Origin of the sequence: Aliiroseovarius sp. (genome assembly GCF_965228805.1) — a bacterium.
GTDB lineage: Bacteria > Pseudomonadota > Alphaproteobacteria > Rhodobacterales > Rhodobacteraceae > JASBTN01.
In genome coordinates this window covers 111,135-332,853 of sequence record NZ_CBDDIE010000003.1, presented here as the reverse complement: position 1 = coordinate 332,853, position 221,719 = coordinate 111,135, and the positions used below count along the sequence as shown (strand labels likewise).

General features: G+C 63.7%; 228 protein-coding genes, 4 tRNA genes, 1 pseudogene and 3 riboswitches (1 of these 236 running past the window's edge). Of the genes and pseudogenes, 110 read left to right on the top strand and 123 right to left on the bottom strand.

What is annotated here, in order from left to right:
• Both ACO07D_RS02690 and ACO07D_RS02685 read right to left on the bottom strand, forming a co-directional pair.
• Positions 1 to 2,739, bottom strand: the 5' portion of a protein-coding gene (locus ACO07D_RS02690; RefSeq protein ID WP_421701404.1) for a [protein-PII] uridylyltransferase. The gene continues 15 nt to the left of window position 1, outside the view; 2,739 of the gene's 2,754 nt are visible here — the first part of the coding sequence; the start codon lies at positions 2,737 to 2,739; the stop codon falls past the left edge of the window.
• Positions 2,740 to 2,768: 29 nt separating this feature from the next.
• Positions 2,769 to 3,941 carry a penicillin-binding protein activator gene (locus ACO07D_RS02685; RefSeq protein ID WP_421701403.1) on the bottom strand — a complete coding sequence of 391 codons (1,173 nt, stop codon included), beginning with the start codon at positions 3,939 to 3,941 and terminating at the stop codon, positions 2,769 to 2,771.
• 91 nt (positions 3,942 to 4,032) lie between these two features.
• Between ACO07D_RS02685 and rsmI the strand changes: the two genes are divergently transcribed.
• The 4 genes from rsmI to ACO07D_RS02665 all read left to right on the top strand — a co-directional run bounded on the left by rsmI (position 4,033) and on the right by ACO07D_RS02665 (position 7,170).
• Positions 4,033 to 4,884, top strand: a complete 852-nt coding sequence (gene rsmI, locus ACO07D_RS02680; protein WP_421701402.1) for a 16S rRNA (cytidine(1402)-2'-O)-methyltransferase — start codon at positions 4,033 to 4,035, stop codon at positions 4,882 to 4,884.
• On the top strand, positions 4,881 to 5,231 hold the full coding sequence (locus ACO07D_RS02675) for a YraN family protein (protein ID WP_421701401.1): 351 nt from the start codon (positions 4,881 to 4,883) through the stop codon (positions 5,229 to 5,231). The genes rsmI and ACO07D_RS02675 overlap by 4 nt, the downstream gene beginning before the upstream one ends.
• Before the next feature lie 65 nt (positions 5,232 to 5,296).
• Positions 5,297 to 6,262, top strand: a complete 966-nt coding sequence (gene gshB / locus ACO07D_RS02670; protein WP_421701400.1) for a glutathione synthase — start codon at positions 5,297 to 5,299, stop codon at positions 6,260 to 6,262.
• Positions 6,259 to 7,170, top strand: coding sequence for an alpha/beta hydrolase (locus ACO07D_RS02665; protein ID WP_421701398.1), 912 nt, complete (start codon positions 6,259 to 6,261; stop codon positions 7,168 to 7,170). Before gshB ends, ACO07D_RS02665 begins: the two co-directional genes overlap by 4 nt.
• Here ACO07D_RS02665 and ACO07D_RS02660 read toward each other — a convergent pair.
• Entirely contained in the window at positions 7,158 to 8,672 is a 1,515-nt protein-coding gene (locus ACO07D_RS02660) for a YifB family Mg chelatase-like AAA ATPase (protein ID WP_421701397.1), read from the bottom strand. The two genes, ACO07D_RS02665 and ACO07D_RS02660, sit on opposite strands and share 13 nt — an antisense overlap.
• A gap of 193 nt (positions 8,673 to 8,865) precedes the next feature.
• Here ACO07D_RS02660 and ACO07D_RS02655 point away from each other — a divergent pair, with 193 nt between their 5' ends.
• Positions 8,866 to 9,744, top strand: a complete 879-nt coding sequence (locus ACO07D_RS02655) for a hypothetical protein (RefSeq protein ID WP_421701396.1) — start codon at positions 8,866 to 8,868, stop codon at positions 9,742 to 9,744.
• Positions 9,745 to 9,777: 33 nt separating this feature from the next.
• Here ACO07D_RS02655 and ACO07D_RS02650 read toward each other — a convergent pair whose 3' ends face one another.
• From ACO07D_RS02650 to cobU, 3 genes are read right to left on the bottom strand one after another with little or no spacing between them, the layout of a single operon-like run.
• The gene (locus ACO07D_RS02650; RefSeq protein ID WP_421701395.1) at positions 9,778 to 10,644 is read right to left on the bottom strand and encodes a glutathione S-transferase; all 867 of its coding nucleotides are present in this window, start codon (positions 10,642 to 10,644) and stop codon (positions 9,778 to 9,780) included.
• A 58-nt stretch (positions 10,645 to 10,702) separates the two neighbouring features.
• Complete coding sequence (locus ACO07D_RS02645) at positions 10,703 to 11,275, bottom strand: histidine phosphatase family protein (RefSeq protein WP_421701394.1); 573 nt, start codon at positions 11,273 to 11,275, stop codon at positions 10,703 to 10,705.
• Positions 11,272 to 11,793, bottom strand: coding sequence for a bifunctional adenosylcobinamide kinase/adenosylcobinamide-phosphate guanylyltransferase (cobU, locus tag ACO07D_RS02640; RefSeq protein WP_421701393.1), 522 nt, complete (start codon positions 11,791 to 11,793; stop codon positions 11,272 to 11,274). Before cobU ends, ACO07D_RS02645 begins: the two co-directional genes overlap by 4 nt.
• A 75-nt stretch (positions 11,794 to 11,868) precedes the next feature.
• Between cobU and ACO07D_RS02635 the strand changes: the two genes are divergently transcribed.
• From ACO07D_RS02635 to ACO07D_RS02600, 8 genes are all read left to right on the top strand, one after another.
• A complete protein-coding gene (locus tag ACO07D_RS02635; RefSeq protein ID WP_421701392.1) occupies positions 11,869 to 12,681 on the top strand; it encodes a ChaN family lipoprotein in 813 nt (270 codons plus the stop codon).
• A 150-nt stretch (positions 12,682 to 12,831) separates the two neighbouring features.
• Entirely contained in the window at positions 12,832 to 14,031 is a 1,200-nt protein-coding gene (gene coaBC / locus ACO07D_RS02630) for a bifunctional phosphopantothenoylcysteine decarboxylase/phosphopantothenate--cysteine ligase CoaBC (RefSeq protein WP_421701391.1), read from the top strand.
• Between the two features lie 28 nt (positions 14,032 to 14,059).
• A complete protein-coding gene (dut, locus tag ACO07D_RS02625; protein WP_421701390.1) occupies positions 14,060 to 14,524 on the top strand; it encodes a dUTP diphosphatase in 465 nt (154 codons plus the stop codon).
• A 9-nt stretch (positions 14,525 to 14,533) separates the two neighbouring features.
• Entirely contained in the window at positions 14,534 to 15,568 is a 1,035-nt protein-coding gene (locus ACO07D_RS02620) for a HesA/MoeB/ThiF family protein (RefSeq protein ID WP_421701389.1), read from the top strand.
• Positions 15,565 to 16,377: a hypothetical protein gene (locus ACO07D_RS02615; RefSeq protein ID WP_421701388.1), complete on the top strand. Its 813-nt coding sequence runs from the start codon at positions 15,565 to 15,567 to the stop codon at positions 16,375 to 16,377. The genes ACO07D_RS02620 and ACO07D_RS02615 overlap by 4 nt, the downstream gene beginning before the upstream one ends.
• Positions 16,367 to 16,840, top strand: coding sequence for a GNAT family N-acetyltransferase (locus ACO07D_RS02610; RefSeq protein WP_421701387.1), 474 nt, complete (start codon positions 16,367 to 16,369; stop codon positions 16,838 to 16,840). Before ACO07D_RS02615 ends, ACO07D_RS02610 begins: the two co-directional genes overlap by 11 nt.
• A 93-nt stretch (positions 16,841 to 16,933) precedes the next feature.
• Entirely contained in the window at positions 16,934 to 17,725 is a 792-nt protein-coding gene (locus ACO07D_RS02605) for a transporter substrate-binding domain-containing protein (RefSeq protein WP_421701386.1), read from the top strand.
• A 48-nt stretch (positions 17,726 to 17,773) separates the two neighbouring features.
• A complete protein-coding gene (locus ACO07D_RS02600; RefSeq protein WP_421701384.1) occupies positions 17,774 to 18,574 on the top strand; it encodes an amino acid ABC transporter permease in 801 nt (266 codons plus the stop codon).
• Positions 18,575 to 18,828: 254 nt separating this feature from the next.
• On the opposite strand, the gene ACO07D_RS02595 is transcribed toward ACO07D_RS02600, so the two are convergent.
• Positions 18,829 to 20,037, bottom strand: coding sequence for a trans-sulfuration enzyme family protein (locus ACO07D_RS02595; protein WP_421701383.1), 1,209 nt, complete (start codon positions 20,035 to 20,037; stop codon positions 18,829 to 18,831).
• Positions 20,038 to 20,148: 111 nt separating this feature from the next.
• On the opposite strand from ACO07D_RS02595, the gene ACO07D_RS02590 reads away from it, so the two are divergent.
• The gene (locus tag ACO07D_RS02590; protein ID WP_421701382.1) at positions 20,149 to 22,173 is read left to right on the top strand and encodes a M3 family metallopeptidase; all 2,025 of its coding nucleotides are present in this window, start codon (positions 20,149 to 20,151) and stop codon (positions 22,171 to 22,173) included.
• A 224-nt stretch (positions 22,174 to 22,397) separates the two neighbouring features.
• Here ACO07D_RS02590 and ACO07D_RS02585 read toward each other — a convergent pair whose 3' ends face one another.
• From ACO07D_RS02585 to ACO07D_RS02575, 3 genes are read right to left on the bottom strand one after another with little or no spacing between them, the layout of a single operon-like run.
• Positions 22,398 to 23,312, bottom strand: a complete 915-nt coding sequence (locus tag ACO07D_RS02585; RefSeq protein WP_421701381.1) for a cation diffusion facilitator family transporter — start codon at positions 23,310 to 23,312, stop codon at positions 22,398 to 22,400.
• A gap of 38 nt (positions 23,313 to 23,350) precedes the next feature.
• Positions 23,351 to 24,340, bottom strand: a complete 990-nt coding sequence (locus ACO07D_RS02580) for a hypothetical protein (RefSeq protein ID WP_421701380.1) — start codon at positions 24,338 to 24,340, stop codon at positions 23,351 to 23,353.
• Positions 24,341 to 24,844: an SH3 domain-containing protein gene (locus ACO07D_RS02575; RefSeq protein WP_421701379.1), complete on the bottom strand. Its 504-nt coding sequence runs from the start codon at positions 24,842 to 24,844 to the stop codon at positions 24,341 to 24,343.
• A gap of 151 nt (positions 24,845 to 24,995) precedes the next feature.
• Here ACO07D_RS02575 and ACO07D_RS02570 point away from each other — a divergent pair, with 151 nt between their 5' ends.
• The 6 genes from ACO07D_RS02570 to ACO07D_RS02545 all read left to right on the top strand — a co-directional run bounded on the left by ACO07D_RS02570 (position 24,996) and on the right by ACO07D_RS02545 (position 32,366).
• A complete protein-coding gene (locus ACO07D_RS02570) occupies positions 24,996 to 25,982 on the top strand; it encodes a 2-hydroxyacid dehydrogenase (protein WP_421701378.1) in 987 nt (328 codons plus the stop codon).
• A 71-nt stretch (positions 25,983 to 26,053) separates the two neighbouring features.
• Entirely contained in the window at positions 26,054 to 26,716 is a 663-nt protein-coding gene (locus ACO07D_RS02565) for a hypothetical protein (RefSeq protein ID WP_421701377.1), read from the top strand.
• Between the two features lie 143 nt (positions 26,717 to 26,859).
• Entirely contained in the window at positions 26,860 to 28,107 is a 1,248-nt protein-coding gene (locus tag ACO07D_RS02560) for a phage minor head protein (protein ID WP_421701376.1), read from the top strand.
• Positions 28,104 to 28,664 (top strand): contact-dependent growth inhibition system immunity protein, encoded by a 561-nt coding sequence (locus ACO07D_RS02555; protein WP_421701375.1) that lies wholly within the window; start codon positions 28,104 to 28,106, stop codon positions 28,662 to 28,664. Before ACO07D_RS02560 ends, ACO07D_RS02555 begins: the two co-directional genes overlap by 4 nt.
• Before the next feature lie 222 nt (positions 28,665 to 28,886).
• Complete coding sequence (locus ACO07D_RS02550; RefSeq protein WP_421701374.1) at positions 28,887 to 31,391, top strand: GcvT family protein; 2,505 nt, start codon at positions 28,887 to 28,889, stop codon at positions 31,389 to 31,391.
• A 231-nt stretch (positions 31,392 to 31,622) separates the two neighbouring features.
• Positions 31,623 to 32,366 (top strand): HisA/HisF-related TIM barrel protein, encoded by a 744-nt coding sequence (locus ACO07D_RS02545; protein ID WP_421701373.1) that lies wholly within the window; start codon positions 31,623 to 31,625, stop codon positions 32,364 to 32,366.
• Positions 32,367 to 32,420: 54 nt separating this feature from the next.
• On the opposite strand, the gene ACO07D_RS02540 is transcribed toward ACO07D_RS02545, so the two are convergent.
• Positions 32,421 to 32,837, bottom strand: coding sequence for an EF-hand domain-containing protein (locus ACO07D_RS02540; protein ID WP_421701372.1), 417 nt, complete (start codon positions 32,835 to 32,837; stop codon positions 32,421 to 32,423).
• A gap of 71 nt (positions 32,838 to 32,908) precedes the next feature.
• Positions 32,909 to 33,499, bottom strand: a complete 591-nt coding sequence (locus ACO07D_RS02535) for an HD domain-containing protein (protein ID WP_421701371.1) — start codon at positions 33,497 to 33,499, stop codon at positions 32,909 to 32,911.
• A 94-nt stretch (positions 33,500 to 33,593) separates the two neighbouring features.
• Here ACO07D_RS02535 and ACO07D_RS02530 point away from each other — a divergent pair, with 94 nt between their 5' ends.
• A complete protein-coding gene (locus tag ACO07D_RS02530; protein ID WP_421701370.1) occupies positions 33,594 to 34,439 on the top strand; it encodes a LysR family transcriptional regulator in 846 nt (281 codons plus the stop codon).
• Here ACO07D_RS02530 and ACO07D_RS02525 read toward each other — a convergent pair.
• Positions 34,412 to 34,753 (bottom strand): carboxymuconolactone decarboxylase family protein, encoded by a 342-nt coding sequence (locus ACO07D_RS02525; RefSeq protein ID WP_421701369.1) that lies wholly within the window; start codon positions 34,751 to 34,753, stop codon positions 34,412 to 34,414. The genes ACO07D_RS02530 and ACO07D_RS02525 overlap by 28 nt on opposite strands.
• A gap of 154 nt (positions 34,754 to 34,907) precedes the next feature.
• Between ACO07D_RS02525 and ACO07D_RS02520 the strand changes: the two genes are divergently transcribed.
• Positions 34,908 to 35,273: a GFA family protein gene (locus tag ACO07D_RS02520; RefSeq protein WP_421701368.1), complete on the top strand. Its 366-nt coding sequence runs from the start codon at positions 34,908 to 34,910 to the stop codon at positions 35,271 to 35,273.
• Positions 35,274 to 35,316: 43 nt separating this feature from the next.
• On the opposite strand, the gene ACO07D_RS02515 is transcribed toward ACO07D_RS02520, so the two are convergent.
• From ACO07D_RS02515 to ACO07D_RS02465, 11 genes are all read right to left on the bottom strand, one after another.
• Positions 35,317 to 36,378, bottom strand: coding sequence for an SH3 domain-containing protein (locus ACO07D_RS02515; protein WP_421701367.1), 1,062 nt, complete (start codon positions 36,376 to 36,378; stop codon positions 35,317 to 35,319).
• 190 nt (positions 36,379 to 36,568) lie between these two features.
• A tRNA-Ala gene (locus ACO07D_RS02510) sits at positions 36,569 to 36,644 on the bottom strand.
• Between the two features lie 53 nt (positions 36,645 to 36,697).
• The gene (gene trxC, locus ACO07D_RS02505) at positions 36,698 to 37,144 is read right to left on the bottom strand and encodes a thioredoxin TrxC (protein ID WP_421701366.1); all 447 of its coding nucleotides are present in this window, start codon (positions 37,142 to 37,144) and stop codon (positions 36,698 to 36,700) included.
• A gap of 67 nt (positions 37,145 to 37,211) precedes the next feature.
• Complete coding sequence (locus tag ACO07D_RS02500) at positions 37,212 to 38,141, bottom strand: 2-hydroxyacid dehydrogenase (protein WP_421701365.1); 930 nt, start codon at positions 38,139 to 38,141, stop codon at positions 37,212 to 37,214.
• Between the two features lie 18 nt (positions 38,142 to 38,159).
• Positions 38,160 to 39,305 carry a rod shape-determining protein RodA gene (gene rodA / locus ACO07D_RS02495; protein WP_421701364.1) on the bottom strand — a complete coding sequence of 382 codons (1,146 nt, stop codon included), beginning with the start codon at positions 39,303 to 39,305 and terminating at the stop codon, positions 38,160 to 38,162.
• The gene (gene mrdA, locus ACO07D_RS02490; protein ID WP_421701363.1) at positions 39,302 to 41,245 is read right to left on the bottom strand and encodes a penicillin-binding protein 2; all 1,944 of its coding nucleotides are present in this window, start codon (positions 41,243 to 41,245) and stop codon (positions 39,302 to 39,304) included. Before mrdA ends, rodA begins: the two co-directional genes overlap by 4 nt.
• Positions 41,242 to 41,787, bottom strand: coding sequence for a rod shape-determining protein MreD (locus ACO07D_RS02485; protein WP_421701362.1), 546 nt, complete (start codon positions 41,785 to 41,787; stop codon positions 41,242 to 41,244). Before ACO07D_RS02485 ends, mrdA begins: the two co-directional genes overlap by 4 nt.
• Entirely contained in the window at positions 41,784 to 42,698 is a 915-nt protein-coding gene (mreC, locus tag ACO07D_RS02480) for a rod shape-determining protein MreC (RefSeq protein ID WP_421701361.1), read from the bottom strand. Before mreC ends, ACO07D_RS02485 begins: the two co-directional genes overlap by 4 nt.
• Before the next feature lie 32 nt (positions 42,699 to 42,730).
• Positions 42,731 to 43,768, bottom strand: a complete 1,038-nt coding sequence (locus ACO07D_RS02475; RefSeq protein WP_421701360.1) for a rod shape-determining protein — start codon at positions 43,766 to 43,768, stop codon at positions 42,731 to 42,733.
• A 328-nt stretch (positions 43,769 to 44,096) separates the two neighbouring features.
• The gene (locus ACO07D_RS02470; RefSeq protein WP_421701359.1) at positions 44,097 to 45,638 is read right to left on the bottom strand and encodes a 2-isopropylmalate synthase; all 1,542 of its coding nucleotides are present in this window, start codon (positions 45,636 to 45,638) and stop codon (positions 44,097 to 44,099) included.
• Positions 45,639 to 46,020: 382 nt separating this feature from the next.
• Positions 46,021 to 47,463, bottom strand: coding sequence for a 2-isopropylmalate synthase (locus tag ACO07D_RS02465; RefSeq protein ID WP_421701358.1), 1,443 nt, complete (start codon positions 47,461 to 47,463; stop codon positions 46,021 to 46,023).
• 173 nt (positions 47,464 to 47,636) lie between these two features.
• On the opposite strand from ACO07D_RS02465, the gene ACO07D_RS02460 reads away from it, so the two are divergent.
• A complete protein-coding gene (locus tag ACO07D_RS02460) occupies positions 47,637 to 49,310 on the top strand; it encodes an NAD+ synthase (RefSeq protein WP_421701357.1) in 1,674 nt (557 codons plus the stop codon).
• Positions 49,311 to 49,371: 61 nt separating this feature from the next.
• Here the strand turns inward: ACO07D_RS02460 and ACO07D_RS02455 are convergent, their stop codons facing one another.
• From ACO07D_RS02455 to soxR, 3 genes are all read right to left on the bottom strand, one after another.
• Positions 49,372 to 49,803, bottom strand: a complete 432-nt coding sequence (locus ACO07D_RS02455) for a hypothetical protein (protein WP_421701356.1) — start codon at positions 49,801 to 49,803, stop codon at positions 49,372 to 49,374.
• Between the two features lie 99 nt (positions 49,804 to 49,902).
• Entirely contained in the window at positions 49,903 to 50,322 is a 420-nt protein-coding gene (locus ACO07D_RS02450; RefSeq protein WP_421701355.1) for a hypothetical protein, read from the bottom strand.
• Between the two features lie 56 nt (positions 50,323 to 50,378).
• A complete protein-coding gene (soxR, locus tag ACO07D_RS02445) occupies positions 50,379 to 50,840 on the bottom strand; it encodes a redox-sensitive transcriptional activator SoxR (RefSeq protein ID WP_421701353.1) in 462 nt (153 codons plus the stop codon).
• 77 nt (positions 50,841 to 50,917) lie between these two features.
• Between soxR and ACO07D_RS02440 the strand changes: the two genes are divergently transcribed.
• On the top strand, positions 50,918 to 51,292 hold the full coding sequence (locus ACO07D_RS02440; protein ID WP_421701352.1) for a VOC family protein: 375 nt from the start codon (positions 50,918 to 50,920) through the stop codon (positions 51,290 to 51,292).
• On the opposite strand, the gene ACO07D_RS02435 is transcribed toward ACO07D_RS02440, so the two are convergent.
• Complete coding sequence (locus tag ACO07D_RS02435) at positions 51,283 to 51,726, bottom strand: hypothetical protein (protein ID WP_421701351.1); 444 nt, start codon at positions 51,724 to 51,726, stop codon at positions 51,283 to 51,285. The genes ACO07D_RS02440 and ACO07D_RS02435 overlap by 10 nt on opposite strands.
• A 100-nt stretch (positions 51,727 to 51,826) precedes the next feature.
• On the opposite strand from ACO07D_RS02435, the gene ACO07D_RS02430 reads away from it, so the two are divergent.
• Complete coding sequence (locus ACO07D_RS02430; protein WP_421701350.1) at positions 51,827 to 52,258, top strand: DUF1801 domain-containing protein; 432 nt, start codon at positions 51,827 to 51,829, stop codon at positions 52,256 to 52,258.
• Positions 52,259 to 52,321: 63 nt separating this feature from the next.
• On the opposite strand, the gene ACO07D_RS02425 is transcribed toward ACO07D_RS02430, so the two are convergent.
• The 4 genes from ACO07D_RS02425 to ACO07D_RS02410 all read right to left on the bottom strand — a co-directional run bounded on the left by ACO07D_RS02425 (position 52,322) and on the right by ACO07D_RS02410 (position 54,867).
• The gene (locus ACO07D_RS02425) at positions 52,322 to 53,155 is read right to left on the bottom strand and encodes a glycosyltransferase family 2 protein (protein WP_421701349.1); all 834 of its coding nucleotides are present in this window, start codon (positions 53,153 to 53,155) and stop codon (positions 52,322 to 52,324) included.
• Positions 53,156 to 53,157: 2 nt separating this feature from the next.
• Positions 53,158 to 53,958 (bottom strand): hypothetical protein, encoded by an 801-nt coding sequence (locus ACO07D_RS02420; protein ID WP_421701348.1) that lies wholly within the window; start codon positions 53,956 to 53,958, stop codon positions 53,158 to 53,160.
• Between the two features lie 73 nt (positions 53,959 to 54,031).
• A complete protein-coding gene (locus ACO07D_RS02415) occupies positions 54,032 to 54,430 on the bottom strand; it encodes a metallopeptidase family protein (protein WP_421701347.1) in 399 nt (132 codons plus the stop codon).
• On the bottom strand, positions 54,430 to 54,867 hold the full coding sequence (locus ACO07D_RS02410; protein WP_421701346.1) for a CopD family protein: 438 nt from the start codon (positions 54,865 to 54,867) through the stop codon (positions 54,430 to 54,432). The genes ACO07D_RS02415 and ACO07D_RS02410 overlap by 1 nt, the downstream gene beginning before the upstream one ends.
• 82 nt (positions 54,868 to 54,949) lie before the next feature.
• On the opposite strand from ACO07D_RS02410, the gene gltX reads away from it, so the two are divergent.
• Both gltX and ACO07D_RS02400 read left to right on the top strand, forming a co-directional pair.
• Positions 54,950 to 56,275 (top strand): glutamate--tRNA ligase, encoded by a 1,326-nt coding sequence (gene gltX, locus ACO07D_RS02405; protein ID WP_421701344.1) that lies wholly within the window; start codon positions 54,950 to 54,952, stop codon positions 56,273 to 56,275.
• Positions 56,276 to 56,470: 195 nt separating this feature from the next.
• A complete protein-coding gene (locus tag ACO07D_RS02400; protein ID WP_421701343.1) occupies positions 56,471 to 57,871 on the top strand; it encodes an MATE family efflux transporter in 1,401 nt (466 codons plus the stop codon).
• 14 nt (positions 57,872 to 57,885) lie between these two features.
• On the opposite strand, the gene ACO07D_RS02395 is transcribed toward ACO07D_RS02400, so the two are convergent.
• Positions 57,886 to 58,341 carry a hypothetical protein gene (locus ACO07D_RS02395; RefSeq protein ID WP_421701341.1) on the bottom strand — a complete coding sequence of 152 codons (456 nt, stop codon included), beginning with the start codon at positions 58,339 to 58,341 and terminating at the stop codon, positions 57,886 to 57,888.
• An 8-nt stretch (positions 58,342 to 58,349) separates the two neighbouring features.
• Positions 58,350 to 58,916: a gamma-glutamylcyclotransferase family protein gene (locus tag ACO07D_RS02390; RefSeq protein WP_421701340.1), complete on the bottom strand. Its 567-nt coding sequence runs from the start codon at positions 58,914 to 58,916 to the stop codon at positions 58,350 to 58,352.
• A 71-nt stretch (positions 58,917 to 58,987) separates the two neighbouring features.
• A riboswitch (glycine riboswitch) is annotated at positions 58,988 to 59,075 on the top strand.
• A 274-nt stretch (positions 59,076 to 59,349) separates the two neighbouring features.
• Here ACO07D_RS02390 and gcvH point away from each other — a divergent pair.
• The gene (gcvH, locus tag ACO07D_RS02385; protein WP_421701339.1) at positions 59,350 to 59,709 is read left to right on the top strand and encodes a glycine cleavage system protein GcvH; all 360 of its coding nucleotides are present in this window, start codon (positions 59,350 to 59,352) and stop codon (positions 59,707 to 59,709) included.
• A gap of 91 nt (positions 59,710 to 59,800) precedes the next feature.
• Positions 59,801 to 62,647 carry an aminomethyl-transferring glycine dehydrogenase gene (gene gcvP / locus ACO07D_RS02380; protein ID WP_421701337.1) on the top strand — a complete coding sequence of 949 codons (2,847 nt, stop codon included), beginning with the start codon at positions 59,801 to 59,803 and terminating at the stop codon, positions 62,645 to 62,647.
• Between the two features lie 51 nt (positions 62,648 to 62,698).
• Here gcvP and dtd read toward each other — a convergent pair whose 3' ends face one another.
• On the bottom strand, positions 62,699 to 63,136 hold the full coding sequence (gene dtd, locus ACO07D_RS02375; protein WP_421701336.1) for a D-aminoacyl-tRNA deacylase: 438 nt from the start codon (positions 63,134 to 63,136) through the stop codon (positions 62,699 to 62,701).
• A gap of 124 nt (positions 63,137 to 63,260) precedes the next feature.
• Here dtd and ACO07D_RS02370 point away from each other — a divergent pair, with 124 nt between their 5' ends.
• Positions 63,261 to 63,677 carry an Hsp20/alpha crystallin family protein gene (locus tag ACO07D_RS02370; RefSeq protein ID WP_421701335.1) on the top strand — a complete coding sequence of 139 codons (417 nt, stop codon included), beginning with the start codon at positions 63,261 to 63,263 and terminating at the stop codon, positions 63,675 to 63,677.
• Positions 63,678 to 63,709: 32 nt separating this feature from the next.
• On the opposite strand, the gene ACO07D_RS02365 is transcribed toward ACO07D_RS02370, so the two are convergent.
• The 10 genes from ACO07D_RS02365 to ACO07D_RS02320 all read right to left on the bottom strand — a co-directional run bounded on the left by ACO07D_RS02365 (position 63,710) and on the right by ACO07D_RS02320 (position 72,200).
• On the bottom strand, positions 63,710 to 64,378 hold the full coding sequence (locus ACO07D_RS02365) for a nitroreductase (protein ID WP_421701334.1): 669 nt from the start codon (positions 64,376 to 64,378) through the stop codon (positions 63,710 to 63,712).
• A 56-nt stretch (positions 64,379 to 64,434) separates the two neighbouring features.
• Entirely contained in the window at positions 64,435 to 65,550 is a 1,116-nt protein-coding gene (locus ACO07D_RS02360) for a primosomal protein N' (replication factor Y) - superfamily II helicase (protein WP_421701333.1), read from the bottom strand.
• 65 nt (positions 65,551 to 65,615) lie between these two features.
• Entirely contained in the window at positions 65,616 to 66,743 is a 1,128-nt protein-coding gene (locus ACO07D_RS02355) for an SPFH domain-containing protein (RefSeq protein WP_421701332.1), read from the bottom strand.
• 23 nt (positions 66,744 to 66,766) lie between these two features.
• Positions 66,767 to 67,705, bottom strand: a complete 939-nt coding sequence (locus ACO07D_RS02350) for a DUF2927 domain-containing protein (RefSeq protein WP_421701331.1) — start codon at positions 67,703 to 67,705, stop codon at positions 66,767 to 66,769.
• Positions 67,705 to 68,895 carry a toxic anion resistance protein gene (locus ACO07D_RS02345; RefSeq protein WP_421701330.1) on the bottom strand — a complete coding sequence of 397 codons (1,191 nt, stop codon included), beginning with the start codon at positions 68,893 to 68,895 and terminating at the stop codon, positions 67,705 to 67,707. Before ACO07D_RS02345 ends, ACO07D_RS02350 begins: the two co-directional genes overlap by 1 nt.
• A gap of 22 nt (positions 68,896 to 68,917) precedes the next feature.
• On the bottom strand, positions 68,918 to 69,811 hold the full coding sequence (locus ACO07D_RS02340) for a 5-bromo-4-chloroindolyl phosphate hydrolysis family protein (protein WP_421701328.1): 894 nt from the start codon (positions 69,809 to 69,811) through the stop codon (positions 68,918 to 68,920).
• Positions 69,811 to 69,945 carry a hypothetical protein gene (locus ACO07D_RS02335; RefSeq protein WP_421701327.1) on the bottom strand — a complete coding sequence of 45 codons (135 nt, stop codon included), beginning with the start codon at positions 69,943 to 69,945 and terminating at the stop codon, positions 69,811 to 69,813. The genes ACO07D_RS02340 and ACO07D_RS02335 overlap by 1 nt, the downstream gene beginning before the upstream one ends.
• Positions 69,946 to 70,127: 182 nt before the next feature.
• The gene (locus tag ACO07D_RS02330) at positions 70,128 to 70,709 is read right to left on the bottom strand and encodes a hypothetical protein (RefSeq protein ID WP_421701326.1); all 582 of its coding nucleotides are present in this window, start codon (positions 70,707 to 70,709) and stop codon (positions 70,128 to 70,130) included.
• A 33-nt stretch (positions 70,710 to 70,742) separates the two neighbouring features.
• On the bottom strand, positions 70,743 to 71,135 hold the full coding sequence (locus ACO07D_RS02325) for a hypothetical protein (protein ID WP_421701325.1): 393 nt from the start codon (positions 71,133 to 71,135) through the stop codon (positions 70,743 to 70,745).
• A 6-nt stretch (positions 71,136 to 71,141) separates the two neighbouring features.
• Positions 71,142 to 72,200, bottom strand: coding sequence for an alkane 1-monooxygenase (locus ACO07D_RS02320; RefSeq protein WP_421701324.1), 1,059 nt, complete (start codon positions 72,198 to 72,200; stop codon positions 71,142 to 71,144).
• A 170-nt stretch (positions 72,201 to 72,370) separates the two neighbouring features.
• Between ACO07D_RS02320 and ACO07D_RS02315 the strand changes: the two genes are divergently transcribed.
• From ACO07D_RS02315 to ACO07D_RS02285, 7 genes are all read left to right on the top strand, one after another.
• A complete protein-coding gene (locus tag ACO07D_RS02315; protein WP_421701323.1) occupies positions 72,371 to 74,056 on the top strand; it encodes an NAD(P)H-dependent oxidoreductase subunit E in 1,686 nt (561 codons plus the stop codon).
• 114 nt (positions 74,057 to 74,170) lie between these two features.
• Complete coding sequence (locus ACO07D_RS02310) at positions 74,171 to 74,815, top strand: lysoplasmalogenase (protein ID WP_421701322.1); 645 nt, start codon at positions 74,171 to 74,173, stop codon at positions 74,813 to 74,815.
• 67 nt (positions 74,816 to 74,882) lie between these two features.
• A complete protein-coding gene (ftsY, locus tag ACO07D_RS02305) occupies positions 74,883 to 76,166 on the top strand; it encodes a signal recognition particle-docking protein FtsY (RefSeq protein WP_421701321.1) in 1,284 nt (427 codons plus the stop codon).
• Positions 76,159 to 76,548, top strand: coding sequence for a GNAT family N-acetyltransferase (locus ACO07D_RS02300; protein ID WP_421701320.1), 390 nt, complete (start codon positions 76,159 to 76,161; stop codon positions 76,546 to 76,548). Before ftsY ends, ACO07D_RS02300 begins: the two co-directional genes overlap by 8 nt.
• A 110-nt stretch (positions 76,549 to 76,658) precedes the next feature.
• Positions 76,659 to 77,183 carry a peroxiredoxin-like family protein gene (locus ACO07D_RS02295; protein WP_421701319.1) on the top strand — a complete coding sequence of 175 codons (525 nt, stop codon included), beginning with the start codon at positions 76,659 to 76,661 and terminating at the stop codon, positions 77,181 to 77,183.
• A gap of 50 nt (positions 77,184 to 77,233) precedes the next feature.
• On the top strand, positions 77,234 to 78,136 hold the full coding sequence (locus ACO07D_RS02290) for an EamA family transporter (protein ID WP_421701318.1): 903 nt from the start codon (positions 77,234 to 77,236) through the stop codon (positions 78,134 to 78,136).
• A gap of 19 nt (positions 78,137 to 78,155) precedes the next feature.
• Entirely contained in the window at positions 78,156 to 78,779 is a 624-nt protein-coding gene (locus tag ACO07D_RS02285; protein ID WP_421701317.1) for an inner membrane-spanning protein YciB, read from the top strand.
• Here ACO07D_RS02285 and ACO07D_RS02280 read toward each other — a convergent pair.
• A complete protein-coding gene (locus ACO07D_RS02280) occupies positions 78,771 to 79,745 on the bottom strand; it encodes a hypothetical protein (RefSeq protein WP_421701316.1) in 975 nt (324 codons plus the stop codon). The two genes, ACO07D_RS02285 and ACO07D_RS02280, sit on opposite strands and share 9 nt — an antisense overlap.
• Before the next feature lie 59 nt (positions 79,746 to 79,804).
• Positions 79,805 to 79,884, top strand: a riboswitch (SAM riboswitch).
• 47 nt (positions 79,885 to 79,931) lie between these two features.
• On the opposite strand from ACO07D_RS02280, the gene ACO07D_RS02275 reads away from it, so the two are divergent.
• The 6 genes from ACO07D_RS02275 to ACO07D_RS02250 all read left to right on the top strand — a co-directional run bounded on the left by ACO07D_RS02275 (position 79,932) and on the right by ACO07D_RS02250 (position 86,244).
• Positions 79,932 to 81,110, top strand: coding sequence for a trans-sulfuration enzyme family protein (locus ACO07D_RS02275; RefSeq protein ID WP_421701315.1), 1,179 nt, complete (start codon positions 79,932 to 79,934; stop codon positions 81,108 to 81,110).
• 96 nt (positions 81,111 to 81,206) lie between these two features.
• Entirely contained in the window at positions 81,207 to 82,325 is a 1,119-nt protein-coding gene (folE2, locus tag ACO07D_RS02270) for a GTP cyclohydrolase FolE2 (RefSeq protein WP_421701314.1), read from the top strand.
• Positions 82,326 to 82,327: 2 nt separating this feature from the next.
• On the top strand, positions 82,328 to 82,630 hold the full coding sequence (locus ACO07D_RS02265; protein WP_421701313.1) for a hypothetical protein: 303 nt from the start codon (positions 82,328 to 82,330) through the stop codon (positions 82,628 to 82,630).
• Positions 82,631 to 82,662: 32 nt separating this feature from the next.
• Positions 82,663 to 84,108, top strand: a complete 1,446-nt coding sequence (locus ACO07D_RS02260) for a TrkH family potassium uptake protein (protein WP_421701312.1) — start codon at positions 82,663 to 82,665, stop codon at positions 84,106 to 84,108.
• A 14-nt stretch (positions 84,109 to 84,122) separates the two neighbouring features.
• On the top strand, positions 84,123 to 85,709 hold the full coding sequence (locus ACO07D_RS02255; RefSeq protein ID WP_421701311.1) for a thiamine pyrophosphate-binding protein: 1,587 nt from the start codon (positions 84,123 to 84,125) through the stop codon (positions 85,707 to 85,709).
• Between the two features lie 151 nt (positions 85,710 to 85,860).
• Positions 85,861 to 86,244, top strand: coding sequence for a VOC family protein (locus tag ACO07D_RS02250; protein WP_421701310.1), 384 nt, complete (start codon positions 85,861 to 85,863; stop codon positions 86,242 to 86,244).
• Between the two features lie 75 nt (positions 86,245 to 86,319).
• Here ACO07D_RS02250 and ACO07D_RS02245 read toward each other — a convergent pair whose 3' ends face one another.
• Entirely contained in the window at positions 86,320 to 88,065 is a 1,746-nt protein-coding gene (locus ACO07D_RS02245) for a serine protease (protein WP_421701309.1), read from the bottom strand.
• A gap of 266 nt (positions 88,066 to 88,331) precedes the next feature.
• Here ACO07D_RS02245 and ACO07D_RS02240 point away from each other — a divergent pair, with 266 nt between their 5' ends.
• From ACO07D_RS02240 to glmM, 8 genes are all read left to right on the top strand, one after another.
• Positions 88,332 to 89,267: a glycine--tRNA ligase subunit alpha gene (locus ACO07D_RS02240; protein ID WP_421701307.1), complete on the top strand. Its 936-nt coding sequence runs from the start codon at positions 88,332 to 88,334 to the stop codon at positions 89,265 to 89,267.
• On the top strand, positions 89,264 to 89,734 hold the full coding sequence (locus tag ACO07D_RS02235) for a DUF6446 family protein (protein WP_421701306.1): 471 nt from the start codon (positions 89,264 to 89,266) through the stop codon (positions 89,732 to 89,734). Before ACO07D_RS02240 ends, ACO07D_RS02235 begins: the two co-directional genes overlap by 4 nt.
• A gap of 6 nt (positions 89,735 to 89,740) precedes the next feature.
• The gene (gene glyS, locus ACO07D_RS02230; RefSeq protein WP_421701305.1) at positions 89,741 to 91,984 is read left to right on the top strand and encodes a glycine--tRNA ligase subunit beta; all 2,244 of its coding nucleotides are present in this window, start codon (positions 89,741 to 89,743) and stop codon (positions 91,982 to 91,984) included.
• 109 nt (positions 91,985 to 92,093) lie between these two features.
• Entirely contained in the window at positions 92,094 to 94,655 is a 2,562-nt protein-coding gene (locus ACO07D_RS02225; protein WP_421704976.1) for a putative PEP-binding protein, read from the top strand.
• A 143-nt stretch (positions 94,656 to 94,798) separates the two neighbouring features.
• On the top strand, positions 94,799 to 95,431 hold the full coding sequence (locus tag ACO07D_RS02220; RefSeq protein WP_421701304.1) for a cell wall hydrolase: 633 nt from the start codon (positions 94,799 to 94,801) through the stop codon (positions 95,429 to 95,431).
• Positions 95,432 to 95,537: 106 nt separating this feature from the next.
• Entirely contained in the window at positions 95,538 to 96,377 is an 840-nt protein-coding gene (locus ACO07D_RS02215) for a dihydroneopterin aldolase (protein ID WP_421701303.1), read from the top strand.
• Positions 96,374 to 97,399: a dihydropteroate synthase gene (folP, locus tag ACO07D_RS02210; RefSeq protein WP_421701302.1), complete on the top strand. Its 1,026-nt coding sequence runs from the start codon at positions 96,374 to 96,376 to the stop codon at positions 97,397 to 97,399. The genes ACO07D_RS02215 and folP overlap by 4 nt, the downstream gene beginning before the upstream one ends.
• A gap of 1 nt (position 97,400) precedes the next feature.
• Positions 97,401 to 98,741 carry a phosphoglucosamine mutase gene (glmM, locus tag ACO07D_RS02205; RefSeq protein WP_421701301.1) on the top strand — a complete coding sequence of 447 codons (1,341 nt, stop codon included), beginning with the start codon at positions 97,401 to 97,403 and terminating at the stop codon, positions 98,739 to 98,741.
• On the opposite strand, the gene ACO07D_RS02200 is transcribed toward glmM, so the two are convergent.
• The 3 genes from ACO07D_RS02200 to ilvC form a co-directional block, all read right to left on the bottom strand.
• Positions 98,738 to 99,268 carry a hypothetical protein gene (locus ACO07D_RS02200; protein ID WP_421701300.1) on the bottom strand — a complete coding sequence of 177 codons (531 nt, stop codon included), beginning with the start codon at positions 99,266 to 99,268 and terminating at the stop codon, positions 98,738 to 98,740. The genes glmM and ACO07D_RS02200 overlap by 4 nt on opposite strands.
• Positions 99,269 to 99,306: 38 nt before the next feature.
• Entirely contained in the window at positions 99,307 to 100,194 is an 888-nt protein-coding gene (locus ACO07D_RS02195) for a DMT family transporter (protein WP_421701299.1), read from the bottom strand.
• A 135-nt stretch (positions 100,195 to 100,329) separates the two neighbouring features.
• Positions 100,330 to 101,352 carry a ketol-acid reductoisomerase gene (gene ilvC / locus ACO07D_RS02190; protein ID WP_421701298.1) on the bottom strand — a complete coding sequence of 341 codons (1,023 nt, stop codon included), beginning with the start codon at positions 101,350 to 101,352 and terminating at the stop codon, positions 100,330 to 100,332.
• A gap of 135 nt (positions 101,353 to 101,487) precedes the next feature.
• Between ilvC and ACO07D_RS02185 the strand changes: the two genes are divergently transcribed.
• The 3 genes from ACO07D_RS02185 to ACO07D_RS02175 all read left to right on the top strand — a co-directional run bounded on the left by ACO07D_RS02185 (position 101,488) and on the right by ACO07D_RS02175 (position 103,691).
• Positions 101,488 to 101,946: an Lrp/AsnC family transcriptional regulator gene (locus ACO07D_RS02185; RefSeq protein WP_421701297.1), complete on the top strand. Its 459-nt coding sequence runs from the start codon at positions 101,488 to 101,490 to the stop codon at positions 101,944 to 101,946.
• Positions 101,943 to 102,395 carry an Lrp/AsnC family transcriptional regulator gene (locus tag ACO07D_RS02180; protein ID WP_421701296.1) on the top strand — a complete coding sequence of 151 codons (453 nt, stop codon included), beginning with the start codon at positions 101,943 to 101,945 and terminating at the stop codon, positions 102,393 to 102,395. The genes ACO07D_RS02185 and ACO07D_RS02180 overlap by 4 nt, the downstream gene beginning before the upstream one ends.
• A 168-nt stretch (positions 102,396 to 102,563) precedes the next feature.
• Positions 102,564 to 103,691 carry an aminotransferase class V-fold PLP-dependent enzyme gene (locus ACO07D_RS02175; protein WP_421701295.1) on the top strand — a complete coding sequence of 376 codons (1,128 nt, stop codon included), beginning with the start codon at positions 102,564 to 102,566 and terminating at the stop codon, positions 103,689 to 103,691.
• 51 nt (positions 103,692 to 103,742) lie between these two features.
• On the opposite strand, the gene ACO07D_RS02170 is transcribed toward ACO07D_RS02175, so the two are convergent.
• The 3 genes from ACO07D_RS02170 to ACO07D_RS02160 all read right to left on the bottom strand — a co-directional run bounded on the left by ACO07D_RS02170 (position 103,743) and on the right by ACO07D_RS02160 (position 105,971).
• Positions 103,743 to 103,976, bottom strand: a complete 234-nt coding sequence (locus tag ACO07D_RS02170; protein WP_421701294.1) for a hypothetical protein — start codon at positions 103,974 to 103,976, stop codon at positions 103,743 to 103,745.
• 124 nt (positions 103,977 to 104,100) lie between these two features.
• Positions 104,101 to 105,300 (bottom strand): FAD-dependent monooxygenase, encoded by a 1,200-nt coding sequence (locus ACO07D_RS02165; RefSeq protein WP_421701293.1) that lies wholly within the window; start codon positions 105,298 to 105,300, stop codon positions 104,101 to 104,103.
• Entirely contained in the window at positions 105,297 to 105,971 is a 675-nt protein-coding gene (locus tag ACO07D_RS02160) for a pyrimidine 5'-nucleotidase (RefSeq protein WP_421701292.1), read from the bottom strand. The genes ACO07D_RS02165 and ACO07D_RS02160 overlap by 4 nt, the downstream gene beginning before the upstream one ends.
• Positions 105,972 to 106,068: 97 nt before the next feature.
• On the opposite strand from ACO07D_RS02160, the gene ACO07D_RS02155 reads away from it, so the two are divergent.
• Positions 106,069 to 106,719 (top strand): GntR family transcriptional regulator, encoded by a 651-nt coding sequence (locus ACO07D_RS02155; protein ID WP_421701291.1) that lies wholly within the window; start codon positions 106,069 to 106,071, stop codon positions 106,717 to 106,719.
• Here ACO07D_RS02155 and ACO07D_RS02150 read toward each other — a convergent pair.
• Positions 106,685 to 108,640 (bottom strand): glycosyltransferase family 2 protein, encoded by a 1,956-nt coding sequence (locus ACO07D_RS02150; RefSeq protein WP_421701290.1) that lies wholly within the window; start codon positions 108,638 to 108,640, stop codon positions 106,685 to 106,687. The two genes, ACO07D_RS02155 and ACO07D_RS02150, sit on opposite strands and share 35 nt — an antisense overlap.
• 131 nt (positions 108,641 to 108,771) lie before the next feature.
• Positions 108,772 to 109,944, bottom strand: coding sequence for a glutamine-hydrolyzing carbamoyl-phosphate synthase small subunit (gene carA / locus ACO07D_RS02145; RefSeq protein ID WP_421701289.1), 1,173 nt, complete (start codon positions 109,942 to 109,944; stop codon positions 108,772 to 108,774).
• A 193-nt stretch (positions 109,945 to 110,137) separates the two neighbouring features.
• Here carA and ACO07D_RS02140 point away from each other — a divergent pair, with 193 nt between their 5' ends.
• On the top strand, positions 110,138 to 110,599 hold the full coding sequence (locus tag ACO07D_RS02140) for a GatB/YqeY domain-containing protein (RefSeq protein WP_421701288.1): 462 nt from the start codon (positions 110,138 to 110,140) through the stop codon (positions 110,597 to 110,599).
• Positions 110,600 to 110,687: 88 nt separating this feature from the next.
• Here the strand turns inward: ACO07D_RS02140 and ACO07D_RS02135 are convergent, their stop codons facing one another.
• From ACO07D_RS02135 to lipB, 6 genes are all read right to left on the bottom strand, one after another.
• Positions 110,688 to 111,230: a DUF2244 domain-containing protein gene (locus ACO07D_RS02135; protein ID WP_421701287.1), complete on the bottom strand. Its 543-nt coding sequence runs from the start codon at positions 111,228 to 111,230 to the stop codon at positions 110,688 to 110,690.
• Positions 111,230 to 111,757 carry a hypothetical protein gene (locus ACO07D_RS02130; RefSeq protein ID WP_421701286.1) on the bottom strand — a complete coding sequence of 176 codons (528 nt, stop codon included), beginning with the start codon at positions 111,755 to 111,757 and terminating at the stop codon, positions 111,230 to 111,232. Before ACO07D_RS02130 ends, ACO07D_RS02135 begins: the two co-directional genes overlap by 1 nt.
• 68 nt (positions 111,758 to 111,825) lie before the next feature.
• Positions 111,826 to 113,499 (bottom strand): cytochrome c oxidase subunit I, encoded by a 1,674-nt coding sequence (locus ACO07D_RS02125; protein WP_421701285.1) that lies wholly within the window; start codon positions 113,497 to 113,499, stop codon positions 111,826 to 111,828.
• Positions 113,500 to 113,852: 353 nt separating this feature from the next.
• Positions 113,853 to 114,335, bottom strand: a complete 483-nt coding sequence (locus tag ACO07D_RS02120; RefSeq protein WP_421701284.1) for a c-type cytochrome — start codon at positions 114,333 to 114,335, stop codon at positions 113,853 to 113,855.
• Positions 114,336 to 114,430: 95 nt separating this feature from the next.
• Complete coding sequence (locus tag ACO07D_RS02115) at positions 114,431 to 114,940, bottom strand: pseudoazurin (RefSeq protein WP_421701283.1); 510 nt, start codon at positions 114,938 to 114,940, stop codon at positions 114,431 to 114,433.
• 75 nt (positions 114,941 to 115,015) lie between these two features.
• Positions 115,016 to 115,672: a lipoyl(octanoyl) transferase LipB gene (gene lipB, locus ACO07D_RS02110; protein WP_421701282.1), complete on the bottom strand. Its 657-nt coding sequence runs from the start codon at positions 115,670 to 115,672 to the stop codon at positions 115,016 to 115,018.
• A gap of 219 nt (positions 115,673 to 115,891) precedes the next feature.
• On the opposite strand from lipB, the gene ACO07D_RS02105 reads away from it, so the two are divergent.
• A tRNA-Leu gene (locus ACO07D_RS02105) sits at positions 115,892 to 115,978 on the top strand.
• A gap of 9 nt (positions 115,979 to 115,987) precedes the next feature.
• Here ACO07D_RS02105 and ACO07D_RS02100 read toward each other — a convergent pair.
• From ACO07D_RS02100 to ACO07D_RS02080, 5 genes are all read right to left on the bottom strand, one after another.
• Positions 115,988 to 116,668: a hypothetical protein gene (locus ACO07D_RS02100; RefSeq protein ID WP_421701281.1), complete on the bottom strand. Its 681-nt coding sequence runs from the start codon at positions 116,666 to 116,668 to the stop codon at positions 115,988 to 115,990.
• A 101-nt stretch (positions 116,669 to 116,769) separates the two neighbouring features.
• Positions 116,770 to 117,582 carry a division plane positioning ATPase MipZ gene (locus tag ACO07D_RS02095; protein WP_421701279.1) on the bottom strand — a complete coding sequence of 271 codons (813 nt, stop codon included), beginning with the start codon at positions 117,580 to 117,582 and terminating at the stop codon, positions 116,770 to 116,772.
• Positions 117,583 to 117,759: 177 nt separating this feature from the next.
• Entirely contained in the window at positions 117,760 to 117,981 is a 222-nt protein-coding gene (rpmE, locus tag ACO07D_RS02090; RefSeq protein WP_300517176.1) for a 50S ribosomal protein L31, read from the bottom strand.
• Between the two features lie 11 nt (positions 117,982 to 117,992).
• On the bottom strand, positions 117,993 to 118,367 hold the full coding sequence (rplS, locus tag ACO07D_RS02085) for a 50S ribosomal protein L19 (protein ID WP_421701278.1): 375 nt from the start codon (positions 118,365 to 118,367) through the stop codon (positions 117,993 to 117,995).
• Between the two features lie 207 nt (positions 118,368 to 118,574).
• Complete coding sequence (locus ACO07D_RS02080; protein WP_421701277.1) at positions 118,575 to 119,174, bottom strand: TetR/AcrR family transcriptional regulator; 600 nt, start codon at positions 119,172 to 119,174, stop codon at positions 118,575 to 118,577.
• A gap of 110 nt (positions 119,175 to 119,284) precedes the next feature.
• Here ACO07D_RS02080 and ACO07D_RS02075 point away from each other — a divergent pair, with 110 nt between their 5' ends.
• Positions 119,285 to 119,860, top strand: coding sequence for an NAD(P)H-dependent oxidoreductase (locus ACO07D_RS02075; protein ID WP_421701276.1), 576 nt, complete (start codon positions 119,285 to 119,287; stop codon positions 119,858 to 119,860).
• A gap of 3 nt (positions 119,861 to 119,863) precedes the next feature.
• Here ACO07D_RS02075 and ACO07D_RS02070 read toward each other — a convergent pair whose 3' ends face one another.
• Positions 119,864 to 120,319 (bottom strand): MarR family winged helix-turn-helix transcriptional regulator, encoded by a 456-nt coding sequence (locus ACO07D_RS02070; protein ID WP_421701275.1) that lies wholly within the window; start codon positions 120,317 to 120,319, stop codon positions 119,864 to 119,866.
• A 119-nt stretch (positions 120,320 to 120,438) separates the two neighbouring features.
• On the opposite strand from ACO07D_RS02070, the gene ACO07D_RS02065 reads away from it, so the two are divergent.
• Both ACO07D_RS02065 and ACO07D_RS02060 read left to right on the top strand, forming a co-directional pair.
• Positions 120,439 to 121,029 carry a YceI family protein gene (locus ACO07D_RS02065; RefSeq protein ID WP_421701274.1) on the top strand — a complete coding sequence of 197 codons (591 nt, stop codon included), beginning with the start codon at positions 120,439 to 120,441 and terminating at the stop codon, positions 121,027 to 121,029.
• A 5-nt stretch (positions 121,030 to 121,034) separates the two neighbouring features.
• Positions 121,035 to 121,607 carry a cytochrome b gene (locus ACO07D_RS02060; protein ID WP_421701273.1) on the top strand — a complete coding sequence of 191 codons (573 nt, stop codon included), beginning with the start codon at positions 121,035 to 121,037 and terminating at the stop codon, positions 121,605 to 121,607.
• A 10-nt stretch (positions 121,608 to 121,617) separates the two neighbouring features.
• On the opposite strand, the gene trmD is transcribed toward ACO07D_RS02060, so the two are convergent.
• The 16 genes from trmD to ACO07D_RS01980 all read right to left on the bottom strand — a co-directional run bounded on the left by trmD (position 121,618) and on the right by ACO07D_RS01980 (position 133,264).
• Positions 121,618 to 122,430: a tRNA (guanosine(37)-N1)-methyltransferase TrmD gene (trmD, locus tag ACO07D_RS02055; protein ID WP_421701272.1), complete on the bottom strand. Its 813-nt coding sequence runs from the start codon at positions 122,428 to 122,430 to the stop codon at positions 121,618 to 121,620.
• Between the two features lie 39 nt (positions 122,431 to 122,469).
• Entirely contained in the window at positions 122,470 to 123,273 is an 804-nt protein-coding gene (locus ACO07D_RS02050) for a hypothetical protein (protein WP_421701271.1), read from the bottom strand.
• Positions 123,270 to 124,052, bottom strand: a complete 783-nt coding sequence (locus tag ACO07D_RS02045; protein WP_421701270.1) for a hypothetical protein — start codon at positions 124,050 to 124,052, stop codon at positions 123,270 to 123,272. The genes ACO07D_RS02050 and ACO07D_RS02045 overlap by 4 nt, the downstream gene beginning before the upstream one ends.
• Positions 124,049 to 124,819 carry a hypothetical protein gene (locus ACO07D_RS02040; protein WP_421701269.1) on the bottom strand — a complete coding sequence of 257 codons (771 nt, stop codon included), beginning with the start codon at positions 124,817 to 124,819 and terminating at the stop codon, positions 124,049 to 124,051. Before ACO07D_RS02040 ends, ACO07D_RS02045 begins: the two co-directional genes overlap by 4 nt.
• Positions 124,816 to 125,337 carry a ribosome maturation factor RimM gene (rimM, locus tag ACO07D_RS02035; RefSeq protein WP_421701268.1) on the bottom strand — a complete coding sequence of 174 codons (522 nt, stop codon included), beginning with the start codon at positions 125,335 to 125,337 and terminating at the stop codon, positions 124,816 to 124,818. The genes ACO07D_RS02040 and rimM overlap by 4 nt, the downstream gene beginning before the upstream one ends.
• Positions 125,338 to 125,400: 63 nt before the next feature.
• Complete coding sequence (gene bluB / locus ACO07D_RS02030; protein WP_421701267.1) at positions 125,401 to 126,039, bottom strand: 5,6-dimethylbenzimidazole synthase; 639 nt, start codon at positions 126,037 to 126,039, stop codon at positions 125,401 to 125,403.
• Positions 126,040 to 126,044: 5 nt separating this feature from the next.
• Positions 126,045 to 126,431 (bottom strand): 30S ribosomal protein S16, encoded by a 387-nt coding sequence (gene rpsP, locus ACO07D_RS02025; RefSeq protein WP_421701266.1) that lies wholly within the window; start codon positions 126,429 to 126,431, stop codon positions 126,045 to 126,047.
• A gap of 45 nt (positions 126,432 to 126,476) precedes the next feature.
• Positions 126,477 to 126,785, bottom strand: a complete 309-nt coding sequence (locus ACO07D_RS02020; protein WP_421701265.1) for a chorismate mutase — start codon at positions 126,783 to 126,785, stop codon at positions 126,477 to 126,479.
• Positions 126,782 to 127,324 (bottom strand): GNAT family N-acetyltransferase, encoded by a 543-nt coding sequence (locus tag ACO07D_RS02015; protein WP_421701264.1) that lies wholly within the window; start codon positions 127,322 to 127,324, stop codon positions 126,782 to 126,784. The genes ACO07D_RS02020 and ACO07D_RS02015 overlap by 4 nt, the downstream gene beginning before the upstream one ends.
• Positions 127,321 to 127,851 carry a GNAT family N-acetyltransferase gene (locus tag ACO07D_RS02010; protein WP_421701263.1) on the bottom strand — a complete coding sequence of 177 codons (531 nt, stop codon included), beginning with the start codon at positions 127,849 to 127,851 and terminating at the stop codon, positions 127,321 to 127,323. The genes ACO07D_RS02015 and ACO07D_RS02010 overlap by 4 nt, the downstream gene beginning before the upstream one ends.
• Positions 127,848 to 128,438 (bottom strand): GNAT family N-acetyltransferase, encoded by a 591-nt coding sequence (locus ACO07D_RS02005; RefSeq protein ID WP_421701262.1) that lies wholly within the window; start codon positions 128,436 to 128,438, stop codon positions 127,848 to 127,850. The genes ACO07D_RS02010 and ACO07D_RS02005 overlap by 4 nt, the downstream gene beginning before the upstream one ends.
• Positions 128,435 to 128,971, bottom strand: coding sequence for a GNAT family N-acetyltransferase (locus tag ACO07D_RS02000; RefSeq protein WP_421701261.1), 537 nt, complete (start codon positions 128,969 to 128,971; stop codon positions 128,435 to 128,437). The genes ACO07D_RS02005 and ACO07D_RS02000 overlap by 4 nt, the downstream gene beginning before the upstream one ends.
• Entirely contained in the window at positions 128,972 to 130,492 is a 1,521-nt protein-coding gene (gene ffh, locus ACO07D_RS01995; protein ID WP_421701260.1) for a signal recognition particle protein, read from the bottom strand.
• Positions 130,493 to 130,800: 308 nt separating this feature from the next.
• Positions 130,801 to 131,295, bottom strand: a complete 495-nt coding sequence (locus tag ACO07D_RS01990) for a ClbS/DfsB family four-helix bundle protein (protein WP_421701259.1) — start codon at positions 131,293 to 131,295, stop codon at positions 130,801 to 130,803.
• Positions 131,296 to 131,353: 58 nt separating this feature from the next.
• Positions 131,354 to 132,244, bottom strand: coding sequence for a DMT family transporter (locus ACO07D_RS01985; protein WP_421701258.1), 891 nt, complete (start codon positions 132,242 to 132,244; stop codon positions 131,354 to 131,356).
• Positions 132,245 to 132,400: 156 nt separating this feature from the next.
• Complete coding sequence (locus ACO07D_RS01980; RefSeq protein ID WP_421701257.1) at positions 132,401 to 133,264, bottom strand: LysR family transcriptional regulator; 864 nt, start codon at positions 133,262 to 133,264, stop codon at positions 132,401 to 132,403.
• 109 nt (positions 133,265 to 133,373) lie between these two features.
• Between ACO07D_RS01980 and ACO07D_RS01975 the strand changes: the two genes are divergently transcribed.
• Positions 133,374 to 133,973: an FMN-dependent NADH-azoreductase gene (locus tag ACO07D_RS01975; RefSeq protein ID WP_421701256.1), complete on the top strand. Its 600-nt coding sequence runs from the start codon at positions 133,374 to 133,376 to the stop codon at positions 133,971 to 133,973.
• 76 nt (positions 133,974 to 134,049) lie between these two features.
• On the opposite strand, the gene ACO07D_RS01970 is transcribed toward ACO07D_RS01975, so the two are convergent.
• Both ACO07D_RS01970 and ACO07D_RS01965 read right to left on the bottom strand, forming a co-directional pair.
• Positions 134,050 to 134,700, bottom strand: a complete 651-nt coding sequence (locus ACO07D_RS01970; RefSeq protein WP_421701255.1) for a GntR family transcriptional regulator — start codon at positions 134,698 to 134,700, stop codon at positions 134,050 to 134,052.
• Positions 134,701 to 134,731: 31 nt separating this feature from the next.
• The gene (locus ACO07D_RS01965) at positions 134,732 to 135,436 is read right to left on the bottom strand and encodes a M48 family metallopeptidase (protein ID WP_421701254.1); all 705 of its coding nucleotides are present in this window, start codon (positions 135,434 to 135,436) and stop codon (positions 134,732 to 134,734) included.
• Positions 135,437 to 135,555: 119 nt separating this feature from the next.
• On the opposite strand from ACO07D_RS01965, the gene ACO07D_RS01960 reads away from it, so the two are divergent.
• The 19 genes and pseudogenes from ACO07D_RS01960 to ACO07D_RS01870 all read left to right on the top strand — a co-directional run bounded on the left by ACO07D_RS01960 (position 135,556) and on the right by ACO07D_RS01870 (position 150,849).
• Positions 135,556 to 135,882: a TIGR02300 family protein gene (locus tag ACO07D_RS01960; protein WP_421701253.1), complete on the top strand. Its 327-nt coding sequence runs from the start codon at positions 135,556 to 135,558 to the stop codon at positions 135,880 to 135,882.
• Positions 135,883 to 135,970: 88 nt separating this feature from the next.
• Positions 135,971 to 136,046 (top strand) — tRNA-Ala (locus ACO07D_RS01955).
• A 164-nt stretch (positions 136,047 to 136,210) separates the two neighbouring features.
• A tRNA-Ala gene (locus ACO07D_RS01950) sits at positions 136,211 to 136,286 on the top strand.
• 972 nt (positions 136,287 to 137,258) lie between these two features.
• Positions 137,259 to 138,518, top strand: a pseudogene (locus ACO07D_RS01945) (IS3 family transposase).
• Between the two features lie 21 nt (positions 138,519 to 138,539).
• Positions 138,540 to 138,665 carry a hypothetical protein gene (locus tag ACO07D_RS01940; RefSeq protein WP_421701252.1) on the top strand — a complete coding sequence of 42 codons (126 nt, stop codon included), beginning with the start codon at positions 138,540 to 138,542 and terminating at the stop codon, positions 138,663 to 138,665.
• Positions 138,659 to 138,919 carry a hypothetical protein gene (locus tag ACO07D_RS01935; RefSeq protein ID WP_421701251.1) on the top strand — a complete coding sequence of 87 codons (261 nt, stop codon included), beginning with the start codon at positions 138,659 to 138,661 and terminating at the stop codon, positions 138,917 to 138,919. The genes ACO07D_RS01940 and ACO07D_RS01935 overlap by 7 nt, the downstream gene beginning before the upstream one ends.
• Positions 138,919 to 139,401 carry a TniQ family protein gene (locus ACO07D_RS01930; RefSeq protein WP_421701250.1) on the top strand — a complete coding sequence of 161 codons (483 nt, stop codon included), beginning with the start codon at positions 138,919 to 138,921 and terminating at the stop codon, positions 139,399 to 139,401. The genes ACO07D_RS01935 and ACO07D_RS01930 overlap by 1 nt, the downstream gene beginning before the upstream one ends.
• A 47-nt stretch (positions 139,402 to 139,448) precedes the next feature.
• Entirely contained in the window at positions 139,449 to 140,597 is a 1,149-nt protein-coding gene (locus ACO07D_RS01925) for a hypothetical protein (RefSeq protein ID WP_421701249.1), read from the top strand.
• Between the two features lie 355 nt (positions 140,598 to 140,952).
• Positions 140,953 to 141,166, top strand: a riboswitch (cobalamin riboswitch).
• A gap of 142 nt (positions 141,167 to 141,308) precedes the next feature.
• Complete coding sequence (locus tag ACO07D_RS01920; RefSeq protein WP_421701248.1) at positions 141,309 to 143,153, top strand: TonB-dependent receptor plug domain-containing protein; 1,845 nt, start codon at positions 141,309 to 141,311, stop codon at positions 143,151 to 143,153.
• Between the two features lie 44 nt (positions 143,154 to 143,197).
• On the top strand, positions 143,198 to 144,073 hold the full coding sequence (locus ACO07D_RS01915; RefSeq protein ID WP_421701246.1) for an ABC transporter substrate-binding protein: 876 nt from the start codon (positions 143,198 to 143,200) through the stop codon (positions 144,071 to 144,073).
• A complete protein-coding gene (locus tag ACO07D_RS01910) occupies positions 144,070 to 145,053 on the top strand; it encodes a FecCD family ABC transporter permease (protein WP_421701245.1) in 984 nt (327 codons plus the stop codon). The genes ACO07D_RS01915 and ACO07D_RS01910 overlap by 4 nt, the downstream gene beginning before the upstream one ends.
• Entirely contained in the window at positions 145,050 to 145,808 is a 759-nt protein-coding gene (locus ACO07D_RS01905; protein WP_421701244.1) for an ABC transporter ATP-binding protein, read from the top strand. The genes ACO07D_RS01910 and ACO07D_RS01905 overlap by 4 nt, the downstream gene beginning before the upstream one ends.
• Entirely contained in the window at positions 145,805 to 146,458 is a 654-nt protein-coding gene (locus tag ACO07D_RS01900; protein ID WP_421701242.1) for an adenosylcobinamide amidohydrolase, read from the top strand. Before ACO07D_RS01905 ends, ACO07D_RS01900 begins: the two co-directional genes overlap by 4 nt.
• On the top strand, positions 146,448 to 147,455 hold the full coding sequence (locus ACO07D_RS01895; protein WP_421701241.1) for a DUF6925 family protein: 1,008 nt from the start codon (positions 146,448 to 146,450) through the stop codon (positions 147,453 to 147,455). Before ACO07D_RS01900 ends, ACO07D_RS01895 begins: the two co-directional genes overlap by 11 nt.
• Position 147,456: 1 nt before the next feature.
• Positions 147,457 to 148,095, top strand: coding sequence for a MotA/TolQ/ExbB proton channel family protein (locus ACO07D_RS01890; RefSeq protein WP_421701240.1), 639 nt, complete (start codon positions 147,457 to 147,459; stop codon positions 148,093 to 148,095).
• Complete coding sequence (locus tag ACO07D_RS01885; protein WP_421701239.1) at positions 148,095 to 148,472, top strand: ExbD/TolR family protein; 378 nt, start codon at positions 148,095 to 148,097, stop codon at positions 148,470 to 148,472. Before ACO07D_RS01890 ends, ACO07D_RS01885 begins: the two co-directional genes overlap by 1 nt.
• Positions 148,473 to 148,475: 3 nt before the next feature.
• Entirely contained in the window at positions 148,476 to 148,847 is a 372-nt protein-coding gene (locus ACO07D_RS01880) for an ExbD/TolR family protein (RefSeq protein WP_421701238.1), read from the top strand.
• Complete coding sequence (locus ACO07D_RS01875; protein WP_421701237.1) at positions 148,844 to 149,683, top strand: TonB family protein; 840 nt, start codon at positions 148,844 to 148,846, stop codon at positions 149,681 to 149,683. The genes ACO07D_RS01880 and ACO07D_RS01875 overlap by 4 nt, the downstream gene beginning before the upstream one ends.
• Positions 149,684 to 149,868: 185 nt before the next feature.
• Positions 149,869 to 150,849, top strand: coding sequence for a hypothetical protein (locus ACO07D_RS01870; protein ID WP_421701236.1), 981 nt, complete (start codon positions 149,869 to 149,871; stop codon positions 150,847 to 150,849).
• Positions 150,850 to 150,942: 93 nt separating this feature from the next.
• Here the strand turns inward: ACO07D_RS01870 and ACO07D_RS01865 are convergent, their stop codons facing one another.
• The 14 genes from ACO07D_RS01865 to xdhA form a co-directional block, all read right to left on the bottom strand.
• Positions 150,943 to 151,248 carry a hypothetical protein gene (locus ACO07D_RS01865; protein WP_421701235.1) on the bottom strand — a complete coding sequence of 102 codons (306 nt, stop codon included), beginning with the start codon at positions 151,246 to 151,248 and terminating at the stop codon, positions 150,943 to 150,945.
• Positions 151,223 to 151,411 (bottom strand): hypothetical protein, encoded by a 189-nt coding sequence (locus tag ACO07D_RS01860; RefSeq protein ID WP_421701234.1) that lies wholly within the window; start codon positions 151,409 to 151,411, stop codon positions 151,223 to 151,225. Before ACO07D_RS01860 ends, ACO07D_RS01865 begins: the two co-directional genes overlap by 26 nt.
• 77 nt (positions 151,412 to 151,488) lie before the next feature.
• The gene (locus ACO07D_RS01855; protein WP_421701233.1) at positions 151,489 to 151,974 is read right to left on the bottom strand and encodes a flavodoxin family protein; all 486 of its coding nucleotides are present in this window, start codon (positions 151,972 to 151,974) and stop codon (positions 151,489 to 151,491) included.
• Positions 151,975 to 152,031: 57 nt separating this feature from the next.
• Entirely contained in the window at positions 152,032 to 153,936 is a 1,905-nt protein-coding gene (locus ACO07D_RS01850; RefSeq protein ID WP_421701232.1) for a methyl-accepting chemotaxis protein, read from the bottom strand.
• Between the two features lie 62 nt (positions 153,937 to 153,998).
• Positions 153,999 to 154,769 (bottom strand): substrate-binding periplasmic protein, encoded by a 771-nt coding sequence (locus tag ACO07D_RS01845; RefSeq protein WP_421701231.1) that lies wholly within the window; start codon positions 154,767 to 154,769, stop codon positions 153,999 to 154,001.
• A 111-nt stretch (positions 154,770 to 154,880) separates the two neighbouring features.
• Positions 154,881 to 155,957, bottom strand: coding sequence for an NAD(P)/FAD-dependent oxidoreductase (locus tag ACO07D_RS01840; RefSeq protein ID WP_421701230.1), 1,077 nt, complete (start codon positions 155,955 to 155,957; stop codon positions 154,881 to 154,883).
• 267 nt (positions 155,958 to 156,224) lie between these two features.
• A complete protein-coding gene (locus ACO07D_RS01835) occupies positions 156,225 to 157,301 on the bottom strand; it encodes a BMP family ABC transporter substrate-binding protein (RefSeq protein WP_421701229.1) in 1,077 nt (358 codons plus the stop codon).
• A gap of 28 nt (positions 157,302 to 157,329) precedes the next feature.
• Positions 157,330 to 157,986, bottom strand: coding sequence for an ion transporter (locus ACO07D_RS01830; RefSeq protein ID WP_421701228.1), 657 nt, complete (start codon positions 157,984 to 157,986; stop codon positions 157,330 to 157,332).
• Between the two features lie 79 nt (positions 157,987 to 158,065).
• Positions 158,066 to 158,989, bottom strand: a complete 924-nt coding sequence (locus ACO07D_RS01825) for an ABC transporter permease (protein ID WP_421701227.1) — start codon at positions 158,987 to 158,989, stop codon at positions 158,066 to 158,068.
• Positions 158,989 to 160,074, bottom strand: a complete 1,086-nt coding sequence (locus tag ACO07D_RS01820) for an ABC transporter permease (RefSeq protein ID WP_421701225.1) — start codon at positions 160,072 to 160,074, stop codon at positions 158,989 to 158,991. The genes ACO07D_RS01825 and ACO07D_RS01820 overlap by 1 nt, the downstream gene beginning before the upstream one ends.
• Positions 160,071 to 161,609 (bottom strand): ABC transporter ATP-binding protein, encoded by a 1,539-nt coding sequence (locus ACO07D_RS01815; protein WP_421701224.1) that lies wholly within the window; start codon positions 161,607 to 161,609, stop codon positions 160,071 to 160,073. The genes ACO07D_RS01820 and ACO07D_RS01815 overlap by 4 nt, the downstream gene beginning before the upstream one ends.
• Positions 161,584 to 162,576 carry a xanthine dehydrogenase accessory protein XdhC gene (gene xdhC / locus ACO07D_RS01810; protein ID WP_421701223.1) on the bottom strand — a complete coding sequence of 331 codons (993 nt, stop codon included), beginning with the start codon at positions 162,574 to 162,576 and terminating at the stop codon, positions 161,584 to 161,586. Before xdhC ends, ACO07D_RS01815 begins: the two co-directional genes overlap by 26 nt.
• Positions 162,573 to 164,855, bottom strand: coding sequence for a xanthine dehydrogenase molybdopterin binding subunit (gene xdhB / locus ACO07D_RS01805; RefSeq protein WP_421701222.1), 2,283 nt, complete (start codon positions 164,853 to 164,855; stop codon positions 162,573 to 162,575). The genes xdhC and xdhB overlap by 4 nt, the downstream gene beginning before the upstream one ends.
• On the bottom strand, positions 164,852 to 166,228 hold the full coding sequence (gene xdhA / locus ACO07D_RS01800; RefSeq protein ID WP_421701221.1) for a xanthine dehydrogenase small subunit: 1,377 nt from the start codon (positions 166,226 to 166,228) through the stop codon (positions 164,852 to 164,854). The genes xdhB and xdhA overlap by 4 nt, the downstream gene beginning before the upstream one ends.
• A gap of 193 nt (positions 166,229 to 166,421) precedes the next feature.
• Between xdhA and dnaE the strand changes: the two genes are divergently transcribed.
• Complete coding sequence (gene dnaE, locus ACO07D_RS01795; RefSeq protein WP_421701220.1) at positions 166,422 to 169,958, top strand: DNA polymerase III subunit alpha; 3,537 nt, start codon at positions 166,422 to 166,424, stop codon at positions 169,956 to 169,958.
• Positions 169,959 to 170,010: 52 nt separating this feature from the next.
• Here the strand turns inward: dnaE and ACO07D_RS01790 are convergent, their stop codons facing one another.
• Positions 170,011 to 170,220 (bottom strand): SlyX family protein, encoded by a 210-nt coding sequence (locus ACO07D_RS01790; protein ID WP_421701219.1) that lies wholly within the window; start codon positions 170,218 to 170,220, stop codon positions 170,011 to 170,013.
• A gap of 82 nt (positions 170,221 to 170,302) precedes the next feature.
• Between ACO07D_RS01790 and ACO07D_RS01785 the strand changes: the two genes are divergently transcribed.
• The 4 genes from ACO07D_RS01785 to hisG all read left to right on the top strand — a co-directional run bounded on the left by ACO07D_RS01785 (position 170,303) and on the right by hisG (position 173,948).
• Entirely contained in the window at positions 170,303 to 170,605 is a 303-nt protein-coding gene (locus tag ACO07D_RS01785; protein ID WP_421701218.1) for an SH3 domain-containing protein, read from the top strand.
• Between the two features lie 76 nt (positions 170,606 to 170,681).
• The gene (gene hisS, locus ACO07D_RS01780; protein ID WP_421701217.1) at positions 170,682 to 172,160 is read left to right on the top strand and encodes a histidine--tRNA ligase; all 1,479 of its coding nucleotides are present in this window, start codon (positions 170,682 to 170,684) and stop codon (positions 172,158 to 172,160) included.
• Positions 172,153 to 173,253, top strand: coding sequence for an ATP phosphoribosyltransferase regulatory subunit (locus ACO07D_RS01775; protein ID WP_421701216.1), 1,101 nt, complete (start codon positions 172,153 to 172,155; stop codon positions 173,251 to 173,253). Before hisS ends, ACO07D_RS01775 begins: the two co-directional genes overlap by 8 nt.
• Positions 173,250 to 173,948, top strand: a complete 699-nt coding sequence (gene hisG, locus ACO07D_RS01770) for an ATP phosphoribosyltransferase (RefSeq protein WP_421701215.1) — start codon at positions 173,250 to 173,252, stop codon at positions 173,946 to 173,948. The genes ACO07D_RS01775 and hisG overlap by 4 nt, the downstream gene beginning before the upstream one ends.
• A 114-nt stretch (positions 173,949 to 174,062) precedes the next feature.
• On the opposite strand, the gene ACO07D_RS01765 is transcribed toward hisG, so the two are convergent.
• Positions 174,063 to 174,497 carry a DUF1489 family protein gene (locus tag ACO07D_RS01765; RefSeq protein ID WP_421701214.1) on the bottom strand — a complete coding sequence of 145 codons (435 nt, stop codon included), beginning with the start codon at positions 174,495 to 174,497 and terminating at the stop codon, positions 174,063 to 174,065.
• A gap of 124 nt (positions 174,498 to 174,621) precedes the next feature.
• Here ACO07D_RS01765 and ACO07D_RS01760 point away from each other — a divergent pair, with 124 nt between their 5' ends.
• Both ACO07D_RS01760 and ACO07D_RS01755 read left to right on the top strand, forming a co-directional pair.
• Positions 174,622 to 176,898 (top strand): adenosylcobalamin-dependent ribonucleoside-diphosphate reductase, encoded by a 2,277-nt coding sequence (locus ACO07D_RS01760; protein ID WP_421701213.1) that lies wholly within the window; start codon positions 174,622 to 174,624, stop codon positions 176,896 to 176,898.
• A 237-nt stretch (positions 176,899 to 177,135) separates the two neighbouring features.
• Positions 177,136 to 178,353 carry a glycosyltransferase family 87 protein gene (locus tag ACO07D_RS01755; RefSeq protein WP_421701212.1) on the top strand — a complete coding sequence of 406 codons (1,218 nt, stop codon included), beginning with the start codon at positions 177,136 to 177,138 and terminating at the stop codon, positions 178,351 to 178,353.
• Between the two features lie 7 nt (positions 178,354 to 178,360).
• On the opposite strand, the gene prfH is transcribed toward ACO07D_RS01755, so the two are convergent.
• The 4 genes from prfH to ACO07D_RS01735 all read right to left on the bottom strand — a co-directional run bounded on the left by prfH (position 178,361) and on the right by ACO07D_RS01735 (position 181,858).
• Entirely contained in the window at positions 178,361 to 178,975 is a 615-nt protein-coding gene (gene prfH, locus ACO07D_RS01750) for a peptide chain release factor H (RefSeq protein ID WP_421701211.1), read from the bottom strand.
• Positions 178,972 to 180,075 (bottom strand): RNA ligase RtcB family protein, encoded by a 1,104-nt coding sequence (locus tag ACO07D_RS01745; RefSeq protein ID WP_421701210.1) that lies wholly within the window; start codon positions 180,073 to 180,075, stop codon positions 178,972 to 178,974. The genes prfH and ACO07D_RS01745 overlap by 4 nt, the downstream gene beginning before the upstream one ends.
• A 263-nt stretch (positions 180,076 to 180,338) precedes the next feature.
• On the bottom strand, positions 180,339 to 180,668 hold the full coding sequence (locus ACO07D_RS01740) for a hypothetical protein (protein ID WP_421701209.1): 330 nt from the start codon (positions 180,666 to 180,668) through the stop codon (positions 180,339 to 180,341).
• Between the two features lie 86 nt (positions 180,669 to 180,754).
• On the bottom strand, positions 180,755 to 181,858 hold the full coding sequence (locus ACO07D_RS01735) for a cystathionine gamma-lyase (RefSeq protein WP_421701208.1): 1,104 nt from the start codon (positions 181,856 to 181,858) through the stop codon (positions 180,755 to 180,757).
• A gap of 164 nt (positions 181,859 to 182,022) precedes the next feature.
• Here ACO07D_RS01735 and ACO07D_RS01730 point away from each other — a divergent pair, with 164 nt between their 5' ends.
• The 6 genes from ACO07D_RS01730 (at position 182,023) to ACO07D_RS01705 (ending at position 186,649) form a co-directional block, all read left to right on the top strand.
• On the top strand, positions 182,023 to 182,934 hold the full coding sequence (locus ACO07D_RS01730; RefSeq protein WP_421701207.1) for a lipid A-modifier LpxR family protein: 912 nt from the start codon (positions 182,023 to 182,025) through the stop codon (positions 182,932 to 182,934).
• A 99-nt stretch (positions 182,935 to 183,033) separates the two neighbouring features.
• On the top strand, positions 183,034 to 184,098 hold the full coding sequence (locus ACO07D_RS01725; protein WP_421701206.1) for a Hint domain-containing protein: 1,065 nt from the start codon (positions 183,034 to 183,036) through the stop codon (positions 184,096 to 184,098).
• A gap of 100 nt (positions 184,099 to 184,198) precedes the next feature.
• The gene (locus tag ACO07D_RS01720) at positions 184,199 to 184,660 is read left to right on the top strand and encodes an SRPBCC family protein (RefSeq protein WP_421701205.1); all 462 of its coding nucleotides are present in this window, start codon (positions 184,199 to 184,201) and stop codon (positions 184,658 to 184,660) included.
• A 313-nt stretch (positions 184,661 to 184,973) separates the two neighbouring features.
• Complete coding sequence (gene rpsD / locus ACO07D_RS01715; RefSeq protein ID WP_421701204.1) at positions 184,974 to 185,594, top strand: 30S ribosomal protein S4; 621 nt, start codon at positions 184,974 to 184,976, stop codon at positions 185,592 to 185,594.
• A gap of 116 nt (positions 185,595 to 185,710) precedes the next feature.
• A complete protein-coding gene (locus ACO07D_RS01710; RefSeq protein ID WP_421701203.1) occupies positions 185,711 to 186,061 on the top strand; it encodes a DUF6614 family protein in 351 nt (116 codons plus the stop codon).
• A gap of 57 nt (positions 186,062 to 186,118) precedes the next feature.
• Positions 186,119 to 186,649 carry a TIGR00645 family protein gene (locus ACO07D_RS01705; protein ID WP_421701202.1) on the top strand — a complete coding sequence of 177 codons (531 nt, stop codon included), beginning with the start codon at positions 186,119 to 186,121 and terminating at the stop codon, positions 186,647 to 186,649.
• A 12-nt stretch (positions 186,650 to 186,661) separates the two neighbouring features.
• Here the strand turns inward: ACO07D_RS01705 and ACO07D_RS01700 are convergent, their stop codons facing one another.
• From ACO07D_RS01700 to ACO07D_RS01650, 11 genes are all read right to left on the bottom strand, one after another.
• On the bottom strand, positions 186,662 to 187,402 hold the full coding sequence (locus ACO07D_RS01700) for a glucose 1-dehydrogenase (protein ID WP_421701201.1): 741 nt from the start codon (positions 187,400 to 187,402) through the stop codon (positions 186,662 to 186,664).
• A gap of 112 nt (positions 187,403 to 187,514) precedes the next feature.
• The gene (locus ACO07D_RS01695) at positions 187,515 to 188,672 is read right to left on the bottom strand and encodes a winged helix-turn-helix domain-containing protein (protein WP_421701200.1); all 1,158 of its coding nucleotides are present in this window, start codon (positions 188,670 to 188,672) and stop codon (positions 187,515 to 187,517) included.
• A complete protein-coding gene (locus ACO07D_RS01690; protein WP_421701199.1) occupies positions 188,669 to 189,091 on the bottom strand; it encodes an acyl-CoA thioesterase in 423 nt (140 codons plus the stop codon). Before ACO07D_RS01690 ends, ACO07D_RS01695 begins: the two co-directional genes overlap by 4 nt.
• A 76-nt stretch (positions 189,092 to 189,167) precedes the next feature.
• A complete protein-coding gene (locus ACO07D_RS01685) occupies positions 189,168 to 190,616 on the bottom strand; it encodes an aldehyde dehydrogenase family protein (RefSeq protein WP_421701198.1) in 1,449 nt (482 codons plus the stop codon).
• Positions 190,609 to 192,195 (bottom strand): ABC transporter ATP-binding protein, encoded by a 1,587-nt coding sequence (locus ACO07D_RS01680; protein ID WP_421701197.1) that lies wholly within the window; start codon positions 192,193 to 192,195, stop codon positions 190,609 to 190,611. Before ACO07D_RS01680 ends, ACO07D_RS01685 begins: the two co-directional genes overlap by 8 nt.
• Entirely contained in the window at positions 192,192 to 193,013 is an 822-nt protein-coding gene (locus ACO07D_RS01675; RefSeq protein WP_421701196.1) for an ABC transporter permease, read from the bottom strand. The genes ACO07D_RS01680 and ACO07D_RS01675 overlap by 4 nt, the downstream gene beginning before the upstream one ends.
• A complete protein-coding gene (locus ACO07D_RS01670) occupies positions 193,010 to 193,957 on the bottom strand; it encodes an ABC transporter permease (RefSeq protein WP_421701195.1) in 948 nt (315 codons plus the stop codon). Before ACO07D_RS01670 ends, ACO07D_RS01675 begins: the two co-directional genes overlap by 4 nt.
• A 274-nt stretch (positions 193,958 to 194,231) precedes the next feature.
• Positions 194,232 to 195,263, bottom strand: a complete 1,032-nt coding sequence (gene choV / locus ACO07D_RS01665; protein ID WP_421701194.1) for a choline ABC transporter ATP-binding protein — start codon at positions 195,261 to 195,263, stop codon at positions 194,232 to 194,234.
• On the bottom strand, positions 195,260 to 196,096 hold the full coding sequence (gene choW / locus ACO07D_RS01660; RefSeq protein WP_421701193.1) for a choline ABC transporter permease subunit: 837 nt from the start codon (positions 196,094 to 196,096) through the stop codon (positions 195,260 to 195,262). The genes choV and choW overlap by 4 nt, the downstream gene beginning before the upstream one ends.
• Before the next feature lie 3 nt (positions 196,097 to 196,099).
• A complete protein-coding gene (locus ACO07D_RS01655) occupies positions 196,100 to 196,711 on the bottom strand; it encodes a LysE family translocator (RefSeq protein ID WP_421701192.1) in 612 nt (203 codons plus the stop codon).
• A 148-nt stretch (positions 196,712 to 196,859) separates the two neighbouring features.
• On the bottom strand, positions 196,860 to 197,789 hold the full coding sequence (locus ACO07D_RS01650) for a choline ABC transporter substrate-binding protein (RefSeq protein WP_421701191.1): 930 nt from the start codon (positions 197,787 to 197,789) through the stop codon (positions 196,860 to 196,862).
• 203 nt (positions 197,790 to 197,992) lie between these two features.
• Between ACO07D_RS01650 and betI the strand changes: the two genes are divergently transcribed.
• The 5 genes from betI to ACO07D_RS01625 all read left to right on the top strand — a co-directional run bounded on the left by betI (position 197,993) and on the right by ACO07D_RS01625 (position 203,554).
• A complete protein-coding gene (betI, locus tag ACO07D_RS01645) occupies positions 197,993 to 198,583 on the top strand; it encodes a choline-responsive transcriptional repressor BetI (RefSeq protein ID WP_421701190.1) in 591 nt (196 codons plus the stop codon).
• On the top strand, positions 198,570 to 200,078 hold the full coding sequence (gene betC / locus ACO07D_RS01640) for a choline-sulfatase (RefSeq protein ID WP_421701189.1): 1,509 nt from the start codon (positions 198,570 to 198,572) through the stop codon (positions 200,076 to 200,078). The genes betI and betC overlap by 14 nt, the downstream gene beginning before the upstream one ends.
• 27 nt (positions 200,079 to 200,105) lie before the next feature.
• Entirely contained in the window at positions 200,106 to 201,563 is a 1,458-nt protein-coding gene (gene betB, locus ACO07D_RS01635; RefSeq protein WP_421701188.1) for a betaine-aldehyde dehydrogenase, read from the top strand.
• 10 nt (positions 201,564 to 201,573) lie between these two features.
• Positions 201,574 to 203,232, top strand: a complete 1,659-nt coding sequence (gene betA / locus ACO07D_RS01630; RefSeq protein ID WP_421701187.1) for a choline dehydrogenase — start codon at positions 201,574 to 201,576, stop codon at positions 203,230 to 203,232.
• A gap of 85 nt (positions 203,233 to 203,317) precedes the next feature.
• A complete protein-coding gene (locus tag ACO07D_RS01625; protein ID WP_421701186.1) occupies positions 203,318 to 203,554 on the top strand; it encodes a YdcH family protein in 237 nt (78 codons plus the stop codon).
• 6 nt (positions 203,555 to 203,560) lie between these two features.
• Here ACO07D_RS01625 and ACO07D_RS01620 read toward each other — a convergent pair whose 3' ends face one another.
• From ACO07D_RS01620 to ACO07D_RS01605, 4 genes are all read right to left on the bottom strand, one after another.
• Complete coding sequence (locus tag ACO07D_RS01620; RefSeq protein WP_421701185.1) at positions 203,561 to 204,037, bottom strand: CoxG family protein; 477 nt, start codon at positions 204,035 to 204,037, stop codon at positions 203,561 to 203,563.
• A gap of 25 nt (positions 204,038 to 204,062) precedes the next feature.
• Complete coding sequence (locus ACO07D_RS01615) at positions 204,063 to 204,869, bottom strand: alpha/beta hydrolase (protein ID WP_421701184.1); 807 nt, start codon at positions 204,867 to 204,869, stop codon at positions 204,063 to 204,065.
• Positions 204,866 to 206,254 carry a helix-turn-helix domain-containing protein gene (locus ACO07D_RS01610; protein WP_421701183.1) on the bottom strand — a complete coding sequence of 463 codons (1,389 nt, stop codon included), beginning with the start codon at positions 206,252 to 206,254 and terminating at the stop codon, positions 204,866 to 204,868. The genes ACO07D_RS01615 and ACO07D_RS01610 overlap by 4 nt, the downstream gene beginning before the upstream one ends.
• Positions 206,255 to 206,319: 65 nt before the next feature.
• Positions 206,320 to 207,564, bottom strand: coding sequence for a multidrug effflux MFS transporter (locus tag ACO07D_RS01605; protein ID WP_421704975.1), 1,245 nt, complete (start codon positions 207,562 to 207,564; stop codon positions 206,320 to 206,322).
• Positions 207,565 to 207,692: 128 nt separating this feature from the next.
• Here ACO07D_RS01605 and ACO07D_RS01600 point away from each other — a divergent pair, with 128 nt between their 5' ends.
• The 6 genes from ACO07D_RS01600 (at position 207,693) to ACO07D_RS01575 (ending at position 213,591) form a co-directional block, all read left to right on the top strand.
• On the top strand, positions 207,693 to 209,225 hold the full coding sequence (locus tag ACO07D_RS01600) for an acyl-CoA carboxylase subunit beta (protein WP_421701182.1): 1,533 nt from the start codon (positions 207,693 to 207,695) through the stop codon (positions 209,223 to 209,225).
• A gap of 9 nt (positions 209,226 to 209,234) precedes the next feature.
• Complete coding sequence (locus ACO07D_RS01595; protein WP_421701181.1) at positions 209,235 to 209,654, top strand: DUF6497 family protein; 420 nt, start codon at positions 209,235 to 209,237, stop codon at positions 209,652 to 209,654.
• 15 nt (positions 209,655 to 209,669) lie between these two features.
• Positions 209,670 to 210,023, top strand: a complete 354-nt coding sequence (locus tag ACO07D_RS01590; RefSeq protein ID WP_421704974.1) for a hypothetical protein — start codon at positions 209,670 to 209,672, stop codon at positions 210,021 to 210,023.
• A gap of 271 nt (positions 210,024 to 210,294) precedes the next feature.
• On the top strand, positions 210,295 to 210,501 hold the full coding sequence (locus tag ACO07D_RS01585) for a hypothetical protein (protein WP_421701179.1): 207 nt from the start codon (positions 210,295 to 210,297) through the stop codon (positions 210,499 to 210,501).
• A 179-nt stretch (positions 210,502 to 210,680) separates the two neighbouring features.
• Positions 210,681 to 212,726: an acetyl-CoA carboxylase biotin carboxylase subunit gene (locus tag ACO07D_RS01580; RefSeq protein ID WP_421701178.1), complete on the top strand. Its 2,046-nt coding sequence runs from the start codon at positions 210,681 to 210,683 to the stop codon at positions 212,724 to 212,726.
• Position 212,727: 1 nt separating this feature from the next.
• Positions 212,728 to 213,591, top strand: a complete 864-nt coding sequence (locus tag ACO07D_RS01575; RefSeq protein ID WP_421701177.1) for a hypothetical protein — start codon at positions 212,728 to 212,730, stop codon at positions 213,589 to 213,591.
• A 16-nt stretch (positions 213,592 to 213,607) separates the two neighbouring features.
• On the opposite strand, the gene ACO07D_RS01570 is transcribed toward ACO07D_RS01575, so the two are convergent.
• Positions 213,608 to 214,051 carry a DUF4174 domain-containing protein gene (locus ACO07D_RS01570; protein WP_421701176.1) on the bottom strand — a complete coding sequence of 148 codons (444 nt, stop codon included), beginning with the start codon at positions 214,049 to 214,051 and terminating at the stop codon, positions 213,608 to 213,610.
• Positions 214,052 to 214,133: 82 nt separating this feature from the next.
• Here ACO07D_RS01570 and scpA point away from each other — a divergent pair, with 82 nt between their 5' ends.
• The 6 genes from scpA to ACO07D_RS01540 all read left to right on the top strand — a co-directional run bounded on the left by scpA (position 214,134) and on the right by ACO07D_RS01540 (position 219,503).
• Positions 214,134 to 216,251: a methylmalonyl-CoA mutase gene (gene scpA, locus ACO07D_RS01565; RefSeq protein WP_421701175.1), complete on the top strand. Its 2,118-nt coding sequence runs from the start codon at positions 214,134 to 214,136 to the stop codon at positions 216,249 to 216,251.
• Between the two features lie 92 nt (positions 216,252 to 216,343).
• Positions 216,344 to 216,964, top strand: a complete 621-nt coding sequence (locus ACO07D_RS01560; protein ID WP_421701174.1) for a VOC family protein — start codon at positions 216,344 to 216,346, stop codon at positions 216,962 to 216,964.
• The gene (locus ACO07D_RS01555; RefSeq protein WP_421701173.1) at positions 216,961 to 217,434 is read left to right on the top strand and encodes a GNAT family N-acetyltransferase; all 474 of its coding nucleotides are present in this window, start codon (positions 216,961 to 216,963) and stop codon (positions 217,432 to 217,434) included. The genes ACO07D_RS01560 and ACO07D_RS01555 overlap by 4 nt, the downstream gene beginning before the upstream one ends.
• Positions 217,435 to 217,464: 30 nt before the next feature.
• Positions 217,465 to 218,145: a TerB family tellurite resistance protein gene (locus tag ACO07D_RS01550; protein ID WP_421701172.1), complete on the top strand. Its 681-nt coding sequence runs from the start codon at positions 217,465 to 217,467 to the stop codon at positions 218,143 to 218,145.
• Positions 218,145 to 219,173 (top strand): endonuclease/exonuclease/phosphatase family protein, encoded by a 1,029-nt coding sequence (locus ACO07D_RS01545; protein WP_421701171.1) that lies wholly within the window; start codon positions 218,145 to 218,147, stop codon positions 219,171 to 219,173. Before ACO07D_RS01550 ends, ACO07D_RS01545 begins: the two co-directional genes overlap by 1 nt.
• A 24-nt stretch (positions 219,174 to 219,197) precedes the next feature.
• Positions 219,198 to 219,503 (top strand): hypothetical protein, encoded by a 306-nt coding sequence (locus ACO07D_RS01540; RefSeq protein ID WP_421701170.1) that lies wholly within the window; start codon positions 219,198 to 219,200, stop codon positions 219,501 to 219,503.
• Between the two features lie 191 nt (positions 219,504 to 219,694).
• Here ACO07D_RS01540 and ACO07D_RS01535 read toward each other — a convergent pair whose 3' ends face one another.
• Entirely contained in the window at positions 219,695 to 220,123 is a 429-nt protein-coding gene (locus tag ACO07D_RS01535) for an NUDIX domain-containing protein (protein ID WP_421701169.1), read from the bottom strand.
• A gap of 19 nt (positions 220,124 to 220,142) precedes the next feature.
• Positions 220,143 to 221,675, bottom strand: coding sequence for a Ppx/GppA family phosphatase (locus tag ACO07D_RS01530; RefSeq protein WP_421701168.1), 1,533 nt, complete (start codon positions 221,673 to 221,675; stop codon positions 220,143 to 220,145).
• Between the last annotated feature and the right edge of the window lie 44 nt (positions 221,676 to 221,719).

Below are 221,719 nucleotides of genomic sequence, written 5' to 3'. Positions count from 1 at the left end.
TTCCGCGCCCTTCTCGATCGCCTCGCGCAGGCGTTTTTCAAGGGTCTTCTGCTTGGCTTCAGAATGAAATTTCAGCCCGAACATGTCCTTCACGTAGAACGTATCGACGACCTGTTCGCCATAGGTCGCGATCACGGCGGAGGCGATATAGACATTGGAGTTCGCCAGCGTGCGGGTGAGGTCGAACAGAAGGCCCGGGCGGTCGCGGGTGTCGACCTCGATGATGGTGTAGATCTCGGACCCGTCATTGTCGAAGGTAATGTGCGTGGGCACCCGGAAGGCACGTTCGCGTTTCTTGATCTTGTCGCGCCCGGCGATGGCGTCGCGGGCGATGACCTCGCCATAGAGCGTCTTCTGGATCATCTGCTGCAAGCGTGGCAGTTTCGAGGCGTCATAGGGGCTGCCGTCGCCGTCCTGCACCCAGAAGATCGCGGTCGCATAGCCATCCTTCGAGGTATAGGTGCGCGCATCCACGATATTCGCGCCGACCAGGGTCAGCGCGCCCGAGAGGCGCGAGAAGATGCCCGGGTGGTCGGCCATGACGATATGCACGCGGGTCACGTCACGTTCCTCGTCCAGCTCCAGCTCCAGGCGGACTTCATCATCGCCGATGCCCTTCAGAAGCCGGGCAAAGATCGTGTGGGCGGTGACATGCAGTCCCTGCCAATAGGCGTCGTAGTGGCGGGCGGTTTCGGTCTTGAGCGCCTTGGCCTCCCAATCGGACAGGGCGGCGCGCAGGGCACGTTTTGCCTCGGCACCACGGTTTTCGCGGTTCAGATCCTCCATCCCGCCCTCCAACGCGCGGCGGGTCTGGTTGTAGAGCGTGCGGATCAGCGTGGCTTTCCAGTTGTTCCACACATTAGGGCCCACGCCGCGAATGTCGCAGACGGTCAGCACGGTCAGCAGGTCCAGTCGGCGCACGCTTTTCACCGCCTTGGCGAAATCGCGCACTGTGCGCGGGTCGGCGATATCGCGTTTCTGGGCCATGTCGCTCATCAACAGGTGATGGCGCACCAGCCATTCGACGGTCTCGCATTCCTTGGCCGAAAGCCCAAGCCGCTGGGAAATCGGGCGGGACATCTTGGCGCCAAGGATCGAATGGTCCTGCGGTCGTCCCTTGCCGATGTCATGGCACAGCATCGCCACCATCAGGGTCTTGCGATTGACTCCCTTGGCAATGATTTCCGAGCTGATCGGCAGTTCGTCCTCCAACTCGTGCCGCTCGATCCGCGCGAAGTTCGAGATCACCTGGATCGTGTGTTCGTCCACCGTGTAGGAGTGGTACATGTTGAACTGCATCATCGCCACGATGGGTTCGAACTCGGGGATGAAGGCGGAGAGCACGCCCAGCTCGTTCATCCGGCGCAGGGCGCGTTCCGGGTTGCCGTGTTTCAGCAGAAGATCCAGGAAGATGCGCACGGCTTCCTTGTTCGACCGCATCTCGTCATCGATCAGGTCCAGGTTTGCCGAGATCAGGCGCATTGCGTCCGGGTGGATCAGCGTTCCGGTGCGCAGGCCTTCCTCGAATAGGCGCAGGAGGTTCAGCTTGTCGTCGTGAAAGACGCTGTCGTCCTTGACCGACAGGCGGCCCTGTTTGACGATGAAGGGCGCCTTGGCGCGGCGGCGTCGGCGCAAGAGGCCGATCAGCAGCGGTTCCTTCTTGAGGTGCTGTTCCTCCAACGCGGTCAGGAAGATGCGGGTCAGTTCCCCCACCGCCGTAGCATGGCGGAAATAGGCCTGCATGAAATGTTCCACCGCCCGGCGGCCGCCGTGGTCGGTGTAGCCCATGCGCTCGGCCACCTCGACCTGCAGGTCGAAGGTTAGCTGATCGGCAGCGCGGTTGGTGACCAGGTGCAAGTGGCAGCGGGTCGCCCAGAGGAATTCATCCGCCTGCATGAAGGTGTCGTATTCATCGGCGGTGAACACCTTGAGGTCGACGAAATCGCGAATGTTTTCGACCCGGTGGATGTACTTGGCGACCCAGAACAGGGTCTGCAGGTCGCGCAAGCCCCCCTTGCCCTCTTTCACATTGGGTTCGACCATATAGCGCTGGCCGCCCTGTTTCTTGTGCCGCTCGGACCGTTCGGCCAGCTTTGCTTCGATGAACTCGGCTTCGGTGCCCTTGAAGAGGTCGGACCAGAGCTGTTCCGTCAGCTCGCGGGCCAGCTCGGCGTCGCCGCAGACCGGGCGGTGTTCCAGCATGGCGGTTCGGATCGTGTAATCCTCGCGCCCCAGGCGTAGGCAGTCCTTTACCGTGCGCGAGCTGTGCCCGACCTTCAGGCGCAAATCCCACAGCATGTAGAGCATGCTTTCGATCACGCTCTCGGCCCAGGGGGTGATCTTGTAGGGCGTCAGGAACAGCAGATCCACGTCGCTGTGCGGCGCCATTTCGAACCGGCCATAGCCGCCGACCGCCAGCACCGCCAGGCTTTCCGAGGCGGTCGGGTTGGGCAGCGGATGCAGCGTTTCGGTAGCCACCGCGTGGACCGCGCGCACCAGGCAATCGGTCAGCCAGGCATAGGAGCGCGTGGCCGCATGGGCCTTGTGCGGGTTAGCCTCGAAGGCGCCCGCGATGATGGCCCGCCCCGTCTTCATCACCGCGCGCAGGGTCGAGACCGTGGCGCCACGTATCTCGGCCGCGTCCTTGGCGTCGTCGAAGGCCTCTTTCAGGCGGGCGCTCAGGGCGGCCGGATCGAGGATATCCTCGGCCGGGCAGATCAGGTCTTGGGGCAGGGTCATCCGGGTCTTTCGTCAGGCCTTGAAAATGCTCAGAACCCGGCGCCGGCGAAGCTGCGCGGGGCGGGGTCGAGGATCACGACCTGACCCTCTTCAATCGTGGCCACGGCCAAGCCGCGCTCGTTGGTGCCGTCGCCGCGCAGGCGGAAGACGCCGTTCACGCCCGCAAAACCCTGCGGTTGGGTCAGCGCCACGGTGGTCAGGGCGTCCGACTGGCCGGTGCTGGCCAGCGCGCCGATGGCGGCGATCCCGTCATAGGCCAGACCCGCAATCGGGTGCGGCTGACTGCCGTAACGGGCTTCGTAACGGGCCAGGAATTGTGCGTTCAGGGCCTGGTCGGGCATGGCGAACCAGCCGCCCTGCAGACCGGGCAGCGACATGGCGGTGGCCGGAATGTCGAACCGCTGAAGGCCGATATATTGGATCTCCTCCGGTTTCACGCCGTTTTCCGGCAGCAGGCCGGCCAGGAAGGGAATGGCCCCGTCGGTGCCGGAGGTCAGGAAAATCGACTGCGCGCCGGTCTCGCGCACCTGGGCGCTGATTTCGGGCAGTGCGTTGATGATCCCGGTCTGGCTGAGCTCGAAACTGGCGGTGCCGGCCAGCGTGGCAGGCGTGTTTGCGATGGCACGCTCGATGGCAGCACGACCGGCGTTCTCGGCCGGGCTTTGTGCATGTACGATCAGGATGTTGCCCTTGCCCTGGTTGGAGGCATAGCCGACCAGGCGGTTCGCGGTGGACTGGAAGGTATGGCCCAGCACGAAGACGTTGCCACCGGCGATATCGGTGTTGTTCGAAAAGGCCAGCACGTTGATGTTGCGGTTCGCCACGGCCAGGCCCGCCGCATTGGCATTGCCTGCATAGACCGGGCCCAGGATGATCTTGGCCCCCTCGCTGACCGCTTTAGAGGCCATAGCGCTGGCGGTCGCCGCATCGGCGGCGGTGTTGTAGACGCGCAGGTCGATCTCGACCCCATCCAGCTCGGCCATGGCAAGGCGCGCTGCGTTTTCCAGCGAGGCGGCCAGGGTGCCATCGGCCGCGTTGTCCGAGCCACCCGGAACCAGCAGGGCCACGGGGATCGGGCGAGAGGTGTTGACCGAAGGCCCGCCCGAGGGCAGGGTCAGCCCGCAGGCGGCAAGCGCCAGAAGCGACAACAACGCAATCCACACACCCGACACCTTGCGGGCGACAGCCAAAACAGCAAACATGATACAATCCTCGTTCCCGGGGCCGCGCGGACAGATGTGCCCGGCGGTCACTCGGGCCCCATCATAAACGCCACATCGGACAGGTCCAGCCTTGAAACCCGAAATCAAACCGCTCGACCCGGGGCTTTACCTGGTCGCCACGCCTATCGGCAATGCACGTGACATCACCTTGAGGGCGCTGGATATTCTGGCCTCTGCCGATGTGATCGCCGCCGAGGACACGCGCACCGCGCGCAAGCTTATGGAACTTCATGGCCTGGCTGTCGGCAAGCGCCCGCTGATCCCCTATCACGACCATTCCGGGCCCAATGGGCGGGCGGGTATCCTGAAGCTGATCGGTGAAGGGCGCTCTGTTGCCTATGTCAGCGAGGCCGGCACGCCGCTGGTCGCCGATCCCGGCTATGCCCTGGCGCGTGAGGTCGGCGGCGCGGGACACCTGGTCACGGCGGCTCCCGGCGCGTCCGCAGTTCTGACCGCGCTCAGCCTCTCGGCCCTGCCCAGCGACCGGTTCCTGTTTGCAGGTTTCGCGCCCAATGCCAAGTCGGCCCGCCGCGCTTGGTTGCAGGAGCTGGTGAACATCCCTGCCACACTGGTGATCTACGAAAGCCCAAAGCGCATTAACCAACTGTTAGCCGACCTTTGCGACACTGCCGATGACAGCCGCCAGGCCGCCGTGGCGCGCGAGCTGACCAAGAAGTTCGAGGAGGTTGTGCGTGGTTCGCTGGCCGAACTGCGTGACCAACTGGCCGAACGGACCCTGAAGGGCGAGATCGTTCTGGTGCTGGATCGTGGCACCGCGGCGGTCAGCGACGAGACGATGGAGGAGGCCTTGGCAAAGGCAATGAAGACCATGAGTGTGAAGGATGCGGCCGCCACCGTGGCCGCCGCCCATGGGCTGCCGAAACGCAAGGTCTACCAGGCCGCGCTGGAGATGGCCAAGTGAGCGGGCTGACCTCATATCTCGCCGGGCAATCGGCGGAATATGCGGTCGAAGCGGATTACGAACGACGCGGTTATTCGGTCGCCGCCCGGCGCTGGCGCGGCTCCGGCGGCGAGCTGGACCTGGTGCTTCGCGACGGCGAGGGGCTGATCTTCGTCGAGGTCAAGAAGGCCCGCGATTTCGACCGTGCGGTGCAGCGGCTCAGCCCTGCACAGATCACCCGTATCTGGGGTGCGGCACAGGAATTCGCGGGCTCCGAACCCAAGGGGCTGCTGATCGAAATGCGCTTTGACGTGGCCCTGGTCAACGAACGCGGTGAAGTGCAGATCATGGAAAACGCCTACGCCTGAGGCTCTGCCCATTGAACCCGGCCCCGCCCTGCGCCAAATAGGGGGAAATCACCGGGAGCCCGACCATGACCCTGACCATCGCCTTCCAGATGGATCCGATCGACGCGATCGACATTGACGCCGACAGCACCTTCCGCATCGCTGAAGAGGCACAGGCGCGCGGCCACAGCCTGTTCTACTACACGCCGGACAAGCTGTTCTATCGCGAGGGTCGCGTCATGGCCCGTGGTTGGCCCTTGGAAGTGCGTCGCGATAAGGGCAATCACTTCTCCCTGGGCGACGAGGTTGAACAGGACCTGGCCGAGGTCGATGTGGTCTGGCTGCGCCAGGACCCGCCCTTCGACATGGGCTATATCACCACCACGCACCTTCTGGACATGATCCACCCGGACACGCTGGTCGTGAACGACCCGTTCTGGGTGCGCAACTACCCGGAAAAGCTGCTGGTGCTTGAGTTCCCGGACCTGACCCCGCCGACGATGATTGCCCGCGACCTCGACACGCTGCGTGCCTTCAAGGAAAAGCATGGCGACATGATCCTGAAACCGCTCTACGGCAATGGCGGCGCGGGCGTTTTTCGGCTTGGGCCGGACGACCGCAACCTCACCTCGCTGCATGAACTGTTCTCGGGCATCAACCGCGAGCCGCTCATCGCGCAGAAATTCCTGCCCGCCGTCAGTGCGGGCGACAAGCGCATCATCCTGGTCGATGGCGAACCCGTGGGCGCGATCAACCGCGTGCCCCAGGCCGGTGAGACCCGCTCGAACATGCATGTGGGTGGCCGCCCCGAAAAGGTCGGCCTGACCGAACGCGACCTGGAGATTTGTGCCGCCATAGGCCCGCTCCTGCGCGAAAAGGGGCAGATCTTCGTCGGCATCGACGTGATCGGCGACTGGCTGACCGAGATCAACGTGACCTCGCCGACCGGCATTCAGGAACTCGAGCGCTTCGACGGGGTGAATATTGCCGAGAAGATCTGGCAAGCCATCGAAGCGCGCCTGGACACCCGGCTTGAGGTCGCCCACGGATGAGCTGGCAACTGACCCTCGCCAATGCCTGGATGCGGGTGGGGGTCAAGCCGCTGCTGGCGCACATGTCCCAGGTGCGCCTGGCGCGCCGCTTGCTGGACCGGGTGGCGCCGAAACTGTTCCGCGCCCCGCCGCTGTCGCTCTATCGCTGGGAGCATCTGACCTCTGACCTGCGCGCGCTTCGGATCTGCAATCGGCCAGGATCACACCCGCCGTTGCCCGGCAAGGTTGTGCTCTATTTTCACGGCGGCGGCTTCATCGCGGGCAGCCCGCTGACCCATCGCCACATGCTGGCCCGCCTGTCGCGCCTGACCCGGGTCGAGGTCGTCGCGCCGCGCTATCGTCTGGCCCCCGAACACCCGTTTCCGGCAGCGTTCGAAGATGCCTGCACCGCCTTCGACGCGCTTCTTGTGCGGGGCTATGCGCCCGAGGACATCATCCTGGGCGGAGACAGCGCGGGCGGATCTCTGGCCTTGGCCTTGCTGGCTCGTCTGACCACAGAGGGTCGCGCGCCCAGGGCGCTGTTCGCCTTTTCACCGCTCACCGACATGAGTTTCAGCGGGGAGTCCTTCCAGGCGAATGCATCCGATGACCCCGCCCTTCCCGCAAGCCGGTCAGAGCTTCTGTCTGACTGGGTGCTGGCCGCCGCGGACCCTGCGGACCCACGCATTTCCCCGCTGTTTGCTAAGTTTGAAACACCGCCTCCAGTCTTCCTGCAATTCGGTGACACTGAAATCTTGCGCGACGACAGCCGCCGCATGGCGGAGCAGCTGATGGCGGCGGGCGGAGAAGTTACCTGTGACGAATGGGCCAACTGCCCGCATGTCTGGGTGCTGATGGACGGGCTGGTGCCGGAAGCCCGCGCAGGTCTTAAGCGCGTGGCAAGCTTCGTAAACGCTCAATTCGGCTGAGAAAACGCCAACCGGTAGCTTGCGGCCTCCGCCAGGTGAGGTTTGCGTACGTCCGCCGCCCCTTCCAGATCGGCAATGGTGCGCGCCACACGCAAAACCCGGTGATAGCCCCGCGCGGTCAGACCGAAGCGATCGGCGACCTTGGTCAGGAACTCACGACCCTCGGCATCCGGCGCGGCGATTTCCTCCAGCATCGCGCCTTCGGCATCAGCATTCACGCGCCTGTTTTCGTGACCGTCGAAACGCGTTTCCTGGATGGCGCGCGCCTCGGCCACGCGGGTGGCGACGGTGGCAGAGCTGTCCCCGGTCGCGGGCATGTCGAGATCGGTGAACTCCACCGGCGGGACTTCCAGCCGCAGGTCGAACCGGTCCATCAGCGGGCCGGAAATGCGCCCCATGTAGTCCGCCCCGCAGTTTGGTGCCTTCGAACAGGCGCGGTTGGCGTCACTGAGGTAGCCGCATTTGCAAGGGTTCGCGGCGGCGACCAGCATGAAACGGCAGGGGTATCGCACATGGGCATTGGCGCGAGCGACCACGACCTCGCCGGTTTCGATCGGTTGGCGTAGGGTTTCCAGCACTGTGCGGTTGAACTCGGGGAACTCGTCCATGAACAGCACACCATGATGTGCGAGGCTGATTTCGCCCGGTTTGGCACCCCGCCCGCCGCCGACGATGGCGGCCATGGAGGCGGTGTGATGCGGCTCGCGGAAGGGACGTGTCCGGGAGATGCCGCCGTCGTCCAGATGTCCCGCAAGCGATTGAATCATTGAGGTTTCCAACGCCTCCGAGGGCGACAAGGGCGGCAGGATTGACGGCAGGCGGGCGGCCAGCATGGATTTGCCTGCGCCGGGGCTGCCGACCATCATCAGATGGTGGCGTCCGGCGGCGGCGATCTCCAACGCGCGCTTGGCGCGTTCCTGGCCCTTCACGTCCAGAAGGTCGCGCCCCGTCGGGTCGGTGGCCACTTCGCCGGGATCGGCCGGATCAAGCGGCGATTGCCCGGTGAAATGCTGGATGACGGCAGGCAGGGTGCGGGCGGCCAGTACCTTGGCGGCGCCGACCCAGGCGGCCTCGGCCCCGCAGGCCTTGGGGCAGATCAGCGCGCGGTCGTCCTCGGCCGCGGCCATGGCGGCGGGAAGGGCGCCGATCACCGGCACAAGGGAGCCATCGAGCGACAGCTCGCCCAGGGCCAAGGTGTTTTCGACCTCTTCGGCGGGAATGATCTCCAACGCGGCAAGCACGGCGAGCGCGATTGGCAGGTCGAAATGAGAGCCTTCCTTGGGCAGGTCGGCGGGTGACATGTTGATCGTGACCTTACGCGCGGGCAGGGCGATGGCCATGGCGTTCAGCGCGGCGCGAACCCGCTCGCGGGCTTCGGATACGGCCTTGTCCGGCAGGCCGACGATGGAGAAGGAAGGCATGCCCGGCGAGAAGGCGCATTGCACCTCGACCCGGCGGGCTTCGATGCCTTCGAAGGCGACCGTATAGGCGCGCGCGACCATGGGGAGCTCCGTAAACCACTGCGTTCAATTCGTTTACAATGGTTAACGCAAGCTTGGTTTACAAATGGTTAACGCAACCGTGGGCCAACCTGCGTGATCTCGGCGCATTGCGTCGCACTTGGTTTGGTGCGAAACGGAAGGCAGCCGTGATACGGCAACATTTTTTTAACATGGGAATTGGAAGGGATGGTTCATGGACCGGGTATTGGGACGCTTGATGCTGATGAGCGAGTTGCAGATCATCGCGATTGTCCTTGCCGTTTTCTTCGCCGGGGCGCTGTTCGCGGCAATCACGTCAGACGTGACCAGGTCGCTGCGCCGGGTGCCTTATATCCTGCTGGTTGTTTTGCTTGGTCTCACGGTGTCGACGGCGAACCTCGGATGGGTGGTTCTGCCCTACGTGGCCGATGCGGGCTATCTGTCCATTCTCGGCTTTGGAATGCTGGCGGTCTATGCGCTTTCAGGTGCGGGGCACTACCTGCTGGCTGCGGCTCGGTCCAACCATATCTGTGGCAGTCGCCGTAAAGCCTGGATGGCCTTCATCCCGATCGCAAATCTGGTTCTGGCCTTTTCACGCGGTGAACATCATTGGGACGAGGAAAGCGGGCGGCCGCGGCTGCATTTCCTGGCAGATGCCGGTTTGGTTGCCATGGCTTTGGTCCTGTTCGTCGGTACCAAGGTCCTGGATGGGTACGTGGAGGATTGGGAGTATGCGCCCGATGTGCGAAGTGCGACCCTGTCGCGGTTGATCTCGGAGGCGCAAACGCTGGAGGAGAGCTTTTCCTGGGAGGCAGAGAACAGCAATGCCAGCCTGCCGCTGCGGCTCGACGAGATCACGGTCCTTTCGCGGCTGGAGGCAGACGGCGCAACGTTGCGCATCATTCTGATCGTGGACGGGGAACAGCCCATGCTGCTGGGAGGTGTGCGTGAGGCGTTGGTGCAAGAGGCCTGCGCCCCGGACATGTTTTCGTATGACATCGGGCGAGGCGGCCGGGTGGTCTATCGGTATCAGCGGCTGAATGGTGAGGTGCTGGCGGAGTTCTCCATTACCAGGACGGATTGTTTCCTGTAGCCCTCTGCCGGGTCGTGGCAGAGGGCACCGGGTTCACAGAAGCGCCGTGAAGGCCGACCAGGCTTCGGGGTCGTTCACAGTCTTGTCGCGACAGGTCGGATTGCAGAAACCGAAGACGCGCCCATCGAGTTCCAGGTAGTCGGTGACCTCTTTGCCAGAATAGGGGCAGGTGGCGTTCTCGGAAGGGCCCGCGTCAACCGCGTGGGCCTTGCGCGGGGTCGGGCCGGGCCAGGGGCCGTGGTCCAGATCCATCGCGTAGGGCATCGGATCGTAGCTTTTCGTCAGTCCCAGGGCGCGCCAGCGGCGGAAGGCGGGGTCGGCCAGGTGCTGGGCGACATAGGCCGCGGCCGCGTCGCCAACCGGCAGGCCGTAGCCCGCGATACGGGCGGCGACGGGGGCGTAGAACACATCGGCTAGGGAATAGGCGCCGAAGAGCCAGGGGCCGTCCGACCCGTGACGGCTGCAGGCCAGCGACCAGAGCTCTTCGATCCGGGCAAGATCGGCACGGACCGCGTCGGTCGGCGTGAAGTCGGTGTAGCCACTGTGCAGCTGCATCGCGCAGTCGCCGCGTAGGGCACCAAAGCCGGAGTGCATCTCAGCCACCAACCAGCGCGCCAACGCACGGGCCTCGGGACCCGTGGGCCAAAGCCCGGCGTCCGGGTGGCGTTCGGCCAGTGTCTCGGCCATGGCGATCGTATCGCCGACCACCACGCCCTCGGGCGTGCGCATCACCGGGACCAGGCGGGCCGGGGAAAGCGGCACCAGGTCCTGTTTCATTGTGCCGGAATAAAGTCCGACAAGGTGGGTGTTGGCGGGGATGTCGAAACGCTCGAACATCAGCCAGCCGCGCAGGGACCAGGAAGAAAACATCTGGTCGCCGATATAAAGATCATAGGTCATGCGGGCAGGGTAACTGCGCGAACTCATCACGCAAAACCATGAATTGTGGTCGGGCCTATCACGGGAGGTGATTGATTTCTCCGACCTCCGTGTCACCCGGGCCCAAGGTGATGCGGGTCAGGGACAGGTTGTCGATGCGCTGGGCCAGGATGTCGGCGGGGGCCTTTTGCAAGGCGAGCGCCAGTTGGGTCAGGATCACGCCGAAATGGGCGACGATGATGACGTTCGCAGGGCCGCGCAGGGTCTCAATGGCGGCGCTGACCCGGGCCTCTGTCTGATACCAGCTTTCGCCGTTGGGGGCGGCGACATGGCCGGGCTCGTCCCAGAACCGGCGTGATAGGGCGCCGTGAGTTTCGTCGATTTCGTCAAAATTCTTCAGCTCCCAGTCGCCAAAATGGATCTCGCGCAGGCGGGGATCGTCGGGCAGGCGAGGACGGCCGCGTGCGATGGCATCGGCGGTGGCGCGGCTGCGGATCAGGTCGGAGGAAATGACAGGCGCTTTGTCCGGCAGATAGGCAGCGAGGCGTTCCAGCTGCGCGGTGTCGGACAGGTCAGCGGGCAGGTCGCTCCACCCGACCATGGTCTTGGCGTGGGTGGGGCCGTGGCGGATCCACCAGAATGTCGTGGTCATTTCAGCACCAATGGCAGCCCGGCCATGACCGCGGTGACGTTGTCAGCGTCTGCAGCCAGGCGCTGGTTCAGCGCGCCCTGGGCGTTGCGGAACCGGCGGGCCAGGGCGTTTTCCGGTACGATGCCCGCGCCGACCTCGTTGGTGACCACGACCACCGGGGCCGGGCAGGTGATGATGGCGTCGATCAGGCGCGCCTCTTCGGTCTCCAGGTTGCTCTCGGCGAAGAGGTGGTTGGTCAGCCAAAGGGTGGCGCAGTCTAGCAGAACGGCCTCTTGGGGGAGGGCCTGTGCCAGGGCGGTGGGCACGTCCAGGGGCGCCTCTATCGTGCGCCAGACGGCCCCGCGCCGGTCCTGGTGAAGTTTGATCTTGCGCTGCATCTCCTCGTCATAGGCTTGACCGGTGGCGATGTAGAGCAGCGGGCGGCCGGTCTGGATCAGCAGGCGTTCGGCATGGGCGGACTTGCCGGATCCGGCGCCGCCGATGACAAGGCTGAACTGAGGCAGGGAGGTCTGGGTCATGCGCCCTGCCTAACGTCTGCGACGCATTGGCGCAATCGGGTTGCGCGGGGCGGCAGCGGGTGGCAGGCTGCGGGCATGAAAGCGATTTTGTCAGGTATTGGGCTCGGGGCGGTGGTGGTTGCATCCATGGCTTGGGGCGAAGAGGCCGCGTTGCCGGAGACGGCGATGCAGGCCAGCGTGGTCATTCTGGGCGAGACCCATGACAACCCGGTGCACCACGCGGTGCAGGCAGACTGGGTCGAGGCGATCCAGCCCAAGGCGGTGGTGTTCGAGATGTTGACTGCCGAGCAGGCGGCAGCGGATACGCCGGGATTGCGGACGGATCAGGTCGGTTTGGAGGCGGCACTGGGCTGGGCGGACAGCGGCTGGCCGGAGTTCGCCATGTATTACCCCGTGTTTGCCGCAAGTGATGCGGCCTTCTACGGCGCCGCTGTGCCGCGCGAGACGGTGCGGGCGGCCTTTGGCGGCAATGTGATGGCGCTGTTTGGGCCGGGGGCGGATGTGTATGGCTTGGATCGGGCCTTGCCCGAGGCGCAGCTGTCCGCGCGCCTGGACCTGCAATTTGACGCCCATTGCGAAGCGATGCCGCGCGACGCGTTGGGCGGGATGGTTGATATTCAGCGGCTGCGCGACGCGACCCTGGCGCAGACCGTGGTGCAGGCCCTGGAAGAGGTTGGGTCGCCGGTCGTGGTGATCACCGGCAACGGGCACGCACGGCGGGATTGGGGCGTGCCGTCCTATCTTTCGCGGGTGGTCCCCGAGGTGCCGGTGTTTGTGCTGGGGCAATCCGAGGATGGCGGGATGCCCGAGGGCGGCTTCGATCTGGTACTGGATGCCCCGGCGGTGGAGCGCCCTGATCCTTGCGAGGCATTTCTAAACCGCGAATAGGGGCTTTCGCGGCACGGCTCCCACCCTGGTGATGGAGCGTATGTGGGAACGGTGTGGCATCCCACCCCGCCGCACCACGAAAGCCCCTTTGGGTTGCAGTTTGGCGCGTGGCTCCGTAACACTCGGGTCTGACACCGAAAGGGGGCGCATATGCTCGCAGGCAAACGCATTCTTCTGATCATCGGCGGCGGGATCGCGGCGTTCAAATCGCTTGACCTGATCCGGCGGCTGCGCGAGCGGGGGGCTTCGGTCGTGCCGGTCATTACCAAGGCCGGGCAGGAATTCGTGACGCCGCTCAGCGCCTCGGGTCTGGCAGCCGAGAAGGTCTATACTGATCTCTTCGATCTGACCGACGAGGCCGAGATGGGGCATATCGAACTGTCCCGTGCGGCTGACCTGGTCGTGGTGGCCCCCGCGACGGCGGACTTGCTAGGCAAGATGGCGGGGGGGCTAGCCAATGATCTGGCATCCACCCTTTTGATGGCGACGGATAAACGCGTGCTGTTGGCGCCCGCGATGAATGTACGCATGTGGGAACATCCGGCCTGCCAGCGCAATGTGGCGACCTTGAAGGGCGATGGAGTGTTGTTCGTCGGCCCGAATGAGGGCGATATGGCCTGTGGCGAATACGGGCCGGGGCGCATGTCGGAACCGCTGGAGATTGTCGCGGCGGTGGAGGCGGCGCTGGCGGATGGCCCCTTGAAGGGCAAGCACGTGGTGGTGACTTCCGGTCCGACCCATGAGCCGATCGACCCGGTGCGCTATATCGCCAACCGGTCCTCGGGCGCGCAGGGCACGGCGATTGCCGCGGCGCTGGCGGCTTTGGGGGCGGATGTGACCTTTGTCACCGGGCCTGCGGATGTGTCGCCGCCCGCTGGTGTCAAGGTGGTCAAGGTTCAGACCGCGCGCGAGATGTTGGAGGCCGTGCAGGGGGCTCTGCCTGCGGATGCCGGGATTTTCGCCGCTGCGGTGGCGGATTGGCGTGTCGTCTCGGAGAGCGGATCGAAGATCAAGAAGGATGGCAAGGGCAGCCTGCCGGTGCTGGAATTTGCCGAAAACCCGGACATTCTGGCGACCGTTAGCCAGATGGAGGCAGGCCGCCCCGGTTTGGTCGTTGGCTTTGCCGCTGAGACCGATGATGTGATTGCCCACGCCACGGTCAAGCGCACGCGCAAGGGCTGCGACTGGATCGTTGCCAATGACGTCAGTCCCGAGACGGGGATCATGGGCGGGGCCGAGAACGCGGTGACCGTGATCAGCGCCGAAGGCGCGGAGGAATGGCCTCGTATGGGCAAGGACGAGGTTGCCCGCAAGCTGGCATCGCGTGTCGCGGAGGCTTTGACCAAATAGCGATCTGAACAAGAAAGAAGGGGGCAGTATGCCGACCATTCGCATGATCTGGGACGAGGGCGCGGATCAGGGCTTGCCTTTGCCGAGCTATGAGACGGCAGGATCGGCCGGGGCCGACCTGCGTGCCAACCTGGCCGAGGCCGACCGCGCCGAGGGGATCACTCTTAGGCCGATGGAACGCCGACTGATCCCGACCGGGTTGCGTGTCGAAATCCCGGAAGGGTTCGAGATGCAGATCCGCCCCCGTTCGGGCCTGGCGCTGAAACATGGCATTTCCCTGCCCAACACCCCCGGCACCATCGACAACGATTATCGCGGGCCTTTGGGGGTGATCTTGATCAATCTCAGTGCAGAGCCCTTTACGGTCGGCCATGGTGACCGCATTGCCCAGGCCGTGATCGCCCCCGTGATCCAGGCCGGGTTTCAAATCGTGGACAGCCTAGGCGAAACCGGGCGCGGCGCGGGGGGCTTCGGGTCAACCGGGCGAAAATAGGAGCGAGACATGCTGTGGGTTCTGGCCATCTTGGCACTGATCTGGGGGCTGGGTTGGGCATTCGACGTGGCGCGCGCGCGTCTGTGGTTCCTGACCGGGATCGTTCTGGTCGCCGTGCTGGCGATCCATGCGACCCTGCCTGCGAACAACCCGCTTGTGCTGGCGATCGGCGGCACGCTGGGCGGTTGGCTGGTGGTGATCGGCTTTGCCGGGGTGGCAGCGCTTTACGGCCGCGGTGTCGCTTGGCTGAAAGCCCGCGCGCCGGAGGCTCCGAAGCGCGAGGAAGGGCCGTTCACTGACACGGAACTGAACCGGTATGCGCGTCATATCGTGTTGCGTGAGGTCGGCGGGCCGGGGCAGTTGGCAATGAAGAACGCCAAGGTGTTGGTGGTCGGCGCCGGGGGGCTGGGCAGCTCGGCGCTCTTGTACTTGGCCGCCGCCGGGATCGGCACCATCGGCGTGGTGGACGATGACGAGGTCGACAATTCGAACCTGCAGCGCCAGGTGATCCACCGCGATCAGGACATCGGCACGCCCAAGGTCTTTTCCGCCGAACGCGCGATGAAGGCGCAGAATCCGGCCATCGCGGTCCGTCCCTACAATCGCCGCCTGGATGAGGAAAGCGCCGAGACGATCATTGCCGAGTACGACCTGGTGCTGGAAGGCACCGACAATTTCGCCACCCGCTATCTGGTGAACCGCGTGGCCGCGAAGCTGGGCAAACCGGTGATCGGTGCGGCGTTGAGCCAATGGGAAGGTCAGATTTCGACCTTCGATCCGGCCAGGGGCGCGCCCTGTTACCAATGCGTCTTCCCCGAAGCCCCGGCGCCGGGGCTGGCGCCGTCCTGTTCGGAGGCCGGTGTGGTCGGCCCGCTGCCCGGGGTGATGGGTTCGATGATGGCGGTCGAGGTGGTCAAGGAACTGTCCCAGGCGGGTGAAGGCCTGCGCGGGCGGATGCTGATCTATGATGCCATGTATGGCGAGGTGCGGGTGATCAAGACGAAGAAGCGCGAAGGGTGCCCGGTCTGCGGAGGCGCTGCGTGAAGATTGCTCTGGACGATCCGATCTGGGGGCGGCTCTATGGGCCCCACGGGGTGGAGCCGGTGCCGGATATCTTGGAGAAGCTGCTAGAGGGATGGGATGAAGAGCTGGCGAATGACCTGTTCTGGAACAAGCTCTATCATCAGGAGGACTTGTACCCTGTGACCTATGCTGCGCTGCCCTGGTTGTGGGACGTGCAGAAACAACATCCCGAGGCGCGCGCATATGTGCTGGGGGCCCTTTCGATTTTTGTCCATGCGATGTTCTATCCCCCCCAATGGAGTAAGACGGCGCGATCCTGCCCTCCGTTTCCCGGGCTGTCCTTGCAGGTTGAAGACCATCACTGGGACTGGCTGAAACCGGAAGAGCATCTGAGCCAGTCAGATGTCCAGATACTGGCGAAGCTTGAGGGTTGGTTGTCGGCCCGCCTGGACCACATGATCGCAACCATCCTGACCAATGCGCCTAACCTGGAGGAAAAATTCGCCGGGGATATGCTAACCGGCCCCGCCTGCATGATGGGCGCTATCCAACTGTCGCGGGATGTGGAAGCCTCCATATTGGGGGGGAATGTGTGCTGCCCAGCCTGCGGGAAGTTGCACGATGCGCTTTGGCGGGAGGATCGCCTGGTTCTTGAAGCTTTCCCTGACGACGATGAAGATCCGTTCATTGATCAAGGCTCACGGCCAGACCCCCAACAATCCGCCCGTGAACGTAGTGTCGCCCGTGAGCTTGCAGCGCATTTTCCACCCAAACACAAGGTCGCCCTTTTCCTGACCGCCTGGGCCGATTGGAGCTGCTGTGACGGTTGAGCTGCACCCCTTGCGCGTGGAGGATGCGGAAGCTCTCTGGCATTTCGAGATCGAGAACCGTGCCTGGTTCGAGCGTTGGGTCGGGCCGCGTCCTGACAGCTATTGGGAGCTGGGATCGTTGAGGAAGGTCATTGAAGGGCAGCTTGCTGATACTGATGCGATGTTTCTGGTCTGGGACGGAGATACGCTTCAGGGTCGTGTGAATCTGACCGGGATCGAACAGGGCGTGGCGCAGCTGGGGTATCGTGTCGGCGAAGCGCATGTGGGGCGAGGCGCAGCCTCGACTGCCGTGGAGTTGGTGCTGGACGAAGCCCGCGTCCTGGGCCTCTGGGCGGTGGAGGCGCGGGTGGCCTTGGGCAATCCGGCCTCGGTCCGGGTGTTGGAGAAATGCGGGTTTCGGCCCAACGGTATGCGGCAGATCGGCGAGCTCGACATGCAGCTCTTTCGCTGCGATCTGGGCTGACGGGTCGTGATGGCGCTATCAGTTCCCGCTTGAACTCGGCCCCGCCTAGGCCCTAGGGTGGGCCGTCTTTTTTGATCTCTCTGGAGGGTTCTCATGAAAATTCTTGCCACCGTTGCGGCCGTTGTCTTGACGGCCTTTACCGGCGCTGCAATGGCCGAAGACCTGCCCGACCTGGGCGGGAAAACCGTGGTTGTGGTTACCGAGAACGCCTACCCGCCGCTGCAGTTCATCGAACCGGGCACCGGCAATGCGGTGGGCTGGGAATATGATGCGATGGCCGAGATAGCCAAGCGCATCAACATCACCGTGGAATATGAGAACATCAGCTGGGACGCGATGATCCCGGCCGTGGCAGATGCGCAATACGACCTGGGCATGACTGGCATCACCATTCGCGAAGACCGTGCCGAGGTGGTCGATTTCTCGGCCCCCTACATGCGATCCGAGATGATCATGATGGTGCGCGGAGACGAGGAACGGTTCAGCGACGCCGCCTCCTTCGCTGCTGACGACGACCTGCTGATGGCCGCGCAGCCCGGCACCACCCCGTTCTACGTCGGTGTCTACGACGTGCTGGATGGCGATGAGGCCAACCCGCGCATCGTCAAGTTCGAAACCTTTGGTGCGGGGGTCCAGGCCCTGCGTGCAGGCGACGTGGACCTGGTGCTGACCGATAGCACGGCGGGTGAGGGCTATGTTTCTGCCTCCGATGGCGGGCTGAAAATCGTGGGTGAGAAGCTGGGCACCGAGGATTTCGGCTTCATCTTCCCCAAGGGCTCGGAGCTTGTGACACCGATCAATGCGGCGATTGAAGCCATGCGTGCGGACGGCACGCTGGACGCGCTGAACAAGACCTGGTTCCTCGATTACAAAATCGGCGGCTGACCCCTGACGCGCCGGTATGAGCCCGGCGCGCAACCTTCCCGGACCAAAATGATCCCCACCCCCGAACAGGACGAGGATTTCCCCTGGTGGCTGGTCTTTGCCGGTCTGATCGGGGCGTTCTTTCTATATCGTATCGTGGTTGATGACCTCTATTGGCAGGTGCTGGGCACCCTGTCCAAGGGGATCGGCATCACGGTCATGGTCACGCTTGTGGGATTCGTGTCGGCCTGCGTGATCGGGTTGGGGCTGGCGGTGGCCAGCCTGTCGCGCTTTGTCGTGCTTAGGCAGCTCGCGCGATTTTATATCGAGATCATTCGCGGCGTGCCGATCATCGTGCTGCTGCTCTACGTGGCCTTCGTGGTTGCGCCTGCCATGGTGGCTGGCTGGAACTGGCTGGCCGAGGGGCTGGGGCTCGACCCGATCCGTACCCGGGATTTTCCGCTGTTGTGGCGGGCGGTCCTGGCGCTGACCATCGGCTATTCCGCCTTCATCGCCGAGGTTTTTCGTGCCGGTCTGCAAGCGGTTGATCAGGGTCAGATCGAAGCGGCCCAAGCGCTGGGCTTGAACGGCTGGCAGCGCTTTCGCCTGATCCGTTGGCCCCAGGCCTTTCGCATGATCCTGCCGCCGCTGGGCAATGACTTCGTGGCGATGGTCAAGGACAGCTCGCTGGTGTCGGTGTTGGGGGTGGCGGATATTACCCAACTGGGCAAGGTCACGGCGGCAGGGAACTTTCGCTATTTCGAGACCTATAACGTGGTCGCGCTTATCTACCTGATGATGACGGTAACCCTTTCGCTGGCGCTGAGGCGTCTTGAACGACACCTGCGCGAGAAGGGCCACGACGGCTAGAGCGGCCCCGTCAGGGGCTTTTGCCCCGCTGCGCCCGCTGCCCGGCGCGGCTCCCACCCTGACTTCCGTTGCAATCGCGGCGGGGTTGCTCTTGCGCACTCCGCCGCGCCGGGCTGTTTCTCTCTTTAACTTGCCAATAATACTTGGGGTGAGTGCGAAAGCGCGAGGGCAAAGCCCCTGGCACGCGTAGCGTGCCATGCCCAACCTGCCACAAGCCCGGAGGGCGCAGGGGGAGGGCGGGAGCCCGCCTTTGCCTAGAGCACCCGGTCGAGATCGGCGATCAAATCCTCGGCATCCTCCAGCCCCACGGACAGTCGGAAGATCCCGTCCCCTGCATAGGCGCGATAATCCTCCAGTGCGGCGCCCTCCAGCCGGAAGGAGCTTTCCATAAGTCCCTCGGTGGGCATCCAGAACACCAAGGACCGATGGTGGCCCAGAGACACGGCATAGTGGATCACCTCCAGCCGCTCCATCATCCGCTCGGCCACGGCCTCGCCCTTGGCGGTATCGCCGACCTGGAACGAGATCATGCCCGAGAAATTTTTCATCTGTGACCGGGCCAGGTCATGTTGCGGGTGCGAGGTGAGCCCCGGATAGATCACCCGGGCAACCCGCGGATTGGCCTCCAGCCACTCGGCCACCGCCATCGCCCCTGCCTCATGCGCCCGCATGCGCAGGGGCAGGGTCGCCGCGCCACGGGCGATCAGCCAGGCGTTGAAGGGCGACAGGATGCCGCCATGGTGGATCGAGGCCTCGCCGCGCATCTTGGCGACCAGCTCGCGCGATCCGGCCACGGCGCCGCCGACCGCGTCGCCATGGCCGCCGATGTATTTCGTGATCGAGTGCATCACCAAGTCCACGCCGAATTCGGCGGGTCGCGTGGCCATCGGCGAGGCAAAGGTGCTGTCCACTGACATCAGCGCGCCTACTTCGTGGGCCAGGTTCGCCACCGCCGCCAGGTCGGTCAGCCGCCCGATTGGGTTCACCGGGGTTTCCGCATGCACCAGCCGCGTGTTCGGGCGCAGGGCCGCCGCCACGGCCGTGAGGTCTGACATGTTCACCACTGTCGCCTCGATCCCCAGGCGCGGAAGCGTATCGCGCACCAGCTCCGCCACGCCCGCATAGGATACGTCCGAGACCAGCACGTGGTCCCCTGCCGACAGGAAGGTAAAGAAGATCGCCGAAGCCGCCGCCATGCCGGATGCTGTGCACAGACAGGCCTCGACCCCTTCCAGCGTGGCGATCTTGCGCTCCAGCATGTCCACGGTCGGATTGCCCCAGCGGGCATAAAGCCAGGGCGCGTCCTCGGGAATGTCATGGGCGGAAAATCCTGCCGCCTCTTCGACCACGAAGGTCGATGACATGTGCAGGGGCGGGGCCGAGGCCTTGGTTGCCGGGTCGGGCGCCTCGCCCGCGTGAATGGCGGTGGTCATCGGGCCCTTGGGGCAGTGCGATTGTGACATGGCAGAAACTCCTTTGCGCCGAGGAAACGCGCGCCGTTCGGCCATGTCCACCCCGTTTGCGTATGGACATGTCGCAATCCGTCCCTAGGTTCATGGGCAAAGGAGACACGCATGACCAACCCGCTTTTGTCCGCCTGGGACACGCCTTTCGACTTGCCGCCTTTCGCCGCCATTACCGATGAGGACTTCGAACCCGCTTTTGCGGCCGCTTTGACCGAGGCGCGTGCCAACCTGGCCGAAATTGCCGAAAATCCCGAGGCGCCGAGCTTTGCCAATACGATCGAGGCGTTGGAACGGGCAGATGCCACGCTGAACCGCGTACTTGGCGTGTTCTACAATGTGGCAGGCGCGGATTCGACGCCCAAGCGGGAAGAGTTGCAACGTGCCTTCTCGCCGAAACTCGCCGCCTATGCGGCCGAGATCTCTATGAACGCGAAGCTGTTTGAACGGGTCGAGGCCCTGTGGCTCGCCCGCGACGACCTGGCCCTGTCCGACGAACAGGCGCGCGTGCTGATGCTGACCCGGCGCGGTTTCGTGCGGGCGGGGGCGCTGCTGCAAGGGGCGGATCGTGACCGGTACAAGGAGGTGCAGGAGCGTCTGGCGGTGCTGGGCACCGAGTTCATGCAGAACCTGCTGGCGGATGAGCGTGATTGGCACATGGAAATCGCGGGTGAGGATCTGGAGGGCCTGCCCGATTTCGTCCTGGACGCCGCCCGCGCGGCCGGGGCCGAGAAAGGGGCGGACGGCCCGGTCGTGACCCTCTCGCGTTCGCTGATCACACCTTTCCTGCAATTCTCACCCCGCCGCGATCTGCGCCAGAAGGCCTATGAGGCCTATAGCGCGCGCGGCGCCAATGGCGGCGACACGGACAACCGCGCCATTGCCACGGAAATCCTGTCCCTGCGCGAGACCCGCGCGGGGCTTCTGGGCTACGACAGTTTCGCCCAGTTCAAGCTGGAAACCGAAATGGCCGGCCATCCTGACCGGGTGCGTGATTTGCTCATGGAGGTCTGGGAACCGGCCAAGGCGGCGGCGCTGAAGGATGCGGCCACCATGACTGAAATGCTGCACGCGGATGGGCACAATGGCGACCTGGAACCCTGGGACTGGCATTTCTATGCCGAACGCCGCCGCCAGCAGGAACACGACCTGGATGAGGCGGAGCTGAAACCCTACCTGCAGCTCGACCGCATGATCGAAGCCGCCTTCAGCGTGGCAAACCGCCTGTTCGGGCTGGAGTTCGCGCCGCTGGATGTGGCGCTCTACCATGAAGATGCCCGCGCCTGGGAGGTGACCCGGGATGGTCAGCACCTGGCGGTCTTCGTGGGGGACTATTTCGCGCGTGGCTCCAAGCGCTCGGGCGCCTGGTGTTCGGCCATGCGCAGTCAGCAGAAGCTGGAAGGGGACATTCGCCCCATCGTCGTCAATGTCTGCAACTTCGCCAAGGCCGAGGCGGGCAAGCCGGCGCTTCTGTCCTGGGACGACGCCCGCACGCTGTTTCACGAGTTCGGACATGCACTGCACCAGATGCTGTCCAACGTGACTTACGACTCGATCTCGGGCACCTCCGTGGCGCGGGACTTCGTCGAACTGCCCAGCCAGCTTTACGAACACTGGCTGGAAGTGCCCGAGGTGCTGGGCGAATTTGCCACCCATGCGGACACCGGGCAGCCGATGCCGAAACCGATGCTGGACCGGCTGTTGGCGGCGGCGACCCATGACATGGGGTTCCAGACCGTGGAATTCGTGGCCTCGGCACTGGTTGACCTTGCCTTCCACGAAGGCGCGGCACCCTCTGATCCGATGCAGGCCCAGGCCGAAGTTCTGGAGGCCATCGGCATGCCCAGGGCGATCCGCATGCGCCACGCCACGCCGCATTTTGCCCATGTCTTTGCCGGGGACGGCTATTCCTCGGGTTACTACAGCTACATGTGGTCCGAGGTCATGGATGCCGATGCGTTTGAAGCCTTCCTCGAAGCGGGCGACCCCTTCCACGCTGAAACCGCCCAGCTGTTGGAGAAACACATCCTGTCGGCAGGCGGATCGGTGGAAGCCGAAGACCTCTACCGCGCGTTCCGCGGCCGCCTACCCGGGGTCGAAGCGCTTCTGAAGGGCCGGGGGCTCGCTGCTGAGTAATCACCTTGCCCGACACGGCGCCCACCCTGGCAAGCGACGCGGGTGGGCAAGCGCGGCGGCATCCCACCCCGCCGTGCCAGACAAGGCTCCCCTGTTCTTTTTCTTGCCAAAATACCTTGGGGTGAGCGCGTCAGCGCGAGGGGCAAAGCCCCTGGCACGCGAAGCGTGCCATGCCCAACGCACGACAAGCCGAAGGCGCAGATGTGCGGCGGGAGCCCACCCGGCTATTTTGGTTTACGCGAGGGATCCTCCGGGTGCGGCTGCACCCCCACCGGGTCCTTGTGCAGCATCACATCCGTTTGCGGATAGGCGCGCAGGATGGCGCGGCGCAGGGCGGCGCCGGTGGCGTGGGCCTCGTCCAGGCTCTGCGCGCCGTCCAGTTCGATATGCATGTTCACGAAGACCTTGCTGCCCGACCGCCGTGTCTTCAGGTCGTGAAACCCGTGCACCCCGGGCCAGTCACGGGCGATGGTCTCGATCCCGGCGATCATCTCCGGGTCGGCAGCGCGGTCCATCAGCCCGTCCCAGGCGGTCTTGAAGATGCGCAGGGCACCGACGGCCAGCAGGATTGCCGCCCCAATGGCCACGGCGCTGTCGATTGCCTCCATCTGGAACCAGCTGGCCGCCCAAAGCGACAGGATTGCGCCAATGTTCGGGATGAGGTCACCCAGGTAATGCAGGCTGTCGGCCTTGACCACGGCCGACCCGGTGCGTGCCGCCACGTGGCGTTGCCACAGCACCAGGGACAGGGTCAGCACGATGGACGTTCCCATGACGATGATGCCCTTACCGTGAGACAGGATCGGCGCGGGTTCGCCGGACCACAGCCGGGTCACGGCGGCAAAGGCGATGATGCCCGCCGAGGCGAGGATGAACAGGCTCTGGCCGAGCGCGGCCAGATCCTCGGCTGAGGTATGGCCGAAGGTGTGATCGTCATCGGCAGGCCGCGCGGCATACCAGATCGCCGCCAAGGCGCCCAGCGACACCATCAGGTCCATCGCCGAATCCGCCAGCGAGGCCGCCACCGACAGCGCATTCGTCTCGCCAAGCGCCCAGAGCTTCAACAGCACCAGGGTTACCGCGACGGAGGCCGAGGCGATCCCGGCGGAAAGGTTCATGCGTGTGCTCTTGTCGGCCATGGCTCTGCGCTATCCGATTCCCCGCCCGGCCCGCAAGGTCACAGCATCGCCTTGTCGCGGATGCGTGCCCAGGCGCGGGTCTCGACGCCGTCCTTTGCGGGTTCCAGACAACGCTGGCCCAGGTACCAGTAGAAGAACCGCTCGAACGGGAAGTCCGCCATCGCCTCCGGGCCGAAACTGAGCGCTTCGCGCAGGTCGGACACCCGACGCGCGGTCAGGGTCGCCTGCCAGTAGTCGGTTTTTCCGCAGGTCACCACTGCGCAGCGCTGCATCAGAGCCTCGAACCCGACGCCGGAGGTCTGGGTGACCACCAGATCCGAAGCTTCGATCAGGTCATGCACGGAGGCCTCGGAGAGCTTCACGTTCGGGTAGTCCCGCGTAATGTCCATGATGGCGCGGCGGGTGGGTTTCGTGGTGGCCGGGTGGATCTTTACATAGATCAACGCCGCGCGGTCGTGTTCGGCGCAGGTGCGGATCATTTCTTCAGTGGTCAGGTAATGCAGGGGCTCGCCGGGTTGGTCCTCAATCTCCTGGCAGAACACGGTGGCGCGGGCGCCTTGCAGAGGGGCGTGAACACGCACTTCCTGCGGGCGGCCCGAGATGTTTTCGCGCAGCATGTAGCCCGACACCCCGTCAAAGAAATAGCGTGCCTTGGCCGGGTCGACCTGTTCGGCACAGAAACCGCCGAACCGCAGGGAGCTATGGGCCCGCAGGCCCAATTCGTCGAGGTGCCAGAAGCCCCAGATATAGCTTGGGTGAATGTGCAGCGTGCGCGGCGCATAGCCCGGCGCATCAGCGCAAATTAGGCGGATATCCTCCGAGCGACGATCCAGTTCCACTGCCTCGCGGCTGCCCGCAGCCACCAATAACATCGGCCACCCCTCGGATCGGGCCTTGGCCTCCAGTTTCTGAAACAGGTCGATGCGCCCCTCGGCGATCCGTGGCAACCACTCCGCATCCGCATGGATGATCACGGCCCGCTCGACCCTCAGCCGTCGCGCGGCCCGGGGGGAGCCGATCAGCTCCATCTAGTCGATGACCTCGTCCACGCGCACCCCCCAGATTGCGGTCTTGGCGGCCCAACCCTTGTGCCCGTCGGCGCGCAACAGACACCAATCGGCGGCGCATTCATCGACACGGGCAATCACGCCCGCCTCCAGGTACGCATTGACCCGTGTCGACGGGTCAGGGCGTTGAAACAGAGCGGTCAGGTCGGTTTCGATGATCACGGTGCGCGCGCCAGACAGAAGCGAATAGTGCATCCAGCCGCCCACGCCGTCGCGATCGCGCACCCGGCGCCAGTGGCCGAACTCGCCGGTAATCTCCAGCGGCATGCCACGGGCCTTGAACACCCAGTCGATGCGGTGGGTCAGAGATGGCCCCCGGCGCACATTGCCTTCGCCGGTCTTCAACGAGACATAGCGCGGGATCGGCAGGTTGGTGACCGAGCCGCGCTCTTCCCCTTCGGCTGCAAGCGCGGGCTGGGTGCACAACACCACGCACCCGGCCAGAAATGCCCCGATCAACCGCATGCGGCCTCCTTCGTCCACCCGACGTAAATCACCTGACTGCCCTCGAACGTCATTCTTTTCATGCTGCACGTGCGTTGGTGCTTGTGCAGCATCGCGTTCCTTGCCAGTTTGTCATCGAGAGGCGCGAAAGAAAAGAAGAAGGGAGGGCAGCATGGCCCCTGAACGTCTGAGTGTTGTCGTGACGCGACGGTTGCCGGAGCCGGTCGAGACCCGGATGAAGGAGCTTTTCGACGTCGAGCTGCGCGACGCGGACACGCCGATGTCGCGTGACGAGCTGGTCGATGCGATGAAGCGGGCCGACGTGTTGGTGCCCACCCTGACCGACCAGATCGACCAGAGCATGTTGGCCGCGGCTGGCGACAAGCTGAAACTGATCGCAAACTACGGCGCAGGGGTGGACCATATCGACATCCACACGGCGCGCCAGCGGGGTGTTCTGGTGTCGAATACTCCGGGCGTGTCGGCCGATGATACGGCGGATATGGCGATCGCGCTGATCCTGGCCGTGACCCGCCGCTTCCCGGAGGGCATTCGCCTTATGGCCGAGGGCAAATGGGGCGGTTGGTCGCCCTCGGGCATGTTGGGCCATCGCATCCAGGGGCGCCGCTTGGGTATCCTGGGCATGGGCCGCATCGGTCAGGCTGTCGCCGCGCGGGCGAGGGCATTTGGCATGCAGGTGCATTACCACAACCGCAAACGTCTACACGCCGATATCGAAGACCAGTACGAGGCAACCTACTGGGAAAGCCTTGACCAGATGGTCGCGCGCATGGACGTGTTGTCGATCAACTGCCCGCATACGCCCTCGACCTTCCACCTGATGAATGCACGCCGCCTGAAGCTGATGAAGCCCGAGGCGGTGATCGTGAACACCTCGCGCGGCGAGGTGATCGACGAGAACGCCCTGACCCGCATGCTGCGTGCGGGCGAGATCGCGGGGGCAGGTTTGGACGTCTATGAACATGGGGCCGAGATCAACCCGCGCCTGCGCGACCTGCCCAGTGTCGTGGCCCTGCCGCATATGGGTTCGGCCACCCATGAGGGGCGGCTCGAGATGGGCGAGAAAGTGATCATCAACATCAAGACCTTCGCCGATGGCCACCGCCCACCGGACCAGGTGGTGCCGGGGATGCTATAAATCTGAAACGTGATCAGACCCCGCTCAGGCGGGGTCTTGCATTTTCGGAGCACGTGGCGAAAGCTCGGCCCATGTTGCGTCTGGTTCTTCTGCCCGTTGTTCTTTTTTCCGTCAGTGCCTGCGCCCGTGGTCTGGCCCCTGGCGAGGCCGATTTTGCCCGCGTCCTGTTTGGGGACACGCTGGATCAGGGAAAGATTGTCGTGCAGTCAGGTGTCGGCCTGACGCCCCTGCCGAAAGATCCGAAGGCGGAGACGACCGGCGAAGCCCCCCCTCCATCAACCCGCCCGCCGGAAGGGATCTGCACCCGGGTGCCCAGCCCGCGTGACGGGTTCCAATGGCCCGCGGGCATGGTGCTTTGGAACCAGGTTTTGCTGAAACGCGACTTCTACCGCGAGGACATGATGGAGGGCTGGCCCCATGCCGTGCCGCTGCCTCAGGCGCTTCTGATGGCGCATGAGCTGGTGCATGTCTGGCAATGGCAGAACCGAGACCGCACCCACTATGATCCAGCAACATCCGGGTCCGAAAGCGTGCGCAGCCGTGACCCCTATTGGTACGTGCCCGAAGCCGACCGTGCGTTCCTGACCTACGGGTTCGAACAGCAGGCGGCGATGATCGAGGACTACGTCTGCTACACGATGTTCGAACCCACGGCCCCGCGCAGGGCCGAGTTGCGCGCGCTGATCCACCCAGTGCTGCCGCTGGACGATTTCGACGCGCGTTTGGGGCGGTAATCGGGGCGTACGCTGCACATGTGCGCTCGGTAGCCATCGACGACCTGACAGACGAGGCCTTCGAGCGTCTGCGCGCGCGGGCGGAGATGATGGGCGAGGAAGCTGCGACCGATCTGGCGTGAGACCCGTCCGTTCAGGCAACCGTGTCGCAATACCAGGCTTGGGTGAACGCCCGCCGCCAACAGGCGCTAGGCATTTCCCATTACGTCTGGCGAACGCGTGAGGATGCGCGGGTGCGGGCCGGTCACCGCAAGCACGATGATCAGGTCTTCGCCTGGGACAAGGAAACACCGCATGGCCATCCGGGTCATGATTTTGGTTGCAGATGCGTGGCCGAACCGGTGGTCGAAGGGAAGGAAGGTTGTCGCCCCCGCAACGCTGTGGCGCGTCAAATCCTCATGGATGCTGCCGGCGCGACCGGCACCGCCGAGGCGCTTTGGGATGCCGGTGTGGAGACCATTGAAGGTATCGGCACTGTTCTGAGTGGTGTCGGTGCGACCCTCGATTTTGCGGTGCTGGAACTGGCGGCCGCCCTGGGCCTTGAAGGCGAAGAAAACAGGGCGCGCCGCCAGGCGATTGAGGCGCAGATTGGCGAAGAACTTGCAAACTTGCCCGAACGTCTTGAGACGTTGCAAGCGGCGCTTGCCCAGACGCCGGAGCTGTTGTCCGCCTTCAACGACTATGTTGCCGCCGTTGAAAACAGGGTCTGGTTCACGCTGGACGCTTATCTGAAATGCGAAGCAACCGAGGCGGAGCTGGCCGAGGCGGTGCGCGAGCGGGCCTATCTGCGTACCCAGATCGCCATGACAGTGGTGCCTGCGGCAGGGGCGGCCCTGTCATTTCTGCGCGGGATCGCCAAGTCCCGGCTGCTGCGCGAGTTCATTGTGGATGAGAGCGGTGCCGTGCCTCTGGGCCGTGGTTTCCGCGCCGCCGCTGCCGCCCGCGCCAACTTGGCTGCAACCCGAAACATCACACGGATCACAGGCACCGGCATTACCCGGGCCAGGGGCATTCGCGAACAGGGCATCCCCTGGGAAGAGGCGCTGAACCGGCAGGGAGGCTACGGAAGGTGGTTCGGCCCGCGCCCCTTCCCGGTGATCGACTTTTTTGACCCCGTTACGCGCGTAGCCACAAGTGCAAAGACGCTGAACATCAACGCGCCGACCTATGTAAACCGGCCTCAAGCGATTTTTTATACGTTGAAGCGATATCTGGACAAACTGAAGGATTTTGAAGGCGACCGGTTCGAAGAGGTCACAAAGATTGAGCATAGGCAGCTTCGCCTCGCCATCCCGGAAGGCGCGACAGATGAACAACTCAAGGAGATCATCTATGCTATGGAATATGCGCAATCGTTGGAAGTCGACATGAACTGGGTAGTGGCACAATGAAGACAATTGATTTTCGGGAAACCGGGCAGATTTTTGACGAGAGTGATCGACCCACCCCGCCCCCGCCCCCCGAATGGTTCGCGGCAGGCACGATCCTGTTTCGCAAGTTCCTGATGGTCGAATCCATGGCCGTGTACCGCTCGAACTACCCGGACCCGCAGGGCGTGCAGCATATCCTGCCTGTCGATGCCAGCGACGCCGAGATCGGCGCGGCACTGCTGGACGCGCTGGACAAGAGCCGGTTTCTGACCCCGGATCAGCCGGAGTTCGACGCCTTCTTCGGCGATTGGATCGAGGGGCGCAATGACGATGCCTATGACGCGGGGTTGATGGAGGTGGCCGGGGTCAAGACCCGCGCGACGCTTTACCGGGGTGCGCGCTCGGTCGGGGTGCGGGCCGAGGGCGGTGACCAGATCCTGCTGACCGCCTGGCGCCGCCGTCGCGGACGCTGGTTCTCGGGCGATGGTGGCGGGCCGGTGGAAACCCTGCCACGCGACACCTCCCCCGAGGCGCTGGGCGCCGCCTGGCGCCGCGCGGTGGCCTTGGCGGGGGATTGAGGCGGTTCCCGATGGTGCGCTGACGCACGCCTGATTCTCCCCGCACAACGCCCCACCCCGGGCCGGGGTCCATGGGCGTTTGGCTGTTCCCTCCTGCGTGAAACCGACTCCAGTAGTCGTTTTTTCGCGAATTAGCGTCGGGCTGGTTTTGCGCGACCCTTGGCGATGCGCCATGTTTGAGCAGCACAAATTTTCCCACCATGTTCGCCAAGGGAGTCGTCCATGAAAACCAATGTCAAAGCGCTTGTCGTCGGCGGGGGCGCCGTCGGGACCTCGATCGCCTATCACCTGGCCAAAGCCGGCTGGGACGATGTCATGCTGATCGAGCGCGACGAGCTGACCTCCGGCTCGACCTGGCACGCCGCCGGTCTGCTGCCGCTGTTCAACATGTCCTACGCGACGACCCACATCCACGACTACTCGGTCAAGTTCTACAAGGAGCTGGAGGCTGAGACCGGTCTGAACGCCGGTTTCGCCGTGGTCGGCAACCTGCGCATGGCCCAGACCGACGAGCGCATGGATGAATACATGCTCTATGCCTCGACCGCTGACACCGTGGGCATCAACTACGAATTCCTGAGCCCGGAGCAGATCAAGGAGCGCTGGCCGCTGATCGAGACCTCGGACCTGAAAGGCGCGCTCTATCACACCGAGGATGGCTACATTAACCCCGCCGACGTGACCCAGGCCATGGCCAAGGGCGCCCGTCAGCGTGGCGTCGAAATCGTGCGCAAGATGCAGGCGGATGACTTCCACTGGAACGGCACCCACTGGGAAGTGACCTGCACCGTCATGGCAGAAAAGGGTGGTAACCTGATCGAGAGCGACGAGAAGGTGGTGATCACCGCCGAGCATGTCGTCACCGCGAGCGGAAACCACGCGCAGCGCACCGCCAAGATGCTTGGCATCAAGATGCCTGCCATCCCGGTCGAGCACACCTTCATCGTCATGGACAAAGACCCCGAGCTGGTCAAATGGCGCGAAGCGGGCAACCCTGAGCACCCCGTTGTGCGCGACGCTGACAACGAATCTTATGCCCGTGAGGAACGTGGCGGCTGGATCCTGGGCATCTACGAGCGTGGCGCGCCCGCCCGTTTCGAACATGGCGTGCCGGACAGCTTCCGTGCCGACCTGTTCCCGCTCGATCTCGACCGGATTGCTGATCAGTATATGGCGATGGCCGAACGCGTGCCGTCTTGTGCTGAATCCGGCCTGAAAGACGACTTCAACGGCCCAATCTGCTACACCCCCGACGGCAACCCGCTGGTGGGTCCGGCGCCGGGTCTGCGCAACATGTGGCTGGCCGAAGGTTTCTCGTTCGGGATCACCGCTGCTGGCGGCACCGGCTATTACCTCGCCCAGATGATGGTCGACGGTGAGGCCGAGATCGACATGGCTTCGCTTGACCCCAAGCGTTACAGCTCGAACTGGATGACCACCGAGTTCGCCGCTCGCAAGAACGAAGAATGCTACGAGCATGTCTACATCCTGCACCACCCGGACGAAGAACGCCCGGCGGCCCGCCCGCTGCGCTGCTCGCCCGCCTATGACCGTCAAAAAGAGCGCGGCGCGCAATTTGGCTGGGTCAACGGCTGGGAACGCCCGAACTACTACGGTCCGCTGGATGCGCCGGAGAACTTCGACGAGGAGGCCCGTTCGTTCCGCCGTGGTGGCTGGTGGCAATATGCTGTGGAAGAGGCCAAGGCGATCCGCGAGGGCGTGGGCCTGATCGACGCCACCGCCTTCACCAAACATGTGGTCAAAGGCCCGGGCGCGACCCAGTTCCTCGACTGGTTCACCTGTAACAAACTGCCGAAAGTGGGCCGGATCAACCTGACCTACGCCCTGACCTCGGCTGGTACCACCCGCACCGAATACACCATCGTGCGCAATGGCGAGAACAACTACTACCTCGTTTCCGCCGGGGCCTGGACCGAATATGACGCCGACTTCCTGCGCAAGGCCGCCGAGGACAAGATGGAAGAGTTCGGCTACATCGAGATCCAGGACGTGACCACCCAGTGGGGCGTCTTTGCCATCGCCGGGCCCAAGTCGCGCGATGTGCTGAACGAGGTGATTGTGGACGCCGACCCGTCCACTGCCCTGTCCAACAAGCGCTTTCCCTGGCTGTCGGCCAAGCAGATCGAGCTGGGCATGTGCCCGGTCAACGCGATCCGCGTGGCTTACACCGGTGAGCTGGGCTGGGAGCTGCACCACCCGATCGAGATGCAGAACTACCTGTGGGATCTGCTGACCAAGGCCGGAGAGAAACACGGCATGAAGCTGGTTGGCGCCCGCGCGCAGAACTGGCTGCGTCAGGAGAAGAGCTACCGCGCCTTCGGCACCGAATTGGGCCGCGACGCGACCCCGGCCGAAGCCGACCTGCCGCGCTTCATCGACCTTGAAAAGGATTTCCACGGCAAGGACGCCATGGTCGCCAAGGGCATTCGCGCCAAATGCGTGACCCTGCTGATCGACGGTCCGGACGATGCCGACCCCTGGGGCCGCGAGGCGCTGTTTGACGGTGACACCAAGGTGGGTCGCCTGACCTCGGGTGGCTATTCGGTGCACTTCGGAAAGTCGATCGGCATGGGCTATGTCACTCCGGAATTGGCCAATGTCGGCCAGAAGCTGAAGGTCAAGATCCTGAACCAGCTGTGGGACGCCGAGATCGTCGAGGACAGCCCCTACGACCCGACCAACGCAAACATCCGCGTGAACGGCTGATCCGTATCGAACCCTGCGAAAAGCCCTGCCTCGGCGGGGCTTTTCCTGTTTTGGGGCCTGCCATGCTAGGCTGGGCCTCCAAGGCATTGTCAGCGCGATTCTGCTGAACCCGCCCGTGGCGGTCTGATTCAGCACTCCCTGTGTCGTTTTCGCCTGTGACGACCGGTTGGAAATCGCGCTTGCTGAACACGGGTCTACCGACCCGTCATGAACTCTAGGAGGAGGGCCGAAATGATCATCTATCCCCTGATCGAACTGCAGGAAGGGCGCTGTGTCAGTCTGCACCGTGGTCGCACGGAAGAGCCGCAGATCTGGCATGTGGATCCGGTGAAGCGGGCCCAGGAATACGTCGAGGCCGGGGCCGAGGCGATCCATGTCACCGATTTTGATGCTATGTCCGGTGATGAGCGCAATGCCGAGTTGATCCGCGAGATCATTCGGGCCGTGCATGTTCCGGTGACCCTCGGCGGTGGTTTCCGTACCATGGAGCGGATCGAAGAATGGATCGACGCGGGCGTGGCGCGGATCGTGTTGGGCTCTATTGCGGTCTATCAGCCGGACATGGTGAAGGAAGCCGCGATGCGCTTTCCGGACCAGATCGTACTGGCGGTGGATGTCTGGGAAGGCCACGTGGTTGCGGATGCCTGGCGCAGCTCCTCGGCGATGGACCCGTCCGATTTCCTGAAAAGCTACGCCACCGACCCGCTGGCCGCCATTGTCATCACCGATATCGGCGCCGATATCGGCGAGGCGCTGGACAGCCTGGCGTTGGTCACCCAGCTGGCGGGCGAAGCCAATGCGCCGGTCATCGCGCGCGGCACCATCCGCGAGCTGGATGATGTCTCGCGGCTGAAATACGTGCCTTATGTCTCGGGAACGATCATCGGGCGGGCGCTGTTTGACCGGTCGATCGACCTGGGCGAAGCGCTTGAGCTGGCCCGTCCCGAGGTTGAAGAACGCGCAGCCTTCATTTGACAGCGCCGGAAGAATGAGCTTGGCCGCGTCCCGTATCGCGGCCAGCTCTTGAGCTCAGCGCTTGTCGCGTAGGGTCTTCAGATCGCTGCGGGTCAGGATGCCGTTCCCATCCACGTCCAGACCCTGCGCGATCGCCTCAATCGCCTCGGCGTATTCCGTCCGGGCGATCTTGCCATCACCATTGTGGCCGATCCGGTCGAATACATCCCTAGGTTCCGGTGCCTGGCCGCCGCCGCGGCGGGCGATGCGTGCTCCATCCGCCAGCTTCGCGTATTCTGCGGGGGTGAGTGCCCCGTCGCCATTTGCATCCACCTCGTCGAACCGGGCCGTCCGGACCGAGATGAACTCTCCAACGGTGACCTGCCCATCCTTGTTCAGATCGAACTTGGCCAAGGCTCGTGGCGCAGCTTGGGCGGGGAGGGCGGTGATCAGCCCCAGGGTGACAGAGAACGTGAGTGGAGAGATGCGCATGAGAGTGTCCTTTCTGGATGTGCACCCTCATACGCACGCGCTAGGCCATTCCGTCGCCTGTTTACGGGACTTCAATCCTCGGCAGTCTCGTTCAACTCCATATGCCCCTCGCCCTTCGACAGCACCCGGCGCAGGATGGGTTCGAAAAAGGAAAGGTTCTTGGTTGGATAGTCCGGATCGAAGGCGCATTGATCGTATTCGTGGCAGAAGTACCGGCAATCCTCCCAATAGGGGCTGTCGCGATACTTGTCGCGTGCGTTTCGATCCCCGCCTAGGTGGTGGTTGTAATACCAGCCCTGGAACACGCAGTGGTGCTTGAGGATCCAGTGCGTGCGCTCGCTGACATAGGGTTTCATCATCGCCGCAGACAGTTCGCCGTGATTGTAGGGCGACAGGATATCGCCCACGTCATGCACCAGGGCGGCCACGATCAGCTCGTCATCGGCACCGTCCGCCCAGGCCCGCGTCGCGGCCTGCAGACAGTGCTGGTAGCGATTCACAGGATAGGGGGTCCAATCCTCGTCCAGCGACCGGATCGCGTCCAGGATCCGGTCGGGCAGGGCGGCGTTATAGGCGTGTTCATATTCCATCACCGCAGCCCAGTCGGCGGGGGTGGCTTCTTCGAAACTGGTCCAGGTTGGCTTGTGGCTTTTGTCCAGCATGCGCTTCTCCATTGTTGGTTGGATCAGGGTACGGATGTGTTTGTGATCAGAAAAGAGAATTGAATTGATTGCTGTGATGCGAAAAACTGCTCACATGCAGATTGATGCGCTCGAGACTTTCCTGGCCATTGCCCGGGGCGGCAGTTTCCACGCCGCCGCCCGGGAGCTGAATGTAACCCAGACTGCAGTGTCCGCCCGGATTCGCACGCTTGAGCGCGCGCTGGGCGTGAGCCTGTTCGATCGTGGTCCGGCAGGCGCACGGCTCAGCCCGTCCGGGCAGCAGCTTCTGCCCCATGCCGAACAAATGCTGCGCAGTTGGGAAGCAGTGCAGAACGGGCTGGCGGGCAACCGAGCCGCCCTGCGCCTGGGCACGCAGTTGTCGATCTGGGACGGGGTGCTGGTGGACCTGGCCGTCTGGCTTGAACAGGCGCAGGGGCAGGTGCCGCTGACGCTGAATTTCGACCATAGCCTGGACATGGGCGAGGCCGTGCGCGCGGGGCTGCTGGATGTCGCCCTGGTCCCGGAGCCTGCCGCAGGGCTGGGTGCGGAGCGTTTGGCGGATGAGGAACTGGTGCTCGTGTCAGATCAGCCGCGTCGGCTGGGCGAGGGGCGGCCGCTGTTCATCAACCTCGAATTGGGCGCGGCCTATACGGCCGGGTGGCAAGCGGTGATCCCGACCGAGGCGCGCCAGCATATCGTGCTGGGGTCCGCACGGATGGGGTTGGATTACCTGTTGAAACGGGGCGGGATCGGTTATTTCCCGGCAGCCATGGTGGCCGGGGTGGCGGGGCTGTACCGCGTGGCGGAAGCCCCGAAACTGCACCTGCCCTGCCACGCGCTCTTCGCACGTCGTTCAGGGCAGATGGCGTCTGTGCTGGAGGGCCTGTCGGCGCTGCGCCAAGCGGGCGCCGCTCAGCCCCTGGCGGAGAACTCGTCGTAGCATTCCAGCGCCTTGGAGGCATACATCAGCCCCGGGCCGCCGCCCATCTGGATGCACATGCCCAAGACGTCGGCGACCTCGTCGCGAGTGGCACCGGCGCGGATCAGTGCGTCGATGTGGAACATGATGCAGGGCTCGCATTTGGTGGCGACGGCGATGCCCAGGGCGACGAACTCCTTGGTCTTGAACTCGACCACACCACCTTCCTTCACCGCCTTTCCGACACCCTGAAAGGCCTTGGCGGCTTCGGCATTGGCGCCGTTCAGCCCGCGCACCTGGTTCTTGAGGGCGTCGAATTTGTCGTTCCAGCTCATCGCATTGATCCTTTCGCTGTGCAGGTTTCGCGAGAGCAAAAGCACAGGCGACAAGGGCGATCCTTGATCAAGATCATTTCATTTGAAGATTTGCATGTTGGCGTGGCAAGAGCTGCCGCTTGCCTTTCCGCCCCATGCGCTGCAGCCTGCGTTCATGACTGAGAACAACCAGCCCCTCGCCGGTGCCTGCCACTGCGGCGCGGTGCGTTTCACTGTTAGCCGCCCGGAGTTTGCAGTCAGCTGCAATTGCTCGATCTGCCGCCGGTACCGGGCGCTCTGGGCGCATTGCCCGCCCAATGAGGGCAGTATTGAAGCCGCACCCGAAGCCCTGCGCAGCTATACTTGGGGCGACGGGGATATCGCCTTCAACAGCTGCGCCACCTGCGGCTGCCTGACTCATTGGAGCGGAACAAAGAACGACCGCTTTGCGGTCAACCTGGCCATGGTAGACCCAGCCGCGCTGGACGGGCTGCGCATTCGCCACTTCGACGGGGCGGATAGTTGGGAGTTTCTCGACTAACAAGCCACGCCCCTGCGAAACGATCTCGCAAGGGCAGCGAATGTCAGCTTTCCCAGGTGGTATAGCCGATCCGCATTGTGCGCCCGGAATAGCCGTTCACGCGGAACTGGCTGATGCGTCCTTCGCTGGTACGCACACAGACATAGGTGCCCACGGTCAGCCGGTTCATGTCCACCGGGCGGGTTGAGAAACCGGCCCTGCTACAGCCATTGAAACCACGGTTCGACCCGTCGCCCACGGCGATCTGCGCCCCATTGCGCGGCACCAGACGGCGGGTGGTGCTGTTGACTACGCGGTACCAGAAATCTGCTCCTGCGGTGGTCAGCTCGCCTTCGTCCAGGTCGAACATCCAAGTGCCGTCGACCGACAGCGGTCCGGTCGAATAGGTCACCGGGCGTGCCGGTTCGGGTTCCGGGCGCGGCGGGGTCGGATCGCCACCACCGCCCCACCAGGTGGTGTAGACGGCGAGGGAGGAAATCTTGTTGTCGACCAGCGGCCCAAGCCCCGGGGTGTCCCCGCTGACGACCCAGCATAGCCCGCGCTGGCCCGGTTCCGTGCAAACGCGCGCGCGGGCCTCACCTTCGATGCTGATGGCACTGATACGGTTGTTGAACCCGTTGTCCAGCCGATCGAACCGTCCGCCGCCAAGACAGAAATGGGCACCAGAGAACCCGGCCCCGTCATAGAAACAGGCCAAATCGGTGCTGGGGGCGGGCAGCGGGTCAGTTGGTGGTTCCGGGTCGTCACAAACCACGCTCAGACGTGGGCGATCCCCGTCAAAGCGCAGCTCGAGCCGACAGTCCCGTCCGGTGCCGCGATCCGCCGGAGCGGTCTCAAGATACCCGGAACTGACCCAGCCGTTTGGGCCGTCATGGTCCACGTAACACCAACGGTCCCGCTGGCATTCAATCACTTCGACCAGCTCACCAGCGCGCAGCGTATCGATCACGCCGTAACTGGTGCCGGGTCCGGTACGCACGTTCAGGTCGACCCGGGCCACGGCATCGGTGGCTTGTGCGCCCTGGGCCAGGCAGAAGAGGGCAATCCCAGCGGCCAGCAGGCGTGTGGGCCCGGGGCGGCGGGCGAGGTGGGCAATCGGTCTCATGGATCCTCCCAATCCGGGAGCAGGGCGCAGGTCCCGGCCCCCAATCGCTATGCGTTGATGGAAAACGGCTTTCCTCAGCCTAACCCCGGTGACATGGGGCCTGTCAAATTCTTCGCGCGGGCACGGTGAAGGGAATGCAAACGCGTGGTTTGCAGCTTTTTCATGGCGGAAGGATTGGGAAGGAGGGATTTGGTGGAGCCGATCGGGATCGAACCGACGACCTCGTCATTGCGAACGACGCGCTCTCCCAACTGAGCTACGGCCCCATCGGGGGGCTATTTGCCCCCGCGGGCCCGGGAAGTCAAGCAGTTGTCGCGACTTAATCGGGCATTTTCGCGTTGGACTTGACGAAGGCCTCAATCGCATGGGCGGGCATGGCGCCAGCCTGACGCGCGACCTCGCGGCCGTTCTGATAGAGGATCAGCGCGGGGATGCCGCGGATGTTGTTCTTTTGCGAGACTTTCGGGTGATCCTCGGTGTTGATCTTGGCGAAACGCGCGCCCGGGGCGAGGCTTTGTGCGGCTTGGGAAAAGGCTGGGGCCATGGCGCGGCAGGGGCCACACCAAGGCGCCCAGAAGTCCACCAGCAGCGGGGTCTGGTCCATCTTTGCGGCCTTGGCCAGGGTCGCCGGATCCAGCGCCCGCACCTTGCCGTCATTCATGCGCACCCCGCAGGTGCCGCATTTCGGACCGGCGCCCAGCTTGGCCACCGGCACACGGTTCACCGCGCCGCATTCCAGGCAGGTCATCTTCACGCTGTCGGCCATCTGGCGCCTCCGTTCTTGAAGTATTTGATTTTCCGCATATAGGGCGGTCGATCCCGCCCGGCAAGGGTCAATACCCGGCGGCGCGATCCACGAGGTAGAGGAACGGCTCGCCCGCCTCACCACGGCGGATGTTCTCGGCAATGACCTTGGCCGCGGTGCCAGGCCGGGTTTCCGAGGCGATGTGTGGTGTGACCGTCACGTTCGGCTGCGCCCAATAGGGGTGATCTGTGGGCAGGGGCTCGATACGAAAGACGTCCAGCGTGGCGTGGGCGATATGCCCCGTGTTCAAAGCGGCCAGCAGGGCGTCGTCGTCGATCAGCTCGCCCCGGCCGGGGTTCACGACTCGCGCGCCCTTGGGCAGTTTGGCAAGGGTCTGGGCATTCAACGTGTTTTCCGTGGCAGGTGTGGCGGGCAGGAGCAGCACGAGAATCTCGGACTGCCCCAGGACCGCCTCGAGCCCCTCGGCGCCGTGGTGGCAGGCGATGCTGTCTACGGATTTGGGCGAGCGGCTCCACCCGGCCACGTCGAAGTTCAGCGCGGTCAGGGCCCGGGCGCAAGCGGTGCCCAGCTCGCCCAGCCCCAGGATGCCGACCTTACGGTGGCGGGCCAGCGGCGGGATATGAACCTGCCATTCGCTGTCCTGACGGCAGATGTCCTGATCCATATCGAGGTGATAGCGCAGCACATGGCCGGTGACCCATTCCACCATGCCCTCGGCCAGGCCCTCGTCGACCATGCGGGTCAGGGGCTGTGTCAGGGTTGCATTGCCGACGATCTTCTCGACCCCGGCCCAGAGGCTCAACACGCCCTTTGTGCGGGTATAGGGCGAGAAATCTGTGACCGGCCCGTTCGGGGCGTAGACGATGTAATCGACCTCGGCTGGGGGCAGGTCGGTCGAAAGGGTCACGTCCAGCCCAGCCTTGGCAAAGGCAGTCCTTAGGGGCGCCTCATAGGTATCCCAGCGTTCCGGCCGGGCGGCGAAAAGCACGTTGATCATTTGTCCCTCACAAAAGGCTTATTTCTGCCTGGCCCTATGCACATGGGCCGATTGCACCAGGCCGAAACCCAGCAGCAGCACCAGCATCGCCGACCCGCCATAGCTGACCAGCGGCAGCGGCACGCCGACCACCGGGGCCAGCCCCATCACCATCGCCATGTTCACCGCAAAGAACAGGAAAAACGTCATCGCGATGCCCAGGATCAGGAGCGACGAGAACCGGTCGCGGTTCTGCAGCGCCGAGACGACGCAGAAGAAGATGATCAGCACATAGAGCGCCAGCAGGCTGGCGGCGCCGACGAAGCCGAATTCCTCGGCCAGCGTGGTGAAGATGAAATCCGTGTGCTTTTCCGGGATGAAGTTCAGCCGCGACTGCGTGCCCTGCATGAAGCCCTTGCCGGTCCAGCCGCCGGAGCCCAGTGTAATCTTGGATTGGGTGATGTGATAGCCCGCCCCCAGCGGGTCGCTGGCCGGGTCCAGGAAAGTGTCGATGCGCCGGTATTGGTAGTCGTTTAAGAGCTGCCATTCCGTGCCCTTGGACAGGATCACGGCGCTGACCAACCCGACGCCGCCGCTGATCACCACGGCGAAGTACCACAGGCTGACGCCCGCCAGCAGCATGATCGTTCCGCCCCCCGCTACCAGCAGGATCGAGGTGCCAAGGTCTGGCTGGCGCAGCACCAGCGCGGTGGGGATGAGGATCAGGATCACTGGCAGCGCCACCCACAGCGGACGCGAAACCTTGTTCACGTCCAGCCAGTCGTAATAGGCCGCCAGCATCATCACCATGGCGATCTTCATCAACTCGGACGGTTGCAAGCGCATGAAGCCCAGGTCGATCCAGCGCTGCGCGCCCATGCCGGTGGCGCCGACGAATTCGACCAGCACCAGCAGGACCAAGCCGACGATATAGGCCACCCCGGCCATGTTGCGCCAGAACCAGATCGGCACCATGGCGGTGATGAACATCAGGACCAGCCCCAGGGCGAAGCGCTCCATCTGCGGGCCGGCCCAACGGTCGAAATTGCCGCCCGCCACGGAATAGAGCATCAGGAAGCCGATGCCGCAAACCGCCGAGATCAGCAGCACCAGAACCCAGTTGATGTAGAGTACCTTGCGCAGGCCGGTGGGCACGTATTTGACGTTGTATTCAAGGTAGCTCACGACCGGGCCCTCCCCTCGGTCGGGGTTTGCGGTTCGCGCAGATCGAGCTTTTCGAAGCGCGAACGGATCGTGCCGCGTTGCGAGGATGGGTAGGCCGACAGGGGCGGTAGCGTGTCGAAATGCGCCTGCAACAGGATGTCGCGCGCGATGGGGGCGGCGGCGGTCGAACCACCCCCGCCATGTTCCACCACCACGCTCACCGCGATGCGCGGATTGTCAGCCGGCGCGTAGCAGACGAAAAGCGCGTGGTCGCGCCGTTCCCAGGGCAGATCCTCATTGCGGGTCACCCCGCGCGCGCGTTCGGCTGCCGTGATGTTGCGCACCTGGCTGGTGCCGGTCTTGCCTGACATGCGCAGGCCTTCGGCCACCACGCGGGAGCTGCCCGCGGTGCCGCGCGGGGCGTTCACCACCTCGTACATGCCTTCACGGATGACGGCGAGGTGTTCGGGATTGATCCCCTCGAGCCGCGTGGCGCCGCGCACCGGGGCCTCGACACCGTCGACGGATCGGATCATGCGCGGCTCGATCGCATTGCCTGAGGCAATGCGCGCGGTCATCACGGCCAGCTCCAGAGGTGTGGCCAATACGAAACCCTGGCCGATCGAGGCGTTCAGACTGTCGCCCACCACCCATTCGCCCTTGCCGCTTTCCAGCTTCCAGGACTTGGTCGGCATGACCCCGCCGCTGACCCCGGTCAGGGGCAATTCGTGGCGGGTGCCCAGGCCCAGACGGCGGCCCATCTCGGAAATCCGTTCGATCCCCGCCCGCTGTGCCAGCTCATAGTAATAGACATCGCAGCTTTCGCGCAGCGACTTGGCGAGGTCGGTGCGCCCGTGGCCTGCGCGTTTCCAGCAATGGAACTTGCGCCCGTGCAGCTCCGTATGGCCGGGGCAGTTGATCTTTTCGTCCGGGGTGATCAGCCCGGCCTCAAGCGCGGCCAGCGCCGTGACCATCTTGAAGGTCGAGCCGGGCGGGTAAAGCCCGGAGGCGGACTTGTTGTAGAGCGGGCGATAGGGATCTTCGTTCAGCGCCTTGTAGTCGGCGACCGAAATGCCGTGCACGAACTTGTTCGGGTCATAGGTCGGCGCCGATCCCAGCGCCAGGATGTCGCCAGTGACAGTGTCCATTACCACCGCCGCCGCGCTTTCCCCCGCCAGCCGCGCCTGCACGAAGTTCTGCAACGCGTGGTTCACCGTCAGCTGCACATTGGCGCCCTGAATGCCCTCTTCGCGGCTGAGCTCGCGCATGATGCGGCCATAGGCGTTCTTTTCCACCTCGCGCGTGCCCGCCTTGCCGCGCAGGTTGCGTTCGACCTTGTTCTCGATCCCGGTCTTGCCGACCTGGAAACGCGGTAGGCGCAGCAGCGGGTCCTGATCGTCCAGGCGGCTGAGGTCATAGTCCGACACGCGGCCCACATAGCCCACCACATGGGCGAAGTCCGTGTCCAAGGGATAGACGCGGGATAGCCCGACCTCGGGCCGGATCCCGGGCAGGGCAGGCGCGTTCACGGCGACGCGCGAGAGCTCTTCCCAAGTGACGCGGTCGGCGAGGGTGATCGGGTCGGCGGGCTTGCGTTTGGCCTCGTCCAGCGCTTCGGCCAGGTCGCCGGGGTCAAGATGCAACAGGCGGCTCAGATGGGCGGTGACGGCCTCCGCATCGCCCACGTCCTCGCCGACCATGACCACGCGGTAGGTCTGTTCATTGCCCGCCAAGAGCACGCCCTTACGGTCGAAAATCAGCCCGCGCGCAGGGGGGATCAGTTCGAAGGCAATGCGGTTTTCCTCGGCCAGGGTGCGGTAGCGATCTGCCTGGTCCACTTGCAGGTAACGCATGCGCCCCAGAAGCAGCCCGGCAAAGCCCAGCTGCAACCCGCCCACCAGCAGGCCACGGCGCGAGATTAGGCGCACCGAGCGTTCGGTATCCTGAGGTGAGCGCCTCATGTTGCCGCCTGCCTGCGCATGGCCTCGGCTTCTGCGGCGGTGATGCGGCGCACACCGAATAGCACACCTGAGAGCACGACCACGACCGGGTAGATGGCTACGGTCATGAGCAGCCGCAGGACCGACAAGCCGAAGCTGACTTGATCGACAAAGAACAGGCCCAGCACCATGCGTTCGATCACCAGGACGGCGGCCAGGGCACCGGAAACCATGGCCCACTCCACAGCAAAGGGCAGGTCGCGCATATGCGTTTCGCGGCGGCGCAGGAACTCTAGAGCCAACACGACCAGGGCCGTGTGCAGCCCGGGCGGGCGCTGAAACAGCATGTCGGTCAGCAGGAGCACGAAGGCGACCAGCAGGACCGGCACATAATCCGGGCGCCGCATCACCCAGGCGGTGCAGAGCGCTAGGATCACATCTGGTCCCGGAAAGCGACTGGGGCCGGGTTCGAGCGGCAGCAGACGGGCGAAGATCACCAGCGAACAGAGTGTGAGCAGCAACAGGGCATAGAGCCAGCGATGCAGGGTCAGCCGATCGATCATTCCTCGGCCTCCGCCATTTCGGGCTCCGGTTCCACCGGCTGAGGCGGCAGCGGGTTGGTGACAACCAGGGCGCCGGGATCGGTCACCGCCTCGGTGCCATGGCTGCGCAGCACGCGCAGGAATTCGAGCCGTTCGTAGTCCGCCGCTAGACGCACCCGCAGGCGCCGGTCGCTGCCTTGTGCAACATGGCCAACCAGCAAGCCTGCCGGGAAAACGCCTCCGTCACCCGAGCTGACCACCCGGTCGCCAGGCCGCACAAGATCGGGCAGTTCGATGAAGTCGATCGGCGGGAAGATCGTATTGTCCCCGACCATCAGCGCGCGCTGGCCCGAGGGCTGGATCATCACCGGAATGCGTGAGTTCGTATCGGTCAGCAGGATCACCCGGCTGGTCTGGCTGCCCACGCCGGAAATCCGGCCCACCAGGCCAATTCCGTCCATCGCCGCCCAGCCATCCAGCACTCCGTCGCGCGCGCCGATGTTCAAAAGCACGGACTGGCGGAAGGGCGAGCCGCTGTCGGCCAGCACCACGCCAGACACATAGGACAGGCGCGCATCCAGCCGCACGTTGTTCAGGTCCAGAAGGCGGGCGTTTTCCTGCTCCAATTGGGTCGCGGCCTCTTTCCAGGCCTTCATCTGCTGAAGCTCGCGGCGCAGTTCCTGGTTCTGTTCGTAGATGCGCGCGTAGCTCTGAAAGCCTTCGATCATCTGGGTCACCTTGGTGACCGGCACCAGCGCCCATTCGAAGCTGGGCACCACCTTGTCAACGAGGTTCGCGCGCAGCCGTTCCACGCGCGGGCTGTCGATGCGCCACAGCAGGAACAACCCGATCAGGAACAGCACCAAAATCCCGACCAGGATGCGCCGGATCGGGCGGGTGTATTCTTCGCTCTGTCCGCGGTCGCGTGCCATCGGGCCTCCCGCCTCGGAAAATCAGGTTGGGATCAGCTGTCGTAGTCGATCACGTGGCGCAGCTGCTTTTCATACTCCAGCGCCTTGCCAGTGCCCAGAGCCACGCAATTCAAGCTTTCGTCAGCCACGGAAATCGACAGGCCGGTTTGTTCACGCAGGGCCAGGTCCAGCTCGCCCAGCAGCGCACCGCCGCCGGTCAGCATGACGCCGCGGTCGACAATGTCGGCGGCCAGATCGGGGGGCGTAGTCTCCAGCGCGGTCATCACAGCCTCGCAGATTTGCTGCACAGGTTCGGCCAGCGCTTCGGCCACCTGGGCCTGGGTGATATCGGTTTCCTTGGGCACGCCGTTCAGCAGGTCGCGGCCGCGGATCTGCATCGAGGCGCCGCGCCCGTCGTCGGGCATGCGGGCGGTGCCAATCGAGGTCTTGATGCGCTCGGCGGTGCTTTCGCCGACCAGGATGTTCTGCTGGCGACGCAGGTAGCTGATAATCGCCTCGTCCATGCGGTCGCCGCCGACACGGACCGAGCGCGCATAGACGATATCGCCCAGCGACAGGACGGCCACCTCGGTGGTGCCGCCGCCGATGTCCACGACCATTGAACCGGTCGGGTCGGTGATCGGCATGCCCGCGCCAATGGCCGCGGCGATGGGTTCGGCAATCAGGCCAGCGCGACGGGCGCCAGCGCTCATCACCGAAGTGCGGATCGCGCGTTTTTCGACCGGGGTCGCGCCGTGGGGCACGCAGACGATGATTTTCGGTTTCGAAAACGTGGTGCGTTTGTGGACCTTGCGGATGAAGTGCTTGATCATCTCTTCAGCTGAATCAAAGTCGGCAATGACCCCTTCGCGCATTGGGCGGATCGCCTCGATCGAGCCGGGCGTGCGGCCCAGCATCAGCTTTGCGTCCTCGCCCACGGCGAGCACCTTCTTCTGACCGTCCTTCACGTGATAGGCGACCACTGAAGGTTCGTTCAGGATGACCCCTTTGCCCTTCACATAGACCAGCGTGTTCGCCGTCCCCAGGTCGATCGCCATGTCCGATGAAAACAAGCCCGCAAAACCCGCCATATGCCGCATATCCCGCTGTTCAATAGCCAAAAGGTCCGCGACTCCCCGGGCGCAGACCGTGCGTCGTTATAGGCGGGGGCGGGTTTCAGGAAAAGGGGCAAGGGCGGGGAAAGCGGCACCTTTCCGCGCATAGGGCAGGGTGTAAGACGCTGAAATCAGACTCATTTGTGGGGATTATGAAATCAGGGGTGAATTATTGACCCAATGACCGGCGGGAAATGTTCGAAAAATGGAATCGGATACCGATTGCACTTTTCCACCCAAAAAGACGAAAAGCGCAAGGCTGTCCCGCGCTTTTCGATGATTTTCAAACCCGTTCTGTCGGCGCTCAGACCGCTTCCGGCTTGGTCTTTTCGCGGCGCACCAGCAGGTTGTTCAGCGCGTTCACATAGGCCTTGGCGGAGGCCACGACCGTGTCCGTGTCCGAGCTTTGACCGGTAACGATCTTGCCGTTCTCCTCCATGCGCACCGACACGGTGGCCTGGGCGTCAGTGCCCTCGGTCACGGCTTGCACCTGGTAGAGTTGCAGGCGGGCCTCGTGCGGGAACAGCGCCTTGATCGCGTTGAAGGTTGCATCCACCGGCCCGTCGCCGGTGGCGGTCTTCTGGTGGTCCTTGCCGTCGATCTCCAGCGTCAGGTCGGCCGATTGCGGTGCCTCGGTGCCGCAGATCACGCGCAGGAACTTGACCTGGATGCGGTCGTTGGCGGCGTCGCTGCCATCGGTCATCAGCGCGATCAGGTCGTCGTCGAACACCTCTTTCTTGGTGTCGGCCAGTTCCTTGAAGCGCACGAAGACATCCTTCAGCTGGTTGTCCCCCACGTCAAAGCCCAGGTCCTTCAGCTTGGCATTCAGCGCCGCGCGGCCCGAGTGTTTGCCCAGGGGCAGAGAGGTCCCGGCCAGGCCGATATCCTCGGGGCGCATGATCTCGAAGTTTTCGGGGTTCTTCAGCATGCCATCCTGGTGGATGCCGCTTTCGTGGGCAAAGGCGTTCTTGCCGACGATGGCCTTGTTGAACTGCACGGCAAAACCGGACACCTGCGCCACGCGGCGCGAGATGTTCATGATCCGTGTCGTATCGACCTGGGTCTGGTAGGGCATGATGTCGTTGCGCACCTTAAGGGCCATCACGACCTCCTCCAGCGCGGTGTTGCCGGCGCGTTCGCCCAACCCGTTGATGGTGCATTCGATCTGGCGCGCGCCCGCCTCGACTGCGGCCAGGGCGTTCGCTGTGGCCATGCCCAGGTCGTTGTGGCAGTGGGTGGCGAAAGTGATCTCATCCGCGCCCGGCACGTGTTCGATCAGCATCTTGATCAGGTCGGCCGATTCACGCGGCGCGGTGTAGCCCACGGTATCGGGGATGTTGATCGTGGTGGCACCGGCCTTGATCGCGATCTCGATCACCCGGCACAGGTAGTCATGCTCCGTGCGCGTTGCATCCATCGGCGACCATTGCACGTCATCGACCAGGTTGCGCGCGTGGCTCACGGTCTCGTGGATCAGGTCGGCCATCTCGTCCTGGGTCAGGTTCGGAATGGCGCGGTGCAGCGGCGAGGTGCCGATGAAGGTGTGGATACGCGGCTTGGCGGCGTTGCGCACGGCCTCGGCACAGCGGTCGATATCCTTGAAGTTCGCGCGGCTCAGACCACAGATGGTCGAGTTCTTCGAATTGCGGGCGATCTCGCTCACCGCCTGGAAGTCGCCTTCGGAGGCGATCGGGAAACCCGCTTCGATGATATCCACGCCCATCTCGTCCAGCATCTCGGCGATCTCGAGCTTTTCGTCATGGGTCATGGTCGCGCCCGGGCTCTGTTCGCCGTCGCGCAGGGTGGTGTCGAAGATCAACACGCGGTCGGATTTGGAATTGGTCATGTCCTGGATCTTTCGTTGTTCTTAGCCGTTGGGGATATGGCGCGGAGGGCGGGCATCCTCTGAGCGGTCGCGCCGAACGGCACGCTCAGAGGCGGCTAAGAAGAAGCAGCGCGTTCAGGCCCGCGAAAGCGGAAGCCGGAATAGGGATATGCGTCTGCGGTGCCATGGGCGCGACTATAGCCGCGGAGGCGCAGAGTTAAAGTCCTTTTTTGTCGCGCGGGGAGCGTGTGGGATCGTAGCTCTCGCGGGCATTGCCCGGTGTCACCCTCAGCGCTTTTGGCAAAGCCAAAAGCGCTGCGCCCAACGAGAGGCGATCATCTTTGATGATCAACGATAGGCGGGAGCGCCCCGTTTGCAGACAGAACCCCGGCGAGGTGGCGGCTCAGTTCGAGCCGCCCTCCTCCTGTGTACCTTCGGTCAGAACCCCTGCTTCCCAGGTGCCGGACGCGCGCGTGCCATTGGCATAGATAACCTCGCCCTGGCCGTGGCGTTTGCCGTCCAGGAAGCTGCCCTGGTAGACGTCGCCGTTCACATAGGTCTCGACCCCTGCGCCGGTCTTGGCGCCGTCCAGCCAGTCGCCGTCATAGGAGTAACCCTCGGGCGTGGTTAGCTTGCCTTTTCCATGGCGTTGGCCCGCCTTGAACATGCCTTCGAAGACCGAACCGTCGGCAAAGGTCGACTTGCCTTCGCCCTCGGGTTGGCCTGCGACCCAGCTGCCTTCCTGAACGTAGCCGTCCGGGTAGGTCAGCTTGCCCATGCCCTCGAACGTTGCATTGGCGAAGCTGCCCTCGTAGGAGGCGCCATCGGCGAAGCTCGCCTTGCCGTCACCCTGGATCACGCCGCCGACCCATGCGCCTTCGTAGGTGCCGCCATCGGCATAGGCGATGCTGCCCTGGCCATCGGCCACGCCGCCGCGGAATTGGCCGGTATAGGTCGAGCCGTCGGGATATTTCACCACGCCCTGGCCTTCCATGACGCCAGCCACCCAGCTGCCCTGGTAATCGAGCCCATCGGCCCCAATCAGGTGACCTTCGCCGTGGCGGCGGTCAGCCTCGAAATTGCCTTCGTAGATATCGCCATTGGCATAGACCAGGCGCCCCGCGCCGGTGCGTTCGCCGTTCGAGAAAGCGCCGGTGTAGACATCGCCATTGGATTGGGTCAGCACGCCCTGGCCTTGCATGCGCCCGCCTTCCCAGGTGCCGTCGTATTTCATCCCGTCCGGGCTGCTCAGTGTGCCGCGCCCGGCGCGTTCGCCTGCGATCATGCCGCCTTCGTAGGTCGAGCCATCGGGGAAAGTGGTACGCCCCTGGCCCTCGCGTTTGCCCGCGACCCAGTCGCCTTCATAGACGTAGCCCGAAGGCGCCTCCATCCGGCCCTGTCCGTGGTGTTGGGCGTCGCGGAAGCTGCCTTCGTATTTCACGCCATTGGCATAGATGCGCAGGCCCACGCCATTGATCGCGCCGTCTTTCCAGTCGCCCTCATAGGTGCCGCCGTCGGCGAAGGTGATCTTGCCAAACCCGTCGGGCTTGCCCTTGACGAAACTGCCTTCATAAACCGCGCCGGAGGGGAAGCGGGCCACGCCTTGGCCGCGAATCTCACCCTCGATGAATGATCCGGTGTATTCGTAGCCCGAGGGCAGGCGCAGGGTGCCCTCGCCGTGCTGCAGCCCGTCCTTGAACGTGCCTTCGTAGATGCCGCCATTGTCATATTCATGCACGCCGCTCGGCCCGTCGTCGGTCTGATCCTGCGCCATGCCCGGCGTACCGATAGCTGTCAGGCCCGCGGCCACCACGGCGGCTTTCGTCCACCCCTTCAGATGCGACATGTCCATCCTCACCCTGATTGATCTTTCGGCGCTTGGCTGTCTGGCGCGCCCGTTGGCGTCAGCCTAGGTCAGAGCGCGGGACGAAACAACGGTTTTCCCGCGCCTTGGGCGGGCTGCCTCTTTCCCCTCGGCGCAAACCCGCTATATCTGGCGCGAGCAGAGGATGTATGCGCATGACTGACACGTTTCGCCTGACCCTGGCCCAGCTGAACCCGACCGTGGGGGCCATTGCGGCCAATTGCGACAAGGCCCGGGCCGCCTGGGGCGAGGCCCGCGCGGCCGGAGCAGATATGATCGCCTTTACCGAGGCATTCGTGACCGGGTATCAAACCCAGGATCTGGTCATGCGCCCGCAGTTCTTTCGCGATGCCATGGCGGCGGTCGAAGCGCTGGCGGTGGACTGCGCCGACGGGCCGGTGATCGGGATCGGCGCGCCCTTCTTCGATGGCTGCGACCTCTATAATGCCTATCACATCCTGTCGGGCGGCAAGATCGTGCACCGGGTGCTGAAACAGCGCCTGCCGAATGACACGGTGTTCGATGAGGTGCGCCAGTTCACCTCGGCCGCGCCGCAGGGCCCTTATTCGGTTGGCCCGATCCGCATCGGCACGCCGATCTGCGAGGATGCCTGGTATGCCGATGACGTCTGCGAGACGCTGGAGGAAAGCGGTGCCGAGTTCCTGCTGATCCCGAACGGGTCGCCCTATTTCCGCAACAAATACGACGTTCGCATGAATCACATGGTGGGCCGCGTGGTCGAAACCGGCCTGCCGCTGATCTATCTGAACATGGTCGGCGGGCAGGATGACCAGGTCTTCGACGGCGGGACCTTCGCGCTGAACCCGGGCGGGGAGCTTGCCCTTCGCATGCCGGTCTTTGACGAGGCGCTGGCCCATGTGGACCTGACCCGCACCGATGACGGCTGGCGGATGGACAAGGGCGATCTGGCCCCGCTGCCCGACGAATGGGAACAGGACTACCGCGCCATGGTGGAAAGCCTGCGCGATTACTGCGGCAAGACCGGTTTCGGCAAGGTACTGTTGGGTCTGTCCGGCGGGATCGACTCGGCCATCGTCGCGACCATCGCCGTGGATGCGCTGGGGGCCGAGAACGTACGTTGTGTCATGCTGCCGTCCGAATACACCTCGCAGGGCTCGCTGGATGACGCGAGGGATATCGCGACCCGGCTGGGCTGCACCTATGATTTCGTGCCGATCAGCGAGGGACGCCAGGCGATCACCAATACGCTTGCCCCGTTCTTCGAGGGACTGGAGCCCGACATTACCGAAGAAAACATCCAGTCCCGCCTGCGGGGCCTGTTGCTGATGGCGCTGTCGAATAAAACCGGCGCGATGCTTTTGACCACCGGCAATAAGTCCGAGGTCGCTGTGGGCTACGCCACGATCTATGGCGACATGTCGGGCGGCTACAACCCGATCAAGGATCTCTACAAGTCTCGTGTGTTTGAACAGTGCCGCTGGCGCAATGCCAATCACCGCAACTGGATGGCGGGGCCGGAAGGGGAGGTCATCCCCGTGTCAATCATCGACAAGCCGCCCTCGGCCGAGTTGCGCCCGGATCAGAAGGACGAGGATTCGCTCCCACCCTATGACGTGCTGGATGCGATCCTTGAGGGGCTGATCGACGACGAGAAATCGGTGTCCGAACTGGTTGCGGAGGGCTTCGACAAGGCAGTGGTGAAGAAAGTCGAACACCTTGTCTTCATCTCGGAATACAAGCGTTTCCAGTCCGCGCCGGGTACCCGTCTGACCAAACGCAGCTTCTGGTTGGACCGCCGTTATCCGATCGTGAATCGCTGGCGGGACATGTCTGGGGACGCGGGCTGAGGTGTGTCGCCCACTCTCGCTTCACGCGAAACGTTTGGCCGCGAGTGGACCTTCCGACCGATCAGGTCAATGGTGAAGGTGACGCAATCAGGTCCTGCAGGTTGGCCCGATGGTTTGGCCAATGGGTCAGCACCGCATCCTGATCGCGCAGAACCCGCACCGTGCGCAGCTCGTCAGGCGATATCGCTTCGAACATGCGCGCCATGCCGTAGGCCAGATCCCCCGGCGCCCAGATGATGGTAAGCTGGGGCACGCCGTCCCGGGCCGGGTGGAACAATGCGTTCATCCGAGCGACGGTGCGAGACATGCGTGAATAGTTGAGCGCGGTGCCGGTGACCCTGCTGAGATCGACGAGGACCGACAGCCCGTCCCTTTCTGCGCGCAAACGGGCGACGTCACGAGACGAGGCAACCATCTCCGCGCCGGTCATCTGCCCCTCGTAGCGCAGGTAGATTAGGGGACCCTGGTCGAACAAATGGGTTGAGGTAGGCACGATACCAACTCCAGTACATTTACTAAATAGCCGAAATATACGTGATTTTCGTGCCAATGTCATGAGCCGGTGGCAGTGATGCTACCGACGTGATCCGCGTCACAGCTCATCCAGAAGCTGGTGCGCCTCAGTGATCCCGGCGCGTTCCAGCTCAGCCGCCGCCTCGTCTCGGGTCTGTGTCAGGATCGGTTTGAAACGAATGTCGTCCGAGGTCAGGCTTTCGAACATGCGGGCCATGCCATAGCCAAGATCCCCGGGCGCAAAGATCACCATGCACACCGGATATCCGTGTTTGTCGAATAGCTCCTGGTACTGTCGGACGATATTCAACATTCCGACCATCCCAAAATCCACAGCGTTGGTGGTTCGCATGTCGATCAATTCAACCAACCCGGCACGGTAGGCTGGATCGGTAACAAGGGCAGCCCGCGTGCGCAGTACTTCGACGCTTCCGAGAATGCCGTCAAAGCGGATGTAGACTAGGTTTCGCGGCTCGATGATCTGGTACGTGGCAGGCATGGGCATTTCCCCCTGTAAGAAACCTAATGCACCAAAAAGTTGAATCAACCTATGCTTTAAGACACGTCCGATGTCTGGTTGCCCATCAGATAGCGTGGGCCGGAGCCAAGCTGCCGTGCGCCGTCGTCCGGATTGTAGAGCTTGCAGCGTTGCAGGCTCAGACAACCGCAGCCGATGCAGCCGTCCAGATTGTCGCGCAGGGCTTCCATGGCGGTAATGCGCCGGTCCAGTTCGGCGCGAAAGCCGCGGGCCAGTCGTTCCCAGTCGCGTTTGGTCGGGGTGCGTGCCTCTGGCAGTCGGTCGAGCTGGGCCCGGATTTCGGCGATGGTGAAACCCAGTTGCTGGGTAATGCGCACGAAGGACAGGCGGCGAATGTCGGCGCGATGAAACTGCCGCTGCCCGCCCACCGTGCGGATTGGGCGCACCAGGCCTTCGGTTTCGTAATAGCGGATGGCCGAGACAGCAAGGCCGGTGCGCTCCGCCATCTGCCCGATTGAAATCATGCCCTTCTGTGTCATTTCGAATTGCCCTTGACCTGAAGTATACTTGAGCAATTAGAACCTTCGAATCAAGGCAATGCAAGAAGGAGAGTTCAATGGCATACTTGGAGCACGTGAATGTCACCGTGGCCGACCCCAAACGCACCGCGGCGATGCTGTGCGAGTTGTTCGACTGGCATGTTCGCTGGGAAGGCTCGGCGAAGAACAATGGTTATACGGTCCATGTCGGCAGCAAGGACGCCTATGTCGCCGTCTATTCCGTGGGCTCGGACGGTCCTGCGGTGGACAGCTACACGACCCTGGGCGGGTTGAACCACATTGGCGTCGTGGTTGATGACATCGACGCTGCCGAGGCCAAGGTCAAGGCGCTGGGTTTTGTCCCGCACAACCATGGTGACTACGAACCCGGTCGCAGGTTCTATTTCGACGATGCGGATGGGATCGAGTTCGAGGTGGTCAGCTACGCTTGAGCGCGTGCTTTTGGCTGATGTGGCCCTGCCAGCAGTTCGGCGATGCTGCGTTCGGGACGCCCCAGGCGTAGCAGGGTTTCGGCCTCGCTGCGCAATACTTCCACAGGAGGGCCGTCCGCGAGTTCAACGATGCTTTCGAACATACGGGCCATGCCGAAGGCCACGTCATTGTCCGCCAACAGCAGCTCTTGCGCGGGCGGGCCATAGATCGCATGCAGCTTGCCCAGGCGATAGATCATGTTCGACATGGTGCGATAGCTCATGTCGAACTCGACAATTTCACGAAGGTCGATCAGTTCCGTCGCCTTTGGCGCGAAATTCGGGTCAGCGGCATAAGCTTTGGCAGCTCGCACGACATGATCCGCGTCGACCACGCCCGTGTAATGAACATAGGTGAGCATCTGACCTGGCAATATCTTGTAGGAAATCGGCATGGGGCCTCCTTGGGTCAGCAGGGTCCAAGTTAATTGACCTAGCGTCAAGTGAAGTTTTCGGACAGGTTGCGTGTCGCATTTTGCAAAGGCATGCTGAGGCATGAGCGCAAACAAGACCCAACCCACGTCCGAATCGGTCCAGGCTTTCCTGGACACGGTGCAGCCAGAACGTCGCCGCAGTGATGCTCAGGCGTTGGACCGGTTGTTTCGTGAGGTGACCGGATTTGAGCCGGTGATGTGGGGGCCGTCCATCATCGGCTACGGTGCCTATCATTATGTCTATGCATCTGAGCGAGAAGGGGATTTCCTTGCGACTGGCTTTGCCCCGCGTAAGTCGGCCCTGTCGCTCTATATCATGCCGGGGTACCAGGATTTCGGCGATTTGCTGGACCGGCTCGGCAAGCACAAGCACGGCCGCGCCTGTCTTTACATCAACAAGCTTGCGGATGTGGACCAGCAGGTGCTGGCCGAACTGATCCGCGCTGGTCTGGACGGGCTGGATAAGATCTGGCCGGTGCGCGCCGCGCCCTGACGTTTGCGGAACACATGGAGCTTGCCAGCCAAGATCTACGCGTTTGCCCGCATGCTGCCGAGGTCAGATGATCCCGCGAAAACGCTCGGGGATCTCGATCACCGGGTCGCCCTTGATCATTGCCGGCTTGTTCCAGGCAAACCACGGGCGGCGCCAGGTTTGCAGGCGTCGTGCTGTTGGGAAGTAATCGTCGCCCGGCATGGGCGTCGACTCGTCGATGATCTTGAACAGCCGTTCACGCCGCTCCAGATGGCCGCCCCAGCCGGTTGCCAGCCGGTCCTTGTCGGCGGTCTTCCCGGTCGAACGGGCATAGTCGATCATGCCGAAGTGGAAATCGTAGAGCTTGTCCGAGATGTGGAAGTTTTGCCGCTTGATCCGGTGAAAGCCCGACCCCCAGGTGCAGGGTTTGTAGCTGATCGAAGGTTTGGTGTAGCGGCTGGACAGATGCGCAAAGCGACGCTGGTCGAGCATCTTCTTCGACGGGTCCAGTTCCGACTCCAGCCGGATATGCTGCCCGACATCCAGACCTAGCCCCGAGATCGAGCTTGTGGTGTTCTGATGCGCCTCGATGAAGGTGCGCAGGTCCGGGTAATGATCCGGGTCGGGGATGATGAACTCATCCACGTCGCCCGCGATGACCACGTCATAGAAGCGAAACAGTCCGCGCGCGATGTCGCTGACCAGTCGGGCGCGGCGGCGCATGGCGGGCACACGCTCCAGCGGTTTGCGCGGCATGGTCAGGGTGTTGACCTCGGGCGCATGGTCCGGCGTCGGTTGGTCCTGACCGTCAAGGATCACATAGAGGTTCTTGTGCCCAAAGTTGGACCCGTAATAGTCGATCCAGCGGCTCAGGAAGAAATCGTCGTTGCGGACAGAGGTGATGACGGCAACATCCATGATCACACGCCCTGCTTGGTGAACCAGGCGTCCTTGACCGCATGGCGGCGCGGGTCGGGTTCGAAACGCGGGGTGTTCTGGCCTTCGAAGTCGTAGCCGTAGGCCTCGATCTCCCAGGCGGCCACCTTGGCGATATGATCGCGGGTTTCCTCGTCATACATGTCCTGGTAGCTGCGGCCCTTCTTGGGCCGCGTGGTGCGCTTGGCGTTCACGCCCTCCAACGACAGGTCGGGCAGGCCGATCTTGTCGCCAAGCGCCTGCATGTCTTCCTCCAGACACTCGTAACGCAGCATGTGATCCACCATCGACACACCGTCGATCATGTAAAGGTCGCGGTGCGACAGTTCGCGGTGCTTGTACCAGCCCCAGAAGTTACGCTTCCAGCTGCGCGCGAAATAGGTCAGCGCGTATTTCTTGAACCGGGCGCGCTGTTCTTCAACGGGCAGGGCCTTGGCGTCATAGAACCGGCGTGTCTTCCAGAAGTAATGCGAGACCGCCAGGTCCCAGGGGTTGCGGTCGATCGAGATCACCAGGTGGTTTTCCAGGTCCCGCCCAAAGGCGCGGTAGGCGCGGGTCAGTGGGCAGTGCTCGGACAGGCGCACGGGGCGGTGGCCGATGGCGGGTTTGCGCAGCGTGGTCAGCTCGGTCACATGGCGGTCGAAATTGGTCTTGCCGGTGTGTTCCTTGAGGTAGGTCGAGATGTCGCCCTCCTCGAGGCTGTCGCAGAGCTTCAGCTCGACCGAGGTGCCGCCGACCTTGCGGGTTTTCACCAGCACGTAGTTTTTCGAGTTGGAGATGATCATGACCGGACCCCTTGGTATTGGCGCGGGCCTACCCTGTCAGGGGCGTGAATGCAACTGTGGCGGGGCAGGGGGGCTATTCCCACCAGCGATCCACCGCCGCGATATCGTCGTCGGACCAGCCGAAGTGGTGGGCAAATTCATGCACGGTGACATGGGCGACCAGTTCGGCCAAGGTGACGTCCCCGCGCGCAATCCACTCGTCCATGATCGCCCGGCGGAACAGCCAGACGGTGTCCGGTTGCATGGGCTGATCGAAGGAAGATTTTTCAGTCAGGGGAATGCCATCATAAAGCCCGGTCAGCTCGAACGGGTCTTCGATGCCCATGTCGGTCAGCATGTCCTGGCTTGCGAATTCATCGACACGGATGGCCACCTGCTTGGCGAGGTCACACAGCGGGTCGGGCAGGGCCTCGACCGTGGCGATGGCCAATGCGTGGATATCATCGGCCGTGGGGGCGGTGGGGCTGTGCATCAAAACCCGCCGGTGCGGATCCAGACACCGGCCATGACGAAACCCACGGAAAACAGCGTCACCGCGCGGATGTGCCAGCCCATCAGCGGTAGGGTTTCGGCGCTGAGCTTGGGGATCACGCGGAAGCGCGCGTTAACGGCGAACATCGCGGTCGCGGCCAGCAGGCACAGCTTTACCCCGACCGCCGAGGTCACCGGATCCTCGAAGGACAGCCAGCTCATCGGGTCAGCGACCTGGCTGGCCAGCCAGAGCCCCGTGCCCACCTGCACCACCAGGGCGGGCATTCCGATCTTTTCGAACCCCTGTTCGAACCGCAACAGGATGCCCAGGTCGCGTGCTTTCAAAGCGCGCGGCAACACGGTCGTCGCCAACACCAGGTGGCCGCCGGTCCAGATCGCCGCGCCCAGAACGTGAAAGGTCAGGATGAGCCAGAGCATAATGCCTCCGATGAGATTCTCCTGCGCAATATGGACATATGCGCCCGGATGTGAAAGAGCATCCGCGCTAAGGAGACATGCCATGACCATCACCCGTTTCGCGCCCTCGCCCACCGGATATATTCATGTGGGCAACCTGCGCACCGCCCTGATGAACTACCTGATCGCCCGAAAGGCCGGCGGGCAATTCATCCTGCGTCTGGATGACACGGACCCGGAGCGGTCGAAGCAGGAATATGCGGATGCGATCATGCAGGACCTGGAATGGCTGGGCCTGACCTGGGATCGGGTGGAAAAGCAGTCCGACCGTCTGGAGCGTTACGAGGCCGCCGCGCAGGAGCTGCGCGACATGGGTCGGTTCTACGAGGCGTTCGAGACACCCACCGAGCTGGACCTGAAGCGCAAGAAGCAGCTGAACATGGGCAAGCCGCCGGTCTATGATCGCGCCGCGCTGGACCTGTCGGAGGGTGAGAAAGCCAAGCTGCGTGCCGAACGTGGCAATGGCGTCTGGCGCTTCAAGCTGGATCAGGAACGCATCGAATGGACCGACGGCATTCTGGGCGACCTGTCGATCGACGCGGCCTCCGTGTCCGACCCGGTGCTAATCCGCGGCGACGGGCAGTTCCTTTATACGCTGGCCTCGGTCTGCGATGACGTGGACTATGGCGTGACCCATGTGGTGCGTGGATCGGACCACGTGACCAATACTGCGACGCAGATCCAGATCATCAAGGCGCTGGGCGGCGCGGTGCCCGAATTCGCGCACCACTCGCTCTTGACTGGCCCGCAGGGTGAGGCGCTGTCGAAACGCCTGGGCACGCTGGCCCTGCGCGACCTGCGCGAGGCGGGCGTGCAACCCGCCGCGCTTCTGTCGCTGATGGCGCGCCTGGGATCCAGCCAGCCGGTGGAGCTGGTGAGCTCTCTTGACGAGCTGGCGGAAGGCTTCGACATCAACAGCTTCGGTTCGGCCCCGACCAAGTTCGACGCCGATGACCTCTACCCGCTGACCGCGCGCTATCTGGGCGGGTTGTCGGCCTCGGACGTCGCGGCCGACCTGGATGCGCTGGGCGTGCCGGCGGGTGAGGCGGAGGCCTTCTGGACCGTCGCGCGCGAGAACATTACCACGCTCAAGGACCTGGGTGCCTGGTGGGAGCTTTGCCAGGCTGGTGCCGAGCCGCTGGTGGCCGATGAGGACAAGGAGTTCATCGCTCAGGCCATGACCCTTCTGCCCGACGGACCCTATGACGCGTCGAGCTGGGGCGCCTGGACCTCGGCGGTCAAGGACGCTACCGGTCGCAAGGGCAAGGGCCTGTTCATGCCCCTGCGCAAAGCCGTCACCGGCATGGAGCGCGGCCCGGACATGTCGGCGCTGATGCCTCTGTTGAAGGTCATCCGCGCCAAAGGGTGAGCTTGGCGAAGTGAATACAGAGGCCGTCCCGCTGGGGCGGTCTTTTTCGTTTCGGTGCCGTGATGCGTTCGTTGCGCGCATGCGAGGACGCGATTTTCGCCCCGCTGTGCTCGCCACCCTTTTTACAAAATTGCACACCCCCTTGCGCATACGCAGGGGCTATCTTTTTGCGACGGTACCGCCCATCTTCGGGCAATGGCAAATGAACAGGCGAAATTCCTCGAAGGCTCTTTGATGCGGCACATCACGGTGATGGCGCTGACGGCCTCGGTCGGGCTCATGGCGATCTTTCTGGTCGACCTGGTGGACATGATCTTCATCTCGATGCTGGGGAAAGAGGAGCTGGCCGCCGCCGTGGGCTATGCCGGGGCTATCCTGTTCTTCACATCGAGTTTCGGCATCGGCATGTCGATTGCTGCAGGCGCCCTGGTGGCGCGGGCGTTGGGCGAAGGGCAGGCACAGATGGCCAGCCGCAGGGCGGCCACGGCGATGCTCTATGGTGTCGGCTTCGGGGCGCTTTTCGCGGCCGCGGTCTGGGTCAACATCCCGACCCTCGCGGCCCTCATGGGGGCCGAGGGCGTGACACTCGACCTCGCCATCCAATATCTGCGCATCATCATCCCCTCCTTGCCACTCTTGATCATCGGCATGGTGGGCGGGGCCATCCTGCGCGCCCATGGAGACGCGCGCCGGGCGATGATCGCGACCATTGCGGCGGGTGTGGTCAACGCGGTGCTGGACCCGATTTTCATCTTTGGATTCGGCCTGGAGTTGACCGGCGCCGCCATGGCCTCGGTCGCCTCGCGCGTGGCCATCGCCTTTGCCTCGCTCTATCCGATCTATCGCTGGTACGGCGGGTTGGAGAGGCCCACAGCGGCCGAGTTCCGCGTGGATTTCCCCGCCATCATGACTATCGCGCTGCCCGCGATCCTGACCCAGTTCGCCACGCCCCTGGGTCAGGCCTATGTCACCCGCTCGATGGCGCAGTTCGGGGCGGAGGCCGTGGCAGGCATGGCGATCATCTCGCGGCTAGTTCCGGTTGCTTTCGGGGTAATCTTTGCGCTGTCCGGTGCGATCGGCCCGATCATCGGCCAGAACTTCGGCGCAGATCGCCACGACCGCGTCCGTGGTGCGATGCGGGACGGATTGGTGTTCACGCTGGTTGTCACCGTTGGCGTCTCGGCCCTGCTGTTCATCGCCCGTGGACCCATCGCGGACCTGTTCGGCGCCACCGGCCTGACACGAGAGCTCGTCTTCCTGTTCTGCGGCCCCCTGGCGCTGGCGTGGTTCTTCAACGGCGTCATCTTCCTGTCCAACGCTGCGTTCAACAACCTGGGCCACCCGTTCTATTCCACCTGGATCAACTGGGGCCGCCACACGCTGGGCACGATCCCCTTCGTGATCATCGGCGCCGCCTGGTGGCAGGGTCCGGGTGTGCTGATCGGCCAGGCCTTGGGCGGCGCGGTCTTTGCCGCCGTGGCCATGGTACTGGCCGCCAAGGTGATGCGCGACAAGGCGGCTGGTGCGGAGATTGAGAAACCCCACCCCTTCGCCCGTCAGACCCGGCAGATCGGGTTGTTCAATCTGCGGCGCTAGGGCGCTTCCCACAATCAGGATTTCTGGCGCGTCAGCGAAGTGGTTGCTAACGGGCTCGATGTTACGAACTGAAAACTGGCGGTTGATCCGAATTCTATTGTTAGAGTTTCGTAAGGCGGATCCAGGAGGTCGAAGATTATGATTGATGCATTCGCGTCAAGGCGGACGGAGAAAATGGACCTTGCGTAGAAAATTCCCAGATCGCGCACAGGTTCCGAGACCGGTTTATCGAACCAAAACATCCCCCCAAAAATGGGCATCGGGTTGTAAAGAAGTTCCGGACCAAAATACATTTCTTCGATGAAGATGGATTGCTCACTCGGTCGGCAAAACGTGGCACACCCGATTGACGCGTCGTGAAAGTCGCCCACCGCTGATAGAATGCTCGCGAACTCTTCCGAATTCAAAGCCACCCGACCTTCCGGCAATCGTAGAGGCGGTCCGGCCGACAGGTGCTTTGTACGTGCCATATGCAGGCTCACTCCCTTTTTATCTGTACTCTCAACCTCCCCAGAGCTTCATCCACCACGGCTCGTTCCTCGGCACTCACCTTTGTGGCACGCGGATAGATCGGCGTGGCGCGGTCGTCTAGAACGGGGGCGTCCCAGCCCTCTGTGGTTTCGAAGAAATGGGCGGCACCTTCGGGGCCGAATTCGGTCAGGAACCCCTGCACCACGGTGTCGACATAGCTCAGAAGCACCGGGTTGTCGGCCTCGGGCTTGCGGTGGAACCCGTCGGGGATGGCGTAGATGGCCACGTCCAGAGCGTGCTCCAAATCATGGCTGACCTGGTGGGTCGCGTCATGCCGGTCATAGGCCCGTTCGCGCTGGTCCAGCGCGGCCCAATCCGCCCCCGGCACGGCGGCGATAAGACCGTCCACGTAATCCTCGGGCGCAGGCACCACGGTCAGGAAGCTCACGTCGCGCAGGGGCGTATGCCGCCAGGCCCGCCGCCAGCCGGTCACACTGGCGGTCGCTGCACGCAGATAATCATGCGTCTGCCGGTTCACCAGGGAGCCATAGCCGAAGAAGAAAGGGTCGCTCATCCGGGCAGAATGACGCGGTATGCATTCGGGCACAAGCACTTGCCTAGGCGTCATCCAACCGCTACGAATCCGTCATTGCATCGGGAGAATCCGACAATGTCGGTGCCGAAGGAGCAACCGCCCCGGTAAACTCTCAGGCCCCCGGACCGATGTGATGATAGCACTCTGGAGAGTGGCGCGATGCCCGCGCCCGCCGAAGGGATAACGATCTCAGGCGACAGGACAGAGGGGGCAACAGGGGCGCGTCAGCGCCGAACGGTTGCCGGGCAGATTTCCGGCCAGGGGAGGACAGAACCGGAATGACCGCGCCGATCCGTGCTTTTCCAGCTGATTTTCGTGAGCCGACGACTGCGACCCTCGGGCGCGCATCGGCAGCACCGTCCATCCTTTGCCATGCTCAACATGACATCAACATTTCACCAGGAGAGACCCAATGAAATACACCGAAGAACACGAATGGCTACGCGAGGAAGATGGCGTGATGGTTGTGGGCATCACCGCGCATGCCGCCGAGCAACTGGGCGATGTGGTGTTCGTCGAACTGCCAGAAGTGGGCGATACCGTCTCCAAGGATGACGAGATCGTGGTGATCGAGAGCGTCAAGGCCGCGTCCGACATTCTTGCCCCGCTGGACGGTGAAGTGGTCGAGGTGAACGAGGCCATCGTCGACGAGCCCAGCAAGGTCAACGAGGACCCGGAAGGCGACGCCTGGTTCTTCAAGCTCAAGGTCTCGGATGCCTCGCCGATGGACGAGTACATGGACGAAGCGGGCTACAAGGCCTTCATCGGCTGACCTGACCTATCGGCGGTGCCCGTTTTCTTCGAAGAAAACGACCCGGAGTTTTTGAAGATTCCGGGCACTGCCTCCACTTTCGGAGCACCCCATGCCTTTCACCCCGACTGATTACCTGCCCTATGATTTCGCCAACCGCCGCCACATCGGCCCGTCTCCGTCCGAGATGGATCAGATGTTCGACACGGTCGGCGTCGCGGACCTGGAAAGCTTGATTGCCGAGACCGTGCCCGGCTCGATCCGCCAGGAAGAGGAACTCAGCTGGGGGCGGCCGCGTTCGGAACGGGAAATGCTGCACCAGATGCGGGTGACGGCGGCGAAGAACAAGGTGCTGCGGTCCCTGCTGGGGCAGGGGTATCACGGCACGGTCACCCCGCCGGTGATCCAGCGCAACATCCTGGAAAACCCAGCCTGGTACACGGCTTACACGCCGTACCAGCCGGAGATCAGCCAAGGCCGTCTGGAGGCACTGTTAAACTTCCAGACCATGGTGTCTGACCTGACCGGGCTGGAGATCGCCAATGCGTCCCTGCTGGATGAGGCCACGGCGGCGGCCGAGGCAATGGTCATGGGACAGCGCATCGCCAAGTCGAAGGCCAAGGCCTTCTTTGTCGACGAAAACTGCCACCCGCAGAACATCGCGGTGATGAAAACCCGGGCGGCACCCTTGGGGATCGAGATTGTGGTGGGCGATCCGGAAAGCGATCTGAACGCCGAGGAAGTCTTTGGCGCGATCTTCCAATACCCGGGAACCTACGGCCGCGTGCGCGATTTCACCGACCAGATCACAGCTCTGCACGCCGCCAAGGGGGTGGGTATCGTCGCCGCCGACCCGCTGGCCCTGACCGTTCTGAAGGAACCGGGCGCGATGGGGGCGGATATCGCCGTGGGCTCGACCCAACGTTTCGGCGTGCCGGTGGGTTTCGGCGGGCCGCATGCCGCCTATCTGGCCACCAAGGACAAGCATAAGCGCAACATGCCGGGGCGTATTGTTGGCGTGTCGGTGGACGCGCGCGGCAACAAGGCCTATCGCCTGTCGTTGCAAACCCGCGAGCAGCACATTCGCCGCGAAAAGGCGACGTCGAACGTTTGCACGGCGCAGGCGCTGCTGGCGGTCATGGCCAGCTTCTACGCGGTGTTTCACGGTCCCGACGGGCTGAAGGCCATCGCCCAACGCATCCACCGCAAGACCGTGCGCCTCGCCAAGGGGTTGGAGGAGGGGGGCTTTACCATCACCCCCAACCATTTCTTCGACACGATCACGGTCGAGGTCGGCGGCCTGCAGAAGACCGTGATGGAGGCCGCCGTGGCCCGCGGCATCAACCTGCGCCCCGTGGGGGAGACGCAGATCGGCATTACGCTGGATGAGGCTACCCGTCCCGCCACCATCGAAGCCGTCTGGGGCGCCTTCGGCGTGACCCGCAAGGACGATGACTATACGCCCGAATATCGCCTGCCCGAGGCTCTTCTGCGCAGCTCGGAATACTTGACCCACCCGGTCTTCCACATGAACCGCGCCGAGACCGAGATGATGCGCTACATGCGTCGCCTGGCCGACCGCGACCTGGCGCTGGATCGCGCGATGATCCCGCTGGGGTCGTGCACCATGAAACTGAACGCGGCGGCCGAGATGATGCCGGTCAGCTGGCGTGAGTTCTCGATGATCCACCCGATGGCCCCTGCGGATCAGACCCAAGGCTATCTGCATCTGATCAACGACCTGAAGGCTAAGCTCTGTCTGATCACCGGCTATGATGCCATGTCCATGCAGCCGAACTCCGGTGCGCAGGGCGAATATGCCGGGCTGCTGACCATTGCCGCCTATCACCGCGCGCAGGGGCAGGAGCGCGATATCTGCCTGATCCCGATCTCGGCCCATGGCACCAACCCGGCCAGCGCGCAGATGGCGGGGATGGAGGTCGTGGTGGTGAACTCGGCCGAAAACGGCGATATCGACGTCGCCGATTTCCGTGCCAAGGCCAAAGCGGCTGGCGACCGGCTGGCGGCCTGCATGATTACCTATCCCTCGACCCACGGGGTGTTCGAGGAGACCGTGCGCGAGGTCTGCGAGATTACGCATCAGCACGGCGGCCAAGTCTATATCGACGGCGCCAATTTGAACGCAATGGTGGGCCTGTCGAAACTGGGCGAGATCGGTGGAGACGTGAGCCACCTGAACCTGCACAAGACCTTCGCCATTCCCCATGGCGGTGGCGGCCCCGGCATGGGCCCGATCGGGGTCAAGGCGCATCTGGAACCGCACCTGCCGGGCAATGGGTTGGCGGGTGAAGAGGGAGCTGTCTCGGCCGCGCCCTTCGGCTCGGCTTCTGTGCTGCCGATCTCCTGGGCCTATGTGCTGATGATGGGCGGGGCGGGTCTGACCCAGGCGACGAAAGTGGCGATCCTGAACGCCAACTACATCGCTGCGCGGCTGAAAGGTGCCTATGAGGTGCTGTTCACCGGCAAGGGCGGCCGCGTCGCGCATGAATGTATCCTGGACACCCGCCCCTTTGCCGACAGCGCCGGGGTCACGGTCGAAGACATCGCCAAGCGCCTGATCGACAACGGGTTCCATGCGCCGACGATGAGCTGGCCGGTGGCAGGCACGCTGATGATCGAACCAACGGAGAGCGAGACCAAGGCCGAGCTCGACCGGTTCTGCGACGCCATGCTGGCGATCCGCGAAGAGATCCGCGAGATCGAGGAAAGCAAGATTGATGCGGAGAACAACCCGTTGAAACACGCCCCCCACACGGTCGAGGACCTCGTCGGCAAATGGGACCGGCCCTATAGCCGCGAACAAGGCTGTTTCCCGCCGGGCAGTTTCCGGGTGGACAAATACTGGTCGCCCGTGAACCGGGTCGACAATGTCTATGGTGATCGCAACCTGGTCTGTACCTGCCCGCCGCTGTCGGACTATGCAGACGCGGCGGAGTAAACCGGTCGTGGGCGGGGTTTCTCCGCCTTCCCACTGTCAGCTGGCGAGTGATCAGAACTCCATCCAGATCGTGACCGGCCCGTCGTTCACCAGCGACACCGCCATATCCGCGCCAAACCGGCCCTGGGCCACGGTGATCCCGTGTCCACGCAGCTGCGCGGCGAAGTATTCGTAAAGCCGCTCGCCCTCGGCTGGCGGGGCGGCGGTGGAAAACCCCGGACGGTTGCCGCGCGAGGTGTCTGCGGACAGGGTGAACTGGCTGACCACAAGCGCCTGGCCGCCGGTGTCCAGCACCGAGCGGTTCATCTTGCCCGCGTCGTCCTTGAAGATGCGCAGTTTCGAGATCTTGGCGGCCAGCGTATCCGCATTCGCCTCGGTATCGCCCTGCATCGCGCAGACAAGGATCATGACCCCTGCGCCGACCTCACCGATCACTTCGCCATCCACGCGCACCGCGGCTTCGCTGACGCGTTGTACCAATGCTCTCATCTGACCCTCCGTTTTTGCTCTCGTAGCGTCCCGTTGGAACCGCGTCCATGCCCTGCGGCAAAATCGCCCGTCGTTCTTGGGCCGCCAAAACCAGAACCCATATCAAAAGGGAAGGAGGTGCATCATGGTTGAAAAGACGCAAGATACCGGTTTCTGGCCGTCGCTCTATGACCCGCTGCGCAGCTTCGGGCATCGGTTGAGCGAGTTCCTGACCCCCGCTTCCGAGGCTTCCCTGGCCGATGACGCCTATCGCATCGCGATCGAGCTGCCCGGCGTGGCCGAGGAGGATGTGGAGCTGACCGTGCATGACGGGCTGGTCCAGGTGAAGGGCGAGAAATCATCGGAACGGGAGGAAAAGGGCGACACCTGGTTCTTCTCGGAACGCCAATACGGCGCGTTTCAGCGCAGCTTCCGCCTGCCACCGGATGCGGATGAGGCGAAGGTGGCAGCCGACATGAAGGATGGAGTGTTGACCATCACCGTGCCGAAATCGGCGCCGCGTGCGCAGAATGCCACGCGGGTGAAGATCAACACCAGCTGACGGAGACCCGGCTGGGGCCCTCGCTCAGTTGCTCAGCCGACCCAGGTCACCCATTCCGTCAGATCCGCCCGGCCAGTGCGAAACGCATTGGCCGGGTGTTTTTCATCCGGATAACCAAAGGCGATGCCGACCAGGATGGTGCGGTCTTCGGGAACCTGGAACCAGTCACGCAGGAGGGGCGCGAAACCGGCCACGGCGGCCTGTGGGATGGTGCCCAGGCCCAGGCTGCGCGCGGCAAGGCAGAAGCCGGTGATGAAGCCGCCGCAGTCCAGATAGGCATATTGGCCCAGCTCTTTGGGCGCGGTGATCAGCGCCATGTGCGGGGCGCCGAAGAAGCGGAAGTTCTCCATCATCTGGCGGGCGGAGCCGGCGCGGTCTCCCTTCTGGACCCCAACCGCCTCGTAGAGCTGCCAGCCACAGGTGCGCCGCCGCTCCTGGTGCTCGCCGGTATAGGCTTGCGGGAAGGGGATGTCGGGTGTGTGTCCGCCCTTCATTGCCTCCCCATGAAGCGCCTTCGCCAGCCGGGTGGTTTCGTCCTTGCCGGTAATATGCACCTGCCAGGGTTGCGCATTGCACCAGCTGGGCACGCGCTGGGCGGCGGTCAGGATCTGTTCGATCACCTCGCGGGGGACGTCGTCCGGTAGGTAGGCGCGGCAGGAATGGCGGGCCGAGAGGAGCTCGGTCAGGGCGTCATGGGTCATGCAGGCAGGGTGCGCAGAACGCCCCGCCGATCAAGCGGGACGCAGCGTCGCGTCGGTCATTGGGCTTGTGCGGACAGGTATCCGATGACCCCGGCCACGATCAGGCCCAGGACCACCGCGATGGTGATTTTCCAGGCCGACCAGGGGCGTTCGCCCTGTACCTTGCCGCTCTGCCCGTTGACGACGAAGCGATAGGTCTTGCCGCGATACTTGTAGGCGGCCAGCCAGACCGGCAGCAGTACGTGTTTGAAAGTCACATCGCTGACGGTGGTGTTGACCGAATGCACCCGCTGGCGATCCCCGCCAATGTCGAATTTCACGTCGCGCAGGATGACGCGGTCCATGTGCGCGCGGGCCTCGTCATAGCCGTCTGGCAGCTCGACCGTGTAGCCCTCGGCGCGAAAGCCCGCCAGGTACTCGGGCCGGTAGGGTTCCAGGGTGGACAGGTCCCAGGGCTGCAACGCATCGGTATAGCGTTTGGGCAGCGAGCGGGAGGCCAGCACCAGCACGTCGTCAAACCAGCGCGCCACGCGGCCGGAGGCCGGGCGCCAGCGCACCTTCTGCTCGCGCCGGGTCTGTTTCCTGCCGTTTACCGTGACGGTCTTGGTGACGTAATAGACCGTGCCATGTTCGCCGGTGTAGCTGGATTTCGTATCTGCATCGAAGGTCCAGTAAGGCACGTAGATGCCGGACATCTTGCGTCCCTTGCGCGCGTAGTCCTGCAGCCCGTTGGGGGCGAACCAGAGCTTGCCCAGCCACGCGGTCATCGCCGCGCGTGCCTCGCGTTCCTCCAGCGCAAAGGGCAGTACGCCCTTGGGTTTGATATGCCGGTGCGTGCCCGTGTCGGTCACCACCGGGGTTGCACAAAACGGACATTCCGAGGCGTGTACGTCGGCGTCCAACGTCACCTGCGCTGCACAATTTGGACATTGAGTGACACGCGTCTCTTCGATCTCCGCCTCGGGCAACTTGGCGTCCAGGGCGGCGCGGAAGTCGAGCTCGCGGATCGCCTCGGCCTTGGCGGCGTGCCCTTCCAGGGGGGCTGTGAAACCGCAATGGTCGCAAGACAGGCGCCCCGCTTGCGGATCGAACCGCAGGTCGGCGCCGCATTGGTCGCAGGGGAAACGGTGTTCAGCCTCGGGTGTGGCGAGCGCGTCGGACGGGTGCGCCATGATGTCTTGCCTCCGGCGGGGATATTTTGGGAAAGATGAAAGGGGCGGCTAGGCCCCCTTCAGACTCAGGCGCCGGGTGGGGGCGGGGGCAGGATGGTAAAGAGTTGGGCCAGTTCCGCCACCTCATCCGCGGTTTTCCAACCGTCCTGACCGGCGGTCCAGACATGGGTCTCGCGGGTCAACTCACCGGAAGTTACCATGCGACCTAGGGCGGCCTTGGAGAAGGGGCCCTTCGTCTCGCCACCCGCGGCGATGTGCCAGACCTTTTCGACCGGCGGCGGGGGAGGGGGCGGCGGCGCGGCGGCAGCGGGTTGTGCAATCTGTGCGGGGGCTGCGCCCCCCATGGAGCCCCACGGTCCGCTTTGCGCCAGCGCCATGCCCATGCCCGCGCCCATGCCTGCCCCCATCGAGGCCGCCATGGCGGAACCTTCGGTTCCCATCGCCTCGGCCGCGTTGAACTTCATGTAATTGTCCAGGTTGCCCACGATCCCCATCGAGGTGCGCTTATCCAGCACCTCCTCGACCGCCGGGGGCAGGCTGATGTTTTCGATATAGAATTCCGGGATCGACAGGCCGTATTCCGCCACCACGCCCGAGATCTCGCGCGCCACCACGCGCCCCAGATCTGCGGTGTTGGCGGCCATGTCCAGCACCGGAATGCCCGAGCCCGCGATCACGCGGGAGAACGCCTGCACGATGATGTTGCGCACCTGGAAGCTGATCTCATCCATGGTGAATTCGCCGTCCGTGCCCACGATCTCGGTCAGGAACTTGGCCGGGTCCGTCACGCGCACCGAATAGGTGCCATAGGCGCGGATGCGGGTCGGGCCGAATTCCGGATCGCGCAGCATGATCGGGTTCTTGGTGCCCCATTTGAGGTCATTGAACCGCGTCGTGTTGACGAAGTAGATCTCGGACTTGAAGGGCGATTTGAAACCGTGATCCCAGTGCTGCAGCGTGGTCAGGATCGGCATGTTGTTGGTCTCGAGCATGTAGAGCCCGGGAGTGAAGACATCCGCTAACTGACCCTCGTGCACGAAGACCGCCGACTGGCCCTCCCGCACAGTCAGCTTGGCACCGTATTTGATCTCGTGCCCCTCGCGTTCAAAGCGCCAGACCATCGTGTCGCGCGTGTCGTCGACCCAATGGATCACGTCGATGAACTCACCGGTCAGAAAGTCGAAAATTCCCATGTCTCATCCCCTGTCTGTGGGTGCTAAACGGCGCTGCCGGTCAGCTCAGTAGCGATCTGGTTGACGATCGGGCGGGCCTCGGCCTCGGTCATGCCGGGGCGCAGGCGCCGATCGTAGAGCATTTGCAGAAGCAGCTCGTCGTGTGTGGTCAAGAGCCCGAATTCCTCGTCATCATTGAAGATCGACGGACGTGCGCGCGGGCTGTCATTGGGCAAGCCCAGGCCCTGCGCGATTTCCTCGTGCAGGCAGGCGGTGCGCAAAAGCGAAGGGTGTTCGCCGCGAATGACGGCCACCGCCGTGTCGGGCGTGGAGTTGTTGCCCATGTCGGTGGTGAAGACCGCGCAATAGGTGTCGCGCGGCAGGTTGATCATATGGGTCAGGGCGGCGTCATTGATGCCGGGCAGCAGCTGGCGCAGGCGCGGGGCGAGGGCGCGGCGCTCGGCTTCGTTTACCACCAGCACATGGAAGTTGGGCGCGGTGTCGGACAGGGTGATCGGGTGGCCGGTGACGCGGGTCAGGCGGGCCGAGAACCTGGCGATCTGCTGGCGATCGTGGTCGCGCAGCTCGTTCGGTACCGAGGCACCAAAGCTGATCGATAAACGCACCGGCTTGGTCCAACGTTGCAGGCGGCTGGCGCTTTCCTGGGCCACCAGGCGTCCGCCAACATCCTGGTATTCCTGGAAGAAAGCGATCTTCAGGAAGTTCTGTGCCAGGTCGCGAGAAGAAAAGGGCGTATCCACGCCCCCGCCATCGGTGCGTAATAGGCCGCGGGTCAGAAGCCCCCGCTGTACGCTGTTGTAATAGCGCGCCAGGGCCTCGCTTTCGGCGGACATGGGCGCGACCACATCGGGGCGCGGCGTCGGCCGGGTGCCCGGCACGGTGGACACGGGATCCAGGCAGCCTCCCAAAAGGGTGGCCGCCGCCAGTGCCCAGTAGGTGGGAGAGCGTCCCGGTTCTGCCATCAGCCCTCCACCGCTTCGCCGATATTGTGCCCGGACGCGGTGCCGCGTGCCTTGGCGGCGGCCAGAGTGTCTTTCAGCTCGGCTTCCATCTTGCGCAGGTCTTCCTCGGCGGCGGCGCGTTTGGCCTTGCCTTCGTCGGCGATCTGAAGGCTTTCCTCGATCGTTGCAATCAGGGTTGCATTGGCGGATTTCACCGCCTCGATGTCGAAGACGCCGCGTTCCATTTCCTGGCGGACCATGCGGTTGGCTTCCTGCAGGTTCTCGGCATTGGCCTTGAGCAGCTCGTTGGTCAGGTCGGTCGCCTCCTTCACCGCCTTGGCGGCATCCGCCGAGCGTTGGATCGTGACAGCCTGGGCCAGCTGGGTTTCCCACAGCGGTACGGTGTTCACGAGCGTCGAGTTGATCTTGGTCACCAGCGACTTGTCGTTCTCCTGTACCAGCCGGATCGAGGGCAGGCTTTGCATGGTCACCTGGCGGGTCAGTTTCAGATCATGCACCCGGCGTTCCAGGTCGTCACGCGCAGCGCGCAGGTCGCGCAGCTCCTGCGCCTTGATCACGCCTTCCTCCTCGGGTGCAGCCTCGACCTCGGCCTCCTTGGCGGGGATCACGGTATCGTCAAGCTCGGCCAGCTTGGCCTCACCGGCGGCGATGTAAAGCGCCAGTTCGTCGTAGAAGGCCAGGGTCTTTTCATAGAGCTTGTCGAGCGACTTGATGTCTTTCAGCAGCACGTGCTCGTGGTCCAAGAGGTTGTCGGTGATCCGGTCGATCTGGCCCTGCACCTCTTCATAGCGCGCAGCGAATTTCGCGGCTGGGGCCAGGCGGCCCAGCAATTTCTCCCAGAAGGTGCGCTCGCGACGCACGTCAAGCTCGCTGATCGAGAAGCCGCGGATCGTGGTGACGATATTGCGTAAGGAGTCGCCCGCCGGGCCCACGTCCTTGTTACGCACGCCGGCCAGCATGTCCTGACTGATCACCTGCAATTCAGCCTGAGCCGCCGAGCCGAACTCGATGATCGATTGGGTGTTGGTCATGTCGATCTCGGCCATACGCTTGGTGATCTCAGCGCTTTGGGCGTCGTCCGCCTCGGCCAGCGGCACGAGGGCGGTCGAGGGTTCGGGCAGCACGACCGCCGTGACCTCTTCGACAAGTTTCAGGTCTTGGGCGGCCTTCTGTTGAATGGTCTGGGTCATCTCTGTCTCCCGTAGAAAATCGTCATTCACTGGTCATGGTCACGCCCTCGCGGGCGAGCCTCTCGCGCAGGACCTCGATTTCAACGTCGAGGTCGGTGCGGTTGTCACTCAGAAGCTGCTGGGTGCGGGCGGCGAAGTTCGCCTCCAGATCGTCCAGCAGCTGTTCATAATCGGCCCGCGCGCCCGCATCGCGGCTGCGGGCGAAGAGGTCGGCGAATTTCGCCGTCGCCTCGGTCGCGCCGCGCAGGTAGACGCCCAGGTATTTGCGCGCGGCGGTCAGGTCACGCGGGTCGTCCTCGATGGTGCGGAACATGTCGCGGGCGGTGGCCTGGAAAGCGTCGACGCGGGCCTCCAGTTGACGATCACGAGCGCGCAGGATGGCGTCCTTCATGGCGGTCAGGTGGGCCTCGGCCTCGTTCACGGCGCGGGCAACGCGGTCGGTCTGAAAAGTGTCGATGCCTTCCATGCCCTTGTCGGACATCGGGTCGAGTCCGAAGGCGCCCAGGTGCAGCGCCGTGCCGATCCCGCCCAGAAGCGCCGCGATCAGGGCGCTGCCGTCCACGAAACCTGCAAGGCCGATGCCCGCGCCCATCAGCACGGCGCCGACGATCTTGCGGGGCAGGCCCGGACGGCGGGCGATCTTGCGGGCCTCATAAGCGGCTTGAGCACGAATCCCTTCACGCGTCATCCAGGCGGCACCTAGCATCAGGGCGACGCCGCTCAGGGACAGGGCAAGCCCGGTGGGTTCGCGAAAGAAGGCCAGGACGGCCAGCGGCAGCGGCACAAGAAACAGCGCGTTCACCCGGGCGCCCATGGGCGTGGGGCTTTTGCCGTCAAAGGGCTTGCGCGGCGTGGGGCCGTTCGTCTGGGTGGGTTTTCCGGAGGGGCTGAATTCACCGCCATAACGCTGCGCCATCACGCACCCCCCGTGATCGAGGCGTAGAGCACCAGCGCCAGAAGGGCCGCATAGGCCAGTTTCCGCAAACCGTTGTCCGTCACGTTCCACCCACTTTCGACCCTTTCGCGCCGGGCGCGGGCCGGAAAATCCAATACACCTATGGATATATGCGATTGCCGGGGTTCGTGCTAGCGCCAACAAGGGGGAATTTCGGCAAGGTTGCGACACTGGCAAGGTTTCGCCTTTCCGGTCCAGCTCCCACCCAGGAGAGCGCAGTGCGTGGGGCGGCGTTGCACGGGCCCATCCCGCTGGACCGGAAAGGCGAAAGGGGAGGTCAGTCCGCCTGTTCCAGGCAGTCGCGCACTTCGCGGGCTTCAAGCAATGTTTCGAAAGGCAGGTTGAACGCATCGAGATGGAAAGTGCATTCGCTGATCTCAATCCGACCGCTAGCGTTCAACCGGGTCAGAAGCTCCTTGGGGAGTTCTTGATCCGGGGCACGAACCATTTCCGAGATCGCTTGCCATTCGAGCGAGTCAAACCAGGTCTTGTAGGTGCTGAAGCGTTCCCCACGCCCGCGTTCCCAGGCGGTCAGAAGGATGTAGTCCATTGCTGGTTTCGCCGCGATGAGGCCCCGCATACGGTCCTCAGGTCGGCTCAGCAACGGGTGGGCGATTGCAAAGAGTTTGAAGGGGGCGTCATCCCCGCGCAGTGCTTGGCGTTTCCGAGTGATGTCCATCCTGCGGGCCTCCGGGTCAAGGCGGGTGATGACCAGCTCTTCTAGCGGGCTGCAGGGGTCTTGCGTGGCGAGTTCGGTCTCAAGCCCAATGGCCTCAAGATAGCTTCCACAGGGGGCGTCCCGGCCTGCCTGGGCCGTCGTGGCGATGCAGAGAGAAGCGGCAAAGATCAGAAAACGCATGAAAACACCTACTGTTGAAAATAAACGTGCCCGTCAGACCCCGACCTCCGGCCCCAGGCACAGGAGCGGTTCGTCGGCCTGTTCGACCTCGTAAAGCTCGTCATAGTCCGGGTTGTTCTCGAACCTGGCGATGAGCCCCGTGGCGCTGCGCATGAAGCTCCAGCAATGTGGGTCGAGGGTGTCTTCGTAGACGAAGCAAATCTGTTCACCCGCCTCGTACCAGTACCCTTCCTTGCAATCGCCATCCAGGAAGGACCAGCGCACGCGGCGGTTCTCCAGGTATTCCTCGCCGCCATAGGCCTCGCCATCCGTGCCGAAGTAGAGCGTCTTGCCGGTGGCATAGGCTTCGAATTCCGGGCCGTTCATCTTCGGCTCGGCCAAAGCCGGGGTGGCAAGCAGCAGAAGTGTAGCCAGGTGGCGCAGCATGGGACCTCAGGTGTCAGACGCGGTCGGTACGGGGCGCGGATGGGCGGCGTACCATTTGCGCAGCTCGCGCCCCATCACACGCTGCCACAGTTTCGGGACAAGGGCCAGCGTGGCCATGGCGGGCAGGGAATAGGGCAGCATCGGCGCCTCTCCGTCCCGCAGGCGGAGGGCCGGGTAGGGGCGGGCCGGGTGCGCGTGGTGGTCCGAATGGCGCGGGGCGTTCAGCATCAGGTGCGTGGTGAACCAATGCGGCGCGTTCCAGCTGTGCTGCGGACCGACCGGTTCCAGCTTGCCGGGCCGGACCTCGGCCCGCATCAGCCCGTAATGCTGCACGTAATCCGACAGCATTAACTGCACCTGGGCGTAGAAGGCCAGGCACAGGTGCGCCAGAACACCCGCGATGCCGCCGATCAGGGCCGAGATCACCAGCATCCCCGCCGCCCCGGCCAGATAGGTGACGTAAGGATGCGGCCCGCTGCGCCCGGCGCGGGCCATGTCGGCGTGCTCGACCTCGTATCCCGCCTTGAAGGCACCGATCCAGGCGCGGGGAAAGAACTGGTAGAACGTCTCGCCCTCGCGCGCGGAATTCGGGTCGCGTGGTGAGGCGACATAGCGGTGGTGGATCTTGTTATGCGCGCTGGTGTGATGGCCGAAGAGCAGGCTGATATAGACCCATTTCCCCAAGGCGAAGAGCCCGCGTGTGGGGCGATGGATCAGCTCATGCGCGTTGGAGTTCGACACCTGCCCCATGAAGAGCCCGGCGGCAAAGAACAGGGCCAGTTTCTCGCCCCAGCCGAGGGTATTTCCCGAGAGGGCGTGCACGGTTGCGGCCAATAGGGTGAAATGGCTCACGGCCAGCAAGACCGAGAGGCGATTCGCCCAGGCAAAGTCCGCCTCCGTGTCGGCCGTCGGGGCCATGGCCGCCACCCCCTCATCCGCGGCAAATGCGACAAGGGTGATATAGGCCAGCGCGGCAACGACTGCCCATCCCCCCAAGGCCACACCAAAGCCGATCAGCGCGACGGGGATCAGCGCAATCAGCGCGAAAAAGCGGATCAGTTTCATCGGCGGCTCCTTGGTGGTGTCCGAAACCTACGCCCATCGCGGCGGGGCGAAAACCCGCATCGGTCAAATTCCGGCTGCGCGAACTGCCCCGCGCATGTCGTTTTTGGCGCGTGTCCCAAACGGCGCGGGCGCTATTGTGCTACGGTGACCAAGCGGAGAAGACGTGAGCCATGGCACTGGACGAGAAAAAAGGCATCTGGAAAAACGCACGCGGCAAGGGCCGACGCACCCCGAAGGGGCGGCAGCTGGACTTGGACGCGCATGGTGAGGTGCTGGCCCTGCTGGGCGACCGTCCGCGCCGCCGCGATCTGTTGATCGAGTTTCTGCACCTGATCCAGGACGAATACGGCCATCTGTCCGCCGCGCACATCCGCGCCCTGGCGCAGGAGCTGGGCACCGGTCAGGCCGAGATCTACGAAGTTGCGAGCTTCTATGCCCATTTCGATTTGGTGAAAGAAGGTGAGACACCTCCGCCGTCCCTGACCATTCGTGTCTGTGACTCGCTGTCCTGCGAGCTGGCGGGCGCTGAGGCGCTGCACAAGGCGCTTGAGGAGGGTCTGGACCCCGCCGAAGTCCGCGTTGTCCGCGCGCCCTGTATGGGGCGCTGTGACACCGCGCCGGTTCTGGAGCTGGGCCACAACCACATCGACCATGCCACGCCCGAGAAGGTGCAGGACGCCATCGCGGCGGGCGACACCCACGCGCGTATCCCGGATTATGAGGCGTTTGACGCCTATGTGGCCGAGGGTGGCTATGAGGTCCTGAAGGACCTGCGCGCGGGTGGTGACTGGGAGGCGGTTCAGGCCAAAGTGAAAGAGGCCGGTCTGCGTGGCCTGGGCGGCGCCGGTTTCCCGTCGGGCACCAAATGGGGCTTCGTGCGTGCCAATGAAGGCCCGCGTTACCTGGCCGTGAACGGGGACGAGGGCGAGCCGGGTACGTTCAAGGATCGTTACTACCTTGAACGTACGCCGCATATCTTCCTCGAAGGCATGCTGATCGCCGCCTGGGCGGTCGAGGCGGAAACCTGCTTCATCTACATGCGCGACGAATACCCGGCCGTGCTGGAAATCCTGCGCCGTGAGATCGCTTCGCTGGAAGCTGCCGGTATCGTCGAACCGGGATACATCGACCTGCGCCGTGGTGCCGGTGCCTATATCTGCGGCGAAGAAAGCGCGATGATCGAGTCGATCGAAGGCAAGCGCGGCGAACCCCGCCACCGTCCGCCCTTCGTGGCCCAGGTCGGCGTCTTCGGTCGCCCCACGCTCGTACACAACATCGAAACCCTCTACTGGGTTTGCAAGGTTAACCGCGAGGGGCCGGAATGCCTGAACTCGGTCGAAAAGAACGGCCGCAAGGGGCTGCGCAGCTACTCAGTGTCGGGCCGCGTGAAGAACCCGGGCGTACACCTGCTGCCTGCCGGGTCGACCATCACCGACATTATCGAGGCCGCCGGTGGCATGCTGGACGGGCATGAGTTCAAGGCGTTCCAGCCGGGCGGTCCGTCCTCCGGTCTGCTGCCTGCCTCGATGCATTATGTGCCGCTGGACTTCGACACGCTGCAACCGCATGGCACCTTCATCGGCTCGGCCGCCGTGGTGGTCCTGTCGGACAAGGATTCGGCCCGTGACGCCGCGCTGAACATGCTGCGCTTCTTCGAGGATGAAAGCTGCGGTCAATGCACCCCCTGCCGGGTGGGCTGCGAGAAAGCCGTGAAGCTGATGCAGGCGGACCACTGGGACCAGCCACTCTTGGAAGAGCTTTGCACTGCGATGGGTGATGCTTCGATCTGCGGTCTGGGCCAGGCGGCGCCGAACCCGATCCGCCTGGTGATGAAGCACTTCCCGGACGAAGTCTGAGCGAACAAGGCCTGCCCGGGTAAGATCCCGGGCAGCGCCCCGACGTCACCCATCCCCAACGCTTGACCCATCCCCAAGCGCTGGGCAGGGTTCCCGAGACATCGAGGACCCCAAATGCCCCATCCCATTGCCCTGGCCGGTCTGGCCATTGCCGTGACCTACCTGCCCATGACCGACCGGCCCACCAGTGGCTTGCGCTCGGTTTGGAAAACCGTTCCTGTCGCCGCTTTGGCATTGGCCGCCTGGATCTCCGGCGGGCCTGCTTTGCTGGTCGCAGCCCTGTTCCTCTCGGCGCTCGGTGATTTCGCCCTGTCGCGGGATGGCGAGGCGGCGTTTCTGTATGGCCTCAGCTCCTTCGCACTCAGCCACCTTGTCTATATCCTGCATATCCTGGCGCTTTCCGGCCTAATGCCCTGGGAGGGATTTGCACAAATCCCGCTTGCCGCGATTCTCCTGGCTGGGATCACCGTCTCGACCGAGCTCTGGCTGATCCCGCATACGGGCGCGATGAAATGGCCCGTGCGGGCCTATGTGCTGATCATCCTGACGATGGGGCTGTCAGCCATGACCCTGCCCTGGGCGGCCTGGCCCGCGATCGTGGGCGCGGGGCTCTTTACCCTGTCGGACCTGATCCTGTCGGTCGAGCTTTTCCGCCTTGGCCCCGATCACCGGCTGACCCCGGTTGCCTCGAAACTGGTCTGGATCACCTATATCGGCGCCCAGGCAGGGCTGTTCTGGGGGCTGGGCGGGCTCGGATAGGTTGCCGCCCCTTCCATCCGGCGCCTTTGTGGCTTAGGTGATTGGAAAGACTACCGGGGGCGCAGGCATGGCGTTTTTCAAGAAACTCAAGGATCGGCTGTTCAAATCCTCCTCGAAGCTCGAGGAAGGGCTGGAGGCGATCGTCGAGGATGGCGGCGAGGAAGAGCAGGTTGAGGCGCACGCCGACCCGCAACCTGAGCCTGAACCGGACCCCACGCCCGAACCTGACCCTGTCCCTGCGCCGCAACCGGAACCGACCCCGGAGCCGGAACCCCAGCCGGACCCCGAACCGCTGCCGGAGCCCTCGCCGGAGCCGCAACCCGACCCCGGCCCGCAGCCCGAGCCGACTCCGGTAGAGCTGCCCGAAGCGCCCGTGGAAACCCCCGCGCCGACCCCGATCGAAGCTCCGCAGCCGGTCGACCCGAGCCCCGCGCCGATGGACCTGACCGTCGACATTCCAGAGGACCCCGCCCAGAAACCCGGCTTCATCGGCCGTATGTTGGGGCGTGGCGGCAAGGTCACGCGCCGGGTGCTGGATGACGACATGCTGGAAAGCCTCGAGGATCTGATGATCGCCTCGGACATGGGCGTCGATACCTCGATGCGGGTCACGGCAAACCTGTCGCAGAGCCATTACGGCAAGAAGCTCTCGGTCGACGAGATCAAGGATCTGATGGCCGCCGAGGTCACGCGGATCATGGAACCGGTTGCCAAGCCGCTCCCGATCTACCCGAAACGTCCGCAGGTGGTGCTGGTGGTCGGCGTCAACGGCGCGGGCAAGACGACGACCATCGGCAAACTGGCTTCGCAGTTCAAATCGGCGGGCAAATCGGTGGTGATCGCCGCCGGCGACACATTCCGTGCGGCAGCTGTGGAACAGCTGCAAATCTGGGGCGAACGCGCCGGCGTGCCGGTTCTGACGGCGCCCGAGGGCTCGGATCCCGCCAGCTTGGCTTTCGATGCGCTGACCAAGGCGCAGGAGGATGGCGCGGACCTGTTGATGATCGACACGGCGGGGCGTTTGCAGAACCGCGCCGACCTGATGGAGGAGCTGGCAAAGATCGTCCGCGTGATCAAGAAGAAGGACGAGACCGCGCCGCACAACACCCTGCTGGTGTTGGATGCGACCACCGGTCAGAACGCGCTGAACCAGGTCGAGACCTTCCAGAAACTCGCTGATGTCTCCGGCCTGGTCATGACCAAGCTCGACGGCACGGCCAAGGGCGGCGTGCTGGTGGCGCTGGCCGACAAGTTTGCCCTGCCGATTCATGCCATCGGTGTGGGCGAGCAGATCGACGATCTGGCCCCTTTCGATCCGGAAGATTTCGCCAAGGCCCTGACCGGTGCCTGAGCCCGGCGCCCCCGCCACGCTGGAGGAATTCCAGGCGCTGAGGCGCGCGGCGCGGATGAGCACCTTTCCCGACCCGGCGGTTGCCTTGTCTCTGGAGCGGACGCTGCATGGCGTCTGGCTGCGCGAGGGTGAGACGCTGATCGCCATGGGCCGCCTGACAGGCGACGGGGCCTGTTTCGTACAGGTCAATGACGTGGCGGTGCATCCCGACTGGCAGGGGCAGGGTTTGGGCACCCAGGTGATGGACAGGCTGATGGGCTGGGCCGAGTCCAACCTGCCAAAGGGCTGTTATATCAGCCTGATCGCCGATGCGGGTGCCGAGCGGCTCTATGAAAAAGCCGGGTTCGCCCTTCGCACCGGCATGGCACGGCGGGTGCCCTGAGGGCCCGTCCGACGATCACATCTTGTTGACCGCACGCCGCTTGCATTCACGCCGGGCTGATCCCTCTTCCTCGCACCACTTTCACGCGCGATACCAACAAGGATCACCCCATGCACAACGCCCTTTCCTCCGCCGCCCCGTTCCCTGTGACCACCGTGTCGCGCCTGGGCGGCGGCACGCTGACCCTCGGCAAGCCCGAGACCGCCGACTGGCAGCTGATTCTCGTCTATCGCGGCCTGCATTGCCCGATCTGCCGCGGCTACATGGAAGATCTGGAGCCGCGCCTGTCGGAGTTTGCTGAGATCGGGATCGAGGTTGTGATCGTCTCTGCCGATCCGGTCGAGAAGGCCGAAAAGCTGAGGGCGGACCATGCGCCGACCGTGCCGATCGGCTTTGACCTGTCGATCGCGCAGATGAAGATGCTGGGCCTCTACGTCTCCGCCCCCCGCACCCCGCAGGAGACCGACCGGCCCTATGCCGAACCGGGTCTGTTCCTGGTCAACCCGGAGGGCCATCTGCATATGGTCGACATCTCCAACGCGCCCTTCCTGCGGCCGGAACTGGACAAGTTGCCCGCGCGGATCAAGTTCGTGCTGGACAATGATCATCCGATCCGGGGCACCTACGACGGCTGATCCTGCACCGGAGGCTGGTCACGGTGAGGAAATTCCCTCAATAGAGGGGGATGAGCGACTGGATCACATCGCTGGAAGGCACGCCCGCGGGCCATGACCTGGCCCTGGGCCTGGCGCTGATGGCGGCCTTTCTGCATGCGCTGTTCGGCGCGTTGCAGAAGGGGCGGCACGATCCCTGGCTGACCCGAGGCGCGATTGATGCCTCCTACGGGATCATCGCCGCGCCCTTTGCTTTCTTCGTCGTGCCCTGGCCCGAGCCGCATATGTGGGTGATCTTCGCCTTGGCCTGGGTGATCCACACGGCCTACAAGATCGCGCAGGCCTATACCTATACGCTGGGCAGTTACACGGTCGTCTATCCGGTGGTGCGCGGCACCGGGCCGCTGTTCACCGTGATCGGCGCCTGGTTCCTGTTCGGCGAGGTCTTTACCTGGGTGCAATGGGCGGGGGTGGCCGTGCTGCTGGCGGGGATTTACGGGCTTGCGGCCTATAACCTGAAACATTGGCAGATCGGGCGCGACAAGCTGCGCCCCGCGCTGGCGATGGCGGTGCTGACCGGAGGCTTCGTGGCCGCTTATACCACCTGGGACGCCTATGGCATCCGCGCCACCGCCGACCCGTTCACCTTCCTCGCCTGGTTTTTCTTCATCGATGGGCTGGCAATCCCGCCGATTGCCTACCTGCGCTGGCGCAACATGCAAAACCGGCCTGCAGTGGGTCCATTGATGGCAAAGGGTGTATCCGGCGCCTTTATTGCCTATATGTCCTTCGGCTCCATCATGCTGGCGACCCGGCTGGATTCGGTCGGCGAGGCGGCGGTGCTGCGCGAGACCTCGACGGTCTTTGCCGCGCTGATCGGCTGGCTGATGCTGGGCGAAAGCACGGGACCGCGCCGGGTGGCGCTGATGGCATTGATCGCGGCCGGGGCCGTGATCGTCGAAATGGGCGGATGACGCGGATGAAAGGGAACGCATGAGCGAGAAACAGATCAACCCGGGCCTGAAGATGGCCTTGGAATACGGGCCGATCATCCTGTTCTTTATCGGCTATACACTGTTCAAGGACCGTGTCTTCACCGTCGGCGGCGCCGAATACTCCGGTTTCATCGCCGTCACAGCCATGTTCATCCCGCTGCTTGCCGCCACCACCTTCGTGCAATGGCGCCTGACCGGGCACCTGTCGAAGATGCAGATCGTGACCCTTGTGCTGGTGGTTGGTTTCGGTGGGCTGTCAATCTGGCTCAATGACGAACGATTCTTCAAGATGAAGCCGACGATGATCTACCTGCTCTTTGCCAGCGTGCTGGGCTTCGGCCTGTTGCGCGGGCAGAGCTATCTGGAAAGCGTCATGGACCAGGCCCTGCCGATGGAGCGCGAGGGCTGGATGATCCTGACCCGCCGCGTGACCCTGTTCTTCCTGGGGCTTGCGGTTGCAAACGAGGTCATCTGGCGCACCATGTCCACCGACGCCTGGGTCAACTTCAAGACCTTCGGCCTGACCCTGGGCACCTTTGCCTTCTTTGCCAGCCAGATGGGCGTGTTTTCGAAATACGGGATCGAGGAAGACAAGGACACCGGGGCGGACGCCTCAGGGTGAGGAGCGGCGCGCGAAGGGCCGGGGGCTGACCCAATTGGGGGTCGTGTCGACGCTGGGCTTGGCCGTCTGGGCGCGCAGCACATGCAGGGGCAGGGCCTCGCGTCTGCGCACCAGGTCGCGGTAAAGTTTGAACAACCCGGGTCTGAGATAGAGCCCCCAATGGCACACCCGCCGTTTCGGTGCCGGAATGGCATAGCCAAGCGCGGCCAGGGCGGTGCGGCTTGTGTGGTCATCCACCCGAAGATCCAGCCAGTTGCGCACGGGCACATGCGTTCCGACGCCAAGGGCCCAGCCGCGCCAGGGTCCGGTTTCGCTGAACGGCCAGACCACGCTTTCCAAAAGCCTGTCGAACAGGGCGTTTTCGGCGCTGGTCACGTTGATGACTTCGGCCCCGCGCCCGGCGGGGGTGTCGAGCACCGCCAGGGCGGGGCGGCGGAATTCGGCAGCGGCCAGCAGGATCACCCGGCCGATTGTTCCCGCCTGCGCATGGGCCACGCATTGCAGGGCTACCCGTGCGCCCAGCGAATGGGCCAGAAGGTCGACACGGTGGCCGAAGGTGGCGATCTCCTCCACCAGCGCGGCCAGGATGCGCCCGACATGGGCGGCCCGCGCATAGGCGCTCCAGATCGAACAGCGGGCGTGCCAGCCCAGGGCGATGACCAGCCCTTCGCCGTCGCGGCCCCGTCCGAACCCCATGTGGCGTGGCCAGCTGGTGGCCTTCCAGCAACCGCGATCGGGACGCATCGCCAGGATATGTTCATGTGGGCAATGCCCGGGGCGGCCCGGTTCGAAGGAATAGCCGTGGATCAGGATGACGACCGGGTCCTCCGGCGCAAGCGCTTGCAGGTGCGCCCGCAAGGCAGCGCGGTCAAATTCCGCGCCCTGGGCTCCGATATTAACGATCACATGGGGCATGGCCTGCCTCGCAACATCCGTTGCTGCAACCTTGCCTGCCCCACGCGACATGCCGGTGACCCTTGCGTGACAGGGCCATGACGCTTGACGGCAAACCTTGCAGATTGTAACAGGCGCTCAGAGGCGATTTGTTCACCGGATTGCGGGCCTCTTAAAACAATTCCGCTAAAGAGGTCAGGGCCGGACCATCCCCGTCGCTGACAGCGGTGGGGTTTTTTTATGTCGGGAGACAAGACAATGACGAAATGGGGCAAACGCACCGAAGCAATCCACGGCGGCACGCGACGCAGCCAGTATGGCGAGCTGTCCGAGGCGATGTACATGACCCAGGCCTTCGTCTACCCGACCGCCGAAGCCGCCGAAGCGCGGTTTGAAAAGAGCGGCCCGGACGAGTTCATCTATGCCCGCTATGGCAACCCGACGAACCGCATGTTTGAAGACCGCATTGCCGCGATGGAAGGGACCGAGGACGCCTTTGCCTGCACCTCCGGCATGGCCGCCGTGTCCGGCGCGCTGATGGCGCTGTGCAAGGCGGGGGATCACGTCGTGTCCTCGCGTGCGCTGTTCGGATCCTGCCTTTACGTACTGGAAGAGGTGCTGGCAAACTACGGCGTCGAGGTGACCATCGTCGATGGCACCGACAAGGCGGCCTGGGAGGCGGCAATCCGCCCCGATACGCGGTTGGTGTTCCTCGAGGCGATCTCGAACCCGACGCTGGAGGTAATCGACCTGGATCACGTGGTGAAGCTCGCCCATGCCAACGAGGCGCTCGTGGTGGTCGACAATGCCATGGCGACGCCGATCTATTCCTATGCCACCCGCTTGGGCGCCGATCTGGTGGTCTATTCCACGACCAAACACGTGGACGGGCAGGGGCGTATGCTGGGCGGTGCGATCTGTGGCTCGCGTGAGCTGATCCGCGGCCCGATCGAGACCTACATCAAGCACACCGGCGGGGCGATCAACCCCTTCGCCGCCTGGACCCACCTGAAGGCGCTGGAGACGCTGGACCTGCGCGTGCGCGCCCAGGCTGACAGCACCGCCAAGGTGGCCGAGGCGCTGGCGGATCACCCGAAGCTGTCGCGCATGAGCTACCCGACCCATCCGTCGCATCCGCAGTATGATATCGCGATCCAGCAGGCGCCCTCGGGCGGCACGGTGTTGGCGATCGAGGTCAAGGGCGGCAAGGAGGCCTGTTTCCGCTTCCTCAACGCGCTGGAGATCTTCATCATCTCGAACAATTTCGCCGATGCGAAGTCGATTGCCACGCATCCCGCAACGACGACCCACCAACGCCTGCCGCAGGAGCAGAAGGACGCGTTGGGCATTTCCGACGGGCTGGTGCGGTTGTCGATCGGGCTCGAAGACCCGGCAGACCTGATCGCGGACCTCAATCAGGCGCTTGAGGCCGTCTGAGTGTCGCCTCTGGCGTTGCCGATTTGGTGAATCCCTGTCAAAGCCTTACATTGAAGCTGTGCGACAGGAGGCATTTCGGAGAGTGGGGGGCCTGCCATGAACAAGTTTACGCCCGAGATCGATCAGAAAGCCGCCGAGCTGCCTGACCGGGACGAGGCCAAGCGTGCCCTGGCCCTTCTGCGCCAGTGGGCTGCGGCTGCCGATCCGGTCGAAGTGGCTCAGCTGGATCCGTCCATTGCCCGTCTTCTGCCAGGTGGCGAGGTGTCGAACTACCCGGCGCTCAGCCGCGATTACCCGGCTGATTTTGTGCCGGATGCGGATTACCGTGCCTCCATGCCTGATCTGCAGAACGGTCCTGCCAGCCTGATCCAAGGCGCCAAGCGGCATATCCAGCATGTCGGCATCTCGAACTTTCGCCTGCCGCTGCGCTACCACACCCGCGATGACGGCGACCTGACGCTGGAAACCTCGGTCACCGGCACGGTCAGCCTGGAGGCCGGCAAGAAGGGCATCAACATGTCGCGCATCATGCGCAGCTTCTATGCCCACGCCGAAAAGACCTTTTCCTTCGAGGTGATCGAACACGCGCTGGATGACTACAAGGCCGACCTGCAAAGCCTGGATGCGCGGATCGAGATGCGCTTTTCCTACCCCGCGCGGGTGCAGTCCCTGCGCTCGGGCCTGTCCGGGTACCAGTATTACGACATCGCGCTGGAGCTGGTGGAACACCACGGTCAGCGCCGCAAATTCATGCATCTGGATTATGTCTATTCGTCGACCTGCCCGTGCTCGCTGGAACTGTCCGAACACGCCCGCCAGGCGCGCGGGCAGCTCGCCACACCGCATTCGCAGCGTTCGGTTGCGCGTATTTCGGTCGAGAAGATTCACCAGCCAGGCAATACGCTCTGGTTCGAGGACCTGATCGACATGTGCCGCGTCGCGGTGCCGACCGAGACGCAGGTGATGGTGAAACGCGAGGATGAACAGGCCTTTGCGGAACTCAACGCCGCCAATCCTATCTTTGTTGAGGATGCCGCGCGGCTGTTCTGCGAACAGCTGCAACAGGACCCGCGCATCGGTGATTTCCGTGTGGTGGCCAGCCACCAGGAAAGCCTGCACAGCCATGACGCCGTCTCGATCCTGACCGAGGGCCGCACCTTCGAGGCGCAGAGCCTGGATCCCAAGCTCTTTTCGACCCTGTTCCACGTCGGCTGATCATGCCCACCAATGCCGCATCCTGGCGCCGTGTGACCGCGCGGGAGGAATTCTGTGCGTTGTTCGCGGAAAAGCTCCTGCGCGGGCCGGATGGGTTGCTGTTCACGCTTCACGCGGACGGGCAGTTGACCGGTCACGTCAACGGCGATGCCTTTTCCGGGCAATGGCGTTGGCTGGACGGTTATTTCTGCCGTGACCTTGGTGACGGGCGTGAAGAGTGCGAAACGATCGAAACCGACGGCACCCGGATGCGTTATATCCGCAACAAGGGGGCGGGCGCGGCTGTGATCGTGTCAATCGCTTGACACCGCGCGCGCGCCCGGCCAACCCTGCGCTCATGCTTGATCTGCGCCCTGTTGGATATGTCATCGGCCTGCTTGTCGCCGTTCTTGGGGCGACGATGCTGATCCCCATGGGGATCGACCTGGTCGTGGGCAGCCCCGACTGGATCGTCTTTCTGCAAAGTGCGGTGATCACCATGCTGGTGGGCGGGTCGGTCGCGCTGGCCACTTCGAACGGGGTGGGGCAGGGGCTGACCATCCAGCAGACCTTCATCCTCACCACCGGCGTCTGGGTCGCGCTGCCCCTGTTCGGCGCGCTGCCTTTCGTGCTGGGCGATGTCGACGCGCGCGGTGTCGATGCTTTTTTCGAGGCGATGTCGGGTCTGACCACCACCGGGGCCACCGTGCTGTCAGGGCTGGACACTTTGCCCGAGGGCCTCTTGTTCTGGCGCGGGCTGCTGCAATGGTTCGGCGGCATCGGGATCATCGTTGTCGCCATGGTGTTCCTGCCCGAGCTGCGGATCGGTGGCATGCAGATCTTCCGTTCGGAGGGGTTTGACACCTTCGGCAAGATCCTGCCCCGCGCGACCGAGATATCCTCGCGTATCTCGGTGATCTATTTCAGCCTGACGGTGGTCTGCGCGGTGGTCTACTACGCGCTGGGCATGTCGGCCTTTGATGCCGCGACCCATGCGATGACCACCATCGCCACCGGCGGTTATGCCAATTACGATAGCAGTTTCGGCGCTTTCGGCGCGGGGCCGGAATATGCCGCCGTGGCCTTCATGCTGCTGGCCGCATTGCCCTTCGTGCGCTATGTGCAACTGGTCGCGGGCACGGCGCGGCCGCTACTGAATGACCCGCAGGTGCGCGTTTTCTTCGGAACGGCGGTCGTGCTGGTCCTGCTTCTATCCTCCTGGCAGTTCCTGTTCGACGCAATCGAGGAAGAGGTCTTCCGCAAGGTTCTGTTCAACGTGACCTCGATCCTGACCGGCACCGGCTATGCCTCGACCGATTACATGCACTGGGGGTCCTTCCCGGTGGTCATGTTCTTCTTCATCGGCCTTATCGGCGGCTGCGCGGGCTCGACCGCCTGTTCGATCAAGATCTTCCGCTACCAGCTGCTGTTTGCCTCGATCAAGGCGCAGATCCAGTCGATCCATTCGCCCCATGGCGTTTTTACGCCCCGTTACGCCGGCCGACGTGTGGGCGAGGATGTGTTGAGCTCGGTCATGGGGTTCTTCGTGCTCTTCGTCGTGTCGCTGGGGCTGATCTCGGTCCTACTGGGCATGACGGGGCTGGATTTCATCACCTCGGTTTCAGGCGCTGCTGCGGCGCTGGCCAATATCGGCCCCGGCTTGGGCAGTGAAATCGGACCGGCAGGCAACTATGCCGGTTTGAATGACACGGCCAAGTGGATCCTGATCGCCGCCATGCTGATCGGCCGACTGGAGTTGCTGGTCGTCTATGTGTTGTTCACGCTGAAATTCTGGAGAGGTTGAGGATGCAGAACCCCATGCAGAAGCCCCTGGGCGCGCAGATTTCCCATATGCTGAAGGATCGCGGCACCGACGTGATCTTCGGCATCCCAGGCGTGCATAATGTCGAGATGTATCGCGGCATCGAGGAGGCCGGGATCACCCACGTGCTGGCGCGTCATGAACAGGGCGCGAGTTTCATGGCCGATGGCTATGCGCGGGCGACCGGGCGGCCGGGGGTGTGCTACCTGATCACCGGGCCGGGCTTTCTGAACGCGCTGACGCCGCTGGGGCAGGCCTGGTCGGACAGCTCGTCGGTGTTGGCGATCTGCTCCTGCCTGGACGAGGCCGCCGGACGGCGCGGGCAGTTGCACCAGATGCGCGACCAGGCTGGGGCCGGGGCGGCGGTCTGCGACTGGTCCGAAGTGGCCTTGAGCGCAGAGGCGGCCTATCAGCTGGTCGACCGCGCCCTTGTCGAGTTCGGCGCGGCGCGCAAGCGGCCCAAGGCAGTGCATGTGCCGATTTCCCTGGCAGGCAGCCTGGCCGATCCCGCGCCCGAAGCGGGCATGGCGCCCGGCCTGCCCCATGTGCGGCCCGAAGATGTGGCGGCCGTGGCGGAATGGCTGATCGGGGCGCAACGCCCCCTGTTCGTGTTCGGCGGTGGGGCAGTGGGTGGCTCCTGGCCCGCACGTCAACTGGTGGCCTGCACCGGTGCGGCGAGCTTCCAGAGCTACGCGGGGCGTGGCGTGATCGCCGATGACGCGCCACTGAGTTACGGTGCAACCTTGTCGCGACCCGGTTCGGTGGATGAGGTCGCAAAGGCGGACCTGGTCATCGTGGTGGGCTGCGAACTGGCCGAGGTGGACTTGTGGCGCACGGAGCTGGGCCACCAGGCACCACTGGTGCGGGTCGATATCGACCCGGCGGTGATGAATGAGACCGTGCGTCCCGACCTGGCCCTCCTGGGCGATGCGGCACAGTTCCTATCGGACCTGTTGGACCTGGTCGAGCCGCATGCGCGACGCAGCAAGTGGTCGAAATCCGAGGTTCAGGCGGCCCGCACCCGTTTCCGCACCGAGGCGGCGGCAGATCGCCCTGGCATTGCCGAGGTTTGTGCCGCCTTGGCGCCGGAGATGCCCGGCGAGATGCGGGTGTTCTCGGACATGACGCAGTTTGCCTATGTCGCCAAGGAGGTCTGGCCGATGGCTGAGCCGAACCGCTGGTTCCACCCGTCGGGTTTCGGCACGCTGGGCTGGGGCTTGCCGGCGGCCATCGGCGGCAAGGTCGGGCTTGGCGATGAGCCGGTGCTGTGCATCGCTGGAGACTACGGGTTCCAGTACACTCTGCCGGAGCTGGGCGTGGCGGTGGAGTTGGGGCTGAGCCTGCCGATCCTCTTGTGGGACAATGGCAAGTTGAAGGAAATCGAGGACAGCATGGTCGCAAGCCAGATCGCCCCCAACGCGGTCGTGGCCCGCAATCCCGACTTCCTGGCGCTGGCCAGGGCCTACGGGGCCGGGGCAGAAGCGCCGGGATCTTTGGAGGAGCTGACCCGCGCGGTGCTGGATGCGTTTGAGGCTGATGGACCGACGGTCATTCATGTCACGCCGGAGATCCTGCTGGGCTGACCCCGGCGCAGCTCCCACCCTGGCAGGCGTCGGCGTAAGCGGAGGGGCCTGTGGCCTCCCATCCCGCTGCGCCGGGGCGCGCAGGCGTCCTTTACCGACGCCTCCCTGCGGGCCTATGTTGCCATCACGTGTTTTTGCAAGGGAGGGGGCAATGATCGACCACATCACATTCGGGGTCAGCAACTTCGAGCGATCCGTGGCCTTCTATGACCGCGCCTTCGCGCCACTGGGCGTGTCACGGCTGTTCACTGTCCCCTTGGAGCACAGCAACGGCGTGAAGGTCACCGGATACGGGGATGACCGCCCCTGGTTCTGGCTAGCGGAAGAGGATGCAACGATGGGCAAGCTGCATATTGCCTTGACCGCGCGCAGCCGTGCTGCCGTTGATGGGTTTCACGCGGCGGCACTTGCGGCGGGCGGGGCGGACAACGGTGCACCTGGTGTGCGGCGTCATTATCACGCCGACTATTACGGGGCCTTCGTGCTGGGCCCGGATGGGCACAATATCGAAGCGGTGTGCCACAGGCCCGAATAACAGGAAGATACGCCCCTGGAAAACGAAAACCCCGCCAAGCTGGCGGGGTTTGTCGGTTGGTTCTGGCGCCTTGGATCAGTCCCAGCAGCTTACCAGCACGGTCATGTCTGCGGCCATGGCGCTCATGTCCACCGGGTCCATAGAGGCCATGGCATCGGTCGCCGTGGCGGTCACGCCATGTTCGGCCAGGAAGGCGGCCAGCGCGCCCGCGTCGGCGGCGAAGTTCACGTCGCCGGGCAGTTGCTGGCCATCGCCACCGGCGCGGGGCAGCAGCATGCCGATCACAGCCCCACCGGCATCCAGAACCGGGCCACCTGCGTCACCGTCCTGGGTCGCCATGGCCAGGCGAGTCAACTCGGCCTCGCCACGCAGGCCGGTCAGGTCTGCCAGGGTGCCGAAGGTCAGGGTCGGCGCGCTCAGACGGCCTTCGTAGGAGTAACCGGCGACTGCCACTTCGGATTTCAGCCGCGCATCGGTGGTCAGCATATGCGCCACGGCGAGCGGCGACAGGGCTTCGACCGGTTTCAACAGCACGGCGCCCAAGGCGTCGCTGGAGGCTGCGATCTGCGCGTCATAGCCATCCACGGTGATCCGCCCACAGGATTGCACGGCCTCGGCGGTGGTCACGACGGCACCATTGCCATCCACGTAGAAACCCGAACGGGATAGGCGCGGGCGGCGGATGTCGAGGCCGGACAGCAGATCGAGGCTCTGCACCGCGTCGTCCAGACCGGCGTTGTCGGCCAGGGCCACGTCGCCCAGGCTTTCGAAGGTCTCACGCATCTGTTTAAGCGCCACATTGCGGCGGCGCTCGTCGCCATTGGGCCAGACCAGGGTAAAGCCCTTCACAGCGCCATCCACCAGTTTCGCGTAGGTATAGGAGGTGATGTTGGCGTCGGTCCCGGTCAGTGTGAACTCGTTGTCCTTACGCTCGCGGTCGCCTTCCAGCGGCACGATCTCCAGCGATTGCAGGATGTCGTAGAGGCCGAACAGGGTCGAGCGGTCGCCGTGCTGGCTGATCAGCACCACGCGCACACCGCTGCCGTTCTTGGCGTCGTAATGGGCAAAGGGCGCCTCGTAGCGGGTGAAATCGACCAGGGCCGAGGGCAGGGCGATCTGGATGCCTGCATCGTGGTCCTGGGTGGTTTGAAGGCCAAGGCTTTCCAGGAAGGCCTGATAGTTGGCCAGAAGCTCGGTGCGCTGGCGGGTGGTCAAAACGCCGGTCGGCTCATAGCCCATCGCGGCCTGATAATCACCCATGGCGCGGCGGGTACCGGGGCCGAAGGCGCCGTCGATGCCGGAGTTGTAGAAACCTTCGAACTCCAGCACACGCTGCAGTTCCATGCGGGCCTCGCGGTCCAGAGCGCGTTCCGCGGCGCGGGCTTCGCGCGGGGTTTCGTCCGGGATGACCTCTTCGGCCGGTACGGTGGCGGGCACGGGTTCGGCCGCCTCACCGGTGTCGACCGGGGCGGTGCCCAGAGTGTTGGCACCGATCGGCCAGAACTGCTGCCCGTATTGGCCCGAGAAGGCCACATAGGCGTCCCGCGGCACCACGCCACCGGCGCGCAGCTCAGTCAGTTTCGATGTGGCACCGGCCTGGGTAAACGGTCCCAACGCAATCGCGTACCAGCCGTTGTTCACCCGAAACCCGTTCACGTCCTGCAGTTGCGTCGCATAGCGCTGCGCGGCGGCCTGTGCTTCGGCCAGGCTGGGCTGCGCCTCAAGCTGAATCCAGGCGGCCTCTTGCGCCTGGGCCTGGGTGGCAAACGCGCCCCAGAGCATCACGACCAGGACGGTAACTACGGAATACAGTCTTTTCATAACCCCTCACGGCCCCACCCGGGGCTCTCGCAGACAAAACCATTGAATGCTTGTGAACACCATGACGGGGGGGCAGGTCAACAAGGGCTTGCAGTTTGGCGGCGCTTACTGCCCCGCCTGCGTTGATCGGGTCGCAGTTTCACTATGGGAAACCTGCTCGTGCGTCCTCCGGCCCCAATCCCTCCGCCCAGCCGATTGACCCCCTCTCCCCCAACGCCTATTGAGGGCGCGATATATGAGACCGGTTCCGAAGGGGTGCCTTGGCGATGAGCGACAACCGACCGAAGAGCTTCCAGGAGATCATCCTGCGGCTGCAGAACTACTGGGCCGAACAGGGCTGCGCGATCATGCAGCCCTATGACATGGAAGTGGGCGCGGGCACCTTCCACCCGGCCACGACACTGCGCTCGCTGGGATCGAATGCCTGGGCGGCCGCTTACGTGCAGCCCTCGCGCCGTCCGACCGACGGGCGCTATGGCGAAAACCCGAACCGCTTGCAGCATTACTACCAGTACCAGGTGCTGATCAAACCCAGCCCGCCGAACCTTCAGGAACTCTACCTGGGCTCGCTGGAAGCCATCGGCATCGACATGGACCTGCACGACATCCGCTTCGTCGAGGACGACTGGGAAAGCCCCACCCTGGGCGCCTGGGGCCTGGGCTGGGAGGTCTGGTGTGACGGTATGGAAGTCAGCCAGTTCACCTATTTCCAACAGGTCGGTGGCCATGACTGCGCCCCCGTGTCGGGTGAGCTGACCTATGGTCTGGAACGTCTGGCCATGTACGTGCTGGGTATCGACCACGTGATGGACATGCCCTTCAACGATCCGCAGTCCCCCATCGCGCTGAAATACGGCGACGTGTTCAAACAGACCGAAGAGGAATACGCACGCTGGAACTTCGACGTGGCGAACACCGAGGTCCTTCTGCGGCACTTCGAGGAAGCGGAAGCAGAATGTGCCGCGATCCTCGCCCAGGAACATATCGACCCCAAGACCGGCAAGCGCATCATCATGGCCCACCCGGCCTATGACCAATGCATCAAGGCCTCGCATATCTTCAACCTGCTCGACGCGCGCGGGGTCATTTCCGTGACCGAACGCCAGGCCTATATCGGCCGCGTGCGCGCGCTGGCCAAACAATGCGCCGACGCCTTCGTGCTGACCGAGGCAGGCGGGCACAAAGAGGGCGACGCGGCGTGAGCGGCAAGATCATCGGGAGCCTGATCGTGGCAATCTCTCTCATCTCCGGCGTCGCAATCTACTGGTTGCAGCTCTACGCCTTCTACGACCCGGTCAACGCCGAGGTCGAGGTGATGCGCATGACCAATGTGGTGACCGGTGAGGCCGAGGAAATCATCGCCGACGATCTGGAAGGCATCGACGCCAACAGCTCGCCCCTGCGCTTTCGCGCCTGTTTCACCACGTCCTCCAGCTTGGCGATGCTGACCGAGACCTACGTGGTTCACGAAGAACCCACGCCCCTGACCGCCCCCGGCTGGTTCGACTGTTTCGACGCCGTCACCATCGGGCACGATCTGGAACAGGGTCAGGCCGTGGCCTTCCTGGGCGAAAAAGACATCCGCGACGGGGTGGACCGTATCATCGCCGTCTATCCCGATGGCCGGGCCTTTGCCTGGCACCAGCTGAACGAAAAATATGACGAGTGAGGCCCCATGCCTGATCTGCTGATTGAACTCTTCTCCGAAGAAATTCCCGCCCGGATGCAGGGCAAGGCCGCGGCCGACCTGCAAAAGCTCGTCACCGATGGCCTGGTCGAGGCCGGGCTGACCTATTCGGGTGCCGCCGCCTTCGCCACGCCGCGCCGGCTGTGTCTGGCCGTCGAGGGCCTGCTGGCCCGCTCCCCCGACACGCGCGAGGAACGCAAGGGCCCGAAAGTGGGCGCGCCGGACAAGGCGATCGAAGGCTTCCTGCGCGGCGCGGGCGTGACCCGGGACCAGCTGGAGGAACGCGAGACCCCCAAGGGCGCGGTCTATTTCGCCACCATCGAACACAAGGGCCGCGAAGCGGCCGAGATCATCGCCGAGGTGCTGGAAGGCGCCATCCGCAACTTCCCTTGGCCGAAGTCGATGCGTTGGGGCGCGGGTTCCCTGCGCTGGGTGCGCCCGCTGCATTCGATCCTCTGCATCCTGTCTGATGAGGCGGGTGCCGAGGTGGTGCCGCTGAACGTGGATGGCATCAAGTCCGGTGACACGACCGAGGGCCACCGTTTCATGGCGCCCGGCAAGATCACCGTCACCGGCTTTGACGACTATGCCGCCAAGTTGAAGGCCGCCCATGTGATCCTGGACCCCCAGGAACGCGCCGATCACATCTGGGAAGACGCCAAGAACGCCGCCTTCGCCCAGGGGCTGGAGATCGTCGAAGATCCGGGCCTTCTGCGCGAGGTCGCCGGTCTGGTCGAATGGCCCGTGGTGCTGCTGGGCGATATTGCCGAGGAGTTCATCTCGCTGCCGCCCGAGGTGCTGCAAACCTCGATGAAGGAGCACCAGAAGTTCTTCTCGGTCAAGAACCCGAAAACCGGCCGGATCGAAAAGTTCGTCACCGTCGCCAACCGTGAGACCACGGACAATGGCGCGACCATCCTGGCGGGCAACCAGAAGGTGCTGGCCGCCCGTCTGGCCGACGCCAAATTCTTCTGGGAAAACGACCTGCGCACGGTGAAGGCGGATGGCTTTGCCCCCTGGGTCGAGAAGCTGGAAAACGTGACCTTCCACGCCAAACTGGGCAGCCAGGGCGAACGCGTTGCGCGTATCGCCGCGTTGGCCCGCGAGTTGGCCCCGCTGGTTGGCGCGGATACCGACCTGGCCGAGCAGGCCGCGAAAGCCTGCAAGGGCGATCTGTCCTCCGAGATGGTCTATGAATTCCCCGAATTGCAGGGCCTGATGGGCCGCTATTATGCCGAGGCCGCCGAGCTGCCCGCTGAGGTGGGTCAGGCCAGCGAAGAACACTACTCGCCGCTGGGCCCCTCCGACGACGTGCCCACCGCGCCGGTCTCGGTTGCCGTGGCGCTGGCCGACAAGCTCGACACGCTAACCGGGTTCTGGGCGATCGACGAGAAACCCACCGGCTCGAAAGACCCCTATGCGCTCCGCCGCGCGGCCTTGGGGGTTATTCGGTTGGTGTTGGAGAATGGGGTTCGGGTATCGCTCAAAGTTGCGGCGTCCACAAGTGAGATGCATCTATTTGCGCAGAGGCAGGCTCTCGAGGCATTTCAGAAGACAGCCAAAGCGGAAGAACTTCGGCAACTTGCCAGTGGATTTGAAAGTGGCCTGGAAAAAGAGCTAGATGAAATTGCACTTCGCCTTGAGCTTTCTGGGGATGCGTTTTGGGCTGGATTCGCGGCCATTTCCGAGGACAAAGACGGAAAGAATGCCGACCTTCTCTCCTTCTTCCACGACCGCCTCAAGGTCCACCTGCGCGAGGAAGGCATTCGTCACGACGTGATCGACGCCTGTCTGGCCATGCCGGGCAATGACGACCTGACGCTGCTGGTCAAACGGGCCGAGGCTCTGGCCGGGTTCCTGAAGACCGATGACGGGGAAAACCTGTTGCAGGGCTTCAAGCGGGCGAACAACATCCTCAGCCAGGCAGAGGAAAAGGACGGGGTCGAATACTCCTTCGGCGCCGATATCAAGTTCGCCGAGGACGTGAGCGAAAAGGCGCTGTTTGCCGCGCTGGACGAGGCTCAGGCGGCGATTGCCCCCGCGATGGAGGGCGAAGATTTCGCCGCTGCCATGTCCGCCATGGCCGCGCTGCGCGCGCCGATCGACGCTTTCTTCGAGGCGGTGCAGATCAACACCGACAACCAGGTGGTGCGCCGCAACCGCCTGAACCTGCTGGCGCGCATCCGCGACATCTGCCTTGGCGTCGCCGATCTGACCCGGATCGAGGGCTGACAACACCTGCGACGCCCTGCACCGCCAGGGCGTCGCATGTAACCCTTGTGTGACGTCTTTCCCACGCTATGCTGTGGCCCAACTGGAGGGTGCTGCGGTGCAGAAAGACATGAGCGAGCTGGGCTTTACCGAAATCACGGCATCGGCGCCGATCGTGACGACGCGGCATGGCGGACGGGCCAAGTGTCTGCAGCGGCTTATCCGTCTGGATATGCCGGTGCCGCGCACCGTCGCGCTGGATTTCGACGCGGTGCACGGGGTGTCGGCGGGCGAGATGCCGGACCTCAAAGCGATGCTGGACCTCTTCGGCCCGGATCCGCTGCTGTCGGTGCGCCCGTCCTCCGAGGATCCCGACTGGGGCGGCCCCTCGGCCATTCTGAACATCGGCATGAACGACGCGCTGCATGCCAAGCTGGTGGGCAGCCATGGTGAGGCGGCGGCCAACGCGCTCTATCTGCGGTTCATTCAATCCTATGCGGTGCATGTGGGTCGTCTGGACCCGGATGATTTCGACGCCGCCGACGCGCCGACCGCCGAGGCGTTGCAGGATGCGCTGGAGCTCTATGAGGAAGAAACCGACAGCTATTTCCCGCAGGACCCGCAGGTGCAGTTGGCGGAAATCCTGCGATCGATGGCGCGCGCCTGGGAGGGCACCACCGCCCGACTGCTGCGCGAAGCCAAGGGCGCGCCTGCCGATGCGGGCCTGGGGCTGGTGGTGCAAAAGATGGCGCTGGGCGTGGGCAAGGGGCTGTCAGGTTCGGGCGTAATGCAATTCGTCAACGGCGACACGGGGCTGCGCGAGGTGCGCGGGCGGTACCTGTGCAAGAGCCAGGGCCGCGACGCGCTGACCGCGCCGGATGACAGCGATGTCATGTACCTGACCCGCGATCCGCGTGGCCGGTCGATCGAGGACGTGCTGCCGCAGAACTTCGCCGATCTGATCACCTATGGCGACAAGGTGCGCACCCGCCTGCGCGAAGAGATGCAGATCGAGTTCACGATCGAGAACGAACAACTGTTCATTCTGGATGCAGTCCGGGTGCAGCGATCCGAGCGTGCCAATGTGCGCATTGCGGTGGAGCTGGCCAATGACGGGATCATCGGCCACGACGAGGCGGTTCTGCGCATCCCGCCGCGCGCCCTAGCCGAGCTTCTGCACAGCCAGGTCGATCCGAAGGGCGACCGCGACGTCTTTGCCGAAGGGATCGCGGCGAGCCCCGGCGCGGCCACGGGCAAGATCGTCTTCAACGCCCGCGCCGCTCAGGCCATGGCGGCGCAGGACGAGGACTGTATCCTGGTGCGCCGCGAAACCAGCCCCGAGGACATTCGTGGCATGCACGCCGCGCGTGGCATCCTGACCATTCGCGGCGGGATCACCAGCCACGCGGCGGTGATTGCGCGCGGGCTGGGCCTTCCTTGCGTGGTGGGGGCGGGTGACCTCAAGCTCGACAAGAAAAAGGGCAAGCTGATCGCACCGGATGGCCGCGTGTTCCGCGAAGGTGACGTGATCACGGTCGATGGGGCGGCAGGTGAGGCGTTGAGCGGATCTGTCGACCTGCTGCCGCCGGAACTGGGTGACTGTTTCAAGAAGCTGATGACCTGGGCGGATGAGTTCCGCGACATCGGCATTCGCGCCAACGCCGACACCCCGCCGGATGCCGACAAGGCGGTGATGTTCGAAGCGGAAGGCATCGGCCTGTGCCGGACCGAGCACATGTTCATCGACGATGACCGCCTGCTGGCCATGCGCGAGATGATCTTTGCCAACAGCTCAGAAGACCGCCGCGCCGCGCTGGAACGCCTTCTGCCGATGCAGCGCGACGACTTTACCGCGCTGTTCCGGATCATGCAGGGCAAGCCGGTCTGCATCCGCCTGTTCGACCCGCCGCTTCACGAGTTCCTGCCCCATGGGCGCGAGGGCATGCGCGAACTGGCCGAGGCGTTGGACCTGCCGATTTCGGATGTGACTATGCGCGTGGCTGGCTTGCGCGAGTTCAACCCGATGCTGGGCATGCGCGGGGTACGCTTGGGCGTGACCGTGCCCGAGATCTACGACATGCAGGCCCGCGCCATCTTTGAGGCAACGATCGAGGTGTCCAAGATCGGCGACCCGGTGGTGCCCGAGATCATGATCCCTCTGGTTAGTGCCAAGCGCGAGGTCGAGATCGTCAAGACGCGCATCGACGCGGTGGCCGCGGCCGTACGGGTCGAGGCAGAGGCAGACTTCACCTATCGCCTCGGCGTCATGGTCGAAACCCCGCGCGCCGCGCTGCGCGCGGATGAGATCGCACATCACGCGTCCTTCATGTCCTTCGGCACAAACGACCTCACGCAGATGACCTATGGGTTGTCGCGCGACGATGCGGGGCGGTTCATGGGTGAATATGTGAACCAGGGCGTTTATGTCGAGGACCCGTTCCACACGCTGGACCGCGACGGTGTTGGCGAGCTGTTGGAGATCGGCGCGGAGCGGGCGCGAGGCGCGCGCGAGGAGGTGACCCTGTCGATCTGTGGCGAACATGGGGGCAACCCCGAATCCATTGCCTTCTGTCGCGAGGCGGGGTTCGACTATGTCAGCTGTTCGCCCTTCCGCGTGCCGGTGGCCCGGTTGGCGGCCGCCCATCTGGCCATCCAGGATCGTATGGCGCAAGAGGCTGAAAAGGCGAAATAAAATCCTTCCCATCACGGGAATGCATTGCAGCCATGCGTTTCAAATGTGCTGAAAAACTGGACGAAAGCGCATTTTTCCCCTATTTCCCGCGCCTTGTGGCGTCCCCGGGGCGCTGCGAATGGAGCAAACATGGGGTAGCTACCATGGTTCGTACACTGTATTCGGCCGCTGTATTCGGCCTTCTTCTGGGCGCGCCCGGTCACGCGGAAACGACTCCAACAGGGGTCGAAGGGGTGCTTGCCACCGAGGCTGCTGGCCTCGCCACGCTTGATCCGACCCGGGTGGCACGCCTGGGGCAGGCCCCGGTGACGGGCAATGCGCAACGCTACAGCCGCGCCTGGGTCGACACTCAGCCCGAAGCCACGGGCGACGCGCAATGGCAGTGTCTGACCGAGGCACTCTATTTCGAGGCGCGGGGCGAGGCCGTGAAAGGTCAATTTGCCGTTGCCGAGGTGATCCTGAACCGCGTCGACTCCACCCAATTCCCGAATTCGATCTGTGGCGTGGTCAACCAGGGCACCGGGCGCAAGTACCAGTGCCAGTTCACCTATACCTGCGATGGCAACCCCGAACGTGTCAGCGAGCCTGCCGCCTGGGCCACTGCGGGCAAGATTGCCCGCGCCCTGATGGACGGTGCTCCGCGCGGGTTGACCGATGGGGCCACCCATTACCACACCACCGGAGTGAACCCCTCCTGGGCGCGGCGGTTCATCCAGACGACCCGGATCGGGGTGCACAAGTTCTACCGCATGCCGGTGCGTCTGTCGTCGAACTGACTTGCATGGTTGGGGGGCGTCGCGTCGCGGCGCCGGAAAGCCGCTATTCGCTGGCCTTTCGCGGTGTTTTCAGGGCATTGTGCGCGCAAATTCGCCCGAGGATACCATGACTGACGAGACCACCCAGGCCTTCGGCCCGCTTGAGGGCCGTGCTGCTGGCACTGCCGCCTCTGCCACGCCGGCGGACCGAATTTCCGTGCGCGACCACGAGGTTGCCGTCGAAATTGGTGCCTTTCAGGCCGAACGCGGCGTGACCCAGCGGCTGCGCTTCGATGTGGTGGTTGAGGTCGGTGCCCATGATGGGGCTGATACCGATGATGTGGACGATATCCTGTCCTATGACACGGTGACCGAGGCGATCACGGCGGAACTGGCCGCCGAGCGACTGAACCTGCTTGAAACACTTGCCGAACGCATTGCCGCGCGGCTACTGGCCGAGCGACAGCCGCTACGCGTCTTCGTGCGTATTCAGAAGCTGGATCGGGGTCCCGGCAAGCTGGGGGTTGAGATCGTGCGCGGCCGGGGTGAGGCTGCGCTGGCCGAAGGTGCCGACGTGCCGCATCCGCTGGTAGTGCATCTGGGGCAGGGTGACCTTTCTGTTTTGCTGGACCGGCTGGCTGACGATCCGCGCCCGCTAATCGTCACCGTGGCCGCAACTACCGATGGCCCCCGTGCTGCGACGGCTGACGCACAGCGCCACATCGATCTTCTGGCCATCGAACAGGCTGCCTGGGCTCTGGCTGGGGCCGAGCCGCGGGTGAAGGTCGTCGCTACCCGCACCGAGTTGGACTGGGCGATGAAGAACGGTCAGCCGGTGCTCTGGGCGCCGTCGAAACTGGTTCTGGACGCGGTGGATGGGCCCGAGAGCACTGATCCGGTGGACCTGACCCGCTGGTTTGCCGACGAGATGCAGGCAGAGGAGCTGCGGATCGAGGGGGTGGCATGAGCACCTATTTCCACGCCATCCCCCGCAGCGGCCCCTATGATGAACCCCCAAAGGCCGACCGCGAGCAGGCCCGGCTTGGGGGCAGCCGTCACGTCTGGTTCGACAATGTGAACATTCGCAGTGAAAACGGCACCTGGGACTATGCTCTGGCCTCCGAGCTGAACGCGGAGACACGCGCGCGCTTGTCTGGTGCCCGCGCCGACCTTTGCGGTTTGAGCCTGGATCGCCCGCGCATCATGGGCATCTTGAACGTGACGCCGGACAGTTTCTCGGACGGGGGGGATCACCTGTCGCTTGAAACGGCAGTGGCCCGAGCCCGCGCCATGGCAGCGGATGCCGATATCCTGGATATTGGCGGCGAAAGCACGCGCCCCGGGGCCGAAGAGGTTGGTATCGAAGAAGAAATTCGGCGCACTGCGCCGGTTATCGAGGCAATCCGCGCGGCGGGGATCACAACGCCGATCTCCATCGACACGCGCAAGGCCCGCGTGGCCGAAGCGGCGCTGGACGCCGGTGCCGATATCGTCAACGACGTCTCGGCCTTCCTGTTCGACCCGGAGCTTGCCAATCTGGTCGCCGAACGTGATGTGCCCGTCTGCCTGATGCACGCCCAGGGCAGTCCCGAAACCATGCAGGCCGATCCGCGCTACGACAACGTGCTTTTTGACGTCTATGACCACCTGGAAGAGCGGATTTCCGCCGCTTGTGTTTCAGGCATTCGCCGGGATCGGATTATCGTGGACCCGGGCATCGGCTTTGGTAAGACGCTGGAACACAACCTGAGCCTGCTGCGCGGCCTGAGCCTGTTGCACGATTTGGGCCTGCCGATCCTGTTGGGCGCCTCGCGCAAGCGGTTCATCGGCACGATCGGCGGCGCGGAAGGGGCCAAGGACCGCATGGCGGGGTCGGTGGCCGTGGCGCTGTTCGCGGCACAGCAGGGCGCGCAGATCCTGCGCGTGCATGACACGTTTGAGACCAGGCAGGCGCTGGCGCTGCACCTGGCGATGATTGGGGACGAGTAAGATGGACAAACTGTTCGGCACCGATGGCGTACGCGGCCTGGCGAACTCCTGGCCGATGACCGCTGAAATGGCGCTGCGCCTGGGCGCGGCGGCGGGGCGGCATTTCCGCCGCGACGGGCTGAATGGCCACCGTGTGGTGATCGGCAAGGATACGCGTCTGTCGGGCTACATGTTGGAGAATGCGCTGGTCGCCGGCCTGACCTCAACCGGCATGAACGTGTTGCTCATGGGTCCGGTGCCGACCCCAGCCGTGGGCCGCATGACCCATTCGATGCGGGCCGATCTTGGCATCATGATCTCGGCCAGCCACAACCCGTTCCATGACAACGGCATCAAATTCTTCGGCCCGGACGGGTTCAAGCTCTCGGACGAGGACGAGGCGCAGATCGAGGCGCTTGTGGCCGCTGGGGTTGAGCCCGTGCAATCGCAAAACATCGGCCGCGCCCGCCGGGTGGACGAAAGCCGACTGCGCTATGTCGAGTACCTCAAGACCACGTTTCCCAAGCGCAAACGGCTGAACGGGATCAAGGTGGTGATCGACTGTGCCAATGGCGCGGCCTATCGTGCGGCGCCCGAGGTCCTGTGGGAGCTGGGTGCCGAGGTGATCCCCGTGGGCGTGTCACCTGACGGGACCAATATCAACAAGGGCTGTGGTTCGACCGATACCGACCTGGCGGCGCAGACCGTGGTGGCCCACGGCGCGGATGTGGGCATCTGTCTGGATGGTGATGCCGACCGGGTCATGATCATCGACGAGAATGGCCGCGTGGCCGATGGTGATCAGATCATGGGCCTTTTTGCGCGCCAATGGGCCGCCGAGGGACGCCTGGCCGGGGGCGCCTTGGTGGCTACGGTCATGTCGAACCTGGGGCTCGAACGTTATCTGGCAGGCCATGGCATCGGGTTGCACCGGACCAAGGTCGGCGACCGCCATGTGGTCGAGGCGATGCGTGCCAAGGGGTTCAATCTGGGTGGCGAACAGTCGGGTCACATCGTCATGACCGACTACGCGACCACCGGAGACGGCTTGCTGGCCGGGCTGCAATTTCTGGCCGAGATGGTGGTCAGCGGCAAGCCTGCTTCGCAACTGACCCAGGTGTTTGAAACCGTTCCGCAGATGTTGCAGAACGTGCGCTTTCAAGCTGGGCAGGCGCCCCTGGAACAGGTGTCCGTGCAGGAGGCGATTGCATCTGGCGAGGCCGATTTGGGCGACAAGGGCCGCGTGTTGATCCGCAAGTCGGGCACCGAGCCGCTGATCCGTGTCATGGCGGAATGCGAGGACGAGGTGTTGTTGAACCGGGTCGTCGAGGACATCGTCGCGGCGGTAGAATCGGCCGTTTAGGGCCGGACCCGCGTCGGTTGGATCAGCACGATCAACTCGGCCCCATCCGCAGTCAAATAGGCGTGGCCAACTTCGGGTTTGGCGAACATGTCCTTTGATATCGGCGGGATCGCACGTAAGTGTTTTGGGCGGAACCGAAAGATCCACTCCGTCCGCTTGTGCGCAATAGCCGCCCGGTGCGGGGCGACGTCATAGGGCACCGCAAGGGTCCTGCCATTCAGATACACCGGCCCCAGCAGCCGCGCCTCGCGCAGGCGCGCGCGTACCGGTGCGCGAAACAGTCCGCCCAGAAGTGCGCTGATGTTCAGTTTTTCGACCGGTTGCTCTTCGACCTCTGCACGCAGATCCCAACCGGCTGGTGACGCCCCTGTGCCCAGGACCAGCCAGTGCGGGCTTTGGGATGCGCCTTGATGGAAGAACCGGAAACGGCTGAACTTGGGGGCGAATGTTCGCCTCTCGTGGGCGTGCGCTTGACCGGACAGGGCAGGCGTTGCCAGGAGGCTTGCTAGAAATGCGCGTCGTTTCATGATGATCATTCCCTTTCGCCGCATGATACCACGATTGCTCAAGGGCGACGACGGTGGGGGCGTGCTCGGCTGACGGCAAGCCCCACGAGGATCAGAGCCAACGCGCCGAGGAAACTACTGGGCAAGGCCTCGGACAAGAGGATGGTGCCGAACAGAACACTCCAGACCGGGACCAGGTAGTTCACGATGCTCATGAAGCTGGGCCCGGCGCTTTGCACGACCTTGACCAACAGGATTGTGGCCAGGGCGGTGGGGAAAACGCCCAGGTAGACCATTGCCCAGAAGGCGGTTGCGCCGGGCATCTCCGGCAATCCCTTAAGGGAGAGCGCCACGGGAAGGACTGCGACTGTCGCGACCAGAAGCCCGGCGGCAGAGAAAGCGATCTGGTCCGATTTTGGTGCGAGCCGGGTAAAGATCGAGCCGATGGCGTAACACCCGGCCGCCGCAATGCAGGCCAGTTGCGCCCAGAATTCCAGCGCTGCGCCGGAACGCGCCAGGGCGCCGGGGCCGATCAAGACGCCGACACCGATGAAGCCGATGGCAAAGCCAATGGTCTTGCGCGGCGTGAGCGTTTCGCCAGGAACGAAGACATGGGCCAGGGGCAGTACCAACAGGGGAACCACCGCCATGGTGATGCCTGCAAAGCCGCTGGTGACATGTTGCTGCCCCCAGCTGAGCAGGAAGAAGGGAATTGCGTTAGAGAAGAGCCCCATCCCGGCAACGTGCAGCCACAGGCGGGATTGCGCCAGCCCAGGCAGACCGATCCCCATGGCGAAGGCCAGACCAGTCAGCAACACCGCCCCCATGGTGATGCGAATGGCTGCCACCCCGAGCGGCCCGAAACCGTCAAGCGCCAGAGACACGCCCATGAAGCTTGCCCCCCAGATCACCGAGAGCAGCACGAGATATATCCAGTTCCGGGTCATTGTTCGATTTCTGCAAGCTCTTGAGCAAATCCCCGCCAATAGGCGGAAGATTTTATCGGAAAGTCAAAAGAAAACGGCCCGCCGGGTTTCCCCGACGGACCGCCATATAACCGATTGTCTCAGCGGAGACGGGGATCAGTTCTTTTCCTGGTCAACCAGTTTGCCGGCCGAGATCCAGGGCATCATGTCACGCAGCTTCTTGCCGACCTGCTCGATCTGATGCTCGTCGTTGTGACGGCGGGCGGCCTTGATGGTCGGCTGACCCACGGCGTTCTCCAGCATGAAGTCACGCACGAACTTGCCGGTCTGGATGTCCGACAGGGTCTCTTTCATCGCCTTCTTGGTCTGCTCGTAGGGCAGGATGCGCGGACCGGTCACGTACTGGCCATATTCGGCAGTGTTCGAGATCGAGTAGTCCATGTTCGCGATGCCGCCTTCGTAGATCAGGTCCACGATCAGCTTGGTTTCGTGCAGACATTCGAAATAGGCCATCTCCGGGGCATAACCGGCTTCGACCAGGGTTTCGAAACCGCAGCGGATCAGCTCGACGATGCCGCCGCACAGAACGGCCTGCTCGCCGAACAGGTCGGTTTCGCATTCCTCGCGGAAGTTGGTTTCGATGACGCCCGAGCGGCCGCCGCCGATGGCGGAGCAGTAGGACAGGCCGATTTCCAGCGCCTTGCCGGTCGCGTCGCGGTCCACGGCCACCAGGCAGGGCACGCCGCCGCCCTTGACGTATTCGCCACGCACGGTGTGACCCGGGCCCTTCGGTGCCATCATGATGACGTCGACGCCTTCTTTCGGCTCGATCAGGCCGAAGTGCACGTTCAGGCCGTGGGCGAAGGCAATTGCTGCGCCCGGCTTGATGTTGTCATGCACGTATTTCTTGTAGGTCTCGGCCTGCAGCTCGTCGGGCATGGTGAACATGATCACGTCACACCAGGCGGCGGCTTCGGCGATGCCCATGACCTGCAGACCTTCGGCTTCGGCTTTCTTGGCCGAGGGCGAGCCTTCGCGCAGGGCAATGACGAGGTTCTTGGCGCCACTGTCGCGCAGGTTCAGCGCGTGGGCATGGCCCTGCGAGCCATAGCCCAGGATGGCAACTTTCTTGTCCTTGATCAGGTTGATGTCGCAATCGCGATCGTAATACACGCGCATGTTTCGCGTCCTTTTTCCGTGTTTGTGTTCTGGGGGCAGAATAGAGATTTGTGCTGCATGACGTTTGCATAGTGAATGGAAATTCCATAAAGAGCGGTGGAATCATTCGCCAATCTGTAAAATGCCGAGGAAATCATGCAGGTCGATGATACGGACCGCCGCATCTTGCGTCGATTGCAACAGAATCCCGAACTGGTCGGTTCCGAACTGGCCGAGCTGGCCGGTGTCACCGTGGCCACCTGCTCGCGCCGCCTTGAAAAGCTCACCCGCGCGGGCATCCTGCGCGGCCAGCACGCAGTGATCCACTGGCCCAGCCTGGGCTATGAGGTTGAGGTGTCGCTGCGCATCACGTTGGACAAGACCAACCCGCGCGCCTTTGATGAGTTCCTGGCCGAGGCCCGTCTGGTGCCCGAGGTGATCGAGATCCAGACCTTCCTGGGCCGGGTCGATGTGCGCCTGAACCTGGTGGCCCGTGACATGGCGCATTACCAGCAAATCTACCGCACCCGCATCCTGACCCTGCCGCATATCGCCGATATCGAGGCCCTGGCCCAGGTGGCGACGATCAAGACCGACGAGGTGCTTCCGCTATGATCCTGGACGAGACCGACCGAAACTTCCTGCGTGCCCTGGCCGAAGATGCGACCCTGTCGGCGGGTGAGTTGGGGCGGCGCTTCGGCCTGTCTCAACCGGCCGCCTGGCGGCGGGTCAAGCGGCTCAATGACAGCGGCATCATCGCCGGGCGCCGGGTGGACCTGGACCGCGAGGCGCTGGGCTTTGGCGTGACCGTCTTCCTGGGCGTGAAACTCGCCACCAAGGGGCGGGTCAGCCTCGAAGATTTCGAACGCGCCGTAGCCGCCATTCCCGAGGTGCAGACCGTGGCCCATGTCTTGGGGCTCTACGACTATCGCCTGCGCGTGGTGGCCCGAGACCTGTCGGATTTCGAACGGGTGCTGAGGCGCCGCATCATGACCCTGCCCGGGGTCGGGGATGTGGAGGCGAACGTGCTGTTGAGCGAAGAGCGGCGGCCGGGCCCGATCTGAAACCGGGCGGCGCGCGAAATAATTCGGGCCATTTCCTGTGAATTTTTGTTTTGAAACCGGGTGCAGTTCCGGTTCAAATCGCGAATGCGCGGAAATCCGGCGTTTTTCGCCCGTCATGCGCCATAATCCTGGTGCCGAATGCCGCCTGTCACTTCAAAGGAGCCGCCCATGCACGCCTTGCGCCCCGATATCGATCCCGATGGGATGTTGGAATTTTCGGTTGTTTTCACCGACCGCTCGCTGAACCACATGTCCAAAGCCTTCCAGGGGGTGATGAACGACATCTCCGCCACCCTGCGCGAGGTCTACAATGCCGATGCGGTGGCCGTGGTGCCCGGTGGCGGCACCTATGCCATGGAGGCCGTCGCCCGCCAGTTTGCCACCGGCAAGCGCGTGATGGTGATCCGCAACGGGTTCTTTTCCTTCCGCTGGAGCCAGATCTTCGAGATGGGTGGCATTCCCGCCGAGGAAACCGTGTTGAAGGCCCGCCGGGTTGGCAATGACCGTCAGGCGGGCTTCGCACCCGCCCCGATCGAGGAAGTCACCGCGCGCATCGCCGCCGAGAGGCCGGATGTTGTCTTTGCCCCGCATGTGGAAACTGCCAGCGGCATGATCCTGCCCGATGACTACCTGAGTGCCGTGGCCGAGGCCGTGCACGCGGTGGGCGGCATCTTCGTGCTGGACTGCATCGCCTCGGGCTGTGCCTGGGTCGACATGAAGGCGACCGGGGTGGACGTTCTGATCTCGGCCCCGCAAAAGGGCTGGTCGGCGCAACCCTCTGCCGGTTTGGTCATGATGAACGAAACGGCGCGGGACCTGGCGAAAGGGGCGACCTCGACCAGCTTTGCCGTGGACCTGGGCAAGTGGCTGTCGATCATGGAGGCCTATGAGGGCGGCGGGCACGCCTATCACGCCACCATGCCCACGGACGCCCTGCGCGCCTTCCGGGACGCGATGCTGGAGACCAAGGACTACGGCTTCGACAAGCTGCGCGATGCGCAGTGGGAGCAGGGCGACCGCGTGCGCGCTCTGCTGGCCGAGAAGGGCATCAAATCCGTCGCCGCCGAGGGTTTTGGCGCGCCGGGCGTGGTCGTGGCCTATACCGATGATCCCGAGGTGAAGATGGGCAAGCCCTTTGCCGCCGAAGGGGTGCAGATTGCCGCCGGCGTGCCGTTGATGTGCGACGAGGGCGATGATTATTCCTCGTTCCGGCTGGGGTTGTTCGGGCTCGACAAGCTTTATGACGTGGATGCGAGCCTCGATCGCCTGAAACAGGTGATCGACAAGGTCCTGTAAAACAATAGGGGCGCCATTTGGCGCCCCTTCGTTCATCGGGAGGGGGAGGGGTCAGCCTTTGCCGCCCGCCATCCAGACCAGCATGATGTAGATCACCGGCACCAGCGCCACGGCGACCAGGCCCACGCCGGTCAGGCCCATGGCCAGGAAGGCAACGCCCAGGGTGGCGATCAGGCCGGCGACGATGCCGAAGCCGATGATCTCGGCGCGGCGTTCAGCCTTGGGGTCGGTGGTGTGATGGGTGGTTTCAGCTTCGGTGGCGGCCGGGGTCTGGCTCATGTCCATGGGATGCTCCTCTGTTCGCGTGCAGGGTATATGGTTCACACGCGAACAAATTCCTACGCCAAATGGGCCAAGCGCGGCGCTATGCCGCATCGCAGCAATTCAGGGTAGAGTTGCCCCGTGAGGCTCAGCGCGGTCCAAGCCCGGCCCGCATAACCCCTTTGCGCAGGGGGGTGACATCATGCACGGTCTTCAACCCCGCCAGGCGCACGGCCTGCAACGTGGCTTCCCCCGAACGGGCCACACGGTTGAACAGGTCAATCACCCGCGCGCGCTGGGCAATGTCGGATTTGCGCGCCTTTTCATAGGCCTGCATCATCTCGGAGCTGCCCAGATCGCCCCGATGCGCCTCGGCCAGGGCGGCCAGAGCGATGAGGTCATTCAGCGAGGTGTTCAGCCCCTGCGCGCCAATCGGAGGCAGGGCATGGGCGGCCTCGGCCATCACGGCCACGCGGCCGGACACCAGCTGGTCGGCGGTCTGGGTAATGATCGGCCAGATCGACCGGCGCCCCTCTAGCCGCATGTGACCCAGCAGGCCGGTGGAGCGGTGATACATCACCTCTTCGAACTCCGGCACGTCCATTTCCATCAGCTCCACCGCGCGCGGGCCAAGGTTCATCCAGACGATGGCAGAGGCATGGCGCCCGTCCATGTCGGGCAGGGGTACGATGGTGAAGGGGCCGCCCTCGTTGTAGATCTCGGTCGAGATATTCTCATGTGGCGTGTCATGGGTGACGGTAAAGGCGAGCGACTTCTGGCCGTAGCGGGTGGTGCTGACCTCGATCCCAACCGCCTCGCGCAGGGGGGAGAATTTGCCATCCGCCGCCACGCCCAGGCGCGCGCGCACTTGGTCGCCATTGTCGAGGCCCACGATGACCTCGCCGGTGCGCTGCACGATGGATTTGAAACCGGTGCCGTAAAGCGCGGTGATCCGCGCCTGCCCCTGCAAGTAGGACCAAAGCTCGCGCCGCACGACCCAGTTCATCAGGTTCCAGCCGAAGGGATCGTCCCCCATGTCATCCGCGCGGAAGCTGCGGCGTTCGCGTTCGACCGGCGGCCAGCCGGTGGTGTCGATCACCTGCAACTGGTCGAGTGGCTTGGCGTGGGGCGCCAGCACGGGCCAGAGCCCACAGGCGTCAAACAGTTCCCGTGCTGGGCGCAGGAAGGCGGTCGAGCGCAGGTCAGAGCCGTCCAGATCCGCCTCGGTCACCGGTGGAACCGGGTCGGCCATGACCACGGAAAACCCCTTGGTGGCAAAGACACAGGCCGCGACCTGACCCGCGATGCCGCCGCCCGAGATGAAGATGTCTGCGCGGTGGATCGTCATGCGGGTCTCCGTTTCGGGGGGAGGGTGCGTGCCAGGCCGGACAGGAAGTCGGTCAGGTCGGCGGTGTGGTGGTGGATGTGATCGGCTGGGGCGGCTTCGGGCGCGACATGCACCGTGCGCATCCCCATTGCGTGGGGCGCGGCCAGGTTGCGCGCGTCATCTTCGAACATGGCGGCCACGGTGGCATCCAGCCCGTCCTTGGCGAACACGGTTTCAAAGGCCACCTGCTCGGGCTTCGGGCGAAAGCCCGCGTGTTCCACGCCATAGACCGCATCGAACAGCCCGCCCAATCCGCGCGCTTCCAGAACGCGGCGGGCGTAGGGTTCTGACCCGTTGGTATAGACGATGCGCCTTCCGGGCAGGTCGGTGATATGGGCGCGCAGGTCCATGTCCTGTTCCAGATGGCTCAGGTCGATTTCATGCACATGGGTCAGGTAGGGGGCCGGGTCGACGCCGTGTTCCTCCATCAGCCCCGCCAGAGTGGTGCCGTATTTCGCCCAGTAATGGCTGCGCAGACGGTCGGCCTCGGGTTCGGTCACGCCCAGGGTTTCGGACACCCAGGCCGTCATGCGCACCTCGATCTGGTCGAAAAGCCGCGCCTCGGGCGGATAAAGCGTATTGTCCAGATCGAAGACCCAGGCGGAGACATGAGAGAAAGCGTCGGCAACCATGGCCGGAAGCTAGGCGCCAGGCGTCGGTTTTGCAATGGTCTGCGCTTGATGTTCAGGCACAAGGGTGCATAGTCTTTGCCGACCGAAGGAGACAGCCGTGAACGAGACCAAACCGGGCCAGAAAGATGCCTATGAACTGATCCTGGATGCCATCGACGTGGGCGTGTACCGCCCTGGCGACCGGCTGGTCGAAAGCGAATTGGCGGATCGTTTCGGCGTCTCGCGCACCCCCATTCGCGAGGCGTTGCAGCGGTTGGAGACGCAGCGGCTGTTGGCGCGGGATGGGCGGTCGTTGATCGTCGCGTCCCTGAACCACAACCAATTGGCCGAGCTTTACGCGGTCCGCGCCGAGCTTGAAGCGCTGGCCGCACGCCTGGCTGCACAGCACGCCGCGCCGGAGGAAATCAAGGTTCTGCGCGACATGGTGGACGAGGACAAGGGGCGGCTCGACAACCCCGAGGAGCTCGCGCGCACCAACCGGCGTTTTCACAAGCAGCTGCATCTGGCGTCGCACAACCGCTACCTGGTGCAGCAGCTGGACATGGTGCACCGGACCATGGCGCTGCTGGCGACCACGTCACTTGCGGCCGAAGGTCGGGCAGAGAATGCGGTGGGCGAACACGAGGCGATCGTTCAGGCGATCGAGGCGCGCGATGGGGACGCCGCAGGGGCTGCCCTGCGTGCCCATATCAGCCAGGCGTTCGAGACGCGGCTCAAGCTGGACGCGGCTGCGTCGGATCGTCGCTGAGCGCCTCGTCGTCCTCGGGGTCGTGGTCATCAAATATCCCGTGCACCGTCTTGTCCCAGTAGAAGGGCTTGTGCAGGATTTCCCCCAACCCCTTCAACGCGGCCAATGAGGCAAGCGGATAATAGAAGTGCAGCGTTGGCACCCACCACCGCAGCCAGCGGTGTTTCTCGCCCGATACGGCCATGACACCCACGGCGATGTTCAGAAGCTCTGAGGCCAGGAACACCGCGCCAAGCCCCAGGAACATTCCCATCGGCATGACGCCGACCAGCGGGTGGGGCAGGCCCAGCGGCAGGGCCCAGAAGGTCCAGAGCACCGGGGCCAGCACGAATTGGCTAAGCGTGCCGGCAAACAGGATCTGCACGCCGATAAACTTCCACCATCCCAGCTCGCGCAGCAAAGCGCCCGGGTCACGCATCGCCACGCCCCAGGTCATCGCATAGCCCTTGATCCAGCGGGAACGCTGCTTGACCCAGGGCCAGACGCGGCAGTTGGCCTCTTCCTGGGTCACGGTTTGGATCAGCTCGGTGGTATAGCCGTGGCGCGCCAGGCGAATGCCCAGGTCGGCGTCCTCGGTCACGTTATGGGCGTCCCAGCCCCCCAGTTCCTCCAGCGCCTCGCGGCGAAAGAACAGCGTCGTGCCGCCAAGGGGTACGGCGAAGCCCATCTGCTCCAAGCCTGGCAGCACGATACGGAACCAGGCGGCATATTCCACGGTGAAACAGCGGCTCAGCCAATTGGTGCGCGCGTTGTAGAAATCCAGCACGCCTTGCAGGCAGGCGACCTCGGGTCCGGCTTCGGAGAAGCGGCGGGCGATCTTGTGGATCTGGTCGGGGTCCGGGGCATCCTCTGCGTCATAGACACCGATGATGGAGCCGCGGCAGAAATCCAGCGCGAAGTTCAGCGCGCGCGGCTTGGTCTTCACCGCCCCGCGCGGCACGGTGATCTGGCGCATCCAGCGCGGCAGGTCGGAGCGGGCGATGGTTTCCTGGGTCAGGGTGTCGTCCTCTTCGACCACCAGGCAGATGTCCAACAGTTCGCGCGGGTAGGAGATGGCAGAGAGGCGTTTCACCAGGCGACCCGCGATTTCTGTCTCGTGAAACAGCGGGACCATGATCGACACGGTGGGCAGCTTCTGCATCCCACCCTTGCGGCGGCGCGACAGGAATTCGACATTGCTGCGGGCGGGCTCGACAGTGTCGCCTGCGCGGCGCTTGCGCAGGTAGTAGACGGCGGCAACAGCACGGATCGCGGCGTTTAGAACCAGGGTCAGCACCGCCCAGGCGGTCAGCAGGGCAAAGCCTGCCACCGGGGCGGCGATGAACAGCGCGATGATGCCCACCAATATCGCCACCGCCAGCCGCCCGACCGGGCCACGGTCCCAGGTGCGGCAGCTTTCGTGATCCGCCACACGCGTTTCGGCGCGGATGGCCAACGAGCGGTGGCGGGCGGCGATCAGGGCTGTCTGAATGTCCTCTTCGGGGGCGATGGCGAGGTGGAGGCGGCCGAATTCGGCAGGCATCTGCGCCTTGAGCGCTTCGAACTGGTCGGGGCGCGAGCAGATTAGCACCGTGGCCGCGCCCACGCGCTTCCAGGGCAGGACGGCGTTTTGAATGCAGAACTCGGCGCCCAGCCGGTCGATCAGCCGCACGTCGGGCGGTTCGGATTTCAGATCAGCGATGGAGGTGTTGTACTGCAACGCCAGCGCGGCATAGAGGTCAGCGCGGGTCACGAAACCATTTGCCAGAAGGATGTCGCCGAAGCGTGCCTCTTCACGTTGCTGCAGGGCAACGGCAGTGGCAAGATCCTCGTCCGACAGGGCCCCCATCTGCCGCAGAAGCTGCCCGAGCGGCGTGCGCTTTGACCCCTGCGGGGAGACCGCCGGTCGTGTCGTGACGAGTTTCAACTTGTGGACGGTCATTGCGGGGCTGCGAGTCGGACGTGGTTAACGTATCGACCCTGCCGCAAGGAAGGTTAACAGCGCGTTAACCCCATCTTCATACAGGTGAATTCAACGAAAAACCGGGGCCTGGGCCCCGGTTTCGATGTTCGTCAGCCGCGTGCGTCCATCGCCTCGGCGAATCGTTCGAACAGGTAATAGCTGTCCATCGGGCCAGGACTGGCTTCGGGGTGGTATTGCACCGAGAAGACCGGGCGGTCCTGCATGCGGATGCCACAGTTGGAGCCATCGAACAGCGAGACATGGCTTTCCACCACGCCCTCGGGCAGGGTCTGGGCGTCCACGGCGAATCCGTGGTTCATCGAGGTGATCTCGACCTTACCGGTGTCGTGATCCTTGACCGGATGGTTGGCGCCGTGGTGGCCGTGGTTCATCTTGATCGTCTTGGCGCCGAGCGCCAGGGCCAGCATCTGGTGACCCAGGCAGATGCCGAAGATCGGCAGATCGGTGGTCTCCAGGATGGTCTTGATCATCGGCACGGCATATTCACCGGTGGCCGCCGGGTCGCCGGGGCCGTTCGACAGGAACACACCATCGGGATTGTGGGCCAGCACCTCGTCGGCGGTGGCGGAGGCCGGCAGCACCGTCACGTCGCAGCCAGCCGAGGCCAGGCAGCGCAGGATGTTGCGCTTGGCGCCGAAGTCCAGGGCGACGACCTTGTGGCGGGCGCCTTCCTGTTTCGGGAAACCGTCCGGCCAAGCCCAACGCATCTCGTCCCACTTGTAGCTTTGCGCGCAGGTCACGTCCTTGGCCAGATCCAGCCCTTCGAGACCGGGGAAGGCGCGGGCCTGGGCCAGCAGGTCCTCGATGTCGAAATTGCCCTCGGGGTCATGGGCGATGGCCACGTGGGGGGCGCCCTGCTGGCGGATCGCGCGGGTCAGGCGGCGGGTATCGATGCCGCCGATGCCGATGCGGCCGCGCTTGGCCAGCCAGTCGGTCAGCTCGGACACCGAACGCCAGTTCGAGGGGTCGGTCGGATCCCATTTCACCACCATGCCGGCGGCGACCGGGTCGCCGGTCTCGTCATCCTCGGGGTTCACGCCGACATTGCCGATGTGCGGGAAGGTAAAGGTCACGACCTGGCCTGCGTAGGACGGGTCGGTCATGATCTCCTGATACCCGGTCATTGCGGTGTTGAAGCAGAGCTCTGCTGTGGTCGTGCCGGTGGCGCCGAAGCCCATCCCGTAGAAGATTGTGCCATCTGCCAGCACCAGGCAGGCGGTCGGTTTGGCGGTTTCAGGCTGGATGGCGGTGGCGGCTGACATGATCGACTCCCCGTGGTCAAACTGGCGGGAACCTAAGGGGGGGAATGGCCCGGGTCAAGGGGCTGCGGATTCGCGGGGAAATTTCACATTTCCCTTGAAAACAAAGGCTTAGCGCGATGCCTGCCCGGTTGATTGCGGAAGGCGGTTTGGGTAAGTTCGAAACTTCGGACAAGCACGGGGATGCAAAAGACCGATGGACATGCGCAGCCGGGTGATGGACGCCCTGAAAACCGCGATGAAAGAGAAGGACGCCGAGCGTCTTTCGACCCTTCGCCTGATCAACGCCGCAATCAAGGACATGGATATCGACCTGCGGGGTAAGGGCGAGGAAGACGCCGAGGTCACCGATGCCGATGTGCTGGGGATTCTGGGCAAGATGGTCAAGCAGCGCCAGGAGTCGGCCCGCGCCTACGAGGAAGGCGGGCGGCTGGAGCTTGCCGAGAAAGAGCTGTCAGAGATCACAGTGATCGAAGAGTTCCTGCCGCGCCAGCTGTCCGAGGAAGAGACCGCCGCCGCGGTCGAAGCGGCCATTGCCGAGGTCGGCGCCGAGAGCATTCGCGACATGGGCAAGGTCATGGGCGTTCTGAAGGCCCAGTACACCGGCCAGATGGATTTCGGCATGGTTGGCCCGATGGTGAAGGCCAAATTGGGCTGAGCCCCGTCTATCCTGTTGTTCAATGGAGTGCGCTTCGCGCACGCTTGATGTCTCGTGGGGCCCTGAGGCCCCGCTCGGGCGTGACGCGTTACTGACGACTTTTCACCAGGGTCAGGACGGATTGCAATTCGTCGAACAGGGCGGGGCGTTCGTCCTCCGAGAGGAAGGCGCCTAGTTCGACGGTGCGGCCATTGCCGGTGAGGGTGATGTAATTCGGAACAGGCCCGCCGGTCTTGTGCATCTCGACCGTGACCCAATAGGGGTTTGCCTGCCAGCTTTGTCGCCCGCGCTGGGGACCGTTTCGCACCAGCTCGACATGATCGGGCCAGAGGCGCAGTTCTTCCAGGATTTCGCCGTCCTTGTAGCTCTTTTCAATGAAGAACCAGAGGCCACCCAGGGCGGCGAGCGCGAAGGGCAGGAGGCCCCAGAGCAGCGCCGTGCCGATCAGTGGGAACAGCGGGATCATCAGGAACAGAAAGGCCATGCCGATGAAACCGACGAAACCACGCCGGGGCAGCGATCGGAAGGGCCAGGCGTGGAGCTTCGCCACGGGCGGGTCTCCGGCGGTGAAGCTGGGCGGGTGGTCGGCCGGGGGCGGTTCGGTCAGGCGCGTGACCCATTCCGTGGGCATCAGCGGCGCCTCAGGGCTGAAATTGCCATGACCGCGATCAGCAGGGCCACCGAGAGTGGCATGGAAAAGATCAGGGCGGCACTCGCCGTGTTAACTTTGGTGAACAGGGCGCGCATCTGATCGAAGTCCTCGACCGTGGAAAATGCAAGGGCCAGGCGCGGTAGGAACCAGCCTGCGACCTGCGCTATCAGCAGGCTGAAGGCTCCGGCCCAGGCCACGGGGCGGACTAGCAATGCGTTGTGGCGTTCCAGCGCCCAAAGGGGCAGGGCGAGGCCGAGGCAGACGAGCCCCATGGTTATAAAATGGCTGGTCGGTGTCGCGATGTAAAAGGTGCCCTGCAGGTCACTCGCGCCAGAGGATGGGGCATAGAGGCCCGGTGCGGCCTCCAGCAGCAAGGTGTTCAACCCGGCGCCTGCCAACAGCACCAGACCGGCGCTGGTTAACGTGGCCCAAATACGCGCGGTGCGCCAGGCGACCAGGATCGGGATCAGCAGGGTCAGGGCCTGGATCAGATCGGCGAGGCTCATGTGGGATTACCCGTGTCGAAAAAGAAAGGGCCCGGACGTTTCCGCCCGGGCCCGATGTGGTTCAGGGATTAGTGCGAGTGGCCCTTGTCCCAGTCTTCCTGCTTGGGCAGGATTTCGAACGTGTGCTCCGGCGGCGGGCTGGGCAGGGTCCATTCCAGCGTATCCGCATATTCGTTCCAGTAGTTCGCCTTGGTTTCGCGACGGCCAGCCAGCAGGCTGTAGGCCACGATGCCGATGAACAGCAGGAACGAGGCAAACGAGATCATCGCGCCGATCGAACTGATCTTGTTCCAATAGGCGAAGGCTTCCGGATAGTCGATGTAGCGGCGCGGCATGCCCTGGCGACCCAGGAAGTGCTGCGGGAAGAAGGTCAGGTTCACGCCGATGAAGAACAGCCAGAAGTGCAGCTTGCCCAGGAACTCCGGATACTGACGACCGGTCATCTTGCCGAAGTAGAAGTAGATCCCGGCAAAGATGGTAAAGGCCGCGCCCATCGACATGGTGTAGTGGAAGTGCGCCACGACGTAGTAGGTGTCGTGATAGACGCGGTCCACACCGGCCTGGCTCAGCACCACGCCGGTCACGCCGCCGATGGTGAAGAGGATCAGGAAACCGAGGGCGAAGAGCATCGGCGTCTTGAACTCGACCGAGCCGCCCCACATGGTGGCGATCCAGCTGAAGATCTTCACGCCGGTGGGCACCGCAATGACCATTGTCGCAAGCATGAAGTAGCTCTGCTGCTGCAGGCTCATGCCGACCGTGTACATGTGGTGCGCCCAGACGACAAAGCCCAGGAAGCCGATGGCGATCAGCGCCCAGACCATCGGCAGGTAACCGAAGATCGGCTTGCGCGCGAACGTCGCGAAGACGTGGCTGACAAGACCGAAGCCGGGCAGGATCACGATATAGACTTCCGGGTGGCCGAAGAACCACAGGATGTGCTGGTACAGGATCGGGTCACCGCCACCGGCCGGATCGAAGAAGGTCGTGCCGAAGTTGCGGTCCATCAGCAGCATGGTGATCGCGCCGGCCAGGACGGGCAGCGACAGGAGGATCAGCCAGGCCGTGACGAAGATCGACCAGGCAAACAGCGGCACCTTGAACAGGGTCATGCCCGGGGCACGCATGTTCAGGAAGGTGGTGATCATGTTGATCGCGCCCAGGATCGACGAGGCGCCCGAGACGTGCACGGCGAAGATCGCCAGGTCCATCGAGGTGCCCGCTTCGGTGGTCGACAGCGGCGGGTAGAGCACCCAGCCCACGCCAGAGCCCAGCTGGTCATTGCCTCCGGGCGACAGCAGCGAGGCGACGCCCAGGGCGACACCGGCCACATACATCCAGAAGGACAGGTTGTTCATGCGCGGGAAGGCCATGTCCGGCGCGCCGATCTGCAAGGGCATGAAATAGTTGCCGAAACCACCGAACAGGGCGGGAATGACGACAAAGAACATCATCAGAACGCCGTGGTAGGTGATCATCACGTTCCAGAGGTGCCCGTTCGGCGTACATTCGGCCGAGGCATCGGCGATGAAGCGCGCGCCCTCGAGACACATGTACTGGACCCCCGGTTCCATCAGCTCCAGTCGCATGTAGACCGTGAAGCTGACCGAGATGAAGCCGGTGATGCCGGCAACGATCAGGTACAGAAGCCCGATGTCCTTGTGGTTGGTGGACATGAACCAGCGCGTGAAGAACCCGCGGGTATCTTCGTGGTCATGGCCGTGAATGGCTGCGTCCGCCATGTATGTGCCTCCCTCTGGGGTTTTCCTTGAGCCAGGATACAGAGAGTCACTCCGCGTCCATCATGGGCTTGGAATGTTTTTAAGGGGCGAATTGTCGCAGGGCAACGGGTCGCAGCGGGGCGGAGGCAAAAAAGTGGCGCTTCATGCGGCTCTGTTGTGCAGTTGCGGCAGGCGCGTTGGGCGACCGAGGGGGATGGTGGCGCTCACAGGGGTTGCGGTGGGCGAATCGCGGCCTGTCCCAGGGGCGGTGCTGTGGCAGGAAATCCGGGCCGAAAGGGAAAACCCCGCCCCTGCACAGGCAGGGGCGGGGTCTGAAATGTGTTGCGGCCTGGGCGCGTTACGCCCGCCGTAACTTAGCTGTCGCTGTCAGCTTCGCCTTCAGCCTCGCCTTCGCCCTCACCGTCGGTCATTTCGGGCGCCGGGGCCAGGCTGGCCAGGAAAGCGGCGACGTTGGCGGCTTCTTCATCCTTGCGCAGCTTGAAGGTCATGTTCGATTTGGCGGACCCGCCCAGCTGTTCGGCCAGGAAGGCCTTCGGGTCCATGGTGTAGGCGGCCAGCAGCTCTTCGGTCCAGACCAGACCACCTTCACCAGCGGCGACCAGTGAATCGCCATACTTGCCGAAGTCTTCGGCGGTGCCGGCCTGGCGACCGATGATGCCGTAAAGGTTCGGACCGGTCTTGCCGCCCTTCATCAGAACCTCGCCCTCGGGGTCGATGACGGCGTGGCAGGCCTTGCACTTCTTGAAGACCTTCTCGCCCTTCTCGATGTCGGCTTCGGCAAAAGCGGCGCCCGACAGGGCAAGAACGGCGGCGGCAGTGGACAGAATGATTTTCATGAGATCCTCGCTGGGTGACATTCCTTGCTCGGCACTATGTAAGGGGAAACGGCCGTTTGTGAAAGTGTCTGGCTGTGGCAGATTGCCACGGTTGTTCAGGCTTCGGCGGCCAACAGCGCATCGGCGCGGGTGAAAATGTCGGCATAGACCGTCTTGGCCTTGCCCCTCTGGCGCACCGCTTTCACCGCGTCGTAATTGCCCGAGACATCGCCAACCAGGATCAATCCGACCATGCCCAGGCTGCGATGCGGGGTGCAGTAATAGCCATAGGCGCCTTCCGTCGTCAGCGTCACCTCGACATCCTTCGAGATCTTGCCGTCCCAGGTTTGGCCACCCTCTGGCAGCATGTTGGCGGCCGAGGCCGAGTTGTGGCCCTTATCCACGGTGACGAACCGGATCGTGTCGCCGGGCTTGGCACGCAGGATGTCCGGTACGAAGACGTTGCGCTGCTTGCTGTCCTCGGGGTGTTTGTTCAACATTTCAACCACATGGGTCTTGGGGGCATCGGTGGTGGTGTCGTCGGAGGCCATGAGCCCGCTGGGCAGGGTGCTCAGACCAAGGCTTGCACCGAGCATCTTCAGGTGTGTGCGTCGGGTTTGGGGCATGGGAGGCTCCTCGATCTTGTGTGATGTGCTTCGGAGGACGCTGTCCCCTGGCGCATCAGCTTGTTGTGGCCGGAGTCAGGCCTCGAGTTCGAAGACCTGTTCGAAACTGCGGCGCAGGGCGATATCGACATCAGCCATGGTGACCGGCAGTCCCAGGTCGACCAGGCTGGTCACCCCGTGTTCCGAGATGCCACAGGGCACGATGCCGGAGAAATGCTCGAGGTTCGGTTCAACATTGATCGAGATACCGTGAAAGCTGATCCACTTGCGCAGGCGGATGCCGATCGCGGCGATCTTGTCCTCGGGGGACTGGCCGGTGACGGTCAGCGGTTTGTCGGTGCGGGTGACCCAGACGCCGACCCGGCCCTCGCGGATCTCGCCGGTGACGTTGAATTCGGCCAGGGCGGCAATCACCCATTCCTCAAGCTGTTTGACGAAGCGGCGCACGTCATGGCCGCGTTTGCCCACGTCCAGCATGACATAGACCACACGTTGACCAGGGCCGTGGTAGGTATATTGCCCGCCGCGCTTGGAGGGGTGCACCGGAAAGCGTTCCGGATCCACCAGGTCGGCGGGGTCGGCGGAGGTGCCGGCGGTGTAGAGCGGCGGGTGTTCCAGGAGCCAGATAAGCTCGTCCGCCTCGCCGCGCGCCATCGCGTCGGCGTGGGCCTCCATGCGTGCCACGGCGTCCTCATAGGGCACGAGCCCTTCGGTTGTTTCCCAAGTCACCATGCGATGGGACTTAACCCCTGTCGCGATGCGGGACAAGGGGCGCGGCCAGCCGGGGCATCGAGCCCCGTCCGGCCGCCACCTCCGCCGCCGTTTGTGCGGGGTGAACGGGCGGTCTTGTCGGTGGGGTGGACGGTAGGTGCGATTTGCAAGGTTGGCGCGTCGTTTTCCTCTTCACAAGCCCGCGGGGCTCGGATAAACACCGCGCACCTAGCCTGACTTGCGGTCGTGGCGGAATTGGTAGACGCGCAGCGTTGAGGTCGCTGTGAGGTAACACTCGTGCGGGTTCGAGTCCCGCCGACCGCACCAAGCCTTCCCTTATCGAGAACCGTTAATCCGCTGCTCAAGCGCGGAGCCCGCGTAGCTGCCATAGGCCTTGTCCAGCAGGGGGATCAGCTCTTCCAACTGGTCGTCGCTGGCCTGACCCGGATTTTCGGCCACGCGGGCGACCAGGAGTTCTTCGATCTCGGGACAGATGCCGTGGCGCTCGATCATCAGGGTGATCGCCTGCCCCTGCATTACTTCCGACAGCATGTCCCACTGTCGCAGCAGGCGGGTGTAGGCAGGAACGAAATTCACGTCGAGCAGCGCCATGAAAGTGGCCAGGGGTTCGCCGAACTGGAACTCGTCGCTTTCCCACAGGCTTTCAGTTGAGCGCTGGAGATCCTGTGCAGCGATCAGCAACTGTTCAAAGCGCGCCAGAATTTGCGCGATACGTGGGCGCAGAGAGGTTTGCTTGTGAACAGCCACCCAAAACTCGGGGTTGGTGGCGTATTCGGGATCGAACTCACCGCCGCTTTTGCTGACCTCGTTGTCCGCCGACATGTCCAGGGCGAATGCGAAATAGTCGCTGTTGCCCAGTTCGTCGGCAATCAGGTCCAGTGCTGCGTCAACATCATTCAAGCTGCGTTCGAGCGTTGCGGGGGATGCAGGATCCACATTGGGAATACGCGCCACCAGAAGACAGTTGCGGGTGTCGTGAAAAAGGGTCGGTGCCATGGGGCCTCGTGAACTGATACGTTTTGCCTGCGCAGATGCGCAGCGCATCAGGTCACTCCTGAGGCTGAAATGAGGTGATTTCTAGGTATGGTTGAGCGACATCAGATCCGCACCTCGACCCCCGGCAGGTCCAGCGCCTTCATCAGGTCGCGCAGCTCCTGACGAGCAGCGACGTTCGAGATGTTCATCTGTCCCAGAACCCCCACATCGCGCAGGTCCAGAAGGGTCAGGCCCCGCGGAAAGAGTTCGCGGAAGATGACACGTTCATTGAAGCCCGGCGCCACGCGAAAGCCGATGCGCTTTGACAAGGCGTCCAGCGCGGCACCCATCTTCTTCTTGTTGTGCATCATTTGCGCGCCCAGACGGTTGCGCACGACGACCCAGTCGATCGGTTTCAGCCCGGCCTGCGCGCGCAGTTGACGGGCATTCCAGACCATTTCCGAATAGACCGAAGGTCGGGTGATCTTGCCGCTGTCCGGGTCCACATGGGCCAGCAGGTCAAAATCCACGAAACTGTCATTGAGCGGTGTGATCAGCGTGTCGGCCAGCGAATGGGCGACCTGGCTCAGGCGCGTGTGCGAGCCGGGGCAGTCGATCACGATGAAATCCGCGTCCGGCTCCAGTCCGGCGACCGCCAGTGACAGGCGGCGGTCATAGGGGTTTTCGCCGGGGCTCAGGGCCGAGCGATCCACCTCTGGCAAATCACGATAGTCGGGGGTGGGCAGTTCCAACCCGATCCCTTCCATTGTCTTGCGGCGGTTTTGCACGAAACGGCCGAAGCTCTTCTGGCGCAGGTCCAGATCCAACACGCCAACCGAATGCCCCATACGCGCGAGCGCCGTGGCCACATGCATGGAGACGGTGGATTTGCCCGCTCCGCCCTTTTCGTTCCCGACGACGATGATATGCGCCACGATACTGTCCCTTCGTTACCCAAGGCCCCGTCTTTGCGCGGGGGTTGGCGAACTATAATTCCCTGTCCGGGCGGTTGGAAGAGGCATCAGAGAGATGGATTGAAAAGAGCGCAGGGCGGCAACGAAAAACGCCGCCCCCGGGGGAGCGGCGTTTCGGTGAAACCATCAGGTTTTGGCTCAGAAGCCAAAGCCTTCGTATTTCGATTTGAACTTCGACACGCGGCCGCCGGTGTCCAGCAGGCGGGCACCGCCACCGGTCCAGGCCGGGTGCACGGTGGGGTCGATGTCCAGCTGGAGAACGTCGCCTTCGGCGCCCCAGGTGGATTTCATCTGATACGAGGTGCCGTCGGTCAGCTTGACCTCGATCATGTGATAGTCGGGATGCAGATCCTTTTTCATGTCGACGGTCCTCAGGCTTTCTTGGGCTTGTAGTTGGCGTCTTCGGCGATGCGGGCCGATTTGCCGCGGCGCGAACGCAGGTAGTACAGCTTGGCGCGACGCACGCGGCCACGGCGCACGACGGTGATGCTGTCGATGTTGGTCGAGTACAGCGGGAACACACGTTCCACGCCTTCACCAAAGGAAATCTTGCGCACGGTGAACGAGCCGGCAATGCCTTCGCCGTTCTTGCGGCCGATGCAGACGCCTTCGTAGTTCTGCACGCGCGAACGCGAGCCTTCGGTCACTTTATAGCCGACACGAATGGTGTCGCCGGCTTTGAAGTCGGGGATGTCTTTCCCCAGGGCGGCAATTTGTTCCGCCTCCAGCTGTGCGATCAGGTCCATCTGATCTTCTCCTTTTTGCCTGCGGTTGATCCGCAAAGGTGTGTGCCGTCCAGAGCTCCAGGTTGTCACCGGGTCCGCATTTGCGCCCGCAGGAGGTAAGTCGCCGTTTCTTGTCGCTGCCCGCCGCAGTCGGTTGCACGGAAACACGTGCCCACGGCAAAACAGGTCCTGGGGCTGATTCCAGTCCCGGACGGGCGGGGTATAGGCCTATTGCCCCTGTGGATCAAGGGGATTGTGCGACGGCAGCCAAAGGTCGAGGAATGGGGTCAACCGGTCCCGGAGCGGGCGCGTGTTGTTCAGGCTGCAGAAGTTCAGCGCCATAGCCTGGAACATGAAAGCCTGCACACCTTCGGCCAACAAGGCGGGATCGGCGTCACGGCGAAATGGCCCCTGGGCGATCCAACTCGCCGCAACCGTAACAAAGCGCTCGAAGGTCGAGGCGATGGGGCCAATTTCTTCGACAACAGCCGCGCCGGAATGGCGCAGGATCACGTCGAACACGTAGCGTTCGCAGGTCATCAGGTCCATGAGCGGCATCAGGGCTGACACGAGGTCCGAAACCGTGGTCGGGGCGGGTTGGGCCGCCAGTCGGTCAAGCTCGGCCTCAATGCGGGCGCCGATCAGCCGGTCCATCAGCGCGTCCTTGTCGCGGAAATGGGCAAAGAAGGTGCCCTTGGCGACGCCGGCGCGGCGCACAACCTCTTCCACGCGCATGGCACCGAAGCCGGTCTCAGAAATGACCTCTTCGGCGGCGTCCACAAGGCGGGCGCGGGTCTTCAGCGTTCGGGGTTGGATTGTATCGGGCATGGTGCTTTCTGACACGATTTATGACCGTGGTCAAATTTGATATTGACCGCGGTCAGTTTTTGCAATCATAAATTGACCGCGGTCAATTTTTGCGACTCACGGAGGCAGACATGTCAGTAAAACGAATCCTCGTCCTGGACGGACACCCGGCCAGCGGATCACTGTCGCGGCAGATGGCCCAGGCCTATGCAAGGGCGGCTGAGGCGTCCGGGCACGAGGTGCGCGTGTTGCACCTATCCGAAATGGATTTCGACCCGGATTACGGATTTGCGGGCTATGCGCAGCACAAACCGCTGGAGCCGGTGTTGGAACAGTTCCTGGCTGATCTTGAGTGGTGCGAGCATTTCGTGCTGGCCACACCGATGTGGTGGGGCGGCCTGCCGGCCAAGCTGAAGGGGCTGTTTGACCGCACCTTCCTACCTGGGCTTACCTTCGATACGCGCGGAAAGGGGTTGCCGAAACCGCTGCTGTCCGGGCGCTCGGCACAGGTGATCCTGACCTCGGACAGCCCATGGTGGTATTTCCGTTTCCTGCTGCACCGCCCGCTTTATTGGCAGATCAAGCGGCAGATCCTGGGCTTCGTCGGGTTCAAACCGGTGCGCGTGGTGCATTTTGCCCAGGCCAGCCACCCGGGCGAGGGGCAAGTGGCACGTTGGCTGGACCGGGTGCGCGCGCTGGCGGCGTAAGGCTCAGGGTTCGACCTTGTCGAATTCGGGCACGAGCGATTGCAGCCCGTCCACCAGCCCCTGGGCCAGCCCTTTCGGCACCTTGTGCTCGATTTCCGAGATCATCAGCGGGCCATAGACTTGCCACATCGCCAGGCGCAGGGCGCGGCCCGCGTCGGTTATGGACAAGATGCGGCCGCGTCGGTCCTCGGGGGCGGGGATCTGGGTGACCAGCCCGTCCTCGACCATGCGCTTGATCGTGCGTGACAGGTTGGCCTGGTCAAACAGGCTCATGCGTTCAAGCTGGTTCTGGCGCAGCCCGTCGGGATACATCTCCAACCCCCAAAGCACGTCATACCAGGCCGCCGGGGGCAGGCCCGCCCGGCGCAGCTCGGTTTCAAAGGTCTGCGTCACCCGTTTGTGGGCGATGTTCAGGAGAACCCAGATGGCTGTTGTGCTCTCTGTCGGTTTTCGGTCCATCTCACATTTCCGTTATGCCCGCCTGGGCGGGGTTTCCTTGGGGTTGCCAATTAGATACATGCGCATGTATCTAATATCCTGCTCATTCCCGGGCACACAATGGCAAAAGGACACGTGCAATGAAACAGCTTCTGCTTGGCACCATGCTGACCCTGACCGCAACCACCGCCAGCGCCGAGATCTACAAGTTCGATCCGGGCCACACGGAAATCCGCTTTTATTACAACCACGCGGGCCTGTCTGAACAGTCGGGCCAGTGGACTGTGATCGGCGGCGAGGTTGATTTCGATCCGGCCAACGTCGAAGCCACCAAGGTCACCGTGACCGTGGACCCGGCCAGTGTCAGCACCGGCGTTGCCGCGCTGGACGAGCATTTGATGAGCGGTGACTTCTTTGACGTGGGCAACTTCCCGGAAATCACCTTTACCTCGACCAGCGCCAGCCAGACCGGTGACAACACCCTGACCCTGGTGGGCGACCTGACCATCAAGGACCAAACCGCCCCGGTCACGCTGAACATGGTGCTGAACCACAACGGGCCGCATCCGCTGGGCGACTTCTTCGACTACTACAAAGGTGAATGGATTGGTGTGGAAGGCACCGCCGACATGCTGCGCTCGGATTATGGTGTTGGCATGTTCGCCCCCGTGACCTCGGATGAGGTGCGCCTGGAAATCTCGGCCGAGCTGCGCGCGGGCGGCTGGGAATAACCTCCATGCGGCTGATGAACAGCACGACAAGTTGGGGGGCGCCTGCGCGCCTCCTGCACTGGGCGGTGGCCGGGGTGATCCTGTTCCTTCTGGGGCTGGGCACCTGGATGACCTACTTCGTCGAGGATGTGCTGGAGCAGTTCCGCTTGGTGCAGATCCACAAGAGCTGGGGCTTCGTCGTCTTCGCCCTGGCCCTGGTGCGTGTGGTCTGGCGGGGGCTGAACCGGCAAACCCCGCATCTGCCCGATCATATGTCACCGCTTGAACGGTTCGCCGCCCATGCAGGCCATCTCGGGCTCTATGCGCTGATGTTCCTGATGCCGATCTCGGGCTGGCTGATGGCCTCGGCCTCGCCTCTGCAGGATCGTTTTGGGGTCGAGAACAAGGTCTTCGACTGGTTTGTCATGTATGACCCGTTCGTGCCCGGCGACGAGAAGCTCGAAGCGCTGTTTGCACAGGTGCATTTCCTAGGCGCGATTGCGCTGGGGCTGCTGTTGCTGGCCCATGCCGGTGCCGCGATCTGGCACCATTCGGTGCAGCGCGACGATGTGCTGAAACGCATGACCTTCGGCAAGTAAGCCCCGGGGATCAGCCCTTGTCCTTGAGGTGCTTATCCCACAGGTCCGGACGGCGCTCGCGGGTGATCTTCTCGCTCATCTCACGGCGCCATTGCTCCACCTTGCCGTGATGGCCCGAAGTCAGCACCTCGGGAATGCCCCGCCCCCGCCATTCAGCCGGTCGGGTGTATTGTGGGTGCTCCAGCAGCCCGTGGGCGAAGCTTTCTTCTTCAATGCTGTCCGAGTTGCCCAGCATGCCGGGGATCAGGCGCACCGTGGCATCCAGCAGGGCCTGGGCGGCGATCTCGCCGCCGGTCAGGACGAAATCGCCTAGGGAGACTTCCTCGACTGCGTATTCTTCCAGCACCCGTTCATCCACCCCCTCGAACCGACCGCAAAGTATCGTCATGCCTTCAGCCGTCGCGAAACGCCGCGCCATCGCCTGGTCGAAGGGCTTGCCGCGCGGCGACATGTAGACCACTGGCCATTTCGCCCGGTCCAGTGGTGTGCCCGCCGAGGCCATGTCCAGCGCATTGCCCAACACATCCGGGCGCAGCACCATGCCCGCGCCACCGCCTGCGGGGGTGTCGTCCACATTGCGATGCTTGCCCTCGCCAAAGCGGCGCAGGTCAATGGGCTCGAGCCCCCAGAGCCCGTCCTTCAACCCCTTGCCGGTCAGGCTTTCGCCCAGAACACCCGGGAAGGCCTGCGGGAAAAGGGTGATCACGCGGGCGGTCCAGACGCCTGCAACCTGGGGCGAGTCCTGCAGCAACTCGCGCGGCTGGAAGGTCGGACGGATGGCCAGGCGGCCATGGGATTTGGGCTTTTTCGGTGTCTCGCTCATGGCGTCTGAATAGCCTGCCTGCGCGGGAGAGAAAAGCGCTCAGCTGGGGGCGGTTTGGCGATGTCGGGTAACAACCGCTTGTTTGGCCGCCTTCAGCGCCTCGGGGTCCAGATCCGACCGGTTCAGTGCCAGCATCTCCTCCAACACCTCGCGGGGCCAGCGGGCGTTCTGCTCTGGCGCGGGCTGAAGCGCGGCGCGGCGTTCCGAAGGTAGGTCGATCAGGTCGATGAGCGGTTCCGCTGGGCCGAGTGGCAGATTGCGTGTGTCTTCCAGCCGCCAGTTGACCACCGGGTGATCCACCGCGCTGCGCAACGTATCGACCACGGCATCGAGATCCCCGGCAGAGGCATATCGGCTGCGAAACGCCTCCAGCTCCAACACCATGCGCGAGGATTTCACATGTTCGGCCCAGGCACTGTCGAGCCAGGCGTCAGGTGCGCGGGTGGACAGGGCGATGGTCAGGTCTATGCCCTGTGGATACTGCTCCTCAAAGACTTCGATGGCGCGAACCATCAGCCCGGGCATGGCAGAGTAATCCGCCACCTCGCGCCGCCCGGGCATGTGACCCGCCAGCTCCTCGGCGCTCATCACCAGCTTGCGGGTTGGCGGCAGGTCCAACTGGGTCAGGAAGGCACTAAGACGGGTTGCAAATTTTTCAAGCGTGAACGGGTCGCGCCAGGTGGAGAACCCCCGTGCGGCATGCAGCAACTCGGGGAATTTGAAGCCCAGCCCTAGCGCCGTTGTCGGCCAGATATGCGGGCCGTTCTGGTGCAGGCAGGTCTGCACCGTGCTGGTGGCGGTCTTGTGAAAGCCCGGGTGCAGGATGATGCGTTGGCGGGTCATGTGCCTTCCTCCAACAAGGCCGCCTTGGCCGCCTTCAAGTCGGGCTTCGACAGGTCCGAGCGGTTCAAGCGCAGAAACTCTGCCTTCAACTCCCGGCTTTGCCCAACATTGCGGCGACGAGCCGGGTGCAGCTCTGCCTGCACCTCTTCGGGCACACCCATCAGGTCGAGCACCGCTTTCGCCGGTCCCGCCGGGTGATCGGCATAATCCTCGATCCGTGCGATGTGATCCGCATCCAATCGCCGCGCCTCATCCTCCAGCGCGCCCAGTCGGTTGAAATGGTGGGAGAAACTGTCGAAGTCCTCCTCCAGCCGGATAGAGCGCAGAAGGTGACCGTGTACCGATCGCAGCCAAGCCTCGCGCGCGCGAGCGGTGAACAGCAGCTCGACCTGTGTGCCGGGGCCGAAACGGCGGAACAGCTCCTTCTTAAGGTCACGCAGCAGGGGCTTGGCGCAGGGAAATCCGGTGATCGGGCGCCCTAGCCAATCGCGGTGACCAGGCATGGCGCCGGTGAAGTTTTCACGAGACAGCACCAGATCGGTGCCGTCCGGAACCGCGGCCAGAAAGCCACGCAGGGCGAGACGAAAGGCTTTCAAACCGCCGGGAAGGGGCGTTTGGGTATACTCGCGCGCCTTGGCACCCGCGCCGTGGAACTCGCCCTGGCCATAATAGGTAAACCAGGGTGCAAGTGCCGCACGGTTCTCGGACAGAAATCCCTGCAGGCTGGTGGTGCCGGTCTTGTAGAACCCGGCATGGACGAGGATGCGAGGCGGGCTCATTCCGCCTCCCTCAACAGGTCACTGATACGGTCGATCATCGCGCGATGGTTGGGCGAGTCGTGCAGCGCCAGGATCTCCTGTTCGAGCGCAGGGTCATATCCGCGACGGCGTCGGCGTGGCGGAGGAAGGAGGTCGACGATGCCCTTCGGATCAAGCCCTGCAGCGTGATAAAGCGGCGTGGGGTTGGGCTCCTCGCCGTCGATCATGGCCCAGGTAACCGGGATCGGGTCAAGCCGCGCGCGGATACGCTCGACCATGCCAATCAGGTCCGCCGCCGCGTGGTAGCGCGCCCAAAACGCGTCGCGTGTCATGGCTATCGCTGCCCCGGTCAGAAGCGTCCAGTGGCAATGGTCCAGAAAGACCTCGGGCGGGCAGAGCGTATAGTGCAGAGCGATGTCGTGTCCCGCTTCGGCCAGGCCTTGAGCCACGCCCTCGATGGCCGGGGGCAGGTGGTCGTAGCCGATCACATCACGCCAGCCGGGCATGCGCCCCGCCAACCCTTTGCCGGTCAGGATCACGGCCCGCGCGTCGCCGATGGCCTCGGCTGTCAAGGCCCGCTCGGCCCAGGAACGGCCACCCCAGACCGGGTCGTAGCGGCTGTTTGCTGTGGCGCTGCGCTCTACGGCGGCTTCCAGCCCAATCATGTAGGCGCGGTGCAGCACCTCCAGCCCGGCAGCGCGCAGCTCGTGATGGTTGTGGTGCACCAAACGGTTCAGAGCGGCCGTGTCCGGGCCATGAAACCCAGAATGCACGACCAAACGGGTCATTCGGGCAGCACCCCGTCGGGCGGGTCGATGATGATGCGTCCGGCGGTCAGGTCCACGGTCGGCACCGCCTCGAGGGTAAAGGGCAGAAGCGCGGTGTTGCGGATGCCCGGGCCTTCGATCTCCAGGAAATCCCCGGCGCCGTGGTTATTCACGGCGGTTACGCGGCCGATTTCGACCCCACCGGTGTCGAAGACCGCAAGGCCAATCAGGTCGGTATGGTAGAACTCGTCATCGGGCAGGGAGGGCAGCGCGTCGCGCGCCACATAGAGGCGCACACCGTTCAGCGCATCGGCCTGTTCCTTGGTCTCCACTCCGTCAATGCGGGCGGAGAAGCCGGTTTTGATCGGGCCGGTCAGCGTGATCTCAAAGCTCCGAGCGCCGTCTTCCGAGGTCAAAGTGCCGTAGTCGGTGATCGCCTCGGGATCGGCGCAGAAGCTTTTCAGGCGCACATCACCGCGCACGCCGAAAGCGCCACCGATGGCGCCCACGCAAATCTTGTCGGATATGGGTTCGGACATGGGTTTCACCCCTTGCTCTGGTCGTTGCGTCTTTGTCCTTGATCCGCGCCGGGCGCGCAAGGGTCAACGTGACTGGATCGGTAGGGCCGCGCGGCGGTCTTCCCAGCCGACATTCACCAGCTCGGGTGTGTCGGACACGGTTTCGGGCCAGCCGACACAGAGATAGGCGACCAATTGCCAGCCTTCGGGCACGTCGAGATCGCGGGTCAGGCGGTCGGGATCGAGGATCGAGACCCAGCCAACCCCCAGCCCTTCGGCACGGGCGGCCAGCCAGAATTGGGTGATCGCGCCCACTACTGAATAGCGGCGGGTTTCAGGCATGGTGGCGGCGCCTAGGCCTGCCCCCTTGGCGGTGGTCTCGTCACAAAAAACGGCCAGTTGAACCGGTGCTTCCTGCATGCCCGACAGTTTCAAGGTACTGTAGATTTGCGCCTTTTCGCCGTCGTAGCCGTCCAGGGCACGGGCGTTTTCGACGCGGTAATTCTCAAGCGCGGCAGCCCGCGCAGCTGCGCTGTCCACACGGATCAGGCGCCAGGGTTCCGACAGGCCCACGGAGGGGGCCAGCGAAAACGTGTCGAGGCAGCGCGCAAGCACTGCCTCGTCCACGGGATCGGTGCGAAAGCGGCGCACATCGCGCCGCCACCGCAACAGGTCCATGAATTCGGACCGGAAATCCGTCGAGAACGCTTTCCGATCCGTCATGGTTCTTATTCCTCGGCCGGAGCTTCAGCGGCTTCGGCAGCAGCCTCGGCGGCTTCGGCAGCCTTGGCCGCTTTCTCTTCAGCGCGCTCTTGGGCTTTCTTGCCGGGCTCGGCTTTCTGCGGGTTCGAACGCTCTTTCTTGGCGATGACGCCCGCGGCTTCCAGGAAGCGGCTCACGCGGTCCGACGGCTGGGCGCCCTGGTCCAGCCAGTACTGCACGCGTTCCATGTCCAGCTTGACGCGCTCTTCCGAATCTTTCGGCAGCAGCGGGTTGTAGGTGCCCAGCTTCTCGATGAAGCGGCCATCGCGCGGCATGCGCGAGTCGGCGGCAACAACGCGGTAGAAGGGACGTTTCTTCGAGCCGCCACGGGCGAGACGAATTTTCATAGCCATGAGTGTTTCTCCTATTTCCTAGCTATTTGAGGGGCTTGTGCCCCGTCATTCTTGGTGTTTCTTGTGGTGCCTGATGACTTCTTCGATGATGAAGTTCAGGAATTTCTTGGCAAATTCCGGGTCCAGGTCGGCCCGGGTTGCCAGGTCTTCGAGCCGTTCGATCTGCGCCGCTTCGCGCGTGGGATCGGACGGGGGAAGGTCGTGTTCAGCCTTGAGTTTCCCCACGGCCTGAGTGTGTTTGAACCGCTCGCCCAGCGTGTAGACCAGGATCGCGTCGAGCCGGTCGATGCTCTCGCGGTGACCCTTCAAGATCTCGGCGGCGCGGGAAACGCTATCGGTGCCGTCGTGGCTCATTGGGCGGCCTCCTTCACTGCTGCGGGCGACAGGTGCCGCCAGATTTCCATCGTCCCGTATTCCGGGTCTTCGTAGCTGCTCTCGTAAGACGCGCCCAGTCGGCGGGCGACGGCCTTCGACGCCTCGTTCGCTGGATCGATCTGTGAGATCGCAGTGTCCCAGCCCAGCACATCATAGGCGTGGGCGCGGGCGACCAAGGCGGCCTCGGTCGCAAAGCCCTTGCCGGTGGCGTGCGGCATCAGGGTCCAGCCGATTTCGCGTTCCTTCCAGCCCAGCGGGAACCACAACCCGACACGGCCCTGATAGGTGCCGGTCGCCTTGTCTTCCAGTGCCCAGAAGCCGAAGCCGCGCAGGGCCCAGTGGCCGATCACCGAAGCCAGCGCGCGCCAGGTGCGGTGGTCGGGCAGGGGGCCGCCGACGAAGCGTGAAGCGTCCGAGGCGAAGAAGTCGTACTCCGCCGCGAAATCCTCTTCGCGCGGGGCGCGCAGGATCAGGCGGTCGGTTTCCAGGGTTGGGATGGTGAAACTGGTTCCGGTCATGCCGTGCCTCCCGATTTGGCAACGTGACGGAACACATCGCAGCCTTCCAGCGGCGATACGGCGTTGGTGTCCAGCGTTGCGCCCAAGGCTTCCGCCAGCTTGCGCGAGGGGATGTTCTTGGGGTCGATATAGCTGACAACGCTGTCCCAACCCAGGTCGGCAAACAGGTGGTTCAGAACCGCCGCAGCGGCCTCGCGCGCCAGGCCCTGACCTTCGAAATCGGGGCTGACCAACAACCAGGACATCTCGGGTTCCGGCAAACCAACGGGGTGATGCGGCCCGGCCATGCCAACCATGGCCATGTCCGATTTGCGATAAGCCGAGAACCAGCCGTAGGGCCGGAACGCCCATTGCCCGGCATAGGAGGCAAGCTTGAGCCAGGCGTCCTTTTCCGTCATCGGGCCACCGTAGAAGGTGGCGTGGTCGGAGCCGAAGAAAGTCATCATCGGCGCAAGATCGTCGGCCGAGGGGCCGCGCAGCATCAGGCGCTCGGTTTCCAGGGTGGGGATGATGAAGGGGGTGCTCACGTGTCGCCCTCCTCATCTACATCCGGGCCCCAATGGCGCAGCACCAGGACCTCGGCGTCCAGCGCGCCTTCGGCCGCCGCATCGCGCGACGCGCCGACTCGTTCAGCCAGGGTGCGCGAGCGGGTGTTGGGCGGGTCGATGTAGGAGACCAGCGCGGGCAGTTCCAACGTGCGGGCATGGTCGCGGGCAGCCCCCGCAGCTTCGGCGGCGTAGCCCTTGCCCTCGGCTTCCTCCAGGAAGAAATAGCCCAGTTCCGGCTCCTGATCGCCCTGTTCCATGCCAATCAGCACGAAGCCCAGGATGGCGCCCTTCGCCTTGTCCGTCACGGTCCACAGCCCGTGGCCGCGCAGGTGCCAGGTGGCGATGACCTGAGTGAAGTCCAACCAGGCCTCACGTCGGTCGAATGGCCCGCCCATATGCACAGCACGTTCCGACATCAGGATCGCGGCATAGGCGTCGAAATCTTCGATCCGTGGGGCACGCAGGGTCAGACGCGCGGTCTCGATCACCGGCAGCAGGGCCTGCAGCTTGGCCGCAAATTCGGCGGCGGGCCCGGTCGAGGGCTGTTCCCAAGGCGCGCGCATCATGCGTAGGCCTCCATGCCGCCCTGAAATTCGTCCGGGTGCGGGTGCCGATAGACCAGGTCTTCGGGGTCGGAGCGTGGTGCCGCAGGGTCTTTCACGGCGCCAAGATGTTCGGCCAAAGCGATTGAGCGTGCATTCTCGGGATGAATATAGCTGACCAACGTGGTCAGGCCGGTATTTTCGAAAGCCCAGTCGCGCGCGGCGCTAGCCGCCTCGAAGGCCAGCCCTTTGCCCTCGAAACCGGGGAGGATACACCAGCCGATCTCGGTCTCCGGGAAGTTGGGGGGCTTGTTGATGCCGATTTGGCCGATGAACTCACCGGTTTCCGTCAGATCAACCGCCCAGGTGCCAAAGCCAAACCACTGCCAGCTTGCCACGTCGGCGCCGAACATGGCCCAGAAGTCATGCTCTGCGAACGGCCCACCCATATACTTGGCCCAATCCGTCGCGAACAGCGCCGCCATCGGCTCGAAATCCTCGAGCCGGTGATGGCGCAGCGTCAGGCGCGCGGTGGTTATGGTGGGCGCGAACGTCACTTACTTCTTCTTCCCAAAACCGGAGAGACCGCCGGGCAGGCCCATGCCACCGCCCAGGCCGGGAAGACCACCGGGCATGCCGCCCGGCATCTTGCCGCCAAGCGCCTTTGCGGCCTCTTCCATCGCCTTGGGATCGTTCATGTCGGGCATGCCACCTGGCATGCCGCCACCCTTGCCGAACATGCCGGACATGGCCTGCTTCAGCATCTTGCCTTTGCCCATCTTGCCCATCTTCTTCATCATGTCCGACATCTGCCGGTGCATTTTCAGAAGCTTGTTGAGGTCGGAAACCTCCATGCCCGCGCCCGCCGCGATGCGTTTCTTGCGGGAGGCTTGCAGCAGGGCCGGGTTGGCGCGCTCGCGCTTGGTCATCGACTGAATGAGTGCGATCTGGCGCTTGAGCACCTTGTCGTCCATGCCCGCGGCTTCGGCCTGTTTGGCCATCTTCTGCATACCAGGCATCATGCCCATGATGCCTTCCATGCCGCCCATCTTGATCATCTGTTCCAGCTGCATCTTCAGGTCGTTCATGTTGAACTGACCCTTCTGGAAGCGCTTCATCATGCGCTCGGCCTGTTCGGCCTCGATGGTTTCCTGCGCCTTTTCGACCAGGGCGACGATGTCGCCCATGCCCAGGATGCGGCCGGCGATGCGATCGGGCTCGAAGGTTTCGAGCGCTTCCATCTTTTCGCCCAGGCCCACGAACTTGATCGGCTTGCCGGTCACGGCGCGCATCGACAGGGCGGCACCGCCGCGTCCGTCGCCATCCATCCGGGTCAGCACCACGCCCGAGATGCCGATCTTGTCGTCGAATTCCTGCGCGACCTCGACGGCGACCTGACCGGTCAACCCGTCGACCACCAGCAGGGTCTCGCGCGGGGTGACGACGTTGCGCACGTCCTCGACTTCGCCCATCAGCACTTCGTCGATGTGCAACCTGCCCGCGGTGTCGAGCATATAGACGTCATAGCCGCCCATGGTCGCCTGCTGCTTGGCGCGTTTGGCGATGTCGACCGGTTTCTGGCCGGGCACGATCTGCAGCGTGTCGACGCCGATCTGGTCACCCAGCACCTTCAGCTGGTCCATGGCCGCCGGGCGGTAGACGTCGAGCGAGGCCATCAGCACCCGCTTGCCTTCCTTTTCCTTCAGGCGCTTGGCCAGTTTCGCAGTGGTGGTGGTCTTACCGCCACCCTGCAGGCCGACCATCAGGATCGGAGCGGGCGGGTTGTCGACCTTCAGCGCGCCGGGTTCGCCTTCGCCGGTCAGCGTGTCGACCAGCGCGTCATGCACGATCTTGACGACTTGCTGGCCCGGGGTGACCGATTTGGTCACGGCCTGGCCGGTGGCCTTGTCCTGCACCTTCTTGATGAATTCGCGCGCGACGGGCAGCGAGACGTCGGCCTCCAGCAGCGCCACGCGCACCTCGCGCAGGGCGGTCTTGACGTCATCCTCGGACAGAGCGCCCTGTTTGGTCAGGCGATCGAAGACGCCGGACAGGCGGTCTGAAAGGCTCTCGAACATGTCTTCGGCTCCTATACCGTTTCGATGACCCCTAGGTAGGGGCGGCGCTGCGTGATCCCAAGCCCGAAACCGGGGGACAAACCATAAGCGCCCCCGTGGGCGCAACGCGCTGACGGGGGGCGATCCTGGTATGCGACTCAGGACCGGAAGCTTTCGCACTTCCGGGTGTTGGCCGGGGACTTACGCGCGCGGGGGCGGGGAGTCAAGCAAAACAGGCTTTTGCGGCCCGGCTCCCACCCTGGCCGACATTGCGCGTGGGGCAGGGGGCGTGGCCTCCCACCCCGCCGGGCCGCAAAAGCCGGTGGGGGTCAGGCACTGCGCAGGCAGGCGCGGATCCATTTGGCGGCGGATCGGTAGTGGCTGGCGCCTGCGCTTTCCGACCAGCGGCCGGGTGTCCAGGCGTTGTTCGCGCCCTTCATCGGACCTGCGTAGAGGTCTTCGTCGCTGTGGGTGGCGTAGAAATCCATCAGCGCAGCGTGGGAGGTGTCCAGGTTGGCCCGTGCTTCGGCCCAGCTGAGCCCGGCGTGGCGTTCACGCAGCATGGCGTTATAGGGTTTGAGCTGGTTCCACTTGTAGCCCTTGGCGGGGAAATGCACCTCGCGCCCGGCTTGGCCGTCTGCATACCAACCCAGGAACAGATGGGTCCAATGGGCGCGGTGGGCGACGGTGTCCTTGATGGTCACGCCGTCATCTAACGGGCGGGTGGCAAGGGCCTCGTCCACCTTGTCCAGCAGGGTCGTGAGCTTGGCCCATTCCTTTTCGGTGATGGCGATGATTTCGGCTTTTGAGGTGGCGGCGGGCATGGGGGCCTCCTTTCGGCGCCATCATGGCCGCTTTGGCCCCGGGTTGCCTTGATCCGGCTCAATCCTCGCGCAAAAGCAGGGCGACCGCTGCCAGGGTCAGCGCGACGCCGCCCAGCACGGCCAGGGGAGGTGCGCCATGGCCCAGGCCCAGTTCCCACAGGATCACCCAGCTGGGGGTGAGGTAGGAATAGGCCATAACCTTGGCCGAGGTAAGGCGCATCGAGGCGAAGGAGAGCAGGTAGAAGCTGATCGCGGTGGAGGCGATGACGAGGTAGCCCAGCGTGACCCAGACGATCGGTTTCAGGGCGCTCAAGTCGGTTGCGATGATCTCTGGCGCGCCAGCGACGCCCAGCACCAGAGTACCCCCCAGCAGCACGCCGAATGTGAAGGCCAGCCCGCTTTCGCCGCGGTTCAGCGCGCGCAGCAGCGGGATGTAGAGCGCATGGGCAATGCAGCCGATGAAATAGATCACCTCGCCACGGCCGATCTGGAACCTAAGCGCGGCCTGAATATCGCCGCGAAAGATCACCCAGAGCGCGCCTGCCGCGCCCACCGCCAAGGCCAGGGCCACGCGCGGACCGGTAACCTGGCGCAGGATCAGCCAACCGAATCCGGCGGTCATGATCGGGGTCAGGGTGAACACTGCCGAGGTCGATACGGGCTTGGCCGTTTTCAACGCCTCGAACATCAGCACGAAGTAGAAGGCAAAAATGCCTCCGGTCAGCAAGTATCTCCAGGGGCTGCGGAAATCGGCGCTGGACAGGCCGGGGCCAACAGCGGCCATGGCGCCGACGACCACGGCACCCAGGGCGAAGCGCATGAACATGAGCGCGATTGGCGCGGCCTCGTTCGCGACCAGACCGCCCAGAGAATGGGACCCCGCGACCAGGGCCGCGAACAGGGCCATGGCCATGTGGCCGGAGAGAGTTTCGCGGGTCAGCGTATGCATATCGAGGTCCAGAAAGGTATCTCGCCCTCATAGCCAGCTTGGGCGCCCCGGTCGAGAGGCGTCTTCGCCCCAGGCTCCCAACCGGGCATGTGTTCCTCGAAGGGGCGCGCGAGGTCGCCCGCCCCGCCCGGGGCGAAGATGCCTGACACATTTGGGTCAGGCCCAGCCCTTGGCCCAGTCCTTCAGATGCGCGAGGAAGGCCTGCACCTTGGCGGTGCGGTGCAGGTCGACATGGGTCACCAGCCAGAGCTGAGAGGCCCATTCCTCGCGTGGGGGCAGCACCTCGATCAGCCCCTCGGCCTGATCCGTGGGCATCCACCCAAGGGCGGCCCCGGCGCGCACGGCCTCGCTCCACGACCGGTCATCGGTGGCGCGGAAGGTGATCCGCTCGTTCGGCACATGTTCCTCGAGCCAGCGCATGAAGGGCGCGCGGCCGCTGCCCTCGTCCAGCCCTACAAAGTCGTGCTGATCCAAGGTGTCTTCAGTTGGCATTCCCCGGCGCTCGACATAGCAGGGCGCGGCGTAGAGCGCGGTTTCGATCCGGTGAAAGTGCTGGGCGACATTGTCGGGTTCCTGCGGCGCGCCGCCAGCCCGGATCGCCACGTGGGCCTCGCCGTACTCCAGCCGGAACAGGCGCTGACCGGTCAGGAAACGTACCCGTAGCCCGGGGTGGGTCTGCTGGAACGCTGCCACGGCCGGCACCACGAGATAAGAGAACACTGCCAACGTGGTTACCACCAGTTCGCCCGAAATGGTCTCTCCCTGGCCTTGCAATCGCGCGCCCAACTGGCTGAACTGATCCTCGGTGGTTTGGCCGACACGCGCAAGGTCGGCCCCGGCCTCGGTCGGCGTGTAGCCGCGGGCGTGGCGCTGGAACAGCTTGACGCCCAACCGGGCCTCCAGCGCGTCGATGTGGCGGATCACCGTGGCGTGGTGCACGCCCAGTTCAGCCGCCGCGCCGCTGACCGTGCCGTGTTTGGCCACCTGATAGGCGGTGCGGATTTCATCCCAATGGTCCATGGATCTCTCTCTGTGCGAAAATGAACAGCTGATGTGAAATCTCTCAGATTGAGTTCGTCAGCGCAAGGTTCGATCTTCCAGTCAACGCAACACCACAAGGACCGACACCATGACTTCCATTCTGCGCATCGACGCTTCCGCCCGCAAGCAAGGCTCGGCCACTCGCCACCTGACCGACCAGTTGACCGCTCGCCTGGGTGGCGAGGTCACCACCCGCGATTTGGCCAATGAGAACATGCCGCATCTGACCGAAGACTGGGTCAGCGGCACCTTTACCCCGCCCGAGGCCCGTACCGAAGCCCAGAACCAGGCGCTGGCCTTCTCGGATGAGCTGGTGGCCGAATTGCAGGCGGCTGATCTGCTTGTGATCTCGACCCCGGTTTATAACTTCGGCGTGCCTTCGGCGCTAAAAGCTTGGGTGGACCAGGTGGCCCGCGCCGGCGTGACCTTCCAATACGGTGAAAACGGCCCGGAAGGCTTGGTGACTGGCAAACGGGCCGTGATCGTCGCGGCCTCCGGTGGCACGCCGGCCGGTGCACCGCATGACTTCGCCGTCTCCTACCTGAAACAGGTGCTGGGGTTCCTGGGGATCACCGAGGTCGAGGTCGTCGACGCCGCGGGCGTCGCTGTGGATGCCGAGGCGACGATGAAAGCCGCCGAAGAGGCCGTGGCCGCCACCGCCGCTACCCTGCTGGCCCGCGCGGCCTGACCCGAGAGTCCACAAAGCCGGAATGCCAACGACACCGCCCTGCCTTGGGGCGGTGTATTCGTTGGGCCCTGCTGCGTCAGCTGACCAGCATCTTCAGCCCTTGGGTCACATCCGTGCGCACTGCCAGACGTAGGGCCGGCTCGTCCCCGGCGGACAGGGCGGTCAGGATCATGCGATGATGCTTCTGCAAGTCTGAACGATTGCGACGGGCATAAAGCGCGCGCATGGTTGGCCCTAGCTGCAGCCAGACCGTTTCGAGCATGGCCAGCATGGCCGGGGCCTGGGCGCGCAAATAGAGGGTGCGGTGAAACTCCAGATTGGTGCGCAGATACCCCACCGCATCCTGTTTCGCGACGAATTCCGACACCCGCGCGTTGATCGCGCGCAGGCGGTCGATCAGAGCCAGGTGGGCACGCGGCAGGGCGCGGGCGGCGAGTTCCGGCTCCAACAGGGCGCGGATCGCGGCCAGTTCTTCGATCCTGTCGTTGGACAGGTCCGGGGCGGTGACGCGACCGGAACTCGACATGGTCAGCGCGCCTTCGGCCGCCAGTCGGCGCACGGCCTCGCGCGCAGGCGTCATCGAGACGCCGTATTCCTTGCCGATTCCGCGCAGGGTCAGTGCCTGGCCTGGGTCCATCTCACCATGCATGATACGTGTGCGCAGGGCACGATAGACAGTGTCATGAGCCGATCCGGCCTCGCCTGAGAAACGTGTTGGGTTTGCCATGGGGTATTTGTGATCACAAATACCCCGCGCGTCAATCGCGGAAACGGTAACGGTGCAATTCTGCGCCATGTTCGCGCAGCCAGGCGCGGTGCGGCGCGTAGTCGGGGCAAATCCGTTCAACCTGCGCCCAGAAAGCTGGAGAATGGTCCATGTGAACCAGATGTGCGACCTCATGGGCGGCTACGTAATCCAGGACCGCTGGCGGCGCCATGATCAGACGCCAGCTGTACATCAAGCCGCCGCGGGAGGAACACGATCCCCACCGTGAGCGCGTATCGCGCAGGGTCAAGCCGGTATAACTGCGCCCGACCTGGGCCGCATAACGGTCCGAGGCCACCGCCAGCCGATCCCGCGCCAGGGCCTTGAACAAGGCCGCCAGCCGTGCGCCGGTTTTCTCAGGCGCAGAGAGAGGCAGGTGGATTTCCTCCCCCGCCAGCTTGGCCGAACGACCGCCCGCCGCCACCAGCGACACTTCGCGCCCCTCGAACAGCACCGTGCCGCCGGGCTGCGGGCGCAGATCCACGGGCCGATCCGCCAGGTGCCCGCGAATCCAGTCGGCGCGTTCCTGGGCAAAGCGCACAGCCTCGCGCCGCGAGGCCCCGCGCGGCACGCTCATTGTCACCCGGCCATCCAGCCGCGACACCCGCAAGGACAGGCGCCGTGCGCGGGGTGAGGGTTTCAAAACCACCTCCACCTCTGGCTCGCCTGCCAACACAAAGACTTCTGCCGCGCGCATTGCGCCCCCGTTATCCGCCTGTTTATACCTGTCTGGCAAAAGCCTTTGACAGTCTGGTCCCGTTGTGGCAACTGGCCTCAGATTTCGCAAGAGACACTGAACACGGAAAGGGGCCAAGCATGCCCAAGGAAGAATGGGGCGTCAAACGCGTCTGCCCGACCACCGGCAAGCGTTTCTATGACCTGAACGCCAACCCGGTTGTCAGCCCGTACACCGGCGAAGTGGTGAACGTGGACTCCGGCAAGGCGACCCGCACCATGGTCGCTGACAAGGCCGACCAGGCCGCAATGAAGGACGACCTGGTGGATGACGCTGACGCGGTCCTGGAAGATGATGACGATTCCAGCGATATGGATCTGGGCGATGATGTCCTGGATGACGACGACGACGACAACGTTTCGTTGGACGAAATTGCTGATGTCGCCACCGAGGATGACGAAGGCTAAAAATTCCGGCTGGGGGGATTTTTTACTTGAACCCCCCCATCCCTTCGCCTAGATACGCCGGGCAGACGCGATCCGCGTCGCACAGAATGGGGCCTTAGCTCAGTTGGGAGAGCGCTTGCATGGCATGCAAGAGGTCAGGGGTTCGACTCCCCTAGGCTCCACCACCCATCCCGATTAGAATTCTCTGTTCAGGTGCACCGGTAAGTGCCGCGTGAATGTCGTTCGTATGGACGAAAAAGACATGCGGCGGGCTTGCGTTTTTCCGCTTGCACCGCTCCCGGCCTTCGCCTAGATACGCCGGGCAGACGCGATCCGCGTCGCGCAGAATGGGGCCTTAGCTCAGTTGGGAGAGCGCTTGCATGGCATGCAAGAGGTCAGGGGTTCGACTCCCCTAGGCTCCACCAAATCTCCCTTGATTAACTCAGCATAGCCCTTCCACTAGTCTGGCATAGTTCTTCCTACTGCTGGCGTTGTGAAGCCGCGCAGAGTTTAAAACCCAGTCTCAGACAAAACAGGGCCAGCCCCCGTGGAAGACGTTTGGAAGTAGAGCTTAGGGGACAAGCCGCCATTCCCAAGAAGGGCTTGGGGTGTCGAAGACGGGCGGAAACTCTTTGGATCCGCGACATTTGATTCCAGAATGAAGCAGGTACGAGGAGTGGGCCAATAAACAATGATCGAAACCAAAACGAACAACAACTGGGGAAAAGTGCTCACCCAGACATTCATGAGATCAATGATTGGCTGCTATATGGGCCCAAGAACTCCAGGATCGAGGAATTAGTTCGAGCCCTGACATTGGAGGCGGGCATGCGGCTGTCCGAAGTAGAAGGGCTCATGGAACTAGCCCTCACAGACAAGCTACAGGAGTTCAAACCTCAAGGTCAGTAGGATGATGGGGCCTCACCCGAAATTTACCGCTACTCCGACATGCTTCAACTGATACTTGGAGGGGAGGACCAGTTCACTTCATTCGGGAGAACTAGATCAGGAGCGGATGAATCATCCCACGTGTGTGGTAGTCTCCATCCGCTCCGTCTAGGTAGCATACGACTGAACGTACTTTTCGCCAAAAAAAGTGGGGCTTTTGTGTTCCGCTTTCACGGAAAAGGCGTCAACCTGCGGCTGCCGCCAGGCTGACCAAGACGCTGATGCCACGTCTGAGCTCGCATTGCCGACATTCGGCGCGTGTGTGATATTTAGCGCAGGGTGAACTCAAGCAACACGGACACCTCCCACAAATCGGGTGGTAATGATCAATTACGCTGTCCATAAACTGGGTTGCGAACTTCCTGGCTAACGATTGCAGCTATTTGTCATCACTGAGCGTCCCCAACTGAACTGGTCCACCGCTATGTTTAGGAAACGGAGGACCAAGAATGGCAAACAAGCGACCGAAGCCCGAAGAGATTGTCTCGAAGTTACGGCAGGTTGAGGTGCTGATGGGGCAAGGCATGCCCCGTCTGGACGCGATCAGGCAGATCGGCGTTGTTGAACAGACCTACTACCGGTGGCGCAAGCAATACGGCGGAATGCGTTGCCGGCAGGTGATTGCGGAGCAATCTGCCGAGAGGGGTGTGGATCAATTGAAGGAACTGAAGCGGCTTCAGAAGGAGAATGATCGACTGAGGCGGGCTGTGTCGGATCTGACCTTGGACAAGCTGATCCTGAAGGAAGCTGCGAAGGGAGTGAGGGGCGTCCCGGAAACGGTCATCAGACCGTTTCAGCCCTGAACGGGCGGAGCCCCTAAGCCCCGCTCGTCGTCGCGCTTGTATCAATCATGTATGCGGCCAGTTCAAAGTGTCTGAACGCCGAGCTTGCCGGGTACTGGGGCAACATCGTTCGACGCAGAGGCATGCCCCGAGAGGCCGAGCCGATGAGGATCGGTTGGTGGCCGACATGATTGAGTTGGCCAGGCAGTATGGTCGATACGGCTATCGTCGGGTCGCGGCCTTGCTCAGAGAGGCAGGCTGGCCCCCTCTCGGCAGCATGCTGCGCATGCGCCTGCCGGGCAATGGGTTAGTGATGGTCGTGTCGAACGGCTATGGCGGCGAGAGGGGCTGAAGGTTCCACTAAAACAACCAAAGAAAGGGCGGCTCTGGCTGAATGACGGATCATGCATCCGGCTCCGGCCGGAGCACCGCAACCACGTCTGGTCCTATGATTTCGTTCACTGCCGGACAGATGACGGCAAGGTCTTCCGGACGCTGAACATCATTGATGAGCACAGCCGCGAATGTCTGGCGATTAAGGTGGAGCGCAAACTGAACTCGACAGATGTGATTGACGCTTTGACCGACCTGTTCATCCTACGTGGCCCTCCAGCCTTCATACGTTCCGACAATGGCCCCGAGTTTGTTGCACAAGCGGTTCGGGATTGGATCGCAGCCGTCGGCTCTCAAACTGCCTACATCGAACCGGGAAGCCCATGGGAGAACGGATATTGTGAAAGCTTCAATGGCCGGTTCCGGGACGAACTGCTCAACGGGGAGATCTTCTATACCCTGCATGAAGCCCAGATCCTGATCGAAGAATGGAGGAAACACTACAACACAAAACGACCTCACAGTGCATTGGGCTATCGCCCACCGGCACCCGAAACCATCATCCCGATGGAACACAGGCCGATCATGCACTAACTATCAACCTGGACCAGTCAGATGGGGCGGCTCAGGAAACAGGATATCAAGTTCCTGCGCCAGGCCAAATACCTGGTGGAACAGGGCTATTCCGTCTTGATGTATGACATGCGCGGACACGGCGAAAGCTTCCCTGAGATTTGCTGAAGCAGAGCAACCCTACGGATATCGGGAAGCGCATCCTTCATGCGGCGAGTTACCAGTTTGGACTGGTCATCAAGCTTGCTCTATTTGCGATTGAAGAGGCCCTCTACTTCGCCGACACGACTTTGGAGGAACGCCATTTCGCGGTTGCGTTCAAGAATTGGAAGGGGTGCGCAGAGGCTTTCAACCCGTTTTTGGTCAACGACTTCCTTCAGATCGACACTCAGAAGATGTTCACTTCCGAGGAGCTGGTTTGATGCTGAAGATCAGATCCCTTCCTTTGACTGTCGAGTATCACACCGGGGAGTCGGCAACCTCGGTTGCTGCGCGCCTGGCAAGGCGTAATGGTGCACCGCGGCTGATAACCTTCTGCTCTGACATTGGTCTCGACTACTTTGCACTGGCGAATGGTGAAGAGATCGAGGTGAGACGCCTGGCTGCGTTTGCTGGCGTGGATCACGATGAGCTGGTGAAGAACACGCCGAGCGTTGTTCGCAAGGACTGGTTCAGATTGGGGGAGGCCGAGATCAAGTTTTCGGCCTTTCAACGTACCCGACCAAGGGTTTGCCCGATTTGCATCGAGGGTTGTGTGGCGGAGACCGAAAGCGCTCGGCACATCAACCGGGATCAGCCCAACTTATTGCTGCACGTGTTTGTAGCAGACACCGCTGTGTTCTGCAGGAGTTGCCAAGGCCAGCCTCGAACAAAGATCATTTTGACATCGCGAACCTGGCCATAGGCTTCACGCCTGGCAAGCCGGAGTTCTTTCCCGAAGGGAGCCTCGGGTTGATCCATCACATGGGGGAGAGAGTAAAAGGAGCGGCCGGGGCAGGGTGGTTTGACAACCTTCCCTTTCATGTCGCAACCCAGACCTGTGAGAACTTCGGACTTCTCCTTCTGAAGGGCCCGACCACGAACCGGCAGCTCGTGTCAGATCTGGATTGGGCCAAGTCAGGCCATATTGGGTTCACTTTTCTGCGCCATGGCCCCGACGCGATGATTGAAAAACTCGCCGAACTGGAACGCAGGCGTCCCAACGACAACTCCCTCTACCGAGCTCGGTTTGGCGTCTTCTTCGAGTGGCTTCGCAATCGCGAAGATGATCCTGCCTTCGATGCAATCCGCGATCCAGTTCGGCAGTTCATTTTCGATACCTATCCCGTTCAGAAAGATGCATTGGTCCTCGGCGTCAAAAACCCAAGACGAAAGCTCCACACACACCGATCGCTTTCTAAAGAACGTCGGCTGGATTTCACCAAAACGGGTCATGCCCTCCTTCAGCGTGGCGATGTCCGGAAGAACGACAGCAACAGCTTCGAACTGCTGCGATACGTACCATCAAATGTGGCTGATGAGATTGCACATGAGTTGAATAGGGTGTTCACGGCCGAGCGGACGGCGAAAAAGCTCGGTGTGACACGTGCAACCCTTTCCCAGCTTTCTCAAAACAGGCTCATTCAGCCTCACTTCAAACATCGAGGCGCGGTCCCTGGTTTCCATAGCAACGAGATTTGGCGCTTTGCCACTTCCGTGACCAAAGGATGGGTGCCTTTTCTCGGCAACAAGTCAGCGGCCAAATGGGTATCTTTTCAAGATGCCGCCAAGCGATGCAAATGCGCTACTTGGCAAGTGCTTGGCATGGTCATCCCCTACGGTTTGCCGGTGACCAACCCGGATCGGAAAAAGAAGCTGCTCTCCGACCACATCACCTGCCCAAGGGCTTTGGCCAGGAAATATGATGAAGTCGAAAGGAACGCAGTCACCTTTCTGAAAGCGGGCAATATGTTGGGGTGTAATACAGCTCAGGTCGAAGAGCTCGTCGTGCGAGGTCTACTCACGGAGACACCCGCGTTTGCGATCCGGTCGAGAAAGAAATACCGGACCGTCGAACTGGCGGGTGTCCACTCCCTGCTAAACGGTGATCAGCAAATCTGACTGTCTGAGGGGGACGAGCGGGTGCTGCTCTGGCCACTTTTTTCGACTTCCCAGTGGAAGAACTTTCCTGAGTCAAAGGAAGAAACGCCAGCCTTTTTCGCAATCCGATGTCGGATTGCCCAATGAAATAAGGGACTCCGGTGGAAGGGTTATGGTGAGTCACCCACCCTTGGCAGTTCGAAGAAAGGTTCCGTTGGCGGCGGCCTTTTACGTTGATCGGTGCAAAGACAGGATTGTTTTTAACTCCGAGCCACCGTTTCTTTTCTTAAATCTCAGAAGCGGTGTTTCCGCGTCCCATGAAAAATTTTCTTTCCAGCATGCTTTAAGAATTCTTTACAAAACGTCTTCCTCGTACTACCTCCGATTCCGCTTCGGTCCTGTCGGCATGCCGGTGGGATAATAGGGAACACGGTGAGGTGTAGCCATCAGGCGCCAATTCCGTGACTGCCCCCGCAACTGTAAGCGGAGAGCGAGGCCGGACAAAGCCACTGTGCCGCCAAGCGGTGCGGGAAGGCCCGGCCAAGCTGCGACCCGCGAGTCAGGAGACCTGCCGAGGTGATCACCCAATCCGTACGCGGGGTGCGTGCGAGATTACGGTCTGTCCGTCGTGGTGACATTTTCGCCGCGGCCGGACTCCAAGATCTTCGACCGCAAAAATGGACTACTGCCCGCCCGCGAAACGAGGCGAGGCAATTCAGAGGGACGTGGCCAATGCTTGCCCGTATTCTTTCCACGACCGCGTTTGTCAGCGCGGTCTCCACGCCTGCGATCGCGCAGGATTACACCGATCTCGGCACCATTATCGTCTCTGGCGACCTTACGCTGTCTGCGAACCGCGGCGAGACCACCAAGACCGAGCGTAGCGGCTCTACGGTCGAAATTGTCACCCGTGAAGATCTTGAAGAAGCCGGCGACATTCAGGTCGCTGATTATCTTGCCACGCTTCCCGGTCTCAGCGTGACGGGCAACGGTGGCATCGGTTCGACCACCAGCCTGCGCATTCGTGGTTCATCCGGGCGCTATATCGGGGTTTACGTTGACGGTATCGACGTGAACGACCCGTCCGCCCCGCAGATTGCGTTTGATTTCGGAGGGTTGACCACGGACGATATCACTCGGATCGAAGTGCTTAAGGGCGCGCAGTCCGCCCTCTATGGTTCCGAAGCCATTGCTGGTGTCATCAATATCACCACGAACCGGGCCACCGAGCCGGGTCTGCACCACAACCTTGCGGCGGAATACGGCTCGCACAACACCGCACGGCTGTCGTACAACATGAGCTATCTTGGCGATTACGGCAGCTTCGCCGCCACGCTGAGCCACATTCGCACCGATGGAATTTCGGCCGCGGACGAGAACGCAGGCAACACCGAGGACGACGGCCACGAGGCCACCCGCCTGAGCTTCTCGGGTGAGTATGCGGTTTCGGACACGGTCACCATCGGCGGCTCGGGTTTCTGGCAGACCTCGGAAACCGAGTACGACGAATATAGCGGTGGCCCGGTGGACGGTGTGTCTCCGGACGAGCTGTCGGAAAGCGACCAATTCGGTTTGCGCGGCTTCGTGCGTGTCGAAGGTGGCGCGGTCGAGCATGAGTTCTCGCTGCAGTATTACCAGAACGACAGGCTTTCCTCCGGCACCAACGCCTGGGGGCCCTTCGCCTATGACTATCTGGGGGAGCGGATCGGGCTGGCTTATCAAGGTCAAGCCGAGCTGACCAACGCCACGCTAACCTTCGGGCTGGACGCGACGCGCGAGTCTTATGAAAGCGGCGTGCAAAACGGTGAACATGACATGCTGGGGGCCTGGGTTCAGGCCGATTGGCACCTGTCGGAGCAAGTTGAGTTGGTGACTGTCCTGCGTCACGACGATCATTCGGACTTTGGCGGCAAGACCACCGGCCGCGTGTCGCTGGCCTGGCTGCCCACGCCGGATATCACGGTCCGGGCCGCGGTGGGTACCGGGTTCCGTACGCCGTCGCTGTTCGAGCTCTTCTCGTCACCCTATGGCAATGCGGCGCTGCAGCCGGAAACCTCGGTCAGCTATGAGCTGGGTATCGAAAAGCGTTTTGACGGTGGTGAAGTTTCGGCCACCTTGTTCAGGACCGAGATCACCGACCTGATCGCTTGGTCGCCCACTGGCTACACGCAGACACCGGGGACCGGATGGGCCCAGGGGGTCGAGCTTGCCGCGGCCTTCAAGCTGTCCGACAGCCTGGATATGACGGCATCCTACACCTATACCGACAGCGAGAACGCTGCGACAGGTATGCGGCTGGCCCGGGTGCCGATGCACACGGCTGCCGTCCGCCTGAATGCCGAGGTGACGGATCGTTTGTCGACGGGCCTTGCAGTCAAGCATGTCGCCGGTCTGAACGATACGACCGGACCGCTGGCGGACTATACCGTGGTGGATGCTACGGTGACCTATGATGTTTCCGACAGCGCCGAGCTTTACCTGCGCGCCGAGAACCTGTTTGACGAGGAATATCAGACCGTCACGGGTTACGGCACGCCGGATCGCTCGTTCTACTTCGGCGCGCGGATGCAGTTCTGAGACTGGATCGTGCCATTATGAAGATCGGCTCTCACGCAATGGCCATGACTGCGATCGTGGTTATGGCCGCCACGTTCACCCTGGCTGGGCTTGTCCCCGGCCAGGGCATTCGCGCGGCCAGTGCGGCTGATCTGGCACTGTCGAGCCAACCGCCGCGTCGAGTTGTGTCGATGAACCTTTGCACCGACCAACTTGCGATGATGCTGGCCGCCCCCGGCCAGCTCCTGTCCGTTTCCTACCTGTCCTTTGACCCGCGTGGGTCCGCGATGGCCGGGGAGGCGCAGAAATACGTTCCCAACCATGGCCTTGCCGAAGAGATCTACCTGCTCGACCCCGACCTGGTGATCGCGGGCCGGTTCTCGACCCGAGCGACCGTTTCGATGCTGCGCCGTCTGGGTCTGCCGGTTGTGGTGATGGACCCTGCCTATTCCCTGTCTGAGGTTCGCGACCGTATCACCGAAATGGGTGAGGTTCTGCACCGCCAGGATGCTGCCACCGAGATGGCCGCGCAGTATGACCGCGATCTCGCCACGCTGGCTGCGCGCGCGCCGGAGGTCCACCCGCTGGCCGCGCTTTACTACGCGAATGGCTATACCTCGGGCGACCGCACCCTGGCCGGTCAAATCCTGAGCACCGCCGGGTTTCGCAATGCCGCCGTCGAAGCGGGCCTGCCCATGGGCGGGATATTCCCGCTGGAGATGCTGGCCATGTCCGATCCTGATGCCTTGATCACCGGTCGCCGCTATCCCGGCGCCTCACGATCCGAAGAAATTCTGGATCACCCTGTCGTGCAGGCGCTCGCCTCGAACCGAATGCAGGGCAGTGTGACCGACCGCGACTGGATCTGTGGTTCGCCCCATGTGCTGCGTGCCATTGCCGGGCTGGTTGCGTTGCATGATGTCCCGGAGGACAGCCAATGACCCGCCTTCTTCTGATCCTTGTTCCCTTGCTTGTGGCGCTGTTGGTCGCGGCGCTGCTGTTTGGTCCAGCGGGCGTGCCGATGGGCAAGAGCCTGCATGCGCTGTTTGTCGATACCGGTACCCCTCTGACACTGGTGATGCGCGAGATCCGCCTGCCGCGCGCGCTCTTGGCTGCGTTGGTCGGGGCAGGGTTGGGCCTGTCGGGCGCGGCGATGCAGGGGTACCTGCGCAACCCGCTGGCCGATCCGGGTCTGATTGGTGTGTCCGGGTCTGCAGCCTTGGGCGCGGTCCTGGCGATCCAGACCGGGTTTGCAGGTGTGATTGCGCTGGGTCTGCCCCTGGCCGCGCTGGGCGGCGCGCTGATCGGTGTCTTTCTGGTCCTTTTGCTGGCCGGTCCGCGCGGGGCGTCGATCACGTTGATCCTGGCGGGGGTCGCGGTCTCGTCGCTGGCCGGTGCGCTGACCTCTTTGGTCCTGAACCTGTCGCCGAACCCTTTCGCCGCGAATGAAATCATCTTCTGGATGATGGGCTCGCTGGCCGACCGATCCCTGGATCACCTGTGGCTGGCGCTACCCTTCTTCGTGCTGGGGGCGCTTTTGCTGCTGGGACTTGGTCGGGGCCTGGATGCGTTGACCTTGGGCGAGGATGCGGCCGAGGCGATGGGCATCAACCTCACCCGCCTGCGGCTTCTGTTGGTCTTAGGCGTGGCCTCCATCGTGGGCTCCGCCACCGCCGTTGCGGGCGCCATCGGTTTCATCGGCCTTGTTGTGCCCCACATTCTGCGCCCCTTCGTGAAGGCCCGGCCCTCGGCCCTTTTGTGGAGTTCGGCCCTGGGTGGCGCGATCCTTCTGCTAGCCGCCGATATCGCGGTGCGGGTGGTGCTGCCCGCGCGGGATCTGAAGCTGGGGGTCGTGACAGCCCTGATTGGCGCGCCGCTGTTTTTGCATCTGATCTACAAGACGCGGAGGCAAATGGGATGAGCTTGCTGTCTGTTTCCAAACTCAATGTGGCCCGTCGCGGGCGTGACATTCTGAAAGATGTCAGCCTGGAGATCGGCACGGGCGAGGTCGTGGGCCTGATCGGTCCCAATGGTGCCGGCAAGACCACCTTGATGCGCGCCGCGCTTGGCCTGATCGACGGCGAGGGTCACAGCAACCTGGCCGCCATGACCGCGCGGGAGCGGGCGAGGGCGGTGGCCTGGCTGCCGCAGGCGCGAGAGCTGGCCTGGCCCGTGGATGTCGAAACCGTGGTCACCCTGGGCCGCCTGCCGCATCTCGCCATGGGGCAACGCCCGCGAGATGAGGACGCCGCTGCCATCGAACAGGCGCTGGAGGACATGTCCTTGTCCGACATGCGGAAACGTACTGTCACCCGCCTGTCGGGCGGCGAACAGGCGCGGGTGCTGATTGCCCGGACCTTGGCGCAGCAGACGCCACTGGTGGTGACGGATGAGCCGATTGCAGGGCTGGATCCCGCCCACCAGATCGCGACGATGAAGATCTTTGAAGGCCTAGCCCACCGGGGCAAGGCGGTCCTGGTGTCGCTCCACGACCTGGGCCTGGCGGTGCGCCATTGCACGCGGCTGGTGTTGCTGTGTGATGGAGAGATCAAGGCAGACGGCCCGGCGGACCAGGTACTCTGCGCCAGTAACCTCAGTGCGCACTTTGGTATCACTGCGCATTTCGAAACCGGGCCTGAGGGCCCCGTTTTTCAGCCGCTTGAGGTGCTGGAATGACCGCGCGGGTCACGCTGGAGCGCCCCTGGCTGGAGATGCGCCTGACCCAGCCCATGCAGGTGCTGAGTTGGGTTCTGAATAGGCCCGGCTTCATCCATGCAGACCGGATTCTGTGGCGCGAAGTTCGCAACGCCGACCTGCCGCGCGAGCTGGATGTGGACACCTGGCTGGCGGGCGAATTGACGGCAAAGCAAGCCTCGGACGCACCGTGCTTCCTGACCTCGCGCAATATCACCCGCTTCGTCGAAGCCCGGGCTGCGGTGGAAGGGGTCGAGGCCCATGCCGTGATTACGTTGGGCCTGTCGAACGCGGAACGTGTTGGGACGCGCATGGCCTATGACGGCGACTGTTGGGGCACGATCAATATTGCGGTGGAATGCAGCCTTCGCCTCAGCCAACCCGCGATGCTTGAGGCGATGAGCATCATCACCCAGGCCCGCACCGCTGCCCTGGTCGAGCACGGCCCGCGCATAGGCACCGGGCAGGTGACCGGCACCGGCACCGATTGCATCGCCCTTGCCGCCCCTGTCGGGACCGAGCGTTTTGCCGGTCTGCACACCCCCCAGGCCGAGGCCATCGGCCAGGCCACTTACACCGCCATTTCCCAGGCGACCCAAAGTTGGATCGAGGAGAACAGCCATGGAACTTGAAACGCTGCTGCAAAGCGCTCTTACGGACGAAAACGCGGGCTGGAACATGGGGTCGTTCGGGGCCATCGCCGAATTTCACCATGTTGCGGGTGACCCGATGCCCGCGCCTCCGGGCGCGCTGACCCAGATGACCATGCGCGGTGGTGTGCGGATTGACCGGTTGGATGGCGTGAAACCCGTGGCCTGGGAGATGCTCAGCCCCAAGACCCACCGCTGGAGCCACGGCATCTCGCTCTGCCTGCCACGCGAGGAGGCGGCAATGGCCGGACGTAGGGTGCTGACCGAACTTGGCCCCGATGACGGCGCAATTCGTCCTGAGGACCGCGCGGCTATCCTGTTTGACATGGGGCTTGGGCAACATCAGGTCGATTTCTGCATTCGCACCGCCGATCCCGAGCTGCTGGACGTGCTGCGGGCGCAGGCCGAACGGTCGTTGTTCGACCAGGGCAACCCGGCCATGGGCGCGATCCTCAAGGCGCACCCGGCGCGCGTCGCGTTGACCCCGATTGGACGGGTTGAGGTCTATCAAAAGATCGGCGGGCCGGACACGGGTGGCAAATCGCCCGAAGGCCCCCATACCCATGTGCTGCCCAAGCTTCTGCGCGCGGGCCGCACTCACTCGGCCAATACACCCATTCCGGAAGGCTGGGTGCCCTGTGGCAATCTGCATCCCGAAAATCCGGTCATCGACCGGATGGGGGCCGACAAAACCCCGAACCGCGCTGCGCACGATCGGTTCCAAGCCCTGCTGAGCCAATGGGGGAGTGACGCCTACGTTGCCGCCAAAGCGCTGTTCGACAACGCGCTTGAAGCGGCCACTGGGCCGGAGGGCGTGGCCGGGCCGGGTTCGCGGCTGGAACGTGTCGGTCTGCGCAATGCGATCCGCCAGGCGCGGCGTTTCGATCAAGACAACCCGGTGATTGACGCCTGGGCGACGGCCTTCGACAAAGGCACGGAGCCTGACGAGGATGACGACCCGCAAAGCAAGGGGCATTGAGATGTTGTCTTCGATTTCCTCGATCCAATCCTTCCTGCAGACGGGCGGACCCGCGCTGTGGGTGATCGCCTTGCTTTCGGTCCTGCTTCTGGGACTGGTCATGTGGAAGCTCTTTCGGCTCATGCGCCTTGGTGCCTGGCAACGAGACCGGGCGGAGCGCGCCGTCGAGGCGCTGTCGCTGGGGCAGGGGGCGGACGTCAGCCGGGGCGGGTTGCGGATGCGGTTTCTGCGGGAGTGTCAGGAGGTTCTTGGCCGCAACCTGAGCGAAGCCGAACAGCGCGAGGAGATCACACGCCGCGCGCTGCGTCACCTCGCGGAGCTGCGCGAAGGGCTGCGCCCGCTGGATCTGATCGCTTCGGTCGCGCCGTTGGTGGGGCTGCTCGGTACTGTTCTGGGCATGATCGAGGCCTTCCAGGCCCTGCAGGAAAGCGGTGCCCAAGCGGATGCGGCTGCCCTGGCCGGTGGCATCTGGGAAGCACTTTTGACCACCGCAGCCGGTATGGCCGTGGCGATCCCGGCGACCATCGCGCAAAGCTGGTTTGCGTCCGTCGCCGAGGCCATGGGCCGCGACTTTGAAGACTACGCAACACAGCTGGTGCTGGCGCGGCCCCACTCCGCGCCAGAACTGAAGGTGGCCTGATGTTTTCGTTCCGGCTGGAGACCTCGCATCGACGCCTCGGCCTCACGCCGATGATCGACGTGGTGTTTCTGCTGCTGGTCTTTTTCATGCTGACCGCGCAATTCGCCCGCGACCTGAGCCTGCCCTTGCAGCAAGGGCAGGTGGGGGCGGCCTATTCCGGTCCGCCGCGCCTGCTGGTCGTCGGGGCAGAGGCGCTTTGGCTGAATGGAAGCGAGATTGCCGAGGAGGCTCTGTCCGACGCCATCGCCGCGCTGGTTTCGGATATGGACGACATTATCGTGCTGCGCGGCACCGAGGAGGCGCAGCTGCAAAGGCTGGTCGATGTGATGCGGCTTCTCAATGCCGCAGGCTACATGCGCCTTGCGGTGCTGGAGTGAGCCATGCAGTTTCGCACAGAGCCCCCCCAGCCCAAAGCCGAAGCGGTCGTGCCGATGATCAACGTGGTCTTCCTGCTGTTGGTCTTCTTCATGATGACCTCGCAGATTGCGCCGCCCGCCCCGGTCGACGTCACACCGCCCACAGCGACCCTTGAGGCAACCGCCGAAGGGCAGGCGCGGCTGTTCATAACGGGCGAGGGAACGGTCATGTTCGAGGAGGCCGAAGGGGATGCTGCCATTGAAGCCCTTGCAGCGCTTGCCCCAGACGCGCCGCTGACCGTCGCCGCCGATGCTGCCCTACCTGTGGTCGAGCTTGCCCGCCTGCTGAAGCGCCTGCCGCCCGATCTGCCCGTCGAACTTCTGGTGCAGCCATGAGGGCGTCCAGGTTGGAACTGCCAGGGTTCCTGGTTCTGGCCGTGGCCATGCATGTCGCGCTTTGGCCGGTGCGGGACGAATTCGGCGTCCAGGCCTCCGGAGCAGTGGGGCAGGCGCAGGTGTCTTTGCTGGCCAGCGCGGCGTCACTGGAGGTCCTGGTCGAGAGCTGGGAAACGCCACCTTCTGCGGGACCCGAGCCTGTCTCCATGCGGCCACCGCCCACCACGCCTGCGATGACTGTTCCTGAGGTGCGGCCCCACACGCCCGTGCCGCATGTGCTTCCGGCCAGGCCCGTTGTTGCCCAGGCACAGGAGCGTTTGCCCGACGCTGCGCAACAGCCACCACCGCGCCTGCCGCGTAGGCCTGAACGCACACTCGCGCCCACAGAAGACAGCGTGCAAGCGGCCCTGCCAAGCCCGCCTCAACCCAGCCCTACGGCCGAAACCCCGTCGGCGTCATCGGACAGTAGCGCGGCTCAAACCGCCCGCGGCTCCAAGGGTGGCAGTGCAGCAGGGCAATCCAGTGCGAGCGAAACCGCAGTCGGACAAGGGGATGCCCAGCGGCACCTGGCCCGCTGGGGCGGCAAGATCCGGGCAGCTATTGAACGCCGAAAGCGCTATCCCCGGGGGCTGCGCGTCTCTGGGACCGTGCGACTTTCGCTCATGGTTTCCACAGATGGCAGCCTGGTGTCCTACGCGCTCATCAGCAGCTCTGGAAACGCCGCTCTGGATGATGCGGCAAGGAACGCGGTGCGCACGGCGCGCTATCCCCGGGCGCGGGGCGGTGTTCCTGCCGGGAACCACGGGTTCAACATCACCTTGAGCTTTGCTCCCTGAGTGCTGGTGCCTGGCGTTCATCGCCGGATCTGGGGCCCTGTTCGCGCCTCGCTCAAGACCGGGCTGTTGACCCTCTGCAAGCAGCACAACGCCGAGAGTACCCGGGATCCCGCGTCCCGGATTTACGGCTGCACCTCGCCTCTGCTACTCCTGTCACAAGGACGCGTTCTGCAGGAGATTGTTCATTGCTGCCGAAAACACTCCACCTCACTGTTGTGGCCACTGTCAGCGCCCTGCTGTTGATGGCGTCTTCGGCCCTGGCAACCGAGCGTTCCGAGGACATTCCGGATTGGTTACAGAACCATGTCGGCACGGGAGAGGGCAAGATCGCGCCGGTGATCCTGCAAAGGGCGCGATTGCTGCATCAGAGGAAGCTACGTGAAGGCGCGGTCAGCAATCCCTGCTACCTTGCCATGGATGCAACACGCCCAAGCGCCGGACCCGGCGGGGAGCCGGGCCGCCGCTTTTACATCATCTGTGAAGCCGAGAAATCCTTTCGTGCTGTCTCATCCGGCTATGGCAATGGGCGGAAGTTGCAGCGTGCGAACTTCTCGAACGGACGCCAGTGCGCCAAGAATTTCAGCAATGCCGAGGGCTCGAAGCTGACCGCAGGCGGGGCCTATGTGACGGCCGAGACTCGCACCTCGTTCAAGGGATATTTCACCCAATCCGGCGAAAGGGTGCCTTTCTATCGCACCTTTCTGCTGTTCGATGGGGAAGGCGAAACGGACAACGCCCGGGAGAGGGCGATTGGCGGGCATCAGGCCAGGTTCCTGAAATGGCAGTGCCGGTTCCAGAAGCCGGACAGCCCCCATGCCGATGACGAGGGCTATGTCCCCTACGGGCGTCTGGTGGATTATACCGGTGGGCGTAGCAACGGGTGCACGACCTGGTCGGAGGAGGTGTCGGCCGAGATCCTTGCTTTGGTCGAAGGGAACCCGACGACGCTCTATATCTATCCGGAATCTGGTGATGTCGACGCGGTTGCGGCGGCGGTACGGAAGCGGCAATCGCTCGTACAGGCTGGTCTTTACTGGAACGCTCAATGTCTGAATCACATCGGCACACCCAGGTTCTGGCCCAAGCGCGACCTGCAGCCAATCATCAACGCGTGGCGGGACTCCTTGCCGCAATATACGCCAAAGCCTCTGCCAATCTGCAACTGATCAGAAGGCCTGTGCAGGGTGGGGAGGCCTTGGATCGGCTTCCTTCGAAGAGAAGCCCTTGTCCGTGCCTGGACGTACCATAGGTGGCACAGCTTATGTTTGGGAGGTTAAGAAGAACGTCCCGATGAGCCCCACGACGCCAAGCGTCCAAAGGTCGAATTGCCACATGGGCCAGCGTGGGGTGAGCGGATGCCAGAGGAGGTACAGGGGGCCGCCGGTCTGCTCTCGCAAACGGTGGCGCACATGCCATCCAGCCCGGAACGCCATGACCCCGATCAAGCCGAACCCCAGCACGGCGAAGCCGTCGATCCCCGTAAAATCCTGCGCCCAGATTGACATGATCGCTATGATAAGGTTCAGGACGATACCTTTGCTAAAATAGCCGCTGTCGAAAGGCACGTCCTGCTGGCGACGGCAGGAAGCCAAACGTCCTGCCCATATGACGGTAGAGGGGCGGCAGGCCCATTGCGACTTGGCCGGCCAAAATCAGGTAGAAAATGCCGCAAAGGAACGTCAGGGAAGCGGTGAGCGCGAGCCCGTGGAAGAGCGTGTCATAGATCATTGATGAATGTTCTCAGGGGGTACTGATTGAGAAGAGGCTGCCGGGGCGTTGGTTGAAAAGCTGCTCACGTCGACGGGTTAGAACACTCCCATTTCAAGTCCCGCGCCGAACGCTTCTCCCAACTCCCGTGCCTGGGAGATCTGCGCCTCGGTTAGGGTCTTTTGCGCCAGGATCTGCTCCGGCGTTTGCGCGTGGGTGCAGATGATCAGGGGCGGTTGAACCTCACGCAGGCGCCAGCCCGTGGCGATGCGCGCCAGTTGTCTTGCTGCGCCTTGCCCGTCGGACCCGGCGCAGATCATCTGTGCATAGGGGCGCCCCTCGATCCGGCCCAGAACTGGATAGTAGCAGCGGTCGAAGAACTCCTTCATCAGCCCTGACAGGGTGGCCAGGTTCTCCGGTGCGACGAAAAGATATCCGTCCGCTGAAAGAAGGTGTTCCGACCCTGCCTCATCCGCACGCAAAAGCGTACAGGACAGGTGGGCGCGCGCGGCTTCGGCAGCGGCTTCGGCCATCTGTCGACTGCCGCCGGTACGGGAGTGGTAGACGATCAGAAGTTCCGCCATGGGCGCATGTTGGCCGCCCCCGGGCGGGATGTCAAAGCCCGGCTGGTGCGCGGGGGCCTACCCGGTGCGTTGGCTGCGCCAAAGGGCAGTCTCGTCTGGTGTGCCTGTGTCTGCCGCCTGTGTGATCTGGCCCAGGCCCGTGTCAAAATGGGCAAGGGCTTCGCTCAACGACATGGCCTCGCCGTTCAGGGCTTGGCTGGCTGCGGTGGTCTCTTCGAACATGGCCGCATTCTGTTGCGTTGCCGAATCCAGCTGGGTGATCGCGGTGTTGATTTCGGAAATCCCAGTGGACTGTTCCACGGCCGAGCTGGCGATTTCCGACACGAAGCTGGAGATATCAAGGATGCTGTGCAGGATGTTGTCCAGTGCGCGCCCAGCCTCGTCCACGGATTGCACGCCTTGGTCCACCTGATCCGAGCTGATGCGAATCAAGTCGCCCACCTCCTGTGCTGCGGCGGCGGTACGCTGGGATAGGTCGCGCACCTCCTGCGCCACCACGGCGAACCCACGCCCGGCCTCGCCCGCACGGGCAGCCTCAACCCCGGCATTCAAGGCCAATAGGTTGGTCTGGAACGCGACCCCGTCGATCACTTCGATCACCTTGGCAATCTTGTCCGAGCTCTCCTTGATGCCGGCCATGCTGTTGACCGCGTTGCGTACGACCTTTCCGCTGTTTTCCGACTTGGCGCGAATGTCACGCACCACGTCATCGGCGCGCTTGGCCCCCTCGGCGCTTTGCTGAACCGACCCGGTTATGCTGTCCAGGGCGGAGGCTGTCTGTTCCAGTGTTGCCGCCGTGGTTTCGGTGCGCCGCGCCAGGTCGCTCGCGGCAGTCGAGATTTCGGTCGTATTGCGGTTGATCTCATCCCCATTGGCGGCAATCGTCAGCAAGGCCGCCTGGAGAGCGCCAATGGCGTCGTTGAAATCGGTGCGGAGTTTCTCGTAGCCCTCGGCAAAGGGTGTTTCCAGCCGAAAGGTCAGTCGCCCGGCGGCGAGCGCGCCAAGCCCATCGGCCAGGGCGGTCACGACTGCCTGCTGTTCTGCCGCGCGGGCCTCGCGTTCGGCCCGCTGGCGGGCTTCTTCCTGAGCCTGGCGTTCCGCCTCCTGCGCTTCGATAGCGTCCCGTTCCTCGCGGGCGCGGCGGGCCTCTTCTTCCCGAGCCTTTTCCTCTTTCGCAAGGCGGGCGTTCAGTTCTTGCTGCTGCTGACGCGCCTCGGCCTCCTCCCGCTCCAGACGCTGCTTGTCCAGAAGGTTGTCGCGGAACTCCTCGACCGCCTGGCCCAGCTTACCGAACTCGTCATGTCGGTCGGCATCTTCCGCGTGCCAATCCGTGTCCCCGTCGCGCATCCGGTCGATCAGGGCAATCACCCGGTTCAACGGCCCGGTGACTGAGTTCGAGATGAACAGGGCCAATGCCGCAAAGACGACGAAGATGCCCAGACCGATTGCGCCGGCCTGGATATAGGCGCTGCGGATCAAGCCCTCGATCTCGCTGCGCGAAAAGCCGATGACCAGTTGCCCCAGAAGCTCGCCCTCCTCGGTCAGAAGCGGTTCGGCGATGAAGGTTTCGTGCCCCTCGGTGCGGATCTGCTCTTCGGTTGATGCCAGGTCAAACCGCCCGATCGCCCCGTCCCAGTGCGGTTTCCAGGCCTCCAACGCGAGGAATTCCGCCATCACGTCGTCGCGCACGATGACCCGGGCAAATTCGGTAAAGGAAAGGGCGTCGAGCCCCTGCAAGGAATGTGCCGCAATATCCGGCTGAAAGTTCCAGATGGCATCGGAGATGGGGGCCGCCAGGAAATGCGGAGCCAGGGTGATTTCCTCTTCGAACGTGGCTTCGAGCTGATGAGTGTATCGGGTGGACCAGAACAGCGTGTAGCCCGCGATGAACAGGAACAGGGCGCCGAGAATCGAGCCGAGGATTCGGGTCTTCACGGAATGGAGGCGGAGGGGCTGTGTCATGCGGGGCTTCCTTCAAGCGTCGGGGGAGGGCCGCGTCCGCGGCCCCTTGAATCGCGGCGGGCTCAGTAGCCCATGTACTGGTCGCCCAGCACGTCGCGGTAGCGATCTGCCCATTTCGTATTGATCGCCTGGATGGTGCCGTCCGTGGTGGCTTCGGCGAAGCAGCGGTCGAAATCCGCCGCATGTGCAGGGTTGCGGAAGGCCATGGTGTAGCTCGACGGTGCGAAGGTGGCGTTGAAACGCACGTGCTGGTTCGGATCGAATCCCAGGTTGTCGCCATTGGCCGCCAGTTGCCGATTGTATTCGGCAAAGATCATGCCGTCGCCCACCACTGCGTCGATCCGGCCCGAGAACAGAAGCTGGCTGTGCACCATCTGGTCGGTCACTTCGCGGTAGCTCGAGAAACTGTCGGTCGCCGCCCCCAGGTCGGGCAGGATGTCGGAGGCGCCTTGGAACGTCACCACGCTACGCCCGGCAAGGTCGCCAAGGCTGGTGACCGGGGTTTGCGCCCCCAGGAACGAGACGCCGTTCTGATAGTTCACATAGGCCACGCTGGCGGTTCCGGCGGTGGGCATGCCCATGGGCACGGTGGTTACCGCGTCGCCCCTGCCGGCGTCGAAACTGGCCCAGTGGCGGGTAAAGGGCTGCAGTTCCCAGGTCACGCTGTGGCCACAGCGTTCCAGCGTGGTGCGAATGATCTCCGCCTCGCGCCCGTCGCCGCCCGCCATCATCATTGGTGGCAGGTCTGCCCCGATCACGAGTATGTCGTCAGCGGCGGCGGCTCCTGCCATCATGGTGAGAGACAGGGTCAAAGCGGTGGTCGTCTTGGTCATATTGGTCCCTTCCTGAGTGGTGGTCCGGGAAGGGTTGTCCGCAAACCCTCAAGAAAGGGTTTGCGCTCACGGGATGCCGAAAATTCTAAACAGTTTTATCCTTTCGACTAATCAGCCGAGGCGGTCTGGACGCAGGTTTTCAAGGGCTTCGAGCGGCAACTCGCTTTTGGCGCCGGAGACCAGATCGGCCAGCAGTATTGCGGTCGCAGGGGCGGTCTGGAACCCGTATCCGCCCTGACCCGCGCACCACAGGAAGTTGGGGTCACGCGCGTCGGGGCCGATCACAAGGTTGCGGTCGGGGGCGAAGGTGCGCAGTCCGGCCCAGTTCGAAATCAGCCGGGTCACCGGTTCGGTGACCATCTCCTCATACCGTGCCAGCCCCTCGGCCAGGACCATGTCATCGGCCCAGGCATCATGAGGGTCGCAGGGATCCTCCTCGCTGGGTGACACCAGCAGTGCACCTGCATCCGGCTTGGCATACCAGGCATTGCCGGAGCCGAAGACCATCGGCCAGGCCGAGACGTTGCGCCCGCCCGGCGCCGGAAGGCGCGCCATCGAGCGGCGCAGGGGCGTGAAGCCCAGTGGCTGGACCCCGGCCATGCGCGCCACGTCGTCGACCCAGGCCCCGGCGGCGTTGATCAGTTTCTTTGCGGTGTAGTCCCGCTCGTCCGCTATGACTTCCCAGCCTGTGGGGGTACGCATGATCGCCTCCACCCTGGCCCCGGTCACGATCTCGCCATGTGCGCGTAGGATCCGTGCGTAACCCTGCAACAATAGGTCGGTGTCGATGTCCCAGATATCCGTGCTGAAGGCCGCGTGAGCGATTCGGCCCGGGTTCAGGATGGGCATTCTGGTAAGCGCCTCGTCCAAACCGATTGGCTCCAGATGCATATCGCGGTATTCCTGTCCGAATTCCTCCGCGCGCTCCGCTCCGGCCACCAGCATCAACCCGCGATCGGACAAGACCCCGACCTGGTGGTGGTAGTCATAGGAGGCGGTTGTCAGGGCACGCACCGCCGGGTTGCCGTAGCCCTCGACGAACAGAGCCGCCGAGCGACCCGAGGCGTGGTAGCCGAGTGCGCTTTCCGCCTCCAGTAGAGTGACCTTGCCGAGCGCCGACAGGGCTGCGCCCGCCGAAACACCGGCGATGCCGCCGCCGATGACAATGAAATCGCTCTCTTGGCTCATGAGCTCCGCTCCCCTTGGACCGCTTGCGCGGAGATTGTCATGGACCCTGAGCGGGGGGAAGCGCGTTTTGCGCAGCAAAACGCGCCACGCCCAACCTTCGGCAAGCAGCGCAGCTGCGCCGCTCGAAGGGCGGGAGCGCCCCGCCCGCCGCAGGCGACATCGCCCATGGCTGGCGTTGCCAAACGGAAAAGCCCCCGCCTGAGCGGGGGCTTCGCTTGGCTTTACCGTCCCGGCTGCGCCGGGCCGCGGGGTAAGAGCCTGCGGCTCTTACTGCGGGATTTCGCCTTCCAGGCCTTCGACATAGAAGTTCATGCCAGCAAGCCCGTCGTCACCATAGTCGGATGCGGTCTCGCCCGCGGCCAGCCAGGGGGTGCCGTCCTGCTTGTTCAGCGGACCGGTAAAGGCGTGGTATTCACCCGAGCCCAGCGCGTCACGCAGCGCTTCGGCTTCGGCTTTCACGTCAGCCGGAACCGCGTCGGAGATCTCACCGATGCCGACCATGCCGGCGCCGATGCCGTCCCAGGTCGAAACGCTCTCCCAGGTGCCGTCCATCACCGCCTGGGTGCGGGCGATGTAATAGGGGGCCCAGGCGTCGATGATCGAGCTCACGCGCGGATGCGGCGCATATTCACCCATGTCCGAGGCCTGGCCGAAGGTGATCACGTTACCGGCTTCCTGGGCGGCGGCCTGCGGGGCGGTCGAGTCAGTGTGCTGCAGGATCACGTCGGCGCCCTGTTCGATCAGCGCCTTGGCCGCGTCGGCTTCCTTCGCCGGGTCGAACCAGGTGTAGGCCCAGATGATCTTGAACTGCACATCCGGGTTCACGCGTTTGGCGTGGATATAGGCCGAGTTGATGCCGCGGACGACCTCGGGGATCGGGAAGGAGGCGATGTAGCCGATGATGTTCGACTCGGTCATCTTGCCGGCAATGTGGCCCTGTACGGCGCGACCTTCATAGAAACGGGCCGAATAGACCGACACGTTGTCCGCCTGCTTGTAGCCGGTGGCGTGCTCGAACTTCACGTTCGGGAACTTGGCAGCGACGTTGATGGTCGGGTCCATGTAGCCAAACGAGGTGGTAAAGATCAGGTCGGCCCCGGCCAGCGCCATCTGGGTGATCGCACGTTCGGCGTCGGCCCCTTCCGGCACGCTTTCCTGGTACACGGTTTCAACCTTGTCGCCGAAATGCTCTTCGACGGCCAGGCGACCCTGGTTGTGTTCATAGGTCCAGCCACCGTCGCCGACGGGGCCCACATAGATGAAGCCGACCTTGGTCGGGTCGTCAGCCTGGGCCGCACCGGCCAGGCCAATCGCCATGGCGGCCGAGGCCAGAAGAGTTTTCATGGAACGCATATCAATCTCCCTTGATGGTTCAGTCAGGTTTGGTGCCGCCCGTATGAAGCTCTTTCTCGGCTTCCAGAAGGGCGGTGGTTACAATGGCCGAGGGCACGGCAATGATGCCCAGACCGGTGAAAAGAACGAGCGTGGTAAAAATCCTCCCGCCCAGGGTTATCGGAACCATATCGCCATAGCCCACGGTCGTGAAGCTTGCGACGGCCCACCAAAGGCTGACAGGGATCGAGGTAAAGACCTCCGGCTGGGCCTCGTGTTCGAAGATATAGATGCCAACACTGGCGACATAAAGCATCAGGCCCGAAACCACGGCAAAAATCATCAACTCTCCGCGCACCTCATGCATGGCATGGATCAGCCGATTCAATGCACGTGAGGTGCGGAACAGCTTCAACAGCCGCACCAGTCGGATCAGGCGGAAGGCACGCACCACCTGCCATTGCGGGGTCAGAAGAGCGATAGCGGGCACGATGGTCAGGAAGTCGATCAGCCCCCAAAAGCTGAAGGCGTATTTCAGCGGGCGGGGAGAGCAGGTCAGGCGCAGGATGTATTCGATGGTGAAAATGCCCAGCAGGACCACCTCGAAGCTGAACAGGCCACGGCGCAGCCCCTCAGGCAGGCTGGGTTCCGTTTCCAAGGCGATGGCCAGGGCCGACAGCAGGATGAGACCATTCATCCCCAGGGCCACCGTATTCCCGAGCCTCGGGTGGTAGCCGTCCAGGACCTCTATGATCTCGTGTCGGGTCAATTGCGCCTCAATGCGATGCGTGGAAGATACGGCCCAGGCTGCCTGGCGCGCCGTGCTTGCCCTTGAGCGAGATGGCGACCAGCACGAGGATCGTGATGACATAGGGCGACATGGATAGGTATTCGACCGGGATGGCCACGCCCGCGGCCTGCAGGTTCAACTGCAACACGGTGATGCCGCCGAACAGATAAGCGCCCAGCAGCACCCGCCAGGGCCGCCAGGAGGCGAAGACCACGATCGCCAGCGCGATCCAGCCCGCGCCCGCGGTCATGCCCTCGACCCACTGCGGTACGCGCACGAGCGAGATATAGGCCCCGCCCAGCCCTGCACAGGCACCACCGAAGCCAATCGCCATCATGCGCACGCGCACGACCTTGTAGCCCAGCTGGTGCGCTGCATCATGATTCTCGCCCACAGCGCGCAGGATCAGCCCGGCACGGGTGAATTTCAGCACGTACCAAACCGCGGCGATCAGGATCAGGCTCACGTAAACCATCGGGTCGTGATTGAAGAGGATCGGTCCCAGGACCGGGATGTCGGACAAGAGCGGAATGTCCCATTTTGCCAGCGTCGGCACCTTCATGCCCTCGTAGGGCTTACCAATCAGTGAAGACAGGCCCAGCCCGAAGAGCGTCAGGCCCAGCCCGGTGGCGACCTGGTTGGACAGCAGAAACAGCACCAGCACGGCAAAGAGCATCGACAGAGCCGCGCCCGCGAAAGCTGCGCCGACGAAACCCAAGGCCGGGCTGCTCGTGTTGACGCCGATGGCAAAGCCCACCACCGCGCCGGTGATCATCATGCCCTCGACGCCCAGGTTCAGCACGCCCGCCTTTTCGACCACGGCTTCGCCAATGGCCGCAAGAAGGATCGGGGTCGCCGCCACCATCAGGGAGGCGATCAGCAGGATTGGATTGATTTGTCCAAGGTCCATCACGCCGCCTCCTTCCAGGCAAACCGAATGCGGTAGTTCGACAGCACGTCCATGGCGAGCAGGAAGAACAGCAGCATGCCCTGGAACATCTGGATGGCCGCTGCGGGCAGGCCCAGCATCAGCTGCGCCAACTCTCCACCAATGTAGGTCAGTGCCATGAGCAGCCCCGCTAGCAGGATGCCAATGGGGTGCAGACGCCCCAGGAATGCGACAATGATCGCGGTAAAGCCGTAACCCGAGCCGAAGTCGATGGTGACCTGTCCGGAGGGACCCGAGACTTCGAACAGCCCGGCCATGCCCGCCAGAGCTCCGGACATGCCCAGGCAGAACAGCACCAGGCGGGTCGGGTTCACCCCTGCGAACCGCGCCGCGCGCGGGGCTTCGCCGGTCAGGCGCACCTGGAACCCCAGCATATGCCGCGTCAGCAGCACATAGGCGAAGATGACCGCGATGAAGGCGGCAACGACGCCCCAATGCATACCGGAGTTCGCGATGATCTCGGCATTGTGTCCCGCCGGGAAGTCCTTGAAGTTGCGGCTGCCGGGGAAGCCCATGCCATCGGGGTTGCGCAGAAGACCCTGGCTGACCGAGGCCAACCAGCTTTCCGCCACATAGACCAGCATCAGGCTGACCAGGATCTCATTGGTGCCGAACTTGGTTTTCAGGATGCCGGGGATCATCGCCCAGGCCCAGCCGCCAAGCGCGCCCGCCAGCACCATGGCCGGGAAGATCAGGAAGCTCTCGGAGGGGTAAAAGGCCAGGCCGACACCGGCGCCGCAGATGGCACCCATGATGTATTGGCCTTCCGCACCGATGTTCCAGATGCCTGCGCGAAATCCCAGCGACAGGCCGATGGCAATCAGGATCAGCGGCCCGGCTTTCACCAGCAGTTGCGGGCGGGAGTAAGGGCCGAAGGTCTCGTGAAACAGCGGGTCCCAGAAGATTGTGCGAATGGCCTCGATTGGGTCTTTTCCGAGGAAGGTAAACAGGATGCCGCCCGCGATCATCGTTGCAATGACGGCCAGGATCGGCGTGACACCGGCCCAGAACCTGGACGGAGAGGGGCGTTTTTCCAGGCGGATCATGCGTCACCTCCTACCGCTTGCTCAGGCGCAATGTCCTTCATGTCATGGGCGCCGCCCATCATCAGGCCGATATCCTCGACCGTCAGCCCGGCGGTGGGCACCGGATCGGCCAACCGACCTTCATTGAGGGCGGTGAACCGGTCAGCCACCTCCATCAGCTCGTCCAGGTCCTGGCTGATCACCACCACGGCGGCGCCGTGATGGGCCAGGTCCAAGAGCGCCTGGCGGATGTCGGCGGCCGCCGAGGCATCCACGCCCCAGGTCGGCTGGTTCACCACCAGCACCTCCGGCCGCTGCATGATCTCACGCCCGATGACGAATTTCTGCAGATTGCCGCCGGACAGGGAACGCGCGGCATTCTCAGGCCCCGGGGTGCGCACGTCGAAGTTCTCGATGATGCGCAGGGCGAAGGCCTCGGCGGCACTCCACTTGATGAACCCGTTTTCGGCCAGGTGTTTGCGCAAGGAGCCGGTCAAAAGCGCGTTTTCTGTCAGGGACATGTCCGGCGCGGCGGCGTGCCCCAGTCGTTCCTCCGGAGCGGCCAGAAGTCCCTTGGCGCGACGCTGGTTCGGGCCAAGATGCCCCACGTCCTGCCCCATCAGCCGGATCGCGCCGGGGCAGAGAAGCTCGCCTGACAGCGCCAGCAGCAGCTCGTCCTGCCCATTGCCCGCGACACCGCCGATGCCCAGCACCTCGCCGCCGAAAACCTGCAGGTTGATGTTCCTCAGATCGGTGCCGAACTCGCCGGGGCTTGCCATATTCAGCCCATCAACCTCCAGCACCAGTCGCGTGGCCTGCGCGGGCTTGCGTTCCGGCACATGTAACGAGGTGCCCACCATCATCTCGGCCAGTTGGCGCGCCGATTTCTCGCGCGGGTCGCAGGTGTCCACCACCTTGCCCAGCCGCAGGATCGTCGCATGTTCACAGAGTGCACGGATTTCCTCAAGCTTATGAGAAATATACAGAATTGCCGTGCCTTCCGAGGTCAACTTGCGAAGGGTGTGAAACAGGATCTCGACCTCCTGCGGTGTCAGCACCGAGGTGGGTTCGTCCATGATCAAGAGTTTCGGGTCCTGCAAGAGGCAGCGAATGATCTCGACCCGCTGGCGTTCGCCTGCGGACAGGTCGCCCACCACCCGCTCCGGATCCAGCGGCAGGCCGTAGTCCTGGCTGACCTTGCGGATGCGCGCCGACAGTTCGCGTTGCGGCGGGGGGTTATCCATGCCCAAGGCGATGTTCTCGGCCACGTTCAACGCATCGAAAAGCGAAAAATGCTGAAACACCATCGCGACGCCCGCGGCCCGGGCGGCGGCCGGGTTGGCGGGGATGAAGCTTTCACCGTTCAGGGTCATGGCGCCCGCATCGGGCTTCACCAGCCCATAGATCATCTTGACCAGGGTCGATTTCCCCGCGCCGTTTTCCCCCAGAAGCGCATGCACCTCGCCGGGGCGGATCGCGAAGGACACATCGTCATTCGCCACCACCCCCGGATAGGCCTTCCTGAGCCCTTCAAGATTCAGCAGTACGTCTGCCATCCCCTGTGTCGTCAAAGACTTGTCCCCTGTTGGCCTGTCCATTGTCATTGTCCTGTTGGGCCGCGTCTTTCAGTAGCGCGGCGGCGACCCCGACCGCAATGGCCTGCGGCGCTTTGCCCAAGGATGGGTCGCCAATTGGACAGGCGATGCGTGAAATTTGCGCTTCCGCGTGGCCCATGGCGGCCAGACGGGCACGAAAACGGGACCACTTCGTTGCGCTACCGATCAGGCCCGCGCTTTCGAAGGGCCGCGAGAGAATCGCGTGACACAGTGCCAGGTCCAGCGTGTGCGAATAGGTCAGGATCAAGTGCCGTGCCTGATCCGGCGCCAAGGCGGTGGCGCGGTCGGGATGCGGTGTCGGCAGGGCGGTGACGCCTTGTGGCAGCTCCGTAGGGAACCGTTCCGGCCCGGTATCCACCCAGGTCACGTCGAAATGATCAAGCGGCGCCAGGACGCTCACGATGGCCCGTCCGACATGGCCTGCGCCATAGATCCAGAGCGGCATGCGGGTCCGGTTGATCGGTTCGATGAACCACCCTTGCAGGGTTTGCGGTGCGGGTTGGTTGCCTTGGTTGCGGGCCTGCGAGATCAGGCGCTTGACCGCCAGCGGCATCTCGGTTCCGGTGAGGCTGCGGGTGTGAACCTGTTGGTTTTCAAGAGGTTCGAGGGTATCTGCGTCGAAGTGTTCGCAGAGCAAGGTAACCGCCCCGCCGCAGCATTGGCCCAAAGATGGACCCAGGGGAATGCGCTCAACGAAAGGGGCGGACAGCGCGCGTTCGGCGGCGCGCAATTCAAGCTCACCGCCGCCGATGGTGCCGGATTGGCAGGTCGTGCCGTCCTCGGTCCAGACCAGCATTGCCGCCCCGACTTCGCGCGGGGCGGAGCCGACCACATCCGCCACCACCACCCGCGCGACCCGGCCATGGCGCGCCACAGCGGCGCGCAGGATGTCCAGGTCGAAGCTCATGCGCGCACCCGGTTGATGGCGGCCAGGATACGCTCCGCCGTGGCAGGCGCATCCAGCGCCGGATAGCCGGGACCGCAGGCGGACACCGCGTCGGACAGGGCGAGGAAGGCGCTGATGCCCAGCATGAAGGGCGGCTCACCCACCGCCTTGGAGCGATAGATCGTCTCCTCGCGGTTCTCGCCATCCCAGAGCGACACGTTGAACACCTCCGGCGCATCGCGCGCGGTGGGGATCTTGTAGGTGGCGGGCGCATTGGTCAGCAAGCGGCCGTCGTCGTCCCACAGAAGTTCCTCCATCGTCAGCCAGCCCGCGCCCTGCACATAGCCACCCTCGACCTGGCCGATGTCCAACGCCGGGTTCAGGCTGGCGCCCGCGTCATGCAGGATGTCCGCGCGCAGGATACGGTTTTCGCCGGTCAGCGTGTCGATCACCACTTCGGTGGCGGCCACGCCATAGGCGAAATAGAAGAACGGGCGGCCCTGGCCGCGGGTCCGGTCCCAGGACAGTTTCGGCGTACGGTAATAACCCGTTGCAGATAGGCTGATCCGGGCCAGATACGCGATTTGTGCAACTTCGGCGAAGGAAAAGACCTGATTACCCACTTGCACTTTTCCATCTTCAAAGAGGATTTCTTCGGCAGAAATGGCATGTTCCTTACACAAATGCTGCACGATGCGGGATTTGATCGTCTCGCAGGCAATTTTCACGGCCATGCCGTTCAAATCGGATCCGGATGAGGCCGCTGTGGCAGAGGTATTGGGCACTTTCGCCGTATCAGTGGCCGTGATGCGCACCTGGTCAAGCCCGATCCCAAACACGCGCGCGGCTACTTGCGCGATTTTCTGGTTCAGCCCCTGGCCCATTTCGGTGCCGCCATGGTTCATCGCCACGGACCCGTCCTGATAGACATGCACCAGTGCGCCCGCCTGGTTCAGATGGGTGAGCGTGAAGGAAATGCCGAACTTCACCGGGCTCAGCGCCAGGCCTTTCTTCAGCACTGGGTTGTCACGGTTCCAGGCGTCCACGGCGTCGCGACGGGTCTTGTAGTCCGCACGTTGCAGCAGCTCCTCCACCATCGGCTGAAGCTCGAAATCCGCGACCTCCATACCGTAATGGGTGCTCTGGCGTGGGGCATTGGGTTCCGAATAGAAATTGCGCCGCCGCAGCTCGACCGGGTCCATATTCAGTTCATGCGCCACATGGTCCAGCGCCCGTTCAATGCCGAACATGCCCTGGGGGCCGCCAAAGCCGCGAAAGGCGGTTGCGCTGGCGGTGTTGGTCTTCAGCCGGTGACTTTCAATCCGCATGGTGGGGATGTGATAGGCATTGTCGGCGTGCAACATGGCACGGTCGGCGACAGGAAGACTCAGATCCTGGGCCCAGCCGCAGCGCACCAAGTGGGTGAAATCGACGGCTAGGAGGTGGCCGGTGTTGTCCACGCCGATCCGGTAGGTGATACGGAAATCGTGCCGTTTGCCGGTGATGACCATGTCGTCATCCCGGTCATAGCGCATCTTGCAGGCGCACCCGGTTGCCTCAGCGGCCACGGCGCAGGCAACGGCCAAGGCATTGCCCTGGCTTTCTTTTCCGCCGAAACCGCCGCCCATGCGCCGGGTCTCGACCCGTACCCCATGCATCGGCAGGCCCAGGGCCTCGGCGACCTTGTGCTGGATCTCGGTCGGATGCTGGGTCGAGCTGTGCACGACCATGTCACCATTGTCCTGCGGCAGCGCGGCGGCGGCCTGGCCTTCGAGGTAGAAATGCTCCTGCCCGCCCAACTCGACCGTGCCTTCGATCACATGTGCGGCCCCGGCGAGGGCGGTTTCGATATCTCCATTCTGCCAGATCACCGGCCCGTCCTCGAACCGGCTGTTCGCGGCCAGGGCCTGGTCGATGGTGATGAGGGCAGGTAGGGCCTCGATATCGATCTTGGCCAGCCGTGCGGCCTTGCGGGCGGCACGGTGGGAGGCGGCGGCGACCAGGAATATCGGTTGCCCGTGGTAGAAGACCTCATCCTCGGCCAGCAGAGGTTCATCGTGGACCGACGGCGAGACGTCGTTGGCGAAGGGCAGATCGGCTGCGGTGATGACGGCTGTGACCCCGGGCGCCGCGCGCACCGCATCGAGGTTCAGCCCCCGGATACGCCCGCGCGCGACCTCGGACAGGCCAAAGGCCAGGTGCAGCGCATTCGCCGGAAGCGGAATGTCGTCGAGGTAGCGCGCGGACCCTGAAACATGCAGCGCGGCAGAATCGTGGGGTAGAGGCGTACCGATGCTCATGGCGTCACCTCCTCGATTGCAGCGGGCGTGCCCTGATCCTCGTGCCAATAGCGCAGAAGCAGGTTGCGCGCGACCTCGCGTCGGTAATCCACGCCCGCGCGCAGGTCGGAGATCGGGGTGAAATCAGTGGCAAAGACCTCAAGTGCGGCAGTGATCGTCTCATACGTCCAAGGCTGGCCAATCAGCGCCTGTTCAACTGCTTCGGCCCGTTTGACCACTCCTGCCATCCCGCCGAAAGCGATGCGTGCAGATTGCACTTTTCCTACTTCTACATGGATATTGAAGGCACCAAGCAGCGTGGAAATATCTTGATCGAACCTTCGCGCAATCTTGTAGCTGCGCAGGTTGTCCGGCTGGCGGGGGATCGAAACGGCCTCGATGAACTCGCCCTCCATACGGTCCTGTCGGCCGTAGGCAACGTAGTAATCCTCAAGCGGCAGGCTGCGGCGCGTATTGCGGTGACGCAGGTGCAGATCGGCCCCGAGGGCAATGAGCGGTGGCGGGGTCTCGGCGATTGGCGAGCCATTGGCGACGTTGCCCCCGATCGTCCCGGCGGCGCGCACCTGAGCGGAGCCGAAGCGCGTCAGCATCTCGGCAAATCCCGGATGATGGTCGAACATCACCTGGCGCAGGGCCTCGATGGAGGTTCCGGCTCCGAAGGTTATCCGGCCCTCGGTGATCTCGACCTCATCGAATCCCTGGACATGGCCAAGGAAAATCGGGAAGGGCAGGTCCTTCAACGCCTTGTTCACGTCGAGCGCAACTTCGGTTGCGCCGGCGATCAGCGTGGCCTCGGGATGATCCGCGTAGAGGGTTGCGAGCGCGTCAACGGAGCCCGGGCAGGCCGGGCCCGCCTCCTTGCTCGCGTCGGCCTTGGGGGCCTCCAGCGCCGCTTTCAGATGTGGTGGGGGCGCCTGGGTGGCCGCGGCGTCGGCGGCGCGCAGAACGGGGGCGTATCCCGTGCAGCGACACAAATTTCCACTCAGTAATGCTTTGATATCCTTGGTTGAATGCAGATGTCCAGTCGCCAGAGCCGTGGCAAATCCGGGCGTGCAGAAGCCGCATTGCGAGCCGTGGTGATCTACCAGCGCCTGTTGCACAGGATGGGGTGTTCCATCGGGCGCCGCCAAGCCTTCGACCGTGACCAAGGCCTTGCCGTCCAGGTGGCCCAGCATCATCAGGCAGGCGTTCTGTGGGCGGATGCCCGCAGCATCGCCCACCACGACCGAACAGGCGCCGCAGTCACCCTCGTTGCAGCCCTCTTTGGTGCCGGTCAGGCCCCTGTCCTCGCGCAGAAAATCCAGAACGGACCGGGTGGGATCCACACCGGTCAGTGACACACGCTCTCCGTTCAGACGAAAGGAGATATCCATCAGAAAGTCCCGCCGCCTTACCCTGTCGGTCCCAAAAAGCGCAGCCTCGATGCGGCGTAGAAGCGGCGCGGGATTTGTTGTTCTCCGGCAGACAGGAAAGCCGAGATTTGATCATCTGGCAAGTTTTTCGTGGCAGGGGCGTAGCGGGGATTGGCCCTTTCACGGGGTGACGGTGGGGGATAAGTTGAACGTCATGAGCAGCGATCCCCGATTCATTCATCTCCGCCTTCACACCGAATACTCCCTGCTGGAAGGGGCCGTGCCGGTCAAGAAACTTGCAGGCCTCTGCGAGAAGGCAAACATGCCCGCCGTGGCCGTGACGGACACCAATAACCTGTTCTCGGCATTGGAGTTTTCGGTAATCGCCTCGGGTGCCGGGGTGCAGCCGATCATCGGCTGCCAGGTTGATGTCGCTTATGATCCGCCCGCGCCGGGAGAGAAACCGCGCGACCCGGCCGCGGTGGTTTTGCTGGCTCAGAACGAGGGCGGGTATGAGAACCTGATGAAGCTCAACTCCTGCCTCTACGTGGACAAGCACGGGGCGCTGCCTTCGGTCACGCTGGAAGAGCTGGAAGAGTTCAGCGTGGGGCTCATTTGCCTGTCCGGCGGGCCGGAGGGGCCGGTGGGGAAGCTCCTATCCTCGGGCCAGCGCCCGAAGGCCGAGGCGCTGATGGCACGGCTGCACAAGTGTTTTGGTGACCGGCTTTATGTCGAGCTGCAGCGCCATCCGGGCGAGGGGGGGAAGACCACCGAAGCCGAACGGGCGACCGAGCGTGGCTTCGTCGAGATGGCCTATCAGATGGGCATCCCCTTGGTCGCCACCAACGATGTCTATTTCCCCAAATCCGACATCTACGAGGCCCATGATGCGCTGATCTGCATCAAGGAGGGCGCCTATGTTGACCAGCAGGAGCCGCGCCGCCACCTGACGCCGCAACACTATTTCAAAAGCCCCGAGGAGATGGTCACACTGTTTGCGGACCTCCCGGAAGCGATTGAAAGCACGGTGGAAATTGCCAAGCGATGCGCGTTTCAGGCCTATCGCCGCGATCCGATCCTGCCCAAGTTCGCCGATGATGAGGTCGAGGAGCTGCGCCGTCAGTCGCGCGAAGGTCTGGCCGCGCGCCTAGCCGTCATCCCCCATGCGGTGAGCGAGGAGGAATACTACAAGCGGCTCGATTTTGAGATGGGTATCATCGAGTCGATGGGTTTCCCGGGCTACTTCCTGATCGTTGCCGACTTCATCAAATGGGGCAAGGATCAGGGCATTCCGGTGGGGCCGGGGCGGGGGTCCGGTGCGGGCAGCCTGGTGGCCTATGCGCTGACCATTACCGACCTTGACCCGCTGCGTTACAGCCTGCTGTTTGAACGCTTCCTGAACCCGGAACGGGTGTCGATGCCCGACTTCGACATCGACTTCTGTATGGACCGTCGCGAAGAGGTGATCCGCTACGTGCAGGAGAAGTACGGGCGCGACAAGGTGGGGCAGATCATTACCTTCGGCGCGCTTCTGTCCAAGGCCGCCGTGCGCGACGTGGGCCGCGTGTTGCAGATGCCCTATGGCCAGGTGGACCGGCTGTCCAAGCTGATCCCGGTCGAGGGGGTCAAACCCGTGTCGATCGAAAAGGCGCTGGCCGACGAGCCGCGCCTGCGTGAGGAGGCTGACCGGGAAGAGGTCGTTGCGCGGCTGCTCAAATATGGCCAGCAGGTCGAAGGGCTGCTCAGGAACGCCTCGACCCACGCGGCGGGTGTCGTGATCGGTGACCGGCCACTGGACCACCTAGTGCCGCTCTACCAGGATCCGCGTTCGGACATGCCGGCGACCCAGTTCAACATGAAATGGGTGGAGCAGGCCGGGCTGGTCAAGTTCGACTTCCTGGGACTGAAGACCCTGACCGTGATCCAGAACGCCGTGGACCTGATCAAGGGTGAAGGGCGCGATATTCACACCGGCCCGGATGGTGCCCAGCTCTATGAGCCGCCAGAAGGTGCGGTGAACGAGATCAACGCGATCCCGCTCGATGACAAGGTCACCTATGACCTCTATTCCTCGGCCAAGACGGTCGCGGTGTTCCAGGTGGAAAGCTCGGGCATGATGGATGCGCTCAGGCGCATGAAACCCACCTGTATTGAGGATGTCGTCGCGCTGGTGGCGCTTTACCGACCCGGCCCGATGGAGAACATTCCGACCTATTGCGAGGTCAAGAACGGGCTCAAGGAGCGCGAGTCAGTGCATCCGCTGATTGACCATATTCTTGAGGAAACTCAAGGCATTATCGTCTATCAAGAGCAGGTGATGCAGATTGCCCAGGTGATGGCGGGCTACAGCCTCGGCGGCGCCGACCTGCTCAGACGCGCGATGGGTAAGAAGATCAAGGAGGCGATGGACGCCGAGCGGCCGAAATTCGTCGAGGGTTCGAAGAAGAACGGCGTCGAACAGAAAAAGGCGATGGAGGTTTTCGACCTTCTGGAGAAATTTGCCAACTACGGCTTCAACAAGTCCCACGCGGCGGCCTATGCGGTGGTCTCCTACCAGACCGCCTGGCTGAAGGCGAACCACCCGGTGGAGTTCATGGCGGGTGTCATGAACTGCGATATTCACCTGACCGACAAGCTGTCCGTCTACGCCGAAGAGGTGCGCCGGGGCCTGGATATCGAGATCATTCCGCCCTGTATCAACCGCTCGATCGAGACGTTTTCCGTCAGCGAAGGGCGCTGCGTCTACGCGCTGGGGGCGCTGAAGAACGTGGGGCTCGAGGCGATGAAACTGGTGGTCGAAGGTCGTCGGACCGATCCCGAGGACCCGAACAGCCCCGACAAGCCCTTCGTGAACCTTTATGACGTGGCGCGGCGTGTGGACCTGAAGCGGGTCGGCAAGCGGCCTCTGGAAATGATGGCCCGCGCGGGCGCCTTCGACGTGCTCGACGACAATCGTCGCCGGGTCTTCGACAGTCTGGACGCACTGGTGAACTACTCGGCGGCGATCCACGAACAACGCGCCTCGGCCCAGGTCAGCCTGTTCGGCGAGGCGGGCGAGGACCTGCCTGAACCGCGCCTGAGCCCGGTGGGCGACTGGCTGCCCAATGAACGGCTGGCGGAAGAACACAAGGCCATCGGCTTCTACCTGACCGGTCACCCGCTGGATGACTACCTGCCCGCGCTGAAACGCAAGGGCGTGCTGACGCTTGATGGGCTGCGCGAGAAGGCCGAGAAGAACGGCGCGGCGGTCGGCAAGGTCGCGGTGATCGTCGGCGGCTTGCAACAGCGCAAGTCGGGCCGGGGCACGCAGTTCTTCCGCATGAATATCTCGGACCCGACCGGGCAGGTCTCGGGCATGGCCCTGTTCCCTGATGATTTCGAAGCGACACGCCGGGTGTTTGACGAGACCCTACAGGTTGTCATGACCCTGGAAGGGCGTTTCAACGAAGGCCAGTTCGACCCGATTGCCCGCTCTGTCGCGCCCATCGACGCGGTGGTGGCGGACGCGGGCGGCATGGCGTTGAACGTGCATGTGGATCGGCCGACCGCGATCGAAGCGGTGGCGAGCCTGCTGGCAAACGCCGCCGAAACCGCGCGTGGCGTGAAACCGGGCGAGGTCAGCCTGACCCTGATGGACCCGACTCTGCCGGGCGAGGTCGACATGACGCTCGGCAAGAGCTTCCCGCTCAATCCGCAGATCAAGGGGGCGATCAAGTCGATCACAGGTGTCGTGCACGTCGAAGAGGTGTGACCAAAACTCTTAAGTAAGAGTTCTGCAAATCTTTTTGAAAAGATCTGGCCCGTCAGTAATGCGGTGGGCGCTCATCCCCCAGGATGACACCGCCGGAGCCTGCCGCCTCGCGTTCGGCTTCACGCGCCATCAGCACCTGCACCCGATGGGCCAGCTTCGACAGTTCCGCATCCTGGCGGGCAATGACGTCTGACAGCTCCTCGACCGTCTTGGTCAGGTGGGCGATCTGTTCTTCCAGGCGGGTTTCGCGTTCCGTATCCATGGCGCATTCCTATACCCTTCCTGATCCATGTCATAGCCCCCCTGTGGCTCACGTGACATCCTTGGGCAAAACGGAGGAGATGATGAAACACCTCACCCTAGCCCTGATCCTGCTGACCAGCCCCGCCCTGGCTTATGACGGTGAACAATACGTGGTCTGCAAGCTGAACCCTGAGGGTGAGAATTTCCTCGCCCTGCGCGCCTGCGCGTCGACCAGCTGCGAAATCATGCAGAAACTGACCCCCGGCACCTTCGTCATCACCATGGAGCCGGAAAGCGCGGACAATTGGCGCGAGGTGATTGTGCAGCGCGGGATCGACGACTGGACCTATTCCGGTCCGAACGGCTGGGTCTATGACAGGTATATTTGCGAAGTTTCCTATTGATCCGCAGCCATTCCTTGCCCATTTGGCCCCCATCCGCTAGACCGCCCGCGACAGTGACCTGAACCCGGACGGACCCATGGCCAAGCAGAAGAAACAGCCCCGGCCCAAGGCGGAAACGCCCAAGGGCTTTCGCGACTATTTCGGCGCGGAGGTGAGCGAGCGCAAACATATGCTCGATCAGATTGCCGGGGTCTATCATCGCTATGGGTTCGACGCGCTGGAAAGCTCAGCCGTTGAGACGGTCGAGGCGCTGGGCAAGTTCCTGCCCGACGTGGACCGCCCGAACGAGGGGGTCTTTGCTTGGCAGGAGGCGGATGACGAGAAGTGGCTCGCCCTGCGCTATGACCTGACCGCGCCGCTGGCCCGTGTCTATGCCCAGCACCGCAACGACCTGCCTACCCCCTATCGCCGCTTTGCGATGGGGCCGGTCTGGCGCAATGAAAAGCCGGGGCCGGGGCGTTTTCGCCAGTTTTATCAATGTGATGCGGATACTGTGGGAACGGCCTCGATGGCCGCGGATGCCGAGATCTGCGCTATGCTGGCCGATACGCTCGAAACCGTTGGCATTCCCCGTGGCGACTACCTGATCCGTGTGAACAACCGCAAGGTTCTAAATGGCGTGCTTGAGGTCATGGGTCTCGACGAAGGCGCGCAGCGTGACGCTGTCCTGCGCACCATCGACAAGTTCGACAAGGTTGGCGAGGCGGGTGTGCGCGAGCTGCTCGGCAAGGGCCGTCTGGATGCTTCTGGTGCCTATATCGACGGTGTCGGGTTGGAAGACGCCCAGGCCGAGCCGGTGCTGGCCTTCCTGACCTCGAAAGGCGCGGATGCGGGCGAAACGCTCGCCAATCTCTCCGCCGCCGTGGGTGACAGCAAGATCGGTGCCGAAGGTGTGGATGAGCTGAAACAGATCGCCGATCTGCTGGCCGCACAGGGCTATGGCCCGGACCGGATTGAGATCGACCCCTCGGTCGTACGCGGATTGGGCTATTACACCGGCCCAGTTTTCGAAGCCGAGTTGACCTTCGAAATCCTGGATGAAAAGGGCCGCCCGCGCCAGTTCGGTTCGGTCGCCGGGGGCGGACGCTATGACGACCTGGTGAAACGTTTCACCGGCCAGGCCGTGCCCGCGACCGGTGTGTCGATCGGTGTCGACCGCCTGCTGGCCGCGCTGCGTGCCAAGGGCCGCATGGGCGGCCAGGCCAAGGGGCCCGTTGTCGTGACCGTCATGGACCGCACCCGCATGGCGGATTATCAGGCCATGGTCGCCGAGCTGCGCGATGCGGGCATCCGCGCCGAGGTCTATCTGGGCAATCCGAAGAACTTCGGTAACCAGTTGAAATACGCGGATAAACGTCGCTCTCCGGTGGCCGTGATCGCGGGTTCGGACGAATTCGAGGCGGGCAAGATTCAGATCAAGGATCTGGTGCTGGGCGCCAAGATCGCCGAAAGCGCCACGCTGGAGGAATGGAAGGAACGCCCCTCGCAATTCGAATGCGCGCGCGGCGATCTGGTCGCCAAGGTGCGCGAGATCATCGAGGCGTCCGATGGCTGACAAATCCACCATCCGGGCAGAGGCCGCCCGCCTGCTGGCGCGTTTCGAACAGGTCGGCGCGCAGGTGATCGAGGCGGATATCCTGCAGCCCGCAGGCACGCTTCTGGACCTCTATGGCGAGGATATCCGCGCCCGCGCTTACGTGACCAATGACCCGGTCATGGGCGAGGCCATGCTGCGCCCTGATTTCACCGTGCCCGTGGTGCAGATGCACATGACAAACGGGGCCGAACCCGCGCGCTATGCCTATATGGGCGAGGTGTTCCGCGCCCAGGAAGAGGCCGCCCATCGGGCGCCCGAGCATTTCCAGGTCGGCTACGAGCTCTTTGAACGCGACAATCCTCCTGCTGCGGATGCAGAGGTGTTTTCCGTGATTTCCCAGTCGCTTGAGGGGCTCGACCTGCGCGCTGCAACCGGCGACATGGGGCTGCTTCTGGCTGCTGTGCGCGGCCTCAAGACCACCGATCGGCGCAAGGCCGCGCTGCTGCGCCACATCTGGCGCCCGCGTCGCTTCCGCGCACTATTGGATCGGTTCTCTGGCCGCGCGCCGCAGCCTGCCGGGCGTGAGGAGATGCTGGCCCAGGCGGATCCGATGGGGTGCGATGCCCCGATGATCGGCCTGCGCTCGCGGTCCGAAATCGCCGCGCGGGTCGAGACCTTGCGGGCCGATGCCGAGGCCGCACCGATCTCGGGGCTTGAGGTCGACCTGCTGGACGACCTTCTGGCCCTGCGCGAGACCAGCCCCAATGTGCTCGACCACCTGCGCGATCTTGCGGTGGATATGCCCTCGATCAGCCTCGCCGTTGACCGGATGGAGGCCCGTCTGGACGCAATGTCTGCGCGCGGCGTGGACGTGGATACGCTGGATTTCGAAGGCTCCTATGGACGCACTTCGATGGAGTATTACGACGGGTTCGTCTTCGGATTCTACGCCGAAACCCGCCCGGATCTGCCCCCTGTCGCGACCGGCGGACGCTATGACGCCCTGACCCGGGTGTTGGGCAAGGGGCGTGAAATTCCTGCAATCGGTGCCGTTATTCGTCCTGAAATGACATTGGAAATTGCACAAATCGGACAAGGGGGCGAAAAATGACCCTCAAACTTGGTGTGCCCTCCAAGGGCCGACTGATGGAAAAGACCTTTGACTGGTTCGGTGCGCGCGGCGTGCGTCTGGCCCGCACCGGATCGGATCGCGAATACGCGGCCGCCGTCGAAGGCGTCGATGGTATCGAGCTCGTGTTGCTCTCCGCGGGGGAAATCCCGCGCGAACTGGCCGCGGGGCGGATCCACCTCGGTGTGACCGGCTCTGACCTGGTGCGCGAGAAGCTTGGCCTGTGGGAAGACAAGGTGGGCGAGCTTGCCACCATGGGTTTTGGCCATGCGGACCTGATCATCGCCGTGCCGAAATGCTGGGTAGATGTGAACACGCTCGACGACCTCGATGCGGTGGCCGCCGCGTTCCGCGCAGAACATGGGTTCCGCCTGCGCATCGCGACCAAGTTCCACCGCTTGATCCGCGACCACCTGCGTGACCACGGCGTGGCTGATTATCAACTGGTCGACAGCCAGGGCGCAACGGAAGGCACGGTCAAGAACGAGACGGCCGAGGCTGTCGCGGACATCACCTCAACCGGCGAGACCCTGCGGGCGAACCACCTGAAGATCCTCGCAGGCCCCCCGGTGCACAAGAGCCAGGCCACCCTGTTCAAGTCGCGCAAGGCAGATTGGAGCGGCGACAACCGCCCGCTCTTGAAAGCCTTGCTGGAACAGCTCGAAATCACCGGCTGATCTCTTTTTTTGCCCCAAGTATCTTGGGGGTCGAGGGCTTGCCGGAAAGTGTTCAGTGGACCGTTTCCCCGAGGAGCGGGCAGAACCCCGGAGCGGGAGCGCCACCGTTCAGGTTCAGCGAATGCCGATATCGGCCAGCGCGGCAGAGAGCTCGTGGGGCAACTCGTCCTCGTCCCGTCGGGTCAGGGTCAGGTCGGCGGGGGCGTCTTGCGGCGTCAGGTACCGCCAGCCTTGAAATGCCCGCCGGGGCACGCTTTCGGTGCGTACCACCTCCTGGCTCATTACGATACCGCAGCGGCGAATTCCGTCCTCGCCGATTACCTCATCCAGCCGCAGCACCCGTTGACGTGCCAGGATGAACCCTTTGAACACCCAATAAAGCGAGCCACCATTCAACAGCTCTGCCTCGCGTTTGGGCCACATGCGGGTGACATGGCGCGGCTCGTATCCCGGGCGCCCCCCGGCGCGAGCGATCTGCCAGGCTTGCAGGTCCTCGACTCGCTCGGCGCCGACGCAGAGTTTGACTAGATTTATGGTGCCGTTTGGCATGTCAGCCCCATATGTTGTGTGGTGGATGTCAAAAATAGCGTCAAATCGTGGGAAAGGCAATTGACGATCACGTGCAGTGACGACTATTGTGGAATGCCCTCACTGCCACATAGGAATCGCCCGCATGAGCCGCTTTGCCGCCCCGATCGCCGAGTCCATCTGGGACATGAAATACCGTTTCAAACAGGCGGATGGCGATCCGATCGACTTGACGGTGGAAGATAGCTGGCGTCGCATTGCGCGCAGCCTGTCGGAGGCAGAGCCGGAGCGTGAGCAGGAGTTCTTCACAGCGCTGGAGGATTTCAAATTTCTTCCCGCAGGGCGCATCACCGCCGGCGCTGGCACCGGCCGCGCCGTGACTTTGTTCAACTGTTTCGTCATGGGCACGATCCCGGATAGCATGTCGGGCATTTTTGACATGTTGAAGGAGGCTGCGCTGACCATGCAGCAGGGCGGCGGGATTGGTTATGATTTCTCGACCATTCGCCCGCGTGGCGCGGATGTGCACGGCGTGGCGGCGGATGCCTCTGGCCCGCTAAGCTTCATGGACGTCTGGGACGCGATGTGCCGCACCATCATGTCGGCGGGCTCGCGTCGTGGGGCGATGATGGCGACCATGCGCTGCGATCACCCGGACATCAACGATTTCATCACCGCGAAACAGGACAGCGCGCGGCTGCGCATGTTCAACCTGTCGGTGCTGGTCACCGATGACTTCATGCAGGCGGTCAAGGACGACGCCGGTTGGGAGCTGAAGTTTGGCGATGTGGTCTATCACACGGTGCAGGCGCGCGATCTGTGGAACAAGATCATGCGCGCGACCTATGATTACGCCGAACCGGGCGTGATCTTCATCGATCGCATCAACCAGATGAACAACCTGAACTATTGCGAGCAGATTGCGGCCACGAACCCCTGTGGCGAACAGCCGCTGCCGCCCTATGGCGCCTGTCTGCTGGGCTCGATCAACCTCGCCCGCCTGGTGGCCGAACCCTTCGAGGATGCCGCGCACTTGGACATCGAGGCGCTGAACGAGTTGGTCACCACCGCCGTGCGCATGATGGATAATGTGGTCGACGCCAGCCGCTTCCCTCTGGAGGCGCAGCGCCAAGAGGCCCAGGCCAAGCGCCGCATTGGCCTGGGAGTGACCGGCCTTGCCGACGCGCTTTTGATGTTGGGGCTGAAATACGGCACCGACGCCGCCGCCCAGCAGACCGAGGTCTGGATGAAGGCCATCGCGCGCGCCTCCTATCTGGCTTCGGTCGAACTGGCCAAGGAAAAGGGTGCCTTCCCGCTGTTCGAGGCCGAGGCCTACCTGAACTCCGGCTCGCTTCAGCATATGGACGACGACGTGCGTGACGCCATTCGTGAACATGGCATTCGCAACGCCCTGCTGACCTCGATCGCGCCGACGGGCACGATCAGCCTCTATGCGGGCAACGTGAGTTCCGGCATTGAGCCGGTCTTTGCCTATGCCTACACCCGTAAGGTTCTGCAAAAGGACGGCACCCGGACCGAGGAAGAGGTCGTGGACTACGCCGTGCAGATGTGGCGCGACAAGTTCGGCGACCGTGAGTTGCCGGATTACTTCGTCAACGCCCAGACGCTGGCGCCCTCGGCCCATGTCAAGATGCAGGCGGCGGCGCAGAAATGGGTCGACAGCTCGATCTCGAAAACCATCAACTGCCCCGAGGATATTTCCTTCGAGGATTTCAAGGACGTCTACCTGCAAGCCTGGGAGACCGGCTGCAAGGGCTGCACCACCTATCGTCCGAATGACGTGACCGGGTCGGTTCTGTCGGTGTCCGAGACCTCCGAGGCAGCGCCGGGCGAAAGCCCCGAACATGTGGGTGGCGACGGCGCGGATGCCGAAGTCATTTACATGTCCGAGCCTCTGGACCGCCCCTCGTCGCTGGAGGGACATACCTACAAGCTCAAGTGGCCCGACACCGAACACGCGATGTATATCACCATCAATGACATTGTGCACGGCGGTCACCGTCGCCCGTTCGAGGTGTTCATCAACTCCAAGAATATGGAGCACTACGCCTGGACGCTCGCGCTGACCCGCATGGTGTCGGCGGTGTTCCGTCGTGGCGGCGACGTGTCGTTCGTGGTCGAAGAGCTGAAAGCGGTGTTCGACCCGCGCGGCGGCGCCTGGGTGCAGGGCAAATACATCCCCTCGATCCTGGCGGCCATCGGCGGCGTGATCGAGCGCCACATGATCGCCACCGGCTTTATCGAGGGCGAGGGCATGGGCCTGAAATCCGACCCGCAGGCCGAGGTCGTGAACCTGGGCACCCCGCGCGGCCCGGCCTGCCCGTCCTGCGGTCAATATGACATGCGCATGGTCGAGGGCTGCATGACCTGCGGCAGCTGCGGCCATTCGAAATGCGGCTGAGCCGGGCCTGATCCTGCGACATATCGACCGATTTGACCCCGCTGCCGGATTGGTGGCGGGGTTTTTCGTTGTTCCGAAAGATCAATCTCCCTAAGGTGGAGTTGAGTGTTGCGTGGCACAGCTTGGCGTATGTGCCATGTGAGGCTTGGTACGGTTGACGATTTGAATTGTTGATTTGAAATCAGATGTTTGCAGCTCCGCTTCCGATGCGGAGAGTTTGAGGAAGGCGCAACCGGCATGATCCGGCTTCGTATTGGCACTTTGGCCCTCATCCTTGGCGTGTTTGCTGCCCTGGCGGGTTATGTCGCCGTTGAATTCGCCGCCCCCGACCGGATGGACAAGGCCGTCCTGCTGGACTTCGATGTGTTCCACCTGGTCGGCGTCTTGATCAGCGAAGGTAACCTTCGTGGCGCCTATGACCCGGCGCAGTTTCTTGAGCGTCAAGCGGCCCTGGCCGGTTTCGATGGCAGCCAGCTGTTCTTCAGCTACCCGCCGCCCTTCGCGATGCTGATTGCCCCGCTTGGTGCGCTGCCAGCTTGGGCGGCTTACCTTCTGTTCATGGGCGGGTCCATGGGGCTGTACCTCTGGGCGCTCAGGCGTTTGGCGGGGCAGGGGTTTCACACCGTTCTGGTTCTGATGCTGCCCCTGATGCTGCTGATCCTGCGTGCCGGGCAGAACAGTTTCCTGACCGGCGGGCTGATGGCCCTGGTCGTGCTTGGGGCCGTGCAGGCCCGTCCGCGTGCAGGGGTGCCCGGTGGCATTGCGCTGGGGCTGATGGCGATCAAGCCACACCTGGCAATCGGCTTCGCACTTTGGGCCGTGGGAGACCGGCGCTGGCGCCTTGTCATCACGGCGCTCTTGATCGTGGCCCTGTTCTCGGCCCTGTCGACGCTGGTCTTCGGAACGCAGGTCTGGACCTGGTTCCTGGGCAGTGCGGCGGCCAGCAGCGAGGCGCTGCGGGCGGGTATCTTCCCCCTGTTCCGCATGACCTCGGTCTATGCCTTTGCCCTATCCATCGGGGCGCCAGTCCTGCTGGCCACGGTGTTGCATCTATCGGTGATCCTGTCAGGCCTTGCCGCCCTGATCTGGCTGCGACGGATCGGAGCGTCGCCAAGGGTTGTGGTCGGCGCGGGACTTTATATCTCGGCGCTGATAAGCCCCTATAACTACGACTATGATCTGGCCATGTTGGCCGGGGCTGCGGCGCTGTTCCTGGACGTCATCGTTCAACAGGCACGGCGGGGCGAGAGGGCGGTGCTGTTTGTCGCGGTCTGGGGATTGAGCCTTTACGGCATGGTCATGACCCTTCTGGCCCCGCAGCTTTCCTTCACGCCGCCGTCTATTGGTGGCCCGACCCTGGTCGGAATCGGGGTGATCCTGCTGCGGCTGCAGCGGCGGGAGGCGGGGCTTGCCCCGATTGCGTTGACGCTCTCCACCCGCCGCGTGCGCCCCTGACCACGGATCAGGTCTCGCGAAAGCGTGGTCCCGAAAAGCGCCGGGTCGGCGTTCCCCGTTCCAGGGTTGCGTGCAGCCGGTGCAACTCCTGTTGCCGTGCCGCGCTGTTCAACGCGGCCTGTGCCTGTTTCAAGGCCGCCAACCTCTCCCGCGCCAGGGCCTTGTTGCGATGCTGCGATCGCCCGTCGCGGACCACCACTGACAGGCCGGTGGCCGGACAAGTGGCCCGCACGGCGCTGTCGGTCGTGTTCTGGTGCTGCCCGCCTGGCCCGCCTGCGCGGAAGGTGTCGAAGCGGATCTCCGCGTGATCCGGCGGCGCGGGCCGGGCAGGGGGCAAGGCAAAGACGCCGATGAACCAGTTCTGCCGTTTGTGCCCGGGGCGAAGCGGGCTGGGGCAGCGCCAGAGTACCGTGCCCAGCCAGCCCTCCGCCAGCCCTTTTGCAGCAGGGCCGTGCAGCGTGACAAGCACCGATTTCGGTCCGTGCCGACCCGCGACTTCAGTCACATCTGCGTCGATCCCGGCGGCCTCGACCTCGACCAGTAGATGGGTCAGGACATGACCCGCCGCCAGTTCGCATTCTCCCGGCCCGTTGCCGGTACTGATCAGAAGCGTTCTGCTCATCGCCGCCCCTCCTGTGCCCGTTTGTAGGTCACGACCGGATGCAAGGTTGCGACCGGCGTCGCCACCCCTGTTGCCTCCAGGTCTGCGACCACCTTGGCGGCGGATTTGTAGGCCTTGGGGGCTTCCTCGATCAGCAGAGCCTTGTCGTCGCAAATCACCCGCCCGCCCAGATCGGTGCGCCTGAGCGCGTCGAGCGCCGAGCGGCTGCCGCCCACGCGCCCGTGCATGGCGCGCCGGTCAAACCGCCGCCCGGCCCCATGCGCGGTGGAGGCCAGCGCCTCATCGGGCGCCTTGCTTGCGTCCATCAGATAGCTCGCCGTGGCCCGCGTGCCAGCCAGCGGCACCAACCCGCCCGCCTGCGCCGCGCCCTTGCGGTGCAGCCAGCCCCCCGCGTGGGGCGTGATCAAGTTGTGCGGGCTGTCGACCACCAACTCCAGATCCGCACGAAGCGCCCGTGCTGCCCGTTCCGCAATGCGCTGCCGGTTCAGCCGCGCCCAGGTCACGGCCTGATCATGGCGGGCCAGATAGGCGGGCTCGTCCAGCGTACCCGTCTGCCAGGCGGTCAGGATCTCGTGGCCCAGTCCGCGTGAGCCGGAATGTACCAGCAGGTAGGCGCAGGAGGCGTCGAGGTCGGGGCGCGTGGTTTCAGTCATTTTCTGCAGCTCGCAGAAATGGTTGCCACCCCCGACCGTGCCCAGGGCGTCAGCAAAGAGGTCGGTGGGCAGGCCCGCCGCCTCCAAGGCCTCTGCGCCGTCTTCGGGCGGTGCGCCCAGGGCCCGCAACCGTTCTGCCGCCTTGTCCGGCTTGACCTTGCGCGCGGGCAGGTCGAGCTGGAACAGCGCCATGCCGCAGCCAATGTCGCCGCCCGCCAGTAGCGGGTGTACGCGATCCGCCAGAATCGTGCAGCCCACCGGGCCGTGACGCCCGGGATGCAGGTCGGGAAAGGCGGCCATGGCGCGCACGCCGTCCAGCGCGGCCACGTGTTTCAGTTGATCCTCGGCCCGGGTGTCGATCCAGGCGTCGGAGGTGAAGAAATGTCGGATCACGCCCGCGCCATCATCATAGCGCGCAGGCTTGTGACCCATGGGGGTATTGCCCATGTGTTCGTCCAATCGGTTCGATTTTGGATGTGGCCGTTTATAGCCGGTCGGACCTGGGCTGATGCCTACGCGATCAGGCTTTGGTCGCACCCCGAAGGGCAGGGCGAATGTCGGTCATGGCGATGCTCCTTCTTTGAGGGGTGAATTGGACCCGTATGGGCGGTGTGATGGCGAGATAGGCGCGGGGCCTGCGCCGATCAACCGGGGCGGGCAGGGGCCGCCCCGGCCTGTTGCGAATGGGGCACAGATGGTGCCGTGCGGGGTTACCTCCACATGGTGCAGAGCTTCTGCCGCCCATCAACCGAACGCAGGGCAATGGCGTTGGCACGGCTGGCCGTGAGGAAATCCGTTATCCGTTCGGCATTGGCGCGCGGCACCCAAACGCGGTAATTGCCGCAGAAATCGATGTAGAGGCAATAGCTGGGCGCCTGTTCGGCGCAGCTGCCTTCACTGTCCCACCCCCAGCCCTGGGAATGCACCAGCACCATGCGGTTGCTGTGGTCGCGTTCGCCGAAGTCGATCAAATAGGCCGGGTTGCCTGCCAAGGCTGGGGTGGCCAGAAGCAGGGAGGCGGTGAAGAGTAGATGTTTCATATCAGGGTCCTGTCTTGAATGTCTTGACAGGACCAAGGGACCGTGCCGCTGGCAACGCGGCCAACGGTCGCGTGACGCAAGGTGACCTATAGCGCGTCAAGCGAGGCCTTCAGCGCCTCCCATAGCTCCTCGACCGGTTCGCCCCCCACAGACAGGCGCACGAAGCCCGGCGCCACGTCGTCCCCCCAACGGGCGCGGCGCTCGGCGGAGCTGTGCACGCCCCCGAAACTGGTGGTGGGGCGCAGCAGCGGGCAGGCGTTGATAAAGCGTTCGGCCGTGGCCTCGTCTTTCAGTGTCAGCGAGATCAGGAACCCCATGCGCGTCATCTGTTGGCGGGCGAGGTTGTGGGACGGGTCACCGGGCAGGCCTGGATAACGCACCGTTTCGGCCGCCGGGTGGTCTGCGAGCCGTTCGGCGATCACTTGGGCCGAGCTGCACATGCGATCAAACCGCACCTCCAGCGTTTCCAACCCGCGATGGGTCAGCCAGGCCTCCTGCGGGCCGGGGATCGCACCCGAGACCATGCGCCAGGTCTCGACCCGCTCCAGCAGGGTGGCATTGCGGGTGGCGACATGCCCCATCAGCACGTCCGAATGCCCGCCGGGTGATTTCGTGTCTGAGGCGACGACCATGTCCACGCCCAGGTCCAGCGGGCGTTGCCCCAGGGGGGTCAGGGTTGTGTTGTCGCAGATGGTAATCCCGCCAAGCCGTCGCACCTCGGCGGCGATGCTTGCCATGTCGATGACGTCCAGCCCCGGGTTTGAGGGGCTTTCAAGGAAGACCACGTCAAAGCCCGCAAATCCCCCTTCGCTGAAACCGGCGGTCGGGCGTTCGCTTACTTCGACGCCGAGGACTGCCAGAAACTCTGCGGACAGGACACGTGTCACGTAATACCCGTCCGAAGGGATCAGCAGTCGGGATCCTGCCTTGAGCGTGGCAAACAGCGCGGCGGAAATGGCGCCCATGCCGGAGGGGAAAATCCGGCAGGGGGCGGCCTCAAGATGGGCCAATGCGTGTTCCAGCGCCTCCCAGGTCGGATTGTGGGACCGGCCATAGCCCGGCCCCTCCGGCGTGCCGGGCTGGTGAAACATCGAGCTTTGCACCAGCGGCAGGGCAATCGGGTCGCCACGCTCCAGCGCATTGCCGCGCAGGTGGAGCAGATCGGAGAAACGGGGCGGGGTGCGGGTCATGGTGGCATCCTGTCTGGGCGTGGTCTTGCGCCCAGAGGTGCCACGAAATAGCCCCAATTGCGAGGGGCTTGAAGCGGGTCTGTTGCGCCGGTGCACTAGGCCGCAAAACGGTTAACGGATAGTATACGCGGGCCGGGGGGCAGTGAATTGGGATTGGGATAAAGATGCGCGCATTCGCCCTGGCCTTGGCCGTACTGACCTGTTTTGCCCAGCCATCGCAGGCGGGTGATCGGGTAACCTTGGGCTTTGGTCGCTTGTTTTCAAACGATTACCTCGGGGACAACCATGACCGCTGGCGCACCGGGGCCTATGTGGTCAGTTGGCTGCGTGGTCCGGCAGGTACGGATACACGTGGCGAATTCGGCGAGGTGCTGGAGTACCGGTTCGGTGCTGCAATGATCACCCCGGCCAGCCTGACCGCCCCTGCGGCGGACGACCGACGCTACGCGGGCATCCTGTCCTTTGGGCTGCACAGCCATTTCACCCGTGGCGCGCTGGAGCTGTCCACTGGCATGGACCTGGTGCTAACCGGCCCGCAGACCGGGATCAGCGGCTTTCAGGAAGAGATGCACAAGCTGTTCGGTGCCACCATGCCGGACCCCGCCGTGCTGGCCAACCAGATCCCGGATCGGGTCATGCCCACCGCAGTGGTCGAAGCCGCGCACCCCTTTGCGCTGAGCCCATCCACGACCCTGCGTCCCTTTATCGAAGCCCAAGCCGGGGCCGAGACATTTGTGCGCATTGGAGGCGACGTGTTGATCGGTGCCGGTTTTACCCAGGGCCTGGTGATGCGCGATGGCACCACCGGCATGCTCTACCAGGGTGCACGCGGGCAGATGGGCACGGGCCTGTCCTTTCTGCTGGGCGCAGATGTCGCCCATGTCAGCCATTCTGCTTACCTGCCCGCCTCGGATGGCCATGAGCTGACCGATATGCGCGCACGGGCACGGGCTGGGGTTCAATACCGTGGCGAACGGTTCGGCGCCTTCTATGGTCTCACCTGGCTGGGTGAGGAATTCGAGGCGCAGCCGACCGGGCAGGTATTGGGCTCGATCAATATTCAGCTCAATTTCTGATGGAAACAGCCCGAAAAAAGGTTAAAGCGCCCTCTTCCCAGGGTGATTCGGTCGTGCTAACCTGTCGGCAATAAAAAACAAAATGGCAGGCATACAGGCATGATGACGGGCTCTCACGGCACGTTTGTCATCTCGTGGTCGCAGACAGAAGTGGACGGTTTGACCGGCGCGCCGATGCACGCGTTGGGCGTGGGCGCAAGCTGGCGCTGGGCAGGCAAACCCGTGCGGGTGGACGGCCCGCGTGAAGTCCTTCTTCTGGAGCAGGCCAGCGGAGAGGCGGACCTTCGCAGGCGCGCCGCGCGCGCGGTACACAAGCTGGTGGGCGCAGCCCTGCGCCCCGGGCTTCCCCCGGAAACGGTCGAGGTCGATGACCCATTGCTCAACGTGGGCTTTCAGGTCACGGATGGGCGGTCGAGCTACACGGTCACGGTGATCAATGTCAGCCCAGGCACGCCACCGCTGTTGATGTTCCTGGGCGATGTGCCCCCGGCCAATACGGACCTGTGGGTGGTGCAGGCAACGATGCAAGCGAGCGCCGTGAACCGCCTGACCGACCAGCCGACCGGTGTGATCTGTTTCACCCCTGGAACGCGCATTCGCACCGCTGATGGCGACGTTCCGGTCGAGCACCTGTCCGAAGGCGACCGCATCCTGACCCGCGACAATGGCCCGCAGGAGCTGCTGTGGATCGGCCACCGCCGGATCAGCGGCGCGCGGCTCTATGCCATGCCGGAACTGCGCCCGGTGCGCATTCGTGCGGGCGCCCTAGGGGTTGATCGGCCCGATGGTGACCTGATCGTCAGCCCGCAGCATTCCATGCTGATCACCGGCCCCAAAGCCCAGGCGCTGTTCAACACGCCCGAGGTGCTGGTGGCCGCGCAGGATCTGATCGACGACCGCCGCGTGCATGTGGACCATTCCCTGCGTGAAGTGACCTATGTGCACCTACTGCTGGAGCGCCACGAGGTGGTCTGGGCCAATGGTCTGCCGACTGAAAGTTTCCACCCGGCCCTGGCCGCGCTGGACGCGGTCGATCCGGGCCAGCGCGCGCGTCTGGTCGAGAAGTTTCCTGAACTGGACTATGACCCGGCGGCCTATGGCGACTATGCGCGGCGTATCCTGACACGGCCGGAAGCGGCGATCATGCAGGCGGGCGTGGCCTGAGCCTGAGTTTTCTGCCGATCACCGGACATCCTCCTGACAGAAGGCTGTCAGGAGGGCTTTGTTATCACCCTCTCAAACAGTCCTGATCTGGAGAGATGATGTGATCCATATTGAACGAAGCCTGGTGATTGATGCGAGCCCCGACGCGGTCTGGGAAGTGCTTGGCCGGTTCATGCATATTGACGAGTTTGCGCCCTTCGTGGTCTCGGTTGATGCGCTGACCCCGGGGGCGGACGGGCTCGGTTCGATACGGCGCTGCAACTTCGACAATGGCAGTTCGCTGGTTGAAGAGGTGATCGACTGGCGCCCAGGCCAGAGCTACCGCATACGTGCGTCTGAATTCGGACCGATCCCGATGACCACCGCCACCGTTGATATCAAGCTGCAGCCCATGGGACCGGCGCGGACCCATGTGATCTGGGCGATGGATTGCCAGATGAAATATGGTCCCGTCGGTTGGTTGATGGGCCAGACCCTGGTGAAACGGCCGGTGGGCAAGGTGTTGGAGGCGAACCTGGCGGCGCTGGGTGCGAAGGTTTGCGGCACGCGCAGCGCGGCCTGATCGACTGGCACCTGTCCAAGCGTTGGTGTAGGACGGGGCAACACGGAACCGGCCCGGCCAATTTCGCCCTTTGTATCCAACCCGTGTTGACTCCCCCGCCCGACCCGCTATAAGCGCGGCTTCATTGGTGTTGGTGGCCCCCGCAAGGGGATGCCTGTCATGGGGAGACCCAAGAGGACAACGCCCTTATCAACCGGCACGAAGCCAGTTCGGGTTCGGTTCGCACAACGGCGCCATCGCAGATGCGATGTCAGCCCGAAAAGTGGGAACCGGTTTTCGGATCAGCTGACATGCCAACATAAGGAGATCAGCCGTGACCAAACGCACGTCTGCCAAGTACAAAATCGACCGCCGTATGGGCGAAAACATCTGGGGTCGCGCCAAATCCCCGGTCAACCGCCGCGAATACGGCCCCGGCCAGCACGGCCAGCGCCGCAAGGGCAAGATGTCGGACTTCGGTCTGCAGCTGCGCGCCAAGCAGAAGCTGAAAGGCTACTACGGCGACCTGACCGAAAAGCAGTTCCGCCGCATCTACGCCGAAGCCGAGCGTGTGAAGGGCGACACCGGTGAAAACCTCATCGGTCTGCTGGAGCGCCGCCTGGACGCCGTCGTCTACCGCGCCAAGTTCGTGCCGACCGTCTTCGCCGCCCGCCAGTTCGTGAACCACGGCCACGTGACCGTGAACGGCAAGCGCGTGAACATCCCGTCCTACCGCGTCAAGGAAGGCGACGTGATCGCCGTTCGCGACAAGTCCAAGCAGCTGGCCGTCGTGCTGGAAGCCGTGGGCCTGGCCGAGCGTGACGTGCCCGACTACGTCGACGCCGACCACTCGAAAATGACCGCCACCTTCACCCGCACCCCCGGCCTGTCGGACGTGCCCTACCCGGTGATGATGGAACCGAACCTGGTCGTCGAATTCTACGCGAAGAACTGATCTTCGCCGACCTGTCGAATTCTCGAAAAGGGCTGCCTGCTGGCGGCCCTTTTTGCATTCATACTTTCCTAACCCTGTACGGGCAGTCTGGTGATGTGTGTCCGCAGGAGCGATGGATGAACCTCTATCATTGCATGATTGATCTGAAGAACGACGCCCAGGCGCTGAACTTCGCCCTGGCGGTCGAGGAGTGGATGGAGCACCTGAAAAGCCACGGTAAGATCCACCGCTGGCAGCTTCTGCGCAGCAAGTTGAACCTGGCCTCTGACGCCCATCGCGATTTCATTCTGGCGGTGGAGGTCTCGGGCCTGGATCAGTTGGAAGCGCTGTTCCAGCACGTGTGCAGCTCCTCAGATGAGGTCGAGCGGCTTCACAGCCGGGTGCACGGCATGATCGACACGGTGGAGTTCGGCCTCTATCGCCTCTACCCGGACCCAACGCGGGTGGAGCGTGCTGCAATTCTGTGACTTTTCACGGTGTCTCAAATGTCCTAAAGCCTGGGCCAGTCATTGACGGAGGGGCATATGTCGAACGGGATTGAGCGGGCATTTGAAAAGGGGCTGTTTGCCTCCCGCTGGCTGCTGGCGCCGATGTATGGGGGGCTGGTGCTGGCCCTGGGTTTGCTGGTGATCGTCTTTGCCCGTGAGCTGCTCTATTACCTGCCCCAGGCCATGCAGCTGACGGCGGACAAGTCGATCCTTGTGGTCTTGACACTGATCGACCTGACCCTGGCCGCGAACCTTCTGGTGATCGTGATCTTTTCTGGCTACGAAAGCTTCGTGTCCAAGCTGGACGTCGAAACGGGCGAGGATCGGCCCGGCTGGATGGGCAAGGTCGATTTCGGCGGGCTGAAGATGAAGCTCATTGCCTCGATCATCGCGATTTCAGCCATCCACCTGCTGAAGCGTTTTATGGAAATCGGCAAGACCGACGGGATTTCCGAGACCGAGATGCTGTGGCTGGTGGTGTTCCACGGCACGTTCATCGTCTCGGGCGTGCTGATGGCGCTGATGGATTGGCTGGGGGCGCTGGGCGCACGGGCGCGCAAGGATTGATGGGGGCGGCGCTCAGATACAGCGTCCGCCGTCTACTTCCATCGCCACGCCGGTGACCATGCCGGCTTCGTCCGAACACAGGAAACAGGCCGCGTTGCCCATGTCCTCGGGGGTCGAGAAACGCCCGATCGGGATGGTCGACAGGAACTTCGCGCGCATCTCCGGCGTGTCTTCCCCCATGAAGCTGGACAGCAACGGTGTTTCGCCCGCGACCGGGCAGATCGCATTGACCCGCACGCCGTGAGGCGCCAATTCCACCGCCATGGTCTTGGTTGCGGTGATCATCCAGCCCTTGGAGGCATTGTACCAGTTCAGCTTCGGCCGTGGGCTGAGCCCGGCGGTGGAGGCGACGTTCAGGATCGCGCCCGTGCCTGCCGCTTTCATGCCGGGCACGAAGCTGCGCGCGGTCAGGAAGACCGATTTCGCGTTTACAGCCAGAACTCGGTCAAAAGCTTCTTCGGTGACATCTTCCATCGGGGTCGGCAGGTGGGTGATGCCCGCGTTGTTGACCAGGATGTCCAAGGTGCCGAATGTCTCCTGCGCTAGGTCCGCCATGGCTTCGACACTGGCGCGGTTGGACACGTCCACGGTACAGGCGATGCCACCGACCTCCGCGGCCATCTTTTCCGCCGCTTCCCCGTTGAGATCCGCCACCATGACCCGCGCGCCTTCGGCCGCGAACTTGCGCACGATACCTGCGCCGAACCCTGATCCGCCCCCGGTCACGATCGCCGTCTTGTCCTGAAGTCTCATGGCATCCTCCTGTGGTTGATCCGAGTGTGAGGGGCGGTTCGGCCAACCGCAAGTGGGACCAAGACTTTTCTGAAAAGTCTTGGCAAAATTCTTCAGAAGAATTTTGGGCCGCTCATGGGGTGGGGCAGCGCCACTCGACCTGGCGAATACCGACAAACCGGGCAAAACGCTCCAACTCCGCCTGCAGTTTGGCACGCCGTGCCGTCCCCCATTTCACCCCTGATTCCGGCCAGAACCCGGTGACGGCCAGCCAGCCCGCCGCCCGGTCCGCCTTCAGCTCGATCCGCCCGACGAAGCGGTCGCCCTCCAACAGCGGATAGACGTAATAGCCCCAGAGCCGCTTGGCCTTGGGCACGAACATCTCGTTGCGGTATTCGAACCCGAAGAGCCGCTCCAGCCGGTTGCGGTCGCGAATGGCCGGGTCGAACGGGTTCAGCAGGCGCAGGCGGGTGGTGGGGGCAGGGGCCTCGGCTAGCCGCGTCTCGATCTCCGGATGGGCCAGCGCCGCGCGCCAGTTGCCATCGGCATTTTGCAGCTCGACCGGTACGGTCTTGGCCCTTTCCGCCCAGGCCTTGGCCTCTCGTGCCCCCATCGCATCCCAGAACCGCTGCACCTCGCCCGAGGTGCCGACCGAGATCCGGTCGAGCGCCTCCCGGCAGAGCCAATCCACCGCCTCGCCGTCCGGCAGAGGATCATGGGCCGGAAAGACCCTTTCCCCCAGGTCATAGAACTTCACGAAATTCTCGCGATGACAGGTGGCCAGCTCGCCCGCATACCACATCTGGTCCAGCGCCTTCTTATGCGGGGGGCGGGCCCACATGGCGCGGCTTTCCGCTTTCGTGTCAAAGGCATGGGTCGACAGGGCGCCCTCGGCCCGGATGCGGTCGCGGATCAGCTGCACCTGCTCGCGTGCTAGCCCCGATTGATACCAGTCATGGCGCGCGACATGGGCGCCCAGCCGGTCGAACTGGCGGTTCCACGCGGGCAGAACCTCGGCGGGGATGAGGCTGGCGTCATGGGTGAAATGCTCGAACAGGCGGCGGCCTGCCAGATGCGGCCATAGCTGTCCCTCGCGAAAGTTCTGGTTGCGGGTCCACAGGATGTGATTATGCGCCCGGGTCACGTTGCGGATCGTGTCGATCTGCAAAAAGCCAAGGTGCCGGATGATCCCCATCACATCGAGCGCCCCGGTGGGTGTGGGGGACAGCCCATTGGTCCAGAGCCACAGGCGGCGGGCGTCGCGGTTCGTGATGCGCAGGGGGCTGGTCATGTGGTGACCATGAAGCGCTCCATCTGTTCGCGCAAGCCCTCGTCGATCGGGGTTGCGCGGCGGGTTTCAAGATCCATCAGCACCGCCTTGGCCGTGGCCTCGAACAGCAGCGCGTCATCGGTTGCGCGATGCATCTCGTGGCGAATGGTACAGGAGCGGTTGCCGATTTCGCCCACACCTGAGCGGATGTATATCCAGTCGCCGGGTAGGACTTCCTTGTGGAAGGTCGTGTCGAAATGCACCACGGCGAAGGCCTGGCGGCGGCCCCCGATGATCTGGTCTTGACCCAGCCCGAATGCGGTCATCAATCCCAGCCCCGCGTCCGAGACACAGGCAAAATAGCGGCTGATGTTCATGTGGCCGAGCATGTCGCAATCGGCGGGGTCGACGATGCGGCGGAAGGTTTCGATGGCGGGCATGGGCTCTCCTGTCGGGACCAAGGCTTTTGGGGAACTCTTGTCCGTGCCGCCCGCCAAGGTCACGCGGAACGCCGCGTCATCCGTGTTTGGCGGCGACCGTTTTCAGCTGCGAGAACCCGTAGAGCGCCTCGAACCCTTTCTCACGCCCGTGGCCTGATTTCCCAACCCCGCCGAAGGGCAGTTCAACCCCGCCGCCTGCGCCATAATTATTGATGAACACCTGCCCCGCCCGCAGCCGTTTCGCCAACCGCATCTGACGCGCGCCGCTATCGGTCCAGATCGAGGCAACCAACCCATAGTCGGTGCCATTGGCAATCTCGACGGCCTCTTCTTCCGTTTCGAAGGGAATGACCACCTGCACCGGGCCAAAGATCTCATCCCGCGCCAGCACGTGGTCGGCGGGCACATCGGCGAAGAGCGTCGGGCGTACGTAGTGGCCGCCTTCCGGTAAGTCCGAGGTGAACTGACCTTGGCCTGCGATGCGCAGATCGGCGCCTTGGGCCAAGAAACCTTCGACGATCTCCTTCTGCCTCGCTGAAATCAGCGGACCGACGTTCAGGTCGGAGCGCGCGGGCCCCACCACCAGCGCGTCATAGGCGGCCCCCATGCGGGCGACCACCTCGTCGTAGACACCGCGCTGCACCAGAACCCGTGAGCTGGCTGAACAGGTCTGGCCCGCGTTCTGGATGCAGGCCCCGACCAGGAAGGGCAGGGCGGCGTCCAGGTCGGCGTCGTCGAACACCAGCTGAGGCGATTTGCCGCCCAGTTCCAACGTCACGGGGACCACGTTTGGGGCTGCCGCGGCTTGGACCAGAGCGCCCACACCGACCGACCCGGTGAAGGAGATATGGTCCACGCCTGGATGGGCGGCCAGCGCCGCACCCGCCTCTTCACCCAATCCCGGCACGACGTTCAACGCGCCCGGCGGCAACCCGGCCTCCTCGGCCAGAGCCACAAAGGCCAGCGCGGTCAGGCAGGCTTCTTCGGCCGGTTTCAACACGCAGGCATTGCCCATGGCCAGGGCTGCGCCGACCGAGCGGCCAATGATCTGCATCGGGTAGTTCCATGGCACGATATGGCCGGTCACCCCATGTGGTTCACGCAGGGTATAGACGGTGTAGCCGTCCAGGTAGGGGATCGTGGCGCCCATCACCTTATCCGCCGCACCGCCGTAGAATTCCATGTATCGGGCCAGTGCGATGGCGTCATTGCGTGCCTGGGTCAGAGGCTTGCCCACGTCCATGGCCTCGATCACCGTCAGCTCTTCAATTCGCGTTTCGACCAGCTGGCCGATGCGCGTCAGGATGCGCCCGCGTTCCACCGCGGTCATGCGGCCCCAGTCGCCGTCCAACGCCGCGCGCGCCGCCGTCACCGCTGCGTCGATATCCGCCGCCTTGCCCCGTGCGATGGAGCCGATTTGCTCCCCGCGCGACGGGTTTTCCAGCGGAAGTTGCCCGCCCCCCTCCGGCGCGCGCCATTCGCCGCCGATATGCACCTGTGTCGCGTCGTACCAGAGCTCACGCATCTTCGTCTTCCTTCCAGTCAGCCGGGATAACCGGCGCGGCCTTGATCAGCTTTTGCGTATAGGGGTGGGCGGGGCGCGAGAAGACGCGCTCGGTCGGGCCTTCCTCGACGATCTCGCCCGCCTGCATGACCAGCACCCGGTCGGTGATCGAGCGAACCACGGACAGGTCATGCGAGATGAACAGGTAAGCCAGCCCGTGGCTTTCGCGCAGGGCTGCCAACAGGTCCAGGATCTCTGCCCGGATCGAGACATCCAGCGCGGACACCGCTTCGTCCAGGATGATCAGGTCCGGGCGCAGGATCAGGGCGCGAGCGATGGCGATACGCTGGCGTTGTCCGCCGGAGAACTCGTGCGGGTAACGCTCCATCGCCTCGCGCGGCAAGCCCACTTCGCGCAGCGCCTCGGCCACGCGGTCGCGCCAGTCGGCGGGGCGCTCGGGCATCAGGTGGAAGGGTTCGGCCACCAGCCGATCCACCCGCCAGCGTGGATTGAAGCTGCCATAGGGGTCTTGAAACACGACCTGGATGCCGGAGCGCAGCCCGCCCGCGGTTTCAGGCGTCATGGGCTGGCCGAACAGGCGGATTTCGCCGCCTTGCAACGGTTCCAGCCCCAGGATCGCCCGGGTCAGCGTGGATTTCCCGCAGCCACTTTCCCCGACCAGCCCCAGGCTTTCACCGGTCTGCATGGAGAACGACACGCCCTTGACCGCCCGGAATGTCGGTGCGGGGCCAAAGAGTGAGCGACGCGGCAGGGCGTAGTCGCGCACCGCCCCGTCGACCTCCAACAGCGGTTCCGGCGCGGGGGGCGTGATGCGATCTGGCTGGTGCGAGGAGGCTTCGAGCAGTTGCCGGGTATAGGGATGCGCCATGGTGCGAAAGAGCTGTTCGGTCGGCCCCTGTTCGACGATCTGCCCTTTCTGCATTACCGCCACGTGGTCTGCCACATCGGCTACTACGGCCAAGTCATGGGTGATCAGCAGCAGCGACATGCCCTCTTCCTCCACCAGATCCCGCAGCAAGTTCAGGATCTGCGCCTGCGTGGTCACGTCCAGCGCGGTGGTGGGTTCATCCGCGATCAACAGCTCCGGGTGCAGCGCAATCGCCATGGCGATGCAGACCCTCTGCCGCTGTCCGCCCGAAAGCTCATGCGGGAACCGGTCCAGCGGAAAGCGGTCTGGCGGCAGGCCGACGCGGGTCAGTTTCTCTTCCGCGATGCGCAGGGCCTCGGCGCGGGTCGCCTTGGTGTGGATGAGCAGCGTCTCGGCCACCTGGTCGCCGATGGTCTTGACCGGGTTCAACGCCGTCATTGGCTCCTGAAAGATCATCGAGATGCGGTTGCCGCGAATGGCGCAGAGATCGCGGTCGTTCAGCTGCGACAGGTCGCCACCGTCCAGCAGAACCTGACCGGATGTTTCAGCCCCGTGTGGCAGAAGCCCCATGATGGCAAGGGCGGTCATCGACTTGCCCGACCCGCTTTCGCCCACAAGGCCGAAGGTCTTGCCAGGCTCAAGGGCGAAACTCACCTGGTCGAGGATTGGGGCGCCGTGGATCGACAGGGACAGGTCGCGGGCCTCGATCATGCGCGCGCCCTCCGAATGCGGGGATCCAGAAGGTCGCGCAGCCCGTCGCCCATCAGATTCAGCCCCAGGACCATCAAGACGATGGACAGGCCGGGCAGCACCGCCAGTTGCGGTTCGGTGTAGATGAAGGTCTGCGCATCCGCCAGCATGCGGCCCCAGCTGGGTGTGGGGGGCTGGGCGCCCAGGCCCACGTAGCTGAGCCCCGCCTCGGCCAGGATGCCCAGGGAGAACTGGATTGTGCCCTGCACGATCAACAGGTTGGCGATATTGGGCAGGATGTGCTCCAGGCTGATGCGCGCTCTGCCCTTGCCCGCAACCCGGGCCGAGAGGATGTAATCCTGCGTCCAGATCGTCAGCGCCCCGCCGCGTGCGACACGGGCAAAGACCGGGATGTTGAAGATGCCGATGGCCAGGATCGCATTGGTGGCCGACGGGCCGAAGACGGCGGTGATCAGGATGGCGATGACCAGCGAGGGGAAGGCGAAGATCAGGTCATTGCCGCGCATGATGACCTCGTCCAACAGACTGCCCCGCGTGGCCGCGGCGGCCAGGCCCAGGGGCACGCCCAGGCCGATGCCGATGCCTACGGCGATGATCGCAACCGCGATGGAGGTGCGCCCGCCCTCCATCAGCATCGACAGTAGATCACGGCCCAGGTGGTCGGTCCCCAGCCAGTATTTCCCTGACGGCGCCTGCAGTTTCTCGGCAATCGGCAGGGTGGTCACATCATGGGGCGTCCAGGCGAAGGACAGAGTGATGAGGGCCAGAAACACGGCGCTGATGGTGGCGCCCAGGACAACCTGTGCCGGGAATCTCATGCGCGTCTCCTCAGCCGGGGGTCGACGGCCGCATAGGCGATGTCGACCAGGAAGGTGACCAGGATCACGGCAAAGACCAACAGCATGGTCACGCTTTCCACCACCACCAGGTCGCGCTGGGTAATGGCCTGGAAAATCAGCCGACCAAGGCCCGGCAGGAAGAAGACGTTCTCGATGATGATGGCGCCCGCCAGCAGGAAGCTGAACTGCAGCCCGATGATCGTCAGCACAGGGATCAGAGCGTTGCGCAGCGCGTGGCGGATGGTGGCCTGGCGCATCGACAGGCCCTTGGCGCGGGCGGTGCGGATGTAATCCTGGTGCAGCGTGTCCAAGAGGCTCGATCGCATGACGCGCGCCAGGATCGACGCCTGCGGCAGCGCGAGCGCCACGGCGGGCAGGGTCAGCGCCCTTATCCCCGCAGCCAATCCGGCGTCCCAACCGGGGAAACCACCCGCCGAAAACCAGCGCAGGTTCACGGCAAAGACCAGCACCAACAGCATGGCGAACCAGAAGTTGGGCACCGCGATGCCCAACTGCGTGGCGCCCATGACGCCGTAATCGGTTGCCTTGCCCCGTCGCGCCGCCGCAATTAACCCGACCGGAATGGCGATCACCGTCGACAGGCACAGCGCAAAGAGCGCCAGCGGCAGCGACACTTGCAGGCGCTGTGTGATTAGCTCGGACACAGGCACACGGTAGGTATAGCTCTGCCCGAAGTCGCCGGTCAGCATCCCTGCGACCCAGCCCAGATAGCGGGCGGGCAGGGAGCCTGTCAGCCCCAGTTCCTCGCGCAGGGCGGCGATGGTTTCGGGCTGCGCGTTCAGCCCCAGCATGAAGGCGGCCGGGTCGCCCGGAATGACCTCGATCACCGCGAAGATCACCAGGCTCGCGACAATGAGCGAGAGGGTGAGTGACAGGGCGCGGATCAGGGCAAAGCGCAACATGAGGCGACGTTAGACCCAAGAGAGGACAGGGAAAAGGGCGGATTTCGCCCCGCTTCCGGTCCGTCCTGGGCCAAGCGCTGCCCGCCCTTTTCATCTTTCCATAAATATCCTGGGGGAGCGGCAAGGCCCGAAGGGGCTTGGCGTGGGGGCAAAGCCCCCTGCCGCGCGTCAGCGCGGCCATCAAAAGGAAAAGGCGCGGGACTAACCCGCGCCTTGCCGCGTCGTCGACATATGCGCCCGGTGTGCAAAAAGAAGGGTGGGCGCCCCCGAAGGGTCAGTCGCCGCGCGGGTCCAGCAGTTTCTCGAGCACCCTGTCCGAGGTCACCTGACCGATCACATGCCCGTCCTCCCAGGCCACGCCAACCGGCGCGTCATGGGTTTTTACCAGCTCCATGACGCTGTGGATGTCGGCATTGGGGCGCACGATGTGCTCGTAGTCACCCGAGGCCGGTTCCATCACGTCGCGCGCGCAGAGTACCCCCAGCGGGTTCATGTGGGCCACGAAATCTGCCACATACTCATTCGCCGGGTTGGTAAAGATGTCGCGCGGGGTGCCGCATTGCACGATACGCCCGCCCTCCATGATGGCGATGCGGTCGCCCAGCTTGAAGGCCTCGTCCAGGTCGTGGCTGACAAAAATGATCGTGCGTTTCAGCTCGTTTTGCAGGTCGATCAGCTCGTCCTGCAGCTTGGTGCGAATGAGCGGGTCGAGCGCTGAGAAGGGTTCGTCCATCAACAGGATCGGCGCGTCGGTGGCAAAGGCGCGGGCCAGGCCCACGCGCTGCTGCATGCCGCCCGACAGCTCGCTGACCTTGTTGTCGGCCCAGTCGGACAGGCCGACCAGACCCAGCTGCTTGTCCACCTGGGCGTTGCGTTCGGCCGGGGGCATGCCGGCCAGCTCAAGCCCCAGGCCGACGTTCTCGCGCACCGTGCGCCAGGGCAAGAGGCCGAACTGCTGGAACACCATGGCGACACGGTGCTGTCGCAGGTGGCGCAGGGTGGCGGGGTCGGAATGGCTGACATCGACCAGCCCCTCGCCATCGTTCACCCGCACCTGCCCGCGCACCACCGGGTTCAACCCGTTCACCGCGCGCAGCAGGGTGGATTTGCCCGAGCCCGACAGGCCCATCAGCACGAGGATTTCGCCCTCTTCCACGCTGATCGAACAGTCATGCACGCCCAGCACCTGGCCGGTGGCCTCCTGCACCTCGGCGCGGCTCTGGTCCTGGTCCATCAGCGGCAGGGCTTTTTCGGGGGTGTCCCCAAAGACGATCGAGACGGTATCGAATTCGACGGCAATGCTCATTTGTCACGCTCCACGCGAAGGATGCGGTCGAGCATGATCGCGACCACGACGATGATGAAGCCGCTCTCAAAGCCCAGAGCGGTGTTGACCTGGTTCAGCGCGCGCAGCACCGGCACGCCCAGCCCGTCCGCGCCGACCAGGGCTGCGATGACAACCATGGACAGCGACAGCATGATGGTCTGGTTCAAACCGGCCATGATCTGCGGCAGCGCGTAGGGCAGTTCGACTTTCCACAGGGTCTGGCGCGGCGTCGCGCCGAAGGCCTGGGCGGCTTCCAAAAGGGCGGGGGGCGTCGAGCTGACGCCCAGGTGGGTTAGGCGGATCGGCGCGGGCAGCACGAAGATCACCGTGGCCAGGAGCCCCGGCACCATGCCGATGCCGAAGAAGACGATCGCGGGGATCAGGTAGACGAAAGTGGGTAGGGTCTGCATCAGGTCGAGGATCGGGCGCATCGCGGCATAAAGCCGGGGGCGGTGTGCGGCGGCAATGCCGATCGGTACACCCACCGCCATGCAGACGACACAGGCCGACAGGACCAGAGTCAGGCTTTCGGTGGTTTCCTCCCAATAGCCCTGGTTCAGGATGAACAGGAAGCCCGCGACCACCATCAAGCAGATCTTCCAACTGCGCTGAAGAAACCAGGTCAGGGCGACCACAACGGCCACGACGAACAGCGGATGGGGCGTTTGCCAGATCCACAGGAGCCCATCGATCAGAAGCTCCATTGCCCAGGAAATCCAGTCGAACACCGGTTCGCCGGTTTCCTGCAGCCAGTCGAAGACCTTCTTCGATACTTTCCCCACGGGGATCTTGTTATCAGTGAGCCAGTCCAAGGGTCAGTGCCTTTCGCTGAGGGCCATGGTCAGGCCGGAGAAGATGAGAAACCCGCCCACGCCCCGGTTCATCCGGTGAAGGCGCAGCGGTGTGAGGAAACCTTTCAGCCCGGTCCCGAGGGCGGCATAGGTGGCGACCGCTAGCACCTCCAGCCCCAGGAACAGCACGCCCAGCGTGGCGTATTGCGGGGCCAGCGGGGCCGAAAGGTCGGTGAACTGCGGGAAGAAGGCGGTAAAGATCGCGATGGCCTTGGGGTTGCCGATGGCGATCAGGAAATCGCGGCGGATTAGCGCGGAGAGCGGCTCGTCACGGGCAGTCTGGGCCGTCGGCGCGGGTGCCCGCCACATGCGCCAGCCGATGTAGATCAGATAGGCGGCACCGGCGAGTTTGACTGCGGTAAATGCGGCCTCGGACAGGGCCAGAAGCGCGCCCAGGCCCAGACCGACCAGGGCGATCATCGTCGCAAAGGGCAGCATGCGCCCCATGCCGCCAATCAGCCCGGCCAGAAAGCCGCGCCGCGAGGCATTGGCGAAGGCCAGCACATTGTTCGGGCCGGGGGCCACGTTCAACGCGAAACAGGCGGGCAGGAAGAGGGCGAGCGCGGTCAGGGTCATGAAAACTCGGGAAATAGCGGGTCCGGAGGGGGCGGGCTGTTATCAAACGGTCGAAGCTGCGCTTCGGCTCGAAGCCTCGGCCCCCTCCGCCCCTGCGGGGCACCTCCCCCGGGACCGGGGGAGGGGGCGTTTTGTTCAGGCGGCGGGATTACATACCCAAGGCGGATTTGACCGCGGCGACGCTGTCGCCACCGTCCAGCGTGGTCACGCCATCCAGCCAGCCCATGAAGGCATCCGGGTTGGCGGCCAGCCAGGCCTTGGCGGCATCTTCCGGGTCTTCACCGTCGTTCAGGATCGCGCCCATGATCTCGTTCTCCATGGCGAGCGAGAACTCGAGGTTCATCAGCATCTTGCCGACATTCGGGCAGTCCGCGACGTAACCCGCGCGAGTGTTGGTGTCGACCACAGCGCCGCCCAGGTTCGGGCCGAAGTAGTCGTCGCCGCCGGTCAGGTAGGACATCTCGAAGTTGGCGTTCATCGGGTGCGGTTCCCAGCCCAGGAAGACGATCGGTTCGTCTTTCTTGTTGGCGCGGGCGACCTGGGCCAGCATGCCCTGTTCCGAGCTTTCCACGACCTCGAACCCTTCCAGGCCGAAGGCGTTGGCGTCGAACATCGACTGGATCAGGCGGTTGCCATCATTGCCCGGCTCAATGCCGTAGATCTTGCCGTCCAGCGCATCCGCATGGGCGGCGATGTCGGCGAAGTCCTTGATGCCCAGAGCAGCCGCAGCGGCGTTCACCGCCAGGGTGTATTTCGCGCCTTCCAGGTTGGTGCGCACGATGTCGACAGTGCCCGCTTCGCGATACGAGGCGATGTCGCCTTCCATGGTGGGCATCCAGTTGCCCAGGAACACGTCGATGTCGCCCTTCGACAGCGCGGTATAGGTCACCGGCACCGACAGAATCTTGATGTCGGTCTCATACCCCAGAGCCTCCAACACCACGGTGGTGGCGGCGGTGGTGGCGGTGATGTCGGTCCAGCCCACGTCCGAGAAGGTCACCTTGGCGCAGTGGCCATCGGCGAAGGCGGTCCCGGCGATGGCCGAAAGGGCCAGAGCGGAAAGGGTGGTTTTCAGCATTTTGTCAGCTCCCTGTTCAATCTTATTGCGGGCGTTCGGTCGACCCCTGGGGCGCCTGACCGAAACGTCACCGGAACCCTAGCGCCATGTGGCCCTGGGTGGAACCCGCGTTTCTCCTCTGTCACGCAGGCTGCCTTTTTATTGATTGACGAGTCAATTAAAAAAAGCAACCCTTATGTTCGGAACGCGAATGGGAGGCGAATTTGCCGAAAGTCGGAATGGAGCCGATCCGCCGAAAGGCGCTGGTTCAGGCCACGATTGCAGAGATTGGCAAGGCGGGATCGCTGGATGTGACCGTGGCGCAGATCGCCAAGCGGGCGGGGGTGTCCTCGGCACTGGCGCATCATTACTTTGGTGGCAAGGATCAGATTTTCCTGGCCGCTATGCGTCACATCCTGACCGTCTATGGCGCCCAGGTGCGCAGCGCGCTGATGGTGTCCAAGACCCCGCGTGCACGGCTTGAGGCGATCATTCACGCCAATTTCGAAGCTGGCAACTTCCGCCCCGAAGTGATCTCGGCCTGGCTGAACTTCTATGTGCTCAGCCAAAGCCTGGATGGCGCGCGCCGGTTGCTGCGCGTCTATCAGGCGCGGCTGCATTCCAATCTGGCGCATGACCTGCGGCCCCTTGTGGGCGACAAGGCGGATGACATGGCCGACAAGCTCGCCGCGATGATCGACGGGCTCTACATCCGCCACGCCCTGCGCGATCACCTGGTGGATGAAAAACACGCCTGTGATCAGGTGCTTGAATGTCTCGACATGATGCTGGGAGGAAATCATGACGCAACCTAACATCCTGATTCTCATGGTGGACCAGCTAAACGGCACGCTGTTCCCGGATGGCCCGGCCGACTGGCTGCATGCGCCGAACCTGAAGCGGCTGGCGGCGCGCTCCGTGCGTTTTGCGAACAGCTACACCGCCTCGCCGCTTTGCGCGCCAGGGCGGGCCAGCTTCATGTCCGGTCAGCTGCCCCGCCGCACCGGGGTCTATGACAACGCGGCCGAGTTCCGATCGGACATTCCCACCTATGCGCACCATCTGCGGCGGGCTGGCTACCAAACCGCGCTCAGCGGCAAGATGCATTTCGTCGGCCCCGACCAGATGCACGGGTTCGAAGAACGCCTGACCACGGACATCTACCCGGCCGATTTCGGCTGGACCCCGGATTACCGCAAACCGGGCGAGCGCATTGACTGGTGGTATCACAACATGGGCTCGGTTACAGGGGCTGGGGTTGCCGAGATCTCGAACCAGATGGAATATGATGACGAGGTCGCCTATCACGCGACTCGCAAGGTCTATGACCTGGCGCGCGGCCATGACGACCGCCCCTGGTGCCTGACCGTCTCGTTCACCCACCCGCATGACCCCTATGTGGCGCGCAAGAAATACTGGGACCTCTACGAGGATTGCGAGCATCTGCTGCCCACGGTTCCGGCGATGGACTACGAGGATCACGACCCCCACGCCAAGCGCATCTTCGACGCCAATGACTGGCGCAATTTCGACATTACCGACGAGGATATCCGCAAATCGCGCCGCGCCTATTTCGCCAACATCTCCTACCTTGACGACAAGATCGGAGAGATCCTGGAGGCGCTGGAAAGCACCCGGCAGGAGGCGATCATCCTCTTCGTCTCGGACCACGGCGACATGCTGGGAGAACGCGGGCTATGGTTCAAGATGAACTTCTACGAGGGCTCCGCCCGCGTGCCCCTGATGGTCGCGGCCCCGGGGCTGGAGCCGGGTTGCATCGACACGCCGGTCTCGACCCTCGACGTGACGCCGACGCTTGCTGACTTGGCCGGTGTTTCCTTGGATGAAATCACCCCCTGGGTGGATGGAGAAAGCCTGCTGCCCTTGGCCTGTGGCGAGGGGCGCGACAGCCCGGTTGCGATGGAATATGCGGCCGAGGCCTCCTATGCCCCGCTTGTACATTTGCGATATGGGCCGTGGAAATACACCCGCTGTGCGCTGGATCCCGATCAACTTTTCAACATTGACGACGATCCGCATGAGTTGACCAACCTTGCCGATGACCCGGCTCACCAAGGCACGCTCAACAGCCTGCGCGCCAAGTCCGAAGCGCGCTGGGACCTCGACGCCTTCGACGCCGAAGTGCGCGAAAGCCAGGCGCGGCGCTGGGTGGTCTACGAAGCCCTGCGCAACGGCGCCTATTTCCCCTGGGATTACCAGCCGCTGCAGAAAGCGTCCGAACGCTACATGCGCAACCACATGAACCTGGACAACGTGGAAGAAAACCAACGTTTCCCCCGCGGGGAATAACCCCCCTTATCTGCTGGAGTAACAAGAATGCAGAACGCCCAACCGAAGGCGAGCCATTTCATCAATGGCGAATTTGTCGAAGACACGGCCGGAGCGCCGATCCCGGTGATCTACCCGGCCACCGGCGAGGTGATCGCGACGGTGCATTCGGCCACGCCCGCGATCGTCGAACAGGCGCTAGCGGCGGCCGAGGCGGCGCAGGCCGATTGGGCGGCGATGACCGGCACCGAGCGCGGCCGTATCCTGCGCCGCGCTGCCGACATCATGCGCGACCGCAACCATGATCTGTCGGTGCTGGAGACGCTGGACACCGGCAAGCCTTACCAGGAGACCTCGGTCGCCGATGCGACCTCGGGCGCGGATGCGCTGGAGTATTTCGGAGGGCTGGCCGGGTCACTCACCGGCGAGCACATCCCGCTGGGCGGCGGTGATTTCGTATATACTCGCCGCGAGGCGCTGGGCGTCTGCGCGGGCATCGGCGCCTGGAATTACCCGACCCAGATCGCCTGCTGGAAGGCCGCGCCCGCGTTGGCCTGTGGCAATGCGTCGATCTTCAAACCCTCGGAAACCACCCCGCTCTGTGCGCTGCAAGTCGCTGAAATCCTTGTGGAAGCCGGATTGCCTGCCGGTGTGTTCAACGTGGTCCAGGGCCTGGGCGACGTGGGCGCGGCGCTGGTGACGGATGCACGCGTGGCCAAGGTCTCGCTGACCGGATCGGTGCCCACCGGCAAGAAGGTCTATGCCGCCGCCGCCGCGCAGATGAAACATGTGACGATGGAGCTGGGTGGCAAATCCCCCATGATTGTCTTCGATGATGCAGATGTGGATGCTGCCGTGTCGGGCGCGATCCTGGGCAACTTCTACAGCTCTGGACAGGTCTGTTCGAACGGCACCCGGGTCTTCGTTCAGAAGGGCATCAAGGCGGCTTTCCTGAAACGCCTATCGGAACGGCTGGCAAATGCGGTGATTGGCGACCCGATGGATCCCGCGACTTCCTTCGGGCCGATGGTCAGCGAGGCACAAATGAACATCGTCGAGGGCTATATCGCCAAGGGCAAGGGTGAAGGCGCAACGCTGTCCTATGGCGGCAACCGCCTGGATCGCGACGGGTTCTACCTGGAGCCCACCGTCTTCTCCGACGTCACCGATGACATGACCATCGCGCGCGAAGAAATCTTCGGCCCGGTCATGTCCGTGCTGGACTTCGACACTGAGGAAGAAGTCATGCAGCGCGCCAATGCGACGGAGTTCGGTCTGGCCGCCGGGGTCTTCACCCAGGACCTGACCCGCGCGCATCGCGTCGTGGCCGGGTTCGAGGCCGGCACCTGCTATATCAACACATACAACGACGCGCCCGTCGAGGCACCCTTTGGCGGCTCGAAAGCCTCGGGTGTCGGACGTGAGAACTCCAAGGCCGCAATCGAGCACTACAGCGAGCTGAAAACCGTCTACGTCCGGCTGTCCCAGCTGGAAGCCCCCTTCTGAGGAACTGACAATGCAAGCAGATTACGTCATCATCGGTGCCGGTTCCGCCGGCTGTGCCATGGCCTACCGCCTGTCCGAGGCGGGCAAATCGGTGCTGGTCATCGAACATGGTGGCACGGATGCCGGTCCGTTCATCCAGATGCCCGCCGCCCTGTCCTATCCGATGAACATGGGGCTTTACGACTGGGGTTTTCAGACCGAACCCGAGCCGCACCTGGGTGGGCGCACCCTGGTCACCCCGCGCGGTAAGGTGATCGGCGGGTCGAGCTCGATCAACGGCATGGTCTATGTGCGCGGCCACGCGAAGGATTTCGATCATTGGGCCGAAAGCGGTGCCGACGGCTGGGCCTATGCGGATGTGCTGCCCTATTTCAAACGCATGGAGACCTGGCATGACAGCGGTCATGGCGGTGATGCGGAATGGCGCGGCAAGGACGGCCCGCTGCACGTCACGCGCGGCCCTCGCAACAACCCGCTCCATGCGGCTTTCGTCAAGGCGGGGCAGCAGGCGGGCTATCAGGTCACCAAGGATTACAACGGTCAGCAGCAAGAGGGCTTTGGCCCGATGGAGCAGACCGTCTGGCAGGGCCGACGCTGGTCCGCCGCCAATGCCTATCTGAAACCGGCGCTGAAACGGGATAATTGTGATGTGATCCGTGCGCTGGCTCGCAAGGTGGTGATCGAAGGCGGGCGCGCTGTTGGCGTCGAGATCGAGCGCGGCGGCAAGATCGAGGTGATCCGCGCAAATGCCGAAGTGATCATCGCGGCCAGTTCGATCAACTCGCCGAAACTCCTGATGCTTTCGGGCATCGGGCCTGCGAAACACCTGGCCGAACATGGCATCGACGTGGTCGCGGATCGCGCTGGCGTGGGGCAGAACCTGCAGGACCACCTGGAGGTCTATTTCCAGCTGGCCGCCAAGCAGCCGATTACCCTGTTCCGCTATTGGACCCTGTTCTGGAAGGGCGTGATTGGCGCGCAGTGGCTGTTCACCAAGAAGGGGCTGGGTGCGTCGAACCAGTTTGAAAGCGCGGCCTTCATCCGGTCGCGTGCAGGCGTGGAATACCCTGATATTCAATACCATTTCCTGCCCATCGCCGTGCGCTATGACGGGCAGGCCGCTGCTGAAGGGCACGGCTTTCAGGCCCATACCGGCCCAATGCGCGCCGCGTCTCGCGGTGAAATTACTCTGAAAAGTGCCGATCCGAAGGAGGCGCCGCGCATCTTCTTCAACTACATGTCCGAGGAACAGGACTGGGTCGACTTCCGTCAATGCCTGCGTCTGACACGCGAGATCTTCAATCAACCCGCCATGGCCGAACATGTGAAACATGAAATCCAGCCCGGCACAGATCTGCAGACGGATGATGAGCTGGACGGGTTCATTCGCGAACACGCGGAAAGCGCCTATCACCCCTGTGGCACCTGCCGCATGGGCCGTGCTGATGACCCGATGGCTGTGGTGGACCCGGAAATGCGTGTCATCGGCGTCGAGGGGCTGCGATTGGCGGACAGTTCGGTCTTCCCGCGTATCACCAATGGCAACCTCAACGGGCCATCGATCATGGTGGGCGAGAAAGCCTCGGACCACATCCTGGGGCGCACGCCGCTGCCGAGGTCGAATGATGAGCCCTGGATCCACCCGGATTGGCAGAATTCGCAACGTTGAATATGCGGATTTGATCCGGGTCAAGGCGCACACCTCTCGCCCAGGCCTAGGCTTGGGCGAACGCGACACATAAGAGGAGACGCGCATGTCCCACACGCCGCATGAGCTGCTGGAGGAATTCCCCGAACACGCCGACAAAATGGCCGCGCTGAAGGAAAGCGATAGCCATTTTGCCAAGCTCTTTGATGAGTACCACGAGGTCAACCGGGCGGTGCACCGGGCCGAGACCAACGTGGAGCCGACCGATCAGTTTCACGAAGAAGACATGCGCAAGCAGCGCGCCCGTCTGAAGGATGAAATTTATCGTATGCTGTCGGCCTGATCCGGCTCAGGCCCCGTCGGAATCCTCTATGGGTTCCTCGGCGGGGCCTTCCACAACCTCCTGGAAACGCTCGAAGAACTGATCCGTCATCTTCTTGGCAAAGCCATTGATGATACGGTTTCCGAGCGAGGCCAGTTTGCCCCCGACCTTTGCTTCGACCTCATAGGTCAGCTCGGTGCCGTCCGCGCCATCTGCCAGTGATACGAAGGCCGCGCCCTTGGCAAAACCGGCCACACCGCCTTTGCCTTCGCCCGAGATGCGATAGGAATTCGGTGCATCCACGTCGGACAGGACCACCCCGCCCTTGAAGGTGGCCTTTACCGGGCCGACCTTCTGCTTCACCACCGCGTCGAAACCGTCCTCGGCACTGCCGGTCAATTCTTCGCAGCCGGGAATGCAGGCGGCGAGCGTATCGGCGGAATTCAGATGCGCCCAGACCGTCGCGCGGTCGGCCGCGATGGTGCGGTTGCCGGTCAGCTCCATGGTATCCTCTCTGTTTCCGCTAACGTTAGAAGCGATCGAGGAAGTCGTAAAGCGCCCGCTGCGCGGAAGGTTGCCAGACATTGGCGTGACCCGCGCCCTGGACAATGTGCAGGGTCTTGTCAGTGGTGCTTGCCAGGTCGAACAGTTCCTGCCCCATCTCGACCGGGATAACGCGATCCTCGGAGCCGTGGAGGATGAGCAGCGGTACGTCTGGGGCGGTAATCCAATCCTTGCTGGGCAAGAGGTTCGGCAAGCGCTCGACCAGGTCACCCAATTGCGGGTAGTGATGCCGTGTGGCGTCGCGGATTGAGGTATATGGTGCCTCCAACACCATCGCTGCGGGTGGGCCGATGCCTTTGACACTGTCGGAGGCTGCACTGGCGGAGACGTAAACCGCGATACCCGTGCCCAGGCTCTCACCGTAGAGAACCACCGGACCGTTACCGATCAGCTCCGGCGTGTCCAGGTAGACGCCAACCGCAACCCGCGAAAACCAGTCCGCTGTCTGTTCGCCGGTGCTGCCAGAGCTGCCCGGATAGGCCATGGCGACAACGCCTAGGCCGCGATCCAGAAAGGCGGTGAAACGCCCGGAGCGGTTGGCCAGATTGCCCGCGTTTCCATGGAAGTAGAGCACCGTTGCTTTTCCCGGCCTGGGTGAGGCGACCCAGAGGATGATGCCGTCCCGTTCGATTTCACGCAGCCGTGATTCGCCTGCCTCGGATGGGGAAATGCGTGTTTCATCAAAGTGATAGAGCAATATGGCCTCGGCGTTCCAGGCCAAGGCTGCGGTTGCGGCGCCCAGCAGGGCCAGCAAAAGGAGCAAGCGCCTCATTGCTCGATCTCATAGGGCAGCACGCCACGTGCGTCCGGGTTTACGCGCAGTTTACGCTCCAGCGGTGGGACAGAGCGTTGGTGGCAGCCCACCCGTTCGCAGATCCGGCAGGAGATGCCGATGGGTTCGAAGGCGCCCTCGTTCGAGATGTCCAGGTGATCGGCATAAACCAACTCGCCCGCGTGGCGGACCTCGCAGCCCAGGCCAATCGCGTAGCGGCGCACGGGGGCCGAGAAACTGCCGCCGGATTTCGACACGTCGCGCGCCAGGCAGAGGTAGCTGACCCCGTCCGGCGTCTTCGCCAGCTGGCGTAGGAAGCGGCCGGGGGTCTCAAACGCCTGGTGCACGTTCCACAGCGGGCAAGCACCGCCGAACCGGGCGAATTGCAGGCGCGTAGCGGAGTGGCGTTTGGTGATTGTTCCAGCCTGATCGACACGCACGAAGAAAAAGGGAATGCCCTTGGCACCCGGGCGTTGCAGCGTGGACAGGCGGTGGGCCACCTGTTCGATCGAGGCGCCGAAGATCTCCGCCAGCCGTTCCAGGTCGTGCCGGGTCTCGCGCGCCGCCCCCAAGAAGGCGCCATAGGGCAGAAGGGCGGCACCGGCGAAGTAGTTGGCCAGGCCAATCTTTGCGATGGCGCGGGCCTCTTCGGTTTGGAAGCGCGCCAGATCCAGCGTGGCCTCCAGAAGTTCGTTATGTGCAAGCAGCGCTACCTGGTGTAGCAGCTGGAAACGCCTGGTCGATTGCGCGGTTCGGGTGGACAGGCGCAGGGTGGACCGTTCGGCATCAAACCCACGAAGCTGCGGGTCATCATGGAGTTCGACCCCGACCTTCATCTCCCGCAACGCACGGATGGCGGCTTGTTCCGGGTCCACGTTGCGGGTGAAGCGCTCGGCGGCACGGTCGACCGCATCGATGTAATTGTCGCAATAGTGAAAGAAGTCGCGGACCTCTTCCCAAGGGCTGGCCTGCACGGACGACCCTTCGCGGCCCAAAGCCTCGTCCAGTGAGGCGAGCCTTTCGTGGTTCTGCCGATAGGCGCGGTGCAGGGCCAGGAAGGCGCGGGCGAGCGCCGGGGCGTTCGAGGCCGCCAGGCGCAGGTCCGCAAGTGGCGGGGTGTCGGTAAATATCGGGTCGGCCAGCGCCTCGCGCATGTCGGTGACCAGGCGTTCGGCATCTCCGGTCGACAGCTCGGCCACGTCAAAGCCGAACTCCTGCGCCAGGGCCAGGACCACACCGGTCGAGACCGGGCGGTTGTTGTTCTCCATCTGGTTCAGATAGGGCAGCGAGACGCCCAGTTTCTCGGCAAAGGCTTTCTGGGTCAGGCCCAGCCGCGTGCGCAGCTCGCGCAGCTTGACGCCGGCATAGAGTTTCTGGGTGGCCATGGCAGGCTCCTTTGCAGGATTTGCTGGCCTAGGCGTAACATTTGCAAAGCTGCGCTCGCAAGCGCTTACAAGCGGCGTTCACGCCGAACGACGCCCCAGATCGCCAGGATCGAAGCGGCGGAGCTGAGAAGCATGATCCAGATCAGCGGGAAGGCCCCGGTTTCGGGCGTCAGCAGCCAGCCGGTAAAGGCCGACAGCGCGGCGCCACCACCGATCATGATCGCCCCGCCCAGGCCCGAGGCCGAACCCGCCAGTTGCGGGCGCACCGACAGCATGCCCGCGTTGGCGCTGGGCAGGACCAGCCCGTTGCCAACGCCGACCACGGTCATGAAGCCGAAGAACACCTCGGCCGTTGCGAAACCCGCATAGAAGATGGCCAGCGACAGCACCATGCCCACCGTGGACACCACGCCACCCCAGGCGATCATGCTGTTCACACCGGCGCGCACGGCATAGCGGCCGGACAGGTAGTTACCAAGGAAATAGCCCAGGGCGGGGGCGCCGAAGTAGATGCCCATGGTCGCGCTGTCCATGCCGTAGATCTCCGAGGCGACAAAGGGTGCGCCGCCAAGGTAGGCAAAGAAGGCGCCGGAGGCGAAGGCCGCCGCCAGACAGTAGCCCCAGAACCGGGGCGAGAGCAGCAGCTCGGGATATTCGCGAAACTGCGCGGCGAAACCGCCCTCGCGCCGGGTAAAGGTCTCTCCCATGTCGCGCCAGGCCAGGGCAAAGACCGCAGCACCCAGGATAAGCTGCATCCAGAAGACCGATTGCCAGCCGAAGCTCTGATCCAGGATGCCGCCGAAAGCCGGGCCGATCATGGGCACCACGGACATGCCCATGGTGACATAGCCCAACATCGAGGCCGCCTGGTCCGGCGGGTGAATGTCGCGGATCGCGGCGCGGCTGATCGCCATGCCGCCGACGATCACCGCCTGCCCCATGCGGAAGGCCAGGAAGATCTGCACGTTCGGGGCTAAGATGCAGCCCAGAGTAGCCAGAAGGAACAGGGTAAAACTCCACAGGATCACCGGGCGGCGGCCGAACCGGTCCGAGATCGGGCCGACGACGATCTGCAAGAGCCCGTTCATGGCCAGGTACAGGGCCACGGACAGCTGCATCACGCGATAGTCCACGGCGAAATGGGTGGACATCGCGGGCAGGGCGGGCAAGAAGACGTTCATCGACATCGCGCCCGCAGCGACGATCAAGGTCAGCGTGGCGACATGCGGAGGTGTTCTGGGGTCCAGGAACCGGGTGGCGGGTAAATCTGCCATGGCACAGGCGTAAGCGGCTTTGGCAATTTTGTCCAGCCGGTCGATATTTGCTAATTTGCAATTTGCAGCGCGCATCTTGCCAATTATTTGCAAATTCGCGCCTTTTTGCTTTCTGCACGCGCGTAATGCGGCTAGTTTGCCTTGAAATCAAGGAGTGCCGCCAGATGAAAGATATCAATCTCGAACTTGAAGCCCGCCGCGAGAAGGCCCGCCTGGGCGGCGGACAGCGTCGCATCGACAGCCAGCACGCCAAGGGCAAGCTGACTGCCCGTGAGCGCATCGAACTGCTGCTGGACGAGGACAGCTTCGAAGAGTTCGACATGTTCAAGGCCCATCGCTGCACCGAGTTCGGCATGGAAAAAGATCGTCCCGCGGGCGACGGTGTCGTGACCGGCTGGGGCACGATCAACGGCCGCATGGTCTATGTGTTCAGCCAGGATTTCACCGTCTTCGGCGGCTCGCTGTCGGAAACCCACGCCGAGAAGATCTGCAAGATCATGGACATGGCGATGCAGAACGGCGCGCCGGTCATCGGCATCAACGATTCGGGCGGGGCGCGGATCCAGGAAGGCGTCGCCTCGCTGGCCGGTTACGCCGAAGTGTTCCAGCGCAACATCATGGCCTCGGGCGTCGTGCCGCAAATCTCCGTCATCATGGGCCCCTGCGCCGGTGGTGCGGTCTATTCACCGGCGATGACCGACTTCATCTTCATGGTGAAAGACACCTCCTACATGTTCGTCACCGGCCCCGACGTGGTGAAGACCGTGACCAACGAGGTCGTGACGGCCGAGGAGCTTGGCGGCGCCTCGACCCACACCAAGAAGAGCTCGGTCGCAGATGGCGCCTTCGAGAACGACGTCGAAGCCCTGTCGGAGGTGCGTCGTCTGGTCGACTTCCTGCCGCTCAACAACCGCGAGAAGCCGCCGGTGCGCCCCTTCTTTGACGAGCCGGGCCGGATCGAGGAAAGCCTGGACACGCTGGTGCCGGACAACCCGAACACGCCCTATGACATGAAGGAGCTGATCACGAAGATCGGTGACGAGGGCGATTTCTACGAGATTCAGGAAGACTACGCGAAGAACATCATCACCGGTTTCATGCGCCTGGAGGGTCAGACCGTGGGCGTGGTGGCGAACCAGCCGATGGTGCTGGCGGGCTGCCTGGACATCGACAGCTCGCGCAAGGCGGCCCGTTTTGTGCGCTTCTGTGACGCCTTCGAAATCCCGATCCTGACCCTGGTCGATGTACCCGGCTTCCTGCCCGGCACCTCGCAGGAATACGGCGGGGTCATCAAACACGGTGCCAAGCTGCTGTTCGCCTATGGCGAAGCCACCGTGCCGAAGGTCACCGTGATCACCCGCAAGGCCTATGGCGGCGCCTATGATGTTATGGCGTCCAAGCACCTGCGCGGCGATTTCAACTATGCTTGGCCGACCGCCGAGATCGCGGTGATGGGCGCCAAGGGCGCGGTGGAGATCCTGCACCGTGCCGACCTGGGCGATGCCGAGAAGATCGCCCAGCACACCGCCGATTACGAAGACCGTTTCGCCAACCCGTTCGTGGCGGCCGAAAAGGGCTTCATCGACGAGGTGATCCAGCCGCGCTCGACCCGGCTTCGGGTTAGCCGGGCCTTCGCCAGCCTTCGCAACAAGAAGCTGTCGAACCCCTGGAAGAAGCACGACAACATCCCGCTGTAAGGGCAAGGGATGCGTCGGGACCGCACTCTTTGGACCGGCCTGGTCCTGCTGGCCGGTCTTCTGCCCCAGGTGGGGCAGGCGGCCGGGGACGGCACCGCGCTGGCGGTGCCCTCGGGCCAGGAGGTGCGCTTTCTTGACGAGGTCTGGACCGGCGAGGACGCGGCGCGCGTGGTGCGCTTCCGCTTCGTCGCCCCCGCCATCGCCCGCGACCGGGCGCAGGTGGAGTTCAGCCAGGCCGAGGCCGACATGGCCCATCTGTGCGAAACCTTCGCGCTGCCGCGTTTGGCGGGGGAAGACACCCCGCCCGCGCAAATCATCATCAGCCTCGCGGATCGGCCGCTGGACTTCGGTCTTGCCGACCCCGAGGCCACGCAATTCTTCGAGGCATATCGCCCCGATCATGGTTCCTGCATCTGGGAAGGTTTCTGAATGGCACTGCCGTATATGTTGAAACACCGCGGCTTTCCGGGCCGCCTGCCGGGCACGGATTACCAATTCGTGTTGCGCCGCGCCAACAAGGACGGTGCGACGCCCCTGGTGGCGCGTGAACGTTATGCCGACCGCAAACCGGCCGACCGGCGCGCGGATGCGGGGTTCATGCAGGCGCTGTTGGAAAACTTCGGTGACCAGCCGTTTGAACGCGGAAACCTGGACGCGGGCCGCCTGTCCTGGCTGTTCGGGCGCGAGGTTATCCCCGCCGAAGATCCGTTCGACAATGCCTCTTACGAGGCGATGCTGGTGATCGACGTGGACCGTGCGCGCCAGTCCTTTCCCGACGCCTTCGAGGGGGGCTATTAGGCATGTTCCCGCTCGCCCCCTACAGCTTTGAGCAGAATCCGGCTCAAATCCTGCCCGCTCCGGCGGTGGGCTATGCTGTGGGCGCGGGCTGCGATTATCTCGTTGACGTGGCGGGGGCTACATCCCGGCTCCCCGTCCGGTTTAGTCAAAACCGTTACCCTTCCCCTTATGCCTGGTCCGTTCGTGTGTTGATCGGATCAGGCACTTTTCTGCCCGGCGGAAATGCTGTATCACGGGGGGATAAGAAGAACGTCCAACGAGGCAGAAAACGATGCAGTTCAAGACAATCGCCATGGCGGCCTGTGCCGCAATCATTCTGGCCGGGTGCCAGTGGAACGACATGCAGCGCGCTGGTGCAGGTGCCGCCGCAGGCGCTGTCGTGGCCCGCGCCACGAATGGCAACCTCATCACCGGGGCCGTCATCGGCGCGGGCGCGGGTGCGCTCTGCGACGACGTCGGGCTGGAAATCTGCAACTGATCCGGTTGCCGATCTGAACACCGCCGCCTCGCGCGGCACTGAAACACGTGGAAACGCCATCCAGGCCCGTCAGGGCCCGGGTGGCGTTTTTCGTTTCACAAGCACGGGGCGCAAAGCCCCTTGGAACATGCGCTCAGGATCCCCTGCGCGCCAAGAAATCATGACGAAAGGACCGGGACATGTTTGACAAGATCCTGATTGCCAACCGCGGAGAGATCGCCTGCCGGGTGATCAAATCCGCCCGCAAGATGGGCATCAAGACGGTGGCGATCTATTCGGATGCCGACCGCAACGCGCTGCATGTGAAGATGGCGGATGAAGCCGTGCACATCGGCCCGCCGCCGGCCAACCAGTCCTATATCGTCATCGACAAGGTGATGGACGCCATTCGCCAGACCGGCGCGCAGGCGGTGCACCCGGGCTACGGCTTCCTGTCGGAGAACTCGAAGTTCGCCGAGGCGCTGGAAGCCGAAGGCGTGGCCTTCGTCGGCCCCCCGAAGGGCGCCATCGAAGCGATGGGTGACAAGATCACCTCGAAGAAGATCGCCCAGGACGCCAATGTGTCGACCGTGCCCGGTTACATGGGCCTGATCGAGGACGCCGATGAGGCCGTGAAGATCTCGAACGAGATCGGCTATCCGGTGATGATCAAGGCTTCCGCCGGTGGTGGCGGCAAGGGCATGCGCATCGCCTGGAACGACCAGGAGGCGCGTGAAGGTTTTCAGTCGTCCAAGAACGAGGCTGCAAACAGCTTCGGTGACGACCGCATCTTCATCGAGAAATTCGTGACCCAGCCGCGTCACATTGAAATCCAGGTCCTGTGTGATAGCCATGGCAACGGCATCTACCTGGGCGAACGCGAATGCTCGATCCAGCGCCGCAACCAGAAAGTCGTGGAAGAGGCCCCGTCGCCCTTCTTGGATGAAGAGACCCGCAAGGCGATGGGTGAACAGGCGGTGGCCCTGGCCAAGGCCGTGGGCTACAGCTCGGCCGGTACCGTGGAATTCATCGTCGACGGCGAAAAGAACTTCTACTTCCTGGAAATGAACACCCGCCTGCAGGTGGAACACCCGGTGACCGAGCTGATCACCGGCGTCGATCTGGTCGAACAGATGATCCGCGTCGCGAATGGCGAACCGCTGACCATGACCCAGGACGACGTCAAGCTGACCGGCTGGGCGATTGAAAACCGCGTCTATGCGGAAGATCCCTATCGCAACTTCCTGCCCTCGATTGGCCGACTGACCCGCTACCGTCCCCCGGCGGAAGTGGCCGCGGGCCCGATGCTGGCAAACGGCAAATGGGCGGATGACGCGACCGAAGGCACGACCGCGGTGCGCAACGACACCGGCGTCTATGAGGGCGGCGAGATCTCGATGTACTACGACCCGATGATCGCCAAGCTCTGCACCTGGGCGCCGACCCGGGACGAGGCGATCGAGGCGATGCGCATCGCGCTGGACAGTTTCGAGCTGGAAGGCATCGGCCACAATCTGCCGTTTGTGTCCGCCGTGATGGATCACCCGATCTTCATCTCGGGCGACATGACCACCGCCTTCATCGCCGAGGAATACCCGGACGGGTTCGAAGGCGTGACCCTGCCCGAAGGTGACCTGCAACGGGTGGCCGCCGCCGCCGCCGCGATGCACCGCGTGGCCGAGATCCGCCGCACCCGCGTGTCGGGTCGGATGGACAACCATGAACGGCGCGTGGGCAGCGACTGGTGCGTCACCGCCCAGGGCGAAAGCTTCGAGGTCAAGATCGACGCGGATGCCGATGGTTCGACCATTCGCTTCATCGACGGCTCGTCGATGCGGGTGACCTCGGACTGGACGCCGGGCGACCAGCTTGCCACGCTGATGGTGGATGGCGAACCGCTGGTTCTGAAGACCGGCAAGGTCCCCGGCGGTTTCCGCATCCGCACCCGCGGCGCCGACATGGACGTGCATGTACGCACCCCGCGTCAGGCCCAGCTGGCCTCGCTGATGCCCGAAAAGATCGCGCCTGACACCTCCAAGATGCTGCTCTGCCCGATGCCGGGTCTGGTGGTGAAAGTCGATGTCGAAGTCGGCGACGAGGTCCAGGAGGGCCAGGCGCTCTGCACCATCGAGGCAATGAAGATGGAAAACATCCTGCGCGCCGAGAAGAAGGGTAAGGTCTCCAAGATCAACGCGGGCGCGGGCGACAGCCTCGCGGTCGACGAAGTGATCATGGAGTTCGAATAAGGTGGAACTTGTCCTGCATATCGGCGCGCATCGCACGGCGACGACCGCGATGCAGGACATGCTTGTCGCCCACCGCGCTGCCCTGTTGGCGGCGGGGGTGACCACCTTGGTTCGTGAAGATCTGGGCACGGTCGAAGGGTTTTCGACCGTACCCGCCCGGGATGGCTGGATCCGCAGCCGCGCCGCGATGGATCGCCTGACCGATGGAGCTGAAACGGTTCTGCTGTCGGAAGAGAACCTGATCGGCGACATGGGCTGGAACATCCGTTCCGCCAAGTTTTATGGCAGCGCTCGCCGCCGCTTGCAGGCCTATCGCGAGTTCCTGGGTATGCCCCGGCGCGTCGGCTTGAGCATTCGCGACTATGCGAGCTACTGGATATCGGCGCATGGTCATGAGCTCAGCTACCGCCATGTTGGCAAGCAGGGTGTGGTGCGTTTTGCCGAGGCCCGCGCGCGGCTTGCGGCGGCGGAACGCGGCTGGCTCGACCTGATCCGCGACATGCGCGCGGTCTTCAAGGACAGTGAAATCCTGGTCTGGCCGGTGGAGCATCGCATACCTCTGCCCGAAGTCACCCGCCGCCTTCTGGTCCGGCCGGGCCTCGACCTGACCGCCCCGCCAAAGGGCGTCAACGCGGCACCTGATCCGGGCTGTTTTGCGCAGATGGAGGCTTTCCGGGCGACCAACCCCAAGGCCACCCGCGCTCAGATGCGCGCCTTTGTCGATGGCTGCGCGCCAGAACCGTTCGATGGGTTCGATGCCGACCAGACGGCTGCACTTCAGGCGCGCTATGCCGCCGATCTTGCCGCCCTGAAAGCCGGGTTCGAAGGGGTGACCCTTCTGCCCAAGGTGAAGGAGGCGGCATGATGGCGCGTGTCCAATATCACTCCCGCGGCCTGGCCCGCTGGTCACGCAGCTCCTGCTGTCTGAGGGGCATCTTGTCAATGGACCGGGCCAGTTCGCGCAGGGACCAGGGCCGTGGCTTGCGCAAATACCGTGCCCCGTCCTTGCCGATCAACACGAAGGCAAACCCGCGCGGGCGCAACGCCTCGCGGATCGGGCTTGTGGCCGCCGGGTCGGTATCGGTGATCACGATGACATCACGGTCAAGCAAGACCTCGGGAGCTTCGGCGATCGCCTCCATCTGCTGTACGAAACGTGGGTCGACGGGGCTGTCTGCGAAGACAACCAAAACGCGGTTAACCCATTGGTATTCCGATAATTCATGCTCTCCTGCCGGTTCGGGTGCCCAAGGGGTATCCGACCCGTCGACCGCAAATGCGGGCAAGGCGGTAAGCAAGCTGATCAATGCGACACGTATGAACATGGGGCCTCCTGTTCCTCAGATATAGGACGGGATGCCCGAAGGACAAAGGGCCTGCTTTGACGCGGGCAGAAGAGAGGGAAAGATGAGCGACATCAAAACCTGGAAGGAACTGGCCGAAAAGGAGCTGCGTGGGCGGCCCCTGGAGGACCTGACCTGGAACACGCTGGAAGGCATTGACGTCAAGCCGCTCTACACGGCCGAGGACACTGCCGAGCTGGACCACATGGGCGGCGTGCCCGGCGTCGGCCCGTTCACCCGCGGTGTGAAGGCGACCATGTATGCGGGCCGTCCCTGGACGATCCGCCAGTACGCCGGTTTCTCGACCGCCGAGGAATCGAATGCCTTCTACCGCAAGAACCTGGCCGCCGGTCAGCAGGGCGTCTCGGTCGCCTTCGACCTGGCGACGCACCGCGGCTATGACAGCGATCACCCCCGCGTGGTTGGCGATGTCGGCAAGGCTGGCGTGGCGATTGACAGCGTCGAGGACATGAAAATCCTGTTCGACGGCATTCCGCTGGACAAGGTCTCGGTCTCGATGACCATGAACGGCGCGGTCATTCCGATCCTCGCCAACTTCATCGTCGCGGGGGAAGAGCAGGGCCATGACAAGTCGCTTCTGGCGGGCACCATTCAGAATGACATTCTGAAAGAGTTTATGGTGCGCAACACCTATATCTACCCGCCCGAGCCGTCGATGCGCATCATCTCGGACATCATCGAATACACTTCGAACGAGATGCCCAAGTTCAACTCGATCTCGATCTCCGGCTACCACATGCAGGAAGCGGGCGCGAACCTGGTGCAGGAACTCGCCTATACGCTGGCGGATGGGCGCGAGTATGTGCGTGCCGCGATCGAAGCCGGGATGGATGTGGACAAGTTCGCCGGGCGCCTGTCGTTCTTCTTTGCCATCGGCATGAACTTCTTCATGGAAGCCGCCAAGCTGCGCGCAGCGCGCCTGCTGTGGCACCGTGTGATGACCGAGTTTGGCGCGAAATCCGAACGCTCCAAGATGCTGCGCACCCACTGCCAGACGTCCGGTGTGTCGCTGCAGGAGCAGGATCCCTATAACAACGTGATCCGCACCGCCTATGAGGCGATGTCGGCGGTCCTGGGCGGCACCCAGTCGCTGCACACCAACGCGCTGGACGAGGCTATCGCGCTGCCGACCGAGTTCTCGGCCCGGATCGCGCGCAACACCCAGATCATCCTGCAGGAAGAAACCGGCGTGACCAACGTGGTCGACCCGCTGGCCGGTTCCTACTACGTCGAAAGCCTGACCGCTGAGCTGGTCGACCAGGCCTGGGCGCTGATGCAGGAAGTCGAGGAAATGGGCGGCATGACCAAGGCCGTGGCCTCTGGCATGCCCAAGCTGCGGATCGAGGAAAGCGCCGCCAAGCGTCAGGCCAACATCGACCGCGGCGACGAGGTGATCGTCGGCGTTAACAAGTACAAGCTTGAAAAAGAAGACCAAATCGAAATCCTCGACGTGGACAACATGGCGGTGCGCGAAGCTCAGGTCGCGCGCCTGGCCCAGATCCGCGACACCCGTGACGAGGCCGCTTGCCAGGCTGCCCTGGACGAGCTGACCCGTTGCGCGAAAGAGGGTGGCAACCTGCTGGGTGCTGCGGTGGAAGCCGCGCGCGCCCGCGCCTCCGTGGGAGAGATTAGCATGGCGATGGAGAAGGAATTCGGCCGCCACCGCGCCGAAGTGAAGACCTTGGCGGGCGTCTATGGCGCCGCCTACGAAGGGGACGAGGGCTTTGCCCAGATCCAGAAATCGGTCGAAGACTTTGCCGAGGCCGAGGGCCGTCGCCCGCGCATGCTGGTGGTGAAGATGGGTCAGGACGGCCACGACCGCGGCGCCAAGGTGATCGCCACCGCTTTCGCCGACATCGGTTTCGACGTCGACGTGGGCCCGCTGTTCCAGACTCCGGAAGAGGCCGCCCAGGATGCCGTCGACAATGACGTGCACATCGTCGGCATTTCCTCGCAGGCCGCCGGTCACAAGACCCTGGCCCCGCAGCTGGTTCAGGCGCTGAAGGATCAGGGCGCGGACGACATCATCGTCATCTGCGGCGGCGTCATTCCGCAGCAGGATTATGACTACCTCTATGAAAACGGCGTGAAGGCGATCTTTGGCCCGGGCACCAACATCCCGGAAGCCGCCCAGCACATCATGGATATCATCCGCTCGTAATCAGCGGACTGGACCGATCTGAAAACGCCCCCTTGCCCATTTGGCTTGCAAGGGGGCGTTTTTGCGTTCAGCTTCGGGTCAGGAGGTGCCTCATGTCCCTGGCCGAATTCGATCACACCGTTGTCTCTGCCGCGACGCTTGCCGAAGGCGTGGCCCATGTGGAGCACGTCCTGGGCGTGCCCATGTCAGGCGGCGGTCAGCATGTGCGCACGGGCACCCATAATCGGCTCCTGTCGCTGGGGCCGGATTGTTACCTGGAGGTGATCGCGGTCGACCCGCAGGCTGCTGGGCCCGATTTGCCGCGAATGTTCGATTTGGACTATTTCACCGGAGATGCGCGGCTCACAAACTGGGTCATGCGTGTGAATTCTCTAAGCGAGGCGCTGCACCGCGCCCCGGTCGGCGCGGGTGACGAAGAGGCGCTCAGCCGCGGGGACATGCGCTGGCAGATGGCGATTCCGCCCACTGGAAATTACCCATTCGGCGGCGCTTTCCCCGGGCTGATCGAATGGCGTGGCAAACGTGCCAGCGAGGTCCTGCCGGACAGCGGTTGCCGCCTGGCCAGTGTGATCATCACCCACCCCGAAGCCGCCGCGCTGGAAGTGGCCCTGCATCCCTTCCTGGACGATGCTCGTATCACCCTGACGGAAGCCCACGAGATCACTTTCCACGCCGAAGTTGACACGCCCACCGGGCGCAAGGTGCTCGGGTGATCCGCACGGCGACTCCCGACGACGCACCAGGCATCCAGACCCTCTGGAACCTTGCCATTCGCGATACGCTGATCACCTTCAACAGCGTGGAAAAGACGCTGGACGAGGTGCAGGCCGCCATCACTGATCATGACGCTTTCCTCGTTGCAGAGGACGGTGGGCAGATCCTGGGATACGCTGCCTTCGGCCCCTTTCGCGCGGGGATCGGATATGTGCCCACGAAGGAACATTCGATCATGCTCGCCCCCAACGCGCGCGGGCGCGGGGTGGGGCGGGCGCTCATGACCCGGCTCGAAGATACAGCCCGCACGCAGGGCGTGCATTCGCTGATTGCTGGCGTGTCGGGCTCAAATCCCGGTGCCGAAGAATTCCACGCCGCGCTCGGCTTCAACAAGGTTGCCGTCGTGCCGGAAGTGGGCTTCAAATTCGATCGCTGGCACGATCTTGTGCTCATGCAGAAGTTTCTGTGATTCCAGCCAGAACCCCGGTAAACACTCTCCATGTCGCTCTGGTCCCGCATATCTGACGCTCTGGCCGCTCTCTCGAAGGGCGAAAGCCTGGCAGATGTGTTCTCGCACCTGCGGACCCCGCCTGAACGCACCGCCGGTTTCGCCATTGCGGTGATCGCGCTGGGGGCCAAGATGGCCAAGGCGGATGGGCAGGTGACCCGTGACGAGGTCTCGGCCTTTCGCGAAGTTTTCACCATCCCGAAGGCCGAAGAAAAGAACGCGGCCCGCGTGTTCAACCTGGCGCGCACGGACGTGGCGGGATTCGAGGAATACGCGGCGCGCGTCGCCGCCATGTTCGCCGATGACGACAAGCCGCTCTGCGACCTGATGGAGGGGCTGTTCTTCATCGCCGTGGCCGATGGAGAATACCACCCGGCGGAAAACGAGTTCCTCGCCCGCATCGCCGAGATCTTCGGCATGAGCGAGGCAAGCTTCCGCCAGCTGCGCTCGCGTTTCGTGCCTGATGAACACCCGGATCCCTACGAGGTGCTGGGCGTCTCGCCGGACACCCCAATGGACGAAATCCGCCGCGTCTGGCGCGCCGAGGTGCGCGAAAGCCACCCGGACCGCATGTTGGCCCGTGGCGTACCGGAAGAGGCGATCAAGCTAGCCGAAAAGCGCCTGATCGCCGTCAATCGCGCCTGGGAAGAGATCAGCGAAGGGCGCGTCTGATGCGCATCGCCACCTATAATGTCGAATGGTTCAACAGCCTGTTCGACGATGGGGGCCACCTGCTGGAGGACATGGAATGGTCCGGGCGCCATGACGTGAAACGCGCCGAACAGCTGACTGCGCTGGGCATTGTCTTTACCGCGTTGGATGCGGATGCGGTCATGGTGATCGAGGCGCCGGATGACAATCGCAGGCGTGACACGGTGCGCGCTCTGGAAAATTTCGCACATACCTATGGGCTGCGTGCGCGCAAGGCGATCCTGGGTTTTCGCAATGACACCCAGCAGGAAATCGCGCTGCTGTACAATCCCGATGTGCTCGACGTCGTGCATGACGCGCGCGGGCATGAGACCGGCAAGAAGGGCGCGGCGGATGCGCCGCGGTTCGATGGCGTGTTCCGCTGGGACGTGGATGTGGATGCGGACCCGGAGTTGATCAGTTTCTCGAAACCGCCCTTGGAGTTGGAGCTGACGGTAAAGGAAACTGGCCGCCGTCTGCGCATGATTGGCGTGCATGTGAAGTCAAAGGCCCCCCATGGCGCGCGCAACGCGGCCGAGGCCACCCGCATCGCAATCCAGAATCGCCGCAAGCAGATGGCGCAGTGCATCTGGCTGCGCCAACGTATCGAACAGCACCTTGAGGAGGGCGACAGCCTGATCGTGCTCGGCGACTTTAACGACGGGCCGGGGCTGGACGAATACGAAAAACTCTTCGGACGTTCCGGGGTGGAGGTCGTGTTGGGCGAGGAAGGTGCGGTCAAGCTGCACGACCCCCATGCGCGCATGGCCCTGACCCGCCGGGGCGGGCCAAGCCCGGTTACCGCGCGCTTCTACATATCCTCGGAAAAGCGCTACCTGCAGGTGCTTCTGGACTATGTCATGCTGTCGGAAGACCTCTGTGCCCTGGGGCCGCAGTGGCGTATCTGGCATCCGTTCGACGACCCGGTCTGCTATCGCACGCCGGAGCTGCGCGAAGCGCTGTTGACTGCCAGTGACCATTTTCCGGTCAGCGTCGATCTGGCGCTTTGACGCCAACGGCCCCATATTGGGGGCATGAAACAGACACGCACACCCCTGCTGGGCGCCGTGCTGGCGCTGGCCGCTCTGCCTGTGATGGCGGAAGATGACACGAACTCCGACCTGGAACGCGGCGGCGAACTCCTGCGCGAAGGCTTCGGCCTGCTTCTGGACGGCTTGGCCGCGGAGCTGGAGCCGATGGCCGAAGGCTGGCAGGAGCTGGTTGACCAACTCGGCGACCTCAGTGCCTACCACCCGCCCGAGCGCCTGCCCAATGGCGACATCATCATCCGCCGCAAGATCCCGCTGGAACCGGGAGAGAACGGCGAAGTGGACCTCTGACCCCCTCTTTTTCCTGCTGAAAATATCTTGGGGTGAGACCGTAAGGCCGAGGGGTAAAGCCCCTGCGACCTGCCAAGGCTTGGCGACACGTGCAATGAGCAGGTTCTGCTCTCACCCTTCATCAGCGATGCGGTTCTCGCGGGCGACGGCGAACAAGCCGAAGGCGCGGGCCCCCGTCTGCTTGGGGCCCCTCAGCCCAGTGCAGCTTCCTGGCCCAGCACACGCGCAAAAAGGGCCGGATAGTCCGGCATGACCAGGTTCCTCAGATCACATGCCTGTTGCAGTGTGAACCACTCCAGATGCGAGTGTTCGTGGTTGTTGATCACGGGCTCGCCGCCAGTCCAGTCCTCCACGCGAAAGAACAGATAGGTCGGCGGTGTGGCCGGATTGATCTGCCGATCTTCCAGCCGGTCGAAAAACACCGGGTTCAGCGGGGTGATCGCGATCTCCTCCCCCAGCTCGCGGATCAACGCCTGTTCGGGTGTTTCGCCCGCCTCGACCTTGCCGCCGATCACGTCCCAGCAATTGGCATAGGTCGCCCGGAAATGGGCGCGGCGCCCCAACAGGACCTTGCCATCACGAACGATCAGAGCGCAGGCATAGGTGGCTATTTCCGTCATGCCCTTCCCCAAACTAGGTTCAACGCCGTGTCTTGACCGTGGCCTCGGCCCCGAGCGCATCCGCCAGCGACTGGAACCGCGCCTGGGCCACCTCTCCGAACAGGTCCACCGCCTGTTTGTGCAGATGCAGGTGCAATTCGCGTTTCTTTGGGAACCACCTAAGCTCGGCTTTGTCCAGTGGGTCATCCACCGCGAACATGGCACCGAAGCGCATCGCCTTGCCCAGGGCCTCGGCACGAGCGCAATCCTCATCCGTGAGGATCGAGAACAGCTCCTCGAACCGCGACCCATCGCGCGAGTTCTTGTAGCGGTGCAAGAGCGCCACCCCCAGAAAGACCCGTTCCTCGTGGGTCAACCCGCCCAGGTTCGCCCGCGTGGCATTGTCGAAACAGACCTCATGGCGGTAGTCGGGGTGGGCGCGCCAGCTGACGTCATGCAGCAGGCACGCCGCCTTGACCAGGCGCAGCTCGGCCGGTTTGGCGGACTTGTAAAGCGGCCCGAGGAAGGAGAACAGCGCCTTGCCGAAGCCCGGATTGCGCGCATCCTTCTTCTCGGCGAAGTAGCAGGCCTCGATCAGCGGGTCGCGCTTGCGCAGCCGGTCGGGCATCTGTTCGTAAAGCATACCCTCGCGAATGCCGTAGGAGCTGACCGCGATTTCCTTCGGGCGGAACACCCGGATCAACCTTTTCAGCACCTGGGCGGCAATCGGCACCAGCGCCATGCGCGCAGATGAGGTGCCGGTGCGCTGGCGCACCTCTTCCAGATCGACCTTTTCGATCCATTTCAGAGTCTGGGCCAGCGACTTGGGCGTCATGCGGTATTCGTGCAGCACGGTCAGGGGATAGCCTCGCCGCTCCATGTCCAGCCGGGCGATGGCGCGCCAGGACCCGCCGACCAGGAACAGGCGTTTGTGATCCGTGCCCATTTCCTGGGCCAGGGCATCCACGGTGCGGGCGATCTCGGCCTTCAGGCCCTTCTTGCCGCCGGGTAGACCGGCCAGTTTCAGGGGGCCAAGCTCCGAGGTCACGCGTTTGCCCACGTCGCCGCCGGTGATCTCGGCCAGTTCCAGCGAGCTGCCGCCGATGTCACACATCAGCCCCTTGGCGTCGGGCCAGCCCAACAGCACGCCCTGGGCCGACAGCCGCGCCTCTTCCTTGCCGTCGATGACGTAGAGCTCCAGCCCGGTCTCGCGCAGGATTTCTTCGCGAAACGCCGGCCCATCCGAGGCGTCGCGCACGGCAGCGGTGGCCACGGCGGTCAAGGGCGCGAGACGCATGCCCTTGGCAATGAGCTGAAAGCGCTTGATCGCCGCCAGGGCCCGCACCCGGCCTTCCGGGTGCAGATGGCCGGTCTCGCGCAGGCCCGTGCCCAGCCCGCAGAGGATCTTTTCATTGTAGAAATAGGCAGGCGAACGCGCCGCCCCGTCGAACACCACCATGCGCACCGAGTTCGAGCCGACATCGACCACCCCCACGCGGCTCAGCGCGCGCGCCGAAGGATCATCGAACAGGGGACGCCCGAAAGGTCCCCACTCTTCGGTATTGCCGTCCATGATCATCCCCCGACGTTCCGTCCTTACCCTGCCCAACGGGCCCG

Coding starts and splice junctions, on each gene's coding strand:
- ACO07D_RS01615 (WP_421701184.1), bottom strand. CDS start 204,869: ATGAGGCGCTTGCTCCTTTTGCTGGCCCTGCTGGGCGCCGCAACCGCA.
- rimM (WP_421701268.1), bottom strand. CDS start 125,337: ATGTCCGAACCCATATCCGACAAGATTTGCGTGGGCGCCATCGGTGGC.
- ACO07D_RS01930 (WP_421701250.1), top strand. CDS start 138,919: ATGCTGAAGATCAGATCCCTTCCTTTGACTGTCGAGTATCACACCGGG.
- ACO07D_RS02115 (WP_421701283.1), bottom strand. CDS start 114,940: ATGCCCCAAACCCGACGCACACACCTGAAGATGCTCGGTGCAAGCCTT.
- ACO07D_RS02285 (WP_421701317.1), top strand. CDS start 78,156: ATGAGCGAGAAACAGATCAACCCGGGCCTGAAGATGGCCTTGGAATAC.
- ACO07D_RS02140 (WP_421701288.1), top strand. CDS start 110,138: ATGGACATGCGCAGCCGGGTGATGGACGCCCTGAAAACCGCGATGAAA.
- ACO07D_RS02565 (WP_421701377.1), top strand. CDS start 26,054: ATGTTGCGTCTGGTTCTTCTGCCCGTTGTTCTTTTTTCCGTCAGTGCC.
- choV (WP_421701194.1), bottom strand. CDS start 195,263: ATGAGCATTGCCGTCGAATTCGATACCGTCTCGATCGTCTTTGGGGAC.
- ACO07D_RS02600 (WP_421701384.1), top strand. CDS start 17,774: ATGATCCCCACCCCCGAACAGGACGAGGATTTCCCCTGGTGGCTGGTC.
- ACO07D_RS02540 (WP_421701372.1), bottom strand. CDS start 32,837: ATGCGCATCTCTCCACTCACGTTCTCTGTCACCCTGGGGCTGATCACC.
- ACO07D_RS01725 (WP_421701206.1), top strand. CDS start 183,034: ATGATGACGGGCTCTCACGGCACGTTTGTCATCTCGTGGTCGCAGACA.
- ACO07D_RS02120 (WP_421701284.1), bottom strand. CDS start 114,335: ATGAAAATCATTCTGTCCACTGCCGCCGCCGTTCTTGCCCTGTCGGGC.
- ACO07D_RS01690 (WP_421701199.1), bottom strand. CDS start 189,091: ATGCCCGCCATCGAAACCTTCCGCCGCATCGTCGACCCCGCCGATTGC.
- ACO07D_RS02440 (WP_421701352.1), top strand. CDS start 50,918: ATGGCATACTTGGAGCACGTGAATGTCACCGTGGCCGACCCCAAACGC.
- ACO07D_RS02020 (WP_421701265.1), bottom strand. CDS start 126,785: ATGAGCCACGACGGCACCGATAGCGTTTCCCGCGCCGCCGAGATCTTG.
- betB (WP_421701188.1), top strand. CDS start 200,106: ATGCAGAACGCCCAACCGAAGGCGAGCCATTTCATCAATGGCGAATTT.
- ACO07D_RS01590 (WP_421704974.1), top strand. CDS start 209,670: ATGTTGAAACACCGCGGCTTTCCGGGCCGCCTGCCGGGCACGGATTAC.
- ACO07D_RS01740 (WP_421701209.1), bottom strand. CDS start 180,668: ATGAAACATCTACTCTTCACCGCCTCCCTGCTTCTGGCCACCCCAGCC.
- rpmE (WP_300517176.1), bottom strand. CDS start 117,981: ATGAAAAAGGATCTGCATCCCGACTATCACATGATCGAGGTCAAGCTG.
- ACO07D_RS02080 (WP_421701277.1), bottom strand. CDS start 119,174: ATGCCCGATACAATCCAACCCCGAACGCTGAAGACCCGCGCCCGCCTT.
- ACO07D_RS01695 (WP_421701200.1), bottom strand. CDS start 188,672: ATGACCAGCCCCCTGCGCATCACGAACCGCGACGCCCGCCGCCTGTGG.
- trmD (WP_421701272.1), bottom strand. CDS start 122,430: ATGAGCGAGACACCGAAAAAGCCCAAATCCCATGGCCGCCTGGCCATC.
- gcvH (WP_421701339.1), top strand. CDS start 59,350: ATGAAATACACCGAAGAACACGAATGGCTACGCGAGGAAGATGGCGTG.
- ACO07D_RS02330 (WP_421701326.1), bottom strand. CDS start 70,709: ATGCGTTTTCTGATCTTTGCCGCTTCTCTCTGCATCGCCACGACGGCC.
- ACO07D_RS02400 (WP_421701343.1), top strand. CDS start 56,471: ATGGCAAATGAACAGGCGAAATTCCTCGAAGGCTCTTTGATGCGGCAC.
- ACO07D_RS02430 (WP_421701350.1), top strand. CDS start 51,827: ATGAGCGCAAACAAGACCCAACCCACGTCCGAATCGGTCCAGGCTTTC.
- ACO07D_RS01570 (WP_421701176.1), bottom strand. CDS start 214,051: ATGTTCATACGTGTCGCATTGATCAGCTTGCTTACCGCCTTGCCCGCA.
- ACO07D_RS01530 (WP_421701168.1), bottom strand. CDS start 221,675: ATGGACGGCAATACCGAAGAGTGGGGACCTTTCGGGCGTCCCCTGTTC.
- ACO07D_RS02160 (WP_421701292.1), bottom strand. CDS start 105,971: ATGGTTGCCGACGCTTTCTCTCATGTCTCCGCCTGGGTCTTCGATCTG.
- bluB (WP_421701267.1), bottom strand. CDS start 126,039: ATGACGGATCGGAAAGCGTTCTCGACGGATTTCCGGTCCGAATTCATG.
- ACO07D_RS01880 (WP_421701238.1), top strand. CDS start 148,476: ATGCAGTTTCGCACAGAGCCCCCCCAGCCCAAAGCCGAAGCGGTCGTG.
- ACO07D_RS02370 (WP_421701335.1), top strand. CDS start 63,261: ATGGTTGAAAAGACGCAAGATACCGGTTTCTGGCCGTCGCTCTATGAC.
- ACO07D_RS02545 (WP_421701373.1), top strand. CDS start 31,623: ATGATCATCTATCCCCTGATCGAACTGCAGGAAGGGCGCTGTGTCAGT.
- dnaE (WP_421701220.1), top strand. CDS start 166,422: ATGAGCAGCGATCCCCGATTCATTCATCTCCGCCTTCACACCGAATAC.
- ACO07D_RS02200 (WP_421701300.1), bottom strand. CDS start 99,268: ATGAAACGACGCGCATTTCTAGCAAGCCTCCTGGCAACGCCTGCCCTG.
- ACO07D_RS02070 (WP_421701275.1), bottom strand. CDS start 120,319: ATGGACCGAAAACCGACAGAGAGCACAACAGCCATCTGGGTTCTCCTG.
- ACO07D_RS01815 (WP_421701224.1), bottom strand. CDS start 161,609: ATGGCAGACGTACTGCTGAATCTTGAAGGGCTCAGGAAGGCCTATCCG.
- ACO07D_RS02655 (WP_421701396.1), top strand. CDS start 8,866: ATGGACCGGGTATTGGGACGCTTGATGCTGATGAGCGAGTTGCAGATC.
- ACO07D_RS02515 (WP_421701367.1), bottom strand. CDS start 36,378: ATGAGACCGATTGCCCACCTCGCCCGCCGCCCCGGGCCCACACGCCTG.
- mreC (WP_421701361.1), bottom strand. CDS start 42,698: ATGGCACGCGACCGCGGACAGAGCGAAGAATACACCCGCCCGATCCGG.
- ACO07D_RS02555 (WP_421701375.1), top strand. CDS start 28,104: ATGAAGACAATTGATTTTCGGGAAACCGGGCAGATTTTTGACGAGAGT.
- ACO07D_RS01830 (WP_421701228.1), bottom strand. CDS start 157,986: ATGAATGGTCTCATCCTGCTGTCGGCCCTGGCCATCGCCTTGGAAACG.
- carA (WP_421701289.1), bottom strand. CDS start 109,944: ATGTCAGCCGCCACCGCCATCCAGCCTGAAACCGCCAAACCGACCGCC.
- ACO07D_RS02605 (WP_421701386.1), top strand. CDS start 16,934: ATGAAAATTCTTGCCACCGTTGCGGCCGTTGTCTTGACGGCCTTTACC.
- ACO07D_RS02065 (WP_421701274.1), top strand. CDS start 120,439: ATGAAACAGCTTCTGCTTGGCACCATGCTGACCCTGACCGCAACCACC.
- ACO07D_RS02215 (WP_421701303.1), top strand. CDS start 95,538: ATGACTGACGAGACCACCCAGGCCTTCGGCCCGCTTGAGGGCCGTGCT.
- ACO07D_RS02580 (WP_421701380.1), bottom strand. CDS start 24,340: ATGGAGCTGATCGGCTCCCCCCGGGCCGCGCGACGGCTGAGGGTCGAG.
- ACO07D_RS02360 (WP_421701333.1), bottom strand. CDS start 65,550: ATGGCGCACCCGTCCGACGCGCTCGCCACACCCGAGGCTGAACACCGT.
- ACO07D_RS01915 (WP_421701246.1), top strand. CDS start 143,198: ATGACTGCGATCGTGGTTATGGCCGCCACGTTCACCCTGGCTGGGCTT.
- ACO07D_RS02665 (WP_421701398.1), top strand. CDS start 6,259: ATGAGCTGGCAACTGACCCTCGCCAATGCCTGGATGCGGGTGGGGGTC.
- ACO07D_RS02635 (WP_421701392.1), top strand. CDS start 11,869: ATGAAAGCGATTTTGTCAGGTATTGGGCTCGGGGCGGTGGTGGTTGCA.
- ACO07D_RS01960 (WP_421701253.1), top strand. CDS start 135,556: ATGCCCAAGGAAGAATGGGGCGTCAAACGCGTCTGCCCGACCACCGGC.
- ACO07D_RS01775 (WP_421701216.1), top strand. CDS start 172,153: ATGGCTGACAAATCCACCATCCGGGCAGAGGCCGCCCGCCTGCTGGCG.
- folE2 (WP_421701314.1), top strand. CDS start 81,207: ATGAACAAGTTTACGCCCGAGATCGATCAGAAAGCCGCCGAGCTGCCT.
- ACO07D_RS02570 (WP_421701378.1), top strand. CDS start 24,996: ATGGCCCCTGAACGTCTGAGTGTTGTCGTGACGCGACGGTTGCCGGAG.
- ACO07D_RS01610 (WP_421701183.1), bottom strand. CDS start 206,254: ATGGCCACCCAGAAACTCTATGCCGGCGTCAAGCTGCGCGAGCTGCGC.
- ACO07D_RS02365 (WP_421701334.1), bottom strand. CDS start 64,378: ATGACCCATGACGCCCTGACCGAGCTCCTCTCGGCCCGCCATTCCTGC.
- soxR (WP_421701353.1), bottom strand. CDS start 50,840: ATGACACAGAAGGGCATGATTTCAATCGGGCAGATGGCGGAGCGCACC.
- ACO07D_RS02180 (WP_421701296.1), top strand. CDS start 101,943: ATGATCCTGGACGAGACCGACCGAAACTTCCTGCGTGCCCTGGCCGAA.
- ACO07D_RS01825 (WP_421701227.1), bottom strand. CDS start 158,989: ATGGACCTTGGACAAATCAATCCAATCCTGCTGATCGCCTCCCTGATG.
- ACO07D_RS02460 (WP_421701357.1), top strand. CDS start 47,637: ATGACTGACACGTTTCGCCTGACCCTGGCCCAGCTGAACCCGACCGTG.
- ACO07D_RS02585 (WP_421701381.1), bottom strand. CDS start 23,312: ATGGCCGACAAGAGCACACGCATGAACCTTTCCGCCGGGATCGCCTCG.
- ACO07D_RS02590 (WP_421701382.1), top strand. CDS start 20,149: ATGACCAACCCGCTTTTGTCCGCCTGGGACACGCCTTTCGACTTGCCG.
- cobU (WP_421701393.1), bottom strand. CDS start 11,793: ATGACCCAGACCTCCCTGCCTCAGTTCAGCCTTGTCATCGGCGGCGCC.
- ACO07D_RS01845 (WP_421701231.1), bottom strand. CDS start 154,769: ATGACCAAGACGACCACCGCTTTGACCCTGTCTCTCACCATGATGGCA.
- ACO07D_RS02520 (WP_421701368.1), top strand. CDS start 34,908: ATGACTGAGAACAACCAGCCCCTCGCCGGTGCCTGCCACTGCGGCGCG.
- ACO07D_RS02475 (WP_421701360.1), bottom strand. CDS start 43,768: ATGGCGGGTTTTGCGGGCTTGTTTTCATCGGACATGGCGATCGACCTG.
- ACO07D_RS02050 (WP_421701271.1), bottom strand. CDS start 123,273: ATGACCCGCCAACGCATCATCCTGCACCCGGGCTTTCACAAGACCGCC.
- ACO07D_RS01540 (WP_421701170.1), top strand. CDS start 219,198: ATGAAACAGACACGCACACCCCTGCTGGGCGCCGTGCTGGCGCTGGCC.
- coaBC (WP_421701391.1), top strand. CDS start 12,832: ATGCTCGCAGGCAAACGCATTCTTCTGATCATCGGCGGCGGGATCGCG.
- ACO07D_RS02075 (WP_421701276.1), top strand. CDS start 119,285: ATGTCAGTAAAACGAATCCTCGTCCTGGACGGACACCCGGCCAGCGGA.
- ACO07D_RS01705 (WP_421701202.1), top strand. CDS start 186,119: ATGTCGAACGGGATTGAGCGGGCATTTGAAAAGGGGCTGTTTGCCTCC.
- ACO07D_RS02165 (WP_421701293.1), bottom strand. CDS start 105,300: ATGACGATCCACCGCGCAGACATCTTCATCTCGGGCGGCGGCATCGCG.
- ftsY (WP_421701321.1), top strand. CDS start 74,883: ATGGCGTTTTTCAAGAAACTCAAGGATCGGCTGTTCAAATCCTCCTCG.
- ilvC (WP_421701298.1), bottom strand. CDS start 101,352: ATGCGCGTGTATTACGATCGCGATTGCGACATCAACCTGATCAAGGAC.
- ACO07D_RS02485 (WP_421701362.1), bottom strand. CDS start 41,787: ATGATCGATCGGCTGACCCTGCATCGCTGGCTCTATGCCCTGTTGCTG.
- ACO07D_RS01840 (WP_421701230.1), bottom strand. CDS start 155,957: ATGAGCCAAGAGAGCGATTTCATTGTCATCGGCGGCGGCATCGCCGGT.
- ACO07D_RS01625 (WP_421701186.1), top strand. CDS start 203,318: ATGTCCCACACGCCGCATGAGCTGCTGGAGGAATTCCCCGAACACGCC.
- ACO07D_RS02185 (WP_421701297.1), top strand. CDS start 101,488: ATGCAGGTCGATGATACGGACCGCCGCATCTTGCGTCGATTGCAACAG.
- ACO07D_RS01735 (WP_421701208.1), bottom strand. CDS start 181,858: ATGACCCGCACCCCGCCCCGTTTCTCCGATCTGCTCCACCTGCGCGGC.
- dtd (WP_421701336.1), bottom strand. CDS start 63,136: ATGAGAGCATTGGTACAACGCGTCAGCGAAGCCGCGGTGCGCGTGGAT.
- ACO07D_RS02310 (WP_421701322.1), top strand. CDS start 74,171: ATGCCCCATCCCATTGCCCTGGCCGGTCTGGCCATTGCCGTGACCTAC.
- ACO07D_RS02645 (WP_421701394.1), bottom strand. CDS start 11,275: ATGACCACGACATTCTGGTGGATCCGCCACGGCCCCACCCACGCCAAG.
- ACO07D_RS02355 (WP_421701332.1), bottom strand. CDS start 66,743: ATGGGAATTTTCGACTTTCTGACCGGTGAGTTCATCGACGTGATCCAT.
- ACO07D_RS02045 (WP_421701270.1), bottom strand. CDS start 124,052: ATGAGCCCGCCTCGCATCCTCGTCCATGCCGGGTTCTACAAGACCGGC.
- ACO07D_RS02100 (WP_421701281.1), bottom strand. CDS start 116,668: ATGGCACCGACCCTTTTTCACGACACCCGCAACTGTCTTCTGGTGGCG.
- ACO07D_RS02465 (WP_421701358.1), bottom strand. CDS start 47,463: ATGTCGCATCTGAAGGGGTGGACGAAAGCCGCCGTGGTGGCCGCGGGC.
- ACO07D_RS02005 (WP_421701262.1), bottom strand. CDS start 128,438: ATGATGCGCGCGCCTTGGGAACAGCCCTCGACCGGGCCCGCCGCCGAA.
- ACO07D_RS02150 (WP_421701290.1), bottom strand. CDS start 108,640: ATGACCGTCCACAAGTTGAAACTCGTCACGACACGACCGGCGGTCTCC.
- ACO07D_RS01650 (WP_421701191.1), bottom strand. CDS start 197,789: ATGCTGAAAACCACCCTTTCCGCTCTGGCCCTTTCGGCCATCGCCGGG.
- ACO07D_RS02530 (WP_421701370.1), top strand. CDS start 33,594: ATGCAGATTGATGCGCTCGAGACTTTCCTGGCCATTGCCCGGGGCGGC.
- ACO07D_RS01620 (WP_421701185.1), bottom strand. CDS start 204,037: ATGGAGCTGACCGGCAACCGCACCATCGCGGCCGACCGCGCGACGGTC.
- ACO07D_RS01670 (WP_421701195.1), bottom strand. CDS start 193,957: ATGTTGCGCTTTGCCCTGATCCGCGCCCTGTCACTCACCCTCTCGCTC.
- gshB (WP_421701400.1), top strand. CDS start 5,297: ATGACCCTGACCATCGCCTTCCAGATGGATCCGATCGACGCGATCGAC.
- ACO07D_RS02575 (WP_421701379.1), bottom strand. CDS start 24,844: ATGCGGTTGATCGGGGCATTTCTGGCCGGGTGCGTGGTGTTGTGCACC.
- ACO07D_RS01910 (WP_421701245.1), top strand. CDS start 144,070: ATGACCCGCCTTCTTCTGATCCTTGTTCCCTTGCTTGTGGCGCTGTTG.
- ACO07D_RS01710 (WP_421701203.1), top strand. CDS start 185,711: ATGAACCTCTATCATTGCATGATTGATCTGAAGAACGACGCCCAGGCG.
- ACO07D_RS02125 (WP_421701285.1), bottom strand. CDS start 113,499: ATGGCGGACGCAGCCATTCACGGCCATGACCACGAAGATACCCGCGGG.
- xdhA (WP_421701221.1), bottom strand. CDS start 166,228: ATGGATATCTCCTTTCGTCTGAACGGAGAGCGTGTGTCACTGACCGGT.
- ACO07D_RS02040 (WP_421701269.1), bottom strand. CDS start 124,819: ATGACCCGTTTGGTCGTGCATTCTGGGTTTCATGGCCCGGACACGGCC.
- ACO07D_RS02135 (WP_421701287.1), bottom strand. CDS start 111,230: ATGCCCACGGAATGGGTCACGCGCCTGACCGAACCGCCCCCGGCCGAC.
- ACO07D_RS01885 (WP_421701239.1), top strand. CDS start 148,095: ATGTTTTCGTTCCGGCTGGAGACCTCGCATCGACGCCTCGGCCTCACG.
- lipB (WP_421701282.1), bottom strand. CDS start 115,672: ATGGTGACTTGGGAAACAACCGAAGGGCTCGTGCCCTATGAGGACGCC.
- mrdA (WP_421701363.1), bottom strand. CDS start 41,245: ATGAGGCGCTCACCTCAGGATACCGAACGCTCGGTGCGCCTAATCTCG.
- ACO07D_RS02550 (WP_421701374.1), top strand. CDS start 28,887: ATGAAAACCAATGTCAAAGCGCTTGTCGTCGGCGGGGGCGCCGTCGGG.
- ACO07D_RS02450 (WP_421701355.1), bottom strand. CDS start 50,322: ATGCCTGCCACGTACCAGATCATCGAGCCGCGAAACCTAGTCTACATC.
- ACO07D_RS01700 (WP_421701201.1), bottom strand. CDS start 187,402: ATGAGACTTCAGGACAAGACGGCGATCGTGACCGGGGGCGGATCAGGG.
- ACO07D_RS01980 (WP_421701257.1), bottom strand. CDS start 133,264: ATGGACCATTGGGATGAAATCCGCACCGCCTATCAGGTGGCCAAACAC.
- ACO07D_RS01550 (WP_421701172.1), top strand. CDS start 217,465: ATGTCGCTCTGGTCCCGCATATCTGACGCTCTGGCCGCTCTCTCGAAG.
- ACO07D_RS02195 (WP_421701299.1), bottom strand. CDS start 100,194: ATGACCCGGAACTGGATATATCTCGTGCTGCTCTCGGTGATCTGGGGG.
- ACO07D_RS01765 (WP_421701214.1), bottom strand. CDS start 174,497: ATGCCAAACGGCACCATAAATCTAGTCAAACTCTGCGTCGGCGCCGAG.
- ACO07D_RS01680 (WP_421701197.1), bottom strand. CDS start 192,195: ATGATCGAGGCCCGCGACCTGTCCCTGTCGATCCACGGCGCCCCAATC.
- ACO07D_RS01580 (WP_421701178.1), top strand. CDS start 210,681: ATGTTTGACAAGATCCTGATTGCCAACCGCGGAGAGATCGCCTGCCGG.
- ACO07D_RS01760 (WP_421701213.1), top strand. CDS start 174,622: ATGAGCCGCTTTGCCGCCCCGATCGCCGAGTCCATCTGGGACATGAAA.
- ACO07D_RS01560 (WP_421701174.1), top strand. CDS start 216,344: ATGTCCCTGGCCGAATTCGATCACACCGTTGTCTCTGCCGCGACGCTT.
- ACO07D_RS02660 (WP_421701397.1), bottom strand. CDS start 8,672: ATGGTCGCGCGCGCCTATACGGTCGCCTTCGAAGGCATCGAAGCCCGC.
- ACO07D_RS02650 (WP_421701395.1), bottom strand. CDS start 10,644: ATGACCTATGATCTTTATATCGGCGACCAGATGTTTTCTTCCTGGTCC.
- ACO07D_RS01790 (WP_421701219.1), bottom strand. CDS start 170,220: ATGGATACGGAACGCGAAACCCGCCTGGAAGAACAGATCGCCCACCTG.
- betA (WP_421701187.1), top strand. CDS start 201,574: ATGCAAGCAGATTACGTCATCATCGGTGCCGGTTCCGCCGGCTGTGCC.
- ACO07D_RS02290 (WP_421701318.1), top strand. CDS start 77,234: ATGAGCGACTGGATCACATCGCTGGAAGGCACGCCCGCGGGCCATGAC.
- rplS (WP_421701278.1), bottom strand. CDS start 118,367: ATGGACCTGATCGCACAGCTGGAGGCGGAACAAATTGCCGCCCTGGGG.
- ACO07D_RS02245 (WP_421701309.1), bottom strand. CDS start 88,065: ATGAAAAGACTGTATTCCGTAGTTACCGTCCTGGTCGTGATGCTCTGG.
- ACO07D_RS01985 (WP_421701258.1), bottom strand. CDS start 132,244: ATGCATACGCTGACCCGCGAAACTCTCTCCGGCCACATGGCCATGGCC.
- ACO07D_RS02315 (WP_421701323.1), top strand. CDS start 72,371: ATGGCACTGGACGAGAAAAAAGGCATCTGGAAAAACGCACGCGGCAAG.
- ACO07D_RS01875 (WP_421701237.1), top strand. CDS start 148,844: ATGAGGGCGTCCAGGTTGGAACTGCCAGGGTTCCTGGTTCTGGCCGTG.
- ACO07D_RS01975 (WP_421701256.1), top strand. CDS start 133,374: ATGACTTCCATTCTGCGCATCGACGCTTCCGCCCGCAAGCAAGGCTCG.
- ACO07D_RS02260 (WP_421701312.1), top strand. CDS start 82,663: ATGCTTGATCTGCGCCCTGTTGGATATGTCATCGGCCTGCTTGTCGCC.
- ACO07D_RS02425 (WP_421701349.1), bottom strand. CDS start 53,155: ATGGATGTTGCCGTCATCACCTCTGTCCGCAACGACGATTTCTTCCTG.
- ACO07D_RS02595 (WP_421701383.1), bottom strand. CDS start 20,037: ATGTCACAATCGCACTGCCCCAAGGGCCCGATGACCACCGCCATTCAC.
- ACO07D_RS01755 (WP_421701212.1), top strand. CDS start 177,136: ATGATCCGGCTTCGTATTGGCACTTTGGCCCTCATCCTTGGCGTGTTT.
- ACO07D_RS01860 (WP_421701234.1), bottom strand. CDS start 151,411: ATGATCTATGACACGCTCTTCCACGGGCTCGCGCTCACCGCTTCCCTG.
- ffh (WP_421701260.1), bottom strand. CDS start 130,492: ATGTTCGAGAGCCTTTCAGACCGCCTGTCCGGCGTCTTCGATCGCCTG.
- ACO07D_RS01835 (WP_421701229.1), bottom strand. CDS start 157,301: ATGAAAACTCTTCTGGCCTCGGCCGCCATGGCGATTGGCCTGGCCGGT.
- ACO07D_RS01965 (WP_421701254.1), bottom strand. CDS start 135,436: ATGCGCGCGGCAGAAGTCTTTGTGTTGGCAGGCGAGCCAGAGGTGGAG.
- ACO07D_RS01785 (WP_421701218.1), top strand. CDS start 170,303: ATGAAACACCTCACCCTAGCCCTGATCCTGCTGACCAGCCCCGCCCTG.
- ACO07D_RS01940 (WP_421701252.1), top strand. CDS start 138,540: ATGGGGCGGCTCAGGAAACAGGATATCAAGTTCCTGCGCCAGGCCAAA.
- ACO07D_RS02420 (WP_421701348.1), bottom strand. CDS start 53,958: ATGATCATCTCCAACTCGAAAAACTACGTGCTGGTGAAAACCCGCAAG.
- ACO07D_RS02325 (WP_421701325.1), bottom strand. CDS start 71,135: ATGCTGCGCCACCTGGCTACACTTCTGCTGCTTGCCACCCCGGCTTTG.
- xdhC (WP_421701223.1), bottom strand. CDS start 162,576: ATGAGCTTCGACCTGGACATCCTGCGCGCCGCTGTGGCGCGCCATGGC.
- ACO07D_RS02220 (WP_421701304.1), top strand. CDS start 94,799: ATGGTTCGTACACTGTATTCGGCCGCTGTATTCGGCCTTCTTCTGGGC.
- dut (WP_421701390.1), top strand. CDS start 14,060: ATGCCGACCATTCGCATGATCTGGGACGAGGGCGCGGATCAGGGCTTG.
- ACO07D_RS01850 (WP_421701232.1), bottom strand. CDS start 153,936: ATGACACAGCCCCTCCGCCTCCATTCCGTGAAGACCCGAATCCTCGGC.
- ACO07D_RS02015 (WP_421701264.1), bottom strand. CDS start 127,324: ATGACCGGAACCAGTTTCACCATCCCAACCCTGGAAACCGACCGCCTG.
- ACO07D_RS02280 (WP_421701316.1), bottom strand. CDS start 79,745: ATGTCGCGTGGGGCAGGCAAGGTTGCAGCAACGGATGTTGCGAGGCAG.
- glyS (WP_421701305.1), top strand. CDS start 89,741: ATGCCTGATCTGCTGATTGAACTCTTCTCCGAAGAAATTCCCGCCCGG.
- ACO07D_RS02265 (WP_421701313.1), top strand. CDS start 82,328: ATGCCCACCAATGCCGCATCCTGGCGCCGTGTGACCGCGCGGGAGGAA.
- ACO07D_RS02225 (WP_421704976.1), top strand. CDS start 92,094: ATGAGCGAGCTGGGCTTTACCGAAATCACGGCATCGGCGCCGATCGTG.
- ACO07D_RS02175 (WP_421701295.1), top strand. CDS start 102,564: ATGCACGCCTTGCGCCCCGATATCGATCCCGATGGGATGTTGGAATTT.
- ACO07D_RS02320 (WP_421701324.1), bottom strand. CDS start 72,200: ATGAAACTGATCCGCTTTTTCGCGCTGATTGCGCTGATCCCCGTCGCG.
- betC (WP_421701189.1), top strand. CDS start 198,570: ATGACGCAACCTAACATCCTGATTCTCATGGTGGACCAGCTAAACGGC.
- rpsP (WP_421701266.1), bottom strand. CDS start 126,431: ATGGCTATGAAAATTCGTCTCGCCCGTGGCGGCTCGAAGAAACGTCCC.
- ACO07D_RS01920 (WP_421701248.1), top strand. CDS start 141,309: ATGCTTGCCCGTATTCTTTCCACGACCGCGTTTGTCAGCGCGGTCTCC.
- ACO07D_RS02255 (WP_421701311.1), top strand. CDS start 84,123: ATGCAGAAGCCCCTGGGCGCGCAGATTTCCCATATGCTGAAGGATCGC.
- hisG (WP_421701215.1), top strand. CDS start 173,250: ATGACCCTCAAACTTGGTGTGCCCTCCAAGGGCCGACTGATGGAAAAG.
- ACO07D_RS02130 (WP_421701286.1), bottom strand. CDS start 111,757: ATGAGCCTCGCCGATCTGATCCAGGCCCTGACCCTGCTGATCCCGATC.
- ACO07D_RS01990 (WP_421701259.1), bottom strand. CDS start 131,295: ATGCCCGCCGCCACCTCAAAAGCCGAAATCATCGCCATCACCGAAAAG.
- ACO07D_RS02470 (WP_421701359.1), bottom strand. CDS start 45,638: ATGACCAATTCCAAATCCGACCGCGTGTTGATCTTCGACACCACCCTG.
- ACO07D_RS01855 (WP_421701233.1), bottom strand. CDS start 151,974: ATGGCGGAACTTCTGATCGTCTACCACTCCCGTACCGGCGGCAGTCGA.
- ACO07D_RS01675 (WP_421701196.1), bottom strand. CDS start 193,013: ATGAGATTCCCGGCACAGGTTGTCCTGGGCGCCACCATCAGCGCCGTG.
- ACO07D_RS02390 (WP_421701340.1), bottom strand. CDS start 58,916: ATGAGCGACCCTTTCTTCTTCGGCTATGGCTCCCTGGTGAACCGGCAG.
- ACO07D_RS02685 (WP_421701403.1), bottom strand. CDS start 3,941: ATGTTTGCTGTTTTGGCTGTCGCCCGCAAGGTGTCGGGTGTGTGGATT.
- ACO07D_RS02620 (WP_421701389.1), top strand. CDS start 14,534: ATGCTGTGGGTTCTGGCCATCTTGGCACTGATCTGGGGGCTGGGTTGG.
- ACO07D_RS01970 (WP_421701255.1), bottom strand. CDS start 134,700: ATGGCAAACCCAACACGTTTCTCAGGCGAGGCCGGATCGGCTCATGAC.
- ACO07D_RS02295 (WP_421701319.1), top strand. CDS start 76,659: ATGCACAACGCCCTTTCCTCCGCCGCCCCGTTCCCTGTGACCACCGTG.
- ACO07D_RS01655 (WP_421701192.1), bottom strand. CDS start 196,711: ATGACCCTGACCGCGCTCGCCCTCTTCCTGCCCGCCTGTTTCGCGTTG.
- glmM (WP_421701301.1), top strand. CDS start 97,401: ATGGACAAACTGTTCGGCACCGATGGCGTACGCGGCCTGGCGAACTCC.
- ACO07D_RS02170 (WP_421701294.1), bottom strand. CDS start 103,976: ATGGACATGAGCCAGACCCCGGCCGCCACCGAAGCTGAAACCACCCAT.
- ACO07D_RS02275 (WP_421701315.1), top strand. CDS start 79,932: ATGACGAAATGGGGCAAACGCACCGAAGCAATCCACGGCGGCACGCGA.
- scpA (WP_421701175.1), top strand. CDS start 214,134: ATGAGCGACATCAAAACCTGGAAGGAACTGGCCGAAAAGGAGCTGCGT.
- ACO07D_RS02240 (WP_421701307.1), top strand. CDS start 88,332: ATGAGCGACAACCGACCGAAGAGCTTCCAGGAGATCATCCTGCGGCTG.
- ACO07D_RS02250 (WP_421701310.1), top strand. CDS start 85,861: ATGATCGACCACATCACATTCGGGGTCAGCAACTTCGAGCGATCCGTG.
- ACO07D_RS01600 (WP_421701182.1), top strand. CDS start 207,693: ATGAAAGATATCAATCTCGAACTTGAAGCCCGCCGCGAGAAGGCCCGC.
- trxC (WP_421701366.1), bottom strand. CDS start 37,144: ATGGCCGACAGCGTGAAGATGACCTGCCTGGAATGCGGCGCGGTGAAC.
- ACO07D_RS01895 (WP_421701241.1), top strand. CDS start 146,448: ATGGAACTTGAAACGCTGCTGCAAAGCGCTCTTACGGACGAAAACGCG.
- ACO07D_RS01820 (WP_421701225.1), bottom strand. CDS start 160,074: ATGATCCGCCTGGAAAAACGCCCCTCTCCGTCCAGGTTCTGGGCCGGT.
- ACO07D_RS02525 (WP_421701369.1), bottom strand. CDS start 34,753: ATGAGCTGGAACGACAAATTCGACGCCCTCAAGAACCAGGTGCGCGGG.
- ACO07D_RS01905 (WP_421701244.1), top strand. CDS start 145,050: ATGAGCTTGCTGTCTGTTTCCAAACTCAATGTGGCCCGTCGCGGGCGT.
- gltX (WP_421701344.1), top strand. CDS start 54,950: ATGACCATCACCCGTTTCGCGCCCTCGCCCACCGGATATATTCATGTG.
- ACO07D_RS01585 (WP_421701179.1), top strand. CDS start 210,295: ATGCAGTTCAAGACAATCGCCATGGCGGCCTGTGCCGCAATCATTCTG.
- ACO07D_RS02060 (WP_421701273.1), top strand. CDS start 121,035: ATGCGGCTGATGAACAGCACGACAAGTTGGGGGGCGCCTGCGCGCCTC.
- ACO07D_RS02415 (WP_421701347.1), bottom strand. CDS start 54,430: ATGCACAGCCCCACCGCCCCCACGGCCGATGATATCCACGCATTGGCC.
- ACO07D_RS02500 (WP_421701365.1), bottom strand. CDS start 38,141: ATGATCAACGTGCTTTTCGCCGCCCGGCCGGAACGCTGGGATACCTAT.
- gcvP (WP_421701337.1), top strand. CDS start 59,801: ATGCCTTTCACCCCGACTGATTACCTGCCCTATGATTTCGCCAACCGC.
- prfH (WP_421701211.1), bottom strand. CDS start 178,975: ATGAGCAGAACGCTTCTGATCAGTACCGGCAACGGGCCGGGAGAATGC.
- ACO07D_RS02395 (WP_421701341.1), bottom strand. CDS start 58,341: ATGGCACGTACAAAGCACCTGTCGGCCGGACCGCCTCTACGATTGCCG.
- ACO07D_RS02410 (WP_421701346.1), bottom strand. CDS start 54,867: ATGCTCTGGCTCATCCTGACCTTTCACGTTCTGGGCGCGGCGATCTGG.
- ACO07D_RS01685 (WP_421701198.1), bottom strand. CDS start 190,616: ATGCGTGAGCTCTGGTACGACGCGACACAGGTGCATATCGGCGGCGAA.
- ACO07D_RS02340 (WP_421701328.1), bottom strand. CDS start 69,811: ATGGCGCAGCGTTATGGCGGTGAATTCAGCCCCTCCGGAAAACCCACC.
- ACO07D_RS02345 (WP_421701330.1), bottom strand. CDS start 68,895: ATGACCCAGACCATTCAACAGAAGGCCGCCCAAGACCTGAAACTTGTC.
- xdhB (WP_421701222.1), bottom strand. CDS start 164,855: ATGAGCATCGGTACGCCTCTACCCCACGATTCTGCCGCGCTGCATGTT.
- ACO07D_RS01595 (WP_421701181.1), top strand. CDS start 209,235: ATGCGTCGGGACCGCACTCTTTGGACCGGCCTGGTCCTGCTGGCCGGT.
- ACO07D_RS01890 (WP_421701240.1), top strand. CDS start 147,457: ATGTTGTCTTCGATTTCCTCGATCCAATCCTTCCTGCAGACGGGCGGA.
- ACO07D_RS01730 (WP_421701207.1), top strand. CDS start 182,023: ATGCGCGCATTCGCCCTGGCCTTGGCCGTACTGACCTGTTTTGCCCAG.
- ACO07D_RS01900 (WP_421701242.1), top strand. CDS start 145,805: ATGACCGCGCGGGTCACGCTGGAGCGCCCCTGGCTGGAGATGCGCCTG.
- ACO07D_RS02435 (WP_421701351.1), bottom strand. CDS start 51,726: ATGCCGATTTCCTACAAGATATTGCCAGGTCAGATGCTCACCTATGTT.
- ACO07D_RS02350 (WP_421701331.1), bottom strand. CDS start 67,705: ATGGCAGAACCGGGACGCTCTCCCACCTACTGGGCACTGGCGGCGGCC.
- ACO07D_RS01545 (WP_421701171.1), top strand. CDS start 218,145: ATGCGCATCGCCACCTATAATGTCGAATGGTTCAACAGCCTGTTCGAC.
- ACO07D_RS01745 (WP_421701210.1), bottom strand. CDS start 180,075: ATGGGCAATACCCCCATGGGTCACAAGCCTGCGCGCTATGATGATGGC.
- ACO07D_RS01535 (WP_421701169.1), bottom strand. CDS start 220,123: ATGACGGAAATAGCCACCTATGCCTGCGCTCTGATCGTTCGTGATGGC.
- hisS (WP_421701217.1), top strand. CDS start 170,682: ATGGCCAAGCAGAAGAAACAGCCCCGGCCCAAGGCGGAAACGCCCAAG.
- ACO07D_RS02535 (WP_421701371.1), bottom strand. CDS start 33,499: ATGCTGGACAAAAGCCACAAGCCAACCTGGACCAGTTTCGAAGAAGCC.
- folP (WP_421701302.1), top strand. CDS start 96,374: ATGAGCACCTATTTCCACGCCATCCCCCGCAGCGGCCCCTATGATGAA.